Annotated in this window: 198 protein-coding genes, 14 tRNA genes, 3 rRNA genes, 5 pseudogenes, 1 riboswitch and 1 other annotated feature (2 of these 222 only partly in view); of the genes and pseudogenes, 120 read left to right on the forward strand and 100 right to left on the reverse strand. The window is 56.6% G+C overall.

Features of this window, described 5'->3' with window-relative positions; genetic code table 11:
• Together thiC and MTP37_RS02670 are read left to right on the forward strand one after the other, a co-directional pair.
• A protein-coding gene (thiC, locus tag MTP37_RS02665; RefSeq protein WP_044953845.1) for a phosphomethylpyrimidine synthase ThiC crosses the window boundary here: on the forward strand, positions 1-514 show its final stretch. It extends 797 nt beyond the left edge of the window; the window shows 514 of its 1311 coding nt (coding positions 798-1311); its start codon lies beyond the left edge, outside the window; the stop codon is at positions 512-514.
• A gap of 445 nt (positions 515-959) precedes the next feature.
• Positions 960-2345, forward strand: a complete 1386-nt coding sequence (locus MTP37_RS02670; protein ID WP_249238089.1) for an alanine/glycine:cation symporter family protein — start codon at positions 960-962, stop codon at positions 2343-2345.
• Between the two features lie 75 nt (positions 2346-2420).
• Here the strand turns inward: MTP37_RS02670 and brnQ are convergent, their stop codons facing one another.
• Complete coding sequence (brnQ, locus tag MTP37_RS02675) at positions 2421-3698, reverse strand: branched-chain amino acid transport system II carrier protein (RefSeq protein ID WP_249238090.1); 1278 nt, start codon at positions 3696-3698, stop codon at positions 2421-2423.
• A gap of 239 nt (positions 3699-3937) precedes the next feature.
• Here brnQ and MTP37_RS02680 point away from each other — a divergent pair, with 239 nt between their 5' ends.
• Positions 3938-4705: an ABC transporter permease gene (locus MTP37_RS02680; RefSeq protein ID WP_249238091.1), complete on the forward strand. Its 768-nt coding sequence runs from the start codon at positions 3938-3940 to the stop codon at positions 4703-4705.
• The gene (locus MTP37_RS02685; protein WP_249238092.1) at positions 4699-5274 is read left to right on the forward strand and encodes an ATP-binding cassette domain-containing protein; all 576 of its coding nucleotides are present in this window, start codon (positions 4699-4701) and stop codon (positions 5272-5274) included. The genes MTP37_RS02680 and MTP37_RS02685 overlap by 7 nt, the downstream gene beginning before the upstream one ends.
• Positions 5275-5375: 101 nt before the next feature.
• Here the strand turns inward: MTP37_RS02685 and MTP37_RS02690 are convergent, their stop codons facing one another.
• Both MTP37_RS02690 and MTP37_RS02695 read right to left on the reverse strand, forming a co-directional pair.
• A complete protein-coding gene (locus MTP37_RS02690; protein ID WP_249238093.1) occupies positions 5376-6143 on the reverse strand; it encodes a M23 family metallopeptidase in 768 nt (255 codons plus the stop codon).
• A gap of 329 nt (positions 6144-6472) precedes the next feature.
• Positions 6473-7183 carry a Bax inhibitor-1/YccA family protein gene (locus MTP37_RS02695; RefSeq protein ID WP_249238094.1) on the reverse strand — a complete coding sequence of 237 codons (711 nt, stop codon included), beginning with the start codon at positions 7181-7183 and terminating at the stop codon, positions 6473-6475.
• A gap of 110 nt (positions 7184-7293) precedes the next feature.
• Between MTP37_RS02695 and hemW the strand changes: the two genes are divergently transcribed.
• The 12 genes from hemW (at position 7294) to MTP37_RS02750 (ending at position 18710) form a co-directional block, all read left to right on the forward strand.
• Positions 7294-8376: a radical SAM family heme chaperone HemW gene (hemW, locus tag MTP37_RS02700; protein ID WP_249238095.1), complete on the forward strand. Its 1083-nt coding sequence runs from the start codon at positions 7294-7296 to the stop codon at positions 8374-8376.
• Between the two features lie 64 nt (positions 8377-8440).
• Positions 8441-9757, forward strand: a complete 1317-nt coding sequence (locus MTP37_RS02705) for a BaiN/RdsA family NAD(P)/FAD-dependent oxidoreductase (protein WP_256469130.1) — start codon at positions 8441-8443, stop codon at positions 9755-9757.
• A gap of 299 nt (positions 9758-10056) precedes the next feature.
• Entirely contained in the window at positions 10057-10722 is a 666-nt protein-coding gene (cmk, locus tag MTP37_RS02710; RefSeq protein ID WP_249238097.1) for a (d)CMP kinase, read from the forward strand.
• 210 nt (positions 10723-10932) lie between these two features.
• Positions 10933-11544 (forward strand): lysophospholipid acyltransferase family protein, encoded by a 612-nt coding sequence (locus tag MTP37_RS02715; protein WP_249238098.1) that lies wholly within the window; start codon positions 10933-10935, stop codon positions 11542-11544.
• A 3-nt stretch (positions 11545-11547) separates the two neighbouring features.
• On the forward strand, positions 11548-13455 hold the full coding sequence (locus MTP37_RS02720) for a bifunctional 4-hydroxy-3-methylbut-2-enyl diphosphate reductase/30S ribosomal protein S1 (RefSeq protein WP_249238099.1): 1908 nt from the start codon (positions 11548-11550) through the stop codon (positions 13453-13455).
• 143 nt (positions 13456-13598) lie between these two features.
• Positions 13599-14216 (forward strand): GtrA family protein, encoded by a 618-nt coding sequence (locus tag MTP37_RS02725; protein ID WP_249238100.1) that lies wholly within the window; start codon positions 13599-13601, stop codon positions 14214-14216.
• A gap of 91 nt (positions 14217-14307) precedes the next feature.
• The gene (locus tag MTP37_RS02730; protein WP_249238101.1) at positions 14308-14664 is read left to right on the forward strand and encodes an endonuclease domain-containing protein; all 357 of its coding nucleotides are present in this window, start codon (positions 14308-14310) and stop codon (positions 14662-14664) included.
• 86 nt (positions 14665-14750) lie between these two features.
• Positions 14751-14885 carry a hypothetical protein gene (locus tag MTP37_RS13105; protein ID WP_005944717.1) on the forward strand — a complete coding sequence of 45 codons (135 nt, stop codon included), beginning with the start codon at positions 14751-14753 and terminating at the stop codon, positions 14883-14885.
• 15 nt (positions 14886-14900) lie between these two features.
• Positions 14901-15566, forward strand: a complete 666-nt coding sequence (gene deoC / locus MTP37_RS02735) for a deoxyribose-phosphate aldolase (protein ID WP_249238102.1) — start codon at positions 14901-14903, stop codon at positions 15564-15566.
• Between the two features lie 166 nt (positions 15567-15732).
• A riboswitch (SAM riboswitch) is annotated at positions 15733-15831 on the forward strand.
• 118 nt (positions 15832-15949) lie between these two features.
• On the forward strand, positions 15950-17104 hold the full coding sequence (gene metK, locus MTP37_RS02740; RefSeq protein ID WP_249238103.1) for a methionine adenosyltransferase: 1155 nt from the start codon (positions 15950-15952) through the stop codon (positions 17102-17104).
• 208 nt (positions 17105-17312) lie between these two features.
• Positions 17313-17555: a hypothetical protein gene (locus MTP37_RS02745; RefSeq protein WP_249238104.1), complete on the forward strand. Its 243-nt coding sequence runs from the start codon at positions 17313-17315 to the stop codon at positions 17553-17555.
• A 12-nt stretch (positions 17556-17567) separates the two neighbouring features.
• Positions 17568-18710 (forward strand): ribose-phosphate pyrophosphokinase, encoded by a 1143-nt coding sequence (locus tag MTP37_RS02750; protein ID WP_118529014.1) that lies wholly within the window; start codon positions 17568-17570, stop codon positions 18708-18710.
• Positions 18711-18914: 204 nt separating this feature from the next.
• Here the strand turns inward: MTP37_RS02750 and MTP37_RS02755 are convergent, their stop codons facing one another.
• Entirely contained in the window at positions 18915-20249 is a 1335-nt protein-coding gene (locus tag MTP37_RS02755; protein WP_249238105.1) for an MATE family efflux transporter, read from the reverse strand.
• Positions 20250-20328: 79 nt separating this feature from the next.
• Entirely contained in the window at positions 20329-21243 is a 915-nt protein-coding gene (locus MTP37_RS02760) for a pyridoxal-phosphate dependent enzyme (RefSeq protein WP_249238106.1), read from the reverse strand.
• 309 nt (positions 21244-21552) lie between these two features.
• On the opposite strand from MTP37_RS02760, the gene MTP37_RS02765 reads away from it, so the two are divergent.
• The 8 genes from MTP37_RS02765 to uvrC all read left to right on the forward strand — a co-directional run bounded on the left by MTP37_RS02765 (position 21553) and on the right by uvrC (position 28411).
• Positions 21553-21933, forward strand: a complete 381-nt coding sequence (locus MTP37_RS02765) for a sigma factor-like helix-turn-helix DNA-binding protein (protein ID WP_249238107.1) — start codon at positions 21553-21555, stop codon at positions 21931-21933.
• Between the two features lie 24 nt (positions 21934-21957).
• Positions 21958-23313 (forward strand): signal recognition particle protein, encoded by a 1356-nt coding sequence (gene ffh / locus MTP37_RS02770; protein WP_249238108.1) that lies wholly within the window; start codon positions 21958-21960, stop codon positions 23311-23313.
• Positions 23314-23404: 91 nt separating this feature from the next.
• Positions 23405-23647 (forward strand): 30S ribosomal protein S16, encoded by a 243-nt coding sequence (gene rpsP, locus MTP37_RS02775; protein WP_249238109.1) that lies wholly within the window; start codon positions 23405-23407, stop codon positions 23645-23647.
• Between the two features lie 17 nt (positions 23648-23664).
• On the forward strand, positions 23665-23898 hold the full coding sequence (locus tag MTP37_RS02780) for a KH domain-containing protein (protein WP_005920371.1): 234 nt from the start codon (positions 23665-23667) through the stop codon (positions 23896-23898).
• 216 nt (positions 23899-24114) lie between these two features.
• Positions 24115-24651: a ribosome maturation factor RimM gene (gene rimM, locus MTP37_RS02785; protein WP_249238110.1), complete on the forward strand. Its 537-nt coding sequence runs from the start codon at positions 24115-24117 to the stop codon at positions 24649-24651.
• Positions 24652-24654: 3 nt separating this feature from the next.
• Positions 24655-25902: a tRNA (guanosine(37)-N1)-methyltransferase TrmD gene (gene trmD / locus MTP37_RS02790; protein WP_249238111.1), complete on the forward strand. Its 1248-nt coding sequence runs from the start codon at positions 24655-24657 to the stop codon at positions 25900-25902.
• A 330-nt stretch (positions 25903-26232) separates the two neighbouring features.
• Positions 26233-26496: an HPr family phosphocarrier protein gene (locus tag MTP37_RS02795; protein ID WP_005920365.1), complete on the forward strand. Its 264-nt coding sequence runs from the start codon at positions 26233-26235 to the stop codon at positions 26494-26496.
• A 67-nt stretch (positions 26497-26563) separates the two neighbouring features.
• Positions 26564-28411: an excinuclease ABC subunit UvrC gene (gene uvrC / locus MTP37_RS02800; protein ID WP_249238112.1), complete on the forward strand. Its 1848-nt coding sequence runs from the start codon at positions 26564-26566 to the stop codon at positions 28409-28411.
• Between the two features lie 232 nt (positions 28412-28643).
• Here the strand turns inward: uvrC and MTP37_RS02805 are convergent, their stop codons facing one another.
• From MTP37_RS02805 to MTP37_RS02815, 3 genes are all read right to left on the reverse strand, one after another.
• On the reverse strand, positions 28644-29492 hold the full coding sequence (locus MTP37_RS02805; RefSeq protein WP_249238113.1) for a transporter substrate-binding domain-containing protein: 849 nt from the start codon (positions 29490-29492) through the stop codon (positions 28644-28646).
• Between the two features lie 163 nt (positions 29493-29655).
• On the reverse strand, positions 29656-30468 hold the full coding sequence (locus MTP37_RS02810) for an amino acid ABC transporter ATP-binding protein (protein WP_249238114.1): 813 nt from the start codon (positions 30466-30468) through the stop codon (positions 29656-29658).
• 18 nt (positions 30469-30486) lie between these two features.
• Positions 30487-31170 (reverse strand): amino acid ABC transporter permease, encoded by a 684-nt coding sequence (locus MTP37_RS02815; protein WP_005944676.1) that lies wholly within the window; start codon positions 31168-31170, stop codon positions 30487-30489.
• Positions 31171-31526: 356 nt separating this feature from the next.
• On the opposite strand from MTP37_RS02815, the gene MTP37_RS02820 reads away from it, so the two are divergent.
• The 13 genes from MTP37_RS02820 (at position 31527) to MTP37_RS02880 (ending at position 47251) form a co-directional block, all read left to right on the forward strand.
• Positions 31527-32564 (forward strand): NAD(P)H-dependent glycerol-3-phosphate dehydrogenase, encoded by a 1038-nt coding sequence (locus MTP37_RS02820; RefSeq protein WP_396344644.1) that lies wholly within the window; start codon positions 31527-31529, stop codon positions 32562-32564.
• Between the two features lie 224 nt (positions 32565-32788).
• Positions 32789-33586 carry a zinc dependent phospholipase C family protein gene (locus MTP37_RS02825; protein WP_249238115.1) on the forward strand — a complete coding sequence of 266 codons (798 nt, stop codon included), beginning with the start codon at positions 32789-32791 and terminating at the stop codon, positions 33584-33586.
• 209 nt (positions 33587-33795) lie between these two features.
• Positions 33796-35052 (forward strand): MFS transporter, encoded by a 1257-nt coding sequence (locus MTP37_RS02830; RefSeq protein ID WP_249238116.1) that lies wholly within the window; start codon positions 33796-33798, stop codon positions 35050-35052.
• A 232-nt stretch (positions 35053-35284) separates the two neighbouring features.
• Entirely contained in the window at positions 35285-38038 is a 2754-nt protein-coding gene (locus tag MTP37_RS02835) for an insulinase family protein (protein ID WP_249238117.1), read from the forward strand.
• A 619-nt stretch (positions 38039-38657) separates the two neighbouring features.
• Positions 38658-40019, forward strand: a complete 1362-nt coding sequence (mgtE, locus tag MTP37_RS02840) for a magnesium transporter (protein WP_249238118.1) — start codon at positions 38658-38660, stop codon at positions 40017-40019.
• Positions 40020-40079: 60 nt separating this feature from the next.
• Complete coding sequence (locus MTP37_RS02845; protein WP_249238119.1) at positions 40080-40277, forward strand: hypothetical protein; 198 nt, start codon at positions 40080-40082, stop codon at positions 40275-40277.
• A 237-nt stretch (positions 40278-40514) separates the two neighbouring features.
• On the forward strand, positions 40515-41567 hold the full coding sequence (locus tag MTP37_RS02850) for a substrate-binding domain-containing protein (protein WP_249238120.1): 1053 nt from the start codon (positions 40515-40517) through the stop codon (positions 41565-41567).
• A gap of 163 nt (positions 41568-41730) precedes the next feature.
• Positions 41731-43269 (forward strand): sugar ABC transporter ATP-binding protein, encoded by a 1539-nt coding sequence (locus MTP37_RS02855; protein ID WP_249238121.1) that lies wholly within the window; start codon positions 41731-41733, stop codon positions 43267-43269.
• 18 nt (positions 43270-43287) lie between these two features.
• The gene (locus tag MTP37_RS02860) at positions 43288-44286 is read left to right on the forward strand and encodes an ABC transporter permease subunit (protein ID WP_249238122.1); all 999 of its coding nucleotides are present in this window, start codon (positions 43288-43290) and stop codon (positions 44284-44286) included.
• 99 nt (positions 44287-44385) lie between these two features.
• Complete coding sequence (locus tag MTP37_RS02865) at positions 44386-44706, forward strand: hypothetical protein (RefSeq protein WP_097775076.1); 321 nt, start codon at positions 44386-44388, stop codon at positions 44704-44706.
• A gap of 100 nt (positions 44707-44806) precedes the next feature.
• Entirely contained in the window at positions 44807-45793 is a 987-nt protein-coding gene (locus MTP37_RS02870; protein ID WP_249238123.1) for a TAXI family TRAP transporter solute-binding subunit, read from the forward strand.
• 14 nt (positions 45794-45807) lie between these two features.
• Complete coding sequence (gene gltS, locus MTP37_RS02875; protein ID WP_249238124.1) at positions 45808-46995, forward strand: sodium/glutamate symporter; 1188 nt, start codon at positions 45808-45810, stop codon at positions 46993-46995.
• A gap of 52 nt (positions 46996-47047) precedes the next feature.
• A complete protein-coding gene (locus tag MTP37_RS02880) occupies positions 47048-47251 on the forward strand; it encodes a hypothetical protein (RefSeq protein ID WP_249238125.1) in 204 nt (67 codons plus the stop codon).
• Positions 47252-47432: 181 nt separating this feature from the next.
• Here the strand turns inward: MTP37_RS02880 and MTP37_RS02885 are convergent, their stop codons facing one another.
• On the reverse strand, positions 47433-48803 hold the full coding sequence (locus tag MTP37_RS02885; RefSeq protein ID WP_249238126.1) for an NCS2 family permease: 1371 nt from the start codon (positions 48801-48803) through the stop codon (positions 47433-47435).
• 468 nt (positions 48804-49271) lie between these two features.
• On the opposite strand from MTP37_RS02885, the gene MTP37_RS02890 reads away from it, so the two are divergent.
• The 10 genes from MTP37_RS02890 to MTP37_RS02935 all read left to right on the forward strand — a co-directional run bounded on the left by MTP37_RS02890 (position 49272) and on the right by MTP37_RS02935 (position 58963).
• Positions 49272-49553 (forward strand): chemotaxis protein, encoded by a 282-nt coding sequence (locus MTP37_RS02890; protein WP_249238127.1) that lies wholly within the window; start codon positions 49272-49274, stop codon positions 49551-49553.
• Positions 49550-50998, forward strand: a complete 1449-nt coding sequence (locus tag MTP37_RS02895; protein WP_249238128.1) for a phage terminase large subunit — start codon at positions 49550-49552, stop codon at positions 50996-50998. Before MTP37_RS02890 ends, MTP37_RS02895 begins: the two co-directional genes overlap by 4 nt.
• A 12-nt stretch (positions 50999-51010) precedes the next feature.
• Positions 51011-52840: a portal protein gene (locus MTP37_RS02900; RefSeq protein ID WP_249238129.1), complete on the forward strand. Its 1830-nt coding sequence runs from the start codon at positions 51011-51013 to the stop codon at positions 52838-52840.
• Between the two features lie 17 nt (positions 52841-52857).
• Positions 52858-53790 carry a ribosomal-processing cysteine protease Prp gene (locus MTP37_RS02905; protein WP_249238130.1) on the forward strand — a complete coding sequence of 311 codons (933 nt, stop codon included), beginning with the start codon at positions 52858-52860 and terminating at the stop codon, positions 53788-53790.
• A 28-nt stretch (positions 53791-53818) separates the two neighbouring features.
• Positions 53819-54817, forward strand: a complete 999-nt coding sequence (locus tag MTP37_RS02910) for a N4-gp56 family major capsid protein (RefSeq protein ID WP_249238131.1) — start codon at positions 53819-53821, stop codon at positions 54815-54817.
• Positions 54818-54830: 13 nt separating this feature from the next.
• Entirely contained in the window at positions 54831-55046 is a 216-nt protein-coding gene (locus tag MTP37_RS02915; RefSeq protein WP_097775085.1) for a hypothetical protein, read from the forward strand.
• A 68-nt stretch (positions 55047-55114) separates the two neighbouring features.
• Positions 55115-55498 (forward strand): hypothetical protein, encoded by a 384-nt coding sequence (locus MTP37_RS02920; RefSeq protein WP_249238132.1) that lies wholly within the window; start codon positions 55115-55117, stop codon positions 55496-55498.
• Between the two features lie 13 nt (positions 55499-55511).
• On the forward strand, positions 55512-57395 hold the full coding sequence (locus tag MTP37_RS02925) for a hypothetical protein (RefSeq protein WP_249238133.1): 1884 nt from the start codon (positions 55512-55514) through the stop codon (positions 57393-57395).
• A gap of 3 nt (positions 57396-57398) precedes the next feature.
• Positions 57399-57584, forward strand: coding sequence for a hypothetical protein (locus MTP37_RS02930; RefSeq protein WP_249238134.1), 186 nt, complete (start codon positions 57399-57401; stop codon positions 57582-57584).
• Positions 57585-57598: 14 nt separating this feature from the next.
• The gene (locus tag MTP37_RS02935; protein WP_249238135.1) at positions 57599-58963 is read left to right on the forward strand and encodes a cell envelope biogenesis protein TolA; all 1365 of its coding nucleotides are present in this window, start codon (positions 57599-57601) and stop codon (positions 58961-58963) included.
• 463 nt (positions 58964-59426) lie between these two features.
• Here the strand turns inward: MTP37_RS02935 and MTP37_RS02940 are convergent.
• From MTP37_RS02940 to MTP37_RS02955, 4 genes are all read right to left on the reverse strand, one after another.
• Positions 59427-59503 (reverse strand) — tRNA-His (locus MTP37_RS02940).
• 8 nt (positions 59504-59511) lie between these two features.
• Positions 59512-59585 (reverse strand) — tRNA-Arg (locus MTP37_RS02945).
• Positions 59586-59731: 146 nt separating this feature from the next.
• The gene (locus MTP37_RS02950; protein WP_249238136.1) at positions 59732-60262 is read right to left on the reverse strand and encodes a phosphatase PAP2 family protein; all 531 of its coding nucleotides are present in this window, start codon (positions 60260-60262) and stop codon (positions 59732-59734) included.
• A gap of 47 nt (positions 60263-60309) precedes the next feature.
• Positions 60310-60873: a DUF1643 domain-containing protein gene (locus tag MTP37_RS02955; RefSeq protein ID WP_249238137.1), complete on the reverse strand. Its 564-nt coding sequence runs from the start codon at positions 60871-60873 to the stop codon at positions 60310-60312.
• 172 nt (positions 60874-61045) lie between these two features.
• Between MTP37_RS02955 and MTP37_RS02960 the strand changes: the two genes are divergently transcribed.
• Positions 61046-62971, forward strand: coding sequence for a BMP family ABC transporter substrate-binding protein (locus MTP37_RS02960; RefSeq protein WP_249238138.1), 1926 nt, complete (start codon positions 61046-61048; stop codon positions 62969-62971).
• Between the two features lie 37 nt (positions 62972-63008).
• Complete coding sequence (locus tag MTP37_RS02965) at positions 63009-63662, forward strand: metallophosphoesterase family protein (RefSeq protein WP_249238139.1); 654 nt, start codon at positions 63009-63011, stop codon at positions 63660-63662.
• A gap of 139 nt (positions 63663-63801) precedes the next feature.
• On the opposite strand, the gene MTP37_RS02970 is transcribed toward MTP37_RS02965, so the two are convergent.
• From MTP37_RS02970 to MTP37_RS03015, 10 genes are all read right to left on the reverse strand, one after another.
• Positions 63802-64119: a DUF6465 family protein gene (locus MTP37_RS02970; protein ID WP_249238140.1), complete on the reverse strand. Its 318-nt coding sequence runs from the start codon at positions 64117-64119 to the stop codon at positions 63802-63804.
• Between the two features lie 298 nt (positions 64120-64417).
• On the reverse strand, positions 64418-64897 hold the full coding sequence (locus tag MTP37_RS02975; RefSeq protein WP_249238141.1) for a hypothetical protein: 480 nt from the start codon (positions 64895-64897) through the stop codon (positions 64418-64420).
• Positions 64898-65101: 204 nt separating this feature from the next.
• A complete protein-coding gene (locus MTP37_RS02980) occupies positions 65102-65740 on the reverse strand; it encodes a GDSL-type esterase/lipase family protein (protein ID WP_249238142.1) in 639 nt (212 codons plus the stop codon).
• 6 nt (positions 65741-65746) lie between these two features.
• On the reverse strand, positions 65747-66676 hold the full coding sequence (locus tag MTP37_RS02985) for an ROK family protein (RefSeq protein WP_249238143.1): 930 nt from the start codon (positions 66674-66676) through the stop codon (positions 65747-65749).
• A 15-nt stretch (positions 66677-66691) separates the two neighbouring features.
• Positions 66692-67396, reverse strand: a complete 705-nt coding sequence (locus MTP37_RS02990; protein ID WP_097776405.1) for an N-acetylmannosamine-6-phosphate 2-epimerase — start codon at positions 67394-67396, stop codon at positions 66692-66694.
• Positions 67397-67399: 3 nt separating this feature from the next.
• Positions 67400-67849, reverse strand: a complete 450-nt coding sequence (locus tag MTP37_RS02995) for a NanQ anomerase/TabA/YiaL family protein (RefSeq protein ID WP_249238144.1) — start codon at positions 67847-67849, stop codon at positions 67400-67402.
• A 71-nt stretch (positions 67850-67920) separates the two neighbouring features.
• Complete coding sequence (locus MTP37_RS03000; protein WP_249238145.1) at positions 67921-68850, reverse strand: dihydrodipicolinate synthase family protein; 930 nt, start codon at positions 68848-68850, stop codon at positions 67921-67923.
• 17 nt (positions 68851-68867) lie between these two features.
• A complete protein-coding gene (locus MTP37_RS03005) occupies positions 68868-69842 on the reverse strand; it encodes a carbohydrate ABC transporter permease (RefSeq protein WP_249238146.1) in 975 nt (324 codons plus the stop codon).
• Between the two features lie 15 nt (positions 69843-69857).
• A complete protein-coding gene (locus MTP37_RS03010; RefSeq protein ID WP_005944588.1) occupies positions 69858-70781 on the reverse strand; it encodes a carbohydrate ABC transporter permease in 924 nt (307 codons plus the stop codon).
• 121 nt (positions 70782-70902) lie between these two features.
• Positions 70903-72252 (reverse strand): ABC transporter substrate-binding protein, encoded by a 1350-nt coding sequence (locus tag MTP37_RS03015; protein WP_249238147.1) that lies wholly within the window; start codon positions 72250-72252, stop codon positions 70903-70905.
• 474 nt (positions 72253-72726) lie between these two features.
• On the opposite strand from MTP37_RS03015, the gene MTP37_RS03020 reads away from it, so the two are divergent.
• The 5 genes and pseudogenes from MTP37_RS03020 to MTP37_RS03035 all read left to right on the forward strand — a co-directional run.
• Positions 72727-73572 carry a MurR/RpiR family transcriptional regulator gene (locus MTP37_RS03020; protein WP_249238148.1) on the forward strand — a complete coding sequence of 282 codons (846 nt, stop codon included), beginning with the start codon at positions 72727-72729 and terminating at the stop codon, positions 73570-73572.
• A gap of 187 nt (positions 73573-73759) precedes the next feature.
• Positions 73760-74188, forward strand: coding sequence for a helix-turn-helix domain-containing protein (locus tag MTP37_RS03025; protein WP_249238149.1), 429 nt, complete (start codon positions 73760-73762; stop codon positions 74186-74188).
• Between the two features lie 127 nt (positions 74189-74315).
• Positions 74316-74807: pseudogene (locus tag MTP37_RS03030) on the forward strand (replication initiator protein A); the annotation flags it as partial.
• 461 nt (positions 74808-75268) lie between these two features.
• The gene (locus MTP37_RS13190; RefSeq protein ID WP_413784542.1) at positions 75269-75466 is read left to right on the forward strand and encodes a transposase; all 198 of its coding nucleotides are present in this window, start codon (positions 75269-75271) and stop codon (positions 75464-75466) included.
• A gap of 65 nt (positions 75467-75531) precedes the next feature.
• Positions 75532-75660, forward strand: a pseudogene (locus MTP37_RS03035) (winged helix-turn-helix transcriptional regulator); the annotation flags it as partial.
• 370 nt (positions 75661-76030) lie between these two features.
• Here MTP37_RS03035 and MTP37_RS03040 read toward each other — a convergent pair.
• The 6 genes from MTP37_RS03040 to MTP37_RS03065 are packed head-to-tail and all read right to left on the reverse strand — an operon-like array spanning position 76031 to position 82456.
• The gene (locus MTP37_RS03040) at positions 76031-77305 is read right to left on the reverse strand and encodes a GntP family permease (protein ID WP_249238151.1); all 1275 of its coding nucleotides are present in this window, start codon (positions 77303-77305) and stop codon (positions 76031-76033) included.
• A 6-nt stretch (positions 77306-77311) separates the two neighbouring features.
• Complete coding sequence (locus MTP37_RS03045) at positions 77312-78139, reverse strand: hypothetical protein (protein ID WP_249238152.1); 828 nt, start codon at positions 78137-78139, stop codon at positions 77312-77314.
• Entirely contained in the window at positions 78123-79520 is a 1398-nt protein-coding gene (locus tag MTP37_RS03050) for a radical SAM protein (RefSeq protein ID WP_249238153.1), read from the reverse strand. The genes MTP37_RS03045 and MTP37_RS03050 overlap by 17 nt, the downstream gene beginning before the upstream one ends.
• Positions 79517-80695, reverse strand: coding sequence for an aminotransferase class I/II-fold pyridoxal phosphate-dependent enzyme (locus MTP37_RS03055; RefSeq protein ID WP_249238154.1), 1179 nt, complete (start codon positions 80693-80695; stop codon positions 79517-79519). Before MTP37_RS03055 ends, MTP37_RS03050 begins: the two co-directional genes overlap by 4 nt.
• A 13-nt stretch (positions 80696-80708) precedes the next feature.
• Positions 80709-81620 carry an SDR family oxidoreductase gene (locus tag MTP37_RS03060; RefSeq protein ID WP_249238155.1) on the reverse strand — a complete coding sequence of 304 codons (912 nt, stop codon included), beginning with the start codon at positions 81618-81620 and terminating at the stop codon, positions 80709-80711.
• Between the two features lie 5 nt (positions 81621-81625).
• Positions 81626-82456 carry a hypothetical protein gene (locus MTP37_RS03065; RefSeq protein ID WP_249238156.1) on the reverse strand — a complete coding sequence of 277 codons (831 nt, stop codon included), beginning with the start codon at positions 82454-82456 and terminating at the stop codon, positions 81626-81628.
• Between the two features lie 205 nt (positions 82457-82661).
• Here MTP37_RS03065 and MTP37_RS03070 point away from each other — a divergent pair, with 205 nt between their 5' ends.
• The 5 genes from MTP37_RS03070 (at position 82662) to MTP37_RS03090 (ending at position 93191) form a co-directional block, all read left to right on the forward strand.
• Positions 82662-87152 (forward strand): DEAD/DEAH box helicase, encoded by a 4491-nt coding sequence (locus MTP37_RS03070; RefSeq protein ID WP_249238157.1) that lies wholly within the window; start codon positions 82662-82664, stop codon positions 87150-87152.
• Complete coding sequence (locus tag MTP37_RS03075) at positions 87149-89623, forward strand: PIN domain-containing protein (protein WP_249238158.1); 2475 nt, start codon at positions 87149-87151, stop codon at positions 89621-89623. The genes MTP37_RS03070 and MTP37_RS03075 overlap by 4 nt, the downstream gene beginning before the upstream one ends.
• 70 nt (positions 89624-89693) lie before the next feature.
• Entirely contained in the window at positions 89694-90773 is a 1080-nt protein-coding gene (locus MTP37_RS03080; RefSeq protein ID WP_249238159.1) for a hypothetical protein, read from the forward strand.
• The gene (locus MTP37_RS03085) at positions 90773-92614 is read left to right on the forward strand and encodes an AAA family ATPase (RefSeq protein WP_249238160.1); all 1842 of its coding nucleotides are present in this window, start codon (positions 90773-90775) and stop codon (positions 92612-92614) included. The genes MTP37_RS03080 and MTP37_RS03085 overlap by 1 nt, the downstream gene beginning before the upstream one ends.
• Positions 92615-92624: 10 nt before the next feature.
• Positions 92625-93191: a 4Fe-4S single cluster domain-containing protein gene (locus MTP37_RS03090; RefSeq protein WP_249238161.1), complete on the forward strand. Its 567-nt coding sequence runs from the start codon at positions 92625-92627 to the stop codon at positions 93189-93191.
• Positions 93192-93356: 165 nt separating this feature from the next.
• On the opposite strand, the pseudogene MTP37_RS03095 reads toward MTP37_RS03090, so the two are convergent.
• Together MTP37_RS03095 and MTP37_RS03100 are read right to left on the reverse strand one after the other, a co-directional pair.
• Positions 93357-93581, reverse strand: a pseudogene (locus tag MTP37_RS03095) (ATP-binding cassette domain-containing protein); the annotation flags it as partial.
• Positions 93536-94021, reverse strand: a complete 486-nt coding sequence (locus MTP37_RS03100) for a poly(ethylene terephthalate) hydrolase family protein (RefSeq protein ID WP_256469119.1) — start codon at positions 94019-94021, stop codon at positions 93536-93538. The pseudogene MTP37_RS03095 and the gene MTP37_RS03100, both read right to left, overlap by 46 nt.
• A 409-nt stretch (positions 94022-94430) precedes the next feature.
• Between MTP37_RS03100 and MTP37_RS03105 the strand changes: the two are divergent.
• Positions 94431-94712, forward strand: a pseudogene (locus MTP37_RS03105) (tyrosine-type recombinase/integrase); the annotation flags it as partial.
• A gap of 64 nt (positions 94713-94776) precedes the next feature.
• Here the strand turns inward: MTP37_RS03105 and MTP37_RS03110 are convergent.
• Positions 94777-94855, reverse strand: a tRNA-Leu gene (locus MTP37_RS03110).
• 459 nt (positions 94856-95314) lie between these two features.
• On the opposite strand from MTP37_RS03110, the gene MTP37_RS03115 reads away from it, so the two are divergent.
• From MTP37_RS03115 to MTP37_RS03160, 10 genes are all read left to right on the forward strand, one after another.
• Entirely contained in the window at positions 95315-96364 is a 1050-nt protein-coding gene (locus MTP37_RS03115; protein WP_249238162.1) for a SpoIID/LytB domain-containing protein, read from the forward strand.
• Between the two features lie 130 nt (positions 96365-96494).
• Positions 96495-98918, forward strand: coding sequence for a glycosyltransferase family 2 protein (locus MTP37_RS03120; protein WP_249238163.1), 2424 nt, complete (start codon positions 96495-96497; stop codon positions 98916-98918).
• A gap of 5 nt (positions 98919-98923) precedes the next feature.
• Positions 98924-99715, forward strand: coding sequence for a glycosyltransferase (locus MTP37_RS03125; RefSeq protein WP_249238164.1), 792 nt, complete (start codon positions 98924-98926; stop codon positions 99713-99715).
• Between the two features lie 770 nt (positions 99716-100485).
• On the forward strand, positions 100486-101373 hold the full coding sequence (gene rfbA / locus MTP37_RS03130) for a glucose-1-phosphate thymidylyltransferase RfbA (protein ID WP_249238165.1): 888 nt from the start codon (positions 100486-100488) through the stop codon (positions 101371-101373).
• Positions 101374-101394: 21 nt separating this feature from the next.
• Complete coding sequence (gene rfbD / locus MTP37_RS03135) at positions 101395-102312, forward strand: dTDP-4-dehydrorhamnose reductase (protein ID WP_249238166.1); 918 nt, start codon at positions 101395-101397, stop codon at positions 102310-102312.
• A gap of 9 nt (positions 102313-102321) precedes the next feature.
• Positions 102322-102756: a hypothetical protein gene (locus MTP37_RS03140; protein ID WP_249238167.1), complete on the forward strand. Its 435-nt coding sequence runs from the start codon at positions 102322-102324 to the stop codon at positions 102754-102756.
• A 3-nt stretch (positions 102757-102759) separates the two neighbouring features.
• Complete coding sequence (gene rfbB, locus MTP37_RS03145; protein WP_097776439.1) at positions 102760-103824, forward strand: dTDP-glucose 4,6-dehydratase; 1065 nt, start codon at positions 102760-102762, stop codon at positions 103822-103824.
• Between the two features lie 213 nt (positions 103825-104037).
• Positions 104038-104877 (forward strand): CPBP family intramembrane glutamic endopeptidase, encoded by an 840-nt coding sequence (locus MTP37_RS03150; protein ID WP_249238168.1) that lies wholly within the window; start codon positions 104038-104040, stop codon positions 104875-104877.
• Between the two features lie 157 nt (positions 104878-105034).
• Positions 105035-105289 carry a 30S ribosomal protein S15 gene (gene rpsO, locus MTP37_RS03155; RefSeq protein ID WP_005933138.1) on the forward strand — a complete coding sequence of 85 codons (255 nt, stop codon included), beginning with the start codon at positions 105035-105037 and terminating at the stop codon, positions 105287-105289.
• Between the two features lie 197 nt (positions 105290-105486).
• Entirely contained in the window at positions 105487-107634 is a 2148-nt protein-coding gene (locus MTP37_RS03160; RefSeq protein WP_249238169.1) for a polyribonucleotide nucleotidyltransferase, read from the forward strand.
• Positions 107635-107761: 127 nt separating this feature from the next.
• Here the strand turns inward: MTP37_RS03160 and MTP37_RS03165 are convergent, their stop codons facing one another.
• From MTP37_RS03165 to MTP37_RS03190, 6 genes are all read right to left on the reverse strand, one after another.
• The gene (locus tag MTP37_RS03165) at positions 107762-108616 is read right to left on the reverse strand and encodes a class C sortase (protein WP_249238170.1); all 855 of its coding nucleotides are present in this window, start codon (positions 108614-108616) and stop codon (positions 107762-107764) included.
• A 96-nt stretch (positions 108617-108712) separates the two neighbouring features.
• Positions 108713-110146, reverse strand: coding sequence for a SpaH/EbpB family LPXTG-anchored major pilin (locus MTP37_RS03170; RefSeq protein ID WP_249238171.1), 1434 nt, complete (start codon positions 110144-110146; stop codon positions 108713-108715).
• A gap of 201 nt (positions 110147-110347) precedes the next feature.
• On the reverse strand, positions 110348-110938 hold the full coding sequence (gene lepB, locus MTP37_RS03175) for a signal peptidase I (protein WP_249238172.1): 591 nt from the start codon (positions 110936-110938) through the stop codon (positions 110348-110350).
• Positions 110935-111480: a hypothetical protein gene (locus MTP37_RS03180; protein ID WP_249238173.1), complete on the reverse strand. Its 546-nt coding sequence runs from the start codon at positions 111478-111480 to the stop codon at positions 110935-110937. The genes lepB and MTP37_RS03180 overlap by 4 nt, the downstream gene beginning before the upstream one ends.
• Before the next feature lie 357 nt (positions 111481-111837).
• Entirely contained in the window at positions 111838-112059 is a 222-nt protein-coding gene (locus MTP37_RS03185; RefSeq protein ID WP_249238174.1) for a hypothetical protein, read from the reverse strand.
• A 54-nt stretch (positions 112060-112113) separates the two neighbouring features.
• Positions 112114-112572: an InlB B-repeat-containing protein gene (locus MTP37_RS03190; RefSeq protein WP_249238175.1), complete on the reverse strand. Its 459-nt coding sequence runs from the start codon at positions 112570-112572 to the stop codon at positions 112114-112116.
• Between the two features lie 314 nt (positions 112573-112886).
• Between MTP37_RS03190 and MTP37_RS03195 the strand changes: the two genes are divergently transcribed.
• Positions 112887-112960: transfer RNA gene (locus MTP37_RS03195), tRNA-Gln, on the forward strand.
• Positions 112961-113039: 79 nt separating this feature from the next.
• Here the strand turns inward: MTP37_RS03195 and MTP37_RS03200 are convergent.
• Positions 113040-114380 carry a D-alanyl-D-alanine carboxypeptidase family protein gene (locus MTP37_RS03200; RefSeq protein ID WP_249238176.1) on the reverse strand — a complete coding sequence of 447 codons (1341 nt, stop codon included), beginning with the start codon at positions 114378-114380 and terminating at the stop codon, positions 113040-113042.
• Between the two features lie 175 nt (positions 114381-114555).
• On the opposite strand from MTP37_RS03200, the gene MTP37_RS03205 reads away from it, so the two are divergent.
• Positions 114556-115248 (forward strand): metallophosphoesterase, encoded by a 693-nt coding sequence (locus tag MTP37_RS03205; RefSeq protein WP_249238177.1) that lies wholly within the window; start codon positions 114556-114558, stop codon positions 115246-115248.
• 69 nt (positions 115249-115317) lie between these two features.
• Here the strand turns inward: MTP37_RS03205 and recG are convergent, their stop codons facing one another.
• The 6 genes from recG to MTP37_RS03235 form a co-directional block, all read right to left on the reverse strand.
• On the reverse strand, positions 115318-117378 hold the full coding sequence (gene recG, locus MTP37_RS03210; protein ID WP_249238178.1) for an ATP-dependent DNA helicase RecG: 2061 nt from the start codon (positions 117376-117378) through the stop codon (positions 115318-115320).
• 136 nt (positions 117379-117514) lie between these two features.
• A tRNA-Cys gene (locus tag MTP37_RS03215) sits at positions 117515-117589 on the reverse strand.
• 28 nt (positions 117590-117617) lie between these two features.
• Positions 117618-117693 (reverse strand) — tRNA-Gly (locus MTP37_RS03220).
• Between the two features lie 86 nt (positions 117694-117779).
• A tRNA-Asp gene (locus tag MTP37_RS03225) sits at positions 117780-117856 on the reverse strand.
• A gap of 29 nt (positions 117857-117885) precedes the next feature.
• A tRNA-Gly gene (locus MTP37_RS03230) sits at positions 117886-117961 on the reverse strand.
• 31 nt (positions 117962-117992) lie between these two features.
• Positions 117993-118068 (reverse strand) — tRNA-Phe (locus MTP37_RS03235).
• A 328-nt stretch (positions 118069-118396) separates the two neighbouring features.
• Here MTP37_RS03235 and MTP37_RS03240 point away from each other — a divergent pair.
• The 14 genes from MTP37_RS03240 to ribF all read left to right on the forward strand — a co-directional run bounded on the left by MTP37_RS03240 (position 118397) and on the right by ribF (position 135572).
• Positions 118397-120388 (forward strand): DNA gyrase/topoisomerase IV subunit B, encoded by a 1992-nt coding sequence (locus tag MTP37_RS03240; RefSeq protein WP_249238179.1) that lies wholly within the window; start codon positions 118397-118399, stop codon positions 120386-120388.
• Between the two features lie 292 nt (positions 120389-120680).
• Positions 120681-122930, forward strand: a complete 2250-nt coding sequence (locus tag MTP37_RS03245; protein ID WP_249238180.1) for a DNA gyrase subunit A — start codon at positions 120681-120683, stop codon at positions 122928-122930.
• Between the two features lie 449 nt (positions 122931-123379).
• Positions 123380-123865 (forward strand): 23S rRNA (pseudouridine(1915)-N(3))-methyltransferase RlmH, encoded by a 486-nt coding sequence (gene rlmH, locus MTP37_RS03250; protein ID WP_044954166.1) that lies wholly within the window; start codon positions 123380-123382, stop codon positions 123863-123865.
• A 182-nt stretch (positions 123866-124047) separates the two neighbouring features.
• A complete protein-coding gene (locus MTP37_RS03255; protein ID WP_097773884.1) occupies positions 124048-125469 on the forward strand; it encodes a glycine--tRNA ligase in 1422 nt (473 codons plus the stop codon).
• 506 nt (positions 125470-125975) lie between these two features.
• Positions 125976-127217: an aminopeptidase gene (locus MTP37_RS03260; protein ID WP_249238181.1), complete on the forward strand. Its 1242-nt coding sequence runs from the start codon at positions 125976-125978 to the stop codon at positions 127215-127217.
• A gap of 137 nt (positions 127218-127354) precedes the next feature.
• Complete coding sequence (locus MTP37_RS03265) at positions 127355-127840, forward strand: ribosome maturation factor RimP (protein ID WP_249238182.1); 486 nt, start codon at positions 127355-127357, stop codon at positions 127838-127840.
• Positions 127841-127878: 38 nt separating this feature from the next.
• Positions 127879-128985 (forward strand): transcription termination factor NusA, encoded by a 1107-nt coding sequence (gene nusA, locus MTP37_RS03270; protein WP_249238183.1) that lies wholly within the window; start codon positions 127879-127881, stop codon positions 128983-128985.
• A 33-nt stretch (positions 128986-129018) separates the two neighbouring features.
• The gene (rnpM, locus tag MTP37_RS03275; RefSeq protein ID WP_249238184.1) at positions 129019-129318 is read left to right on the forward strand and encodes an RNase P modulator RnpM; all 300 of its coding nucleotides are present in this window, start codon (positions 129019-129021) and stop codon (positions 129316-129318) included.
• Positions 129302-129679 carry a L7Ae/L30e/S12e/Gadd45 family ribosomal protein gene (locus tag MTP37_RS03280; RefSeq protein ID WP_249238185.1) on the forward strand — a complete coding sequence of 126 codons (378 nt, stop codon included), beginning with the start codon at positions 129302-129304 and terminating at the stop codon, positions 129677-129679. Before rnpM ends, MTP37_RS03280 begins: the two co-directional genes overlap by 17 nt.
• Positions 129676-132132: a translation initiation factor IF-2 gene (gene infB / locus MTP37_RS03285; protein ID WP_249238186.1), complete on the forward strand. Its 2457-nt coding sequence runs from the start codon at positions 129676-129678 to the stop codon at positions 132130-132132. The genes MTP37_RS03280 and infB overlap by 4 nt, the downstream gene beginning before the upstream one ends.
• Positions 132133-132300: 168 nt before the next feature.
• Positions 132301-132693, forward strand: a complete 393-nt coding sequence (rbfA, locus tag MTP37_RS03290; protein ID WP_249238187.1) for a 30S ribosome-binding factor RbfA — start codon at positions 132301-132303, stop codon at positions 132691-132693.
• Positions 132694-132712: 19 nt separating this feature from the next.
• Positions 132713-133702, forward strand: a complete 990-nt coding sequence (locus tag MTP37_RS03295; protein ID WP_249238188.1) for a DHH family phosphoesterase — start codon at positions 132713-132715, stop codon at positions 133700-133702.
• Positions 133703-134587, forward strand: coding sequence for a tRNA pseudouridine(55) synthase TruB (gene truB / locus MTP37_RS03300; protein WP_249238189.1), 885 nt, complete (start codon positions 133703-133705; stop codon positions 134585-134587).
• Between the two features lie 67 nt (positions 134588-134654).
• Positions 134655-135572: a bifunctional riboflavin kinase/FMN adenylyltransferase gene (gene ribF / locus MTP37_RS03305; RefSeq protein ID WP_249238190.1), complete on the forward strand. Its 918-nt coding sequence runs from the start codon at positions 134655-134657 to the stop codon at positions 135570-135572.
• Positions 135573-135635: 63 nt separating this feature from the next.
• Here the strand turns inward: ribF and tsaD are convergent, their stop codons facing one another.
• The 3 genes from tsaD to MTP37_RS03320 form a co-directional block, all read right to left on the reverse strand.
• Positions 135636-136643 (reverse strand): tRNA (adenosine(37)-N6)-threonylcarbamoyltransferase complex transferase subunit TsaD, encoded by a 1008-nt coding sequence (gene tsaD, locus MTP37_RS03310; RefSeq protein WP_249238191.1) that lies wholly within the window; start codon positions 136641-136643, stop codon positions 135636-135638.
• Between the two features lie 3 nt (positions 136644-136646).
• Positions 136647-139220 (reverse strand): DNA polymerase I, encoded by a 2574-nt coding sequence (polA, locus tag MTP37_RS03315; RefSeq protein WP_249238192.1) that lies wholly within the window; start codon positions 139218-139220, stop codon positions 136647-136649.
• Positions 139221-139467: 247 nt separating this feature from the next.
• Positions 139468-139656 (reverse strand): ferredoxin, encoded by a 189-nt coding sequence (locus tag MTP37_RS03320; RefSeq protein WP_097801364.1) that lies wholly within the window; start codon positions 139654-139656, stop codon positions 139468-139470.
• 115 nt (positions 139657-139771) lie between these two features.
• Here MTP37_RS03320 and MTP37_RS03325 point away from each other — a divergent pair, with 115 nt between their 5' ends.
• Together MTP37_RS03325 and MTP37_RS03330 are read left to right on the forward strand one after the other, a co-directional pair.
• Positions 139772-140113 carry an arsenate reductase family protein gene (locus tag MTP37_RS03325; RefSeq protein WP_249238193.1) on the forward strand — a complete coding sequence of 114 codons (342 nt, stop codon included), beginning with the start codon at positions 139772-139774 and terminating at the stop codon, positions 140111-140113.
• A gap of 131 nt (positions 140114-140244) precedes the next feature.
• On the forward strand, positions 140245-141150 hold the full coding sequence (locus MTP37_RS03330; protein WP_249238194.1) for an Ice-structuring protein: 906 nt from the start codon (positions 140245-140247) through the stop codon (positions 141148-141150).
• 175 nt (positions 141151-141325) lie between these two features.
• Here MTP37_RS03330 and MTP37_RS03335 read toward each other — a convergent pair whose 3' ends face one another.
• The 5 genes from MTP37_RS03335 to MTP37_RS03355 form a co-directional block, all read right to left on the reverse strand.
• Positions 141326-142327, reverse strand: coding sequence for a glycosyltransferase family 2 protein (locus MTP37_RS03335; RefSeq protein ID WP_249238195.1), 1002 nt, complete (start codon positions 142325-142327; stop codon positions 141326-141328).
• A 103-nt stretch (positions 142328-142430) separates the two neighbouring features.
• Positions 142431-142988, reverse strand: coding sequence for a DUF4358 domain-containing protein (locus tag MTP37_RS03340; protein WP_249238196.1), 558 nt, complete (start codon positions 142986-142988; stop codon positions 142431-142433).
• A 147-nt stretch (positions 142989-143135) separates the two neighbouring features.
• Entirely contained in the window at positions 143136-143576 is a 441-nt protein-coding gene (locus tag MTP37_RS03345) for an Lrp/AsnC family transcriptional regulator (protein ID WP_249238197.1), read from the reverse strand.
• Positions 143577-144105: 529 nt separating this feature from the next.
• Positions 144106-145371: a GTPase HflX gene (gene hflX, locus MTP37_RS03350; protein WP_249238198.1), complete on the reverse strand. Its 1266-nt coding sequence runs from the start codon at positions 145369-145371 to the stop codon at positions 144106-144108.
• Positions 145368-145976 (reverse strand): GNAT family N-acetyltransferase, encoded by a 609-nt coding sequence (locus MTP37_RS03355; protein ID WP_249238199.1) that lies wholly within the window; start codon positions 145974-145976, stop codon positions 145368-145370. Before MTP37_RS03355 ends, hflX begins: the two co-directional genes overlap by 4 nt.
• 149 nt (positions 145977-146125) lie before the next feature.
• Between MTP37_RS03355 and MTP37_RS03360 the strand changes: the two genes are divergently transcribed.
• The 14 genes from MTP37_RS03360 to MTP37_RS03425 all read left to right on the forward strand — a co-directional run bounded on the left by MTP37_RS03360 (position 146126) and on the right by MTP37_RS03425 (position 160212).
• Positions 146126-147913: a bifunctional homocysteine S-methyltransferase/methylenetetrahydrofolate reductase gene (locus tag MTP37_RS03360; protein ID WP_249238200.1), complete on the forward strand. Its 1788-nt coding sequence runs from the start codon at positions 146126-146128 to the stop codon at positions 147911-147913.
• Positions 147914-148216: 303 nt separating this feature from the next.
• Positions 148217-148438 (forward strand) — a binding site (T-box leader).
• A 60-nt stretch (positions 148439-148498) separates the two neighbouring features.
• Positions 148499-151204, forward strand: a complete 2706-nt coding sequence (locus tag MTP37_RS03365) for a valine--tRNA ligase (RefSeq protein WP_249238201.1) — start codon at positions 148499-148501, stop codon at positions 151202-151204.
• A gap of 1 nt (position 151205) precedes the next feature.
• Positions 151206-151718: a VanZ family protein gene (locus MTP37_RS03370; protein ID WP_249238202.1), complete on the forward strand. Its 513-nt coding sequence runs from the start codon at positions 151206-151208 to the stop codon at positions 151716-151718.
• Between the two features lie 3 nt (positions 151719-151721).
• On the forward strand, positions 151722-152987 hold the full coding sequence (locus tag MTP37_RS03375) for a folylpolyglutamate synthase/dihydrofolate synthase family protein (RefSeq protein WP_249238203.1): 1266 nt from the start codon (positions 151722-151724) through the stop codon (positions 152985-152987).
• Positions 152988-153080: 93 nt separating this feature from the next.
• Positions 153081-153398: an STAS domain-containing protein gene (locus tag MTP37_RS03380; RefSeq protein WP_249238204.1), complete on the forward strand. Its 318-nt coding sequence runs from the start codon at positions 153081-153083 to the stop codon at positions 153396-153398.
• A 4-nt stretch (positions 153399-153402) separates the two neighbouring features.
• Positions 153403-153837 (forward strand): anti-sigma F factor, encoded by a 435-nt coding sequence (spoIIAB, locus tag MTP37_RS03385; RefSeq protein WP_249238205.1) that lies wholly within the window; start codon positions 153403-153405, stop codon positions 153835-153837.
• 28 nt (positions 153838-153865) lie between these two features.
• Positions 153866-154540 (forward strand): sigma-70 family RNA polymerase sigma factor, encoded by a 675-nt coding sequence (locus MTP37_RS03390; protein ID WP_249238206.1) that lies wholly within the window; start codon positions 153866-153868, stop codon positions 154538-154540.
• A gap of 438 nt (positions 154541-154978) precedes the next feature.
• Positions 154979-156489: ribosomal RNA gene (locus tag MTP37_RS03395) — 16S ribosomal RNA — on the forward strand.
• 119 nt (positions 156490-156608) lie between these two features.
• Positions 156609-156684 (forward strand) — tRNA-Ala (locus tag MTP37_RS03400).
• 3 nt (positions 156685-156687) lie between these two features.
• Positions 156688-156764: transfer RNA gene (locus MTP37_RS03405), tRNA-Ile, on the forward strand.
• A 207-nt stretch (positions 156765-156971) separates the two neighbouring features.
• A 23S ribosomal RNA gene (locus MTP37_RS03410) occupies positions 156972-159806 on the forward strand.
• A 128-nt stretch (positions 159807-159934) separates the two neighbouring features.
• A 5S ribosomal RNA gene (gene rrf / locus MTP37_RS03415) occupies positions 159935-160051 on the forward strand.
• Together the 16S, 23S and 5S rRNA genes with 4 tRNA genes alongside form the textbook arrangement of a ribosomal RNA operon.
• Positions 160052-160058: 7 nt before the next feature.
• Positions 160059-160133, forward strand: a tRNA-Glu gene (locus MTP37_RS03420).
• A 3-nt stretch (positions 160134-160136) separates the two neighbouring features.
• Positions 160137-160212: transfer RNA gene (locus MTP37_RS03425), tRNA-Lys, on the forward strand.
• 162 nt (positions 160213-160374) lie between these two features.
• Here the strand turns inward: MTP37_RS03425 and MTP37_RS03430 are convergent.
• From MTP37_RS03430 to MTP37_RS03450, 5 genes are all read right to left on the reverse strand, one after another.
• The gene (locus MTP37_RS03430) at positions 160375-161763 is read right to left on the reverse strand and encodes a site-specific integrase (protein WP_249238207.1); all 1389 of its coding nucleotides are present in this window, start codon (positions 161761-161763) and stop codon (positions 160375-160377) included.
• Positions 161764-161778: 15 nt separating this feature from the next.
• Positions 161779-162093, reverse strand: coding sequence for a helix-turn-helix domain-containing protein (locus tag MTP37_RS03435; RefSeq protein ID WP_249238208.1), 315 nt, complete (start codon positions 162091-162093; stop codon positions 161779-161781).
• A 42-nt stretch (positions 162094-162135) separates the two neighbouring features.
• A complete protein-coding gene (locus MTP37_RS03440; RefSeq protein ID WP_249238209.1) occupies positions 162136-163401 on the reverse strand; it encodes a plasmid recombination protein in 1266 nt (421 codons plus the stop codon).
• A gap of 467 nt (positions 163402-163868) precedes the next feature.
• On the reverse strand, positions 163869-165185 hold the full coding sequence (locus tag MTP37_RS03445) for a DNA primase family protein (RefSeq protein WP_249238210.1): 1317 nt from the start codon (positions 165183-165185) through the stop codon (positions 163869-163871).
• 73 nt (positions 165186-165258) lie between these two features.
• Positions 165259-165867, reverse strand: coding sequence for a CHC2 zinc finger domain-containing protein (locus tag MTP37_RS03450; protein WP_249238211.1), 609 nt, complete (start codon positions 165865-165867; stop codon positions 165259-165261).
• A gap of 248 nt (positions 165868-166115) precedes the next feature.
• Between MTP37_RS03450 and MTP37_RS03455 the strand changes: the two genes are divergently transcribed.
• From MTP37_RS03455 to MTP37_RS03465, 3 genes and pseudogenes are all read left to right on the forward strand, one after another.
• The gene (locus MTP37_RS03455) at positions 166116-166946 is read left to right on the forward strand and encodes a helix-turn-helix domain-containing protein (RefSeq protein WP_249238212.1); all 831 of its coding nucleotides are present in this window, start codon (positions 166116-166118) and stop codon (positions 166944-166946) included.
• The gene (locus tag MTP37_RS03460; RefSeq protein WP_249238213.1) at positions 166930-167334 is read left to right on the forward strand and encodes a sigma-70 family RNA polymerase sigma factor; all 405 of its coding nucleotides are present in this window, start codon (positions 166930-166932) and stop codon (positions 167332-167334) included. Before MTP37_RS03455 ends, MTP37_RS03460 begins: the two co-directional genes overlap by 17 nt.
• Positions 167335-167374: 40 nt before the next feature.
• Positions 167375-167614: pseudogene (locus MTP37_RS03465) on the forward strand (RNA polymerase sigma factor); the annotation flags it as partial.
• A 51-nt stretch (positions 167615-167665) separates the two neighbouring features.
• Here the strand turns inward: MTP37_RS03465 and MTP37_RS03470 are convergent.
• The 8 genes from MTP37_RS03470 to MTP37_RS03505 all read right to left on the reverse strand — a co-directional run bounded on the left by MTP37_RS03470 (position 167666) and on the right by MTP37_RS03505 (position 175674).
• Complete coding sequence (locus MTP37_RS03470; protein ID WP_249238214.1) at positions 167666-168775, reverse strand: recombinase family protein; 1110 nt, start codon at positions 168773-168775, stop codon at positions 167666-167668.
• Entirely contained in the window at positions 168732-169559 is an 828-nt protein-coding gene (locus MTP37_RS03475; protein WP_256469131.1) for a ParA family protein, read from the reverse strand. The genes MTP37_RS03470 and MTP37_RS03475 overlap by 44 nt, the downstream gene beginning before the upstream one ends.
• Before the next feature lie 4 nt (positions 169560-169563).
• A complete protein-coding gene (locus MTP37_RS03480) occupies positions 169564-170430 on the reverse strand; it encodes a DUF6017 domain-containing protein (RefSeq protein ID WP_249238216.1) in 867 nt (288 codons plus the stop codon).
• Positions 170431-170434: 4 nt separating this feature from the next.
• Positions 170435-170689, reverse strand: a complete 255-nt coding sequence (locus tag MTP37_RS03485; RefSeq protein WP_249238217.1) for an SPFH domain-containing protein — start codon at positions 170687-170689, stop codon at positions 170435-170437.
• 75 nt (positions 170690-170764) lie between these two features.
• Positions 170765-173824 carry a DEAD/DEAH box helicase gene (locus MTP37_RS03490; protein WP_249238218.1) on the reverse strand — a complete coding sequence of 1020 codons (3060 nt, stop codon included), beginning with the start codon at positions 173822-173824 and terminating at the stop codon, positions 170765-170767.
• Positions 173821-174585, reverse strand: a complete 765-nt coding sequence (locus MTP37_RS03495; protein WP_249238219.1) for a Hachiman antiphage defense system protein HamA — start codon at positions 174583-174585, stop codon at positions 173821-173823. Before MTP37_RS03495 ends, MTP37_RS03490 begins: the two co-directional genes overlap by 4 nt.
• Before the next feature lie 292 nt (positions 174586-174877).
• Positions 174878-175483 carry a Fic/DOC family protein gene (locus MTP37_RS03500; RefSeq protein ID WP_249238220.1) on the reverse strand — a complete coding sequence of 202 codons (606 nt, stop codon included), beginning with the start codon at positions 175481-175483 and terminating at the stop codon, positions 174878-174880.
• A 2-nt stretch (positions 175484-175485) separates the two neighbouring features.
• Positions 175486-175674: an antitoxin VbhA family protein gene (locus MTP37_RS03505; RefSeq protein ID WP_249238221.1), complete on the reverse strand. Its 189-nt coding sequence runs from the start codon at positions 175672-175674 to the stop codon at positions 175486-175488.
• 383 nt (positions 175675-176057) lie between these two features.
• On the opposite strand from MTP37_RS03505, the gene MTP37_RS03510 reads away from it, so the two are divergent.
• Positions 176058-176119, forward strand: a tRNA-Ala gene (locus MTP37_RS03510).
• A gap of 20 nt (positions 176120-176139) precedes the next feature.
• Here MTP37_RS03510 and MTP37_RS03515 read toward each other — a convergent pair.
• Positions 176140-176580 carry a hypothetical protein gene (locus tag MTP37_RS03515; protein ID WP_249238222.1) on the reverse strand — a complete coding sequence of 147 codons (441 nt, stop codon included), beginning with the start codon at positions 176578-176580 and terminating at the stop codon, positions 176140-176142.
• A gap of 49 nt (positions 176581-176629) precedes the next feature.
• Between MTP37_RS03515 and MTP37_RS03520 the strand changes: the two genes are divergently transcribed.
• Positions 176630-176758, forward strand: coding sequence for an oxaloacetate decarboxylase (locus MTP37_RS03520; protein WP_249238223.1), 129 nt, complete (start codon positions 176630-176632; stop codon positions 176756-176758).
• 96 nt (positions 176759-176854) lie between these two features.
• Here MTP37_RS03520 and MTP37_RS03525 read toward each other — a convergent pair whose 3' ends face one another.
• Positions 176855-177685 (reverse strand): helix-turn-helix domain-containing protein, encoded by an 831-nt coding sequence (locus MTP37_RS03525; RefSeq protein ID WP_249238695.1) that lies wholly within the window; start codon positions 177683-177685, stop codon positions 176855-176857.
• Between the two features lie 214 nt (positions 177686-177899).
• On the opposite strand from MTP37_RS03525, the gene MTP37_RS03530 reads away from it, so the two are divergent.
• The 3 genes from MTP37_RS03530 to bilR are packed head-to-tail and all read left to right on the forward strand — an operon-like array spanning position 177900 to position 182003.
• Entirely contained in the window at positions 177900-179288 is a 1389-nt protein-coding gene (locus MTP37_RS03530) for an MFS transporter (protein ID WP_249238224.1), read from the forward strand.
• 3 nt (positions 179289-179291) lie between these two features.
• Positions 179292-180047, forward strand: a complete 756-nt coding sequence (locus tag MTP37_RS03535; protein WP_097800211.1) for an alpha/beta hydrolase family protein — start codon at positions 179292-179294, stop codon at positions 180045-180047.
• Positions 180048-180077: 30 nt separating this feature from the next.
• Positions 180078-182003, forward strand: a complete 1926-nt coding sequence (gene bilR, locus MTP37_RS03540) for a bilirubin reductase, long form (RefSeq protein ID WP_112147771.1) — start codon at positions 180078-180080, stop codon at positions 182001-182003.
• Positions 182004-182469: 466 nt separating this feature from the next.
• On the opposite strand, the gene MTP37_RS03545 is transcribed toward bilR, so the two are convergent.
• Both MTP37_RS03545 and MTP37_RS03550 read right to left on the reverse strand, forming a co-directional pair.
• Positions 182470-183429 carry a calcium/sodium antiporter gene (locus MTP37_RS03545; RefSeq protein WP_112147770.1) on the reverse strand — a complete coding sequence of 320 codons (960 nt, stop codon included), beginning with the start codon at positions 183427-183429 and terminating at the stop codon, positions 182470-182472.
• Positions 183430-183714: 285 nt separating this feature from the next.
• A complete protein-coding gene (locus MTP37_RS03550) occupies positions 183715-183903 on the reverse strand; it encodes an antitoxin VbhA family protein (protein ID WP_249238225.1) in 189 nt (62 codons plus the stop codon).
• A gap of 300 nt (positions 183904-184203) precedes the next feature.
• Between MTP37_RS03550 and MTP37_RS03555 the strand changes: the two genes are divergently transcribed.
• Positions 184204-184656 (forward strand): succinylglutamate desuccinylase/aspartoacylase family protein, encoded by a 453-nt coding sequence (locus MTP37_RS03555; protein WP_249238226.1) that lies wholly within the window; start codon positions 184204-184206, stop codon positions 184654-184656.
• Between the two features lie 423 nt (positions 184657-185079).
• Here MTP37_RS03555 and MTP37_RS03560 read toward each other — a convergent pair whose 3' ends face one another.
• The 3 genes from MTP37_RS03560 to MTP37_RS03570 form a co-directional block, all read right to left on the reverse strand.
• The gene (locus MTP37_RS03560) at positions 185080-185403 is read right to left on the reverse strand and encodes a helix-turn-helix domain-containing protein (protein ID WP_249238227.1); all 324 of its coding nucleotides are present in this window, start codon (positions 185401-185403) and stop codon (positions 185080-185082) included.
• A 27-nt stretch (positions 185404-185430) separates the two neighbouring features.
• The gene (gene lacZ / locus MTP37_RS03565; RefSeq protein WP_249238228.1) at positions 185431-188514 is read right to left on the reverse strand and encodes a beta-galactosidase, LacZ type; all 3084 of its coding nucleotides are present in this window, start codon (positions 188512-188514) and stop codon (positions 185431-185433) included.
• Between the two features lie 114 nt (positions 188515-188628).
• The gene (locus MTP37_RS03570) at positions 188629-189999 is read right to left on the reverse strand and encodes an MFS transporter (protein WP_249238229.1); all 1371 of its coding nucleotides are present in this window, start codon (positions 189997-189999) and stop codon (positions 188629-188631) included.
• Positions 190000-190248: 249 nt separating this feature from the next.
• Here MTP37_RS03570 and MTP37_RS03575 point away from each other — a divergent pair, with 249 nt between their 5' ends.
• Both MTP37_RS03575 and MTP37_RS03580 read left to right on the forward strand, forming a co-directional pair.
• Positions 190249-191112: a helix-turn-helix domain-containing protein gene (locus MTP37_RS03575; RefSeq protein ID WP_005941554.1), complete on the forward strand. Its 864-nt coding sequence runs from the start codon at positions 190249-190251 to the stop codon at positions 191110-191112.
• Positions 191113-191974: 862 nt separating this feature from the next.
• Positions 191975-192727 (forward strand): DUF4866 domain-containing protein, encoded by a 753-nt coding sequence (locus tag MTP37_RS03580; RefSeq protein ID WP_249238230.1) that lies wholly within the window; start codon positions 191975-191977, stop codon positions 192725-192727.
• A gap of 113 nt (positions 192728-192840) precedes the next feature.
• Here the strand turns inward: MTP37_RS03580 and MTP37_RS03585 are convergent, their stop codons facing one another.
• A complete protein-coding gene (locus tag MTP37_RS03585) occupies positions 192841-194175 on the reverse strand; it encodes a threonine/serine exporter family protein (protein ID WP_097793325.1) in 1335 nt (444 codons plus the stop codon).
• A gap of 161 nt (positions 194176-194336) precedes the next feature.
• Here MTP37_RS03585 and MTP37_RS03590 point away from each other — a divergent pair, with 161 nt between their 5' ends.
• Entirely contained in the window at positions 194337-194597 is a 261-nt protein-coding gene (locus MTP37_RS03590) for a type II toxin-antitoxin system PemK/MazF family toxin (RefSeq protein ID WP_437443601.1), read from the forward strand.
• A 558-nt stretch (positions 194598-195155) separates the two neighbouring features.
• Here the strand turns inward: MTP37_RS03590 and MTP37_RS03595 are convergent.
• Genes MTP37_RS03595 through MTP37_RS03615 form a run of 5 tightly spaced genes read right to left on the reverse strand, consistent with a single transcriptional unit; the run spans position 195156 to position 200292 of the window.
• On the reverse strand, positions 195156-196985 hold the full coding sequence (locus MTP37_RS03595) for an amylosucrase (RefSeq protein WP_249238231.1): 1830 nt from the start codon (positions 196983-196985) through the stop codon (positions 195156-195158).
• Positions 196986-196988: 3 nt separating this feature from the next.
• Complete coding sequence (locus MTP37_RS03600; RefSeq protein ID WP_249238232.1) at positions 196989-197921, reverse strand: carbohydrate kinase family protein; 933 nt, start codon at positions 197919-197921, stop codon at positions 196989-196991.
• 43 nt (positions 197922-197964) lie between these two features.
• Positions 197965-198582, reverse strand: a complete 618-nt coding sequence (locus MTP37_RS03605) for a hypothetical protein (RefSeq protein WP_249238233.1) — start codon at positions 198580-198582, stop codon at positions 197965-197967.
• The gene (locus tag MTP37_RS03610) at positions 198569-199219 is read right to left on the reverse strand and encodes a YesL family protein (RefSeq protein WP_249238234.1); all 651 of its coding nucleotides are present in this window, start codon (positions 199217-199219) and stop codon (positions 198569-198571) included. The genes MTP37_RS03605 and MTP37_RS03610 overlap by 14 nt, the downstream gene beginning before the upstream one ends.
• 17 nt (positions 199220-199236) lie before the next feature.
• Positions 199237-200292 (reverse strand): LacI family DNA-binding transcriptional regulator, encoded by a 1056-nt coding sequence (locus tag MTP37_RS03615; protein WP_249238235.1) that lies wholly within the window; start codon positions 200290-200292, stop codon positions 199237-199239.
• 343 nt (positions 200293-200635) lie between these two features.
• Here MTP37_RS03615 and MTP37_RS03620 point away from each other — a divergent pair, with 343 nt between their 5' ends.
• From MTP37_RS03620 to MTP37_RS03635, 4 genes are all read left to right on the forward strand, one after another.
• Positions 200636-201583 (forward strand): ABC transporter permease, encoded by a 948-nt coding sequence (locus MTP37_RS03620; protein WP_005945026.1) that lies wholly within the window; start codon positions 200636-200638, stop codon positions 201581-201583.
• Complete coding sequence (locus MTP37_RS03625; protein ID WP_396344057.1) at positions 201567-202502, forward strand: carbohydrate ABC transporter permease; 936 nt, start codon at positions 201567-201569, stop codon at positions 202500-202502. The genes MTP37_RS03620 and MTP37_RS03625 overlap by 17 nt, the downstream gene beginning before the upstream one ends.
• 76 nt (positions 202503-202578) lie before the next feature.
• On the forward strand, positions 202579-204252 hold the full coding sequence (locus MTP37_RS03630; protein ID WP_249238236.1) for an extracellular solute-binding protein: 1674 nt from the start codon (positions 202579-202581) through the stop codon (positions 204250-204252).
• A 24-nt stretch (positions 204253-204276) separates the two neighbouring features.
• A complete protein-coding gene (locus MTP37_RS03635) occupies positions 204277-205752 on the forward strand; it encodes a glycoside hydrolase family 32 protein (protein ID WP_249238237.1) in 1476 nt (491 codons plus the stop codon).
• Between the two features lie 84 nt (positions 205753-205836).
• Here MTP37_RS03635 and MTP37_RS03640 read toward each other — a convergent pair whose 3' ends face one another.
• From MTP37_RS03640 to MTP37_RS03740, 21 genes are all read right to left on the reverse strand, one after another.
• Positions 205837-206088, reverse strand: a complete 252-nt coding sequence (locus tag MTP37_RS03640) for a DUF6061 family protein (protein ID WP_249238238.1) — start codon at positions 206086-206088, stop codon at positions 205837-205839.
• A gap of 228 nt (positions 206089-206316) precedes the next feature.
• On the reverse strand, positions 206317-207930 hold the full coding sequence (locus tag MTP37_RS03645) for a leucine-rich repeat domain-containing protein (RefSeq protein ID WP_249238239.1): 1614 nt from the start codon (positions 207928-207930) through the stop codon (positions 206317-206319).
• A gap of 135 nt (positions 207931-208065) precedes the next feature.
• Positions 208066-209559, reverse strand: a complete 1494-nt coding sequence (locus MTP37_RS03650; RefSeq protein ID WP_249238240.1) for a bifunctional metallophosphatase/5'-nucleotidase — start codon at positions 209557-209559, stop codon at positions 208066-208068.
• On the reverse strand, positions 209556-210518 hold the full coding sequence (locus tag MTP37_RS03655; protein WP_098924449.1) for a nucleoside hydrolase: 963 nt from the start codon (positions 210516-210518) through the stop codon (positions 209556-209558). The genes MTP37_RS03650 and MTP37_RS03655 overlap by 4 nt, the downstream gene beginning before the upstream one ends.
• A 577-nt stretch (positions 210519-211095) precedes the next feature.
• Positions 211096-211383 (reverse strand): hypothetical protein, encoded by a 288-nt coding sequence (locus MTP37_RS03660; RefSeq protein ID WP_249238241.1) that lies wholly within the window; start codon positions 211381-211383, stop codon positions 211096-211098.
• A gap of 32 nt (positions 211384-211415) precedes the next feature.
• On the reverse strand, positions 211416-212489 hold the full coding sequence (locus tag MTP37_RS03665) for a hypothetical protein (protein ID WP_249238242.1): 1074 nt from the start codon (positions 212487-212489) through the stop codon (positions 211416-211418).
• Positions 212490-212524: 35 nt separating this feature from the next.
• Positions 212525-213145, reverse strand: a complete 621-nt coding sequence (locus MTP37_RS03670) for a gamma-glutamyltranspeptidase (protein WP_249238243.1) — start codon at positions 213143-213145, stop codon at positions 212525-212527.
• Between the two features lies 1 nt (position 213146).
• Positions 213147-213692 (reverse strand): DUF6935 domain-containing protein, encoded by a 546-nt coding sequence (locus MTP37_RS03675; RefSeq protein WP_249238244.1) that lies wholly within the window; start codon positions 213690-213692, stop codon positions 213147-213149.
• A 22-nt stretch (positions 213693-213714) separates the two neighbouring features.
• Positions 213715-214146 (reverse strand): hypothetical protein, encoded by a 432-nt coding sequence (locus tag MTP37_RS03680; protein ID WP_249238245.1) that lies wholly within the window; start codon positions 214144-214146, stop codon positions 213715-213717.
• Positions 214147-214159: 13 nt separating this feature from the next.
• Complete coding sequence (locus tag MTP37_RS03685) at positions 214160-215008, reverse strand: TPM domain-containing protein (protein WP_249238246.1); 849 nt, start codon at positions 215006-215008, stop codon at positions 214160-214162.
• Between the two features lie 14 nt (positions 215009-215022).
• On the reverse strand, positions 215023-216114 hold the full coding sequence (locus MTP37_RS03690) for a TFIIB-type zinc ribbon-containing protein (protein WP_249238247.1): 1092 nt from the start codon (positions 216112-216114) through the stop codon (positions 215023-215025).
• An 89-nt stretch (positions 216115-216203) separates the two neighbouring features.
• Positions 216204-217295, reverse strand: coding sequence for a twin-arginine translocation signal domain-containing protein (locus MTP37_RS03695; RefSeq protein ID WP_249238248.1), 1092 nt, complete (start codon positions 217293-217295; stop codon positions 216204-216206).
• Positions 217296-217315: 20 nt separating this feature from the next.
• Positions 217316-218182, reverse strand: coding sequence for a DUF4428 domain-containing protein (locus MTP37_RS03700; protein WP_249238249.1), 867 nt, complete (start codon positions 218180-218182; stop codon positions 217316-217318).
• Between the two features lie 29 nt (positions 218183-218211).
• On the reverse strand, positions 218212-219648 hold the full coding sequence (locus MTP37_RS03705; protein ID WP_249238250.1) for an SPFH domain-containing protein: 1437 nt from the start codon (positions 219646-219648) through the stop codon (positions 218212-218214).
• A 70-nt stretch (positions 219649-219718) separates the two neighbouring features.
• Positions 219719-221275 (reverse strand): hypothetical protein, encoded by a 1557-nt coding sequence (locus MTP37_RS03710; protein ID WP_249238251.1) that lies wholly within the window; start codon positions 221273-221275, stop codon positions 219719-219721.
• A 23-nt stretch (positions 221276-221298) separates the two neighbouring features.
• A complete protein-coding gene (locus tag MTP37_RS03715; RefSeq protein ID WP_249238252.1) occupies positions 221299-222537 on the reverse strand; it encodes a hypothetical protein in 1239 nt (412 codons plus the stop codon).
• Between the two features lie 36 nt (positions 222538-222573).
• A complete protein-coding gene (locus MTP37_RS03720; RefSeq protein WP_249238253.1) occupies positions 222574-224127 on the reverse strand; it encodes an acid-shock protein in 1554 nt (517 codons plus the stop codon).
• An 18-nt stretch (positions 224128-224145) separates the two neighbouring features.
• Entirely contained in the window at positions 224146-225705 is a 1560-nt protein-coding gene (locus tag MTP37_RS03725; RefSeq protein WP_249238254.1) for an acid-shock protein, read from the reverse strand.
• Positions 225706-225721: 16 nt separating this feature from the next.
• Positions 225722-226486 (reverse strand): twin-arginine translocation signal domain-containing protein, encoded by a 765-nt coding sequence (locus MTP37_RS03730; protein ID WP_249238255.1) that lies wholly within the window; start codon positions 226484-226486, stop codon positions 225722-225724.
• 87 nt (positions 226487-226573) lie between these two features.
• Positions 226574-227095 (reverse strand): twin-arginine translocation signal domain-containing protein, encoded by a 522-nt coding sequence (locus MTP37_RS03735; RefSeq protein ID WP_249238256.1) that lies wholly within the window; start codon positions 227093-227095, stop codon positions 226574-226576.
• A 79-nt stretch (positions 227096-227174) separates the two neighbouring features.
• On the reverse strand, positions 227175-227741 hold the full coding sequence (locus tag MTP37_RS03740) for a twin-arginine translocation signal domain-containing protein (protein WP_249238257.1): 567 nt from the start codon (positions 227739-227741) through the stop codon (positions 227175-227177).
• 405 nt (positions 227742-228146) lie between these two features.
• On the opposite strand from MTP37_RS03740, the gene MTP37_RS03745 reads away from it, so the two are divergent.
• Both MTP37_RS03745 and MTP37_RS03750 read left to right on the forward strand, forming a co-directional pair.
• Positions 228147-229478: an ABC transporter substrate-binding protein gene (locus MTP37_RS03745; RefSeq protein ID WP_249238258.1), complete on the forward strand. Its 1332-nt coding sequence runs from the start codon at positions 228147-228149 to the stop codon at positions 229476-229478.
• 32 nt (positions 229479-229510) lie between these two features.
• Positions 229511-230686, forward strand: partial view of a helix-turn-helix transcriptional regulator gene (locus tag MTP37_RS03750; RefSeq protein ID WP_249238259.1) — the 5' portion only. Its footprint extends 375 nt past the window's final position; only the first 1176 of its 1551 coding nucleotides appear in the window; the start codon lies at positions 229511-229513; its stop codon lies beyond the right edge, outside the window.

Below are 230686 nucleotides of genomic sequence, written 5' to 3' on the forward strand. Positions count from 1 at the left end.
AGGCCCCGGCCATGTGCCCCTGAATCAGGTGGCTGCCAACATGGAGGTGCAGAAGAGCATCTGCATGGGCGCACCCTTCTATGTGCTGGGACCCCTGGTCACCGATATCGCCCCCGGCTACGACCACATCACCGCTGCCATCGGCGGCGCCGTGGCAGCCGCCAGCGGTGCAGCCTTCCTGTGCTATGTGACCCCCGCCGAGCATCTGGCTCTGCCCAACGTGGACGATGTGAAGCAGGGCATCGTGGCCTCCAAGATCGCTGCCCACGCCGCCGATATCGCCAAGGGCATCCCCCACGCCCGGGACATCGACGACAAGATGGGCGATGCCCGCCGCGTGCTGGACTGGGATGCACAGTTCGCCTGCGCACTGGACCCGGAGACCGCCAAGGCCATCCGCGACGCCCGCCTGCCCGAGGACGACCACAGCGACACCTGCAGCATGTGCGGCAAGTTCTGCGCTGTGCGCAGCATGAACAAGGCGCTGGCCGGTGAGTACATCGACATTCTGTAAGCGTTTCCCCGCGCTGAAAGGCGCTTCTTCCTCCGGGACTGTTGCACAAGCCGTGCGGCAGTCCCTTTTTTGTGGGACGATTTAAAATGCCCTCCGCTATCGGGTTGCGGCACCCAGCATCCGCATCGTGCCTTGGGCGGCACTTGTGTCTTGCTGGCCGCTGCCCAACAACTTCTCCCTGTTTCCGCCACTGGTGGCGGTCGTCGTTGTTGCACTCTGGGCATATTCAGCGGAAAATTTATTTTAATTTCGTGGTTCAGGAAAGTCTGCGGACTTTCCTGAACCACATTTTCACGGGAAGGGTCGTGAAGGAAAACTACATTTGCAACAAAGCGTTCGGTTTGGTCAATCCATGCTATCAATATTTTAGATTTTACAATTCTTCTGTACTGTACTATAATGAAGTCATCGTCTTCATTCCATTGATCTACAGGAGGAATCTGCCTTGCTGGTAAATCTTATCGAATCCGTCTATCGCCTTTTGTGGGGCGATCTGTTCATCCTTCCGCTGGGCGGCGGCATCGGAATTTCGTTCATGGTGGTGCTGCTGCTTGCGGCGGGCATCTGGTTCACCAGCCGCACCCGTCTTCTGCCGGTGCGGCTGTTCCGGGATATGATCGCTGCCGTGTGTGAAAAAAAGCAGGGCAGGGACGGCCTTTCCTCCTTCCAGACCCTGATCATTTCCACCGCTACCCGCGTGGGCATGGGCAATCTGGTGGGCGTGGTGGCCGCTGTTTCCGCAGGCGGTGCGGGCGCTGTGTTCTGGATGTGGGTCACGGCCCTGCTGGGCGCATCCACCTCCTTTATCGAGTCCACCCTTGCCCAGAAGTACCGCCAGCCCGATCCGCTGTATGGCGGCTGGCGCGGCGGCCCTGCCTATTACCTGCATGTGCTGGCTGAGCGCAAGCGCGGCAAAAAGCTCAAGCGCTCTGTGACTGCGGCCCTGTTCGCGGCGTCCGGCCTCATCTGCTGGTGCGGCATCAGTCAGGTCATCTCCAACTCGGTGAGCTCTGCCTTTGAAAATGCCTTCCACATCCCGCCGCTGGCCACAACGCTGGTGCTCACGGCTATTGCAGCGGTCATCGTGCTGCGCCGGAACGCCACCGTGAAAAGTCTGGACGTGATGGTGCCCATCATGGCGGTGTGCTATTTTGTCATCACCGTGGGCATCGTGCTGTTCAACCTGCCCAAGCTCCCGGCGGTGCTCGGACGCATCTTTACCGAGGCCTTTGGCCTGCAGCAGGCCGTGGCGGGCGGCTTTGGTGCCGTGCTGATGAACGGCGTCAAGCGCGGCCTGTTCTCCAACGAGGCGGGCAGCGGCTCGGCCCCCTGTGCAGCTGCCGCCGCAGAGTGCGACGACCCGGTCAAGATGGGCTTTGTGCAGGCACTGGGCGTACTGATCGATACTGTGGTGATCTGCAGCTGCACGGCGTTCCTGATGCTGCTGGTACCGCAGGAGCTTACCACCGGGCTGGCGGGCATGGACCTTCTGCAGAAGGCGATGCAGTACCATCTGGGCAGCTTTGGCATCGTGTTCATTGCGGTTACGCTGGCGCTGTTCAGCTTTTCCACCTTTCTGGGCGTTCTGTACTACGCCCGGGGCAATGTGGCCTACCTGTGCGGCGACAACTGGTGGAGCCAGACCGCATATAAGCTGATCGCGCTGGTCATGCTGGTGATCGGCGGAATGCAGGCCTACACGGTGGTATGGGATCTGGGCGACGTGGGCATCGGCCTGATGACCATTTTCAATATGTTGGCGCTGGTGCCCATGGCGCATGAGGCACTGGACGCCCTGAACGACTACGAAAAACGCAAAAAGCTGCAGTAACGGCAAAGGGGCTGGTGCACCGGATGATGTGCACCAGCCCCTTTTGGTCTGTATTCAGGATGTAGATGGCAGAGCTCAGTGGGAAAAACGACTGAGGAGCAGCCCGCCTGCAAGCCCGGCCAGCGCAGGCAGCACCCAGCCAAAGCCAATGCTGCCCAGCGGCAGAGCATTGGCGGCGGCAGACAGGACTCCCAGCGGCAGGGCAGCCGCGATGCTCTGCAGGGCGGTCAGGCCCACGCACAGCGGGTACACGGCCCGGCGCTGCTCAAGGCCCGGCAGGAAGGAGAGCAGGATCAGCACGATGGCGGCGGGATAGATGGCGTTGAGCACCGGGATAGACAGCCGGATGATGGCGGCAAGGCCAAGGTTGGACACCAGCATACTGGCCGCAGCAAAAAAGGCGGCAAGGGCAGGGTAGGGGATGCGGGGCAGCAGCTGGTGGAAATACTGTCCCACGCAGGCGATAAGGCCTACACAGGTGTTGAAGCAGGCAATGACAAAGATGGCCGCAATGAGCACAAGGCCTGCCCGTCCGAACAGCTGCTGTGCCAGAGCGGTGAGCACCTCGGCACCGGTGGCAAGGCCCGGGTATACCGCCCCGGTCTGGGCACCGGCATGGCTCAGCATGGCATAAACGGCCAGCAGCAGCCCGCCCGCCAGAAGTCCGGCCCGGATGGTGCCGCTCTCCACGGCGCGGCTCTCTGTGACGCCCCGGGCCCGGATGTTCAGCGCGATGACCGCGCCAAAGTTCAGCCCGGCCAGAGTGTCCATGGTCTGGTAGCCGTGCAGGATGCCCTGCACGGTGGGCAGCGCGGCGTATTCTGCACTGGGTGCGCCGTAATACGCGGCCAGCGGGTGGGCCAGACACCCGGCAAACAGCACCACGATGAGCAAAATCAGGCTGGGGCAGAGGATGCGGCCCAGCCAGTTGGTGAGCTTTTCCGGCCGCAGTGCCACCAGAAAGGCCGCTGCAAAAAACAGCACCGAGTAGGCCAGCTGCAGCCCGGAACCGCCGCCTATCAGCGGCACCAGCATCTGGAAGGAGGTGCTGGCGGTGCGGGGGATGGCAAGGCAGGGCCCGATGGAAAGATACACCAGAATGGTGAACACCGTGGCGAACACCGGATGGACGCGGCCGGCAAGCCTGTCCAGACCGCCCGCCCGGGCCACCGCCGTGACTCCTGCGATGGGCAGGCCGACGGCGCTGACGGCAAGGCCCGCAAAGGCAGGCCAGAGGCTGGTACCGGCCTGCGCGCCCAGATGCGGCGGGAAAATCAGGTTCCCGGCTCCGAAAAACATGGAAAATAGCGTAAAACTGACCAAAAGCAGGCTTTTGCCGGAGAGCTTCTGCATAGGACAGACACCTCATTTCTTTCCTGCATCAAGGATGACAGAGATTCATACAATTCAGTTTATCGTTTTATACATTTCATGTCAAGAACTAAAAACGTGAAGAAATGTAATGTTTGGCATGACGATGTTGGATGCATTGCGGTGCACCGGTCATTGGCGTTTGGAAAAAGATGTGGTATGATACTTATACGATCCGCAGAGCGGAAGCCATTTCAGACTGTCAGGAGCAGGAAAGAACCATGAACCAACACAAACAACTTTTTGAGCGGCTGGCTGCTGCAGCCTTCTGGCTGGCGGTGTGGCAGTGCGCTGCCATGGCCGTGGGACAGGAGGTGTTTCTGGTCTCGCCGGTGCAGGCGCTGCGCACCCTTTTGCAGCTTCTGCCGCAGGCAGAGTTCTGGCAGCGGGTGGGCTTCAGCTCCGGACGCATCCTGCTGGGCTTCGGGCTGGGCGTGGTAGTCAGCGTGTTTCTGGCTGCGGCGGCGCAGGCGTGGCACGCGGCAGAGGTGCTGCTGGCACCGGTGCTGCAGCTGGTCAAGGCCACGCCGGTGGCAAGCTTCATCATTCTGGCGCTGGTGTGGGTGCGGGGAGCATCGCTTTCGGTGCTCATCAGCTTTCTGATGGTGCTGCCGGTGCTGTACGGCGCGGTGCGCACCGGCATCCGGAGCGCAGATCCACAGCTGCTGGAAATGGCAAAAGTGTTCCGCCTGCCATTTGCCCGCCGTCTGCGGGCTGTGTGGCTGCCTGCGGTGCTGCCGGCTTTCCGGCAGGGGTGCAGCGTGGCCCTTGGCATCTGCTGGAAGAGCGGCGTAGCCGCTGAAGTGATCGGCCTGCCCAATGGCAGCATCGGCGATGCACTCTACCGGGCCAAGATCACCCTTTCCACCGGGGAGCTGTTCGCATGGACGTTTGTGATCATCCTGCTCAGCGCTGGGTTTGAAAAGCTGTTCCTGCTGCTTCTGGACCGCGTGACCTGCGCTGTGACCGGGGAGGTGCCGCAATGCTGACCATCGAGCATCTGACAAAACAGTTCGGGGAGAAAACGCTCTTCCGGGACCTCTGCCTCACGGTGGACGGCCCGGCGGTGCTGTGGGCCCCCAGCGGCTGGGGCAAGACCACCCTGCTGCGCATCCTCATGGGGCTGGACACGCCCACTGCAGGCCGGGTGCGGGGCGTGGGCCGGGCCGCGGCAGTGTTTCAGGAGGACAGGCTCTGTCCGCAGCTGACGGCGCTCCAGAACGTGACGCTGGTGCTGCCCGGCAGTGAAAAACAATACAAAGAGCAAATCGAAGCGGATTTTCAACAGCTTGGCATGGATGCTGCGGCGCTGGCCCTGCCTGCAGCTCGGCTTTCCGGCGGGCAGAAGCGGCGCACCGCCCTGCTGCGGGCCCTGTGGGCACCCAGCGACACCCTGCTATTGGACGAACCCTTCACCGGCATGGACCCGGACACCCTTGCCGCCGCTGCGGCGCTGCTGCGCACCCGCTGCGGGACGGAGCCGGTGCTGCTTGCCACCCACGACCGGGAGGCCATCCGGCTGCTGGGCTGGCCGGTGATCGGGTTGGAAGCGCTGTAAAAGGCTTTAAATAAAAAGGGCTGCTGCACCGGATGATGTGTAGCGGCCCTTTACTATTTGAGAATGTTTTACAGAAAAATACGCAGAGGATGCAAAAAAGGTCAGCCCAGCAGCTTTGCCGGGTCGAGGTAGGTGTCGCCCTGCATCACTTCCAGATGGATGTGCGTCTCCTCGGCGCATTCGTTGGGAATGCTGCCTGCGCGGCCCAGAGCCTGCCCCACGCTCACTTCGTCGCCGGTGTGCACGGCAGGGTCGGTGGTGCCGCACACCCGCCAGACGCGCCCGGCACTGTCCTCGATGCACACCACACTGCCCCAGCGGCCATCGGTGTCCACGGCAGTCACTTTGCCGGCGGCAGGGGCGCACACCTGTGCGTCCTGTGCGCAGGCGTAGTCCACGCCGTTGTGGGTGCGCCAGTCGCCAAGGGTGCTGCTGTACACCAGCTCATCGCCGCTGTAGGCGTTCAAGACTCTGCCCGAGACGGGCTGCGTGGAGGCAGGCGCAGCTGAACTGCTGGCAGGCGAGGATGCGCCCTGCAGTGCGGAGGGTTCGTGCACCGAACCAGAGCCAGACCGCGCCCCAGAAGAGGACGCAGAGGGTGCGGGCGGTTCGGGCTTGGGTACGTTTGCCGCAGATTCTGCGGCGTCGGTCACGGGCTGCTGCCATACATCGTCCTCCTGTGGGTCAAGGGTGAGCTGCGGCTCCGGGGCAGGTTCTTCCTGCGGGGTCGTCAGGTCGTCGTAGCTCTTTTTCAGTTCATCCCGCACGGTGCGCACTGCCCACACTCCCGCCGCTGCGGCTGCGACGAGACAGGCCAGCAGTGCCAGTGCAAAGCCCCTGCTGCGCAAAAACTTTTTGATCTGCTCCATTGTCGTTACTCCCATCTGCTGCATTGTGTACGCATTGCTTCTGGGCTTAGTGTGGGACAGCAGGGCAGGTTTTATGCATTCTTTTATTTAAATACCCTCCGCGTTGCTCTGGGCATATTTAGAGGAAATAATATTTTGTAATATAGCAGCCCAGCCAGATCTGCGGGTCTGACTGGGCTGCACTTTCACGGGAAGGGCAGCAGCCGGAAAATGCATCTTCCCTCTGTGGCCTTCTGTGTTGATACCCAGAGCGAAGCGGAGGGTATTTTAAATGATATTACCAAACAAAAAGGCCCTCCCTTTTCGGGAGAGCCCTTGCAGATCAAAAATCAGTTGCGGCGGCGGCTGTTCATGCCCAGCAGACGCACAACATACAGGAAGATGTTGATGAAGTCCAGATACAGGGTCAGTGCGCCGTAGATGGAAGCCTTCTCGGCCAGCTCGCCGTCATAGGCGTAGTAGGAGAACATCTGGCTCAGCTTCTGGGTGTCGTAGGCGGTCAGCAGCATGAACACTACCAGACCGACAGCGCTGTACAGCACCGTGGTAAGGAAGCTCATGCCGAACAGCATGCCCACAAAGCCGGTGATGATGAGCGCGAACAGGCACATCATCAGCTTGGGGCCCCAGCCGGACAGATCCCGGTGGGTGGTGGTGCCGTAGACGGCCATCAGGCCAAAGTACAGCGAGGTGGCAAGGAAGGCCAGCACCAAAGTGCCCAGATCGAACACCAGGAAATAATAGCTCAGCACCATGCCGTTGAGCAGTGCATAGGCAAAGAAGGTGGCTCTTGCGCCGCCCACCGACATGCTCTGCACCCGGGAGCTCAGCACGTATACCAGAACCAGCTCGGCGATGGTGAACACCAGATACAGCGAATTGACCACGTACAGCAGCGGGGTGGCAGCTGTGACAAAGGCGGCTGCAAAGGTGATCAGCAGGCCCACCGCCATCCAGCGGTAGGTGCGGTTCATATAGTCAGCCGAGGTCATAGCAGGCTCTGTATAGCCCCGATCGTAACCATTGTAATTGTAATCCATAGGGACTCCTCCAGTCTCTTTCTGCCGGAATACTTTTTTCTTGCTCCGGTCTACGGAATATAGTATACTGCATAGAAATGAACGTTTCATGAAAAAGGCTGTGATATTGTATGTCCCTTGGACTTTATTTACACATACCCTACTGTTTTTCCAAATGCAGGTACTGTGATTTTTATTCCCACCCCGGTGAGCGCGGTGTGCCGGATGCCTATGTGGAGGCTCTTGTGCGGGAGCTTGACCGCTTTGCACCGGAGAGGCCCCTGCAGCCGGACACCCTTTATTTTGGCGGCGGCACCCCCAGTCTGCTGCGCCCGGAGCAGGCAAAGCGGCTCATCGATGCGGCCCGGCCCCTGCCCGGGGCAGAGATCACGCTGGAAGCAAACCCGGAGACGGTGACCGAACAGAGCCTTGCGGGCTTCCGGGAGGCGGGAGTGAACCGCATCTCCTTCGGGGTGCAGTCTGCCCGGGACACCCAGCTGCGCACACTGGGCAGGCCCCACACGGCAAAGCAGGCGAGGGCTGCCTTTGCCGCCGCCCGGCGGGCAGGCTTTGCGAACATCAGCGGCGACATCATGCTGGCACTGCCCCACTACACCGAAGCTGAGTTTGACGAAACGCTGGAACTGATCGAGGACGGCGGAGCCACCCACATTTCCGCGTATCTGCTGAAGATCGAGCCGGATTCGGCCTTTGGAAAGCACCCGCCCGAGGGTCTGCCCACCGGCGACGAGGCGGCTGATTTTTACCTCTACGCGGTGGAGCAGCTGGAACATCACGGCTACCGGCAGTACGAGATCTCCAACTTTGCAAAGCCCGGCTATGAGGGACGGCACAACCTCATCTACTGGGACTGCGGCGACTATCTGGGCCTTGGCCCGGCAGCGCACTCCTGCATGGGCGGCAGGCGGTTCTATTATCCGCCGGATACCGCTGCGTTCCTGAACGATGCCGCCGCCCCGGTGATGGACGGCAGCTGCGGCGCAGAGGATTACCTTATTTTACAGCTGCGCCTGCGCAAGGGACTTTCGCTGGACACCTATAAGCGGCTCTACGGCAAAGAATTTTCCACCGCACAACTGGCCTTTGTGCAAAACTGCGTCCGGGCGGGCTATGCAAGCTTTGACGGCCACACCCTTGCCCTGACCCCGGCGGGCCTCATCGTGCAGAACAGCATCCTTGCCCAGCTCTTGTAAATTGGCAGAAATACGGCAGAACATTGCTTTTGCGTGCCGGTTCTGGTATGATATACTTGATACAATAGGGGAATTTGGAGGAAAACAGATGGCGAAGGTGTTGATCGTAGGTGCAGGCGCGGCGGGCCTGATGGCGGCGGGTGCCGCTGTACGTCAGGGGCATCAGGTGACGGTGCTGGAACACATGGACAAGCCCGGCCAGAAGATCCTTGTCACCGGCAAGGGCCGCTGCAATGTGACCAACGACTGCCCGGCAGAGGAGTTTCTGCGCCATGTGCGCACCAACCCGCGCTTTTTGTATTCGTCGCTGGGGGCTTTCCCGCCCGCAAAGACCATGGAACTGTTCGAGGGTCTGGGTGTGGAGCTGAAAGTGGAGCGCGGACGCCGGGTGTTCCCGGTATCCGACAAGGCAGAGGAGATCCGGCAGGCCCTTCTGCGCTACGCGCAGGACGCCGACATCGTCCATGACGGCGCAAAAAAGCTGCTGCTGGAAGAGGTGGTGCCGGAGCCGGAAGAAGCTCCCGCTGCACCGGAAAACCCGCGCCACCCCAAAAAGAAAAAGGCAGGCCCGGCCCTGCGGTGCATCGGCGTGCGGGGCACCTCTGGCAGGGAGTACCGGGCAGACGCGGTGCTGGTGGCCACCGGCGGCGTGAGCTACCCCACCACCGGCTCCACCGGCGATGGCTACAGGCTGGCACAGCAGGCCGGGCACACCCTTGTGGAGCCGGTGCCCAGTCTGGTCAGCCTTGTGAGCCATGACGCCGACTGCAAAAAAATGATGGGTCTGGCCCTGAAAAACGTCACCCTGACCCTGTTCGAGGACGACAAGGCCATCTTTGACGAGCAGGGCGAGATGCTGTTCACCCACTTTGGCATCAGCGGCCCGCTGACCTTGAGCGCATCCAGCCATCTGGGGGACATGAAAAAGCATCGGTATCATGCGGAGATCGACCTCAAGCCGGCCCTCAGCGAGGAGCAGCTGTACGACCGCATCACCCGGGACTTTGCCCTGCTGGCAAACCACGCGGCGCAGGGCGCACTGGTCAAGCTTTTGCCCTCCAGCATGCAGCCGGTGATGGTGGCACGCTGGGGCATCGACCCGGCCACAAGGGCCAACCAGATCACCCGGGAACAGAAGCGGGAGTTGGTGCAGCTGATGAAGCACTGGCGGGTGTCCATCGACGCCCGGGGCGACCTTGCCCACGCCGTGATCACCAGCGGCGGCGTGTCGGTGCGGGAGGTGGACCCCAAAACCATGCAGAGCAAAAAGGCGCTGGGCCTGTATTTTGCGGGCGAGGTGCTGGACGTGGATGCCTATACCGGCGGCTACAATTTGCAGATCGCCTTCTGCACCGCACAGAGCTTTGCAAATAATCTGTAATTACAGATAGAACAATTTTAAATGCCCTCCGCGCTGCTCTGGGCATATTTATAGGAATAGATTTTTTGATTTGTATTTTGAAAACGACTGCGGTCGTTTTCAAAATACGTTTTCACAAAAAGGGTTGTTGCCGGGATGGTCTCACAGACCACTGCGCAACTGTTCCTGAAGGGAACGAGCAGCAATGCAGTTGGCCGCTGCGGCCCCGCTTGTGAAAAATCAAATCTGGAAAATCCGCAGATTTTCCAGATTTGTAAATATTTAAAATATTTTTCCGCTTAAAAAGGAGAAGATATAAAATGGTATCTGTTGCAATCGACGGGCCTGCAGGTGCAGGCAAATCTACGCTGGCACGCCGTCTGGCGGCTGAAATGGGCTATATTTATGTGGACACCGGTGCCATGTACCGCGCCATCGGCCTGTATGCCCTGCGTGCGGGCAAGGACCCCAAGGACAACGCAGCGGTCAACGCACTGCTGCCCCAGATCGAGCTGCGGCTGGCCTCCATTGAGGGGGAGCAGCACGTTTATTTAAAGGAAGAGGACGTCAGCACCGCCATCCGCACCGAGGCCGCAGGCATGGCTGCTTCTGCCGTGGGCGCAAACCCGGCTGTGCGCGCCTTTCTGCTGGAACTGCAGCGGGATATGGCCAAAAAGCAGGATGTGCTGATGGACGGCCGCGACATCGGCACGGTGGTGCTGCCGGACGCTACGGTGAAGATCTTCCTCACCGCCACGCCGGAAGCCCGCGCCACCCGGCGCTGGAAGGAGTATCAGGCCAAGGGCATCGATACTCCCTATGAAGAGGTGTTGGCCGATGTGAAGCAGCGGGACTATCAGGACACCCACCGTGCCGCTGCACCCCTGAAGCAGGCGGAGGATGCCGTGCTGCTGGATACCTCGGAGCTGGACTTCGAGCAGAGCCTTGCTGCCATGAAGAAGATCATTGCGGAGAAGGCCGGCTGAACGATCTAAAACGCCCTCCGCTTCGCGCTGGGCATATTTATTGGAAGCTTATTTCTTGTGCTTTGGAAATGACTGCGGTCATTTCCAGAACACGCTTTCACCAGAAAAGTCGTATCGAAAAAACGACATTTTCAAAAACTGCTGCATTGTCCGGTTTCGGCCTGCTTGCGAAATCGAGAATCGTATAAATTTAAGGAATAAAACGACACTATGATATTATATTACATCTTAGTACCCTTTGCATGGATCCTGTGGCACATCGGTTTCCGTATCCGCGTAGAGGGCCGCGAGAACCTGAAAAAGGTGCAGACCAAAGGCTGCATCCTTGCGCCGACCCATGTCTCCGCCATCGACCCGGTGTTTATCGTGGTCACCCGGTGGAGCAGGCGGATGGTCGTATTTGCCAAGAAGGAGCTGTTCGAGATCAACGGCTTCCTGACATGGTTCTTCCGGTGCTGCGGCGCGGTGTGCGTGCGCGGCACAAAGGATGAGATGGCTGCCATCGAGCAGACCGTTGAGGTCTGCAAAAACGGCAAGACCCTGCTCATTTTCCCGGAGGGCACCCGCGAAAAGGACGGAAAGCTTCTGCCGCCCAAGAGCGGCCTGTTCGTCATTGCGGCGGGAGCCGGGGTGGATGTGGTGCCCTGCCGCATCCTGTACGATACGCCGGACGGAAAAATGCATCTGTTCTGCAGAGTGCGGGTGATCTACGGCGAGCCCATGCCTGCCGCCCAGTTTGCCATGGAAGGCCGGCGGGATACCAAAAAGCTGCGTGCCAACAAACAGGCTTTGCTGGATGCGTGGGAAAAGATGGGAGCGTAAAAGATGGAGATCCGAGTTGCCAAAACGGCGGGGTTCTGCTTTGGCGTCAACCGTGCCGTGGAGCTGACCTATGGACTTCTGGCAGAAGGACACAGGGTCGCTACGCTGGGCCCGCTGATCCACAACCCGCAGGCGGTGGAGGATATGCAGCGCAAGGGCGCACAGGTGGTGGATACCGTGCAGGATGTGCCTGCCGGATACGAGGTAGTCATCCGCAGCCACGGCGTGCCCCGCAGCGTTTATGACGAGCTGACAGTGCGCGGCATCCGCTACCATGACGCCACCTGCCCCTTTGTGCAGAAGATCCAGCGCATTGCCGCCGAGGCCGAAAAAGCCGGGGCAGTGCTGCTGGTGGCGGGCGATAAGACCCACCCGGAGGTGCAGGGGATCGTGGGACACACCCGCGGAGAGGTGTTCGTTTTTGCCGATCTGGCCGAATTGAAGGCGTGGAAAGGCCCCTCTGACCCGCAAAAACCCCTGTTTGCAGTTGCACAGACCACATTTCAGGTTACAAAATGGCAAGAAAGTTCGGAGTTTCTCAAAAAAGCCTATACAAACGCCCGGATTTTTGATACAATATGTAATGCGACGTGGGCGAGGCAACAGGAAGCGGAAGACCTCAGCCAAAAATGCGATATCATTGTTGTCATTGGCGGTCATCATTCTTCCAATACCCAAAAGCTGGTACAGGTCGCCGCAAAACACACGCGTGCCGTAACGGTCGAGACAGCGAGCGAACTTCGGCCGGAATGGTTTGCAGATGTTAAAGTGGCGGGCGTGACAGCCGGGGCTTCAACGCCATCGTCTATTATTGAGGAGGTACTTAACAGTATGAGCGCAGAAATCAATGACAGCATGAGCTTTGAGGAGATGCTGAATGCATCCGAGGAAAAGCGTGTTCATGCAGGCAGTATTGTGAAAGGAATCGTGACCAGCATCTCTGCCAACGAGATCCAGGTGGATATCGGAGCGAAGCAGACCGGCTTTGTCAAGCTGAGCGAGCTGACCGATGATTCCTCCGCCAAGGTCGAAGACCTGGTGAAGGTTGGCGATGAGCTGGACCTCATCGTCGAGAAGGTTATGGATCAGGATGGCGTCATCCAGCTCTCCCGCAAGAAGCTCGCATCTCGCAAGGGCATGGAAGAGATCGCTAAGGCCGCTGAGTCCGGCGAGGTCGTCGAGGGCGACGTCACCGAGTTCAACAAGGGCGGCGTTGTGGTCAACGTCAAGGGCGTCAAGGTGTTCGTTCCCCGTTCTCAGGCTACTATGCGCCGTGATGAGGACTACACCGCTCTGGTTGGCCAGCACGTTCAGCTGGTTGTCACCGAGTGCTCCGGCCGCAAGATCGTCGGCAGCATCAACAAGGTGACCGCTGAGCAGAACAAGGCAAAGCGTGAAGAGTTCTGGGCAAACGTTGAGGTGGGCAAGACCTACACCGGCGTTGTCAAGAGCCTGACTTCTTACGGTGCATTCGTCGATATCGGCGGTGTGGACGGCCTGTGCCACATCAGCGAGCTGAGCTGGAACCGCATCAAGCATCCCTCTGAGGTCGTCTCCGTTGGCGACACCATCGAGGTGTATGTGAAGGACATCGACACCGAGAACCACAAGGTCTCTCTGGGCTACAAGAAGGCTGAGGACAACCCCTGGGAGCAGCTGAAGAACAACTACCCCATCGGCAGCACCTTCCATGCTCCGGTCGTGTCCCTGACCAAGTTCGGTGCATTCGTCCGTATCCTGCCGGGTATCGACGGTCTGGTCCACATCAGCGAGATCAGCAATGACCGCGTTGAGAAGGTCTCCGACGCACTGAAGGTCGGCGATATGGTCGATGTGAAGCTGCTGGATGTTGACTTCGACAAGAAGCGCATCAGCCTGTCCATGAAGGCTCTGCTGAACGACGCTGAGTAATCAGCCCCTCGTTCGGAAGAAAAGCTTCTGACACAATGCGATCAACAGCCCCGTTGCCGGGAAAACGGCGGCGGGGCTGTTTTTATAACAAAAAATGATTTTCCTTCCCAAATGGCGGAAAAATACAATAAAGACATAATTTTATGGTAAAATGGATCAAGAAGCACTGGGAAGTGCTGAGCTATCTGGTTTTCGGCGTGCTGTGCACCCTGCTGAACATTGTGCTGTATGCGCTGTTCAATAAGCTGTTCGGCTACACTGCCGCCAACAGCTGGGGCAATGTGCTGGATAACATCCTGTGCATCCTGTTCGCCTACGCAACCAACCGCGCCTTTGTGTTCCGCAGCAAGACTACCGGAAAGGCCATGGCAAAAGAGTTTGGCACCTTTGTCACCTGCCGTCTGGGTACGATGCTGCTGGACACGGCAATCATGCTGGTGCTGGGCAATCTGCTGGCTGCGCAGGGTGCAGCGCTGATGGACAACTTAATGCAGGGGGCACTGAGCGTGGTGTCCCACTGGTTTGGCCCGGATACGGCCATCCAGATGGCAGCATCCTATGTGGGCACACCGGCGGGGGTCACGGATGGCTCTGCCGCCATTGCCGTTATCGGCGGTGCAGACGGCCCCACGGCGATCTTCGTTACCAGCCGCTACAATGCGCAGGCACTGTGGGGCCTTGCCGTGAAGGTGTTTTCCAATGTACTGGTGATCGTGCTGAACTATGTGTTCAGCAAGCTGATCATTTTTAAGAAAAAGTAATGGACAGATTACCCCTCATCCGTCACCTGCGGTGACACCTTCCCCCCAAGGGGTGAAGGCTTAAAAAGAGCAGGCTTCGCCTGAATTTGAAATGAAGAACGTTAAAAACGGAAAGCTGACAGCCCTCTCTCAAACACTGCGCCGGAATATGACGCATGAAGAGAGGCATCTTTGGTATGATTTTTTGAAAAGTCAGCCGGTCACGTTCAAACGGCAGAAGGTCATCGGGAATTATATCGTTGATTTTTTCTGTGCAGAAGCAAGGCTTGTAATAGAACTGGATGGTTCACAGCATTATAATGATGCAGGAAAGGCTGCAGATATGGTACGGGATCAATACCTGAAGGACAATGGCCTTACGGTTTTGCGCTACTCCAATCTGGAAATAGCGGAAAATTTTGCAGGGGTTTGTACAGAGATCCGGAACCATATTGGCAGATGTACCTGAAGCCTTCCCCCGGTCGGGGGAAGGTGGCACGAAGTGCCGGATGAGGGCGCATTACAACAAACGATTATTTTAGGAGGTACGGTTTTATGAAGCGTGGTCTGAAAGGTTTTGCATTTCTGGTCTCCGGTCTGGTACTGGGCATCATTGGTGCAACGGTCTCTGCAACTGCAATTGCCCTGAGTGCTGTCGGCATGGCAAAGGTGCGCCGTGCCAGCAAGTAAAACGGAGGAAACAAGATGAATCGTGAAGAAATTCTCTCCCATGTCGATCATACTCTGCTGAAGCCGGAGGCTACCTGGCCCCAGATCCAGACCCTGTGCGACGAGGCCATTGCAAACCACACCGCATCCGTCTGCATCAACACCTGCTATGTGAAGCAGGCGGTGGAGTATATGGCGGGCCGTATCCCGGTGTGCTGCGTGGTGGGCTTCCCTCTGGGTGCCATGGATACTGCCAGCAAGGCCTTTGAGGCAAAGACTGCCATCGAGAACGGCGCCGCCGAGGTGGATATGGTCATTAACATCGGCCGCCTGAAGAACAAGGAGTACGATGCCGTGCGCGAGGATATCCGCGCCGTGAAGCAGACGGTGGGCGATAAGATCCTGAAGGTCATCATCGAGACCTGCCTGCTGACCGATGAAGAAAAGGAAAAGATGTGCGATATCGTCTGCGAGGCAGGCGCTGACTACATCAAGACCAGCACCGGCTTCTCCACTGCCGGTGCCAACTTCCACGATGTGGAGCTGATGGTCAAGGGCGTGCATGGCCGCTGCAAGGTCAAGGCTGCCGGCGGCATCTCCACTGTGGAGGATATGGAGACCTTCCTTGCGCTGGGTGCCGACCGTCTGGGCACCTCCCGTGCCGTCAAGATCCTGAACGGCGAACAGGCAAAGGGCTACTAAGTAAACTTTATGGAAAAGGCACGGCTGAGGCTGTGCTTTTTCTTTTTGGGGACCCCAAAAGCCGCAAAAGCTTCATCAAAATTGGAAGAATGTATAAAAAGAGTGATACTCTTCTTGACAATCTGACGAAGCAATGATAGAATATTCAACGTACCAACTGAATACCGACTTATCAAGAGCGGCTGAGGGGACAGGCCCTGTGAAGCCCGACAACCTGCGCGTGAGCGTAAGGTGCCAAATCCTGCGGGAAACCGAGAGATAAGAGTGCAACGCTCAGAGCTTTCGGGCTCTGGGCGCTTTTATTTTTCGCGCAAAAAAGCTTGAACGGAATGTTGGAGCAAGAAATACACACCCTGCTGTAAAAAAATTAGGAGGCAAAACAAATGGCAAGACACCTGTTTACTTCTGAGTCCGTCACCGAAGGACATCCCGACAAGATCTGCGACCAGATCTCGGATGCCATTCTGGACGAGATCCTGACCCACGACCCCAATGCCCGCGTGGCCTGCGAGACCTGCGCATCCACCGGCCTTGTCCACATCATGGGCGAGATCACCACCAACTGCTATGTCGATTTCCAGAAGATCGTCCGCGAGGTGGTGGCAGATATCGGCTACACCCGTGCAAAGTTCGGCTTTGACGCCGACACCTGCGCCGTCATCTCCAACATCGACGGCCAGAGCCCCGACATCGCACTGGGCACCAACGATCAGGTGGGCGGTGCAGGCGATCAGGGCATGATGTTCGGCTATGCCTGCGATGAGACCCCGGAGCTGATGCCCATGCCTATCAGTCTGGCTCACAAGCTGGCAAAGCGCCTGACCGAGGTGCGCAAGAACGGCGAGATGGACTATCTGCGTCCGGACGGCAAGAGTCAGGTCACTGTGGAGTACGATGAGAACAACAAGCCCGTGCGTGTGGATGCTGTGGTCATCTCCAGCCAGCACAGCGAGAGCGTCAGCATGGAACAGCTGCGCGCCGATGTGATGGAAAAGGTCATCAAGGCCACCATCCCCGCCGAGCTGCTGGACGAGAACACCAAGTACTATATCAACCCCACCGGCCGCTTCGTCGTGGGCGGCCCGCAGGGTGATACCGGCCTGACCGGCCGCAAGATCATCGTGGACACCTACGGCGGCTATGCCCGTCACGGCGGCGGTGCCTTCTCCGGCAAGGACCCCAGCAAGGTGGACCGCAGCGCTGCCTATGCGACCCGCTGGGTGGCAAAGAACATCGTGGCTGCAGGTCTTGCCAAGCAGTGCGAAGTGCAGGTGGCGTATGCCATCGGTGTGGCAAAGCCCGTGTCCATCATGGTGGATACCTTCGGCACCGGCACTGTTGCCGATGAAACGATCGAGAAGGCTGTGGAGAAGGTGTTTGACCTGACCCCCGCCGCCATCATCCGCGAACTCGACCTGCGCAAGCCCATCTACCGCAAGCTGGCTGCGTACGGCCACATGGGCCGCGAGGATCTGGGCGTGAAGTGGGAGAACACCGACCGTGTGGATGCCCTGAAGGCTGCGGTCGCTGCCCTGTAAGCGGAACACAAAATACCTATAGCTGTTATGTAAAATAAGAAGGCATCTGCAACGATCGCTTCTGAGCTTCAGAAGATCAGCGAATTTGTTGCAGATGCCTTTGTTTTTGCGGCTCTGCCGGGGAGGGTGAACGAGTGAAAACAGAAGCATCTCTGCTGCCCGACACACGACATTTTCATCTCCGGGAAGGGCTCTCCCGGGAGGTGATTTGGACAAAGAAAAAGTCCTACTTTTCCGTGAAAATCAGCCGAAATTTGCGAAATGGCAGGGAATTGACTGTCTTTTTGTCGAAAACACACAGTCTCTGTTTGAAAAAGGTAAAACAGATGTGCAAGGCGCAGAAAATCGTCAGCTGAAACAAATTGATATGGCACAAATGTCAAATTGTGATAAAATAAAGATAGATATGCACTTTCGTGTGACGATCATTCGGATTGTACAGCAGCAATAAGGAGTTGTGATTATGTCCATTGAAATTTCCCCGAAGTCGTTCTTTGAGCAGCCCAGCGTGGCCGATATGCGTCTCATCGCCTGCCCCGGTGCGGAGGAGCTTACCGGCCTGATCGACAAGCACCTGACCCGCTGGGCCAGAGAAGCCGGCATCGATAAGGAGACCTTTATCATCCCCTGCGACTGCCCCCGCTTCCAGAGCGGCGACGCCAAGGGTCTGGTGAAGGAGTCGGTGCGCGGCGACGATATCTTCATCGTGGTCGATCCCGGCAACTACAGTGTGACCTACAAGCTGTTCAACTACGAGAACCACATGTCTCCGGACGATCACTTCGCCAACCTGAAGCGCCTGATCCAGGCAGTGGCCGGCAAGGCACACCGTGTGTCGGTCATTATGCCCAGCCTGTACGGCGGTCGTCAGCACCGCCGCGTGGTGCGCGAGAGTCTGGACTGCGCTGTGGCCCTGCAGGAGCTGCAGACCATGGGTGTGCGCAACATCATCACCTTTGATGCTCATGACCCCCGCGTGCAGAACGCTGTGCCGCTGATGAGCTTTGATAACGCAATGCCCACCTATCAGGTGCTGAAGAGCCTGCTGAAGAAGGACCCGGACATCTCCTTTGATAAGAGCAAGTTCACCGTGGTCAGCCCGGACGAGGGTGCTATGAACCGCAACATGTACTTCTCCAGCGTGCTGGGCTGCAATCTGGGCATGTTCTACAAGCGCCGCGATTACACCCGCGTGGTGAATGGCCGCAACCCCATCGTTGCCCACGAGTATCTGGGCGAGAGCGTGGAGGGCAAGACTGTCTTCATCGCTGACGATATCATCGCATCCGGCGAGAGCATGCTGGAGGTTGCCGGCAACCTGAAGGAGCGTGGTGCAGGCCGCATCATCGCCAACGCGACCTTCCCCCTGTTCACCAGCGGTCTGGAGAAGTTCGACAAGGCTGTGGCTGAGGGCAAGCTGACCTACGTTGTGGGCACCAACCTGACCTACCGTATGCCTGAGCTGCTCACCCGCGACTGGTATGTGGATGTGGACGTTTCCAAGTACGCCGCCTACTTTGTGGTGGCACTGAACCACGATATGTCTGTTTCCAGCATCATCGACCCGCTGAAGAAGATCGAGAACCTGCTGGCAAGCCGTAAATAATCCATCGCATAACAAAAGCCGCCGTATCAAACGATACGGCGGCTTTTTTGCGCGCATTCTGAAAAAATGACGATGCCGTTTGTCTGAACGATCCCTCCCGTGAAAATGCAATTCCCGGCAGACCGCAGTCTGCCGGGAATTGCTCTATCTATAAAAATAAAATTTCTGCTAAATATGCTCAGAGCGGAGAGCGTGAAAATGATTTTACAGCTCGTCCTCATGGCTGCGCAGATACCGCACCAGCAGGGGCAGCTCGTAGGCCAGCATGACGACCCAGCCGACGACATAACTGTAGGGCAGCGCTTCGATCTCCAGCTTCCACATCAGTACGAACACGGCAGCTGCAGCTGCACGGAACAGCATGTTGATGGTGCTGGACACCAGCGTGACCTTCAGGTCGCCGACGCCGCGGAAGAAGCCCTGAATGCCGTTGGTGAAAGCGGGCATCAGATAGAACAGGGACACGGTGCGCAGGAAGCGCACGCCCAGATGGATGACCTCCGGGTCGGTGACGAACAGCTTCATGATGAAGGGCGCACCGCCGAAGCACACCACGGCGATCAGCACACCGTAAACACCTTCGATGCGCATGCCGCAGAGGAAGCCCTGCTTCACGCGGTCATGCTTGCCGGCGCCCCGGTTCTGGGCCATCAGGGTGGTCATGGCGTGGCCGATGTTCTGCTGCGGGGTGTAGGCAAAGTCGTCGATGCGGGAAGCTGCGGTAAATGCGGCCATGGTGCTCACGCCCATGGTGTTCACGATGGCCTGCACCGCGATCTTGCCCAGCTGCACGGTGGCCTGCTGCATGGCGCTGGCCCAGCCATAACTGACTGTTTTGCGCAGCAGACTGCCGTCAAATACCAGCCAGCGCCTGCCCAACTGCAGGATGGGCACCTTCCAGCGGATGTACAGCACGCACAGCACGCAGCACAGTGCCTCGCTGATCACGGTGGAAAGGGCGCAGCCGTTGCTGCCCCAGTTCAGAACCTCCACAAAGAACAGGTCGCCGCCGATGTTCAGCACCGAGCTGATCATCAGAAAGTACAGCGCGCTTTTGCTGTCGCCCAGCGCACGCATGGTGGCGGCAAGGAAGTTATAGAAAAAGGTGAAGATCAGGCCCGCAAACACGATGCGCAGGTAGTTCACCGCAATGGGCAGAATATCGGCGGGCACCTGCATCAGCTGCAGCAGGGGCGTGGCCAGAATGACGCACAGCGCCGAGAATGCCAGCGAGAACACGGTGCCCGCAATGGCGGTGGTGGACACCTGACGTTCCACCAGCCGGGTGTCGCCTGCACCAAAGGCAGTGCTGACCAGAATGCCGGCGCCCAGACACATGCCGTTGATGAACAGGATGGCCAGAGTCATGAGCGGGTTGGAGGTGCCCACAGCTGCAAGGGCTTCCTCGCCCACGAACTTGCCCACGATGATGCTGTCGGCGGCGTTGTAGGTGAGCTGGAACAGATTGCCCAGCACCAACGGGATCGTAAAGCGGACCAGGAGCGGAGTAATGGCTCCCTTTGTCATATCGTTCGTCATTGGAATTTGGAAAGGTCCTTTCTTATAAGATGGGAAAGATACAGCAGGACGGAGCGGATGCGACCGGCCTGCTGTAATATTATAATGTGTTGATCAGCTGCCGCCCGGGCAGGATGGCAAGGGCAGAGCGGCTGGCCCCCACATGGATGAGCTGTGCGGCCGCCTGCAGAACAGCACCGGACGCCACCGAAGCCGGGATAGCATCGGTGTGCAGCACCTTTTGTGCGGCCCGCTGCGCGTCGGTGGTGTTCACCGCTACCACGTTGTCCACCACATAGGCGTTGAAGTTTTCCGGCACAAAGCCATAGCCCAGATCGCTGATGCCGTGGGGGCCGGTGAGACCGCCGCCCAGCGCCTGCGATTCATAGGGCTCCACGGCGGCGATGCGCACATCGTTGGTCCAGGCCTTGATGGTCTCACCCACGCCCGTTACAGTGCCGCCGCTACCCACGCCGATCACGATGGCATCCACGACGCTCCTGCCCTCACGGGCGATGTTCTGCACGATGGCCGGGCCGGTGACGCGGCGGTGGTATTCGGGGTTGTCATCGTTGGCAAGCCAGTCCATGTAGTACCAGCCGTTGGCGGCGGCGGTCTGTGCCGCCAGACGGCGGGCACCGTTCACACCGCTGCGGGCCGGGCTGTGGCGGATCTGGGCACCCAGCCGCAGCAGGGTCTCCTGCCGCAGGGCGGGGGCGTCCTCCGGCATCACCAGCACCACCGGATGCCCGGCAGTAAGGCCCGCCAGCGTCAGCGCGGCGGCAAAGGGGCCGGAGGCAGCTTCGATGATGGGCTGGCCGGTGCTCAGCTTCTTTTTCTCGATGGCGAGGGCGAGCATCCCCTCGGCAAGGCCGTCCCGGGCGGTGCCGGTGGGGCCTGCAAAGTCCAGATAGGCATACAAACGCCCTTTCAGCCCACAGGCAGCGGCGTAGCCCCGCAGCTCCACGATGGGGCAGGCGCTGAGCGTCTGGTAAAAATTGGGGTAGATCGGCACGGGAAAACTCCTTTCAAGAGGATGCATCCTGCTCAGACGGCGTTTGGCAGCGGCCAGCCCTTCGGGAGAGCTGCCGAACGCAGGGAGGCTGAGAAGGTTTGTTTGGATACAACAATCTTATCCTAACGCAAAAGACCCCGGTGCGTCAAGCGGTATTTTGGCAAAAACAGCGAATTTTTGCCGGATTTTCTGGAAAAAATCCCGGAATGCCCTTGACAGCAGACAGGGCATCTGCTATAATTCATCCGTAAAGCAGATGAACTTTACATCACTTCTCGAAAGCACAGGCACAAAACCGGGGGTCAGAGGATGGCAAAAGATCTGGAAATGGGCTATCTGCTGGACTTTTACGGCGAGGTGCTCACCGAAAAGCAGCGCGAGATGCTGCGCCAGTATTACAACGACGACCTTTCGCTGAGCGAGATCGGCGAAAACTTCGGCATCACCCGTCAGGGTGCGCGGGACGCCATCAAGCATGGCGAGAATGCGCTGAAGGAGCTGGAGGAAAAGGTCGGGTTTGCGGCTCGCTACCGCCGGGTGCAGCAGAAGCTGGAGGAACTGGAGCAGATGGTCATTGATGCACGGTTCGAGTGCACCGGCCCAAATGGCCTGACCACCACCGAGTACGAACACCAGCTGACCGGGATGCTGAAGCTGATTCGTTCCATCGACGAAGCGAACGAGAGCTGAAACTTGTGAAAGGAGCACCGCACAATGGCATTTGAATCCCTTACCGACCGCCTTGCCGGTGTGTTCAAAAAGCTGCGCGGTCACGGCAAGCTGACCGAGGCAGATATCAAGGCCGCCATGCGCGAGGTGCGCATGGCACTGCTGGAAGCGGATGTCAACTACAAGGTCGCCAAGGACTTCTGCGCGAAGGTGTCCGAGCGCGCCATGGGTCAGGAGGTCATGGAGAGCCTGACCCCGGCTCAGCAGGTGGTCAAGATCGTCAACGAAGAGCTGGTTGCCCTGATGGGCGGCAGCGAGGCGGCCCGCCTGAACATCAAGAACAAGGGCCAGACCGTCATCATGCTCTGCGGCCTGCAGGGCAATGGTAAGACCACCCATGCCGCAAAGCTGGCAAAATACTTTATCAAACAGGGCCGCCGCCCCATGCTGGTGGCCTGCGATATTTACCGCCCTGCGGCCATCGATCAGCTGCAGGTGGTGGGCAAACAGGCGGGCGCACCGGTGTTCACGCTGCCGGGCGCAAAGCCGCCGGAAATTGCAAAAAAGGCGCTGGCGCACGCTAAGGATTACGGCAATGACATCGTGATCCTGGATACCGCCGGCCGTCTGCAGATCGACGATGTGCTCATGCAGGAGCTGGTGGATATCAAGGAAGCCGTTCCTGTGGACGAGACCCTGCTGGTGGTGGACGCCATGGCCGGTCAGGACGCCGTGAACGTTGCCAAGACCTTCAACGAGAAGGTGAGCATCGACGGCATCATCCTCACCAAGACCGACGGCGATACCCGCGGCGGTGCGGCACTTTCGGTGCTGGCCGTCACCGGGAAGCCCATCAAGTTCCAGGGCACCGGCGAAAAGCTGGACGATCTGGATGTGTTCCATCCTGATCGCATGGCAAGCCGCATTCTGGGCATGGGCGATGTGCTGAGCCTGATTGAGCGCGCACAGGAGACGGCAGACGAAAAGGCTGCCGAAGAGACCGCCCGGCGGATGATGGAGAACAAGTTCGACATGAACGACATGCTGGACCAGTTCGCACAGATCCGCAAGATGGGCGGTGCAGGCGCGATGCTGAGCATGCTGCCCGGCGGCAGCGGCATCGATCCCAGTCAGGTCGATGAAAAGGCGTTCGACCGCATTGAGGCCATGATCTATTCCATGACCAAGGAAGAGCGCGAGAAGCCCTCCATCATCAACCCCAAGCGCAAGCGCCGCATCGCGGCCGGCAGCGGTACCACCGTGGCCGACGTGAACAAGCTGCTCAAGCAGTTTGAGATGATGCAGAAGATGATGAAGCAGTTCAAAAAGAGCCCCAAGGGCTTTGCCCGCCGCTTGGGCGGCATGATGGGAAATCCCGGTGCCTTCCGCGGGCTGAAATGATCTTTTGTGATACAACCCCCTTGCGGGTTTGTACAATATAAACAACGCGCCCGCAAGGGCCGCACAAAACAATTTTTGGAGGATATTTACCATGGCAGTTAAGATTCGTCTGCGCCGCGTCGGCGCCAAGAAGGCTCCCTTCTATCGTGTTGTTGTTGCTGACAGCCGCTTCCCCCGCGACGGCCGTTTCATCGAGGAGATCGGCACCTACGATCCCAACCAGGAGCCCTCTGTGATCAAGATCGACGCTGAGAAGGCAAAGCAGTGGATCGCCAACGGCGCACAGCCCACTGATACCGTTCGCGTCCTGCTGAAGAAGTCCAACGTTCTGTAAGTAGGGAGGGCTGACTCATGCAGGAGCTGTTGCTGGCAGTTGCCCGCGGTCTCGTGGAGGACAAAGACGCCGTCAAAGTCACGGTGGACGAGCCCCGCGAGGACGGCACCATCGTCTACCACCTGAGCGTGGCAGAGGGAGATATGGGCCGTGTCATCGGCAAGCAGGGCCGGATCGCAAAAGCCATTCGTGTGGTGATGCGCGCGGCTGCTGTGCGGGTCGATGAAAAGGTCCTTGTTGAGATCGACTGAGCACCCTACAGGCCCTTTGCCCTTGCGGCAAGGGGCCTTTTTGTTTCAGTGGAAGCACCCTCATCCGGCGCTGGCGCGCCACCTTCCCCCGACTGGGGGAAGGCTTTCCCGGCCGATGCACTTTCATAAGGCTTCCCCCGGCCGGGGGAAGCTGTCGAACGCAGTGAGACTGATGAGGGCGTATTGGCGCAAGTTTGATAACACAGGAGCAAAAATATGCAGCAATATCTGGAAGCGGGCAAGGTCGTGACCACCCACGGCGTGCGCGGCGAAATGAAGCTGGAGCTTTGGTGCGACGGCGTCAACTTTCTGAAAAAGGTGGGCAGACTGTATGCATCGGCCCAGGGCGGCAGGGCATGGAAGATCGTCTCCATCCGTGCGCAGGGCCAGATGGCGCTGCTGCAGCTGGAGGGCGTCAACGACATGGACGCCGCCCGTGCGCTGCGCGGGCAGGTGTTTTACTTTGACCGCAACGACGCCACCCTGCCCGCAGGCCGCTGGTATGTGGCCGACCTCATCGGGTGTGAAGTGCGGGATGCCGACACCGGCAGGGTGTACGGCGTTGTGACCAGCGTGGACCATCCCGGTGCACAGGATATCTACACCGTCAAAGCCCCCAGCGGCAAGGAATATATGTTCCCGGGCGTGGACGCCTTTTTGAAAGAGCGCAACCCGCCGGAGGGCTATCTCCTTGTCACCCCCATCCCGGGCCTGCTGGATGACGACTTTGACAGCGAACGGGAGGAAGAGTGAGCTATGGGGATGCGCGTGGACATCGTGACCCTGTTCCCGGAAATGTGCCAGCAGGTGCTGGATGCCAGCATCATCGGGCGCGCGGCAAAGAAGGGCTTTATTGAGACCCACTGCCACCAGATCCGGGACTACACCCTGAACAAACAGAAGCAGACCGACGATTACCCCTACGGCGGCGGCTGCGGCATGGTGCTGTATGCCCAGCCCATCGCAGACTGCCTGCGTGCCGTGCAGCAGGAAGTGGCTGCACAGGGCCGTCCGGCCCCGCATATCGTGTTCCTGACGGCAGGCGGCCAGCGCTATACCGAGGAGCACGCAAAGCGGCTGGCCCAGTACGATAACCTGACACTGGTATGCGGCCACTATGAGGGCATCGACGAGCGCGTGATCGAGGCGTTTGCAGATGAAGAAATCTCCATCGGTGACTACATCCTCACCGGCGGCGAGCTGGCCAGCCTTGTGGTGGCAGACAGTGTGCTGCGCCTGAAGCCCGGCGTGCTGGCAGAGCAGAAGGGCTATGAGGAAGAAAGCTACTGGGACGGCCTGCTGGAGTATCCCCAGTACACCCGCCCCGAGGTGTGGGAGGGCCGCGCGGTGCCGCAGGTGCTGCTGGGCGGCGACCACCAGAAGATCGATGCATGGCGCAGTGAGCAGAGCCGGGAGCGCACCCGCCTGCGCCGCCCGGAGCTGTATGAGCAGTGGTGCAGGAGCCACCCTGTGGAGGAACTGCCCAAGTGGAAGCGCGGCGAGAACATGCGCCTTGTCAAGACCGATGAGCAGTTTGCCGCCGCCGCCCACATCTTTGTGGAGGGACGGCGTGCGACCTGTGCCGAGAACTGGACCCCGGAATACTGTGCCTGCCTCAACGAGGAAGAGTACCTGCTGCAGCTGCGGCAGGAAAAGGCCGCCGGCTGGGTATGTTATCTGCATACCACCAAGGAGGTGCCGGACGGCATCGTGAGCATCAACCACAAGGTGGGGCACATTGAACATCTGTTCGTAACCGAAGAGGCGCGCGGCAGGGGCATCGGCATGAAGATGCTGGACTTTGCCCGCAAAAAGCTCAGCGAGCACGAGCACCCGGTGCTGAGCGTGCTGAACACCAACACCCGGGCCATTGCGCTTTACACCCGCATGGGCTGGAAAATGACCAGCGGCACCGAGCTGGAATTCACGCCGGAGCAGTATCCGGCTGTGGTGAAAAAGTGCGCGCTGGTCTGGATGCGGTACGAGGGCGGTGCACAGAAGTGATCCCCGGCTCCGGCCAGGGGCGCACAAAAGCGGGAAAACGGGTGCGCAAAGCATGGCAGCAGGTGCCGAAAACGTACAAAAATGACAGAGTTATGGGCCGACGGTCGAAAAAATGTTGAAAACTTTTGTATCTACCCTCTAACCTTCGGGGAATAATTTTATTATCTTTGTACAAATAATGAAAAATGGGCCCCTTTTCATTGGAGAAACCGCCAAAAATACGCCGGAGGGCTGTACAACCGTTTCGACTTGCGCTAAAATAATCGTAACGCAACAGGCACAGGATACAGATTCTATACCCAAAACGATATTAGATAGGAGCGCTTTACTATGTACGTGAAAGAAGTTACCGTTGAAAATCAGGTTGGTCTGCACGCTCGTCCGGCTACCTTCTTCATCCAGAAGGCTAACGAGTTCAAGTCTTCCATCTGGGTCGAGAAGGAAGAACGCCGCGTGAACGCAAAGAGCCTGCTGGGCGTTCTGTCTCTGGGCATCGTGGGCGGCACCACCATCCGCATCATCGCTGACGGCGCTGATGAGCAGGCTGCAGTGGACGGCCTGATCAAGCTGGTGGAGTCCGGCTTTGCGGAGTAATCTGTACCAATAAAATGGAGCGGCGGGGGAACCTGCCGCTTTTTTGTTTTTTGCTTAAGGAGATGCCATGACCAAAGCGGAACTCTACCAGAAGGCCTGTATGCTGCCGCTGCTGCCCGGGGTGTATATCATCCGGGATAAAAGCGACACCATCATTTATATCGGCAAGGCAAAGCGGCTGCGCATCCGGGTGAGCCAGTATTTCCGCGAGGGCGTGCCCCACGACAACAAGGTCAGCCAGATGATCGCCCACGCCTATGCGTTTGATGTCATCGTCTGCCAGAGCGAGTTCGAGGCACTGGTGCTGGAAGCAAGCCAGATCAAGGCCCACACTCCCAAGTACAACATCCTGCTGAAGGACGACAAGGGCTACAGCTATATCAAGGTGACAAAGGAGCCATGGCCCCGGCTCTCCTTCGTGCTGCAAAAGGAGGAGGACGATGCCGAGTATATCGGCCCCTATACCTCCAGTTTTGCGGCCCGGCAGATGGCGGAAACGGCCATGGATGCCTTTCTGCTGCCGCGCTGCAATAAGCGTTTCCCGCAGGAGATCGGCAGGGGACGCCCCTGCCTGAATGCGCACATCGGCAAATGCATGGCAGTGTGCAGCGGAAAGATCTGCTGCGAGACCTACAACGAGGCGGTCAAGAATGCTGTGCACCTGATCCGCTACGGCAAAAAGGACATCCTGAAGATCCTCAACGAGCGGATGCAGGAGGCCTCGGACCGGCTGGAATTTGAGACGGCGGCCCTGCTGCGGGACCAGATCGCAGCCATCACCAAGGTGAGCGCCGGGCAGAAGGTCATTGTGGACCCGGATGTGGAGATGGATGTGGTGGCGCTGGCAGGCACGCCGGACAGCGTGTGTGCGGCGGTGCTGCGCTTCCGGGACGGACGGCTGACCGACAAGCGGGAGTTTTTGTTCCACGATACCTCGGATATCGCCGCCGTGCGGGAGGAATTTCTGCCCCGGTATTATCTGGATGACGAGCAGATCCCCAAGATCATTGCGGTGGACGAGCTGCCGCCGGACAGCGATGCCTTGCAGCAGGCGCTGAACGAAAAGCGCGGCAGCGAGGTGCAGCTGTATGTGCCCCAGCGGGGCGATAAGGCCCATCTGGTGGAGATGGCCCACACCAACGCGGTGGAGCGTCTTGCCCGGGAGAGCGGCCGTTACGCCCGGGAGGAAAAACTGCTGGACGAGCTGGCGCAGGTGCTGGGCCTTGCAAAGCCGCCCCGGGCTATTGAGAGCTACGATATCTCCAACTGGGGCGATGGCTCCAGCGTCTGCGGCATGGTCACCTTCAGGGATGGCAAGCCCTATAAGGCGGGCTACCGCAGATTCAAAATGAAGACGGTGGCGGGCACTGACGACTATGCATCGCTGGCAGAGACCGTCTCCCGACGGGCGGCAGAGTATGAAAAGTACGCAGAGCTTGCAAAAAAGGGAGAACCCTGCAGCAACTGGTTCGGGCAGAAGCCGGATCTGCTTTTGATGGACGGCGGCAGGGGGCAGGTGAGCGCGGCAAAAGAAGCACTGGCCGGGACTGCCCTTGCGGATGTGCCGCTCTACGGCATGGTGAAGGACGACCACCACCGTACCCGTGCCATCGTGGACAGCGAGGGGCGGGAAATTGCCATCAACATGAACCGGGGCACCTTTACTTTTATCACGGCCATTCAGGACGAGACCCATCGCTTTGCCAATGCCTACCGCAAGCAGCAGATGAAGCAGAAGAGTTATTCCTCCACCCTGACCGAGATCCCCGGCATCGGCCCCAAGACAGCCAAGGCGCTGATGGCCCAGTTCAAAAGCGTAGGCGCGGTGAAGGAAGCCACGCCTGACCAGCTGGAAAACACCCCCGGCGTGGGGAAACAGACGGCACAGACCATCTACGAGTATTTTCACGCATAAAACCCTCTCAGTCATCGCTGCGCGATACCAGCTCTCCCGAAAGGGAGAGCTTTTTGCATTCAGATGCAATGAATGTGCAGAGCTGAAAAAAACGCGATTGATACATTTACCGGTTACGGCCCTTTCCGTGAAAAGACAAAACCCGGCAGACCGCAGTCTGCCGGGTTTTGCAATATTAAAATGAATTTTCCGCTGAAAATGCCCAGAGCAAAGCGGAGGGCATTCAAATGATTCAGTTCTCCGCAGAAATATCCTGACCGAAATACTTCTCGCTCAGCTCTTTCAGGGTGCCATCGGCACGCAGCTCCTCAATGGCGGTGTTGATGGCTTCCAGCAGGGTGGCGCTGGCATCACCCTTGCGCAGGGGGATGGCAACGTGAGAAGCGTCCTCGGTCTGGGCCACCAGCTTGAAATCTGCGTCCGGGTGGACGTTCAGGTAATCGTAGAAGGAAACATCGGCGTTCAGAGTGGCGTCGATGCGGCCAGCGGTGAGTAGCTGGATGGTCTCTTCCAGTGTGTCGATGCCCTGCACGGTGGCGCCATAGCTTTCGGCCAGCTCCATGTAGGTGGAAGCCAGACTGTTGGCGGTGGTCTTGCCCTTCAGGTCTTCAAAGCTGGTGATGTCCTCGTTGTCCTTGCGGACGGCAAGGGCGGTGTGGATGTAGCCGTAGGGCACAGTGAAATCATAGGTCTTGGCGCGCTCGTCGGTCACTTCCACGCCGTTGCACACGATGTCGTAGCGGCCTGCGTCCAGACCGGCAAACAGGCTGTCCCAGTCGCTTTCCACGTACTCCGGCTCCACACCCAGCTTTTCGGCAATGGCGCGGGACACCTCCACGTCGTAGCCCACAAGGGTGTCGCTCTCATCATGGAAGCTCCAGGGCTGCCATGCGCCTTCCAGGGCAACGATCAGTTTGCCGCTGGACTGGATGCTGGACAGCTGGTCGCTGGCAGCAGGAGCCACAGAGGCGGCCGTGCCGGAAGCAGCGGTGGAGCTGGAAGAATTGGAGCAGCCAGCCAGAGTCAGCACACCGGCAGCGGCCATGACGCTCATAAGAGAAATAAAGGTTCTGCGTTTCATAGTTGGATTCCCTTTCCTCTATAAAAATATTTGTGAAATAAACTCCTTCAGGCACAGCTGACGCTGCGCCAGCTCCCTCAAAGAGGGAGACTTTCTGGTTTTGCCAAAGGCCCCATCCCAGAGGGGGCTGTCTGCGAAGCAGACTGGGGGAGTTGGTTAAACCTCACTCGGTGTGAGCAATCTTGCGCAAAAATTCGCGGGTACGCTCCTCTTTCGGGTCTGCAAAGAACTGGCGGGAGGGAGCCTGCTCCACCACTACGCCGTTCTCCATGAAAACGGTCTTGGAGGAAACATTGCGGGCAAAGCCCATCTCGTGGGTGACCACCAGCATGGTCATGCCCTCTTCGGCCAGCTGCCGCATGACCGAGAGCACCTCACCGGTCAATTCCGGGTCCAGCGCGCTGGTGGGCTCGTCAAAATAGATGATCTCCGGGTCAGACGCCAGTGCCCGGGCAATGGCCACGCGCTGCTGCTGGCCGCCGGAAAGCTGACGAGGGTAGGAGTCTGCCCGGTCGGCAAGGCCCACTTTTGCCAGCATTTTCATACCCACGGCGTCCGCCTGCTCTCTGGGCATCCTGCGGGCCACGATCAGCCCCTCGGTCACGTTCTGCAGAGCGGTCTTGTTCCGGAAGAGGTTGTAGTTCTGGAACACAAAGGCCGTCTTTTTGCGCAGGCGGGCGATGTCGGCCCGGTTTGCATGGGCCAGATCAAAGCTCTCGCCGTCAAGGATCAGCTGGCCAGCGTCGGCAGTCTCAAGAAAGTTCAGACACCGCAGCAGGGTGGTCTTGCCGGAGCCGGAGGGGCCGAGAATGGCCACCACATCGCCCTTTTCAACGGTCAGGTCCACCCCGCGCAGCACCTGCAGCTCTTGGGCAGCCTTTCGCGCACCGGGACGGTGGAAGATGCCCGCATGCAGGCCGGGCTTTGCATCAGTGCGGAATGTTTTCTGCACATTGCGGATCTCTAACATTGCCATAAAACCCACACTCCTTTCTCACTGGAAGCCGTGGGCATTCAGCCGACGCTCCAGCAAAGCCTGCAGCTTGGTGATGACTGTACAGAACAGCAGGTACACCACAGCCACCTCGCAGTAGATGGGCAGGAAGATGTAGGTGCGGGCGGCTACCCGCTGTCCCGCCATGAACAGCTCGGCCACCGTGATATTGGACGCCAGCGAGGTGTCTTTGATCATGCCGATGAGCGAGTTGGAGAGGGCGGGCACTGCCGTGCGCAGGGCCTGCGGCAGCACGATGCGGCGCATGATCTGCCACCAGCTCATGCCCACGCAGTAACCGGCTTCCAGCTGGCCCTGTGGCACGCTTTCCAGCGCACCGCGCATGGTCTCGGCGCAGTAGGCACCCTCGTTGAAGGCAAAGGCGATGACCGCAGCCGGGAAAGCGTCCAGCATGATGCCCACGCTGGGCAGACCATAAAAGATGATGAATAGCTGCACCAGCAGCGGCGTGCCGCGGATGACCCAGATGTAGAACCGTGCGATCTGCCGCAGCACCGGCACATTGGCGTACTGCACCAGCGCGACGGCCACGGCAATAATCATGGCAAAAAAGAAGGAGACAAGGGTCAGCGGGATGGTCATGGTCAGGCCGGCTGTCAGGATACGCGGCAGGGCCTCCGCCAGCACGCTGACCGTGCGGTTGGAAAAAAATGCTTCAAACATGAAAAATGTTCCCTCAGAACGGTGTTCAGATACTCTCTGTGTTGTCCGGAATAAAGGTATTATAAACCTTGAAGTGCACTTGAAGTCAAGGCTTTTTGCCAAATTCCTACAAAACCTACCAGAATACTATAGCATGAATCCGGATGGAGTGCAAACGGTTTGTGCAAAACGCGTGATGTGTACAAAAACGGACGACCCATCTGGAAAACTTTGTGCAATGCGGCAAGCGGTTGACGGCGCACCTGCTTTCGTGTACAATGGACGTGACAACGCGCACCGGGCAGAGCACCGGCATGGGCGCAAATTTACCGCCGGGCACAGCTGCCCTGTGCGGTGCAGACACGGAGGACACGAACGTGACAAAGAAAAAAATCGGCGTTTTGGGCGCAGGCACCTGGGGTATGGCGCTGGCACGGATGCTGTGCGTCAGCGGCAATGAGGTGCAGGTGTGGTCGGCACTGCCGGCCGAGGTGGACAGCCTTTCTGCTGCCCGGGTGCACCCCAACCTGCCGGGCATGAAGATCCCGGCAGAGCTGCAGTTCACCAAGAGCATCGAGGAGGTGTGCACCGGCAAGGATGTGCTGCTGTTTGCAGTGCCGTCGGTGTTTGTGCGCTCCACCACCGCCAAGGCCCGGCCCTATATCCCGGACGGACAGATCCTTGTGGACGTTGCCAAGGGCATGGAGCCGGATACCTTATATACCATGACCGAGGTCATCGCCGACGAGCTGAACCGTGAGGGCGGCCCCAAAGGGGTAAAGCTGGTAGCGCTCTCCGGCCCCACCCACGCCGAAGAGGTGGCGCTGGACATGCCCACCACCATCGTTTCGGCCTGCCCGGATGAACGGGCTGCAGAATTTGTGCAGGACGTGTTCAGCAACACCTGTATGCGGGTGTACACCAACCCCGACATCAAAGGCGTGGAGCTGAGCGGCGCGCTGAAGAACGTGATCGCGCTGGGCGTGGGCATCTCTACCGGCCTTGGCTATGGTGACAACGCCCGCGCGGCCCTCATCACCCGCGGCATTGCCGAGATCGCCCGGCTGGGTGTGGCCATGGGCTGCAACATCCACACCTTTGCGGGTCTGGCCGGCATCGGCGACCTGATCGTGACGGCCACCAGTATGCACAGCCGCAACAACCGCGCCGGCATCCTGATCGGCAAGGGCGAAAGCCCGGAGCAGGCCGTCAAGGAAGTCGGCATGGTGGTGGAGGGCATCAATGCACTGCCTGCCGCTATGGAGCTGGCTGCAAAGTACAATGTGGAAATGCCCATTGTGCAGACGGTGAACGCCATCGTGAAGGAGGGCATGAGCGCCAGCGACGCTTTGCGCACCCTGATGGATCGTAACCGCAAGAACGAAATGCCGCAGGGATACGAAAATAACGGGTAAAAACCAGTGAAAAGGCAGCTGACCGCAGGGTCGGCTGCCTTTTGTCCTTTTACGGGCAGTCCGGCTGCCCCGCAGACACCGAAAACACAAAATAATTCAAATTTTTTACCAAAATCAGACGAAAAAGGGTGGAAGGTCGGGAAACTTTCTGCTATACTGAAACAGAACGCAAAAACCGGGGGACGTTTTGTGCACCCTGCCGGAGAGAAAGAGAGGAATCTGCCATGCCGTCAACCTATGCGCACCGCCGCTTTGGCGCCAATGTGCTGGAACATCTGCCGGATGAACTGCGTGCTCAGCTGGAACAGAACCGTGAGCTTTACGATATCGGCCTGCACGGGCCGGACCTGCTGTTTTATTATCATGCTGCCAAGTCCAACCCGGTGGGTGCACTGGGCAACGCCATGCACGAGGAGCCGGGGCGGGTCTTTTTTGACCGGGCGCGCAGGGTGGTGCACTGCGCGGCGGACCGGGATGCTGCGCTGGCCTATGCGCTGGGCTTTGTCTGCCACTTTGCGCTGGACAGCACCTGCCATCCCTATGTGGAGCAGTTCACCCGGGAAAGCGGTGTGACCCACTGCGAGATCGAGACCGAGTTCGACAACATGCTGCTGCGCCGGGACGGATACGACCCGCTGAAGTTTTTCACGGCCAGCCATATCCACCCGTCGGAGAAGAACGCGGGGATCATTGCGCCGTTCTACGAGGGCATCTCGGAGCAGACCGCGCTGGAAGCACTCAAGGGAATGATCTCGGTGCACAGACTCCTGCAGGCGTCCAACCCGGTCAAGCGCTGGGTGGTGCTGACCGGCATGAAGGTGGTGGGCAAATATGATATGCTGCACGGCCTTGTGGCAAATCCGCAGCCGAACCCGAAGTGCGTGAAAAGCGGCAAGCAGCTGGAAGCGCTGTACGCCAAGGCTCTGCCGCTGGCAGAAACGCTGATCCTGGAGTTTATGGCAAAGCTGGATACTGAGGAACCGCTGGATAAGGCCTACGACCATACCTTTGGGGAGTTCTGAGTAAGTCGATGCAGGCCAGCAGGGAAAGACGCTGTTTCCTGCTACGACCCTTTTGGTGAAAATGTGTTTGGAGCGCTCCGCAGAGCGCGACAAACACGAAAATAAAAATAAAATTTCCGCTGAATAGGGCCAGAGCGTGCGCAGCGGCCATTTTAAATGATGAAATCTAAAAAGAGGGGGCACCGCCCGGCGGTGCGAGAGGAAACAAGATGAAACATGAAAAATTCAAGGTGACACCGCTGGAACGCGCGTGGATCCTGTACGATGTGGGCAACTCGGCCTTTGTGCTGATGATCGCAACGCTGGTGCCCATCTTCTTCAACGCGCTGGCTGAGGCCGGCGGGCTGAGCTCGGTGAACTATCTGGCCTACTGGGGCTACGCAAGCTCGGTGGTCACGGTGATCACCGCCGTGCTGGGGCCCATTCTGGGCACGCTGGCCGACACCAGAGGCTTCAAGAAGCCCATCTTCATGCTCTGCCTGTTCGTGGGCGTGGCAGGCTGCTGTGCCATGGGCCTTGCCACGACATGGCTGCCGTTCCTGCTCATCTTCATCCTTGCAAAGATCGGCTTTTCGGGCAGTCTGGTGTTCTACGATTCCATGCTGGGCGATGTGACCACCCCGGAACGCATGGATGTTGTGTCCTCGCAGGGCTATGCATGGGGCTACATTGGCAGCTGCTTGCCCTTTGTGGTGTGCTTGGCGCTGGTGCTGGGCAGCGGAGCCATCGGCCTGAGCCAGATGACTGCCCTTTCCGTGGCACTGCTCATCACCGCCGTGTGGTGGCTGGGCACCACCTTGCCGTTGCTGCGGAAGTATAAGCAAATCAACTATGTGGAGGTGAAGCAGCACGCCATCCAGCAGAGCTTTGTGCGCATCGGCCACACCCTCAAGCACCTGCACGAGGATAAGCAGGTGTTCTGGTTCCTGCTGGCTTTCTTCTGCTACATCGACGGCGTGTATACCATCATCGATATGGCCACTGCCTACGGCACGGCACTGGGGCTGGAGACCACCGGCCTTTTGCTGGCCCTGCTGGTGACGCAGATCGTGGCCTTCCCGTCGGCGCTGATCTTTGGACGTCTGAGCGCAAAATATCCGTCCAGCCAGCTTATCCCGGTCTGCATCGCAGCCTACACCGGCATTGCGGTGTTCGCCTTCTTCCTGACCAGCCAGTGGCAGTTCTGGGTGCTGGCTGTGCTGGTGGGCATGTTCCAGGGCGGTGTGCAGGCGCTCAGCCGCAGCCACTTTGCCAAGATCATCCCGGTGGAGAAATCCGGCGAATACTTCGGCCTGTTCGATATCTGCGGCAAGGGCGCATCCTTCCTTGGCACCATGATCGTGAGCGTGGGCAGCCAGCTGACCGGCAGCGCCAATGTGGGCATCGGAATGCTGGCGGTGCTGTTTGCGGTGGGCTTTGTGCTGTTCCGGGTCTCCTGCGGGACCGAGGACGCAAAACAGGTGTAATAACACGATTTAAAATAGCCGACGCGGTCGCTTTGGCAATATCAGAGGAAAGATTGTTTTATAATTTTGCAAACAAGCCAGTCCTGCGGGGCTGGCTTATTTGCTTTTTCACGGGAAGCAAATCATCAAAAACCGTTCTGCTGGTTATAATTAACAAACCTGTAATTGTGTTTTTCGCCCTCGAATGATACAATAGAGGCAATGACTTCAAAACCGCAAAGGAGAAAACGAAATGGAACGATTTCCCGGTTATACCACCCTGCGCACCGAGCCTTGCCCGGAACAGCACGGGACCCTGACCGTGCTCACCCATGATGTGAGCGGTGCCACCGTGCTGCTGGTGGAAAATGAAGATATCAATAAGGCATTCGGCATCGGCTTCGGTACCTTCCCGTCCGATGATACCGGTGTGTTCCACATTCTGGAACACTCGGTGCTGGCGGGCAGCGAGAAGTACCCGGTCACTTCGCCGTTTCTGCAGCTGCTCAAAAGCAGCATGGCGTCCTTCCTCAATGCCATGACCTTCCCGGACAAGACCGTGTACCCTTTTGCTACCCCCAACGAGACCGACTTCAAGAACCTGATGGATGTCTACCTGAATGCGGTGTTCTGCCCGCTGGCTATGGTGGACAAGGCGGTGTTCGAGCAGGAGGGCTGGCACCGCAGTGCCGACGGTACCGTGAGCGGAGTGGTGTACAACGAGATGCAGGGTGCACTGGCCGCACCGGATGCACAGCTGGAAAATGCACTGGAACGGGCCATGTTCCCGGATACAGCCTACGGCTTTGTTTCCGGCGGTGACCCGGCCAGCATCCCGGCACTGACCTACGAAAAATATAAGCGGGTGTACCGCCGCCATTACAGTGCAGACAATTGCTGCATCACCCTTTACGGCAGGATGGATATGGCTGAAAAGCTGGAACTGCTGGACAGAGATTATCTCTCTAAAATGCCCAATGGCACCAGCCGTCCGCGGCTGACCGTGCAGGACGAGCAGGCCGGAGCCTGCGTGGAGCTGCCCTACTACACGGAAAACCCGGAGCCGGACGAGGTGCAGTGTGCACTGGCATGGTACACCGGTGCCTTTGCGGACCGGGAGCGTCAGCTGGGCGTGGAGGTTCTGCTGGACGCCTTGCTTGGCACCAACAACTCACCGCTGAAAGCCGCGCTGCTGGCCGAAAAGCTGGGTGCGGATATCGACATCGGCTTTGATGACAGCACCCTGCAGCCGGTGCTGGAGCTGGTGCTGCGCGGTGCTACCAAAGAGACTGCAGGCCGGTTTTCTGCCGCTGTGCGCAAGGCCGTGGACGGCATCCTGACCGAGGGCATCCCGCAGGAGCTGCTGCTGGCCTCGCTGAACGCGGCAGAGTTCGCGTCCCTTGAGCGCCCGGGCAGCCTGCCGGACGGCGTGCTGGATGCCATCAACGCTTCCACCGGCTGGCTGCACACCGGCGACCCGGCCCTGCTGCTGCACACGGACAGGCTGTTTGCTTCCCTGCGGGAAAAGATGGCCGACGGCTGGTTCGATGAGCTGCTGCGTGAGCTGTTTGCACCGGCCCCGGTGCAGGTGGTGCAGGTGCCCACCCTGCCCGGAAAGGACGAGGAGAACGCGCCTGTCCGCACCGACGGCAAGCTGGTGCTGGAACACCCGCTGACCGCCGCCGACCTTGGCGACGGCGCAAAGACTGCACCCGGAACGCGGGAACTGATGGCCGGGGCACAGCTGCTGCATCACCCCTCGGCGGGCAGCCTGTATCTGAATTTCTACTATGACCTTGGCAATGTGAAGCCCGAGGACATGCAGTATCTTGACCTGCTGACCGATGTGCTGGACGAACTGGACAGCAGCAAGCATACCGCCCGGCAGCTGAACACCCTGCGCAGCACATGGCTGGGCGACAGCCGCGTGCAGCTGGACATCTGGACCGGCCGTCAGGAGGGCGCACCCTGCCACGCAAAGCTGAGCCTGTGCCTGAGCCTTCTGGAACGCAGTCTGGATAAGGCAGTGGAGCTGGGCGGCGAGTGGCTGTATGACACCATCCTCACCGGTCCGGTGGCAGAAGCAGCCTTTGCCCGGGTGCTGAGCCAGCAGAAGCTGAACATGGAACAGCAGTTCATCCAGCAGGGCAACGTATACGCAGCCACCCGCGCCGGTGCCCACTACACGGTGGACGGTGCGGTGAGCGAACGCTGCAGCGGCGTGAGCTACTATAAGTTCCTGTGCGGCGTGCAGGAGCGGGGCAACTGGGCCGCTTTGGGCGAAAAGCTGGATGCTCTGCGCACCGAGGTGCTGCAGCACGCGCAGCTCACCGTCAGCCTGCACGGCAGCGAGGATGCCCTTGCCAGACTGCGCACCCTGCTGCCGGAAAGCCGCTTTGCCGCCGAGGGCCGTGCTGCGGCAAGACCCTACACCGAGCCGCTGACCCCGCCGGTGAATGAAGCCTTCGTGATCGATGGCGGCGTGAACTACGATGTGCTGGTGTGGCCCATGGAGCGCCGCAGCGACCGCAAGGTGCTGGCCCGCGTGATGAGCTACGAATACCTGTGGCACAGCATCCGCGAGGTGGGCGGCGCTTACGGCACCGGAATGCTCTCCTCGGACGGCGTGGAGTACCTGTACACCTACCGCGACCCCCATGTAAAGGAAAGCTACGACACCTTTGCAAAAGGCCCGGAAGAACTGGCAGCCCGGGAGTACACCGAAAAAGATCTGAACGATTTTATCGTGGGTGCCGCAGCCAAGCTGGACACTCCCCGCAAGCCCCGCGCCGAGGCCCGGGAGATCGACCGCCGGTATTTCTGCGGCATCACGGACGAGATGGTGTCGGCCGACCGCAGAGCCCTGTGCGCTGTGGATGCTGCCCTGCTGAAGGAGCAGGCCGCAGAGCTGGGTGCCGCCATGGCAAACGGTGTGCGGGTGGTGTTTGGCAGCAAGGATGCTGTGGAAGCCGCAAAAGACCTGTTTGATACGGTGGAAACGCTGTAAGGGATGAAGGGCCAGTGTGCCGGTAGCTTTCTCCTCGGACACGAGTACGGGTTGCGGCACCCAGCGGATGCTTCGTGCTTTGAGCAGCACTCGCATCCTGCTGGCCGCTGTCCCAACAGCAACTTCCTGTTTCCGCCACTGGCGGCGGTCGTTGCTGTTGCAGGCCATTCCATCGCCCGCCCTATTGCCTTCGGCAATAGGGTCCCACCCCAGCGGACGGTCCTCGGAGAAACTCCCGGCCCGCTGACCGGACGCATCTGCTGAACTGCCTACTGCAAAAGTATAAAAAGTGCCTGATGATACGAAAAATGTCATCGGGCACTTTTACTTTTTGTAAAGAAACGGAAAAATTTTAAAAGCAGGGTTGACGCGGCAAAAAAGCAGTGGTAAAGTAATGGGCGGAAAAGGCAAAAAGTGTCTTTTTACAACAGGAAAACGAGGTGGTTGTCATGGAACCTGCTGGCAGTAGCAGCAGTCTTTCTCCCCGATTACTTTATATGATGGCAGCCGCCGTTTCTGCTTTGCGCAGACCCTGCTGTGTGTGAATGCACACGGTGCGTGTTTGTGTTCCCTGAAAAGAAGAAACGAGAGCTGCCACTGAAAAGGAGGCAGCTTTTTTATGTCTGAAATTTCGATCGATACCCTCAAGACCATGCTGGCCAATCTGGACGATGCCAAAAAGTACCAGAGCCTGCGGGACGTGATGGAGACCCTGCCTGCACCCGATCTGGCTGCAGTGTTCGAGGATCTGCCTGCGGAAAAGCTCCCGGTGCTGTTCCGCCTGTGCCCCAAAGACCTTGCGGCAGATGTGTTCGCCGAGCTGACGCCCGCGACCCAGCAGCAGCTCATCGACGGCCTGACTGATACCGAGCTGAAGGCGGTGGTGGATGAACTGTTCATGGACGATGCCACCGACCTTGTGGAGGAGATGCCTGCGAATGTGGTCAAGCGCATTCTGGCTCAGGCAGATCCCGCTACCCGCCGCATGATCAACGAGCTGCTCAAGTATCCGGAGGACTCGGCCGGCGGCGTGATGACCACCGAGCTGATGGCGCTGCGGCCGGATATGACCGTGGCACAGGCCATGGACACGATCCGGGAAAATGGCTTTGATAAGGAGACCATCAACAACTGCTATGTGACCGACAGCAGCCGCAGACTGGTGGGTGTGGTCTCCCTGCGGGCGCTGGTGCTGGCAAAGAACACGGAGGAGCCTATCAAGGACCTGATGGATTCCAAGGTAGTCAGCGTGAGCACCACTACGGATCAGGAGGACGTCTCCAAGCTGTTCGAGAAATACGGCTTTCTGGCCATCCCGGTGGTGGACGCCGAGAACCGGCTGGTGGGCATCGTGACCATTGACGATGCCATCAGCATCCTGCAGGATGAGGCCAGCGAGGATATCGCAAAAATGAACGCCATCGGCCCCTCCGACAAGCCCTACTTCAAGCAGAGCATGTGGGACCTGTACAAGAGCCGTGCGCCGTGGCTGCTGTTCCTGATGATCAGCGCCACCTTCTCCAGTCTGGTCATTCGCGGCTACGAGGACGCACTGGCCGCTGTGACCGTGCTGACCGCATATATCCCCATGCTGACCGATGCGGGCGGCAACGCGGGCAGCCAGAGCACCTCCACCATCATCCGCGGCATGGCGGTGGGCGATATCCAGCCCCACGATCTGCCCCGCATCCTGTGGCGCGAGAGCCGCGTGGCCCTGCTGTGCGGCGGCACGCTGGCGGTGTGCAACTTTGCAAAGATGCTGCTGTTCGACCGCATTGCGGCTCCGGTGGCACTGGTGGTGTGTCTGACCCTGATCTGCACCATCCTGCTCTCGCAGATCATCGGCGGCATTCTGCCCGTGGCAGCAGAAAAGCTGCACGTAGACCCCGCTGTGATGGCTTCGCCCCTGATCACCACCATCGTGGATACCACCACGCTGCTGGTATACTTCAACATTGCAAAGGCACTGCTGCACCTGTAAGACCCAAAGAACCGCTGTCTGAGCTCCCGGAAAAGGCCGTATGACCTTCCGGGAGCTTTTTTGAGCCAAAATACGATGCGCGGCATTGCCGGGAACGGCAGACATTTGCAGAAATTTGCGGGAAAAATGATCAAAACCGCAAAAAATGACGGCAGAACTGTCCCTGAAAATATTTTTCAAGATATACAAGAAATACACGGCGTCCCCAAAAGAGGCCATGCAACATTTTGTAATCTTTTTGAGAGAAAAATGACATAATTTTTTTGCTTTTGTAGGAAGGTTGCAAATGTATGAAAAATTGTGATGTTTCGAGAAAAGAAATTGGCGAGCCCAAAAAGCATTTGTTGAAATGGCACAAAAGAACTCCTTCAATCTTGTGAACTTGTTCTCTTGCACAGGGGGCTCTGCAAGGGTATAATACGAACAGGAATTACAGGAACGTGCAAGAATGCTCCTGTGAAAATGCTGAGATACGAATTGAAGGAGAACACTATTATGAAAATGATTTCGCGTCGTGACTTCCTGAAGGCATCTGCTGTTGTTGGTGCAACTGCTGCTATGACCGCTTGCGGCGGCTCTTCCAGCACCTCTACTGCTGCATCTTCTGTTGCTGCATCTTCCGCTGCGGCTTCCAGCGCTGCTGCAACCAACGGTTCCGCAAACATCGGCGTGTGCATCTATCAGTTTGCTGATAACTTCATGACCCTGTACCGCTCCGATCTGGAAGAGTACCTGAAGGACATGGGCTACTCCGTCACCATCATGGACGGCAAGAACGACCAGAACACCCAGACCGAGCAGATCAACACCTTCCTGCAGCAGGGCGTGGACGTGCTGGTCATCAACCCCGTGCAGACCACTTCCGCACAGACCATCGTTGATACCGTCAAGCCCTCTGAGACTCCTATCGTCTTCATCAACCGTGAGCCCGACAAGAGCGTTCTGGACTCCTACGCAGACAAGTGCTGCTACGTTGGTGCTGACGCACGTCAGTCCGGTACTTATCAGGGCGAGCTGATCCTGGAGACCGAGACTCAGGGCGATATCAACGGCGACGGCAAGATCACCTACATTATGTGCAAGGGCGACCCCGAGAACATCGATGCTCAGTACCGCACCGAGTACTCCATCAAGGCCCTGACCGATGCAGGCAAGGAAGTTGAGTGCCTGTACGAGTACCTGGACAACTGGGATCAGACCACCGCTCAGCAGGACGTTGCAAACGCTCTGTCTCAGTACGGCGACAAGATCGAAGTTGTCTTCTGCAACAACGACGCAATGGCACTGGGCGCTCTGCAGTCCATCCAGCAGGCTAAACGCACCGTCGGCAAGGACATCTATCTGGTTGGTGTCGATGCACTGGCTGAGGCTGTTCAGGACGTTCTGGATGGCAACATGACCGGTACCGTGCTGAACGACGACGTGGGTCAGGCTACTGCAGCTGCTGAGGCTACCAAGCTGTACGTTGAAGGCTCCAAGGTCGAGCAGTACTACTGGGTCGACTATGTGAAGGTGACCAAGGACAACGCTTCCGAGTACGTGAAGTAAGACCAAAGTTTTCCTGAAACAATGCAAGGTGCGCAGTGGACCTTGACGGCTTGAACAAAGCTATAAAGCGCGTGCGTGCGAGAAATATTCTCCGCGCACGCGCCTTGTTTTGAAGAAAGGTTTTTCTGCGGCCTGATAATAAACGACAAGGAGGCTCTGCGGAATGTCAGAATACCGTCTGGTAATGAAAGGCGTGGTCAAGACCTTCCCCGGCGTCAAAGCGCTGGATCACGCCCAGTTGGAGCTTCGCCCCGGTAAGGTCATGGCGCTGATGGGTGAAAACGGCGCCGGTAAGTCCACACTGATGAAATGCATGTTTGGCATTTACAAGATGGACGAGGGCGAAATTGAATACGAGGGCGAAAAAGTTACCATCACCACCCCTCTGGATGCACTGAACCGCGGCATTGCCATGGTGCATCAGGAACTGCAGCCGATTCCGGCACGTACTGTGGCCGAGAACATCTGGCTGGGCCGCTACCCCACCAAAAAGTACGGTCCTGTTACGGTGGTGGATCACGCCAAAATGTACAAGGATACGGAGGAGCTGCTGAAAAAGCTGAAGCTGGAGATCAATCCCCATGCAAAGCTTGGCTCTCTGAGCATCGCACAGATGCAGATGGTGGAAATTGCAAAGGCTGTTTCCGCAAACTGCAAGGTGCTGATCCTGGACGAGCCCACTTCCTCGCTGACCGCAAACGAAGTTGAGTCGCTGTTCCGCATCATGCGCGAGCTGAAGGCTCTGGGCGTGGCACTGGTCTATATCAGCCACAAGATGGACGAGATCAAGGTCATTGCGGACGAAGTCACCATCATGCGCGATGGCCAGTACATCGGTAAGTGGGACGTTGCCAACATGACCAAGGAAGAGATCATTGCAAAGATGGTCGGCCGTGAGCTGTCGAACCTGTATCCCCCGCTGGAGAACCATCCCTCGGACGAGGTCATGATGAAGGTGGAGGACTTTACCTCCATCCATCCCCGCTCCTTCCGCCATTGCAGCTTTGAGCTGAAAAAGGGCGAAATTCTGGGCGTGGCTGGTCTGGTGGGCGCACAGCGCACCGAGCTGATGGAAGGCATCTTCGGCCTGCGTGCCCATACCTCTGGTAAGGTGTGGATCAAGGGCGAAGAGGTCAACATCAAGCAGCCCCGCGATGCCATCCAGAAGAGCGTTGCTCTGCTGACCGAGGACCGCCGTGCTACCGGCATTCTGGGCGTGCTGAGCGTTGCCGATAACATCTCCATCGCTTCTCTGGACGCCCTGCGCAAGGGTCCCATCATGCTGGACAACAAAAAGATCCTGGATCTGGTGGCTACCAACAAGGAAAAGATGGCCATCAAGGTACCCAGCCCCAAGACCCAGATCAAGAGCCTTTCTGGCGGCAACCAGCAGAAGGTGCTGATCGCCCGGTGGCTGGCCAACAACCCCGATGTGCTCATTCTGGACGAGCCTACCCGCGGCATCGACGTCGGTGCAAAGTATGAAATTTACTGCATCATCGCCGATCTGGCCAAGCAGGGCAAGAGCATTATCATGATCTCCTCCGAAATGAGCGAGATCATCGGTATGTCCAACCGTGTTATGGTCATGTGCGATGGCCGCATCACCGGCTTTATCGACGGCAAGGACGCTACGCAGGAAAACATCATGGCACTGGCTACCCAGTTCGAGACCGCACCCACCGCTGCGGCAAATCAGTAAATAAGGAGGCTGTCTATCGTGGAAGCTACCAAAAAATTGAATGGCAAGGCTGTGGGCAAGTGGCTCAGCAACAACGCCATTATTATGATGATGCTGGCCATCACTCTGATCGTTGGCATCATGCACCCCAACTTCTTCTCCGGCACCAACATGATCAACCTGTTCAAGAACGTGTCCATCCGCTACATCATCGCGCTGGGCATTTCCGGCTGCCTGATCACCACCGGTAACGACCTGTCCGCTGGCCGTCTGGCTGGTTTTGCCGCCTGCCTTGCCTGCATTTTTGCGCAGACCGAAGGCGCTTCCGGCAAGTTCTACCCCAATATGCCCACCCTGTCCACCCCCGTGGTGTTCATTCTGGTTATTGCCATCTGCGCCATCGTGGGTCTGTGCAACGGTCTGGTGGTCAGCTACCTGAAGGTGCAGCCCTTCATTGCTACCTTGGGTATGCAGCAGGTGGTCTACGGTATCTGCCTGGTGTACACCGGCGGTACCCCCATCGGCTCTTTGAACAAAAACTTCACCTCTCTGGCCTCCAACACCATCATCGGTGTGCCTGTGCTGATCTGGATCGCTCTGATCGTGGCCGGGTGCTTCTGGTTCCTGTACAACAAGACCCGTCACGGCAAGTACATGTACGCCATCGGCGGCAACGAAGCTGCTGCTGAGGTGGCCGGTGTCAACGTGCACGCTACCAAGATCCGCATCTACATTCTGGCCTCCTGCATGTTCGGTCTGGCAGGCTGCCTGCTGGCTGCAAAGTCCGGCGGCGCATCCGTCAACACCGCACAGGGCTATGAGCTGGACGCCATCGCAGCCTGCACCATCGGCGGTGTTTCCACCACCGGCGGCGTTGGTACTGTTCCCGGCGTTCTGGTCGGCGTTCTGGTTTTTGAGCTGATGAAGGTGGCTCTGCAGTTCATGAATGTCAACTCTTCTTACACCTACATCGTTCAGGGTCTTGTCATTATCGTGGCTGTGGCCATCGATATCCGCAAGTATCTGGCAAAGAAGTAAGAGCTTTTTCTGTGGGTCGTCTGCTTTTGGGCAGGCGGCCCGCTTTTTTTATCTGCATTTGTGTGGTATTATAATAAAAACACCATCAGGAGGTACGTTATGGCACAGGAAAAACAGACACCCGAAGAGCGCGAGGCTGAACTTGCCCGCCGGGAAGCTGCCCTTGCGGCCCGGGAAGCACAGCTGGCGCAGGAACAGGCGGAGCTGGCAGGCCGGAAGGCGGATTTTGAGGAGGGCAAAAAGAGCCTGCTCAACAACGGTGACAAGAATTTTGTGAATGCGAAAGAAAAAATGTACGACCATTTTCCGCTGACCGTGCACCAGATGGATATTATCATCGGGGTACTGTTTGCACTGATCGCACTGTTCCTTGTGCTGGGCGTGACCCATACCAGCTTCTTCGGGCTGTTCGGAGGGTAAGTGCATTCCTTTTCTGCAGCAGGTGATTGCATTTCATCCGCAATATGCGTATAATTTAGGATAAAAGCTCTGCCGCACTGCGGCGGCAGGAAGAGGAGTGGTGATCTTGAAAAAGAAATGGCTCGCGACGGCACTGGCAGGCATTCTGCTGGCAGCTGCGGTTCTGAGCGGATGTGCATCGACAGAAAAGGCCAAACGGCTGCGCTTCGGTGTGGCTGGCGAGGGCGGCATCTACCGGGAGTTTGGTGAGCGGTTCGCAGCATTGGAAAACGAGACGGACAACGGGCAGGTGGAGCTGAAGGCTACCGCCGGTTCCGCAGCGAACCTGCGCCTGCTGACCGGCGAATACCTGCAGCTGGCCATTGCACAGGCAGACCTTGTGCAGGATGCCTATGACCAGACCGGCATCTTTGCCGACGAGGAGGAGGACCGCGGCTTTGGTGCCGTGGCGGCGCTGTACACCGAGACCTGTCAGGTGGTGGTGCGGGCGGATTCCGACATCCGGTCCATTGAGGACCTGCACGGCAGGACGGTGAGCATCGGCGCGGAGGAATCCGGCTCGGAGCAGAACGCGCTGCAGATCTTATCTGCCTATGGTCTGAACGACAAGATGGTGAGCATGGTGAACCTGAACTATGAGGATGCCGCTGCCCAGCTGAAGGCGGGCAGGGTGGATGCCATCTTTATGACGGTGGGCGCGCCCAGCCCGGTGCTGACCGCTCTGGCAGGCGAGTGCGGCATCCGGCTGCTGAAGGTGGACGGTGCGGCGGCACAGCGCCTGATGAGCGCTTACAGCGCCTACAACACGGTCACGCTGCCGGCAGGCACCTATCCCGGCCAGACGGAGGAGGTGCAGACGGTGGGCGTGAAAGCCGTTCTGCTGGCCAGCAACGCGCTGCCTGCAAAGCAGGTGCAGCAGCTGACACAGCTTCTGTTCTCCAGCCGGGAAGGGCTGGAAGAGCAGCTGGGTATCCCGCTGGATCCGGAGGAAAACGCAGTAGAGGGCGTTGGCATCCCGTTCCATGCGGGCGCGGCCGCATACTATAAGGCGGCAGGAATTACGGTCGATCAAACGGCTGGGAACTGAGGGAAAGTAGAGCAATGAAGATCGAATTGGATATGTATCAGACACTGGCCGTTGCCGTGCTGGTGCTGATGCTGGGCAAGTTTTTGCGGGCAAGGGTGCAGGTGCTGGAACGCTTCTGCATTCCGGCCCCGGTCATTGGCGGTGTGCTGTTCGCCATTTTTACCTGCGTGTGCTATGTGACCGGCATTGCCGAGTTTGCATTTGATGATATTCTAAAGGAAGTCTGCATGGTGATGTTCTTCACCTCAGTGGGCTTTCAGGCGAACCTCAAGGTGCTGAAAAGCGGCGGAAGAGCGATGATCGTGTTTCTGGGCGTGGTCATCGTGCTGATCGTCAGCCAGAACTTTGTGGCCGTGGGGCTGGCAAAGCTGCTGGGCGTGGATGCGCTGGTGGGCCTTTGCACCGGCTCCATCCCCATGGTGGGCGGCCACGGCACCGCCGGTGCTTTTGGCCCGGTGCTGGAGGACTTTGGCATTCAGGGGGCCACCACCCTGTGTACGGCAGCGGCCACCTATGGCCTGATCGCAGGCAGCATGATGGGCGGCCCCATCGGCAAGATGCTCATTGAGCGGCACAACCTGCTGGCCACGGTAGTGCCGGAGGATGACAGCCTGCTGGTGGAAGAAGAAATGAAGCACGAGCGCCACACCACCATGTACCCGGCGGCAAGCTTTCAGCTGATCGTCGCCATGGGCATCGGCACGGTGCTGTCCAGACTTCTGAGCCTGACGGGCATGACCTTCCCCATCTATATCGGTGCCATGATCGCGGCGGCGATCATCCGCAATGTGGGCGAATACAGCGGCCAGTACACCGTGTATATGGGCGAGATCAACGATATTGGCGGCATCTGCCTTTCGCTGTTCCTGGGCATGGCGATGATCACCCTGAAGTTGTGGCAGCTGGCAGAGCTGGCCCTGCCGCTGATCGTGCTGCTGGCCGGGCAGACCCTGTTCATGATCCTGTATGTGGTGCTGGTGGTGTTCAACATCATGGGCCGCGACTACGATGCGGCGGTCATCGTGTCCGGCACCTGTGGCTTTGGCATGGGTGCAACGCCCAACGCCATGGCAAACATGCAGGCCATCTGCGATAAATATTCGCCCTCGGTCAAGGCGTATCTGCTGATACCGCTGGTGGGCAGTCTGTTTGCGGACTTTCTGAACAGTCTGGTCATTACGGTGTTCATCAATTTTATCTGAAGCTGACATTTACAGTTCGGGCGGGCTTCCGCACCGGGAAAGGAGACGTGCAATGTCGCTTTATCACCATCTGAAAACGTGGCTCGGAAAAAAGCAGGAGCATCCCCATGAGGAAGAAACCGTGGCCTTGCCGGAGATCCATACCGGCAAGGTGGCACATCATACGGATGCGGACGGCACTCCGGCGGCAGATAAGCCGATCCACTATGATAACGTAGCTATCCCGGAAGTGCATATCCACCCGAGACGCAAATAACTCCTAGCGTGAAAAGGCGTTTGTCGCGGCCCGCAGGCCGCGACAAACACAAATAAAAAAGAATAGTTCCACGCCGGACAGCCCGGAGCGAATGCGCAGGCTGTTCCGGATCACAGGAAGCAGAAAAGCTCCCGTCCATCATCAGGACGGGAGCTTTTTTGCTTGCGGTAAGATCAGCGGCTTAGAGGAACACGTACTTGAGGATGAACAGTACGGTCAGCACGTACATCAGCGGGCTGATCTTCTTTTCCTTGGCCTTGCCGGTGGCGACATTGATGATGGTCCAGGAGATGACGCCGATGGCGATGCCCTCAGAGATGCTGTAGGCAGTGGGCATGGCCAGAATGGTGAGGAAAGCGGGGATGCCCTCGCTGGGGTCGTTGAAGTCGATCTTGACGGCAGAGCCCATCATGTAGAAGCCCACGATGATCAGGGCAGGAGCCGTTGCAAAGGACGGGATGGTGAGGAACAGCGGGCTGAAGATGGTGGCCAGCAGGAACAGGATGCCGGTGGTCATAGCGGTCAGACCGGTGCGGCCGCCTTCGGTGACGCCGGAAGCGCTCTCCACGAAGGTGGTGGTGGTGGAAGTGCCCAGCACAGCGCCTGCGCAGGTGGCGATGGAGTCGGCCATCAGTGCGCCCTTGATGTGGGGCAGCTTGCCGTCCTCGTCCAGCATGTCGGCCTTGGAGGCAACACCGATCAGGGTGCCCAGCGTATCGAACAGGTCAACGAACAGGAAGGAGAACATGACGGCAAAGAAGTTCAGGATGCCAACGCCGGAGAAATCGGTCTTGAACACCTGACCAAAGGTCTTGCCCAGCGCGGAGAAGTCGAAGCTGACGAAGGCGGTGGGAATGACGGAGTACATGCCTGCGTCGGGGTTGGGAACATAGATGCCGGCGATCTCGCAGAGGATGCCCAGCACCCATGTGATAAGGATGCCGTACAGGATGCCGCCCTTGACCTTCTTTACCAGCAGGATGGCGGTGATCACAATACCCAACAGGGCAAGGATCGCGCCCATGCCCACGCTGGAGAAGGTCTCGCCCTTGAAGTGCTGGTAGGTGACGAGGGTAGAATCGCTATTGACGATCAGCTTTGCGTTCTGCAGACCGACAAAAGCAACGAACAGGCCGATGCCCACGCTGACGGCACTCTTCAGGGTCATGGGAATGGCGTTGAAGATGCCCTCACGGACATTGGTGAGGGACAGCACGATGAAGATGATGCCCTCCACAAAGACGGCCATCAGGGCCAGCTGCCAGCTGTAACCCATGGTGAGAACGACCGTGTAGGAGAAGTAGGCGTTCAGGCCCATGCCGGGAGCCAGTGCAAACGGATAGTTGGCAAGCAGAGCCATAAGCGCAGTTCCAACAAAGGATGCCAGCGCGGTGGCGATCAGAACAGCCTCGGAATCCATGCCCGAGGCGGACAGGATATTGGGGTTGACCGCAAGGATGTAGGCCATGGTCATGAAGGTGGTGATACCAGCCATGATCTCGGTCTTGGCATCGGTGTGGTTTTCTTTCAGATGAAAGATGTTTTCTAACATGAAGAACCTCCTGATTTTAAATAAGAAGCCGTTTTTATAAACACAGCACACCGCCTGAAGGGGGGTGCCCGCATCCGTTCGGCGCACCCTGCTTATAAACACAGCTCCCAAAACATCCCGCCGGTGCGTGCGGCGGGAAAGAACAAAAGCTATTGTAGCATGTTCCGCTTGTGTTTGTCCACAAAATAAACACACTTTTTTCATTTTTTGTCCAAAAATCGCAAATGAGTATGACTTTAAACGTTTCCGGGAGATTTGCCACAGGTTTCGCGTGGAAAAATACACTGCTTTCAAAAAATGACAGGATAACGTTGTTTAAAATACAACTTTGTTATACTGCAAGGACTTTTGCGAATTAAATATACCGTTCGGCCCTGAAAAAGTACACCCTGTCGGAATGCGGCAGACGGTGGTATCCTTTTGCCATAGCCCAGCACATCGGGGCAGAAAGGAGCTGATACCCACACCATGGGGCAGATAAAACAGGCCAAAGGGCTGGAAAGCCTGAGCCGGGCCACCGACACCCTGAGCACCCTGCTGGCGCAGGAGGTCCGGGAGCTGAATGCCCGCCAAAAGGCAGCAAAGAAAACGGGCGCGGCAGACGGCAGCACCATCAAGGGCCTCAAGGAGGCCACGGCGGTGCTCAAGGATCTGGCCGCTGTGGCCAAGACCCTGAACGATCAGGGCACGCAGACAGAGGGCACAGGATGCGGCGTGGTGATCCTGCCGCCCGTGGAGGAAGAAACATGAGCACACAGGAAGCAAGAGCGCCGGTGGTCTGGCGGCCACAACCCAGACAGGCCGAGTTCATGCGCCGCCCGGAGCCGGAAGCGCTGTACGGCGGTGCGGCAGGCGGCGGAAAAAGCGATGCGCTCATCATTGAAGCGCTGCGGCAGGTGCATATCCCACACTACCGGGCGCTGATCCTGCGCAAGACCTACCCGCAGCTTTCCGATCTGGTGGACAAAAGCCAGATGTACTACCGCAGGGCTTTTCCGCAGGCGCAGTACAACGCCACCACCCATGTGTGGAACTTCCCCAGCGGGGCAAAAATCTATTTTGGCTCCATGCAGTACACCAAGGACCGCACCAACTATCAGGGCAAGGCCTTCGATTTTATCGGCTTTGACGAGCTGACCCACTTTGAATGGGAAGAGTACAGCTACATGATGAGCCGCAACCGTCCCACCGGCCCGGGCACCCGGGTGTACATGCGGGCCACCACCAATCCCGGCGGCATCGGCCACGGGTGGGTGAAGGCAAGGTTCATCACGCCGGCACCACCCGGTACGCCCATTGTGGAGGAATACACAGTCAGGCTGCCGGACGGCACCGAGCAGAAACTGCAGCGCTCGCGGGTGTTCATCCCGTCCAGCATCTTTGATAACCCCGCCCTGCTGGCCAACGATCCCGGCTACCTTGCAAGCCTTGCCAGTATGCCGGAGGCGGAAAAGCAGGCCCTGCTCTATGGCAGCTGGGACAGCTTCAGTGGTCAGGTGTTTACCGAGTGGCGCAACGACCCGGCCCATTATCAGGATCAGCGCTGGACGCATGTCATCGCACCCTTCACCATCCCGAAGCACTGGACCATCTACCGGGGGTTCGATTTTGGCTTCTCGAAGCCCTTCTCGGTGGGGTGGTACGCTGCGGATGAGGACGGGCGGCTCTACCGTATCCGGGAGCTGTACGGCTGCACGGGCCGCCCCAACGAGGGCCTGCGTATCGACCCGGTGGAACAGGCCCGGCGCATCCGGGAGGCAGAGCAGAACGACCCTCTGCTGCGGGGCAGGGTGATCCACGGCATTGCTGACCCGGCCATCTTTGATGAGAGCCGCGGCGAGAGCATTGCTGCCATGATGGAGCGGGCACCCGGCTTTTTGCACTGGGCCCCCGGCGACCACACCCGTCTGGCCGGAAAGATGCAGTTCCACTACCGGCTGAACTTTGACACGGACGGCAGGCCGATGCTGCAGGTCTTCAACACCTGCAAACACTTCATCCGCACCATCCCGAACCTTGTGTACGATGAGAGCAATGTGGAGGACATCGACACCCGGCAGGAGGATCACATCTATGACGAGTGCCGCTATGTGCTGATGGAAAATCCCATCAGTCCACCCTGCCGCTGCGCTGCGCCGCCCCTGCAGGACGACCCGCTGGAGCTGCACAAACAGGCAAGATTTTACAGAATTTAAAGGAGAAACGCGATGGACGATTATGAGAACGAGAGCCTGCCGGTGGGCGAAGCACAGGTGGCCGAGGCCATGCAGACGCTGCAGCGCTACAAGGCGGGCAAGGCCGCGCTGGACAAGCGCATTGTGGACAACGAGCTGTGGTTCCGCATGGGCCACTGGAAGAATTACCAGAACCCCATGATGCCCGGCAAGGCCCAGCCCTCCAGCGGATGGCTGTTCAACAGCATTGCCAACAAGCATGCGGACGCCATGGACAACTACCCGGAGCCCAACGTGCTGCCCCGGTCGGCAGATGACGAGGACACCGCACGGGCACTTTCCAGCGTATTGCCGGTGGTGCTGGAACAGGCCGACTACGAGCAGGTGTACAGCGACTGCTGGTGGCGCAAGCTCAAGACAGGCACCGGCGTGACCGGCATCTTCTGGGACCCGGCAATGCGCGGCGGCATCGGCGACATTGCGGTGCGCAGCGTGAACCTGCTGATGCTCTACTGGGAGCCGGGCGCAGCAGATATTCAGGCGTCGCCGGACTTTTTCAGTCTGAGCCTTGAGGATACGGCCCAGCTGAGCGCCCGGTATCCGCAGCTGCGGGGCCGCACCGCCAGTGTGCTGGATGTGCCCCGGTACATCCACGATGAAGGGCAGGACACCAGCACCAAGAGCGTGGTGGTGGACTGGTACTATAAGCGGCCGGATGCCAGTGGACGCATGGTGCTGCACTACTGCAAGTTCTGCAACGGCGTGGTGCTGTACGCCAGCCAGAACGACCCGGCGCTGGCAGAAAGCGGCCTGTACGACCACGGACAGTACCCCTTTGTATTTGACCCGCTGTTCGTGGAGGAGGACAGCCCGGCGGGCTTTGGCTACATCGATGTGATGAAGGACTGCCAGACGGCCATTGACAAGATGAACCATGCCATGGACGAGAACGTGCTGCTGAGTGCAAAGCAGCGGTATGTGCTCAGCGACACGGCAGGGGTCAACGAGGAAGAGCTGGCCGATTTCAGCCGGGACATCGTGCATGTGGTGGGCCGTCTGAACGACGACAGCTTCCGTCCCCTGCAGACGGCCGGCCTGCAGGGCAACAGCCTGAGCTACCGCCAGAGCCGCATTGAGGAGCTGAAGGAGATCAGCGGCAACCGGGATATGACGCAGGGTGGAACTGCCGGCGGTGTGACCGCAGCCAGCGCCATTGCGGCCTTGCAGGAGGCAGGCTCAAAGCTTTCCCGCGATATGCTCAAGAGCGCCTACCGCGCCTTTGCCAAGCAGTGCTACCTGATCATCGAGCTGATGCGCCAGTTCTACGACGAACAGCGGGTGTTCCGCATCGTGGGCGAGAGCGGCGAGAACCGGTTCGTGCCCTTCTCGGCGCAGGCGCTGCGGGCTGTGCCCGGCGGCAGCGTGGGCGGCGTGGAGCTGGGCAGCCGGGAACCGGTCTTTGACATCGTAGTCAGTGCCGCCAAGAAGAGCACCTTCAGCCGCCTTTCCCAGAACGAGACCGCAAAAGAATGCTATCAGCTGGGCTTTTTCAAGCCGGAGAATTCCGATGCCGCCCTTGCGGCACTGGACATGATGGATTTTGAAGGCATCGAGAAAGTGCGCCAGCGGGTGCGGCAGAACGGCACCCTTGCCCAGCAGCTGGCACAGCTGCAGGACCAGATGGTGCGGATGGCGGCGGTGATCGAGATGCAGGGCAGCGGCCAGAGCGATGCCGATGGCCTGACCCGCAGCGTGAGCAGCGCGTTCACGCAGAAAAACGGGCAGGCTGCAGCCACAAAGCTGGCGGGCCTTGGCAGCGCACTGCCGGTGGCCGCTGCCGCAAGAGCCATGGATCTACATTGAAAAGGAGGTGAATTTTTATGATGAAGGTTGTTTACAGCGAAATGGATACCCCGGCCGGGATCAGTTGCCGGTTGGAAGCTGCCGGTCACGCAGGCTATGCGCCTGCCGGGCAGGACATCGTATGCGCCGGTGCCAGCACCGTGATGCAGGGGCTTGTGTGCCTGCTGGCAGGCGAAGAGAGTGCCCGCAGCGATGCCTTTGACGAGCCGGACGGCCCGCGTCTGGCGGTGCAGGCAGACGCGCCCTGCGCAGAATGGGTGCAGGGTGCCTTTGAACTGGCCAAGGCCTGCTTTGCACTGCTGGCTGAGCGCTACCCGGAGAATGTCCGCTTTGCGGATGTGAGCCGCCGGGGCGAGAAGAGCATGATGGACCTGCAGCTCTTTGCAGAAGGAGATGCCGCTCCTGCGCCCCCGGCCCTGAGCGAAGCACAGACCCGGCAGGCAGTCGCTTCCGGCACCATGAAGCCCGGTGAAGCCGCACCTGCCGTGCCCGCTGCGCCCCAGCCGGAACCGGAAGCCCGGCCTGAGCCGCCCGTTCAGCGCCCGGAGCTGCCACCGCTGTCCGGCCTTGCCTGCAGCACCCGGACGGCAGTGCAGGGCCTGCACGCCCGCTGGGCGGCAGAAGAAGCGGCCATGCGCCGCAGCCAGCCGGACTTCAATTTGCAGAAGGAACTGCGCAGCCCGGAAATGCGCCGTCTGATGCAGCTGCCCGGGATGCGGGTGCAGGACGCCTACCGCCTGACCCATTACGATGAAAACCTGCGCACCGCTGCACAGGCGGTGGAACAGGGGGTGGTGGAGCGGATCCAGCAGCGCGCCGCACGGCCCACCGAAAACGGCATCCGTCCCGGCGGTGCGGCCACCGTCCGCCCGGACGTTGCCAGCATGACCCGCGCCCAGCGCGAAGCACTGGAACGCCGTGTGCTCCACGGAGCACAGATCGAACTGTAACGTTTTGACAAGAGAAAGGAACCAGACTATGAACCACACTTTCAACATCCAGCTGTTTGCCGAGAACCTGAACACCACCGCGACCATGTCGCAGGAAATGAAGACCTTCTACGAGAAGCGTCTCATCGATCAGGCTGAGCCGCGTCTGGTGCACGACCAGTTTGCGGACTACTACCCGGTGCCCCAGAACGGCGGCAAGACCATCGAGTTCCGCAAGTATGACAGCCTGCCCAAGGCGTCCACTCCGCTGACCGAGGGCGTGACCCCCAATGGCCAGACCCTGAACGTGACCACCATTACCAGCGACCTGCACCAGTACGGCGGCTGGACCCCGCTGACCGATGTACTGCAGATGACTGCCATCGACAACAATGTGGTGCAGGCCACCCGTGTGCTGGCAAGTCAGGCGGGCCGCACCATGGACAGCATCACCCGCGATGTGCTGGCAGGCGGCACCAACGTCATCTATGCGCCCAAGCTGGCGGCAGATGGTGCCGAGACTGCTGTGACCAGCCGCAAGGCGCTGGACAAGACCTGCACCCTGACCCCGAAGCTGTTCTTCCAGGCGGCGGCACAGCTGGGTGCCATGAATGCGGACCCCATCGGCGACAGCTACATCGCCATCATCCACCCCTATGCCGCCTACGACCTCAAAACCAGCAAGGAGTTCATTGAGGTGCACAAGTACGCCGACCCGGACACCATGTTCCGCGGCGAGATCGGCAAGCTGGGCAATATCCGCTTTATCGAGACCAGCGAGGCCAAGATCTGGAAGGACGACACCTGCCCCACCGGTCTGGCTGTGTTCGGTACGCTGGTGCTGGGTGCCCATGCCTACGGTGTCACCGAGCTGGAGGGCGGCGGTCTGGAGCACATCGTCAAGCAGCTGGGCTACGGCGACGACCCGCTGAACCAGCGTGCTTCCGTGGGCTGGAAGGGCATGCGTGCGGCAGAGCGTCTGGTGGAGCAGTACATGGTGCGCATCGAGAGCGCATCCAGCTATTCCGCTTCGGCTGCTGCCAACTGAGGAGGTGTGAACCATGGCTGAAAAGAAAAATGTGCGTATCCGGCTGTTCAAGGACAACAGCCGCTACAAGGGCGACCTGTTCGTCAGCGTCAACGGCGTGAACTATAAGATCCGCCGGGGCGTGGAGGTGGAAGTGCCGCCCGAGGTGGCTGAGGTGCTGGAGCACAGCCAGATGCAGGACGAGCTGACCGCCGCCCGCATCGCGGCAGCGGAAAACGCCGCACAGTAATCTGAAGAAAGGAAGCCCGGCTGGGAGCAGCTGCCCGGCCGGGCTTTTTCAGAAAAGGAGTGAGATCTATGACTGTAGGACAGGCGCTGGAGCGCGCCGAAGAGCTGCGCCCGGGCAGCCGCATTGCACTGTCTACCCGGCAGGCGTGGCTGCGGGAGGCAGATGCCATGCTGCGGGAACGCTTTTTCAAACACAGCATCACGGATGCCTACAACGATGTAGGCGCAGACCTTGCATGGGATGACAGCCTGCAGGATGAAGATGTCCTGCTGGCTCCGGCACCCTTTGACGCAATGTATCCCCACTATCTGTGTGCCATGACCGATGCGGCCCTTGGGGAGACCGACCGCTATGCCGGGGAACAGGCGCAGTACAACAGTATTCTGGCCGACCTTGCGGCGTGGCTGCGGCGCACCTATCCGCCGCTGACCGCCGTTCAGTGGCGCTGGTAAGGAGGTGGTGGATATGGTCCTTGCAAACCGGACAAAGCTTGCAAACAGCCGCAGCCTTGTGCGGGTGTTCGGCGGGCTGAACGAGACCTACGCCTGCTCGGAAGCAGAGTACAGCGCGGGTGTGAATTTTTCGGCAAGGGATTTTCCCGCCCTGAGCACCCGCAAGCCCCGCCGGAAGCTGCACGCACTGACCGGCCTGAACGGCATGTACCACCTGAACGGTCTGCTGACCATCTGCGGGAAGGATATCATTTATACCCCGGACGATGCCGGGGCCGACACGGTGAGCTGCACGAATGCGGTATCCGACAGCCGCAAGGCGTTGGTAGGCATCGGCACAAAGATCCTGATCTTTCCGGACAAGCTGGCCTTTGATACGGCAGACGGCAGCGTTTCTGCGCTGGGCGCAGTATGGAAGGCAGAGGGTCAGAGCGTGCAGTTTACGCCCTGTGATGCTGCGGGCAAGACCTATCAGCCAGACAGCTATGGCAAGGAGGAACCGGAAAAGCCTGCAGACGGGCAGCTGTTTTTAAAGGTGGAGGATGAGGAACACCCGTGGAGCAGCACCGGCACGCTGGAGGTGTACAGCACATCCTCCGGCAACTGGACGGCAGTGCCGCTGGACTATTGCCGCATCACGGCAGCAGGTGCACAGAAGCTGTTTGCCCAGTGGGACACTGTGACGGTGTCGGGCACGGCGGCGCAGCAGGCCGGGATGTGGGAAGAACTGAACGGCGATCTGGTGGTGTATGATCTGCTGGAAAACGGCCTGCGGGTGAAGGTGACACCGAAGGGTGAATGCTTTTACGGCACACTGGTGCAGGGCGCGGACAGTGCCCGGTGGACCAGTCTGGACGGCAAAGAGACCCGCAGCTTTGCGGTGAGCACGCCGGTGCGGATAGAACGCCGCGTGCCGGATCTGGACTACATCACCGAGTGTGACAACCGGGTGTGGGGCTGCAGCAGCAAGGAAAACGTGATCTATGCCTGTAAACTGGGCGACCCCACCAACTGGTTCTCCTACCGGGGCATCGCAGCGGACAGCTATGCCGTCACGGTGGGCAGCGATGGGGCGTTTACCGGAGCGGCCACCTGCATGGGTTATGCGCTGTTTTTTAAGGAGAACACCCTGCACAAGCTCTACGGCTCCAAGCCCTCGGACTTTCAGCTCACATCCCTGCGCTGCAGGGGCGTGGCTAAAAACGCGGCCCGCAGCCTGTGTGTGCTGAATGAGACGCTGTATTATCTTTCGCCGGACGGCGTGATGGCATGGGACGGCAGCATCCCCACCAAGGTGTCCGGTGTGCTGGATTCGGGACGCCTTTCTAATGTACAGAGCGCAGTGGGCGGCGCGCTGGATGGCCGGTATTACCTGCACATTGCCCGCGCGGCAGCGGGGGAAGGTGTGGCAAGGCTGCTGGTCTATGATACCGAACGTGCGCTCTGGAGCGAGGAGGATGTCTGCTCCTACGAAATGACCAGCACCGGCGGACAGCTTTACCTGTGGGACGGTCAGGCCCTGTGGGCCGCAGACCCCAGCCGCGAGACCGACTGGCAGAGTACGGACGGCGTGGAGGAAAAGCTGAACTTTGAACTGGTCACGGGAGACATTGGTCTGGACGGTGCAGAGGACCGGTATCTTTCCCGGCTGACGCTGCGGCTGGATGCCGAATGCGGCAGCACGGTGACGGTGGCGGCAAGCTATGACGGAGGCCCCTGGGAAACGGTGGCAGAGCTGGCTGCGCAGAATGTGCGCCGGAGCTACGATATGCCGTTCGTTCCCCGGCGGCACGGTACGTTGCGGCTGCGCCTGAAGGGCAGGGGACAGATCACCCTGCGCAGCATTGCAAAAACAGTGGCCGCTGCCAAAGGCGGCATTACAGGCGGGGAGGTGTGAAAAATGGCAAGCGTAATGGGCATCAATAAGATCGGTCTGCCCAAGCTCAGTGAGAACATGGACCCGGAGGACGCCCGCGCACTGCGCAGCTATCTGTACCAGCTGCAGGAACAGCTGCAATATGTGCTGAGCAATCTGGATACCGAAAACATGTCAGAGGAACTGCGTACCAGACTGCAGGATCTGTAAGAAAAGGAGTTTTTATGGCAAACAAAAAGAAACAGGACGAAGCGCTTGCTGCGGTGCAGGCACAGACGGAGGAAAATGGTCTGTCGGCGGCGCAAAGCGGTTATTCGGCTGCGGGACTGGGCAGCCGCTCGGAGGTGGAAAATGCACTGGCAAATGCCAGCTATAAGCCCAGTCAGACGGTGACGAGTGCAGAGAATGCCCTGAAGGAATGGCAGACGAACCGCCCCGACGACTACGAGAGCCGCTATCAGGACAAGATCGACCAGCTTCTGGGCCAGTTGCTGCAGCGTGGGAGCTTCCAGTACAGCTACACCAAAGACCCGCTCTACCGTCAGTACGAGCAGAACTATCTGCAGAACGCCCACAACGCCAGTGCGGATGCTGCGGCACAGGCGGCAGCACTGACCGGAGGCTACGGCTCCAGCTATGCCGCAAGTGTGGCGCAGCAGGCATACCAGCAGCAGATCGGCGCGCTGAGCAGTGCCATCCCTACGCTGTACAGTCTGGCGCTGGACACCTATACCAGCGGCGGCAACGAGCTGGTGAGCCAGCTGGACCAGCTGAACAGCAGTGAGCAGGATGCACAGCAGCTGTACAACGACCGGCTGTCGGATTACTACACCCAGCTGCAGCAGAAGGGCGAAGCCTACAACAATGCATATGCGCAGGACTACGGACAGTATCAGGACTACCTGAACCAGCTGGGCACGCTGCACGACTACTACAGCGCACAGGAGCAGCAGCAGGCAGCACGGCGCCAGCAGACGTTCAACAATGTGGTGACTGCACTGGGTGTACTGGGCGATGTGGTGCAGATCGCCCTCAGCGGCACCACGGGTCTGGGTTCCATGGTCAGTGGACTGCTGAACACCGGCTACAACATCTATTCCGGCAACCGCCAGTACGAGGCAGACCGTGCCGACACCCAGTGGAACCAGCAGCTGCAGGAGCGGCAGTATCAGGACAGCCTGAGGCAGCAGCTCTATGAAAATGAGGCCAGCGAGCGGGAATATCAGGACAAGCTCAATCAGCAGAAGTTCAACAACGATGTCACCAGCCAGAAGCTGAACATTGCAATGGGCGAGTGGAATCTGAAAAAGAACAATGCGGCCCAGAAGGCCAGCCGGGCGGGCAGTGCGGCATCCGGCACGGTGGCTTCCGGCAGCGCGGGCAGCGGCAGCTCTTCCGGTACGGCCAACCGCAGCACAAGCAGCGCCACCCGTCTGAGCAGCGACACCTCTCGGAACGTGACGGTGCCCTACATGGCGATGCTGATGCGCAGTCAGGGCAAAAATGATACCAGCATCAGCAGTGCGCTGCGCAGGGATGGCTATTCCAGTGCAGAGATCGCGCAGATCCTGCAGCAGATGAAGCGCTGACTGCAATAAAGAAAAAGCGCTGAACAAAAAAGCATGTGCAGACCCCGGGAAACCACAGTTTTCCAAAGGGCCTGCACATGCTTTTTTAGCAGAAAATATTGGCGCGGGGCAGAGTTCCACTGGGCACCCCGCCGGAGAGAGTTCTCCCACGGTAGACATTCCTACTGATTGGGACCCGCAGGCTAACCAACAGCCCACTGGGCTGTTGGTTGCTCTGCCGCTGACGCGTCAGAGCCGCCTTGTTCTCGTCCCACTGGGCACCCCGCCAAATAAAAAATCCGCCGATGCAAAGCATCAGCATGGCGTCTCCCTTGGTAGACATTCCTACTAATTGGGACCCGCGGGCTAGTCAAAGCCATACTATGGCTTTGACTGCGTCGCTGCGCGCCGCCGCCCTGTTCGAGTCCCACTGGGTACCCCACCAACAAAAAAAGTCCGCTGTGTTAAACAGCGGACTTTTTGGTGGGGTGCCCAGTGGGACTCGAACCCACGGTCTCCAGATCCACAATCTGGCGCGTTAACCGACTACGCTATGGGCACCACATAGATGCGCCCGAAGGGACTCGAACCCCCGGCCCACTGCTTAGAAGGCAGTTGCTCTATCCACCTGAGCTACGGGCGCACGTTGTTATCCCATTGGGTTCCTTTATGGCGGCAGCTGTGTGTCGGCACACGCTGCGAGAAGTATAATACCATATGGTCCCCATTCTGTCAAGCATAAAATGCAAAATTCTTTTCTCTTTTTTCAAAACCTGCCAGACCCGGCCTTTACAGCAGCCACATGCCCGCATAGCCCAACGCAAAACCCAGCACGGCTCCGCCGACGACATCCCGGATGTGATGCACGCCGGTCAGCACCCGGCCGATGCAGATGAGCACGGTGATGCCCACCATCGCCCAGCCGGCTTTCGGGTAGAAGTACATCCACACCATGGCCAGCACGGCGGCGCTCAGCGCATGACGAGAGGGAAAGGAGTGTCCCTTTGTTTCCTTGCGGCGCAAGGGCTCAAAGCCGGGCTGCTCATAGGGGCGGGGCAGATTGAGCTTATCGCGCAGGATGGTGCCGCCCCAGAAGGTGAACCCCGGTACGAACACCGCACGCGCAATGGTCACCATAAAGTCCAGCGCAGCCTGACTGCCCAGCAGATGGAACAGCCGGACATTCAGCAGGCAAAGCAGCACGGGGTAGCATACAAAGGGGATGAGCGGCAGCCAGCGGTCCAGCGCCACCACACAGCGGCTGACAGCGGGATGGGCATCCATCCAGCTGTGCAGGGCGTGATAATGTTCTGCAGTCAAAACAGATCCCTCCGCATCAGGTCGGAATTTTTACAACAGGCAACAGGTCAAAAGCAGGTATCCAGATAGTTTTCCACATCAAAGGGTTCCGGGGTGGAATCCTTGCGCAGATACAGCGGATGATGGGGATGTCCCTTTTTGCTGCGCCGGCCAAAGGTGACCCATGGGATCTCCCTTTCCCGGGTCAGGGCGACCATTTCCCGCATCAGGCCGGGCAGGTAGTCCCGCTTTTCGATCAGGGTGCCCCATGCCGCCCACATGGTGGGTTCGGTCTGGGCCAGAACTGCCCGGAGCCAGCGCAGATTTTCGTCGCACAGGGCACGGTCCGGCACGCGGTCCATATCGTTTGGGTCGGTGGCGCGCTGGGGATATACATTGAACATGATCCAGCTGTCAAAGCCGTTGGCGGCGGCAAGACGCTCCACACTTTTCAGGGTAGGGTCCAGTGCGCCGGGCTGTGCGGTGCTGGGGTTGATGCCGATGCACACCAGCGGGTGCCGGCCCACACGGCCTAGCACATAGCGGTAGGGCTGGTATGTATGGGGCTCGTAATACCAGATGCCGCCGGGGTATTCGTCGGCCTTGAGAACGGGGATCTGTTCGGTCTGCATGGGTGAGCTGCTCCTATCATCAATTACTTTCTATTATCGTACCTGAAAGTGCAGGATAAATCAACTCTTTTGTGCGGAAAATCCTCCCATAAAATCAAATTTCATGGTATACTGAAGCAGGACGCTGCGGCAGCTGGCTGCAGCGCATTGCAGCTGAAAAAAAGGAGCAACTATGCTGGAAGATTACAAGAACGCACTGAAGAGCGGCCAGCGTGCTTACCGCGCCTGCGTGGCGCGCGGCCAGTCGCCGTATCTGGCGGTGTTGGACGATATTCTGGTCAATGTGAACATTGTGGCGCAGGAGCCGCTGGGCCTTGTGGAGATCCCGGCGGAAAGCATCGTCGGCACAAAGACCAGCGGCCGTCACACCGCCTTTGCACCGAACTTTATGCCCCTGCTGGAGCCGGACACCGAGTTTGCAGGCAAGTGGTCGAACCTCTGCGATGCGCATTTGGACGAGGGCATCCACACTCCCATCATCGCCTACGAGTTCCTGAACAAATTCTATGTCCAGGAAGGCAACAAGCGGGTATCGGTGCTCAAGTATTTTGATGCGGTCAGGATCGCGGGCACGGTCACGCGGCTCGTCCCGGAACGGAACGACAGTCTGGAAAACCGTATCTACTACGAATTTCTGGATTTTTACAAGCTCTCCAAGGTTAACGATGTGCATTTCTCCCGTCTGGGGGGTTACGCAAAACTGCAGACGCTGGTGTGCAAGGCCAGCGGAGAAAGCTGGACGGATGATGACCGGCTGAGCTTTTCCTCCTTCTATACCATGTTCCGCCAGCAGTTTCTGGCTCTGGGCGGCGGCGGATTGAATCTGACTGCCGGCGATGCCATGCTGGTGTATCTGTCGGTCTACCGTTACGCGGACGCCTGCGAGAGCACGCCCAGCCAGATGAAGCAGAATCTGGAAAAGCTGTGGGATGAAGTGAAGGTGCTCACCGAGCCGCAGGCCGTGGCCCTTTCGCTGGAGCCGAAGCAGGGCCCCGGCGAACCGCTGCTGGCAAAGCTGAACATCTTTACAAAGCCCAGCGAGCTGAAGGTGGTGTTTCTGCACGAGCACAACGCCGAAAACAGCGCATGGGTACGCGCCCACGACAAGGGCATCGAAGCGCTGCAGCAGGCGTTCCCGGACCGGGTATTCATCACCCGCAAAGAGAACATCGAGCCCGAGGTGGATGCGGAGCAGGTGCTGGAGGATGTGGCCCACGACAATGCCGACGTGGTGTTCACCTCAAGTGCCCGGATGCATACCGCCTGCCTGAAGGTGGCGGCCCAGCACCCCAAGACCCGCATCCTGAACTGCTCGCTCAACGCGCCGCATCCGCTGGTGCGCACCTACTATCCCCGCATGTATGAAGTGACCTATCTGCTGGGAATGCTGGCCGGCGTGATGGCAAAGACCGACCGCGTGGGCTATGTGGCGGCAAACCCGGTGTATGGCATCCCAGCGGCGGTAAATGCCTTTGCGCAGGGCCTGAAGACCGTGCGGCCGGAGGCAAAAGTGGTGCTGCGCTGGGCCTGCCTGCAGGACCCGGCGCATCCGCTGGATTTCTCCGACCGGCAGGATGTGGAGATCTTCTATGCCCGCGATAACCGCGAGCCGGAAGGCACCCATCGGGATTACGGCCTTGTGCGCCGCATGCCGGACGGCAGCTTGCAGCCGCTGGGCCTGCCCGTGTGGCGGTGGGATACGTTTTATATCGAGATCGTGCGTTCCATTTTTGACGGTGCATGGGACAGCGATGCTGCCGGTGCCCGGGCGGTGAATTACTGGTGGGGCATGCGCAGCGGTGCAGAGGAGATCGATTACAACAAAGACCTGCCCGCAGGCACCCTGCAGCTGCTGGATCTGATGGAAAAGATGCTGCACGAGGATGATCTGCGCATCTTCCCGGAAGATCTGTTCGCGCAGGGGCATGTGCTGCACTCGCCGGAAGCCACCCTCTACAGCCCCAAGGAGCTGATGGAGATGGACTGGCTGGACGAATGCGTGGAAGGCGGATTGCCCCACTACGATGAGCTGGATGTCAAAACCCATACGCTGATGTCCATTAACGGCCTCAACACCCTGAAAGGATTTGTAAAATAAGCGGCCCGCGGCCGAGAGAGAATGGAGCAAACCTGAAGTGAAAATTCTTGCAATTTCGGATGTGCCCTCTAAAGCGCTGTGGGATTACGGTACCCGGGAACATCTGGAGGGGATCGACCTGATCCTTTCCTGCGGAGACCTGCCGCAGAAGTATCTGGAATACCTTACAAACTTTACAGCAGCCCCTATTTTGTATGTCCACGGCAACCACGACGGCAGCTACCGCGAAAATGAGCCCGGCGGCTGCATCTGTGTGGACGACAGCGTTTATGTGTGGAAGGGCCTGCGCATCATGGGGCTGGGCGGCAGCATCCGCTACAACAACCGGGAGGACAGCTTTCAGTATACGGAACGGGAAATGCGCCGCCGTGCGCACAAGCTCTCGCGCAGGGCTCATCAGGTGGGCGGCATCGATCTGCTGCTGACCCATTCGCCGGCAGCGGGTCTGAATGATAGTACAGACCGCGCCCACAAGGGGTTTGAATGCTTCAACGATCTGATGGACGAATACGAGCCGCAGTGGTTCGTACACGGGCATGTGCACCTGAACTATGATGCCAAGCTGCCGCGCGTGTGCGCCCGCGGCGGGACGACGGTCATCAATGCCACGGAGCGCTATGTGTTTGAGATCCCGGACCCGGACCCTGAGATCCAGAACCACCCGTTCTGGAAAAAGTGGTTTGGGGTATAATACATCAAAAAAGCAGCCCTGCATCGTGATGGTGCAGGGCTGCTTTTGCAATTGAAATGGAGCCATTTGTGGGAACGGAAGGCCCGCAGCGGAACAGGTGCGGAGTGCATCGCCGCAGGCCGGAAAAGCAAGGTGAAAATTACAGCTCCAGCTTGCCGGAAACTTTATTGATGACGTAGTAGGCGGCACCTTCCTCAGGCTTGATATAGACCTTGCAGGACTGCACGCCCACCTTGTGGGTGGCACGGTAATCGGCCTTGGCGCGGTCGATGATATCGGTCACGTTGTACTGCTTGCCGCTGAACTCCACGTACAGCTCCGGTGCAAGCGGGGGACGGCCGCGGCGTGCAGAGGCCTTGGCGGATTTGCGGGTCTTGGTCTCCTTCGTCTCCTTGGCCTCAGCGGCAGGAGCTTCCACAGCAGGAGCAGCCGCTGCGGTCTTTTTCTTTTCGGGCATAGATGAACCCCTCCTTGATCGTATTTGGATGCTGCACAATGGGCTGCGCAGCATTGGCTCCATGAAATATATTACTTATATAATATGTTTTTGGAAATGGTTTGTAAAGTCTTTTTTGCAAAAAACTTTCGGAAAAAGGCAGGAAATCGGGAAACAAACTGTCCGGAATGCTTTTTGCGGACGCAGTGCCGTGCAAATGCCGCCAAAGCACAGAAAAAGGCAGACTTTTCACAGCACTTCCGAGGAAGCCGAAAAGTACAAACCTTTCGAGTTAAAAACGCGGTTTCCGGGTGCCGACTTACTCCCGGCAAAGCTTTTGCGCATGCTGCACTACGGGAAGAAGAAGCTCCGCATCCCAGTCCTCTGCAAGGGTGAACAGCAGCTGATAAACGGCGGTCTGCGCCTGCCCCTGCGGGCGCTTCTGGGCCAGTGCGAATGCGGTGGAAAGCATTTGCAGTTTGAGGGTGCGGATCGTTTCCGGTGCGGCCCACAGGCGGGCAAGGTCGTAATCGTTCGTGTTGCCGCAGGGCATGGCGCAGGAGGCACAGCCCGGGGCAACGCGGTGCTTTTCGGTGCGTACGGTCTCCAGCATCCGGTGCAGCTTTTCCTCCGGGGCATCCGGCTGTGCGGCAAGACGGAGACCGGCGTTCAGCACCTCGTCGGTGTCGTCCGTTTTGGGCTCGCTGGTGGTGGCCCGGGCAAGCCCCACGAGGGCACCGAGAAGGGCATCTCTTGCCTGCTGGGCAGGGGTGACAGGCGCTTTTAAAAGTTCAGGCATGGCACAGTTCCTTTCAATGGATCTTTCTGCGGAAAGTATAGCCGATTTTAACGGTATTTACAAGATGAATTGAGCCGATGCTGTTTGCGGTCGCGATCCCTTCCGTGAAAAATGCAATACCGGACAGACCGCAGTCTGTCCGGTATTGCTCTAATAATTTCCGCTAAAGATGCTCAGAGCGGAGCTTTTAAAATCGTGCTCTGCTCAGATCAGGCCCGGCACTTCTTTTGCCAGCAGCTCCGCCAGCTGTGCGTGGCCCTTGCGGGTCAGGTGCATGAAGTCCACCTGATTGAACTCGCAGTCCTTTGCGTCCAGGAAGTGCACGCCCTGCCGCTCGCAGATGATGCGGAGCTGCCCGGCCACACCGGCGGATTTTTCCACACAGCCATCACCCATCACGGCGTCGTGGAAGCCTGCGCCGATGGGAGGAGGTGCCACCACCAGAATGTTGGGCTGCTTGGTGCCCCAGCAGTCCACGCTCTTGGCTTTGAGGATCAGCCGCTCCATGCCCGCAGCGATGCAGGCGGCGTTGGCACCAAAGCGCTCTTTGACGTCATTCGTGCCCAGCATGATGATAAGCAGGTCGATGACCTCATGGCTCTTGAGCAGGGCATAGATGACGCTGAGGGCATCCATGGATTCGTGGATGGGGTCCACGAACACGGTGGTGCGGCCGGAAAGGCCCTCTTCCGTCACAAGATATTCCTCGCCCAGCGCTTTCTGCAGGCGGCAGGTCCAGCGCTCCTCTTCATTGAAGCGGATACCGTGGTCGGCGCAGTCGTTGGGGTCGGCACAGTAGCCGTGGGTGTTGGAATCACCCAGACAGAGGATATGTGTTTTCATATACAATTACTCCTTTTCCATGGTCTGTCGGAAGTAGTACACTGCGCCCACCATACCGGCGTCGTTGTGCAGCTGAGCGGCACGCACTTCCAGCCCCTCTGCAAAGGCGGGCATGACCGATGCTTTCACCTTTGCGGCAATGGGTTCGATCAGCAGTTTCTGCTGCGCGCTCACGCCGCCGCCGATCAGAATGAGCTGTGGGTTGAAGATATGCACCATGCCGGCAAGGCCCTGTGCAATCTCGTCCGTCCATGCATCCAGCAGGGCAAGAACTGTTTCGTCGCCTACTTCTGCGGCAGCAAAGATGGCGCGGCCATCCTTCCAATCGGGGTTCTTTTCCTGTGCGGCACGCACCAGCGCGGTGGTAGCGGCGTAGCGTTCCCAGCAACCCTTTGCGCCGCAGGTGCAATCCACACCGTCCAGCGCGTGGGTGCGGTAGTGGCCCAGCTCGCCGCCAAGGCCCCGCGCGCCCTCCAGCAGACGGCCTCCGGTCAGGATGCCGCCGCCCACGCCGGTGCCCAGTGTCACGCCGATGACATCCGTACAGCCCTGTGCGGCACCGACCCACACTTCACCCAGCGTCATGCAGTTGGCGTCGTTGGCCACTGTGACGGGCAGGCCGAAGTCCTCTTCCAGCGCAGCTTTGATAGGACTGCCGATGTAGTTGGGAAAGTTGCCGCAGGTACCGGCCACGATGCCCTTGCGGCTGTCGATCTGACCTGTGGCCGAAACGCCGATGCCCGCAAGACTTTCCACCGGGATGGAATTTGCGGTCAAAAACTCCTTTGCGGCCTTGCGCACGGTGGTGAGAACAGGCGTCTGGTAGCCGTCAAAGCTGACGCTCTCTTCGCCCTTGAGCAGCACCCTGCCGGTTTCGTCCACGATGCCCAGCTTGACGGCAGTGCCGCCGATATCAATGCCAAAATACTGTTTCATCCGGCACACTCCATTTTACTTTTTTGCAGCGTTGATGGCACCGGTAAAGCGGGCAGTGATCTCTGCCGGGCGGGTGATGGCACCGCCCACCACCAGTGCGAATGCACCGGCTTCCAGCGCCTTGACCGCCTGCTCCGGGTAGTGGATGTGGCCCTCGGCAATGACCTTTGCCGGGCACTCTGCGGCCAGCTTATGGACAAAATCAAAGTCGATATCGTCAATGCCCTTGGTCTCCGGGGTGTAGCCGCGCATGGTGGTGCCCACAAAGTCGGCACCGGCTTCGGCGCAGGCCATGGCGTTCTCAAAGTTGTCGCAGTCGGCCATCACCAGCTGGTCGGGGTACTTTGCCTTGATGGCGCGGATGAACTGGGCGGAGGTGGAGCCGTCCGGGCGCAGGGCACCGGTGCCCTGCACGGCAAGAATATCCACCCCGCAGGCCACCAGCTCGTCCACTTCCTTCATGGTGACGGTGATGTACATGGGCGTGCCGGGGTAATCCTTTTTGATGATGCCGATGACCGGCAGGTCCACCACCTGCTTGATCTGGGTGATGTCCCGCACGGTGTTGGCGCGGATGCCCACAGCGCCGCTCATGGCGGCGGCTTTTGCCATCAGCGGCATCACGCCGCCCTCTTTCGTGTACAGGGGCTCGGTCTCCAGTGCCTGACAGGAGACGATCAGACCGCCCTTGATCTGAGCAAACAGCTTTTCCTTATCCATCGTTCAATCCTCCATCCGAATCTTTACAACAGCCTTGCGCACGCCCACACAGCCGTGCTGTACAAGGCCGGGTTTGTGCAGCTCTGTGGGGAAGAACAGCACAAAGCGTCCCTCACCCAGTGCACCGGTCACGACACTGGCGCTGTCCTGAAAACCGCAGTCGCCGGTAAAATCGCCGATCTCCCTGCCGGGGTTCGTGGTAAAGCCCCAGCCCTCGCTGCCGGTGATGTCGAGCTGCAGGTCAGCATACTTTTTGTGATATTCCGGGTGGTAGCCATCGTCCGAATGGAGCGTGGCATCCATCGTGTTGATAAAAACTTCTTCGCCATCCACCTCGGTGCGGCCCAGCGGCAGGCTGGCAGGATCGTGGGTCAGCAGGTAATCAATGGCCGTGTCGAGATTTTTGCAAAGGCCCTTGTAGCGTGTCAGGTGCTGCAGGGTATCACAGATCATAAAACGTCCCTCCAAAAACAAGCGCCCGCTCTCCCCTCTGAAAAGAGACGGAGAGGGGCGCTGCTTCAATTTTACAGTTTTGCGATGGCAGCTTCGATCATGGCCTGTGCTTCGGCCACGATGGCTTCATCTTCCGGGATCAGGCCGGGCATCGGCTCACGCACGCCGCCCAGCTCCAGACCGTACATCCGGCGCAGGATCTCCTTCTGCACGGCGTACAGGTTGCCGTGGGCTTCGCACATCTTGTAGATGATGCGGTCGGCCTCGTACTGGATCTCCTGAGCCTGCTTGATCTCGCCCTTGTTGATGTGATCGTTCATGGCCAGATACAGCTCGGGCATGACGGCGTAGGTGCCGCCGATGCCGCCGTCTGCGCCGATGACGCGGCCGGAAACAAACTGCTCATCGGGGCCATTGAACACCACAAAATTCCCCTCGCCGCGGGCGGCGATACCGGCATCCTTGAACATCTGGATGTCCTGGGTGGGCATGGAGCTGTTCTTCACTGCGATCACGTTGGGGTTCTTCAGCATTTCCTTCAGCAGGCTCATGGTCAGGCCGGTGCCTGCCAGCTGCGGGATGTTGTAGATGACGAACTCGGTGTTGGGAGCAGCAGCGGACATATCGTTCCAGTACTTTGCAATGGCGTACTCCGGCAGGTGGAAGTAGATGGGGGGAATGGATGCAATGGCGTCCACACCCACGCTCTCGGCATGGCGGGCCAGCTCTACGCTGTCGGCGGTGTTATTGCAGCCGACATGGGCGATGACGGTCAGCTTGCCCTTGGCTTCGCTCATCACGGCTTCCAGAACGGCCTTGCGCTCATCCACATGCTGGTAGATGCACTCGCCGGAGGAGCCGCCCACATACACGCCCTTGACGCCCTTGGCGATCAGATGGCGGGTGAGGGCCTTGACGCCCTCGGTAGAAATATTGCCCTCTGCGTCGTAGCAGGCGTAAAAGGCGGGGATGACACCCTGATACTTTGTAATGTCTTTCATGGTTACATAATCCTTTCTTAGCCCTTAACAGCACCCATTGCGATGCCTTTGGTAAAGTACTTCTGGAAAATGAGGAAGATGATGATGATAGGCACAGCAGCCAGTGCGGCACCTGCCATGATCAGGCCAAAGTCGGTGCTGTTCTCAGCCTGCAGCTTTGCAATGCCCAGAGAAATGGTCAGGTTGCTGGTGCTGGACAGCATGATCAACTGCATGAAGTAGTCGTTCCAGCTGTTGATGAAGGTGAAGATGGCCAGTGCACCGATGCCCGGCTTGACCATGGGCAGCACGATGTCGATAAAGGTCTTGGCCTCGCTTGCGCCGTCGATGCGGGCCGCTTCCAGCATCTCAGTGGGGATGCCCTCACTGAACTGCTTCATCAGGAACACGCCAAAGGGCCAGCCCACGATGGGGAAGATGACGGCCCAAATGGTGTTGTACAGATTCAAAGAGCTCATTTCGCGCAGCAGGGGGATCAGGATGACCTGCTTGGGCAGAGCCATTGCACACACGATAAGGGTGAACAGCAGCTTGCGGCCTACAAAGCGCTTTTTTGCCAGTGCATAGCCGGCCATGGCGGCGGTGATGCAGGTGAGGATCATGGACATGACGGCCATGAACACGGTGTTGATCATCCAGCGGATGGCAGCGGGAGCGGTGGGGCCTACCGAGAAGTAGATGGGCTCGCCGTTAGCGCTGAACTTGGAGCCAAAGGGCACAGCCAGCTGCCACAGCGGGGCGCTCTTGCCGGAGAACAGCTTCTGATAGTTGGTCAGCACCCACTGGCTGGGCCACCATTCGGGGGTGGTGGCGTTGATGGCGGCACCGGTCTTGAAGGAACCGGTGATGATCCAGTACAGCGGGAAGGCGAACAGCACCGCAACGATGCTGATGAGGATCAGCGTCAGGATCATGTAGGCGCTCATCTTCTTGAGCTTACTGGGGTGACGCTTCAACGGTTTTTGCTTTTTTGCAGTGGCATTTGCACTCATTGTCCGGCACCTCCTTTAATTATCCTGGTTGCCCAGCTTGAACTGAACAGCCGACAGAATGGCGATGATGACTGCCAGCACCACACCCATTGCGTTGCCGTAGCCGTAGCGGTACAGCTTGAAGGCGGTGTAGTAGATGTAGTACATGATGGTATCGGTGCTGTGGTTGGGGCCGCCGGAAGTCAGCAGCTGGATCAGCGCAAAGCACTGGAAGGAGTTGATGGTGGTAATGACCAGAATGTACAGGGTGGTGGGCATGATGGCGGGCCACTTGATCTTCCAGAAGCACTGGAAATCGGTGGCACCATCCACTTCTGCGGCTTCCACGATGGACTGGTCCACATTGCCCAGAGCGGAAACGTACAGCACGATGGGCTGGCCCACAGAGGTGGTGAGCAGGATCAGGATGATGCAGCCCAGAGCAAAGCGCTCATCGCCCAGCCAGTTGATGTTCTTGTCAATGAGACCCAGAGTCTTGCCCAGATAGTTGAAGATGCCGTAGTAGTTGTTGTACATCCACTTCCACACCACGGTAACGGCCACGGAGCCGGTGACGACGGGCAGGTAGAACACGCAGCGGAAGAGGCTGGTGGCCCACTCGGGCAGGTCTACGATGGCAGAGGAGACCCACAGCGAGAAGGCGCAGGTGACGGGCACCGACACCACCACGATGATGAAGGTGTTCTTTAAGGCACCCAGAAAGATGGGGTCTGTGAACAGTTCCTTATAGTTTGCAAGCCCCACAAAGATGTCGGCACGGTTCATGGTGGAATCGAAGAAGCTGGTCACCACGCACAGCACCATGGGATAGATGACGAAGCCCAGGAAGAAGATCAGGCTGGGCAGCAGGAAACAGTAGGAGGCAAAGGTCTCGCGCCGTACCAGCGCACTGCTGCGCTTGGGCTCTTTGATCGCCGTTTTTGCAGCCAAAAGAATCACCGTTCCTTTCCGGTCGAGATGTTATTTTGCATTTTTTACAAATAAAGCCCCTCCCTCGTCGGGATCTTCGAGGAAGGGGCGAAGAATCAGTAATTATCTGCCCCCGGCAGAGTGGATGGGCTTATGCCTGAGCAGCTGCGTTTGCGTTATCAACAAAGGTCTTGACGGCAGATTCAACGTCCTCACCGGAACCGACGCGCTGCAGCATGTTCCACCACTCGGTACGAGCAGTTGCCCAGCCCGGAGTGATCTGGTAGTAGTCGCCCAGATAAGCCATGAACTTGCTGTACTCGCTCATGATCTCGTTGTCGGCGTAGATATCGCCCACGCTGGTACGAACCGGGAAGTAGGTGGAAGCCAGCACGCTGTCCTTGACCTGATCGGGGTCGGCCGCGATGAAATCGATGAAGGTCTTGGCTGCTTCGATCTTGGTCTCGTCACCGTTATCAAAGATGCCGAAGCCCCAGATGCCGCCGCACAGCTTCGGGTCGCCGCTTTCGGTGGGGAAGGCCATGGGGAAGATCTCGTCGCCATCGTTGGTCAGACCGGCGTCGTTGTTGTCGCTGTTGGCCTGCTGTGCAATGTTCCAGCAGAAAGCCATCTGCAGGGTGCCGTTGCGGAACAGGGTGATCTCGTCGCCGCCTGCGATGGAAGCGTCAAAGTTGATGCCCTTGGTGTCGTGCAGGGTCTGGATAGCCTTGATATTCTCGGCGGAGTCGGCAGTGTACTTGGTGTGGGCTGCATCGGTAAAGGTGCCGCCGTACATGTTATTGATGATGGCGCGGGTGCCCTGGTCGCCGCCCTGACCTGCGCAGTAGATGGCTGCAACGTTCTCGTAACCGCCGTTGTACAGGGCATCAACGGTCTTCAGGAAGCCGTCGGTGCTCCAGGTGTGCTTGTCGGTATCGATGTACTGGTCAGCGCCCACTTCCTTGACCTTGGTCATGTTCACGGCCATGCAGTGTGCGGTCATGCACAGGGGGTACTCGTAGTAGTTGCCGGCGGTATCCTTGCAGGCAGACTCAACGGACTCATAGATGTCCTTCTTGGCATCGTCGGTCCACAGGTCGTTCAGCGGAGCCATGACGCCCTTTGCGCCCCAGTTTGCAACCAGACGCTCGGGACCTTCCATGATCAGGTCGGGTGCGCTGCCGCCCTCGATGGCGGTGTTCACCTGATCGTCGCCGTTGGTGTAGTCCAGATACTCCACAGTGACCTTGATGTCAGGATACTTGGCGTTGAAGCTGGAAACGAGGTTCTGAACGGTCTCGTCATTGCCCCAGCCGCCGATGGGGTATGTCCACAGCTTGATACTGGTGGAGGAAGCGGCTGCGCCTGCAGCGGAGCTTGCGGGTGCAGAAGAAGCAGTGGTGGTAGAGCTGGAAGAACCGCCGCAGGCGGCCAGAGCGCCGGCTGCTCCCAGAATGCCAGCGGCCTTCAGGAACGAACGGCGGGAAATGCAGTTTTTCATAGTAGTTTCTCCTTCGCATTCAAGATGCTTCACGTTGATGGCGGCCTGCCGTGCCAGCGGCCGCTCTTGATGGCTCCATTATAGAAAAATATTTTCATTTTGTCCATTCACGGGTTTCATAAATTTTCAGAACAGCAATATGCATGATGCACAAAAATGTGGGATATATGATAAAATGCAAAGAAAACTCCCTTTACTCTCCTAAATTTATTACAAAATGGTACAAACCCATCACTTCTGTGGTGAAAAAGAATTTCTGAACAAAAATGTAAAATTGAAAAGGTTTTTCACAAAATGGCCTGTTTTTCCATCAAAACTGTGTGCTCTGCACAGAACTGCGGGCCAAAATGTGGGCAATGCGTCTCTTGCGAAGCGGGGGCGATTCTTTTATACTTTTTATAGAAGGTGAATGAAACGGTCGGCAGCGGTTCCGGGTCTGTGGACTGCTGCTCCGGAAAAGAGGAAAAAGAAAAAATGGCAACGAATTTTTGGGAGCTGCTGCAGCAGCATCAAGGCGACCTGACAAAATCGGGCCGCACCGTGGCAGAGTACCTCCTGCAGCATGCGGGGGAAGCGCAGTACCTGTCCATTTCCTCACTGGCAAAGGAATGCTGCGTGGCAGAGGCCACCGTGTTCCGCTTCTGCCGGGCGCTGGGGTTTGAGGGCTACCACGAAATGCGCATTGCGCTGGCACAGGCCAATGCCACCGGTGCGCTGGTCAACCAGCGTGTGCCGGAACCGGACGCCGACACGGCCACCCTGTGTGAGCACGCCAGTGCCCTGCTGATGACCACCATCAACGGCACGCAGAATGCGCTCTCGCCGGAAGCGGTGGACAAAGCCTCGGAGCTGCTGCGCAAGGCGCGGCAGGTGTACTGTCTGGGTCAGGGCGGCAGCATGCTGATCGCCAACGATATCTGCGCACGATTCGCCTGCATTTCCACCAAGTTCCGCACGGCGGGCGACAGCCATCTGCAGTTGGTCACGGCCAGCCTGATGACGCCGGAGGATGTGGTGCTGTTCGTCTCCTATTCCGGTGCTACCCGGGATATGCTGGAGACCCTGCGCACAGCCAGGGCGGCAGGCGCAAAGATCATCCTGCTGACCCATTACGAGGACTCGCCCGGCGCAAAGCTGGCAGATGTCGTGCTGCTGTGCGGTGCACAGGAAAGCCCGCTGGACTCCGGCAACATCCCCATCAAGGTGGCACTGCTGTACGTGGCAGAGGTGCTTGTGCTGCGCTACACCATGGATGACCCCCAGAACGTCATGGATGCACAGGACCGCACCAGCGAAGCGCTGGCGGTGAAGATGCTGTAAGAGAAGGGCCGGCCGATCCGCGGCTCTCCCGGAAAAAACAAATGATCCGAACCGGTCACTCCATAAAGGGAGATCTGGTTCGGATCATTCTGGTTTATCGAGTGCCGATGGTGGGGGTCGAACCCACACGGTATTGCTACCAATAGATTTTGAGTTTTTATCCTCATCTTCCATCTGGTGTCATCCAGTGATATCTAGTGATATCTGGTTTCCACTGTGCAAAGGCAAAATTCACGCCTCAACGAACAATAATTTGAAATATCCACGATTTTTCGATGCGTTTTCCCTCGACTCTGTTTTTTCGGTTTGGACCGCCCAAATGGAAATTGGAGGGATGCTCAGGAGGGATGCAGGGCAAAATGCTCCTCTGCTTAGGCACAAAACGAAAGGAAAGTCAAGGATAATGAATCAAAATCAAGCAAAAGAGTATTATGAAAAATTATTTGTGAACTATCCTGATGTGCTGTCTGTCGAAGAAGCAACAACTTTACTCGGTTTCAAAAGCCAGACTGCCATCATCAGAAGAATCCATCAACATAGAATTCGCTGCCTGAAAGTCGGACGATCTTTTATGATTCCGAAAGAATATCTCATAGATTATCTTTTAAGCGATTGATTCCATACCGACTATATATTACATAGCGCACTGCTTTTTTCAATGTCAAGAAGCTGTGCGCTTTTATTTTTTCAGATGGGAGGTCAAGTTTTGCACAGCAATAAGAACAGAAAGTTGAAAAAACAGCATGATCCTTGATTATTTCTATGGGCAGTCCGGAGAACTGTTTTCGTTCTACCGCATTCCCAAGGCTCTGTTTCAGGAGCCACGGTTCCAGAGCCTGTCAACCGATGCCAAAACGCTGTACGGCGTCCTGCTGGACCGCATGAGCCTGTCCGTGAAAAACGGCTGGCTGGACAAGCAGGACCGGGTGTTCATCCTCTTCACGATAGAGGATGTCAAGAGGGCATTGTGTTGCGCAGACAACAAAGCGACCAAGCTGCTCCGGGAACTCGAAAAGTTTGGTCTGATTGAACGAAAACGCAGAGGTCTGGGAAAGCCAAGTTTGGTGTATGTGAAGAACTTTTCAGCAGAATCGTCAAAATCAATATTCCAGAATCGTGATTTTCACGATTCTGGAGGCTTCAAAAACGCAAGTCAAGACCCTTCAAAATCACGATGTAATAGGACTAAAGAGAATGATACTGAAATGAGTGAGACTGATCCTTTCTATACCCAGACTACCGGAAGGCACGAGATGAGATGCAGGAGTTGATGAAAGCTCAGAAAAATGTAGAGATGTTTTTTGCAGAGGAAAAAACACAGCCGAAAAAGAGCCAACACGATAAACGAAATCCGCCGAGGATTCTTCCCGTTTTTTTCGGGAGGATTCCTCGGCGGATTTTTGCTTTGAGTAGCTTGAGCGAGCGACAACCACCAGCTCCGCTGGTGGAGTAGAAAATGCTTTAGCTATAAGATTCGAGCAAAGCGAGATGACAAAGAAATTGTCATCTTAGAAGATGCACTTTGCAACATAGCTCGTTAGAGCGGTAGGGCAGGTAATGCAGATGAAAGACGCTTGCTCGAGGCCCCTTGAGGGGCTTTGCCAGTAGGATGCCCTTCTAGGGCTTACTCAAGCCACCGGCTTAGCCGGTGGTTTTGACTTGAAAACTGATTTCTAAGAATGTGAATGCAAAGGCAGTGAGAAATCTGCTGGACAGCTCCGGTGTTCGATGCATTTATCTTCCACCATATAGTCCTGATTTGAATCCTATTGAAAAGCTCTGGTCGAAGGTGAAGTCTTTCCTTCGTAAATTCAAGGCACGGACCCTGGATGCTCTTCCGAACGCGATACAATGTGCTTTTCAGACAGTTTCGCCTTCTGAATGCTCAGGCTGATTCCATTCCTGCGGCTATTCGCCTTATTTTTGAAAATTGCTATAAGAGTCAAGAGAGGGAATACCATGTATCAGAAAAAACTGGAAAAAGACATCCGCTGTCCTTTGGAATACGGTTTGAGCGTATTCGGCGGCAAGTGGAAATCCCGCATCATCTGTGTGCTGGCCGCCAAAGAAACGCTGCGATACAGCGCATGGAACATGGTGCGGCCATCCAGATCTGCAACTATTCCGATAAACGATAAGTGCCGCACTCCAATTTTGATTTCGGAATGCGGCATTGACATCCGGCTTAACTCGCCTCTTATAGAATTTACCTTTTTAATCTTCTAGCCCATGGTTCCCAGCTACGTTCTTCAAATGTTCCTCCGGGGCACCGTTTAAAATCAATTCTGCACAGCCCCGTTGGTCCCTCACCGGCTTGACGGCATTGGTTCGAGTGTCCGCACTTCAATGCTTTCATTTTCAACGCCTATGCAGTTAGCGCGAGTACCTTTTGGACGGCTAATCTCAACAATTATAAGTCACAACTAAATGTCCAGTTTCTGCTTTACAGGCTCCGTATTCAGACCCATACATTCAACAGAAGCAGCAGGACTCCAAGCACTGCGAGCGGAATCATTGCACATGTAATAAAAACATACCGATATGTATCCCTCAAGCTGGTTTTCGCCAACTCGTTCGCAATGGCAACGCCAGTCGCATAGGGCATGGAATCTAATCCGCCGGATGCAATCGCAGTAATCCGATGTATCAGTTCTTTGGAAAACGTAATCTGCGCGATCTGCCCCGAAAACAGCTTATAATAGAGCTGCAAGCTGGCCGTGGAAGAACCTGTCACTGCCGCGATCACATTAATGGCAAGAATACTTGTCAGCACCGGCGATGTGGATATACGGAGCAGTTGTTGCAGACAAAGCCGAAAACCATCGGTAGACTGCACAAGTGCTCCATAACCCATGATGCAAGATGTTGCAGCCAGTGTCTTTAACCCCTGCATCGAGCCTTCGTTGATGCTTTTCTGAACAGAAACACCGGGGCGCTTCAGCACGATGCAAACGCCGATTGCTGCCGCCATAGCAGCGGCCACTGCGGCCCGGCTTTCGATCCCGACCCGATTCAAAAAAAATGCAACGCCCCACAGACAGATACATGGCAAGAAGGAAAGATAATCTGCCGGGGCGCTTTTCATCTTGCCAGCAACTGACGGTCCTGTGCCGACTGGCTGTTTTGCTGCGGTGGTATACCAAAAGTACAAATACCCTATGACACCAGTCAGCGCCGCTGCTACCGTGCCAAACAACGGCGCTGCATAGATGCTGGTGCCCAGAAAGCTGGTGGGGATCATATTCTGAATCGAAGGTGTGCCGGGCAACATCGTCATACACATCGTGGTTGGACAGAACAGCATTACAGCCGGCAGCAGATTTCTTGAAATATTCGCTTCTTGAAACAGTCTGGAAGCAATCGGATACACGGTAAATGCGATCACAAAGGTACCGATTCCCCCGTAGGAAAGTACAAAAGAGACTGCCAGAACCGCCAAAATCACCCGGCCCCGGAATCGGGCGTAGATCACACGAGCCATTGCATCCGACAGCCCCATGTCCTGCATATACCTGCCAAAGGTTGTTCCCAGAAGAAACAAAAGCCACCAGCTGCCAGCAAACTCTGAAAATCCCAGCGTATAGCTTTCCGCAAAGCCTTTGAACAGATCCATCCGGTTAAACAGCAGAATCAGCACACTGGAAAGCACACTAGCTACCGCCATGTTCCATCCGCGGAAGGTCAGCAAAATAAAAAGGACTACCGAAACGATCAGTCCCACAAATCCCAGCATATCAAATCATCTTCTTTCTGGATCAATGATCTCTTTCAGATACCATCCAATTTCTTCAAACGAACCGGATACGCTGAAAAAGGAATCAAATCCCGCCGCAAAGTCAAGCAGCTTTATCTGATACTGTTCTTTTTTGGCACAACCGAATATCTCATCGATCTGATATCGTTTTCCCTGAAACATCGGATCTTGCAAAAGATACTTTCCGCCGGACGCACGGCAGATAAGTTCCCGCCGCCGCTGTACCGACGATACAGGCGCACACCGCGCACCTGTACAGCCAAGCACAATACCGATTTTTTTAGCGGGTATCTGCTGCATCACACTCCCCTCATTGCGGGCATAACCCAGCATCTCCCGTTTTGCTCCGCGCAGGCGGCGTACCCGGTTGCCGGTGATGCAACCGCCTACCACAACATGATCATCTCCGATCAGAACGGCTCCTTGGAAAATTTTACAGAGCATATCTGCAAAATAAGATTTCCCGCCGCCAGGTTCGGCAAACAGAAATACCTGTTGTCCCGCAGCAATTACTGCAGCGCAGTGCAGCGGTATACTGCCCCTGTCCAGTAAAATGCCATCCGATGCTACCCGCAACACATAGCAAAAAGCCTCGGGTCCAAGGTCTGCCGGGAGTACGATTTCCCGGCTATCCGGCCGGACAGAAAATGTTTCTTTCCCGCTACAAAGCTGCCAGCAGTTCCAGTCAGGCAGCGCCGGCAGGAGCCAAAAATTCAGCTTTGTATTGACCGCATCAGAAGCAAGCAGTTCTGTTTCCTGCAGCGTTTCTGACAAGAGCTGCACCGGGCCGTCCCTCTCAACCAGAAGTTTCATCCCCGTTCCCCCAGTACAGCTGCTTTACACTGTAATTTTCCGGCTGATGCCGCACATATGTTTCACACCGCGCAATCATTTCGTCCAGTGAATCCAGCGCAGACCCGCAGCTCACCTCGGAATCAATGTAGCAGGGATGCCCTTTTCCGTCAGCACCAATGGTAATATCATTTTCCTGCAGGCAGTTTTCGCAGCCAGCCCGGCATGAAAGGCGGTAGACTGCGGCCCGGATCACGCCATGTTCACCTGTCACTTCGTATATCGTCTTTTTCCGGGTCTGCTCTGCCAGCCTGCACTGGTACGTTCCATCGGTTCCTGTCAGCAGATTCTGAACGATCTCGTTCTGTGGACAGTAATACGCAAAAAGTTCCGTCTGTTTTCGGGTCAGAAGCAACTCCATAAGGTTAACTGCCGTGATCCCGTTTTCATCCGCGTAGCAAAGCAACTCACGCATTGCCTGCGGTGAACTGTTGATCCCGCGCAACACAGTAACATTGAGACGGCATTCTATCCCCTGCGCACGGAGGTTCCGAAACAGCAGATCATAGGTCTCCCGCGGAATGCTGTATCCGTAGATCTGCCCGAACTGCGCTTCTCTGACGCTATGAAACGAAATATTCAGTTTTATCTTTCCCGGATAGTGCTTCAGTACCTTAATGCGTTCTTCTGACCACAGCACGCCATTCGTCGCAATTTTGATCCTGGGCGGATGATCCCAGCTACCGCAATACCGCAGAATGTACTCAACCGCCGGGAAGTACACGGCAGGTTCTCCACCCGTGATGGTAAGTTCTTCTAGGCAGGATTTTTTTGCCTGTATGAGGATACGCTCCAACTGCGGGAGCGTCAGGCTTACAGTCTGTGGGATGACAACTCCGTCATGATGGCAGAAGAAGCAGTTGAAATTGCAGGCATTCGTGATACTCAAGCGTAGCCGGATTGGTTTGTGCACTGTGTAACGGAGCAGTACTTTTATGCCGTCTCCGTGCCGTGTCTTGTCCGCGCCAATGATATCAAACCCTTTCCGAATCATGAGCCGCAGCATATTGGGTTTGTAGTTATCCGTGTTGCCTGTTACGAACTGGTATCCCCTCCCGGCTGCCTGCTGGATCAGCCAATCGTAGAATTGTGAAAAAACACCCTTGGCCTGATATTCCGGCAGTGTCCCGCCTACCCAAGCATGATAGCGTTTTTCCTCTGGAAGATCAATGACAACACAGTATCCCAAAATTGTTTTTCCCTGAAAGAAACCAATGTTTGCCAAACGCTTGCCGTTCTCCCTTTTGCGCTGATAGCTTTCCAGCGGAAACGGTTCATCATAGATCAGCGGGTGCAGCTTCACCAGCTTTTCTACGGAAACATCTTCTCGAAACTCAATCACAGAAACAGCCTCTCATATTCATGAATCCTTTCGATGTATCGATCGATCTGGTCATATTCTTCAAATGTAAAGGTTGGGATATTGACGATCTGCGCATAGTACGACTGCGCATTCAGATATGTTCCGACCGGATGCTTGGTAAAGTGCCCAATGGGGAACCGATCCGGCGCAAACAGTGCATAATCCGGGATTGGACGAGATTTCGGGATACTTATCTGCAACTGCTGGTCATTCATCCAGCGGATAAAATGTTCCCGATCAACTTTATATGCAGGGTCCAACCGTGGCATAAAGCCATACCACGCGCCCATTGACGTAACATAGTCGCGGCGGGCCATGGGCCGCAGAAAGGTACCCTGCAGCTGAGACTGAAAATATTCCAGTGTTCTGGCACGGGATTCAATCCAAGAAAAGCAATAGTTTTTCAGTTCGTGGTCGATCATCAGTGCAGCCAGCGGATGCATTCGGAGTTTCAGGCCATAGCCCGTCCGGTCAAGCGGCCGATAGATCTCATTTTTGACGCTCTGGGCAGGGCGCTTCAGATTATGCCCCAGAAGAACCGCCCGCTCGTAAAGATCCTGATCGTCTGTTAAAAGGATACCGCCCTCGCCGCCGGAAAGAAGCTTCCGCCCCTGCAGGCTCCAGCAGGCAACGTCTCCAAAAGTGCCGACATACCGACCCCCGTACTGCGCGAAATGAGCATGAGAACAATCTTCCACATAACGCAGGCCGTGTCGTCGGCACAATTCCAGCACCCGTTCCTTATCACAAGGGTGTCCCCACTGGTCGTTCGTCACAATGGCCCGGGTCTTTGGCGTGATCAGCTGTTCGATCTGTGCAGTATCAATGTTGCCCGTATCCGGTTCCACATCACAAAACACGATCTTTACGCCAAAATGCAGCAGTGGTGCAGCTGTTGCATGATAGCTGAATGCCGTGCAGATAACTTCGTCCTCTTCTGAAAGTCCAAGGGCAAAATAGGCCGAATACAGCGCCATCGTACCGGAAGATACGGCTAACGCATATTTCCGGTGGTGCAGTTTCGCAAAGTCGCACTCCAACTCGTGGATGATCCCGCTTTCGTCCGGGATCGAAAGCGGCTTTCCCTGATCGATATAATCCTTTACGAGATCGCCCATTTCCGGGATATAAGGCGGCCATCTGTATTTTTCCATAGATTTCTCCTTGTCAGTACGCCCTCAGACTCTCCTCAAAAGTCGGAAAGTCAAAGCCAAGTAGCCGCTCGGTCCGCGTGCAGTTCAGCGAAACATCCTTGGGACGGAGTTTATTTTCCGGGCCTTCTGGGCAGATGGTACCGGGATCAAGCCCATAATGCTGTGCAATAAGCTGACCCATCTCATACCGGCTGATACGGCCCTTGCCGCAGCAGTGCAGGATGCCGCAGGCCTGCTTTTCCAATACCGCATCCAGCTGACGGGCCAGAAGTTCCACATCTGTCGGGCTGACAAATTCATCTCGGGGCAGAACGATTTCCTTTCTATGTGCAAGACAGTAGCGAGTCTGCTGGATGATATAGCCCTGTACCGCCAGTTCCCGCTGCGCTTTGATTGAATCAAAATAAGCAAGCTGTTCTTCAGGGATCCGGCCAAATACCAGAGCTGTGCGGCAGATTGCCGCATTAGGATTCGCCCGCAGCAGCTTCTCTGCTTTTATTTTAAGTTCCCCGTAGTAGTTGATTGCCTGCACCGGCGCATCCTCTGCAGAATTGGCCGTTGTGCCGGGAAACACCTGATCACTAGACAAAAAGACCATTTGGGCCCCGGCCCGCCGGGCCAGTGCATAAAGGTATTCTGTTGCCAGATAGTTGGTACGGTACGCTCTTTCTGGGTCGTTTTGACACTGGAGCAGTGATTTTTCTGCCGCAGTATGAAGAACTGCATCGATTGTGTGCTCTGCAAAAACACGCTGCAGCAATTCTGTATCGCAGATATCCCCCTGATAAAAAAGCCCATTTCCTGTTTTCGGGAAAGCACCCGGTGTCTTATCAATACCGATGATATGATACTTTTCTTTTACAAATCTGACAAACGCGCTGCCGATAAAGCCATTGCACCCTGTCACCAGAACCGTCTTTTTCACTTTTCTCACCTGCTTAAAAATTGCTGCGTCTCTGCGGAGAAATCTTCTTTCCGGTAAGCGGTATTCATCACAGAACCCGGCACTCCAGTGTGGGCACTTTGCCGTCTGCAGAAGTCTGCAACCGCACTCTGCAGCATCTGCACAAGTTCCCTGTCTTCCGGTTGCATTCTTATTTCTGCCGGATTATACAGGAACTTGTTCAACAGCACTCCGGGGTAAAAGCTGCCTTCCCGGTAAAGCTGCGTCGGCAGGGTATAAAGCCGGATGTTTTCCGGCAGTTCCCTGCACGGCTTTTGGTAAACGAGTTGTTTTGCATCAAAGCTGCAGTAAGTGTTTGTGCTGTTTTCTACCGCGTCTGTCACTTTGATCCGGAAGCGGTCTTCTCCGGTAAAAGGCTCCTTTGCCAGCGCCCACAGATACTCCCGCGAAACAAAATCTGCCGAGATGTGAATGCTGTGTGCCACCAGCTTGGTCGAGACCATATCCGCAGTTCCGTTCTCAATCAGCTGCCGCGCAGCATTCCAATAACCGGGTCTCATGTACGGACACCGGTTCAGAGCCTGTGGGTCATCATAGATAAAGATGCAGTCCAGATCATCGCAGTCCGACAGAAACTCCGGATGCAAAAGTGCACTTTTATATCCCACCGAACCAACCGCCAGAAGCGAAACACCAGCTTGTTCTGCGTAGCAGCGCATTTCTCGGATCAGCGTCTGTGCATTTTCAATCTCCATTCTGTTCTCCATTTCCCACACGGATGTGCAGCTGATGCTTTTTTTGATAACAAGTATAGCATAATTTTCCGGTAAAGGAACAAAACGTTCAAAAACCGTCATTCTGTCTGTGTATTCAAAAATTCTTCATGCAATTTGCCAAAGCCTTCTGCAAAGCCGACCATTTCCATATCAACTGTGCAGATTTTTATTCATTCTACACAAAATTGCAGATTTGCATTGACACACTTTGAAGAAATCGCTACACTAGCCATAAGATTATAAGGTACTCTGTATAATAACACATTCCAGAAAAAGGAGCAAGCTTATGGCAGGACCTGGTTCGATAAAATTGATTATTGGGTTAGCGGGTGCTATCGTCACTGCCACCACAGGTGGTGTTCTACTTTCGGCTGTTGCAAATAAAAAGGAGGCATCGCCTTCTGATTCATCCGAAAACAATTGCGGCGATGCTCCCCGCAGTGACCCGCCTGAAGCAGCTGCACAGAATATCTCTCCGACTCCCGCTGCAAAGAGTCAGTCTCAATATGATGCTCCCATAGCATCGGCTTTGCACCCCGACAAAGTTACGGAGCCGGTAAAAGAAGAACTCGTTGCTCCTCCACCTGCCCCTTTGCAGGACACTTCCCCCCAAACAGCCGCTGTACCGAGTGCAGCTTCCTCTGAAACAAGTTCCTCGGACGCTGTCGCAGCCACCGTTAAATACAGTGTTCCGGCAGATATCCCCCCTGAATATACCGCAGACAGAAGTGAAGGTGGCAATATGGCCTATAACGAATCCATCGAGTTTGAAGTGTCCAATGGCGAAAATCCTGACGATGAAGCGTACGAATACAACGACGATGAAGCATTCGATGAAGAGGACGAATATGAGGATGATGAGCCGGAGATCGATAACCGCTATTTGTCCTATCAGCGGCGGCCGATCTGTATCCGGCTGAACATTAGTCCTCACAGCCGTCTGTCCCTCAGCGAAAGGCACCTGTGCCAACGGTTCCCAAATTTTAAGAAATTACAATATGAGAACCTGCTGCAGCGGGTCGTAGACGAAGTATTCCCGGACGGACTACAAAAACAAGTCTACATCACCAATCTTTCTTTTGAGTCTGACAAAGGTAACTTTCTGGGAATCCGCCCGGAGATCATAGATGGCGATTTTCTCAGCCGTCTTCTGCCGCCGGGTTATTCTCTACAGTTCCGGGGATACCCCAGCGGAAAAATGTTTGTTGTCGATGCTGTCTACGATGTTGCAGACCAGGGACTTCTGTGCTATGAGATTCCAGCAACCGTTATCCCTTACTCTGACCAGGGCCGTGTAAATGATAACTTCCTGTATCACATTGTAGCAGACACTGATTCGCTTGTGAAATATACACAGGAAAACCTTACCGACTGGAATAACTATCTTGACTGGAAAGAACAGCTTGCCAGCGTACAGGTTAAAGGATGTAAATATTACAAGCTGACCTATGACGCTGAAAAGAACCGTCTGGTGTTCTGGCTGGCATGTCCGAGTCAGGAATATTTCCAGAAATTCAAAAAGTATCTGCACCGTGATATACAGGCTTTCAAAAACAATTACTCTTCCGACCCGTGGAAATTCCAGTTTGCAGATGATGCAGGCGCCGATAAGAATAAGAAAAAATGGGTTGACCGGGGCATAGAACTTGGCCGGTACCGAGGCATCGTAAAAGAATATGCTCTTGCACCGGCATCAGACGCAGAATTTTCGGACGATTCTGAACTGGAAGAAAGCGATTTCAATGATCCCACCCTCGCCGAAGCCGCCTTGCGCCATGCACTGAAAACCCCTTATATCGTTCAGGTGGCCTTTGAGTTGAACCGTGCCGATCAGGAGACGATCAACGAACTCAACCTACAGGGCAGCGAAATTGCCGATTATGTCCGAGATAATGTCATTGGAAATTATGAGTCCAACGGCTTCCTTGCGCTTTCGGCAATTGGCGACCTTGTGCTGATCAAACGTTTCCGGATGGCCATCCACCGCCTTGAAAACTATGAATGCACGGCTCCTACTCTGGCAGTCTGGCTGTTTAATGTCTCGCAGGCGCGTCTGCCCACGGAGAAAGAGTTCAAAGATCTGCAGATCCAACACTGGCTGAACCCGGCGATTGCAGCGAACGAGAATCAGCAGGAGGCCGTGCGCAAAATGCTGGCCGCACCGGACCTCTGCCTGATTCAGGGGCCTCCGGGCACCGGCAAAACCACGGTGATTGCAGAAGCTATCTACCAGTTTGCTCTCCGGGGCAACCGCATTCTGGTAGCTTCCCAATCCAATGACGCCGTGGATAACGCGCTGGATCGTCTGGCCAATACGCCTGTGATCCGTGCTGTCCGCCTTGGCCAGAAGGGTCATCGTAAACGCAGAACAGACAAAGGTGTGGTGCAAAAATTTTCCGAAGACGCCGCGCTGGGCAATTATTATCAGGCACTTTCCCAGCAGATCTCGACAAACTGGCTGAACCCCTGGCAGGAACTGGACACAAACGCCAATGAGTACCAGAAAGCCATCCGTGATGCAGAATATTTCAATCAGGACATTGATGAATTCAATCAGGAACTTGCCCTCTGCACAGAAAAGATCATTGCAGAAAAAAAGAACTATTCTGACCAGAATGAAGCGCTGAAAAATGCTAATGAGGCAAATCAAATTCTTCAGGTAGAGCGCTTACAGCTGCAGCAACTAATCGATGTGATTCGGCAGGATGGCAAGGATACCATTCCGTTCTCCTTGACCGATGCTCAGCTGCAAATACTTCAGCCCATACTGGCCCCCGTTCTCTGTGCAGCCAAAGCACAAGGAATTTTCCTGATTCCTGCCGAGCAGACACTGGATACTGGAAATGCACAAGTCCAAAACGAGCTTCTCTCAACAGCGATCCGGCGTGGTTCCGCTCTTCCGCAGTTACTGGAAAAGGCCGAAGCCGCATCTGCTCATGGTTCGACAGCCAGTTCTGATTCTCAGGCGCTGCTCTTGCAGAAAGAATCCATTCAGGAGAAGATGGTTGCCCTTCTCAGCAGCGATGAAGATTTTGATCAACTTGCACGCCTGCGCAGTGAATTTCAGCGTATCCAGAAGATGCTCCAGGAGCAACATGGCGGCTCCGTCATCGTGCTGCAAGGTGAGCAATGCTGGCTTTCGAAAGATTTGCAGGACGCTCTCAACAACGATCACCGCGACGAAGCGATTCGTGCCCTGCGCAGCGTAGACACCGACTGGAAAGCCGCACTTGAGCACAGCGTTGCGCAGCTGTCAGAGTGGTGTTCGGCACAGACTGCGCAGGATACTGCACCTATCCGGGAAGCCCTGCGCATTTCTGAGGGACGGCTGAAAACGCTGCAGAACAGTTTGAATGAACTAAATGATAAGATCCAGCGCAAGAAGAATACTCTTGCAGAACTTTCTGCGCGTTACGGCCTGACCGGAGCAGATATCGACTCTGTTCTCTCCGGGCTGCGCGCATTGCAGAAGAAGAACCTTGACCAGAAAGGACAAGTCTCTGATTTCCGCACCGACTGGGAAAGCACTTTGCTGAAATTCCGGCAGAAACTGGATGATCCTGATACAGCCGTCTACGACCAGAAATATTACCAGAGCGACTACCTGCAGTCCTGCAACGTAGTGGGTATTTCCTGCACTGACGATATGCGCAATCTTTCCAGCATTAGCAGCAATTTTGACGCCTTTGATGTTGTGATCATTGACGAGGTAAGCAAGGCAACACCGCCGGAACTTCTCATCCCGCTGATGAGAGCCCGTAAGGCCATTCTAGTCGGCGACCACCGCCAACTGCCTCCCATGTTCAACGAGCACGAAAAGACCTATACCGAACTGCTTGACGATCCGGAAAACAGTCAGGAAGAACTGCGTTCCCTGCTGACGAAAGAGAACTTTGACCGCTTCAAGAAGATGGTCACCGCCTCCCTGTTCAAAGAGTATTTTGAAAAGGCCGATGACCGGATCAAACATTCTCTTTTGACCCAGTACCGGATGCATTCTGACATTATGCAGATCATCAACCGGTTCTACGACAATCGCCTGCAAAACGGGCTTTCCCCGGCAGAAGAAGCTGTGCAGCGCAGCCATGGCCTCACCATCCCGGGTGTGGATGGCAGCGCATTCATCCGCCCCGATAGCCATGCCTACTGGATTGATTCTTCCCACCTGCCTAACGGTAAAAATGTATATGAGACCTATCTGCGCGGCAGCAGTTCTGCCTGCAACCTGCTGGAAGTCGCCCTGATCATTGAACTGCTGAAAAAGCTTGCCGATGCCTGCCGGGCCGATTTTGCCGCTTCGGGCGTACCCCGCAGCGTAGGTGTGATCAGTTTTTACCAAATGCAGATCTCGGAACTGTGGCGCGCACTGCGAGACGAGCGGAAGCAGGGCTTTGACTTCAGTCCGCTTCAAATCGATATGAACACGGTAGACCGTTTTCAGGGCAAAGAAAAGAGCATCATTATCACAAGTCTGGTCCGCAACAACTCCAAGGCACGGGCCGGCGAGCATGTTATTTCGTTTGAGCGCATCAATGTAGCCTTTTCCCGTGCGCAGAACCTGCTGATCATCGTCGGTGCCAAGCACTTATACGAACGGCTGCAGGTCAAGCTGCCCAATATGGACTCGCCTGGTTCCCATACTGTCCGGATCTATCAAAACATTATGGACGATTTGAATCGGAAGGCCAGCCTGGCAGGCAGCGAAAAACTCATTACTCCGGAGTTGGAACAGCGCATCCTTGCGTGCATTCAAGAAAGCGGTGAAGCAGCAAAATGAAAATCGATGATGTAAGCCTTTCCTATCCCTTTATCCAGTACAGCGTAAGTGTTACGCACTTTACCGAACGGAAGCCAACGGCCATGGAATGGCTGATCTTGGAAGTGATCAAAACGGCCTCCGATAAACCCAAAATGTATGCCGATGTTCCTTTCGCTACGCTTCTGGAAGGTATTTTCAACATCACGGACGCCAATCTCCTGATCCTGCCCCGCCTGCTCTCCCTGCAGGATATGCAGGTGATCGAAGCCGATGGCTTGAGCGATGATACAGATCTCAGCCAGGTTTCCATGCGCACCCTACGTCTGACGCGCATCGGTGCCGAGATGCAGCGGACCGGTCAGTTGCCCACTAGACCCGGCAACGATGTTTTCTCTATCTTTTACGACCCCGTAAAGCACCAGCTGCTTGAGAGAGCTGACCGTACGGCTTACCGGGATAATTTTTCCGGCATCCCGGTCATCGCAGAAGATGCTGTGTTGGAAACTGACTTTCCGCAAGGGACAATCATTCACTTTTTGCAGCAGAAACAGCAGGAAGCGGCCCGCGCTTCCCGGTTATCGTGGCTGATGCCCAACACCAGCATCAAACATATCGAGCAGGCCGCCGCTGCGCTGCGCTGGAAAACAGCGGTCAAAGCATTCCACATGGCTCCCGGGTTTGCCTGCTCTGCCGAAGGTATAGACGACCCGGAACTGAATGCTCGTATTCTGGACAGCCTTGCCTTAGAAGCCCCCTCTCCTGCACAGCCGCTTCCCCGTGCCAATTTCGAGGACCCGGATGCTGACATTCAGGAGATCGTGCCCTCGGACGAACAAAGTGCAAAGATTCGCGAGTTTTTGCGCAGTGCTGATTTCTGCATCGTCGCTCAGGATATTTATTCCGATTCAGCCTTCTGCCAGACGCACAAAAAGCGCCATCTCCGAATCGCTTTTCTATCGGGCGCGTCCGAGTTTCATCTGGAACTGCGTACAGACACCCTTGTGGTTTCTCTTCCGGAGCAGCTTCTGGCACCCGGCACGCTTTTCTGCAGTCCCTCGCAAACACTTTGTCAGGCAGTTTTCCCGCTGCACGTACAGGAGCATTCCCGGGAGGCAGTGTTTACTTATGTACCGGCGGCACAGCCTCCCCTCAATGTGGCTGAAACCTGTGCAGCCTGCACTGATCGATACAGCCGCCAGGACCCACGCATCCTTCTGGTCCTGTACGAACTCGGCCTGAAAGATCTGTTTACCGAAAAAGTAAAGGCTCTGGCTTCACAGCAGCCATCTTTGGCCGCTCGGGCCAAATTGATTGAAACGCTCAATCAGTCAAGCAAGGCCGTCTATTGCCAGAACTGCCTGACACCGGAACTGCTGGAAAGCCTTCTGTTGGATCCTGCAGCAATCCGTTCTGCGTGCACGAGCGTGGATGCGGCCATTGCTTTTCTGACCGAGTGCGAAGGCATCCGCGATTTCAAACTCTCGGATGCCTTATATCGAAATCTTCTGGAGCAGGTTTTAACCACACTGCCTGCTCCAGAAACTTCAGAAGAACTCTATCGGCTTTGGGCACATATTCGTGCTTTCAAGGGTGCCCATCTGATCTGGGTGGGTCAGTCTGGCCGCTACCGCCCGCTGTACCGTGAAACCGTGATCCAAAAGCTGCTGCTATCCTTTGATTCGGACACCTTTGGTGAAGAGTACACCCCGGTCGAGCAGGTCATCGGCCAGCTGCGGCGGGCATATCTCCGCTGTCAGGAGTTGCTGCCGGAATTAAACTTCAGCGCACCTCTCAGTGAAGAAAGCATCCGTGAAGCAGTACTGAACGACCACAGGGAGGAACTTCCGGCGCTGCGGGAAGAGCTCCGGCTCTGGAACGAGAATCTGGAACGATTCGCTACCCGGGTCGGTCCGGTGGATCACTTTACCGCAAATGCCCCGGCCTTTGCCTATGCCATTACTGTAATGCAGCATTTAGCGGAAAGCATCAGCATCTTCTTTGATGATGCCGCCTTGAAATACAGCCGGGTCTGCATTGTTGACACCTGTGCTTTGATGAATGATCCGGAACTGCCGGCTCTGTTTTCTGACGGTATGTCCATGCTGATCGTCCCTCAGGTCGTGCTGCGGGAACTGGACGGGCTCAAACAGTCCGCAGACGAGGAAAAAGCTCTGGCCGCCCGGCGTGCCATTCGCAGCATCGAAAGCTATTCCCGTGCCGACTGGTTCAATCTGTCTGAAGAAGGACATCCGGAACTGCTCAGTCCCGATTTGGGCGACCCGCAGAGTTCAGACAATCTGATTCTCTCGGTCGCGTGCCGCTATATTGCCAAACGGCCGGTACTGCTGACGGATGACACAAATCTTCGGAACAAAGCCGCATCTATGCACATTGATGCAATAGGCGGGCGAAGCTTCCGGTTGTCCAAAGAGCACGAGATGTCCGCGCAGCCGGATTGCCGCACCGAAAAAAAGAAGAAAAAACGCTAATGGAGGTGTATATGTCATGAGCCGATCCTATGAATATTCCTATGAACTGCAGCGTGCCGCAAGGCAGGCAGTGTTCAACGCCCGTGTCCGTGAGACTACAGAGCGGTTCTATCAGCGTTATCTGGAGCAGTTTCAGCAGATGCAACAGCAGGGGTACGAGGCCTATATTCCGGATGAGATGCAGCGCCTGCAGAACGATCTTTCCCTGATCCGCCATCTTCTTGTGACAGACCCTGCAGAGGCTCGGGAAATCAGCTTCACCGTCGGCAGCTATATCCGCTCGCTGTGGCCGCTGGGGCGGAGTGCAGCCGCTGAGTTTGCATTTGCAGAGCGCCAGCGCACCGAGGCCCGCCGTTTGGAAAAGCAGCAGACGCAAAACGCTTTGATGAATGAATATTACCGCTACATCGGCGCGATTCCGCCTGCTGTTGTTCACTTTGCGCAGAACGATCTGCTTGCTCTGCGGCAGAAACTTGAAAGCGGAGCAGGCGGTTCCGTGTCGGAACTTCAGCATCAGATCAGCGAGATTACACAGCAGGCAGAGCAGAAAGCCGCCGACTGGAAAAGACAAAAGATCCAGTCACACAAAAAGGCAGATCTTGCTTCCCGGCTGGAAGAAGTACAAGCATCCGTCCAACAGGAAAAAATTGAAGATCAGCAGGCAGCAAAGGAGTTTCTTGCCCGTTTGGAAAGCCTGCAGAACGATCTGGCCGGCGGCACCTGCTCTGTCGAAGCAGCCGAGCAGGAGATCTCACAGATCGAAACACAAGTAGATGATGTTCTGATTACCGAAGAAGTTCGGCGTCAAACCGTCCGTTCCATCGTAAAGCAGCTCCGCAGTCAGGATTTCATGGTCAGTGCGCCTACGGTCATAAAAAACGACAGCGGCAGTTTTGTGTGTATCACTGCAAAAAAGCCTTCCGGAAAGCGTGCAGAATGTCAAATCGACCTGAAGGGTAAGATTCGCTACAAATTTGATAAGTATGAAGGTATGACCTGCCTGAAGGATATTGAACGCTTCAATGTCGATCTGGATAAGATTTATTCTGTCAAACTCTCAGACGAGCGCGTTTTGTGGAGTAACCCTGATCGTCTCAGCAAAGATGCTGATCAGATGCCCACGGGCAGCACAGAAAGGAGGCACCTGTAATGGCTCAAGAATCATGTGATCTCTGGCTGGAGCGTTTCAAGCGGGAAGCCGGCATCAAATCGGCTGTGATTCTCTCCGGCAATACATCTGATATCATGCGGAACCCTCAAAATAACGGTGTTTATCAGCCCGTCCTGCAGGTAGTGATCGACACCCTGCGAAGCTGTAAGTATACGTCTATCATAAAATGGGATCGTGTGGATGGTGTCGATCCCAGCCTTTCCGATCCGGTCATTCTCCTCAATACGCCGCCAGCCGCCAGCTCTGATACTTATGATTTGGGAGACGACCTTTCGGATACTTCCGGCAGCAGTACTCCTGCCTACCGGGATCCGGACGAGTTTTTTCCATATCTGCTTGATCTGATCCGGCATGGCACCGGAAAAACCGCCTTTATTCTGGATTATTCGGACTATCTTTTCGGAAACGCCAATTCTCTCTCGGAAAAAGAACGGAACTATCTAGCTACTTTGGGCAAGGCTCTGCAGCTGGGACGTTCTTATGATATGCTCTCCACAGCAGAGGAAGCAGGAAACATTGTAGTGTTGGTCACAAAGAACAGTGCATCCATCCCGCCGTCTTTCTATCTGAACAATCCCCTCGTCAGCACGATCAATATTCCGCTGCCCGGACATACGGAACGAGAAATGTTTACTAAGACTAACCTTTCTCTCCTGCGGATCGATCAGGATCTTACTCATGACATCACGCTGATGGCAGATTTCATTGATGCTTTGGACGGCTTTACGTTGTGCGAGACCGCACAGCTTTTCCGTCTCTCCCGGCTGCTTGCCTCAAACTCCGACAGCCGCATGACTTTTGAAAAGCTTATCAACCTGTATAAATATGGTGAGAAAACCAGCCCATGGGAGGAACTTTCCAAGGAGAAGCTGACGCAACTCGAGGAACGGCTGGGGCAGCGGGTAAAAGGGCAGAATGAAGCGATTCGCAAAGTCAAAGATGTAATCATCCGTGCATACACAGGTTTTTCAGGCCTACAGCACTCAACAAAACAGCGCAAGCCCAAAGGCACGCTGTTCTTTGTTGGTCCCACCGGTGTGGGCAAAACAGAACTGGCTAAATCGCTTGCAGAATTTGTCTTTGGCGATGAGACTGCCTGCATCCGCTTTGATATGTCGGAGTATAACCATGACCATAGCGACCAGCGATTGGTTGGTGCCCCTCCGGGCTATGTCGGCTACGAAGCTGGCGGCCAGCTGACCAATGCCGTCAAAGAGCGGCCATTCTGCGTACTCCTCTTTGACGAGATTGAAAAGGCCGATGGCAAAATTCTGGACAAATTTCTGCAGATTCTGGAGGACGGGCGTCTCACTGATGGTAAAGGAGAAACGGTTTCCTTCTCGGAATCCATCATCATCTTCACCTCAAATATCGGCGCAGCACATGTCAGTGCCGATTTGACTCCTTCTGCGGCTCGGAGTTATTTTATCCAAGAAGTACGGCAGCATTTTATTGAAAACCTGCATCGTCCGGAACTGCTCAACCGTATTGGCGATAATATTGTTGCATTCAATTTCATTGAAGATCCGGCAGTATTTGCCCAAATTGCAAAGAGCAAGTTCAAGGGTATTGAAAACTTTATCCGCGAACGATACAAGGCTGAACTGGTATTTCGTGACGAAACTACGGCTTTTCAGGCAATCGCTGGTAAGGCGGGAAAAGAAAATGGTGGACGCGGCCTGCTGAACGTAATGGAAAGCAGCATCATCAATCCCCTATCGGAATTCGTTTTCGAAAATTCCGAATCCTTAGCCGGACGTCAGATTGTGATCTGCCAGTTCGACCCTGCAAAAGCCTTTTTTACTTTTGAGTTGGAATGAGGTTCCTAATATGGGATTTTTGAACCTTGCCTCAGTGCGCCCGTGCACAGAAGCCGAGGGCCCCGGAAAACGGTTTGCTATCTGGGTCCAAGGCTGCCGCCGCAAATGCCCCGGCTGCTGCAACCCCGAGATGCAGGAACTCCGCCGAAACACTATTGTAGACACGGCAGATCTTATCCGCTTGATTCAGACTGCCCGCGAAAATCATGAGATCGAGGGTGTTTCCCTGATCGGTGGAGAACCGCTCCTGCAGGCCGAAGGCCTTTCTGAAATCGCTGTCTGGTGCCAATCTGAGGGTCTGTCGGTACTCGTTTTTACAGGCTATACCTATCAGACGCTTCAAACATCCGAGGACAAATCCGTTCAGCTTCTTCTAAAGCATACCGACATTCTCGTAGATGGTCCTTTTTTACAGGAACTTTACGACGAAAAACGAACCTGGGTCGGTTCTCAAAATCAGCACGTGATCTTTCTGACAGATCGGTACACGCCGGGAGTCGAATATGAGTACTCTGATCGTACCATGGAACTACTTATTTCCGACAAAGATATCCTGATCAACGGCTGGCCGTTCTGACAATAGAAAACGATTCATCAAATTTCATCAAATTAAAGCATTGATATCATCACATAGCCTGTATCTCACGGATGCAGTTCAAGAGTTTGAGCGTTCCCGACAAGTATTTTTGCCTTATGATAGGCAGGGGCCTTTTTATTTTTCGCCAGCTTTTCCTACACCTTCTCAGATTGTCCGGTTCTGGCTTGTCGACTGCAGATTCACCATGTGGGCGTACAGCTCTGCCGGGCTGCCCTGCTCGGCCACGGTGCGGATCAGCCGGGAGAGCGCGGTCTGAATGAGGGTCTCATTTTCCACGTCCAGACTGGCGGTGGCCTCATCCAGCAGGATGATGGGCGCATCTTTCAGGAAGGCGCGGGCAATGGAAATGCGCTGACGCTCGCCGCCAGAAGGAATACCGGAATATTCGTTTTGTCCGGTTCGTAGTGCATATTCAGTGCTTCTGCCAGATCCAGTTGTGTGGGAGAAAGGCTGACCGCACAAGTGTACAAACTACCGTGCGGCTGTTCGTTGATAGCGTTGAACACGCCCACGCCGCCCTGTGAGTGACCGGAAAATCCGATGTGTTCCTCATCGAATTTCTGATAGAAGCGGCTGTCAGGATTCTCATTTTCATTCAGAAGCCATGCCAACGTCGTATCTGCCGAACTGCCAGAGCAAGTGCTTGGGTCTTCATTGCCAATGACGATGAATCCCCACGAAGCCAGATGCTTGAAGAGTGCTGGATATTTGGAGCTATACACACCCGTGCCATTCACCATCACCACAACAGGATAGCTTTTGGCGCTCTCTGTCAACTCCTTGGGGTAATAGACATTGATATTCCCCATTCTTCTTCGGTGGACACTTCCATATGTTCCACCTGCGAGGCACCCATCGCCAGATATTTTGCTTCCAGTTTGCCGTCTGTTTTAACAATCTGCGTGTATAGCAATTTTCAATAATACAGCACAATACTTTAACTTTTGAGCAAAAAGAGGTATAACAGAGGCAAAGAAGATGAGAACTATGCTGCACAATGAAGCTCGAAAATTGATTCTGGAAGCATATGACAAAGGCGTTAGCGTAAAAGAACTGACAAAGTGCTTTTCTGTAAACAACTGTTCGATATATCGTTTGCTGAAGCGTCGGAACGAAACAGGCAGCTACGAAACTCAAACGAATCTCCGTGGAAAGAAGCCCAAATTGTCAGATGTAGATCATCAGCACATCCTTTCGCTTCTGGAAAAACAGCCGGATGTAGACCCGATGGGGAAGCGGATTCGGCCCGACTTTCTGAGTCAGCATTTCCCGGATTTTCTGGTAGCACACCAGATGAAGCGTATCCGCTTTCACGATCTGTGCCATAGTTGTGCCGGTCTGCTCTATGCCAATGGCGTGAGCCTGAAGGAAATCCAAGAGTGGATCGGTCACAGTGACATCAGCACAACAAGCAACATTTATACACATCTGGATTTCTCCAGTAAGGTGTCCTCGGCGAATGCAATCGTCAGTATCTTCCCAGAAAACACCAAAGTATAAGAAACTGAGCAGAAAAAGAAAAACAGCCAAAAATCTTTCGATTCTAAGCTGTTTTATGATGGAGTGCCGATGGTGGGACTCGAACCCACATGGTTTCCCGAACGATTTTGAGTCGTTTGCGTCTGCCATTCCGCCACATCGGCTTATATTCAATTTTGGGACATTAGTACCGGTTTCTGAAGATTGGAGGGATGTTCAGGAGGGATGTAAGAAATTCTGCTTCGACAAACTTTCAAAATTCAACGCACAATCGTGAATTTCTTGCACAGACAAGAAAAATCACGAAGCGGATTTTGAGTCTACATCGTCTGCCATTCCGACACATCGGCTGATATCATGATTCTGAAAGAACATTGCTATTATAGCGGATTTTCGGAACAAAATCAAGACTGAGTTTCCTGCAGCTGCAAAAATCGAACGTCTGCCGAGAACGGCGGCACCCTGCGCCGTCAGCCGGAAACACTGCCGGAGAGCCGCCCTGCACAGGGAGCAGCTCTCCGGTTTCTTTGTGTCCGGGAGAAAAAACGAAAGCCCAGTCCTTGCCCGCGGGCGCAGGCTGTGTTACACTGTAAAAAACATGGGATACTAGGAGGAGATCACTTTTGAAACATCTGCATCGGTTTGTGCGCCGCGCGGCGGCGTTTGTGCTGGCGGCTGTACTGTGCGTTTGCGTACTGGCCCCGGCGGCTTCGGCAGCGGTCACCATTGGCGGGGCGGATACCACCCTGATCCCTGCCGAGGAGGAAAACTGCCTTGCGTGGCTGTTCGGCTCTTCGGATACGATTACCATGCCCTACCTGAACATCAAGGGGCAGGGCCTGCGGCGCAACGTCACGCTGGATCTGGTGGACTGTCTGGTGGGCATCACCTACACCGAGCTGGGGTCCATTGGCAGCTATGTCAGTGCCAGCGCCGCCCAGCAGGCGTGGAAGGCACAGGCGGTGGCCATCCATTCCTATCTGGAATACCACAAGCAGTACGGCTCCTCGTCCAATGCCCTCATCTACACCCCGGTGGATCAGATCCCGTCCTCGGCACGGGAGGCAATCCGCAGGGCGGTGGAGCCGGTGAAGAACGAGGTGCTCACCTATAACGGCAGCGTCTGCGACGCCGTGTGGTCGGCCAGTGCGGGCTACAACACCCAGACCGGCGTGTACGGCACCTGTTCCAGCCGGGACGCATGGGGCACCGATGTGCCGTATCTGCAGAGCGTGGAGAGCCCCTACGAGGAGCAGTACCACAACAAGCTGCGCCGGGTCATCGGAAAAGACTATACCTATAAAGAGTACAACGACAGCCGTACCGGTGAGCCCTACGTCAGCGCCGACACCACCCACAAGGATCTGGGCGGCTTTGTGCAGTACAACACCTTTGTGTCCAATGGCCGCAGTTACCGCTATATCGGCCAGTTCGTTTCCTCCCGTTACTGCTTCGACTTTGGCGCGGACGAAAGCGGCACGCCCTGCATGACCTACTACGGCTTCGGCCATGGCGTGGGCATGAGCCAGTGCGGTGCTGTGGGCTACGCACAGGAGCAGGGCATGGGCTACCGGGAGATCCTGCGCCACTACTACACCGGTGCAGGTATTTCCGCTTCCGGCAGCTCCGGTGATGGGTTCTTTGGCTGGCTGCACAGACTGTTCCACTGGTAAACAGCGGAAACCGGCAAAGAAATCCGGCAAAAACCTTCTCAAATCGTGCCGGATTTGGTATACTATAAATTGTGTGATTTTTTGAGAGATCATTTTAAGATAAAAAAGTTCCATAGGAGCGGAGATCGGAATGGATCAGGAAAAAGAAACCAAACGACAGGCCGAGCGCTGCCGTGCACTGGCGCAGCGCATCGTGCGGGAGCTGACCCCCGCCAGCATTCAGGTGCTGGGCGGCAGCGGCGCACTGGCCGAAGCACTGGAAAAGACCGGCGCACAGCTGCTGCCGGAAAACGCAGAACTGGGCACCGCTGCCCTGCTGGTGGTGGAGGACCCGGAATGGGTGGATCTGCCCGCACTGCAGTGTGCACAGGTGCTGCTGGTATGCACCGATGCATCGGCCATGGCTGACTGTGCAAAGCAGCTGGCCGCACAGGGCCTTTACCGGGATTTTGAGTGGAAGAACCGCGGCAAAGCCCAGCAGACCGCGCTGTTCTGCCGCAGCGCCGCTGTGCAGGATGCACAGCAGCTGCTGGCAGGCTACGAGATGACGCTGGACGATCTGCGAGAGCGGATGCAGCAGGCCGAGCGCACTGGCGAAGAGCAGACCGCCCAGCTGGAACGCCTGCGCAGCGATCTTTCGCTGAGCCGCAGCCACGAGAAGGATCTGGAAAAGACGTTGAACAATGTGACCAGCTCTACTTTCTGGAAGATGAGCTGGCCGCTGCGCTACTTTGTCAGCAAGGGCCGTCAGCTGGCACACACCTTCCCGCCGTTCGTCTTTCTGGGCCAGCTGCGCCGGGTGGGCATTTCCGGCGTGCGTGCGCAGGCAAAGGCCAAAAAGGAATATGCGAAGCTGTTCCCGGGCAGGACCATGCGCGCCGACCGCTTTGCCAGCGCAGAGCTGCTGGTAAGGCAGGCGGCCGACCAGCCCGCCGCGCCGCGCATCAGCATCGTGGTGCCGCTGTACAATACGCCGCAGCAGTTTCTGGTGGAGCTGCTGGACTCGGTGCAGAACCAGACCTATCAGAACTGGGAGCTGTGCCTTGTGGATGCCGGGCAGGACGAGACGGTGGGCCAGACCGTAGCAGCCCGTGCTGCGGAAGACCCCCGCATCCGTTACCGGAAGCTGGAAAAGAACGAGGGCATTGCGGGCAACACCAATCAGGGCTTTGCGCTGGCAACGGGTGAGTTTATCGCCCTGCTGGACCATGACGACATCCTGCACCCGTGTGCTCTGTGGTACGTGGCACAGGCCATTGCCGAACAGGGTGCAGACTTTGTGTACACCGATGAAGTGACCTTTGAGGGCGACATCGACCACCTGACGGTCTACCACTTCAAGCCGGATTATATGCTGGACAATCTGCGCTCCAACAACTATATCTGCCATCTGAGCGTGTTCAGCGCAAAGCTGCTGGCCGCTGTGGGCGGCGATGAGCGCGCGGCGTTCAACGGCAGTCAGGACTACGACCTCTATCTGCGTCTGACCGAAAAGGCGCACAAGATCGTGCATATCCCGCACCTGCTGTACTACTGGCGCTCCAGCCCCACCAGCGTGGCAAGCAACATTTCGGCCAAGACCTACTGTCTGGAAGCTGCGGTCAAGGCCCTGTATGCCCACTACGAGCGTATGGGCATCCCGGTGGACGAGGTGTCCATGATCCCGGGCACGCCGGGCTTTTACAAGACGGACTACACCATCACAAAGCCGGGCCGGGTCAGCATCCTGATCCCCAGCTGCGACCATTCCTCCGACCTGCGCACCTGCGTGGAGTCCATCTGCCGCAAGAGCACCTATGATGACTTCGAGATCATCGTCATTGAGAACAACAGCAGGGAGCCTGCCACCTTCCGCTGCTATGAAAGGCTGCAGAAGGAACACCGGAACCTGCGGGTGATCACATGGCAGGGCACCGGCTTCAACTACAGCGCCCTGAACAACTTTGGCGCAAGGGAGGCCACCGGCGAATACCTGCTGCTGCTCAACAACGATACGGAGGTCATTTCTCCGCGCTGGATCGAAGAAATGCTCATGTACGCCCAGCAGGACCGTGTGGGCTGCGTGGGCGCAAAGCTGCTCTACCCGGACAACACCATCCAGCATGCGGGCATCGGTTTCGGCTTTTTGACCCTTGCGGCCCACATGCACAAGAACTTCCCGGTGGGCCACCCCGGCTATATGGGCCGTCTGGTCTATGCACAGGATGTGTATGCAGTCACTGCCGCCTGCCTGATGGTGCGCAAGAGCGTCTACGAGCAGGTGAACGGTCTGGACGAGAGCTTTGCCGTGGCCTTCAACGATGTGGACTTCTGCGTGCGCGTGCGCGAGGCGGGCTATACCAACGTGTTCACCCCCTTTGCCCAGCTGTACCACTATGAGAGCAAGAGCCGTGGTCTGGACGAGAACCCGGTCAAGCGCAAGCGCTTTATCTCGGAGGTGGAGCGCTTCCAGAAGCGGTGGGCAAAGCAGCTGGCCGCAGGTGACCCCTGCATGAACCCGAACTTTGACCTGATGAAAGAGGACTTCAGCTTTGACATCAAACCGCTGGAGTGAACGACATGGAACTTTCTGCTTGTATCGTAGTTTATAACGGCGCGGATGAAGCGCTCAGGGCGGCACAGACCGTGCTGGACTGCACCCGCCGCCACCCGCTGATACTGTATCTGGTGGACAACGCCAGCCCGGACGGCAGCGGCCAGCGCCTTGCCAAGGCTGCGAAGGACGGCACCCTGCACATCCGCGAGGACCAGAAGGTGGAGGTGCTCTGCCGCACAGAGAACGGCGGCTTCGGCACCGGACACAACACGGTGCTCAGCCTGCTGCACAGCCGGGTGCACTTCATCCTGAACCCGGACATCCAGCTGACGGAGGACACCCTCAGTGACCTTGCGGACTGGATGACGGCGCACCCCGGTGTAGTGATGGCGCGGCCCGCACTTACCTTCCCGGACGGGCGGCCCCAGCGTCTGCCGCTGCGCCGGTGCAGCGTGCGGGCCATGGTATACCGCCAGCTGCCCTGCCTGAAATTCTGGGCCAGGTATAACGAGCGCTATCTGATGGCAGACAGGGACCTGACCAGCCCCACCGAGATCGAGTTCTGCACCGGCAGCTTCTCGGCGGTGGATACTGTAGCCTTCAAGGCCGTGGGCGGCTTTGATGAGGACTACTTCATGTATGTGGAGGACGCTGACCTGACCCAGAAGATGCGCACCCGGGGCAAGGCGTATCTGGTGCCCCAGTACACCGCCATCCATGCATGGCACCGCGCCGCGCACCGCAGCCTGAAGCCTTTTCTGTGGCAGCTGCACAGCCTGCTGCGCTATTTTTCCAAGTGGGGCTTTGCGTGGTAAGCCGCAGTGCCTGCGGCAATGGCGGGACGGACGATTTAAAATGCGCTCCGCGTTCGCTTTGCGCATAAATAGCGGAAAAATTATTTTTGTTTTCGGGATAGCGGAACGCCTGCGGGCGTTCCGCTATCCCATTTTCACGGGAGGGAATGTAACGGTAAGCGGCAGCTGTCGCGCTGGTTTCTTGCGGAAACATCCGCGCGGCGGGGTACCCTCTCCGTCATCGCTACGCGATGCCACCTCCCCCGAAAGGGGGAGGTTTCACTCTACTTACCGGCAGATGGCGAAAAGCTCCTCCTTCGGGGGAGCTGGCTGCGAATGCAGTGAGCAGGCTGAGAGGGTTCGTTTCCAGCTCAACTGCAAAGTGTGCGGTTTCGCCAGAGGCTCTCCCTTTGGGAGAGCTGGCATCGAGCAGCGCGAGATGACTGAGAGGGCGAGGACGCTTGCAGTTTTGCAAAAAGCTCTCCCTGAGATGATTCGTCCTCCATTGCCGCGCAGCGGCACATCATTTTGCGCATAGCGCAAACATCATTGTGCCAGCACCGCATTTCTGCGCAGCAAAACATCATTCCTCCTTGCATTTTATGTGAATTGATAGTAAAATAAAGTGAACTGCCATCCCATTTTGCCGTTCCGGGCAGGGGAGAGCAGCCCCAAAATCGTTTACAGCGGACGCAGCTCCGCTTTGAATCCATACGTCATCCGGGCGGCCTTCCGTCTGGGCGGCGTACAGCTGCACAACTTTTCAATCTATTTTAAAGGAGTGCACAAATATGAAAGGCATTATTCTCGCCGGCGGTGCCGGCACACGGCTTTATCCGCTGACCATGGTCACCAGCAAACAGCTGCTGCCGGTCTACGACAAGCCGATGATCTATTATCCTCTGTCCACGCTGATGCTGGCAGGCATTCAGGATATCCTGATCATCTCCACCCCGACCGATACGCCTCGCTTTGAGGCGCTGCTGGGTGATGGCAGCCAGTACGGCATCCATCTGCAGTATAAAGTTCAGCCCTCCCCGGACGGTCTGGCACAGGCCTTTATTCTGGGCGAAGAGTTCATTGGCGACGACTGCTGCGCCATGATCCTGGGCGATAACATCTTCTACGGCAACGGCTTCTCCAAGATCCTCAAGACCGCCGCCGCCAATGCGGAAAACAAAGGCCGCTGCACCGTGTTCGGCTATTATGTGCAGGACCCGGAGCGCTTTGGCATCGTGGAGTTCGACAAGGACGGCAAGGTGCTCAGCGTGGAGGAAAAGCCTCAGCATCCCAAGTCCAACTACGCCATCACCGGCCTGTACTTCTACAACAAGGAGGTCGTCCGGATGGCAAAGCAGGTCAAGCCCTCTGCCCGCGGAGAGCTGGAGATCACCACCCTGAACGACATGTACCTGAAGAAGGACGAGCTGGATGTTCAGCTGCTGGGCCGCGGCTTTGCATGGCTGGACACCGGCACCATGGACAGTCTGGTGGAAGCAGCCGACTTTGTGCGCATGATCGAGAAGCGTCAGGGCATCAAGATCAGTGCGCCGGAAGAGATCGCATTCAAGTACGGCTGGATCGACCGCGATACCCTGATGGCAAGTGCTGAGCGCTATGGCAAGAGCCCCTATGGCCAGCACCTGAAGAATGTTGCAGACGGCAAGCTGCGCTACTAAGCAAAAGAGAGGCGTACCCATATGAAAATCATTGTTACCGGCTGCAATGGCCAGCTGGGCACCGAGATCATTAAGCAGCTGCACGAAGGTCGCAGCGAGATCGGCCCCATCCCGGATAAACTGCTCAACGCTACGGTGATCGCCGTGGACCTGCCGGATCTGGATATCTCCAACTATAAGATGGTGGACGAGTTCATCCGCCGCAACCGCCCGGACGTCATCATCAACTGCGCCGCCTACACCAATGTGGATGGCTGCGAGGTGAACCATGACGCCGCCTTCAAGGCAAATGCTCTGGGCCCCCGCAATCTGGCACAGGCAGCCGAAAAGACCGGTGCCCGTCTGGTGCACGTCTCCACCGACTATGTGTTCTCCGGCTGTGAGAACGGCGGCGTTGCACAGGACGAGGCCACCATTCCCGGCCCCATCAGCGCCTACGGCTCCACCAAGCTCATGGGTGAAAAGTACGTGGAACAGTTCTGCCACCGCCACTTCATCGTGCGCACCGCATGGCTCTACAGCTACTACGGCAAGAACTTCGTCAAGACCATCGTGAACGCGGGCAAAAAGTTCGGCAAGCTGGAAGTGGTCAACGACCAGTGCGGCAACCCCACCAATGCGGTGGATCTGGCCCACGAGATCCTGCAGCTGTGCGTCACCCACGAGTACGGCCTGTACCACTGCACCGGCGAGGGCATCTGCTCGTGGTATGATTTCGCTTCCGAGATCATCCGCCTGTCCGGCGTGGATGCTACTGTGGCTCCCTGCACCAGCGAGGAATACAAGGCAAAGCACCCGGAAAGCGCCGACCGCCCCAAGTGGAGCGCACTGGACAACCGGATGCTGCGCTGCACCGTGGGCAACGACGTGCGCGACTGGAAGGATGCTCTGGCCTGCTTCTTCACCCACTGGGACGGCGACAACGGCATGAAGGACTGATGATGTATCATGTTGGATGCGATTTTTAGCAGACCTGTTAAGGCTCTGAAGCTCCTTGCAAAGGTGCAGTGTGTGCTGGCGTTTGTGCTTTCGGTCATGCTGTACGGCTATGTTTATGAGGGGCTGAAATACTTCAGTTTCTTTGCAGCCATTGTGCTGGGGTTGGTAGCTGCTGTGGTGCTCTGGATGTTGCAGATGTTCCTTGCATGGGCGATGTACGCTTTTGCAGAGCTGGTGGAGTATACCAGAGCCACCCACGAAGAACTGAGCAACATGAGCAGCGGTCTGGCAGAATATACCAAAGCAATGAGCAGGACGATCAATACCATGAACCGAGAGTTATGCGTGATTGCAAAGCACTATCATGCAGAGGAAGAAGCCAGAGACAACAACACCGCCAGTGCGCAAGCTGCGGCGGATACAAACGATATAGAGGAAATTTGATTTATGAAAACCTATCTGATCACCGGCTGCGCCGGTTTTATTGGTTCCAACTTTGTGCATTATATGCTCAAAAAGTACCCGGAGATCCTGCTGGTCAATCTGGATAAGCTGACCTACGCCGGCAATCTGGAAAACCTGAAGGACGTGGAGGGCGACCCCCGCCATGTGTTTGTGCAGGGCGATATCTGCGACAAGGAGCTGGTGGAAGGCCTGTTCCAGAAGTATGATTTCGATTACGTCATCAACTTTGCCGCCGAGAGCCATGTGGATCGCTCCATCAAGAACCCCGAGATCTTTGTGCAGAGCAACGTGATGGGCACCGTCAACCTGCTGCAGCGCGCCAAGGAGGCATGGTACGACGCCGACGCCAAGACCTGGAAAGAGGGCAAGAAGTACCTGCAGGTGTCCACCGATGAGGTGTACGGCGCTCTGGGTGCGGACGGCTTCTTTATGGAGACCACTCCGCTGTGCCCCCACAGCCCCTATTCTTCTTCCAAGGCTAGCGCCGATATGTTCGTTATGGCGTTCCACGATACCTACGGTATGCCGGTGAACATCACCCGCTGCTCCAACAACTACGGCCCCTACCAGTTCCCGGAGAAGCTGATCCCCCTGATGATCAACAACGTCAAGCACCACAAGCAGCTGCCCGTCTACGGCGACGGTATGCAGATCCGCGACTGGCTGTATGTGGAGGATCACTGCAAGGCCATCGACATGGTGGCCAACGGCGGCAAGATCGGTGAGGTGTACAACGTTGGCGGCCACAATGAGCGCCCCAACATCTTCATCGTCAAGACCATCATCAACCAGCTGCACGACCGTCTGCAGGACGAGGGCATCAGCGAAGACCTCATCAAGCATGTGGCCGACCGTCTGGGCCACGACCGCCGCTACGGCATCGACCCCACCAAGATCAAGAACGATCTGGGCTGGTACCCCGAGACCCCCTTCGAGAAGGGCATCGTACTCACCATCGACTGGTACCTGAACCATCAGGAGTGGATGGACCACGTCACCAGCGGCGATTACCAGAACTACTATCAGGATATGTATAAGAATAAGTAACAGCCTGTAGAGAAAAGCCCCTCTCATATGGGGCTGCCGCAAAATGCGGCGTTCTGAAACTGCTGTTCTGACATCAAAGCAAGCGCAGCGCTTTTCATCAAAGACCGGAAATTTTTGATGGAGATGCGGGGCACTTGCTTTTTTGTGTTGGCTATATCGTTTTGCGGCAAAGTGTGTTAGAATAGAGCTATCAACATTTCAGGAGGGTACCTCATGCTCAAACGACTGCGCACTGCGCACCCGATCGTATTCTGTGTTCTGGCCGAAGTGGTCTTTCTGGCAAGCCTGTTTGTCACCGACCTGATCTTTACCATTGTGCTGGTGCTGCTCCGGGCAGATTTTTCTGCACTGGATACATACCTCTACAGCACCCTGCAGGAACTGGTGGGCGCATTGATAGCGGTGCTGTTTCTGGTGCGGACAGACCGTGCCGGGCTGCTGCGCCGCCGCGGCAGCGGCTTTTTCAACGGCCTGCTGGTGGGCATGTACCCGCTGGTGTTCATCGGCTACAACACCTTTGGCTCGCTGCTGCTGGGCCGGCCGGAGAATGGCACGCTGCAGCCCGCTGTGCGCATCTGCACCTTTCTGGCCAACATGGCCATGGTGGGCGTGGCGGAAGAGTTCATCTTCCGGGGCGTCATCGCCCAGACCCTGCTGGAACACTTCGGCACCAGCCGCGCCGGTGTGTGGAAGGCCTGCCTGCTGTCCGGCGTGCTGTTTGGTGCGGCGCACCTGACCAATATTCTGGGCTCGGCACCTTTCGGCGTGCTGATGCAGTGCGTGTTTGCGGCTTCGCTGGGCACGCTGTTTGCCGCAGTCTACTTCCGCACCGGCAACCTCTGGGTGACGGTGTTCCTGCACGGCGCAATGGACATCTCCTCCATGCTCATCGGCGGGCTGTACGGCACCACCACGGTGGCCGAAGCCGTGAGCGGCTACGATGCCTCCATGCTTCTGTCGGTGCTGCTGTACCTGATCCCCACCGCATTTCTGCTGCGCAGGAAAAAGCTGCCGGAGGTGCAGCTGTATTGGCACCAGTACGTAAAAAAATAAAGGCAGGATGCAAAAAATATCCTTGCATTTTGCACAGGGTTCTGGTATACTGTATCTGTTACCGTGGTACGGGGCTGGGAGTATGCCCGCTTTTGGGAATGCCGTTTCCCGCCGCTGTTCCATTGGCACATAAAATTTTATAAAGAGGTATGTTACTATGAACAAGCAGGAAGTTATGGCCAAAGTCGCTCTGACCGAGAAGGACACTGGCTCTCCCGAAGTCCAGGTCGCTCTGCTGACCGCTCACATCAACGAGCTGAACGAGCACCTGAAGAAGAACCCGAACGATCACCACAGCCGCCGCGGCCTGATGAAGATGGTTGGCCGCCGCCGCAATCTGCTGGCTTATCTCCAGAAGAAGGACATCGAGCGTTACCGTGCTCTGATCGCAACTCTGGGTCTGCGTAAGTAATTTAAACAGAGGGCAGGTACCGCAAAGGTGCCTGCCTTTTGCTTTTTATATTTTCTGTACAAATGGCGGCGGCAGCGTGTTGCAGCAGTAAATCGAGCGCCTGTGCCTGCAGGCAGGGACGCTGGATTTATTGCTATGATGCGCGTGCCGCAGCCTTTGGAGAATAAAAGATCCGCAAAAACAAGGAGGCAAAAACAATGGCAATTGAATTTGGTTCCCGCAAAGAGACCTTTGAAAACTTCAAGGTCTACGAGACCATGCTGGCCGGCCGCCCGTTCAAGGTAGAAATGGGCAAGATGTGCGGCCTGTCCAACGCCAGTGCACTGATCCGCTACGGCGAGACCTGCGTCATGTGCAACGTGGTCATGAGCCCCAAGCCCCGCGAGGGCGTGGATTTCTTCCCCCTGAACGTGGAGTATGAGGAAAAGCTCTACGCCGCAGGCCGCATCCCCGGCAGCTTTATGCGCCGCGAGGGCCGCCCCGGCGAGCGCGCCATCCTGACCAGCCGCGTGGTGGACCGCCCCATGCGCCCGCTGTTCCCCAAGGAAATGCGCAACGACGTGTGCATCACCATGACCGTGATGAGCCTTGACCCGGACTGCAGCCCCGAGATCGCCGGTATGATCGGTGCCTCTCTGGTCACTGCTGTGTCCGACATCCCGTGGAACGGCCCCATCGGCGGCGTGCAGGTGGGTCTGGTGGACGGCGAGATCGTGCTGAACCCCACGCAGGAACAGCGCAAGGTGAGCGATCTGGCCCTGACTGTTGCCGCCACCATGGACAAGATCGTGATGATCGAAGCCGGCGCCAACGAGGTGGACGAGGACACCATGCTGAACGCCATCAAGGCCGCTCACGTGGAGATCAAAAAGATCATCGAGTTCATCAACAAGATCGTGGCCGAGCGCGGCAAGCCGAAGATCGATTTTCAGGTGGTGGGTCTGGATATGGACGTGTTCCACGCCATCCAGAACAAGTATCTGGACGACTTCAAGGCCGCCATGGACACCGACGACAAGAACGTGCGTGACGCCGCCCTGCTGCCCATCATGGACCGCATCGCCGAGGAGTACCCCGACCTGACCGCTGCTGACCTCGACCTCGTGAGCTACAAGATGCAGAAGTTCGTGGTGCGCCGCTGGCTGCTGGATGAGGGCAAGCGTGTGGACGGCCGCGGCATCAACGAGATCCGCCCGCTGGCTGCTGAGGTGGGCATCCTGCCCCGCGTGCACGGCTCCGGCATGTTCACCCGCGGCCAGACCCAGGTGCTGACCACCTGCACCCTGGGCGGCACCAAGGACAACCAGCTGATGGACGATCTGACCGACGAGCAGACCAAGCGCTATATCCATCACTATAACTTCCCGCCGTACTCTGTGGGCGAGGCCCGCGCACCGCGCAGCCCCGGCCGCCGCGAGATCGGCCACGGCGCACTGGCAGAGCGTGCTCTGGTGCCGGTGCTGCCCTCTCTGGAAGAGTTCCCCTACACCATCCGCTGCGTGTCTGAGGTGCTCTCTTCCAACGGCTCCACCTCTCAGGCATCCATCTGCGGCTCTACGCTGGCACTGATGGACGCAGGCGTGCCCATCAAGGCACCCGTTGCCGGCATTTCCTGCGGCCTGATCACCGAGGGCGACCGCTGGATGACCATGCTGGACATTCAGGGCGTGGAGGACTTCCACGGCGATATGGACTTCAAGGTGGGCGGCACCCGCAAGGGCATCACCGCCATCCAGATGGACATTAAGATCGACGGCCTGACCTACGACATCATTGCCGAGGCCTTTGAGAAGTGCCGCAAGGGCCGCCTGTATATTCTGGACGAGATCATCAAACCGGTGATCGCAGAGCCCCGCCACGAACTGAGCCGCTACGCACCCAAGATGTTCAGCATGATGATCCCCACCGATAAGATCAAGGACGTCATCGGCAAGGGCGGCAAGGTCATTCAGGACATCTGCGCTACCTGCAACTGCAAGATCGATGTGCAGGAGGACGGCCATGTGTTCGTCTCTGCCGTGAATCAGGAGGACGCAAAGCGCGCCATCTTTACCATCAAGACCATTGTGGAGGACCCCGAGATCGGTGCCATCTACAAGGGCAAGGTGACCCGCCTGATGAACTTTGGTGCTTTCGTGGAGATCGCACCGGGCAAGGAAGGTCTGGTGCACATCTCCAAGCTGGACACCAAGCGTGTGGAGCGCGTGGAGGATGTTGTGGCCGTGGGTGATGCCATCGTGGTCAAGGTGACCGACATCGACCAGCAGGGCCGCATCAACCTGAGCCGCCGCGACGCCATTCTGGCTCTGGAAGCCAAGCGCGCCGAGCAGCAGGCACAGCAGTAAATAAAACCGGCTCTCCCTCTGGGAGGACCGCTGAACAGGCAAAAAAAGCATCTGCAGTCATTACGGCTGCAGATGCTTTTTTGTTGAAAAACTTATTCCGTGCAAAGCCGCGGATAAAAGCGGCTCCTCAGTGCGTTTCGTGGGTTTTGTGCGTTTTGCCCTTTGCGGAGCTGCGTTTGCTGGGAGCGAACAGCAGCCAGAACAGCAGCACCAGAAGCAGGGGCAGTGCCATGATGGGCGCGGTGAGGATGGGCTCGATCTTGATGGCGTCGGAGGTCACACGGATGTGCTTGAGCTTGTCCGGCGTGGTGATGCGGCGTCCCCGCACCAGCAGCCGGTGGGTGTTGATGCCGTAGGGCGTGCAGGTCATCAGAGTGACGTAGTCCTTGCCCTCCGACACCTTCAGGCTGTCGGTCTCGGTGGGCAGGACGATGGAAATGTTGTCCACCTCGTAGGTGAGAGTCCGGTCCAGCACCGTGATGGTGAAGGTGTCGCCCACTTCCAGCTGATCCAGATTGGTGAACAGCTTGGCGCTGGGCAGGCCCCGGTGGGCCGAAATGACCGCGTGGGTGCTGGCACCGCCCACCGGCAGGCTGGTGCCCTCCAGATGACCGGCGGCCACCTGCAGCACGGCATCGCTGGTGCCGTGGTAGATGGGCAGCTCCACGCCGATCTTTTCAATGGTGATATAGCCCATGATGCCGGTTCCGGTCACGTCCAGCGTGCTCTCGTAGGACGGGAACCGGTCCGGAAAATACAGGGCATCCGGGTCTGCGGCGATCTGCGCATTGAAGGCATCGGCCGCTTCAAAATAGGCGGTGTAATCCGCATCCGACAGCTTATCCACATCGGCGGCGTAGTTGGCCACAGCACGGGTCTGGTGCAGCTGGTTGACATAGTCGCTGATGGTGGGGTATAACATCACGGATAGACCCACGAAAAAGACGAGGATCAGGATGATGGTGCTTTTGTTCTTTTTCATGGGCTGCTCCCTAATGTTATAAGATTAAGGAAAGGATGCGGAGGCCGCAAGACCTCCGCATCTCCTGTTGCTATAGGACTTTTCCGGGGAGAAGAATTACTTGTTCTCCATGCGTTTTTTGGTGACCAGCAGGACCACTGCTGCCACCATCAGGCCGCCGCCGATAACGTAGAACAGGGTGGTGCCCATGCCGCCGGTGGAGGGCAGGGTAGCACCGGTGTTGTTGGAAACGTATACGGTGCCGTTTTCAGCAGGGGAGACAACGCCTTCCTTGCTGATGGTAACGGTAACAGGGGCGGTCAGTTTGTTGTAGCCATCGGGAGCCTTAGTTTCTTCCAAGTAGTAGGTGCCAGCATCCAGACCGTTCAGAACCAGTTCGGCTTTATCGTTGGAGGTCATCGTAACACCAGCAGCGGCAGCGTCGGTGGTCCAGCTGGTCAGCAGGCCGTTGGCATCGAACTGAGCATAGTAGTTTTTCCCGTTGACAGTCTTGTAGAGACGGAACTCTGCGCCGGGCAGCAGGTTCTCCTTATCAGTGCCAGCGTGCTTAAAGACCTTAAAGCCAAAGACTTTGGTCGTGGTCTTCTCCCAAGTGCTGTAACCGTTTGTGCCGTAAGTCAGTTTGGCCTCATTGGTGTTGTCACCGTTGATCACAGCCGAGGAAGTGATCTGACCGTAGTAAGTAACAGTGACCACATCGTTGGACTTCAGAATGCCATCGTTGATCTTCAGTTCAAAAGCACAGCCATCAATGATGGGATCAATAAAGCCGTACTCTGTGGTGTTCAGAGTACGAGAGCCAACCTTGACCACAACAGGATGCTCAGTGTTGTTGACAAAAGTCAGGCCAGCGCTCATCTTATCGTGAATCACGTAGTTGCTGGGCTGACCATCAATAACGTTAACGGTGATCTGGAACTGAACGTAATCGCCAATACCGGCAGTGTTGTTTTCAACAGTGTTGCTGTTTTCAACGATCTTCTTATCGATGGTAGGCTTACCATTCTTTTCGTTGATTTCAACATCAGGCTTGGTAGTGTCCAGAGAACAGACAACTTCTACAGCTTCATCCCAGCCGGAAGAAACGACCAGATAGTAGCCCAGTTCCAAGTTGGTGAAATTCACCGTGCTGGAAGTGGCCGTGATGGCGGTGGCATCTGCTGTGATGTCAGTGTGAGCGCCCAACCATGCTTTTGCAGAAACAGCCAGCGCCTTGGCATCATCAGCGTTCAGACCATCCTTAACAGTAATGACACCATCATTGCCGACGGCAGTAAAGTATTTGGATTTGACGTCGGCGCTATTGATAAAGTTAGACCACTTATCATTCGTCTTATAAACAATGCCGGTGTATCCGTCATTGTGAGTAGCGATGTCCAGAATGCGGTAAACATTGTAAGTTTTACCGGAAACGGCATTGTTGATTGTGATGCTGCCCGGGGCATCCGCCGCAAACGCAGGCACCGCCATGGCGCACAGCAGGGCAACAGCCAGCAGAGCCGCCATGAGTTTTTTGAACGTCTTCTTCATCGTTTGTAAAAACTCCTCTCAATTTTTGCTTTTGATTCCTATATCGGGTCCACATACAGCGCAGGAATGATCTTGCCGCTGCGTAAGAAGGGTGCAGCCCTGCCCTCCACATCCGCACACTCTGCAGACCCAGCACACCAGAGCGGTAAGCGTTATAGCTGTGCCGTCTGCTGTTACAAAGTAATACCGGCCCCGCCGGGACTAGGACATCAGCGAAAAACCGGACAAGGGCCAGACCCTCAGAAAGACCTTGCCCACGATCTGGCTTTTTTCCACCGAGCCGATCACACTGCTGCGGCTGTCGATGGAGGTGGCCCGATGGTCACCCAGCACAAAATAGCGGTTTTCCGGCACCTGATAGGGGAACTTGATGTCGCATTCCCCCAAGGCCAGCTCGTCCACGTATGGCTCGTCCAGCGTCTGACCGTTCACGGTGACAACGCCGTCCTCATCCAGCGTGATCACGTCGCCCGGCAGGCCGATGACACGCTTGAGCAGAAGCTTGTTCTGCCAGTAAAAACCGCACAGGTCGCCGGTTTTCATGTCGCCGGTCTTGACCAGCAGGATGATGTCCTTATCCTGCAGGGTGGGATTCATGCTGTCGCCGGAGACCTGAAGCACCGGCAAAAACAGGGTGGCCAACAGCACCGCAACGGCTGCAACCACCAGCAGGGCATACACCGTGCTGCGCAGCACGCGGAGGTAGCGGCGGCGGTAAGCCAGTCGGTCACGCTCTGCCTTCACCTCGGCGGTGGAGGGGATAGGCGTGAACCTGATCTTTTGTTCTTTCATTTGTCGGCACGCTCCTCCGGCAGGAACTCCGTGCTGTGGTAGCCGTCCAGCAGCTCGCTGGCGCGGCGGTCAAAAGCGGCCCAGCGCTGCCGAATCTCCTGCTGGGTCCGCGCAAGCATGACCTTGCAGTCGGCCTCGGTCTGGGCACGGCTGCGCGCCGCAGCCTCTGCCTGCTCGTCACACTCTTTCCGGGTGCGAGCCTTCAGGTTCGCGGCTTCGGTCTGGGCCTGCGCAAGGATCTGCTCCGCCTCGGCCTCAGCCTGTGCCCGCAGGGCATTGGCAGCGGCATCAGTGTTTTTGTTTGCGGCGCGCACCGATGCAACATACTCGTCCGCAGCGGCCTGTGCGGCTTCAAACACCTTGTTCAGCTCCAGCGCGGCCTGCGCAATGGAACCGGCGTTTTCAATATGGATCTGACGCTCCTGCAGCTGGGCAGACAGGGCAGCGTTCTCTGCCCGGAGCCTGTCCTCGGTCTGCTTGAGGGCCAGAATGATCTCAACTAATTCGGCGCGGCGCATCCGCCGCAGTTCACGGTCTGGCATAATGGTCTGTTTCTCCGCAAAAGATGGTCTGAGCGACCGGAAAAAGCTGTCAAACACAAATTTTCCGTTGTGAAAATGACGGCTTTGAGATACCGTCATTCCACCGGACTGCGTATATTTAAAAGTCAAACGCACAATCTATAGGATAGCATACGATGTGTAACAATACTAACACACAAAGTGCAACAGAAGCGCAACAAAAAAGGGCTGATTTATGCGTCTTTCTGCAAAAATCATAAAAAATATTTTCCAATAAATGGAGTGCTGCTGCGAAAGATTGAAAGAATGGATGAAAACAAAAAGAACTGTCCCCTAAACGAGAACAGTTCTTGAAAATTACAGAAAACGCGGAGATGCTCAGAAGCCCTTCAGCAGGTCGCTCAGGGTCAGGAAGGACTGATAGATCACGTTGACGTTGTTGATGATGGAGCTTGCACCCGAGAAGATGCGGGCGATGGCGTTGAACACCTTGCCCACATTCAGGAAGTTGTTGTACAGGTCGCTGGCACCGCCGTCCAGATAGACCATTTCCTCTTCGTTGATGACGGCGTAATTAGCAGGCAGTTTCATAACAGACATGGGGATCTTCCTTTCGATTGATGGTTTGATGAAGTGTAAGGCGAAAACAGGTTGTTACATAAAGGCAGCCACGGCCAGCGTGGTGAGCAGGGCACCGGCAACGGTAAGGATGCTCAGGGTCATGCCGTCATCCTGTTCCGTCTGCTCGGGCTGAGCGGGCTTGGAGGTGCTGGTGCTGCTGGAAGCGGCGGTGCTCTTGACGGTCCAGTGGGCATACACGGTGGTATCCCCTGTGAACACCGTTGAAGTGGTGACCTTTGTGCCGCCCACCGTCTCGGTGTACCAGCCATCAAAGGTGTAGCCGTCCAGCGTGGGCTGGGCGGGCAGAGCGCTGAGCTTGCCGTTCAGGTTGGTGGTAACGGCTACAACAGAGCTGGTGCCGCCCATGGCATCCAGACCAATGGTGTAGATCTGTGCGTCCTTTTGCTCTGCGGCAAAGGCAGAGGGCAGTGCACAACACAGCAGCGCCGCACTGAGCAGGCCGAGAACCAGCATTTTCAGGATCTTTTTCATAGGACTCCTCACTTTCCTGACGAGTTGGGGGATGGTGCAGCCGACTGCGGAAACACCAGAACAGACCTCGTGTCTCCCCGCCACAGGGCAGCAGACGAAAAAGTCGGGATGAGGAGGTTTATTCAAATTTATTTTTACCACACAGAGCGCAACAAAAGTGCAACAAATCGGGCGGATTTTGCTGCAGGAATGAAAAAAACCGCTTTTTTACAAATCGTGCAGCACAAAAGGCTGCGGAGGATGGCCGCAAAAGCGGAAAAGTGGAGCCTTCCTCTTGTGGAAAAACAAAGAATATGGTATAATATCTTGCACGATGCGCCATCGCCAAGCGGTAAGGCAGGGGACTTTGACTCCCCCATCGTAGGTTCGACTCCTGCTGGCGCAACCAAAAGCCCCGTCATCCTGAAAAGGCTGGCGGGGCTTTTTGCATCACTTTTTCCACAAAGTGCGGCTGAACGGTGCAAAACTCAGCGACGGTGGATCTTTCTGGTGGGCTTGCGGCGGTTCCAGCCGTTCAGGAACGTCCACAAAAAGTAAATTGCGGCAGAGATAATACTTAGCGTTATCACAACTTTGAGGTACAGACTGCCCAGAAACTCCCGGAACCGGGCCACCGTGAACAGCAGCGGGTTCAGGCTGACATCCTGCCCGGCGATCAGGTCCACCACGCCGATGGTCTCACCGGCCAGCTTCAGTTCCACGGTGCCCACCACATCGCCCTGCTGGATGGGCGCACTGACCGCATCCGGCAGATGAAAATATTTCTGGGTCACGCTGCCGTCACCGGTGGAGGGCAGCAGGGTCATCATGCTGTCGGCGGGGTACAGCTGCAGGGAGCTGGTGTCGGAGGAATACTTCACCGGGATCTCGGCCAGCGTAAGGTCGGTATCCAGCGCGGCCTGAATGGAAAAGCTGTCGAACACCCAGTCCATCAGCTTCACGGTCTCGTACAGGGCGGGGCGGCGGTTGGCGTAGCCGAAATCGTCGCAGGTGTCGGGGCTCTGCATCACGCAGAAAATATAGGTTGCACCGTCCTTGTTGGCCCATGAAACATAGCTCTGGCGGCCGCTGTCGTTTTTAAAGGCGGTCACATCGCACATGCCGCCCTGCATGGCGCTGCGGTAGTATTTGCCGCCGCTGGATTTGCTCAGCGCGGCGTTCTGGCTGACCAGAATGGAGGAGGACCGGTGCTTTTCCTTGGCGGGCATCGTAAAGGTGGGAGCACCGGAGATCTCGGCAAAGGCATCGAAGCTCATCAGATAGCGCAGGATCAGGTACATATCCACGGCGCAGGTCACATTGCCGCTGTCGATGCCGCAGGCGTCGGTCCATGTGCTGCCGGTGGTGCCGATGCGCTGGGACAGGGTGTTCATCTGGCTCACCCAACCGGCCAGATCGCCGCCGGAAAGGGTGTAGGCCAGACCCATGGCGGCTTCGTTGGCGTTGCGGGTCAGCATGGCGTAGACGGCTTCCCGGTAGGTGAAGGTCTCGTTGGAACGCATGTCGGCGTTGTTGGTGTTGTATACATAATCCGAAATGGCGAACGGCATCTGGAAGGTGTCGTCCAGATGGTCGGCGTAGTTGGTCAGCAGCAGGGCGACGGTCATATACTTGGTCAGGCCGCCGGCCGGTACCTGCTTTGCGCTGTCCTTATCGTAGACGATGATGTTGGTGTCAGTGTTGACGATGTAGGCGCTCTGCGCCTGCACCTGATAGACCGGGGTGGGGTCGAACATGGCGCCGGCAGGCAGAAGCAGGCAGCTGAACAGGACAGCGAACGACAAAACCAGTGCAAAAATACGTTTCATGTGGACAATTCCTTTAAAAAGCGATAATATAAAACAACAGGCAGCACGGCACAAGCGCCGTGCGCCGGGTAAGAACGAGATCACAGCGGAAGGCTGTATTCTTTATAATAACAGGTTTGGCGGGGTGTGACAAGGCTTATTGTGCCGATTTCACATCCGGTCAGGGAGGACAGGAATGGTATATCTGACAGGGGACACCCACGGCGATATCGACCGCTTCAAACATGGCAAGCTGCGCTGGCTGGGCAAACGGGACACCGTGGTGGTGCTGGGCGATTTTGGTTTTGTGTGGGACGGCAGCAGGGAGGAACAGAAAAAGCTGGATTGGCTGCGCAAGCGCCCGTATACCCTGCTGTTTCTGGACGGCAGCCACGAAAACTATGATCTTTTGAAGCAGTATCCCACCGAGGAACGCTTTGGCGGCAAGGTGCAGGCACTGGGCGGCAATGTGTACCATGTGTGCCGCGGCAGCGTGCTGGAACTGGAAGGAAAAAAGTATCTGTGCTTTGGCGGTGCGGAAAGTCAGGACCGGGAGGACCGGGAACCCGGCGTGAACTGGTGGAAGGAAGAAATGCCCTCGGATGAGGAATACGTCTTCTGTGAGGAGAACCTTGCAGCCTGCGATTACAAAGTGGATTATGTGCTGACCCACGATGCGCCAAGCAGATTTTTGGATTTTACCGCCCTTGCCAGCGGCGAGAACAACCAGCTGCACAGTTTTCTGGATAAAATTTTGTTGAAGCTGACCTACGACAAGTGGTTTTTTGGCTGCTATCATAAGGATACCCAGCTTTCCACCAAAAGCCGCTGCGTGTTCTGCGATGTGATAAGCATGGGCGAACGGCACGCAAAGCGTTCCGTTCGATAACAGGGGCCGCTGCACCAGCCGTGCAGCGGCTTTTGCATTTGATGCTGTTTGTACGCAAAAAACTCCGGATCAGTTCATGGCTCCGGCTTTCTCGAACATCTGCTGCACCTGCTGTTCCAGCAGCGCGTGCTCCGGCGCTTCCAGCAGAGGGTCTTCTGCCAGCATGGCGGCGGCCTCGCTCTGGGCGGCGTGAAGGGTGCGGGTGTCGTTCATCAGGTCGGCGATCTGCAGGGTGGGCAGGCCGTGCTGGCGGCTGCCGAAAAAGTCGCCGGGGCCGCGGGTCTCCAGATCGTACTGCGCCACCGCAAAGCCGTCCGTGGTGCTGCACAAAAATTTCAGCCGTTTTTGTACGTTTTCGCTTTGGTTGTCGCTGACAAGGAAACACCAGCTTTCCGCAGCGCCGCGTCCCACGCGGCCGCGCAGCTGGTGCAGAGCGCTCAGGCCGTAGCGCTCTGCGTTTTCGATCACCATTACGCTGGCATTGGGCACATCCACGCCCACCTCAATGACGGTGGTGGACACCAGTGCGTCCAGACGTCCGGCCTTGAAGTCCTCCATGACGGCGGCCTTCTCCTTGGGCTTCAGCTTGCCGTGCATCAGGCCTACCCGGCGGTCCGGCAGCAGGGCCTTGGCAATGTCCTCGTAGTAGCTCTTGACGGCGTTCAGTCCGCCATCCGGCACATCCTCAATGGCCGGGCACACCAGATACACCTGCCGCCCTCTGCCGATCTCCTGATCGAGAAAATGATAGAGGTCACGCCGCTTTTTTCCGGTGATGCATCGGGTCTTGACCGGTGTGCGGCCCGGCGGCAGCTCGTCCAGGATGGAGATGTCCAGGTCGCCGTAGATGAGCAGGCCCAGCGTGCGGGGGATGGGAGTGGCGCTCATCACCAGCAGATGCGGGTTCGCGGCTTTTTCGGCCAGCATCCCGCGCTGCCGCACCCCAAAGCGGTGCTGCTCGTCGATCACGGCAAGACCCAGCCGGGCAAATTCTACGCCCTCGCTGAGGATGGCGTGGGTGCCCACCACAAGGTCGGCTTCGTCGTTCCGGATGGCGGCAAGCGTGGTGCGTCGTGCAGCGGCCTTCATGCCGCCGGTCAGCAGGGCTACCCGCATCCCGAAGGGGGCAAGCATCCGGTTCAGGCCCTCGGCGTGCTGGGCGGCTAAAATTTCGGTGGGGGCCAGCAGCGCGGCCTGATACCCCGCCCGGATGCACGCCCAGATGGCGGCAGCCGCCACCAGCGTTTTGCCGCTGCCCACATCGCCCTGCAAAAGGCGGTTCATGGAGGTCTGACCCGCCATGTCGGCCAGAATCTCGCTCACGGCCCGGCGCTGGGCACCGGTGGGGGAGAAGGGCAGACTGGCCCAGAACGGGGACGGGTCGGCAAGCTGCATGGGGGCACCGGTGGCAGCGGCACCCCGGTTTTTCATCCGGCCAATGCCCAGCTGCAGCACCAGCAGCTCTTCGTAAATGAGCCGCCGCCGGGCGGCATAGGCCTGCTCTTCCGTGGCAGGGCAGTGGATGGCCCGCACGGCATCTGCCTTGGAGAGCAGACGGTATTTTGCCAGCATTTCCGGCGGCAGCGGGTCGGGCAGCAGCTCTGCGTGGGGCAGAAGCTGACGCACACATTTGGCAATGGCATTGCTGGTCAGGCCCTCAGTCTGGGGGTAGACGGCTTCAAAGGGAGAAGCCTTGATCTGCTCGGCTGTGCGCACCTGCGGGTTGACCATCTGGCGGCGCAGCATCCCGCCGGTAACGATGCCCTGAAAATAGTATTCCTGCCCCAGCTGCAGCTTTTGGGCGGCATAGGGATTATTGAACCATGTGATCTCCAGACTGGACACATCGTCCCCGGCAGTGATGCGCTCCATCCGCCGCCCGCCCGGCAGGATGCGCCCGCCGGGCTTTGCGAATACCTCGGCCTTTACCACGCATTCCACATCGGCGGGGGCCTCTGCGATGGAGTAGGGCTTCGTGAAGTCGATATATCTGCGGGGGTAGTGGCACAGCAGGTCGGCCAGCGTCACGATGCCCAGCTTCTCGAACCGCTCGGCGGTCTTGGGGCCGACGCCCTTCAGGTAGCGCACCGGCGTATCCGGGGTGAGGGTGGTATGGTTTTCGGTGGGCATGGCGTCAGCTCCTTTCTATAGCAGTATAGCCATTGTAGCACCTTCCCGTTTGCAAATCCAGCTAAACCGGCGATAATCATTCCGGGAACAACGCAAAACAAAAAAATCCCGGAAGCCGAAGCTTCCGGGAATCTTTTGGAGGTGACGACCAGATTTGAACTGGTGGATGAGGGTTTTGCAGACCCTTGCCTTACCACTTGGCCACGTCACCATATAGGGAGTGATGAATACCACTCCATTGGAGCGGCCGACGAGGCTCGAACTCGCTACCTCCACCTTGGCAAGGTGGCGCTCTACCAGATGAGCTACGGCCGCATATTCGGTGCATTTTACCTTGCACCCATCATTTCTGATGCCCTGAAAACAAGTTTCAAAGTAGGTGAAAGCTCGCGCTTTCTTGGTGGCGACCCGGATCGGGCTCGAACCGACGACCCCCAGCGTGACAGGCTGGTGCTCTAACCAACTGAGCTACCGGGCCATATTGGAGCAACTTTTGCTGCTCCGTTATGGAGCGGCCGACGAGGCTCGAACTCGCTACCTCCACCTTGGCAAGGTGGCGCTCTACCAGATGAGCTACGGCCGCATATTCGGAAACCCTGCTGGGTTTCCTTGACTGGTGCCTCCGATCGGAATCGAACCAATGACACGGGGATTTTCAGTCCCCTGCTCTACCGACTGAGCTACAGAGGCGCACCGGACGATGATTATTATACCTGAAATTTCGATTTTGTAAAGGGGTAAATTCAAATTTTTTCAAGAAAATTAAAACTTTCTTGATTTTGGTCGCTTTATCGCACAAAATAAGAACGACTTTTTTGAACAGAAAGGTGATCAAAAGGATGCGCAAAGAACATTTGACAAGATTAACAACCTATGGTTTAATAATAGAAAAAGAACACAGGCGCTTTTGCTCTTTACTCTTGCGTATACTTATATATAAGCAAAAAGAGCAAAGGCGTTTTGATTTGAAGCAAGACGGCTCCGTTTTTTAAAAGAGAGCGGGGCCGGGAGGAGCAGCATGGCAAAAAAACAGGAATATGGCAACGAGAGCATCACTTCTCTGAAAGGTGCCGACCGTGTGCGCAAGCGCCCGGCCGTCATCTTTGGTTCGGACGGCGTGGAGGGCTGTGCCCACTCCATCTTTGAGATCGTCTCCAACTCCATCGATGAAGCCCGCGACGGCCACGGCGACACCATCAACGTCACCCGCTGCAAGGACGGTAGCGTCATCGTGGAGGACTTTGGCCGCGGCATGCCTGTGGACTGGAACAACGGCGAGGGCCGCTACAACTGGGAGCTGCTGTTCTGTGAGATGTATGCAGGCGGCAAGTACGGCGAAGGCGAGGATAACTATGAGTTCAGCCTTGGCCTGAACGGTCTGGGCCTGTGTGCTACCCAGTATGCTTCTGCGTGGATGACGGCGGATATCTACCGTGACGGCTGCCACTATCACCTTGATTTTAAAAAGGGCGAGAACGTGGGCGGCCTGCACAAAGAGGAATACAAGGGCCGCCGCACCGGCAGCATCATCCACTGGAAGCCGGACGATGAGGTGTTCACCGACATCGATGTGCCCGGCAGCTACTATAAGGATGTGCTGCGCCGTCAGGCCGTGGTCAATGCAGGGCTTACCCTCAACTTTACCGATGAAAAGGAAAAAGACCCTGCCACCGGCAAGCCCTGGAAGGAGAGCTGGTGCTACCAGAACGGCATTGCGGACTATGTGGCCGAAACCGCCGGGGAGGATACCCTGACCCCGGTGTTCAGCTGCGAGAGCGAGGCTGTGGGCCGGGACCGCGAGGACCAGCCGGACTACAAGGTGCGCATGAGCGCAGCCTTCTGCTTTTCCAATAAGGTGCAGCTGCTGGAATATTACCACAACTCCTCCTGGCTGGAACACGGCGGAAGCCCGGAGCATGCGGTGCGCACCGCCTTTGTCTACCAGATCAACAAGTACCTGAAGGAAAAGAATCTGTACAAAAAGGGCGAGAGCGCCATCAGCTTTCAGGACGTGCAGGATTGTCTGGTGTATGTGTCCTCCAGCTTTTCCACCCGCACCAGCTACGAGAACCAGACCAAAAAGGCCATCACCAACAAATTCGTCTCGCAGGCCATGACCGACTTCCTCAAGCATTATCTGGAAGTGTATTTTCTGGAAAAACCGGAGGAGGCCCAGAAGATCTGCCAGCAGGTGCTGGTGAACAAACAAAGCCGCGAACATGCTGAAAAAACGCGCCAGAGCATCAAAAAAACACTGTCCACCCAGATCGACCTTGCCAACCGGGTGCAGAAGTTCGTGGACTGCCGCACCAAGGACGCCTCCCGCCGGGAGCTGTACATCGTGGAGGGCGATTCCGCTATGGGTGCGGTCAAATCCAGCCGGGACAGCGAGTATCAGGCCATCATGCCCATCCGCGGCAAGATCCTGAACTGCCTGAAGGCGGACTATGCCCGCATCTTCAAGTCGGACGTTATCGTGGATCTCATCAAGGTGATGGGCTGCGGCGTGGAGCTGGGCGGCAAGCACAACAAGGAGCTGGCGACCTTTAACCTCGACAACCTGCGGTTCAATAAGATCGTCATTTGTACCGATGCCGACGTGGACGGCTACCAGATCCGCACGCTGGTGCTCACCATGCTCTACCGCTTGACGCCGACCCTGATCGAGAAGGGCTATGTGTATATCGCCGAGTCGCCTTTGTACGAGATCACCACGAAGGAACGCACCTATTTTGCCTATACCGAACCGGAAAAGGCCGCTTTTCTGGAAGAGATCGGAGAGAAAAAATATACCATCCAGCGCTCCAAAGGTCTGGGCGAGAACGACCCCGAGATGATGTGGCTGACCACCATGAACCCGGAAAGCCGCCGCCTTATTAAAGTGATGCCCACCGATGTGGTGCAGACCGCGCAGGTGTTCGACATCCTGCTGGGTGATAACCTTGCAGGCCGCAAGGAACACATTGCGCAGCACGGCGCAGAGTATCTGGACGATCTGGATGTGAGCTGATGATTTTAAATTGCCTCCGCTTGCGCTCTGGCAATGACAGAGGTAACGTTATTTTAATTTGGTGATTTGTCGCAGCCTGCGGGCTGCTCCAAATCACGTTTTCACGAAGAAGGCCCCAACGGGTCACGGCATTTTAAGGGAAAAATGCAGAAAACCGGAACGGCTCCATCGGTGAAAGAGTAGCTCAGGATGGCCCGCAGGCCATCCTGAGCTGCAAAAATAAAAAATATTTTCCGCTGAATATGGGCAGAGCGAGAGCGGCGCCCATTTAAAATCGTCAAGAGGTTAGAAGATGCCTAGAAAATCGACCAAGAAAAGTTTAAAGCCGGTGCGCCCGCAGCTGGGCGACGGCGTTGAAATTCTGAACGCAGGCAGCGTGCTGGAGGACCCCATCACCCGCACGCTGGAAACCAACTATATGCCCTACGCCATGAGCGTCATCGTCAGCCGCGCACTGCCAGAAATCGACGGCTTCAAACCGGCGCACCGCAAGCTGCTGTACACCATGTACGAGATGGGCCTGCTCAAGGGCGCACGCACCAAGTCTGCCAACATCGTGGGCAGCACCATGCACCTGAACCCCCACGGCGATGCCGCCATCTACGACACCATGGTGCGCATGGGCCGCGGCAACGAGAGCCTGCTGGTGCCCTTTGTGGACAGCAAGGGCAACTTCGGCAAGGCCTACAGCCGGGATATGTCCTGCGCTGCTGCCCGTTACACCGAGGCAAAGCTCGAGGGTGTGTGCGAGGAGCTGTTCCGGGATATCGACAAGGAGACCGTGGACTTTGTGCCCAATTACGACAGCACCACCACCGAGCCTACCCTGCTGCCGGTCACATTCCCCACCATTCTGGCCAACAACACGCTGGGCATCGCGGTGGGCATGGCCTGCAACATCTGCTCCTTCAATCTGGCAGAGCTGTGCGCCACCACCGTGGCTTTGATGAAGGATGAAAAGCACGACATCTCCACCACCATGCCCGCCCCGGACTTTGTGGGCGGCGGTCAGATCTTGTACGATGAAGCGCAGATGCGTGAAATTTACGAGAACGGCCGCGGCAGCGTGAAGGTACGCGCCCGCTACAACGTGGTGCCCGGCGAAAACATGATCGAGGTCACCCAGATCCCGCCCACCACCACGGTGGAGGCCATTATGGACAAGATCGCAGAGCTGGTCAAGACCGGCAAGGTCAAGGAGATCAGCGACATGCGCGATGAGACCGACCTGAACGGCCTGAAGCTGACGCTGGACCTCAAGCGCGGCGTGGATGCCGACAAGCTGATGGCGAAGCTGTTCAAGGCCACCCCGCTGGAGGACAGCTTCAGCGCAAACTTCAACATTCTGGTGTCCGGTCAGCCCCGGGTCATGGGTGTGCGGGAAATTTTGAAGGAGTGGACGGCCTTCCGCGTGGAGTGCGTGCGCCGCCGCACCTATTATGACCTGCACGGCAAGGAAAAGCGCCTGCACCTGCTGCAGGGTCTTGCCGCCATCCTGCTGGATATCGACAAGGCAATCAAAATTATCCGTACCACCGAGGAAGAGACCGAGGTGGTGCCCAACCTGATGATCGGCTTTGGCATCGACGAGGTGCAGGCGGACTATGTGGCGGAGATCAAGCTGCGCCATCTGAACCGGGAATACATCCTCAAGCGCACCGGCGAGATCGAACAGCTGGAAAAGGACATCGCCGACCTGAACGATGTGCTGGCAAAGCCCGCCCGCATCCGCCGCATCATCATCAATGAACTGAACGATGTAGCGAAAAAATACGGCCAGCCCCGCCGCAGCGAGATTTTGTACGACCTGCCGGAGGAGGACGGCTCTGCCGAGGAGGAGGCTGTGCCGGATTATCCCGTAACCGTGTTCTTTACCCGGGAGGGCTACTTTAAAAAGATCCCGCCCCAGAGCCTGCGCACCGCCGGTGCCCACAAGCTGAAAGAGGGAGACGAGATCATCCAGCAGGTAGAGACCCGCAACAATGTGGAGGCGCTGTTCTTTACCGACAAGCAGCAGGTGTACAAGGTGCGTCTGGCTGAGCTGGAGGACGGCAAGGTGGCCCAGATGGGCATTTTCATCCCGGGCCGTCTGGGCATGGACGAGGGCGAAAATGTGCTGTGCATGGTCATCACCGGCGATTACAGCGGCTTTATGCTGTTCTTCTTTGCCAGCGGCAAGTGCGCGAAAATTCCCCTCAGCTCCTACGCCACCAAGCAGAACCGCCGCAAGCTGCTGAAGGCCTACTGCGACAAGGAGCCGCTGGCAACACTGCTGTTCCTGCCGGAGGAAACCGAGCTTGCCATCCGCACCAGTGCCAGCCGGATGCTGCTGGTGGGCACGGCGCAGATCGCCGCAAAGACCACCCGCGACAGTCAGGGCGTGGCGGTGGTCACTCTGAAAAAGAACCAGACCATCGCTTCGGTGGTGCCGGCGGACACGCTGGAGCTGGCGAACCCCCACCGCTACCGGGTGCGCAGCCTGCCCGCCACCGGTGCGCTGCTCCGCGCGGAGGACGAGGGCGAGCAGATGAGCCTGCTGTAAAACGTTTTTATTGCGAAATGGCTCCGCTTCGCTCTGCCATTCTCAGCGGAAGTTGATTTTAAGGATTGCAAATTGGAAAAATCTGCGGATTTTTCCAATTTGCCTTTTCACAAGAAAGGCCGCAACGGCAAACGGCATCTTGCTGCTGTTGGCTTGCAGCCGTTGTGCAGCGGAAAAATGCATTTTCCGGCAGCGACCCCTCCCGTGAAAAAGCAGCTCCGAAACGACCGCAGTCGTTTCGGAGCTGCAAATTATAAAAATAATTTTTCCGCTGATATTGCAACGGCGACGACTGCGGCCTGCGGCCGAAGCAGGGAGGAGCTGTTGGGGCCGTGGCCAGCAGGATGCAAGGCCCGCTCAAGGGCCGTAGCAGACGCTGGGTGCCACAACTCGTCCAGAGCGAAGCGGAGACAATTTTAAATCGTTTCGATATAAAAGAGGAAACTGCAATGCAAAACATCGACCTGATCTGTGTGGGCAAGCTGAATGCCAAATATTTCGCCGAGGGCGTAGCCGAGTACCAGAAGCGCCTTGCCGCCTTTGCATCCTTCCGCATCATCGAACTGCCGGAAGAGAAGATCGAAGAGAAAAACGCTTCCGATGCCGTGGTAAAAAAGGCACTGGACAAGGAGGGCAAGGCCATCCTGTCCAACGTGCGCAAGGGTGCTGCCATCGTGGCCATGTGCATCGAGGGCAGGCAGATCTCCTCCGACGAGCTGGCGCAGTTCCTTGCGGACCGCGCGAACAGCGGGGCAGGGGATGTGGCCTTTGTGATCGGCTCGTCCCACGGCCTGTCCGATGAGGTGAAAAAGGCGGCGGCCCTCAAATTCAGCATGGGCCGCATTACCATGCCCCACCAGCTGGCCCGCCTTGTGCTGACGGAACAGATCTACCGTGCCTGCACCATCAATGCAGGAATGAAATACCATAAATAAGAGCAAAAACCGGTCTGTTCCCCCAAGCAGGCCGGTTTTCGGCTTTACAAGCGGCGCAAAACATGGTACAGTAAAGATACTGTGCTTTCCCTTTGAAAAGCACGCCCGGCAGTGGGGAAAGCTGCCGGAACGATACAACAACGACACGGCAAACCAGCCGCGGACGGAAAGGATGTACTACAATGGAACAGAGCGAAAAGACCCTTGATATGATCGTCAATCTCTGCAAGAACCGTGGTTATGTGTTCCCCGGTTCCGAGATCTACGGCGGTCTGGCCAACAGCTGGGACTACGGCCCGCTGGGTGTCGAATTCAAGAACAATGTCAAAAAGGCATGGCTGAAGAAATTCGTGCAGGAGAGCCCCTATAATGTGGGTCTGGATGCGGCCATCATCATGAACCCCCAGACCTGGGTGACCACCGGCCATGTGTCCAGCTTCTCGGACCCCCTGCTGGACTGCCGCGCCTGCAAGGCACGCCACCGCGCCGACAAGCTGATCGGTGAAGAGCACCCCGAGGTGAATGTGGATGCCATGAGCTTTGACGAGATGGATGCCTTCATCGCAGAGCATGAGGACATCGTCTGCCCCGTCTGCGGCAAGCATGACTTCACCCCCATCCGCAAGTTCAACCTGATGTTCAAGACTGCCATCGGTGTTACCGAGGACAGCTCTTCCACCTGCTATCTGCGTCCCGAGACCGCACAGGGCATCTTTGTCAACTTTGCCAACATCCAGCGCACCACCCGCCGCAAGCTGCCCTTCGGCGTGTGTCAGGTGGGTAAGGCCTTCCGCAATGAGATCACCCCGGGCAACTTCACCTTCCGCACCCGCGAGTTCGAGCAGATGGAGTGCGAGTTCTTCTGCAAGCCCGGCACCGATCTGGAATGGTTCGCTTACTGGAAGGACTACTGCGAGAACTGGCTGCTGAGCCTTGGCATCAAGAAGGAGCATCTGCGCCTGCGTGACCACGAGCCTGCAGAGCTGGCTTTCTACAGCCGCGCTACCACCGATATCGAGTACGCCTTCCCGTTCACCGACTGGGGTGAGCTGTGGGGCATTGCAGACCGTACCAACTACGACCTGACCCGCCATCAGGAGGCTTCCGGCAAGAGTCTGGAGTACTTCGACAGCGAGACCAACGAGCACTACATCCCCTACGTCATCGAGCCCTCTCTGGGCTGCGACCGTGTGGCGCTGGCCTTCCTGTGCGAGGCCTACGACGAGGAGCACCTGACCGACAGCAAGGGCAAGGAGGATATCCGCACCGTGCTGCATCTGCATCCGGCTCTGGCTCCCTACAAGTGCGCCGTGCTGCCCCTGAGCAAGAAGCTGGGCGAGAAGGCCATGGAAATCCGCAACGAGCTGAGCAAGTACTTCATGGTGGATTACGACGATACCGGTTCCATCGGCAAGCGTTACCGTCGCGAGGACGAGATCGGCACCCCGTACTGCATCACCGTGGACTTTGATACCGTGGGCGACGAGGCCAAGGGCATTGCTGCCGACAACTGCGTCACCGTCCGTGACCGCGACACCATGGAGCAGGTGCGTATGCCCATCTCTGAGCTGAAAGCTTATATCGAGAGCAAGATCGAGTTCTGAGAAAAATTCGCTTTCAGGCGATAAAAAACAGCCCCGCCGTTGCAATTTCGGCGGGGCTGTGCTATAATACAAATAAAGAAAGTGCTGTCTGGCAAACGGTCAGTACCTTTCCGGCGCGATAATCAAAAGATGACCGCTCAGGTTTGGACGCTGAGGGCGGTCATTTTTTGTTATTGAAGATCTTCCACGCGATATCGAAAATGCCAAAGCTCACGGTTGCAAGCAATGTGAGCAGAGCTAGAGTTTCTAAAAGCGTCATGAAGCATCACCCCCTTCGCTGCAAAGCGTCGGGGTACGACAAAAATGTTCGCCTTCCCGACGCAGGGCCGAAAAGGCATAGACCGCCTGCCGTATGTAGACAGCACTCTCAAAAGACAGTATAACAGACGTTTCCTGCTTTTTCAACAGTAGGAGGTGTCTGTTTTCTTTTTACTGGACAGAACGGCTTGTACCGGGTATACTGAAAAACAGAAAAACATGATTTCTACACCGCAGGAGGTTCTACCGTGGAAAACTTTGACGAACTGCTGAAAAAATATGCCGATTTCATCGTCCGGGTGGGGGTGAACCCGCAGCCCGGGCAGACCCTCATCATCAACTGCCCGCTGGAGGGCGCGCCGCTGGCGCGGCTGTGCGTGCGCAGCGCCTACGAAGCCGGTGCCCGGGATGTGCAGGTGAACTGGAGCGATGACGCTGTGGCCCGCGCCCGCATGGAGCTGGGCAGCGAGGAAGCGCTGACTGACCACAAGCCATGGCAGCTGCGCCGTTATCTCGACTATGCCGAAAGCGAGGGCGGCGTGTGTGTGCTGCACCTCATTGCGGATGACCCGGAGCTGTATGCCGGATTGGATGGCAACAAGATCAGCCGGGTAAATGCCGCCCGCCGCGCCTTTATGGAAGAGTGGCAGGAATACACCATGAACGACCGGGTGCAGTGGTCCATTGCGGCTCTGCCCAGCGTGCCGTGGGCAAAGAAGATCTTCCCGGAGCTGGACGCAGACGCCGCCATGGAGGCTTTGTGGAAGCTGATCTTTGACGTCTGCCGGGTCACCGGCGGCGACCCGGTGGGCGAGTGGCAGGCCCATATGGAACGGCTCTCTGCCCTGCGCGACAAAATGAATGCGCTGGATCTGGAAAGCGTGCATTTTGAAAGCAGCAACGGCACCGACCTGACCGTGGGTCTTGCGGATCAGGCTGTGTGGGAAAGCGCCGCCAGCAAAAGCGAAAAGGGTGTGGTGTTCCTGCCCAACATCCCGACGGAAGAGGTGTTCACTGCGCCCCATAAAGATAAGGTGGAGGGTGTCGTCTATGGCACCAAGCCCTATGTGTTCAACGGCCAGCTCATCAAGAACTTCCGCGTCACCTTTGAGAAGGGCCGGGTGGTGGACTACCACGCCGAGCAGGGACAGCTGCTGCTGGGCCGTCTGCTGGACGGGGATGAGGGCTCCCGCAGCATCGGCGAGGTGGCACTGGTGCCTGCAAGCAGCCCCATCAACCGCAGCGGAAAGCTGTTCTACAGTACGCTGTTTGACGAGAACGCTGCCTGTCATATCGCCTTTGGCGCCAGCTATCCCGGCACCACGAAGGGCGGCACGGCGCTTTCCAAAGAGGAGCTGTTGGCCCGCGGCATGAACCAGTCGCATCTGCATGAGGATGTGATGATCGGTGCCGAGGACAGCCATATCACCGGCAAATGCCGCGATGGCCGCACCGTGGAGCTGTTCCGGGACGGCGTCTGGGTGCTGTAAAAGACTCTGCGGCGAAAAAAATCTGCGAAAATGCTTGCATAATCGCGGGATGTATGGTATATTCTAGTAGTACGATATAGTTTAACCTGAAACGTGGGCCGCAAGGTCCGCGTTTCTTGTTTGTATGGAGGTTTTTTATGGCGAAGCAGTCTGGCGGCAACACCGCCCAGAGAGTCGAAGCGCTTGTCCGCCCCACCGTGGAGGGCATGGGCCTGCGCCTGTGGGATGTGGTTTTTGAAAAGGAAGGTCCGGACTGGTATCTCCGCGTGCTCATCGACAAGGACGGCACCATGGATACGGACACCTGCGCGGATGTCTCCCATGCGTTGGACCCCATCCTTGACGAGGCAGACCCCATCGACCAGAGCTATTATCTGGAGGTTGGCAGCCCCGGCCTTGGCCGTAAGCTCACCCGCCCGGAGCACTACGAGGCCCTCAAGGGCCAGAAAGTCCGGGTAAAGCTCATTCGCCCGAACGCCGACGGCGTGCGCGAGTTTGCCGGTATCCTGACAGGCCGCGAGGGCAGCACCGTCACGGTGGACACCAATGCAGGCGCTGTCACCTTTGAGGTGAACGCCGCAGCCAGCGTGAACCTGTGCGACGACGAAGACCTGTTTGATTAACATAGATAAGAGAGTAAATTACAGGAGGAACCCGAAAAATGGCAGCAGCGAACAATGAATTTTTTGAAGCTCTCTCCATGCTGGAGCATGAGCGCGGCATCACCGCAGAGTACCTGATCGAGAAGATCAAGGCGGCGATCATCATTGCCGTCAAGAAGAACTATGAGGTGGAGGAAGACCATGTGAAGGTGGACATCGACCCCGCCGCAGGCCGCTTTGATGTGGCCCTGATCCAGGACGTTGTGGCTGATGAGGACTGGTACGACGAGCATTCTGAGATCGGCATCACCGAGGCACAGAAGATCCGCAAGACCTACGAGGTGGGCGACCGCATCATCACCCCGCTCAAGACCAAGGACTTTGGCCGCATTGCTGCACAGACTGCAAAGCATGTCATCCGTCAGGGCATCCGCGAGGCCGAGCGCAGCCAGCAGCTCAGCGAGATCCAGTCCCGTGCACACGACATCGTGCAGGCCACCGTCACCCGCGTTGACCCCGAGAAGGGCATCGTTGCTCTGGATCTGGGCAAGGGCGGCGAGGCTGTCCTGCCCCGCAACGAGCAGGTGCCCGGCGAGGTCTATACCGAGGGCGAGACCCTGCAGGTCTACGTTGTGGACGTGGTCAGCACCGAGCGCGGCCCCCGCGTCATGATCAGCCGCACCCACCCCGGCCTTGTCAAGCGCCTGTTCGAGCTGGAAGTGCCCGAGATCTTTGACGGCACTGTGGAGGTCAAGGCCATCAGCCGCGAGGCCGGTGCCCGCACCAAGATGGCTGTGTGGAGCAAGGACCCCAATGTCAACCCTGTTTCTGCCTGCATCGGTGAGCACGGCGCCCGCGTGGCTGCCGTGGTCGAGAAGCTGGGCGGCGAGAAGATCGATATCGTGAAGTGGAGCGAGGATATCTCCGAGTTCATCTCCGCAGCCCTGAGCCCTGCCAAGGTGGTCAAGGTGGAGCTGCTGCCCGGCGAGACCCGTTCCTGCCGCGTCACCGTGCCCGACCAGCAGTTGAGCCTTGCCATCGGCAACAAGGGCCAGAACGCCCGCCTGTGCGCACGTCTGACCGGCTACAACATCGATATTCGCCCTGAGAGCGGCTACTACGGTGAGGAAGAGCCCAAGAAGGAAGCCGAGACCGACGCCGAGTAATTCCGGCGCAGATGGCCAAAGGAGGGAAACCGGATGGCACAGAAAAAGATCCCTTCCCGCCAGTGCATCGGCTGCATGACCAGCCGCCCCAAAAAGGGGCTGGTGCGTGTGGTGCGTGCACCCAGCGGAGAGATCAGCATTGATCTGGTCGGCAAAAAGCCGGGCCGCGGAGCCTATCTCTGCCCGAACCCCGACTGCCTGACCAAGGCAAAAAAGAAAAAGGCGCTGGAGCGCTGCTTTGAGCAGCCGGTTCCCGCCGAAGTATACGAGGCATTGGCCGCACAGCTGGCCGAAGCCGCAAAGGAGGCAGCAGACAATGGCAAAGAAGAATAACACCCCCGCAAAACCCAAGCTGCCCCCGGAGGAAGCGCTGTTTCAGGCACTGAGCCTGTGCCGCAAGGCAGGCGCACTGACCATGGGCTTTGACGCCGTGGAAGATGCCTGCGTCAAGAGCAAGGCATGGCTGGTGATGGTGGCATCCGATGCCAGCGCCAAGACCGTGCAGCGCCTCAACTATTCTGTGGGCGATCTGGTGGATGTGATCACCATGCCGCTTACACAGGATAAGCTGGCCGATATCAGCCGCAAGCCTGTGGCTGTTTATGCGGTGACCGACCGCAACCTCGCAAAGCTCTGCTTTGACCGCCTGTCGGACTGCGGAGCAATCAAAAATGAGGAGGATATGAGCGAATGATCGTAAAATATAAAGTGAGTGACTTTGCAAAGGACCTGAACGTTTCTGCCAAGAAGGTCCTGGATGAGCTGAACGCCATGGGCAGCACCGGCAAGAAGAACAGCTCCAATCTGGAAGAGAACGAGCTGAACTACCTGCTGGAGAAGTTCAGCAAGGCCGGCAGCGTGAAGGATCTGAACGAGTTCCTGAACAGCGCCAAGGCCCCCAAGGAAGAGCCCAAGGCTGCCGAGAAGAAGGCAGACAAGAAGCCCGAGGCCCCCAAGGCCGAAAAGAAGCCGGAGCAGCCCGCTGCCAAGAAGGCTGAGCCTGCCCAGCAGAACAAAAACAACAATAAGCACAACGATAAAAAGCCCGAGCAGCACAAGAAACGCGAGGAGAAGACCGTTTCCCTGAGCGAGCTGGCCCGCGAGACCGGTGCCAAGGCTGCAAATGCTCCGGCACAGGCTGTTTCTGTGCGCCGTGAGGACAATCAGGTGACCGTGGATACCCGTACCGTGGACATGAACGTGGATCGCTTCGATGCCCGCTACGATGATCTGGCTTCCACCAAGAACACCGAGAACCGCCGCAAGCCCACGCCGCAGGGCAACAAGCAGAAGTTCACCCAGCGTGGCCAGCGCCAGCGCCAGCAGTTCCAGAAGGGCAAGCGCGAGACCGAGTTCGAGCGTCTGCAGCGCATCCAGCTGGAAAAGGCCCGCAGCGCACAGCTGAAGGTGATGATCCCCGACGAGATCACCGTGGGCGAGCTGGCTGCCCGCCTGAAGCAGCAGGCCGGCAAGGTCATTGCCAAGTTCATGCAGATGGGCGAGATGCACGCCATCAACGACGTGATCGATTTCGATACCGCTTCTCTGCTGGCAGAGGAGTTCCACGCAAAGGTCGAGCACGAGGTGCATGTGACCATCGAAGAGCGCCTGTTCACGCAGGAAGAGGATTCGCAGGAGGATCTGGTGGAGCGTCCCCCGGTGGTCTGCGTCATGGGCCACGTTGACCACGGCAAGACCAGTATTCTGGACGCCATCCGCAAGACCAACGTCACCGCAGGCGAGGCCGGCGGCATCACGCAGGCCATTGGTGCATATCAGGTCAAGGTCAACGACAGCCTCATCACCTTCCTGGATACCCCGGGCCACGAGGCGTTCACCTCCATGCGTGCTCGCGGTGCCAACATGACCGATATTGCCGTTCTGGTGGTTGCTGCCGACGACGGCATCATGCCCCAGACCATCGAGTCCATCAACCATGCCAAGGCTGCAAATGTCAAGATTATCGTGGCAATGAACAAGATGGATAAGCCCACCGCAAACCCCGAGCGCGTGATGGAAGGCCTGACCAAGTACGGCATCATCACCGAGGACTGGGGCGGCGATGTGGCCTGCATCCCGGTGTCTGCCCTGACCGGCATGGGCATCAACGACCTGCTGGAGCGTATCGCTCTGGAAGCTGAGGTCATGGAGCTGAAGGCAAACCCCAACCGCCGCGCCAAGGGTGCGGTCGTCGAGGCCCGTCTGGACAAGGGCCAGGGCCCCATTGCCACCATTCTGGTGCAGAACGGCACCCTGCACTCCGGCGACGTCATCATTGCCGGTACCGCTGTGGGCCGTGTGCGCACCATGCGCAGCGACAAGGGCCAGCTGCTGAGCGATGCCGGCCCCTCTACCCCTGTGGAGATCACCGGCCTGACCGCAGTGCCGGAAGCAGGCGACCTGTTCGAGGCTGTTGAGGACGAGCGTCTGGCCCGTGAGCTGGCCGAACAGCGCGTTGCTGCCGCCAAGGAGAAGCAGTTCTCCTCCTTCCAGAAGGTCACGCTGGATAACCTGTTCAGCCAGATGGCTCAGAACGACATGAAGGAACTGGCCATCGTGGTCAAGGCCGATGTGCAGGGCTCTGCCGAGGCTGTGAAGCAGAGTCTGGAGAAGATCTCCAACGAAGAGGTGCGCGTGCGTGTCATCCATGCCGGTGTCGGTGCCATCAGCAAGTCCGATGTGGATCTGGCCGATGCCTCCAACGCCATCATCATCGGCTTCAACGTCCGCCCCGACAACGTGGCCAAGGAAGAAGCCGCTGCCACCAAGGTGGAAATGCGTATGTACCGCGTCATTTATGATGCCATCAACGATGTCACCGACGCTATGAAGGGCATGCTGGCTCCCAAGTTCCGCGAGGTGTCTCTGGGCGAGCTGCAGGTGCGTCAGGTGTACAAGATCTCCAATGTGGGCACCGTTGCAGGCTACCGTGTGACCAGCGGCAAGATCACCCGCGACAGCAAGGTGCGCGTGGTGCGTGACGGCATCGTGGTCACCGAGGACGAGATCGCATCCCTGAAGCGCTTCAAGGACGACGTCAAGGAAGTGGCCGAGGGCTACGAGTGCGGCGTTACACTGGCAAAGTTTGCCGACGTCAAGGAAGGCGACGTGTACGAGGCCTTCAAGATGGAAGAGTACCGCGACTAAGATCTGAAATAACCCTCTCCGTCATTGCTGGCGCAATGCCACCTCCCCCGAGGTGGGAGGTTTGCTGAGAAACGGAACGTTTGCCGTATCCACGCAAAAAGCTCGCCCCTCGGGAGAGCTGCCGAGCGAAGCGAGGCTGAGAGGGTTTTCTTTTGTAAGGAGAATACTATGTCTCAGAAAAATATGGGCCGCCTTGCGCAGGATATGAAGCGCGAGGTCATTGCCATCATCGGCCGACTGAAAGACCCCCGGCTGGAGGGCGGTCTTTTGACCGTCACCCGTCTGGATGTGACCCCCGACTTGGATGTGGCCAAGGTATACGTGAGCGTCATGGGCCGTGAGGACGGCCCTAAGCCCGCCATCGAGGCACTGAACCGCGCAGCCGGTCATGTGCGCACCGAGGTGAGCAAAAAAATGCACATCCGCAAGGCTCCCCGGTTTATCTTTGTAGAGGATGACGGCGCAGCCTACGCAGCCCACATCAACGAGCTGCTCCGCACGCTGAACGTGAACGGCGACGCTGATACGGAAGCCGATGCACCGGAGGAGACCGAGGAATAATTCAGTCGGTGCGGAAAGGATGGATCATGGAATGACAGAGCAGTTGAATGTGCAGCAGATGGCCCAGCGCCTGATGACTGCGGACAACATTTTGATTCTGTGTCACAAAAACCCGGACGGCGATACCATTGGCTGCGGCAGTGCCCTGTACTGTGCCCTGAAAATGCTGGATAAGGAGGCAGCGGTGCTCTGCTCCGATGTCATTCCCACCCGGTATGCGTTCACCAATGCGCACATGTTCAAAGGAGAGTTTGAGCCCAAAACGGTGGTGGCTGTGGATGTTGCCAGCGTACAGCTGTTTGGCGAAAACAACGGCGTGCCCCAGTATTCACGTCATGTGGACCTGTGTATCGATCATCATTCGGGCAACAGCGGCTATGCCGACTTCACCTTGCTGGATGGCAGCGCCGCAGCGGCGGCAGAGCTGCTGTACGAGGTCATCTGCGCCATGGGCGTGGCCATCACCCCACACATTGCGGACTGCCTGTACACCGGCCTTGCCACCGACACGGGATGCTTCCGCTTTTCCTCCACCACGGCCAACACCCACCTTGTGGCGGCAAAGCTCATTGAGGCGGGCTGCCATGTGGAGGAGCTGAACACCCTGCTGTTCGATACCAAGCCCCGTGAGCGCATGGAAGCGGAGCGCATCGCACGCAACCATCTGGAGTACTATCTGGACGGCCGGTGCGCGCTCATTTACCTCACCCGGGACGAGATCGAGCAGAGCGGGGTGGACCCGGCCGATCTGGAAGAGCTGACCAGCCTGCCCGTGAGCATCGAAGGGGTCAAGGTGGGCCTGACCCTGCGGCAGCAGCCCGGCGGCAGCTACCGTATCAGCGTGCGCACCGCAAAGGGTGTGGATGCCTGCGCCATCGCCCGGCGTCTGGGCGGCGGCGGTCACAGCCGCGCTGCAGGCTGTGAGCTGCTGGGCAATCTGGAAAACGCAAAAAATGCAATTCTGGCAGAGGTGGAAGCCGAGCTGGACGCACCGCAGGAGGAAGCATAAATGCAGGGCATCCTGATCGTTGACAAGCCCATGGACTGGACCAGCTTCGATGTAGTGGCAAAGCTGCGCGGCGTGCTGGGCACCCGCAAGCTGGGCCACAGCGGCACGCTGGACCCCATGGCCACCGGTGTTCTGCCGGTGTTCTGCGGCGGGGCCAGCAAGGCGGTGGATTTGCAGCTGAACCACGATAAGAGCTACCGCGCGGTGCTCCGGCTGGGCGCACGCACGGATACCGGCGATGTGACCGGCACCGTGCTGGAGACCGCACCCGTCACCGCCGGGGAGCAGGAATTGCTGGCGGTGCTGCCGCAGTTCATCGGCCCGCAGATGCAGGTGCCGCCCATGTATTCGGCCATCAAGCTGAACGGCCAGCCGCTGTATAAGCTGGCCCGTGAGGGCGTGACCGTGGAACGCAGGGCTCGGCCCATTGAGATCTACCGCATCACCTACGGCGGCAGCCCGGCGGAGAATGAATATGTGCTGGATGTGCAGTGCTCCAAAGGCACCTATATCCGCACGCTGCTGGAGGATATCGCTGCCGCCATGGGCCAGAAGGGCACCATGAGCGCGCTGCGCCGCACCTCGGCCGGGGTGTACACCGAAGCCGACGCCCACACGCTGGAAGAGATCCTTGCCGCCAAAGAGCAGGGGCTTCCCGCACTGGAAGCACTGATGCTGCCGGTGGAGAGCGTGTTCGAGAGCCTGCCGCTGCTGGTGGTGGAGCCATGGGTGGAGCAGCATTTGTACAACGGCTGTCCCACCAGCCGCTACCCGGCGGCAGATGGCCGTTACCGGGTGCGCAATGCGGCAGGACAGTTTTTGGGCCTTGCCAACATCGTGCAGGGCGTGCTCCGGGTAGAAAAGCTGTTCGTAGAACGAAATTGACACCCTCATCGGTCAGCTTCGCAAGGGCGGGTGAGGGCGTATCCCGAAAGAAAAGGAAACAAGACCCATGCAGATCATTTCACAGTTTGCGCCGCTGCCGCTGGCGCAGCCGGAAAAAGGCACCGCAGTGGCAATGGGCTTTTTTGACGGTATTCACATCGGCCACCGGGCAGTGATCAACGAGGCGGTGCAGTGGGCCGGAGCCAACGATGCAGCGCCGGCACTGTTCACCTTCAGGCTGCCGGTGGTGAACAAGATGAAGGGCAAACGGCTGCTGTCCACAGCAGATAAACACGCACTGGTGGCAAGTCTTGGCGTGGAGTATTACCTCACGCCGGACTTTGAGGAGATCAAGGGCCTGACGCCGGAGCAGTTCGTGCTGGGCATCGTGCGGGACTGCCGCGCCCGGGCACTGGTCTGCGGCGAAAACTTCACCTTTGGGGCCAAAGCTGCCGGAAACCCGGAGCTGCTGCGCACCCTGTGCGAGCCGCTGGGCGTAAAGGTGATCGTGGTACCCATGGCGCAGTTTGAGGAAAAGCCGGTGTCCTCCACCCGCATCCGCACCGCGCTGGAAGGCGGCGACATCCCGGCAGCAAACGCCATGCTGGGGATGCCCTACGCCATCCGGTTCGAAGTGCAGCACGGTGCAGGTCTGGGCCACACGCTGGGGGTGCCCACCATCAACCAGCTGTACCCTGAGGGCTTCCAGCTGCCCCGCAGCGGCATCTATATCACCCGCACCTTCATCGGCGGCAAATGGTATCCTTCGGCCACCGGCCTTGGCAGCCGCCCCACCGTCAACGACGACGCCACCAAGGTGACCTGTGAGACCTTTATCCCGGGCTTTTCCGGCGACCTCTACGGCACCGACCCGGTGGTGGAGTTCCACGCCTACCTCAGCCCCAGCAAAAAGTTTGATACGCTGGACGAGCTGCGGGCCTGCATCAACAACGCTGCAAAGCGTGCGCAGGAATATTTTGCATAAGCGTGCATAAGAAAAAGACCTGTCCCTCCGGAGAACCCGGAAAGGCAGGTCTTTTTTTGCTGCTTATTCGTAGTCGATGGGTAAAGTGGGCAGGCCGTTCAGCTCCAGCCCGGCAGTGTGCCCGGCAATGTACTGGTAATACCCCTGCGCCGCGATCATAGCGCCGTTGTCACCGCAGAATTTCAGCTCCGGCAGGTAGACCTTGGCGCCCAGCTTCTGGGCACCATCGTTCACCAGCTGGCGCAGCCGTCCGTTGGCGGCAACGCCGCCTGCCAGACACACCTGCTTTGCACCGGTATCTGCAGCAGCCAGCAGCAGCTTTTCGGCCAGAATGCCCGCAATGCGCTCCTGAAAGCTGGCGGCAAGGTCGGGTACGTTCACTTCTTCGCCCTTCATCTGGGCCTTGTTCACCTCGTTCAGCACGGCGGTTTTCAGGCCGGAAAAGCTCACGTTGTATTTGCCCTCCACATGGGGCACCGGCAGGCGGTAAGCCTTGGGGTCGCCGGTCTTGGCGGCATTGGCCACGCTGGGGCCGCCGGGGTAGGGCAGACCCAGCGTGCGGGCTACTTTGTCAAAGGCTTCACCGGCGGCATCGTCCACCGTGTGGCCGAGGATGTGGTAGTGGGTGTAGTCCTGCACCTCCACAATGTGGCTGTGGCCGCCGGAGGCCACCAGACAGAGGAAGGGTGGCTTCAGCTCCGGGTGGGTGAGGTACAGTGCGGCAATGTGTCCGCGCAGGTGGTGCACCGGCACCAAAGGCTTATTGGCCGAGTAGGCCAGACCCTTGGCAAAATTCACGCCCACCAGCACTGCACCGATCAGGCCCGGCGCAAAGGTGACGGCCACGGCATCCACATCGTCGATGGTCCTGCCTGCGTCCAGCAGGGCTTTTTTGACCGTGGCGCTGATAAATTCGCAGTGGCGGCGGCTAGCGATCTCCGGCACAACGCCGCCGTAAAGAGCCTGTTCTTTTACGCTGGTGGAGATGACGTTGCTCAGCAGGTGCCGGCCATCCTCCACCAGAGCTGCGGCGGTCTCGTCGCAGGTGGATTCAATTCCCAAAATAATCATGTTTTAGTGGGCCTCCAGCCAGTTTTTGCCTGCGTGCACATCGGTGCTCAGGGGCACGGCATACTGCACGCAGCCTTCCATTTCCTCCCGCAGGATCTGCGCAGCCTTTTCGGCTTCGGCCTGCGGGGCCTCTACGATCAGTTCATCGTGGACGGTCAGGATCAGGCGGCTTTCCATCTTTTCGTCCCGCAGCCGCTTCCACACCCGCACCATGGCCAGCTTGATGACGTCTGCCGCAGTGCCCTGAATGGGGGTGTTGCGGGCCATCCGCTCGCCGCTGGAGCGGACATTGAAGTTGGAGCTGGAAAGCTCCGGCAAGGCGCGGCGGCGGCCGAACAGGGTGGATACATAGCCCACGGCCTTGGCGTCCGCGATGGTCTTGTCCATGTAGCCGCTCACCTTGGGGAAGGCGGCCAGATAGTTCTTGAGGAAGGCGTCTGCTTCCTTCACGGTCACGCCGATGTCCTTGGCCAGACTGTAGGCACCCTTGCCGTACATGATGCCAAAGTTGATGGCCTTGGCAGAAGAGCGCAGACGGGAGGTGACCTCTTCCTGCGGGATACCGTAAATTTTTGCGGCGGTGCTGCGGTGGATGTCCTCACCGTTCAAAAATGCCTGCTGCATGTGCTCATCACCGGTAATGTGGGCCAGAATGCGTAGCTCGATCTGGCTGTAGTCGGCATCCACCAGCACACAGCCCGGCTTTGCCACAAAGTAGGCGCGCAGCTGGCTGCCCAGCTCGGTGCGGATGGGGATGTTCTGCAGGTTGGGGTTGTCGGAGGAGAGCCGTCCGGTGCGGGCCTCGGTCTGGTTGAAGGTGGAGTGGATACGGCCGTCCTCGCCGATCACCTTGAGCAGGCCCTCCACGTAGGTGGAGTTCAGCTTCTGGTAGGCACGGTACTGAAGAATGTCCTCCACCAGCGGGTAATCCCGCAGGCTTTCCAGCGTTTCGGCATCGGTGGACCAGCCGCGCTGGGTCTTTTTGCCGTGGGGCAGGCCCATGGTATCAAACAGCATCTCGCCCAATTGCTTCGGGCTGTTGGGGTTGAAGCTGGCGCTGCCGGTCTCCATGTGGATGCGGGTGAGCACCTGCTCCAGCTCGGTGCGCAGTTTCACGCCGAACTGCTCGATGCCGTCTTTGTCCACCAGCACGCCGGTGCGGGTCATATCGGCCAGCACCTGTGCCAGCGGGAACTCGATCTCGTTGTAAAGGGCGTCCTCTCCGCAGGCGGTGATCTCGGCCTTCATCTTGCTGAACAGATCGGCAAGGCGGCCTGCGTCCGGGTAATCGGTGCAGGTAAAGGCGGCCGAGGCGCGGTAGCTGGACACCAGTTCACCGATCTGATATTTGGAGGCAGAAGCGTCCAGCAGGTAGGCGGCAAGCTTGCCGTCCCACACGATGCTGCTGCCCCAGCCGCCTGCGGCCATGGCTTTGGCGTACAGCGGCGCGGAGTTGAACACCTCCAGCGTTACGTCTGCGTTGTCCAGCAGGCGCACAAGGTCGGCGTCCTCCAGCGGGTAAACGGTGCAGTCCTGCACGGCGTACCAGCTTTCCGGCTGCAACACCACGTTGCGGGTGCCCTGCTTGCCCATGACGGCGGGGCGGGAGGCAACCAGATAGGTGCCGGAAGGAGCCAGCGGCAGGGCTTCCAGCTCTGCCTGTGCAAGCTCGATGCCGTCCTCGCCTTCCGGTGCAGCAGGGACAACGCCGGCCAGCCCAAAGCGGGGAATGAGGGAGTGGATCTCCAGCTCCTGCAAAAGGCGCACAGCCTCAGCCTTGCGGCCTTCGCCCACCTTGTAAGAGCCCTCGGCGGTGTCAATGGGCGCATCGGTGCGGATGGTGCCCAGCGTGTGGCTCAGCTCGGCCATTTCGCGGCATTCAAGAAGGTGCTCCCGCTGTTTGGGCTTGATGCGCTTGTCGTCGATGTGCTCGTACACACCCTCCAGCGAACCGAAGTTCTGCACCAGAGACAGAGCGGTCTTTTCGCCGATGCCCCGCACGCCCGGGATATTATCGGAGGCATCGCCCATCAGGCTCTTCACCTCAATGAGCTGTCTGGGCTGGATGCCGTATTTTTCCTGAATGGCGTCCACATCCATCGTCACCGTTTTGCTGCGTCCCATGACAGTGGCGGCAAGCAGCACAGTGGTGGTGTCACTGACCAGCTGCAGGCTGTCCCGGTCTCCCGTAGCAAGAAAGCAGTCGTCCTTCCGGGCGGCACAGGCAGTGGCCAGTGTGCCAAGGATGTCGTCCGCCTCCCAGCCCTCGGCAGTGACGGTGCGGTAGCCAAGGTCTGCCAGCAGCTCCTTGAGCACCGGCATCTGCTGTGCCAGCTCTTCAGGCATGCCGTGACGGGTGGCTTTGTAGCCATCATACATTTTGTGGCGGAAGGTGGGGGCCTTCAGGTCAAAGGCCACGGCCACCTCGTCGGGTTCACACTCCTTGAGCAGGGAGAGCAGGATATTCAGAAAGCCATAGATGGCGTTGGTGTATCGTCCGTCCTTGGTGGTCAGCAGCTTGATGCCGAAAAAGGCGCGGTTGGCAATGCTGTTGCCGTCAATGACCAGTAAACGCATAGTCGTGTTCCTCCGTTGCATTATTACTCATTTTATAGTATAACACAAAACCGCACCCAGCGGGGGATTTTTGCGTAAAAAACTGCAACAGGAGCACGAGCGTTTTTGCCTGTAATTTGCAAAAAGAATGTCAAACGAAAACTGCCGTCTCGAAAGGCGGCAGTTGAGGTGCTGTCTGCAGGTGGTCGTGCTTCCCTCCGGCAAGCACCGGGAGAGCGTAAAAACGTATTGCCGGATCGTCGAGCGTTTATTCCTCGATCCGGATAGCGCTCACCGGGCAGGCATTGGCGGCATCCACGGCCTGCGGCACCTCCTCCGGCGGGATCGGCCCGGGCTCGGCCACTGCCAGAACGCCCTCCATGTGGAACACGGCGGGGCATAGCCCGGCACACTGGGTGCAGCCGATGCAAAGGTCGGGGTCAACGTATGCGTTCATAGAAAAAACCTCCTTGTGATCTTGCCTTGCAGGCAGTATGGCCCGTCTGGCTGCGAATTATGCCTATGCAACGGCCCGCAGCTGTGGTAAAATAGACTTTCAGGAGGGAAGTACCATGAACATTCAGATCTTCGGCACCAGCAAGTGCTTTGATACCAAAAAGGCCCAGCGCTATTTCAAGGAGCGGGGGGTCAAATTCCAGATGATCGACCTGAAGGAAAAAGAAATGAGCCGCGGCGAGTTCGACAACGTGGCCCGGGCGCTGGGCGGCTGGGAAAAGCTGGTGAACCCCAAGGCCAAGGATAAGCAGACCCTTGCACTTCTGGATGCACTGGTGGACTGGCAGAAAGAGGACAAGCTGTTTGAAAACCAGCAGCTGTTTTTAACGCCCATCGTGCGCAATGGACGTCAGGCGACCGTGGGCTATCAGCCCGATGTCTGGAAAAGCTGGGAATGATGCAAGCCGCATCCATTCGGTGCACTCCGCGTACTTTCACAAAAAAACCACGGGCATGGTTTTGCACAATGGGCCGGTATGTGGTATACTGAATACTGTACCATTTGACAACCCTGGGAGATACAACAAACATGAAACATTCTATTACCCCTGAAGAACATGCACGCGTGCAGCGCCGCCGCGGGCGTCAGGCACTGGGCCTTCTGGTCGCCATTCTGGTGGTCGTGGGTTTTGTTACCGTGCTGCGGGCCGGTGTGGGCGCTGTGGCCAACCTGTTCGACGATACGGCACAGAAGCAGGAATATGAGGATAAGCTGGAAGGGCTGGTGCTGTTCGACCCCATGCCCTTTGACGGCATTGAGAACATCGACGACCTGACCCTGCGCGAGGCAGCGGTGTGGGGCTGCATCTACAGCATTCAGGAAACGCAGGGCGGCTTTGACAACTACAATACCGACCCCGACACCGAACAGCTGCTGCTGCCCTCACTGGATGTGGACGCTTACCTTGCAAAGCTGCTGGGCCCGGGCTTCAAGCTGACCCACCGCAGCTTTGAGATGGAGGATATGACCATCGAATTCGACGATGCCACCCAGTGCTACAAGATCCCCGTCACCGGCACCGTGGGCTATTACCGTGCAGTGGTGACCAAGCTGTTCAAGCGCAGCGGCAAGTTGCACGTTACGGTGGGCTATATCCCCACTGCAAGCAACGACGACAGCATCATCAATGTGTCCTCGGATACGCCCACCAAGTACATGGACTATCTGTTCGAGCGTCAGAGCGGCAGCTGGTATCTCACCGGCCTGACCGAGAGCGAGACCAAGGCCGAGAGCACCGACAGCACATCTGCCGCAAGCCTGCCGGAGCCCATGGCAGAAAGCGATGTGCAGGATGCCATCCTTGCCACAGCCGGTTCGGATGCAGCAGATTCGGCGGCTTCTGCCGTTGAGCCGGAGGCACAGGCTGAAAACAGCGCAGACAGCGCCGTGGCCGAAGCCCCTGCTGCGGACGATGCCGCCAGCACCGCAGCGTAAAAACACAAATACAAAAGGGACCGCTGCATAGTTTTGGTGCAGCGGTCCCTTTTGCGTTTTGACCATATTCAGCGGAAATAGTATTTATAATTTGCACCCCGGGAAAATCTGCGGATTTTCCCGGGGTGCTTCTTTACGGCAGGGGTGCAGCGGAAAATGGCTTCCTGCCTGTGTGTTATTTCAGATCGAACCGTACCACCACCAGCCGATACCACAGATACGGCACCATGTTCCAGATCATCCACAGCTCCATCAGAATGTAGTTGGGCAGGTCTCTCAGGCGGAAGGGCCGCTTGCCCAGCTTGCCGGCTTTCAGCAGGGCAAAGGCCTCGTGCATCCCCTTGTCCCAGCTTTCCCCAAAGCCCTGCTTGTGGAACTTGTAGCACTTGAGCAGGTAGCCTGCAGCCAGAGGGATAAAGTTGAGCACCAGCATCAGCAGCGGCTCATTCTTGAGGGGCAGAAGGATGCTGTTGCGGCCGCTCTGCTGGCTTTTGAAAGCGTTGTACCGCACCGCACCGGTGCTGGCACCGCAGATGTGGTAGCATCTGGCAGTAGGGCAGAGCAGATTTTTATAGCCTGCATTGTTGGCACGCCAGCTCAGATCCACATCCTCAAAATAGGCAAAGAAGTTCTCGTCAAAATTGCCGATCTCGTCCAGAATGCTCTTGCGGTAGAGCGCCGCACCGCCGCAGGCTGAGAAGATGCGCCTGCACTTTGTGTAGCGGCTGGCGCGGCGGCCATCACCGGTCTTGCAGGCAAAGCCCATCCATGTGACATAATCGCCCGCGTCGTCGGCCAGCTCCCGGTCAAAGTGACGGATCATCAGGCTCTGCACTGCAAAAATTTTCGGGTCGGTCTCGGCGGTGCGGATGAGCTCGGCCAGCCACTGGGGTTCGGCAAAGGCGTCGTTGTTGAACAGCACCACATACTCGCTGTCGGCCAGAGCAATGCCCTGATTCACCGCGTGGGAAAAGCCGGTGTTGGTGCCGTTTTCAATGAGGGTGAAATTTTCGCGGCTGCAATAGCTGCGGGCCTGCTCCAGACTTTCGTCGGTGGAGCCGTTGTCCACCACGATAAGCCGGAAGCTCTGCTCAGTCTGGGCGTAGACCGACTCGATGGAATCCTTGAGCCAGCCCTTGCCGTTGATGTTCGGGATCACGATGGTCGCTTTATACATAAAGACACTCCTAAGTCTGTGCACAATTACAATGCCAGTATAGCATATCCCGGCGCAAAAAGAAACCGCATCCCAGTAGGATGCGGCGTTTGCAGGGCAGAAATTATGCGGCAAGGGCTTTTTCGATGTTGGAAAGAATGGTGTCGTGATCCTCAGCACACACCAGGATCACCTCGCCGGTGGGGGCTACGGTGACGGTGGCTGCCTTGGCGACCTGATACTGGTCCTCAAGGTAGTGCTCCATGGACTGCTGTTCGCTCTGAACATAGGCTTCCAGTGCGGCCTTTACAGCGTCGGTCTTGCCCTCGGCGGGCTTCACGATGGCTATAGCGTAGCTGCGCACCATCATGGAGGAAACCGAGGCGGCAAAGCTCTCGTAGCTGCCGTCCTCAAGGCCCAGCAGGGGGAACACGATGTCTTTCAGCTCGTCGTTCAGCTGGTCGGCCTCGTACTCGGCGCTGTAGCCGTCGATGGCGGTGAATTTGCCGTCTTCCCCCTTGGTAAAGATCATATCGTACTCGTTGTCCTCGTCGGTGCGGGCGTCGTGGATGATCTGGGAGTAGTTTTTGGGGGCGGCAGAGTCGGCCTTGCTGCCGGCAGAGCAGCCCACAAGGGCAAACAGGCACAGACCGGCAAGCAGTGCGGCGATGATACGTTTCATAAATGCATTCCTTTCCTGTGTAAAAACAGCTTCTGAAAACAGGTGCGGCGGCTTGGCATTAGTGTGTGCCGTTTTGCGCCTGCTATCCGTAATACGAACCACATCCCGGCAGGATTGCACTGCAAACGTAACCTTTTTATGAACGGCTCACAGCATCAGGGCGTCCAGCTCGCCATGGTTCACGGGCGTGGAGAGAATGATCTGGGTGCTGGTGGTGCCCAGCTTCTGGAACTGCAGGATCAGATGCTCCAGCTGGGGCATGCTTCCGCAGCTCACCTTGACAAGAAAGGTGTAGGCACCGGTGACGTGGTAGCACTGCAGTACCTCCTTGCTGTTCTGCAGCAGCTCCAGAAAGGCGTCCTGCTTGGACGGTGCCACCGAAAGGCTGATGAGGGCGTCCACGTACACGCGGTCGGCGGGGCGGTTCAGTGTGACGGTGTAGCCGCTGATGATGCCGTCCGTCTCCAGCTTGTGGATGCGGCTGGACACCGCAGGGCTGGTCAGCGATATCTGCTCGGCGATCTCCTTGACCGGCATACGGGCATTCTTGGCAAGCAGGGAGAGAATCTTGCGATCCAGATCATCCATGGGAATACTCCTTTTTGAAAATATGTTGGATTGTATAAAATTTTTTGAAAGTAAAGTTTTATTGTTGGTGCAAACATACAAATGCTGAAAAGGTTTGCTTTTGCTTGGGTTTGTGTTAATTATATAAAGTTTTGATGGAAAAGTAAAGACTTAATTTAAAGCAAAACCGGAAAAATCTGTTTGACAAGAAAACAAAAAGGGGTATAATACATCATGCAAGGCAGCGCGATGCACAATGTGCCTGCCGATTGGATTTGAGATTCACTACTTTATATACTTTCCCACCCCTCTATACACAAAAACCCGCTGCCAGGCGGGTTTTTGTGTTTACTGGGGATTTTTCTTTTTGAAAAAAGCAGTGGCAGACAATGTACTCGACCCATAGAGCAGCTGCTTTCGGCTGCGACCCCATCCGTGAAAATGCAAGCCCGGAAAGTCCGCAGACTTTCCGGGCTTGCTCTATCTCAAAATATTATTTCGCTGATGATAGCCGGAGCACAGCGGAGGCGATTTAAATCGTGTACGCCGATCAGACCAGATACCCTTCAAAGCAGTGCAGGTCCTCGGTCTTGACGATGCCCTCCAGATACAGCCCGTCCTCCCGGTATTCTTCCACCTGCACGCTGCCCCGCTCCCGCATGGGGGCGGCAAGGCCCAGCTTATCGTAGGGCAGCAGCACCCGCAGGGTGTGCACCCGGTCGCTGAGCACCTCGTCCAGCTTTGCCAGCAGGGTGTCCAGACCATAGCCGGTCTTGGCGCTGGTGAGCAGGATGTCCGGGTCAAAGCTCATGGCACCCGGCTTGTCGCATTTGTTGTAGACGGTCAGGCGGGGGATGTCCGCGCAGTCCAGCCCGTCCAGAACCTCGTCGGTGACGGCCAGCTGCTCTTCCCGCTGCTCATCGCCTGCGTCTGCCACCCGGATGATGACGTCCGACCATGCGGCTTCTTCCAGCGTGGACTTGAAGGCCTCCACCAGATTGTGGGGCAGGCGGGACACAAAGCCCACCGTATCCACCAGCAGCACGGCCATGCCGCTGGGCAGCACCAGCTTGCGGCTGGTGGGGTCCAGTGTGGCGAACAGCATGTCCGCTTCGGCTACGCTGGGGCCGCACAGAGCGTTCATCAGGCTGGATTTGCCCACGTTGGTATAGCCTACAAGGCTGACTACCGGCATACCGGTCTTGGCACGGGCCTTGCGGCTCTCGCCCCGGCGCTTTTCCATTTCGGCCAGCTTTTCAGCCAGCGTATCGATGCGGGCGTGCACATGGCGGCGGTCCAGTTCCAGCTTGGTCTCACCGGCACCACGGCGGGCACCGCCGCCGCCGCCACCGCCGCCGCCCTGACGGCTCAGCGCCTCGCCCATGCCCTGCAGACGGGGCAGACGGTAGCGCAGAAGGGCCAGCTCGGTCTGCAGCTTGCCCTCGTTGGTGACGGCGCGGCTACGGAAAATTTCCAGAATGAGCATGGTGCGGTCGATCACTTCCAGCCCGCCCAGCGCATTGGAGATGTTGCGGATCTGGCTGCCGGTCAGTTCGCCGTCAAATACGGCGCATTCCGCACCCAGACTTTCGGCGGCAAGGCTGGCTTCCTCCAGTTTGCCGCTGCCCAGCACGATGCCGGTCTCCGGGGTCTGGCGCTTCTGGGTCACCTGCGCCACGGCCTCCATGTGGTTAGCCTCACACAGGGCAGAAAGCTCTGCCAGACTGCGCTCACAGTCCCACAGGCCCTGATCCAGCGCCAGCAGAATGACCTTCGTCGGGGGTGTTTCCACTAAGATATCGTAAAGTTCGCTCACGGTAAGTCCTTTCTATGTTCGTAACGCTCCCGCGTCAATAAATAGCTTTTGCATTCCACCGGTGTGCCGTCAAATTTGTGATCAACGGTGTCGTGGTGGTACACAAAACCGGCTTTTTCCATCACCCGGCCGCTGGCGGGGTTTGCCTTGGCATGGCAGCAGGTCAGCCAGTCCCCGTCAGTATGGCTGAACCAGTACGCGGTCACAGCCTTCAGCGCTTCGGTGGCAAGACCTCTGTTCCACCAGTTCCGTCCGATGCAGTAGCCTGCTTCCCAGATGCCGTCTGTGCAGTCCTGTTGCGGCCAGAGCGCTTTCTGTGCCGGGTCACCGAGCAGAGCATTGAAGATGCTGATGCTGCCAAACACCTGCCCGGAAGCCTTTTCCACAATGGCCCACTGGTAGTAGTCCGGGTTCGGGTAGAGTGTGGCCCATGCCGCCAGCAGGCCCAGCGTTTCCAGAGCGTTTTTGTGGGGCTCCCACCGCAGAAAACGGGTCACCTGCGGGTCGGACGCCCAGTTTGCGTACATCATGTCGGCATCCTCCGGCAGCAGGCGGCGCAGAAAAAGCCGGTCAGTCTCAAGCTCCTGCGTTCCGGCGTGGCGCATGGCACACACCTCCCTATTTTATAAAGTATGCATAGGATAGCACAAATTTGGCGTTCCTGCAAGCGCCGCCGCGAAAAAACGCTTGACCAGACTGCTTTTGTGCATTAAACTAAAAGCCAAGTGTTTTTGTGGGAAAAGGAGAACTCTCCATGAGTGATGTGCGTGAGATCTTGAAAAAGCGCCCGCTGCTGTTCGATGGCGGCATGGGCACCTATTATAAAGCAAAGCCCGGGCAGGAGTGTGAGCAGGCAAATCTGCTGGACCCGGAAGGAGTTCTGGCCGTGCATGGTGCGTATCTGGAAGCAGGTGCCGATGCCATCAAGACCAACACCTTTGGCCTGCCGCGGATGGCGGCGGCGGGAAATCCGCTGTGGGAGGCCCTGACAGACGAGGGATGGAGGCTGGCCGCACAGGCCGCTGCAAAGACCGGCGCTGCCGTGTTTGCCGATCTTGGCCCGGCCCCGGATACGGAATCGCTCCCGGCGGCACAGATCTATACGGCCCTTGCCGAGCGGTTTGCCGCATTGGGTGCAAAGAACTTTTTGTTTGAGACGCTGAGCAGCGACGCCGGTGTGGCCGAAGCCGCGAAGCAGATCAAAGAAGCAGTGCCGGACGCCTTTGTGCTGGTGTCCTTTGCGGTGCTGCCGGACGGTTACACCCGTGAGGGACGGCACTGCACCCAGCTGGTGCGCAGCATGACCGCCTGCGGTGCAGTGGATGCCGTGGGCCTGAACTGCGTTTCTGCTCCCGGTGCCATGCGCACACTGGTGCAGCAGCTGGGCAGAACAGAGCTGCCCCTGTCTGTTATGCCCAATGCGGGCTACCCGGTGGTCACCCGCACCCGGGTACAGTATCAGGGCAGGCCGGAATATTTTGCCCGGGAGCTGGTCGGCCTTGCCGCCGAGGGTGTGCGCATTCTGGGCGGCTGCTGCGGCACTACGCCCGCCCACATTGCGGCCCTGCGCACGGCGCTGGATGCGCTGCCGGAGCAGCTGCCGGTGGCAGCGGCAGCGCCGGTACCCACCGCCGCAAAGCCGGAGGTGGAAACGGACGATGCCTTTCTGCGCAAGCTGAACGCGGGCCAAAAGGTGATCGCCATTGAGCTGGACTCCCCCAAGGACGCCGACCTGACGGGCTATCTGGAGGGGGCCCGCCGCCTGCAGGCTGCCGGGGCTGATCTTTTGACCATTGCGGACTGCCCCATTGCCCGGGCACGGATGGATTCCTCGCTGGTGGCCTGCCGGGTGCACCGGGAGCTGGGGCTGAACGTGCTGCCCCACATGACCTGCCGCGACCGCAACCTGAACGCCACCAAGGCCCTGCTGCTGGGCCTGTATGCCGAGGGCGTGCGGGAGGTGCTGGCCATCACCGGCGACCCCATCCCCACTGCAGAGCGGGACGAGGTGAAGAACGTGTACCAGTTCAACTCCCGCAAGCTGGCGCAGTACATCGTCTCGCTGGCAGGCGAGGGTCGGGAAATGCCCTCGCCCCTCACCGTGTTCGGTGCGCTGAACCTGAACGCCCGCAACTTTGATGTGGAGCTGCGCCGTGCACAGGAAAAGCTGGAGAATGGCATGAGCGGCTTCCTCACCCAGCCGGTGCTCTCGGCACAGGCGGTGGAAAACCTGAAAAAGACCCGGGAAGCGCTGGGCAGCAGGGCAAAGATTTTAGCGGGCATCATGCCGGTGGTGAGCCAGCGCAACGCCATCTTCATGGAGAACGAGGTCAACGGCATCCATGTGGACGCTGAGATCATCGAGCGCTTTGCCGGGCTGGACCGTGTGCAGGGCGAAGAGCTGGGACTGGAAGTCTCGGTGAAGGCTGCACAGGCCGCAGCGCCCTATGCAGATGGCTTCTACCTGATGACCCCCTTCAACCGCATCGCCCTGATGGAACGGCTCATTGCCCGGCTGAAAGAGGAAGGAGTTGCAGATTAAAATGGCCGACGCGTTCGCTCTGGGACGGGTTGTGGCTCCCAGCGTATGCTACGGCCCTTGAGCGGGCCTTGCATTCTGCTGGCCACGGCCCCAACAACTCCTCTCTGTTTCTGCCACAGGCAGCGGTCGTCGTCGTTGCATCTTCAGCGGAAAAATATTTTTTATATTTGCGTTTGTCGTGGCCTGCGGGCCACTCCAAACGCGTTTTCACGAATAAGGCCCAAACCGCAAGATGCAGCAGGACAAATTCTTGTAAAGAAAAAAGTAATTGACAAATCGCACAAAAAACGCTATATTCTTTTTATAAATGCGTTGAAGAAGAGTGTGCACTGCATTTGCCGTTCAGAGAGCCGGAAAATGCTGCGAATCCGGTACGGTCGGGCGGTGTGCTGTCACTTTGGAGCAGGAGCGGTGAGCTAAAGAGCAAGCCGCTCTCGGAGCTGTCCCACGTTACCGGGGCATCAAGGGGCGCAGGATGCTCTGCGCAATTTGGGTGGTACCGCGGTTATTACAGCCGTCCCATGGAACGTTCCGTGGGACGGCTTTTTTTCGTCCCACTTCATCATTTTTTACTGGGAGGACCCTATGAAAGAACTTGCAAAACAGTACGATCCCAGCCAGGTGGAAGACCGCATCTACCAGTTCTGGCTGGACGGCGGCTACTTCCACACGAAGGCAGACCCCGACAAGAAACCCTACACCATCGTCATGCCGCCCCCGAACGTCACCGGCCAGCTGCACATGGGCCATGCGGTGGATAACACCATGCAGGATATCCTCATCCGCACCAAGCGGATGCAGGGCTATGCCGCCCTGTGGGTGCCTGGCACCGACCACGCCTCCATTGCCACCGAGGCCAAGGTGGTGGAGGCCATGCGCGCCGAGGGCCTGACCAAGGAGATGGTGGGCCGCGATGGTTTTCTGGACCGTGCATGGGCATGGAAGACCAAGTTCGGCAACCGCATCGTCAGCCAGCTGAAAAAGCTGGGCAGCAGCTGCGACTGGGAGCGCGAGCGCTTTACCATGGACGAGGGCTGCTCTGAGGCCGTCAAGGAAGTGTTCGTGCGCCTGTACGACAAGGGCCTGATCTACCGCGGCAACCGCATGGTCAACTGGTGCCCCCACTGCAACACCTCCATTTCTGACGCCGAGGTGGAGTACGAGGAAAAGGACGGCAGCTTCTGGCACCTGCTGTACCCGGTCAAGGAGACCGGCGAGATGCTGGAGCTGGCTACCACCCGTCCCGAGACCATGCTGGGCGATACCGCTGTTGCCATCAACGGTGACGACCCCCGCTATGCCCATCTGCACGGCTGCCATGTGGTGCTGCCTCTGCTGAACAAGGAAATCCCCATCGTCTGCGATGAGCACGCCGACATGACCAAGGGCACCGGTGTGGTCAAGATCACCCCCGCCCACGACCCCAACGACTTTGAGGTGGGCCTGCGCCACAACCTGCCCATCGTGCGTGTGTTCACCTACGACGGTCACATGACCGGCGCTGCCGACAAGGCTGCTGCCGATGCGCTGTTCGCCGCCGGCAAGAACACCATCAATGAGCCTGAGGTGCTGGACTGCGGCAAGTACGCCGGCATGACCACCCTCGAGGCCCGCAAGGCCATTCTGGCCGATCTGGAAGCAGGCGGCTTCCTGAAGGAGATCGAGCCCCTCAAGCACGAGGTGGGCACCTGCTACCGCTGCCACTCCACCATCGAGCCCATGGTGTCCAAGCAGTGGTTCGTCAAGATGGAGCCGCTGGCAAAGCCCGCCATCGAGAGCGTGGAGAAGGGCGAGATCAAGTTTGTGCCCGAGCGCTTCACCAAGAATTATATGAACTGGATGAAGAACACCCGCGACTGGTGCATCAGCCGTCAGCTGTGGTGGGGTCATCAGATCCCGGCATGGTACTGCGACGACTGCGGCGAGACCGTGGTGGCAAAGTCTGCTCCCTGTGCCTGCCCCAAGTGCGGCAGCGCAAAGCTGACCCAGGACCCCGATACGCTGGATACCTGGTTCTCCTCCGCTCTGTGGCCCTTCAGCACGCTGGGCTGGCCCAATGAGGAGAGCGAAGACCTCAAGTATTTCTACCCCACCAACACCCTCGTCACCGGCTACGACATCATCGGCTTCTGGGTCAGCCGCATGATCTTCTCGGGTCTGGCCTACACCGGCAAGGCACCCTTCAGCACTGTCTGCATCCACGGCATCGTGCGCGACAGTCAGGGCCGCAAGATGTCCAAGAGCCTTGGCAACGGCATCGACCCGCTGGAGGTCATTGCCCAGTACGGCGCAGACGCCCTGCGCTTTATGCTGGTGGACGGCTCCACCCCGGGCAACGACATGCGCTATATCGAAAAGAAGGTGGAGGCTGCCCGCAACTTTGCCAATAAGCTGTGGAACGCTACCCGCTTTGTGCTGATGAACCTGCCCGAGGACTTTGAGCCGGGCCTGCCCAGCGAGGAGATGCTGGACATGAGCGACAAGTGGGTGCTCACCAAGCTGAATCAGGTGGCCGGTGCCATGACCGACAACCTTGATCACTACGAGATGGGTCTGGCCGCTGCCAAGATCAACAGCTTCATCTGGGACGTCTACTGCGACTGGTTCATCGAGATCGCAAAGCCCCGCCTGAATTCCGGCGACGCACAGCAGGCCGACACTGCCCGCCGCGTGCTGGTGTATGTGCTGGATAAGGCCCTCAAGCTGCTGCATCCCTTCATGCCCTTCATCACCGAGGAGCTGTATCAGGCTCTGCCCGGCTCTGCCGAGACCATCATGACCCAGAGCTGGCCCACCTTCGATGAAGCTCACAACTGGGCCGACGAAGAGGAAGCCTTTGAAAAGGTCATGGACTACATCAAGGCCGTGCGTACCATGCGCACCGAGATGAATGTCCACCCCGCCAAAAAGACCAGCATGATCATCGAGACTGCCGATGCAGCACCCTTCCAGAAGGCACAGGTCTATCTGGCAAAGTTCGCCTTTGCCACCGATGTGACCTTTACCGAGAAGTATGAGGGCAGCACCGACGGCATGGTGCAGGTGTCCACCCACGCTGCACGCGGCTTCATCCCCATGATGGAGCTCATCGACCGCGACAAGGAGCTGGCACGTCTGAACAAGGAAAAGGCCAAGGCCGAAAAGGAAATGGCCATGTTCGCAAATCAGCTGGACAACCCCAAGTTTGTGGAGCGCGCTCCGGCGGCCCTGGTGGAGGATATCCGCAATAAATACGCCAAGAGTCAGGACAAGCTCGCCAACATTGAACAGAGCATCAAGGCTCTGGGCTGATTTGAGCGGGGGTCGTCATAGCAGCGCACAGCGCGCTTTTCCGTGGGTCGCTGCAGGGCGGGTACTCTTTACTCTTGCCCTCCTTGGCTGCATCGTGTTCATCTTTTCCAATTCCATGAAGATCGGCGAGGTCTCTCAGGGCTCCAGCGGCCGGGTGCTTGCCCTGCTGCAGGGAGTGCTGCGCCGTCTGGGCCATCCGGCCCTTGCCCAGCGCCTGACGGATCACATCGTGCGCAAGCTGGCGCATTTCTGCGAGTATACGCTGGAAGGCTTTCTGCTCATGCTGTGCATGCGGGTGTACACCCGGAACTACATCTGGCACATCAGCGTGCCGCTGCTGGGCGGCGTGCTCACCGCACTGGTCGATGAGACCATCCAGATCTACTCACCGGGCCGCAGCAGTCAGGTCACGGATGTGTGGCTGGACTCTGCCGGTGTGCTGGCAGGCATCCTTGCAGCGCTGGTGCTCATGGCGTTGTGCGGGCTGCTGTTTCATCATTGTAATAAGGAGTAACCAATGACCATCGAACAGGCAAATCAGTATTTTGCCGCCCTGCCGGACGGCTTTGCCTCCACCGAACAGCTGCGCGCCGCGTTCACCGCACCGGTGCAGAAGGTGCAGTTTGTGGGTGTGGCGGGCACGGCGGGCAAGACTGTGGTGGCCCGCCTGCTGGCGGCCATCCTGCACGCACAGGGCATCCATGCGGGTCTGTATCATGCGGGTTCCCGCCCGCTGTCGGAGCGCATCTGCATCGATGACGCTCCGGTGGACGAGGGCCTGCTGGCCTTGACGGCAGAAGCCCTTTCCACCGCCGAGGCTCTGCCCCGGGACGCAGCGGAGCTGGCAGCAGCGGCCAACTGCTTTGGCGCAGCGGGCTGTACGCTGGCCGTGGTGGAGCTGCCGGATGCGGGCCTTGCCGAAGCGCTGCCCGGTATGCCGGTGTGCGCCGTCACCTCGGTCGGCCCGGACGGCGTGAGCCGCTCGGTGGAGCGCCTTGCCGCACTGGCGGCAGGCGTCATGCGCAAGGGCAGCATCTGCGTCACCGCGCCGGAGCAGCCTAAAGCAGTGCTGAGCGAGCTCATTGTAGCCGCAGGAAAGTGCGGCTGTGAGCTGGTGGTGCCGGACCCGGAGGATATCACCTTTCTGGAAGCGGAAAAGTTTGCCAGCAAGGTGGACTACGGCGGGTACACTGTGCCGCTGGCCTTTCTGGGCCGTCACGCAGCAGGCAACGCCGCTGTGGCTGTGGAGCTTTCGCTGGCGCTCTGCCGCAAGGACTTCGACATTACAGATGAAGCCATTCTGGAGGGTCTGGCGGCGGTGGAAAACCGCAGCAGCATCCGGGTGGTCTCGCAGCGCCCGCTGGTCATTTTGGACGCCTGCCGCACCCCGCAGCAGGCGGCAGCTCTGCTGCGGGTGCTCAACATGGCCAAGGTGCGCCATATGAGTGCCATCATCGGCCTGACCGAAGAGGAAGGCGCCGAAGCATTCTTCTCCGCGCTGGAGACCGGCCTGACCCCGGAGGAACAGAAGAAGGATAAGTCCACCATGCCCGGCATGAGCGAGAATCCCTTTGATAAGGTGTATCTCGTCACGCCGCAGGGCACGGATACTGCTCTTACCGAGCGTCTGACCGAGAAGGCAAAGTATCACTTTGATGCGGAGTTGTGTGCCACTCTGGCCGAAGCGGTCAGACTGGCGCATGCCAACACCCGCCGCGGTCTGCTGGTCTGCGGCAGTGAGGCTGCCGCACTGGAAGCTGCCGAACTGCTGGCAAACAGCTGAGCCGACACGCTTCCCTAAAAAATAAACGAAGGATCCCGTACACTGGAACTATGTGTACGGGATCTTTTATTTTGCAAAGGAGATGGACAAACCATGGCAACGGTAAGCTTCAGCCCGGCGGGCGAAGTGCTTTACGCCTATCTTGCAGGCGAGATCGACCACGACGCAGCGCAGAGCCTGCGCATCCAGCTGGATGATGCACTGGTCAGCCGCACCCCGCAGACCATGATCCTGGACTTTGGCGGGGTGGGATTTATGGATTCATCCGGCGTGGGGCTGATTCTGGGCCGTCAGCGCATTGCCCGCACGCTGGGCACGGCCCTGCGGGTGCAGCACACGCCGTCCCAGATGGCAAAGGTGCTGCAACTGGCCCGCATTCCCTGTACGGACACAGAACAGAAGGAGGAATGACTCTATGAAAGCGGAAAATATGACAAAGCTCCAGTTCGACTCCCTCAGCGTGAACGAAAGCTACGCCCGGGGCGCTGCGGCAGCCTTTCTTGCCCGGTACGACCCCACCGTGCCGCAGCTGGCCGACATCAAAACGGCAGTGTCCGAAGCGGTGACCAACTGCATCGTCCATGCCTACCCGGATCACATCGGGCCGGTGGTCATGAGCATTGCGGTCTATCCCGGCCGGGAGGTGCATATCACGGTGTCGGACAAGGGAGTGGGCATCCCGGATATCCCGCAGGCCATGGAACCGCTGTTCACCACCGGCAACCCGGAGGAACGCTCCGGGCTGGGCTTTGCGGTGATGCAGAGCTTTATGGATAAGGTCAAGGTGACATCCAGACCCGGCAAAGGAACAAAGGTGCTGCTCATCAAGCGTCTGGCCCAGCGGGAATGATACATAAACAGGAAAGGCGGGCAGAAGCATGGTATCCGATAAGACCCGGAGGGACGCATTCATTGAACAGAACCTTGGACTGGTACACGCCTGCGCGGGGCGCTTCCGTGGGCGTGGCATGGAATACGATGATCTGTACAGTGCCGGATGCATGGGTCTTGTCAAAGCCTGCGATCACTTCGACGAAAACCGCGGCGTCTGCTTTTCCACCTATGCGGTGCCGGTGATCCTGGGCGAGATCAAAAAGCTGTTTCGGGACGGCGGCACCGTCAAGGTGAGCCGGTCTCTCAAGGAGCTTGGCATGCGGGTGCAGGCAGCACGGGAACATCATATGAAGCTCTGCGGCACAGAACCTACTCTTTCGCAGCTGGCAGAAGAACTGGATGAACCGGTGGAGAACATCACCCTTGCCATTCAGGCGGCACAGCCTGCCATGAGCCTGACCCCGGAAAATACAGAGGATGGAGACCGACAGCTGGATATCCCGGTGGATTCTCCGGAAGAAGCACTGGCCGAGCGCATCAGTCTGGAAGAGGTACTCAGGGCTCTGCCGGAACAGGACCAGCAGCTGATCCGGCTGCGCTTTTATGGGAACAAGACCCAGAGCGAGACCGCGAAGGTGCTGCATACCACGCAGGTGCAGATCTCCCGGCGGGAACGCAGGATATTATCCCTGCTCCGGCGCCGTCTTTTGGAAGATTAGGTGTCATAATTTCCAGATTGAAAGGAAAAAACTGGGCAAAATGTAAAAAGCCGGATTTTTCAAAAAAATATGAAGAAAAAGCTTGCTTTTTGTAAAGGGCTGTGCTAAAATACATTACTGTCAGGCGGACGTCCGACAGAATGAAGCAGTTCAGAACAGACGTCCTAACGTGAAGAATCGATGAGCTTCGACAAGAAACTCAAAAATAATTCAAAAAAGTGCTTGACAACTTGTCACGAAAGTGATAAAATAAATAAGCTATCAGCCGCAAGGCTGAGGCGCACAGGACCTTGAAAATTGAACAATATCGAAAAACTTGTAAGGAACCTTTATGTGTTTGGAAAAACACTTAAAACAATTCCAAAAGTAATTCACACAGGACGCAAGCGATTGCGTGCTGAGCGAACAAGATTTAACACTTTTAAGTGATAAATATCATTTATAAAGAGTTTGATCCTGGCTCAGGACGAACGCTGGCGGCGCGCCTAACACATGCAAGTCGAACGAGCGAGAGAGAGCTTGCTTTCTCGAGCGAGTGGCGAACGGGTGAGTAACGCGTGAGGAACCTGCCTCAAAGAGGGGGACAACAGTTGGAAACGACTGCTAATACCGCATAAGCCCACGGCTCGGCATCGAGCAGAGGGAAAAGGAGTAATCCGCTTTGAGATGGCCTCGCGTCCGATTAGCTAGTTGGTGAGGTAACGGCCCACCAAGGCGACGATCGGTAGCCGGACTGAGAGGTTGAACGGCCACATTGGGACTGAGACACGGCCCAGACTCCTACGGGAGGCAGCAGTGGGGAATATTGCACAATGGGGGAAACCCTGATGCAGCGACGCCGCGTGGAGGAAGAAGGTCTTCGGATTGTAAACTCCTGTTGTTGGGGAAGATAATGACGGTACCCAACAAGGAAGTGACGGCTAACTACGTGCCAGCAGCCGCGGTAAAACGTAGGTCACAAGCGTTGTCCGGAATTACTGGGTGTAAAGGGAGCGCAGGCGGGAAGACAAGTTGGAAGTGAAATCTATGGGCTCAACCCATAAACTGCTTTCAAAACTGTTTTTCTTGAGTAGTGCAGAGGTAGGCGGAATTCCCGGTGTAGCGGTGGAATGCGTAGATATCGGGAGGAACACCAGTGGCGAAGGCGGCCTACTGGGCACCAACTGACGCTGAGGCTCGAAAGTGTGGGTAGCAAACAGGATTAGATACCCTGGTAGTCCACACCGTAAACGATGATTACTAGGTGTTGGAGGATTGACCCCTTCAGTGCCGCAGTTAACACAATAAGTAATCCACCTGGGGAGTACGACCGCAAGGTTGAAACTCAAAGGAATTGACGGGGGCCCGCACAAGCAGTGGAGTATGTGGTTTAATTCGACGCAACGCGAAGAACCTTACCAAGTCTTGACATCCCTTGACGATGCTGGAAACAGTATTTCTCTTCGGAGCAAGGAGACAGGTGGTGCATGGTTGTCGTCAGCTCGTGTCGTGAGATGTTGGGTTAAGTCCCGCAACGAGCGCAACCCTTATGGTCAGTTACTACGCAAGAGGACTCTGGCCAGACTGCCGTTGACAAAACGGAGGAAGGTGGGGATGACGTCAAATCATCATGCCCTTTATGACTTGGGCTACACACGTACTACAATGGCGTTAAACAAAGAGAAGCAAGACCGCGAGGTGGAGCAAAACTCAGAAACAACGTCCCAGTTCGGACTGCAGGCTGCAACTCGCCTGCACGAAGTCGGAATTGCTAGTAATCGTGGATCAGCATGCCACGGTGAATACGTTCCCGGGCCTTGTACACACCGCCCGTCACACCATGAGAGCCGGGGGGACCCGAAGTCGGTAGTCTAACCGCAAGGAGGACGCCGCCGAAGGTAAAACTGGTGATTGGGGTGAAGTCGTAACAAGGTAGCCGTAGGAGAACCTGCGGCTGGATCACCTCCTTTCTAAGGAGTCAGGCGAAAGAGCGACATCAAAGATGACGATCTTTCGGACAGGTTTGAACGAGTAGAGTAGATATTGTTCGATTTTGAGGGCCCTGAAAAGGGAACTCAATTCCTAATGTGGGGGTTTAGCTCAGCTGGGAGAGCACCTGCTTTGCAAGCAGGGGGTCAAGGGTTCGATTCCCTTAATCTCCACCACATGGGCCAATAGCTCAGCTGGCTAGAGCACACGACTGATAATCGTGAGGTCGATGGTTCGAGTCCATTTTGGCCCACCATGTGATGGAAATCAAAGTACCGGGAGACCGGGCTTTGAGCAACATCACCAAGACGTACCTTGAAAACTGAATAATAACTGCGAAACAAAGATTATAGTAAGTTCTTTTTTAAGAAATATTACAATTTCAAAAGGAAGGGTAACAATAATCTTCGTTGGCAAGAGAGAATCAAGAGGATACCAAATGTTCTTGAAAGAACGTTTGAAAGGTCAAGCGAACAAGGGCGCAGGGCGAATGCCTTGGCACTGGGAGCCGATGAAAGACGTGATAAGCTGCGATAAGCTTCGGGGAGCTGCAAATAAGCATTGATCCGGAGATTTCTGAATGAGGAAACTCACCTGGGTTCATACTCAGGTACGTTATACTGAACTTCAAAATAGGTATATCGAGGGAACCGCCTGAACTGAAACATCTAAGTAGGGCGAGGAAGAGACATCAAACGAGATTCCGTAAGTAGTGGCGAGCGAACGCGGAAGAGGGCAAACCGAGAGTAGAAATACTTTCGGGGTACGGAGCGCATTTAGGACTTAAGTTGTTAACCGAACGGCATGGGAAGGCCGGTCAGAGAGTGTGAAAACCACGTAGGTGAAAACGACAAGAGCCGAGCGAATTCCAGAGTACGGCCAGACACGTGAAACCTGGTCGGAATACGGGGGGACCACCCTCCAACCCTAAATACTACCCAGTGACCGATAGCGTATAGTACTGTGAAGGAAAGGTGAAAAGCACCCCGGGAGGGGAGTGAAAAAGAACCTGAAACCCTGTGCCTACAAGCACCTAGAGCGCGTCAAAGCGTGATAGGGTACTTTTTGTAGAACGGTCCGGCGAGCGATTGTATGCAGCAAGGTTAAGGACTTAAGGTCTGGAGCCGAAGCGAAAGCGAGTTTGAAAAGGGCGTTAAGTTGCATATAATGGGCCCGAAACCGGGTGACCTACCCATGGTCAGGTTGAAGTGGAAGTAAAATTCCATGGAGGACCGAACCGACCTCCGTTGAAAAGGCGGCGGATGAACTGTGGGTAGCGGAGAAATTCCAATCGAACCCGGAGATAGCTGGTTCTCCCCGAAATAGTTTTAGGACTAGCCTCAAGTTAGATACCTGGAGGTAAAGCACTGAATAGCCTAGCGGCCGAGAGGTTAGCGAAGCTTATCAAACTCAGAATGCCAGAGTATTGATGCTTGGGAGTCAGACAGTGTCAGATAAATGTCATTGTCAAAAGGGAAACAGCCCAGATCTACAGCTAAGGTCCCAAAGTCAGGTTAAGTGGAAAACGATGTGAAGATACGCAGACAACCAGGATGTTGGCTCAGAAGCAGCCACTCATTCAAAGAGTGCGTAATAGCTCACTGGTCGAGCGTCTTTGCGCGGAGAATTTAACGGGGCTAAACCTGACACCGAAGCTTAGGCAATACAGCAATGTATTGGGTAGGGGAGCGTTGTATACGCGGTGAAACAGTAGCGTAAGCGGCTGTGGAGTGTATAGAAGTGAGAATGCCGGAATGAGTAGCGCGAATGCAGTGAGAATCTGCATGGCCGAAAGCCTCAGGTTTCTGGAGGAAGGTTCGTCCGCTCCAGGTTAGTCGGGAGCTAAGGTGAGGCCTAACGGCGTAGCCGATGCACAGACGGTAGAGATTCCGTCACCACCAAAAGAGTTAAGCACAGGGACACATATGAAGTCTCGGAGCCGGGTGTTGGTTCCGGTAGCGATCGAGGGAAGTTAGTACCGAAGTCCGGGATGGAAGATGGCGAGAAAAGCTGTGTGTATTTCTGCGGTGCCCGTACCGCAAACCGACACAGGTAGGTAGGAAGAAGATTCTAAGGCCAACGGGAGAAGGGTTGTTAAGGAACTCGGCAAATTGACCCCGTAACTTCGGGAGAAGGGGTGCTGCAGCAATGCAGCCGCAGAGAATCGGCCCAAGCAACTGTTTACCAAAAACACAGGTTTGTGCTAAATCGAAAGATGACGTATACGAGCTGACGCCTGCCCGGTGCTGGAAGGTTAAGAGGAGATGTGCAAGCATTGAATCGAAGCCCCAGTGAACGGCGGCCGTAACTATAACGGTCCTAAGGTAGCGAAATTCCTTGTCAGGTAAGTTCTGACCCGCATGAAAGGCGTAATGATTTGGGCACTGTCTCAACAGCCCGCCCGGCGAAATTGTAGTACCGGTGAAGATGCCGGTTACCCGCGACAAGACGGAAAGACCCCATGGAGCTTTACTGTAGCCTAATATTGGGTTTCGATGTTGCATGCACAGGATAGATGGGACACTGGGAAGCAGGTGCTTTGGCGCTTGTGGAGTGGCCGTTGGGATACCATCCTTGCGATATTGGAATTCTAACCTGCGCCTTTGAATCAAGGCGGGGGACATTGTTAGGTGGGCAGTTTGACTGGGGCGGTCGCCTCCTAAAGAGTAACGGAGGCGTTCAAAGGTTCGCTCAGCTTGAACGGAAATCAAGCAAAAGAGTGCAAACGCAGAAGCGAGCCTAACTGCGAGACTGACGGGTCGAGCAGTAACGAAAGTTGGAGTTAGTGATCCGGTGGTATGTGAGTGGAAATGCCATCGCTCAACGGATAAAAGTTACCCTGGGGATAACAGGCTGATCTCCCCCAAGAGTCCACATCGACGGGGAGGTTTGGCACCTCGATGTCGGCTCATCGCATCCTGGGGCTGTATTCGGTCCCAAGGGTTTGGCTGTTCGCCAATTAAAGCGGTACGCGAGCTGGGTTCAGAACGTCGTGAGACAGTTCGGTCCCTATCTGTCGTGGGCGCAGGATATTTGATGGGAGCTGTTCCTAGTACGAGAGGACCGGAGCGGACGTACCTCTGGCGCACCAGTTGTTCTGCCAAGAGCATAGCTGGGCAACTATGTACGGATCGGATAAACGCTGAAAGCATCTAAGCGTGAAGCCGACCCAAAGATAAGATATCCCATTGTTTCAAACAAGTAAGACCCCTTGAAGACTACAAGGTTGATAGGCACGATGTGTAAGTGGAGCGATCCATTCAGCAAGCGTGTACTAATAGGTCGAGGGCTTGACCACAATTCGCTTGAGACTCTCAAGAGTCAACGAAAAAATGTCAGCAGTGATTATTCAGTTTTGAAGGCACGTCCTTCTAAGAAACACTGGACAAAGTACGACATATATGTTATACTGGGCCAGTCAGATCGGTCGGTGTCAATGACGGTGAGGTTCCACCTGTTCCCATTCCGAACACAGAAGTTAAGCTCACTTGTGCCGAAGATAGTTCGCTGGAAACGGCGCGTGAAAATAGGTAGTCGCCGACTTTTATATGGCCCGTTGGTCAAGCGGTTAAGACAGAGGCCTCTCACGCCTTTAACATCGGTTCGATTCCGGTACGGGTCACCATATGCACCTCTAGCTCAGTTGGTAGAGCAACTGACTCTTAATCAGTGGGCCCAGGGTTCGAGTCCCTGGAGGTGCACCAAATTTTGAACGTCAAATCGTAAGATTTGACGTTCTTTTTTGTTATGTAACCCCGAAAAATCGGGGCCTGCACGGTCAATGCACGGTTTTTGCACGGTTGGCTTTTTCATAGGAATCCTCTGCATAGGCTGGAATTGCTTTGAAATGCGTGGTAAATTTTGCATCAAGTCAACAGAGCCAGACGGAGCTGAGCCTTTACTTCGGGGTCTGCATTCTTCAGCAGTTCCAGCAGAGCAGTCATAGAGATGGTCGGTTCGCCTGCGGCGGGTACAGCCTGCGGGCTGGGGCTTTCCTGTTTAGCATAGAACCCTTCCTCGAACTTCCTGCCCAGTTCTACACGAGAGGACTGCTGGATATGGGCGTAGGTGTTCACCAGCATATCTGCCGTAGCGTGTCCTGTGGTGCCTTGAACGGCCTTCACATCGCCGCCGGAGATCATCAGCTGATAAGTCGCACTGGAATGCCGCAGACCGTGGAACACAATACGAGGGAACTCCGGGTGTGCATCCTGCCATTTGAGGAACTTCTTGCGAATCAACACAGGCTCTACCGCCAGACCGTTGGGCAAACGGAACAGCATTCCACTGTCATGGTAACGTGTTGGGTCTTTCCTCTCGTCTGCCGCCAGCTGCTTCAGCCACTTCTTCAATTCCTCTTTCAGAGCAGAGGTCATGAAGATGGTGCGGCAGGAAGACGCCGTTTTGGTACTCTTCAAAATGAGGGAAGTAGTGCTGCGTTCCAGCTTGTCCGGGAATACCTTGATGATGCAGCCATCGTCCACTTGGTTCAGGGCTTCTTTCCGCACCCGCTGCATGGACTTGTTGATACGGAAGGTTCCGATGCCATCTGCTGCGTCAAAATCAAGATCTTCCGGGGTCAGACCTACGATCTCGCCCTCTCGCAGCGCGCCCACCAGCGTCAGGTGGACTGCCAGATGCAGGATAGGGTCCTCCATGCTGTCCAGAGCCGCCCGCATTTCCTTTACCGTCCAGATGGTACGCTCCTGCGTGGACTTCTTGGGGCTGTCCACAGGAACAGGACTTTTGACAAGAATGCCCCATTCCACGGCATACTGGAAGGCAGTGCCCAGCAGCCGATGCACCTCATGGATTGTCGTGCCGGAAAGGAATCGCAGCTTCTGCTTTTCGGTCAATTCCTGCTTCTTTCCCTCGATATACGAACCGCAGGGCGTTTTGCTCAGGGTCGTGTAGAGGTTCTCCATGTGGTAGGGCTTGAGCTTCTGCATCTCCATGCTGCCGATATAGGGGACGATCAGGTTCTGGATGGTGGATAGATTGGATTCGTAGGTCTTGGGTGCCCACTTGTGCTTGCTGCACTGCTTGGGCAGCCAATCCATCAGGAACTCTGCCACCGTCACCGAGGACGGAATCAGAAAAGTGCCAACCGCCAGTTCATGCTCGATCTGCTTCTTTCGGTTCGTTGCCTCCACCTTGGTGGGAAAACTTTCCCATTTGTCACAGTTCTTGCCGTGTTCATCTTCGTAGGTGTAGCGGACGCTGTAAGAGTTGCCGCGCTTCGTAATATATGCCATACTGTTGCCTCCTTATCAAGCTGCCCGGTAGAGCCACGCATCGAAACTGTCTTTCGGGACACGGATGCTTCCGCCTACCCGTAGAACACGGAATTCGGTGGTGCTGTTGCACAGGTTGTAAGCAGAGCGCAGGCTGATGGCCAGCATTCGTGCGATCTTTTCCACCGTATACACCAGCTTCGTGGTTTTCGGGCTGTCAGTCGGAGACTTGACGGCATTGGTTTGAGTGACCACCTCCATTGTAGTGGGATTCGAGTCCTTTTGCAAGAACTTATTCGTATAATCGGAAGATTGCACAGGGACGGTCATAGAATTACGGTCAAAATCCATAAGCATTTCTCCTTATATTGTCATATCATCTAAAAATTCAGCTTAAAGTTCTACATCCTGCCCGCGCTTGCGGTTTTTCTGCGGCACATTCATGGTGCGCTCCTGCTTGGGAGCAAGAATCTTTTCGAGAAAGCCGCGCACCAGTTCAGGCGCACGGTGTAGCGCATCCAGATAGGGCTTCACTTCGTACCACAGGTCGTGGTACTTGTTGCTCCAACGAACGGCCTCCTTCTTGGCGGTGGAAAGTTCTTCTTTCAGGCGGCGGTTCTCCACGTCCATCATATAGCCATGGTCGGCTTGCTTTTTCAGCTTGGAAAATTCTTCTTCGGTCAGCGAGTAGTTACCGAGAAAGGTGCGCTTGCCAATATAATCCAGATCGTGCGCATGAATGAGGGCTTCTTTCGTGAGCGTGGTCTTTTTCTGAATGGAGGCAAGTTCTTTCTCCTTTTGGGAGAGAGCGGTGCTGGTTCGGGCAAGCGACTGTTCTTTCTGGTCGATTTGAGAAGTCAGGCTGTCCAGACGCTCCTGCTCCCGCTGGACTTTGAATTGGGTGACGGTCAGGTGTTCTTCAGTGCTGCCACGCTCACCGCGCTCTACATCCGTGTACCCGGCATTGCGCATATAGTTGAAGAAATCGTCTTGCAGGACACTGTACGACTTCTTCAGGACTGGCTTGCCGTTCTTTTGCAGGACAGGCTTTCCGGCATCGTCCAGCAGGGGCTTGGAAGCCCACTTCTTGCTCCGGCTGACCTGCATGACGGTCTCCTTGACTGTGCCCACCAGTGCCTTGTCCTTGCAGCGTTTCGACCACAGGATTTGCTTTTCCACGACAGGTACATAGACCACATGGAGATGGTAGTTGTAGACCTCCCGGCCTAGTGCTTCGGTCATGGCGCGGTTGATCTCGTCGGCGTGCATGACTGCCGAGAGGATATACTGCTCACCACCCACGATTTGCACAGCAGCTTTGTAGGCATCCGCATAGAATTGCTTGGCGAACTCGTAGCCACCGTGGTTGTCAAAGTAGGCTGAATTGACATCAAAGACAAGTTCGCAGTAGTGGGTAGCATCCGGCTTCAAGCCGCGCGTGGAGATGGTTTCGGCGGCTTCCAGTTGGGCGAATAGGTCGGTGTAGCTGGCGGCAGGCTTCTTGAAATGGACGTTCCATGCAGCGCGCTGGGGGATAATATCGGGGTTCCGATAGCTGTCCTTTTCACGCTCATTGTGCTGCTGGGTGTTGCCAACAGCCTTGTCCGAAACGGCAAGGTTTCGGACACTGGTGCGGTCAACGCCATCGTTTCTTGCCAAAGGGCATCCCTCCTTTCGGGGTTCAGAGGAAGGTGACGGGGACGGAGATGCACTTCCCCGGAAGTGTAATAACCTACTATGACACTTTCATCCCTATGGGCTGCAAAGTGTAGTGGGCTCTTCGAGGACTCTCCGAGGGGGAACGTCTCCTGCGGAAGAGTTAATCGAGTTCACGTTTGCGAAGCAATGAAAGCCCCAGTGGGGCTTTTAAGTGACCGAACGGTCTTGCGCCAGCAAGATGGAGGGGCCTCGCCCCGACAAGTTCGCACAATGCGAACTTGATTGCTCCGTACGCATCTGAAAAAATTGCGTACGGACTTCAAATAACCTGTACGGTCTGTACGGCGCACAGAAATCCAAAATACAAACGATAACACGTTTAAATTCTATTCAATTCGCCGTACGGATGCGTACAAGTACAGACCGTACAGGTTGTACGAACTTCTTCCGTGAAAAAAATGCACTTTTTACGGGCAGGGGTGGACAAGCGGCTCGATGCCTACAAAACCCCGCACCCTGCGGCCACCGGGCAGGTAGATGTTGTTGGTGGCTTCAAGGTTATAGCGGCGGTCATTCTGGCGCAGTTCGGCGCTGAAACGGATCGCCGATACGCTGTGGCAGGCGTTGTCCTCGCACCACTGCTTGTAAATGTCGTAGAACTCCTTGGAGCTGATGGAGTAGTCCGCCTTGAAGCGGAAGTAGCCTTCGGACTCCATAAAGTCGATGACATTGTTGCTGCTGCGCTTGATGGTGTCCACGTTGGCGGCGGCTCGTTCGCTGACCGTGAAGCGGAAATCGTTCTGCACCAGCCGGTGCAGCCCTTCCAGACACCAGAGCAGGATGCCTTCCAACTCGGCGCACATCTTCTCCACAAGGAAGGGGTCATCCGTGCGGTCGGCAGGCTTGTCCTTAGTGGTCAGGATAAGCTGGCGGCGAAAGAAACCGTCCGAATGGTCATACAGCGAGGTCAACGCACCGTTGCCGAAGCAGAGGAACCGGGCGTAAATGTCCCGCTGGTAGCTCTGGACACCCTTGCGCTCCAAGTCCAGCTTGGCTTCGGCGGTGACGATGGTCTTGATATAGTTGGTCTTGGGCAGGGCGTTCATATCCATATCATCGTCGATCATCAGCAGGCGGCGTTCCAGATCGGCACGGGCAAAGCGGTTGTTTTCCACTTTCTGGACGCTGCCGTTGCTGGCGGCATCTCCCATGAGTCGCTTGAGCACCAGCCCGATGCGGGACTTGCCCTCGCCGCCCTTGCCGACAATGAGCATCATCTTCTGCCCTTTGGTGCTGGGGATCAGGCAGTAGCCCAGATACTCCTGCAAGGTGGGAATGTCAGCATCGTCCAGCAGCTCGTGCAGGAAAGTTAGCCAGCGGTCAGGGCTGGCGGCTTTGGGGTCATACCTCACAGGTAGGCGGTTCTGGCAGAACAGGCGGCTCTCCTGAAAAGAGCCGTCCGGCAGATGGTACACGCCGTTCTGGAGGTGGATGCAGTCCTGCTCGATGGGGAACGGGTCGGAAAAGGCCAGCAGCTTGATGGTCTCCAGAATGTTGGTGACCTTTTTGGACAGGCCGGAGGTGACATATTCCTCGATGTTCTCCAAGATGCGCTGCTTGATCTCGCTTTCGTCCTCTACCGGGCCGTCCAGCGTGTACAGCGTACCGTTGACGCATTTCAGCGGCCACTGTTCCAGAAAGGCACGGCCAAACTGGACTTCATCGATCTTCTTACCGTTGTGCCAGTCCGGCCATAAAGGGTTGCGGGAAATGTTCTTCTTCATGTGGTGGTTCTCCTTTAAAAAAGTAAAGTGGTGATTATCATAATGATAAGCACCACTTTAGGTGAATGAATCGTCAGGCGCACTTTGCCAGAGCAAGGCGGTCGGTGCGCTCCTCCAGCATCAGCAGGTACGACCCGGACAGCAGCTGTGCAGCGGCAGCGGCCTTCTGCTGGGGCGTCCCAAATGCAACGCAGTCCGTCAGGTGCTCGATGGTCTCGGTCGTGTGGAGGGCTTCCACGAACCGCTCGTCCAGCGGTTCTTCCGGGCTGGCGGACTTGTAATGCTCTCGCCAGTCGTGCAGCAGGTCAAGATAATCGGTCAGCACCCGCAGGCAGTAGGCGATGTCTGCCCACTGCTCGTCCGTCAGGCCACGCTTGGGCGGCGGCAGGGCGATGGCATTGGCGGGCGGCTTATCCGGGTCAAGCCCGAAGTCACTTACAAGCTTCTCGGCGGCTTGCCGGGGGGTCAGGTCGAACAGTTTGGCGGTGAGGTCAATGGCATCTCCGTTGGCTCCGCAGCCAAAGCAATAATAATAGGTGTCGTTCAGCTTCATACTGGGGTGGTTGTCGGAGTGGAACGGACAGCACACCATGCCATGGCGGTCTAGCTTCATACCATACATTTCTCCCACCTGCCGAACGGTGATGGCGGACTTGACAGTTTGATACAGGCTCAAGGGCATTCCTCCTTTGTTTCGTGCGTTGCACCAGAGTCCCTAGCGTGGGAACTCTGGTGTTTTTTGCTTCCTGCCTGAATATACGGAAAATTTTGCAGGAAAGGCGAAAAAGCGGCAGAACTGCAACGGAAAAAGAAAAAAGCCCTTACTGGTTGCAGGGTTGCAACAGCAAGGGTGGAGAGGTGACCGTATATTGAACAAAACGGCAGAGCGTATTATAATGAGGAAAAAGATCAAAAAGGAGGGCCGACCACATGGCACAGGAATATCTGCCCGCACCGTCCAACGTCCGTCTTGCGGACTTGATGAAAGAGCACAATATCAGCCAACCGGAGCTTGCCAAGGAAATCGGCTGCTCCAAAAGCACCATCAGCCGCTTCATCAGCGGCGCAAAAGGGACGCTGACCCATGAGCAGGTGCTGAAAATCGCAAGGCTGTTTAATGTGTCCACGGATTTCCTGCTGGGAGAAACCAACATCCCCGACCGCAAAAATTACGACATTGCCGAACTGGGCTTGTCCGTAGAAGCTGCAAAGAACCTCTACACAGGGCGTGTCAATACAGAGGTGGTCAACCTGCTGTTGGAAAACGCCCGCTTTGCAGAGCTTACTTACCGCATAGCGCAGTATTTTGATGATACCTTTGCATCCGGTATCGCGGCACAGAACGCCATGCTCACGACATTGAGCACCCTGCTGCGCACAAAGGTCAAGACCCCGGAAGCAGCCAAAGCCGCAAAGGACATCAGCCTTCGGAGAAAGCCGGTGTACCAAGGCGACCTTGATGATATTGAAATGTACTTCATGGCGGCAATCAAGGAAATCAAAAAGGGTATCGGGAGCCATTACGCCGAGCAGGAAGCCATGAGCAAGAAAGCGGCAGAGAAAATGTTCACCGAATTGACCAAAGGGCAGGATGTGCAGCACCCAACGATTACGGCAGAGCAGTTGACAGATGCAATGTTGGACAGCGTTTCGGGTATGGAAGGAGCCACGCCGGAAGCACTGGAACAGCTGCGAAGCGGTCTGTTGGAAATCTTGCGGTCTGCCGCAGAGCAGGAAAACGCCCATGAAGCAGACGAATGAACGGCTTTGTGCGCTGGCGCAGAAAGGCGATGCTGCCGCGCTGGACAGCCTGATCGACAACAACAAGTCCTTTATTGGCAAGGTGGCAAATGACCTTTTCCGCAGCATGAATCTGGCACAATCCGGCCTGAACCTTGACACGGACGATTTGAAACAGGCAGGGAATATGGGCTTGTGGAAGGCCGTGCCAAAGTTCGATGCAGCGCGCGGCATGAAGTTCTTGACCTACGCAGCTCCGGCCATCCGCAACGCCATGATGGACATGGTGCGGGATGCCTTTGCCGCTTTTGAGCAGCGGATGGTGACGGAGGACAAGGACGGTATCTGCTACCAGCGCGTTTCGCTGGACGATGTTCTGCCGGGAGAGGAACAACTGCGGCGCATATAATACCTACAAGCGGCTGGTCTACCATACCGCTTACAAAATTATGGGCGATTCATATCTGGCAGAAGATGTGCTGCAAGAGGTTTTTTTGTACGTTGCCAAAAATTTTTCTAAAATTCATCGAGAAAACTGTCACGAACTCGCCGCTTATCTCGTTAGTTGTAGTAGAAGCCGTGCATACGATATGCTTCGCAAGCAGCGAGAAGAACCATTAGAAGAAATCCCAGACGTGCCAGATGATGCCCCGGTGCCGGATGATGCAGTAGTCAGCACCGATAACATCCAACACCTGACAGAACTGATCGGACAGATGAAACCAATGTATCGTGCCCCACTACGTCTTTTGGCAATGCCCATCGGCGTAGGTGTGTGTCCGTCCGCTGCTGGTCAGGCTCAAGCGGTTGCCGCAGTGACCGCAGTAAACCAGCCCGGTCAACAGGGCTTTGGAGCTGGTGCCCAGTGAAGTGCCGCCACGCTCACAGGTGCGTGCCTGCCGCAGTTCCTGTGCCTGCTCGAACAGTTCTGGTTCGATAATGCGGAGCTGCGGACACTCCGTCTCCACCGCACCGTTGATGAGGTACCCCGTGTATCCTTTATTCTTGATCATCCGAACGATGCTGGTGTTGGGGATATTTTTGTTGTTCCGTCCTACGACTCCCTGTTCATAAAGATAGTGGCTCAACTTCTGTGCGCCGTAGCCCTCGTAAACGTACTTGTGGAAAATCAGCCGGACGATCTCAGCTTCTGCTTCGTCAACCACAAGGTCGCAGACTTCCTGATTCTTCTTGTTCACCCGACCAAGGCGGACACGCTTGTAGCCGTAAGGCACGGTGCCGCCCGTGTAGTGGCCTTCCCCGGTGAGCTGTTCCAGCCTTGTCCGGGTACGGACGGAGGTTTTCAGGCTCTCGCCGGATGCCTGCCAGTAGCGGATGTAGTTCATCAGCTTGTCCACATGGGTGTCAAACCGCTGCTGTCCCTCGTTCACGCTCCAGACCTCGATGCCCTGCTTGGTGAACCACTCCACAATAAAGGGCGTTTCATCATCACGGCGACCGAGACGGTCAAACATGAACACCAGCAGAATGTCAAACTTGCCCTCCATCGCGGCCTGTTGAATTTTCTGGAGTTCGTCACGCTCTTTGGCAGATTTTTTGAAGCCGGAAACGCCTTTTTCGGAAAATTCCTTGACGATCTCCCAGCCCTGACTTTCTGCAAAGTTGCGGCAGGCTTCTTTCTGCATGGGGATGTCGTCTTTCTCGACCTGTCCCTTTGTCGAAACACGGTATAAGGTATCCAGAACCTTGAAAGGGTGGTTGGTGAAGGGGTGCAGCTCGTCAATGGGAATTTGCTGTACCTGCTCCCGCTGTTCCTCCTGTCGGTTTTCCTCGGTGGAAAACAGGTCATCTAGCCCTTTCAGAGCTAAGTTTTCGCTGTCGATCGGCATCCGCCTGCACCTCCCTTGCAAGAGATTTGTAGGCTTCTGCCACCTTACCCTTGGGGTCATAGGCAAAGATGCTTTTGCCTGCCGCACTGGTTTCTGCCGCACGGACAGACCGTGGGATGGTCTGCTCAAACACCTTCAGGTGCTTTCCGTATATCTGCCGGATCAGATTGCTGATCTGCTTTCCGTAGTTGGTGCGGCTGTCGGTCATGGTCAGCAGGATGCCTTCGATTTTCAGTTTGGGGTTGATTTGCCGACGAACCTTTTGGACGGTCTGCAAAAGCTGTTCCAGACCTTTTGCGGACAGGTATTGCGCCTGTACCGGAATCAAGGCAGCGTCTGCCGCCGCCAGTGCGTTGATGGTGAGCATCCCCAGCGAGGGCATACAGTCCAGCAGAATAAAATCGTACTCCCGTTTGGCACTGTCCAGCACCTGCTTGAGTATCTTTTCCCGGTTCATGCTGTTTACCAGCGCCACTTCCAGCCCTGCCAGTTCGATGTTGGCAGGGATAAGGTCAACACCCTCTGTGTGGTGCAGAATGCCCTCGCCGGGCTGGATGGGCTGGTCGTTCATGGCTTTTGCCATCAGGGTGGAGAGGGTGGTAGGCAGTTCATCGGGCTGCTGCCAGCCCATGCTAATGGTCAATGACCCCTGTGGGTCGGTGTCCACCAACAGGACTTTCTTGCCCTCCATTGCCAGCCCAATGCCCAGATTCTCACAGGTGGTGCTTTTCCCCACACCGCCTTTTTGATTGGTGACTGCGATAATCGTAGCTTTCTTTGCGATAACATCACCCCGCTTTCGGTGAACCACGCGCAAAGTCGTGGTTCGTCTTGTTCTGATAGTAGAGGTTCATGGTGGTGGGCGCGTTGTAGAGCATCGCCAGCAGATACTGCTTCATGTTCCGCACCGGGGCGGTGTTTTCTGCCAGAGAATCTAGCACGAAACGGATGTGGTCAGCATTCAGCTTTTTCAGCCGACTGCGTACCACCTCGGCAGGTTTGTCATCTCCGGCAATCCGCAATATCTTGCGCTTGGTAGAGCAGGTATCCACAAACAAGTCCACGATCTGATAGATGGTGTCCTCATCATCCGGGCAGAGTCGGAGCAGAAGTTCTACCTCCAATGCCTGATAAAAATAATCCTCAAGCTGCTCCCGGATGCCCTCGGAGTAGATAGGGTCAGGATCGTTCCACTCTGTCTTATTCTTATCAGTCTTATTTGCTTGCGGTTTTGGCTGCTCCAGAATTGCGCTTTCGGCAGCACCAGAATTGCTGGTTGGGCAATTCTGTACTTGCGCTTTTGGCAGTCCAGACGAAAAGTCCTTGACGTAGACGAGGCTGGGTCTGCCCAGACCACGGCGTTTGCGCTCAATGAGGTCGATGTCCTCCAGTTCTCGGAACAGCTTGACCGCCTTGTGCTCGGCGCAGCAGAGGGATTCCTGCACTTCCCGGACGGTGTAGATGATATACACGCGCCCCTGCTCGTCCAGCCAGCCGTTCTTTGCAGACAGGCTCATACGGTCCAGCAGGATGCCGTACAGTGTCCGGGCATCGGTGGAAAGCTGCCGGAAGCGGTGGTCTTGGAACAGTGCTTTCGGGATGCGGAAGTAGGAGAACAATTCGCCCGACTGACCGTAGAAGTAGTCGTAATTCATGGTATTAACGAATCATCAGCTCACGGTCTGCGGCACCTTTCATATACATGGCTTCCGCGATGTCATCCATCACCCGGAACAGTGCATCATCCAGTTCAAGATACTTCCGCCCCAGCTTTTCATCCAGCAGCCTCCGGAACTCACGTTCAATTTTGTCACGCTCGCAGGCAACTCGCTGATAGCGAGATGTCTTCATTAGCTCCGTCCATATTGGACGTACCATTTTGTCGTAGTAGTTCAGCATAAAGTCTTTATCCATTGGCATCCTCCTTTTGATTTTACATATAAAAATTGCGGACAGCCATTTTTATGGATGCCCGCAATAATAATTTTATTATTTACAAATCCAGTTGATTCTCACTGAGAAATATGTTGGATACACAGATAGAAATCCTAATATTTTTTCTTTGCACATTTTTAAAGCATCGATGATATGATTAGTGTCAATCGACTCCGCTCCAATTTGTTCTGCAATAGAATTAGCCAAAAGACGATCATTAAATACTTTTTCACAGATTGAGATGGCCGTCTCTGAACATACTCCATATTTTAATTTCCTTTGTAAAAGAAGTAACTTTGATACAAGAAGTGCTCTGTTTTCATCATCGCCATCATCAATCACATCAATGATATTTCCTATAAAAAAGCTGAATTCATAGGAAATGAGCTTGCTGCACAGGCTCTCAATATCCGATATCAAAAGTCCAGTCGCTTTTTTCATTGCTATAAAGGAGTATCCATCAAGCCACATTCGACAAATATCTGGAAAATATTCTTCTGTTTTACCAATTTTATGAGTATCGATAAAAAAGGATAACAACATTTCAAAAATTTCTGAATCTGAAAGTTGCTGCTCCATGAATTGAGTTTCTGCTAGCCATGCTTCAATTATTAAAGCATCATCTATTCCAAGCATACTTTTGGAGTATCGTTTGATCTTCACACGATCAACTGTCTTTGCCTTTTGTGCAATGACATCAAATATTTTTTCCAACAACGTTTTTTCTGCATCGTTGGCCATAAAATAAGCAAGAGTCTCTTTACAAAGTTCCAATGCCACAACCTGCGCATCGGAACCTTCATCATTAGAAAGGACAAAGCATAGATGATTTTCGATTGTCTCTATGACATGCTGCCGAACCGTTAGAGCAGTCTTAAGTACAGCAACACTTTTTTGGTTCATCGGCGTCTGTTTTTTCCGTTCATATGCTTGCAGAATTTTTTCGTAGCACGATTCAAAGCAATCCCAATGGCTATAATTGTTGATAATATAGTTAGCAATATATACGCCTTTTACATGGTCATCATGATTGATTTCAATATCTTGGACAAGCCATAAAATAGAGCTTTCGCATGGTTCTGCTGCGTGACTGTCAAACATTTTGACGCAGTTTTCCCATTTGTAAAATCCTCCGTTTCTTCGATTGTTCTTGTTGTCAAATAGCTTTGAATCTGTAACAATAACACTTCCTTCCGTGTACATTCCCGAACGTGCTGTCCTTCCCATTAAATTTTGAAAATTTCGAATTTTCATACTATTTTGATCAAGCATGAAACTAGTCATAAAAAGGTACTTTATGGGAATGTTCACTCCTTGAGCAAGTGTAGATGTACATATCACAAGGTGCAGGTCTTTCTTACGAAATGCGTATTCAATAGCAAGGCGCAAACCATTCGGAAGATTTGAATAGTGTGGTGCAACACCCAAATTGCAAGCTTTTGTATATGGATGATCACAACCGTAATAATCGGCCATTAACTTGGCAATACGACTCATTTCCAATGTGTTGCTATACTTCTGAATTCCAGAAAGATCATATTCTCGACTATCAAGGTCAATAATTTGCTGAATTATGGTTTGTACACTTCGAGTTCGATTGGCAAAAATTGCAGCACCACCATTTTTGCAAAGTTTATTTGCATAATATATTGCAATATCCTTGGGATCTGTCAACTTCGGAAAATAACGCTTTTTTCTTTCTTTTCCAAGTTTTTTTAGCAAATTGACTTCTATGCTGCGTGGAACATAGAAATCTTCACGTTCAGGATCTTCTGAGTAGTAATGAATATCTCGTGTTTGTGAAGAAAATCCGATGCTTTTAGGTGTTGTTTTAATTGCCGGATCAGAAGCCAAGGTTCCATTTTCATTAAAAAGCCATTGCTTAATTTGCTCGGCGTTTGAAAGCACCGCAGAAAGAAGCACAATTTGTTTTTCTGTATTTATGTGTTTTCGAATTTCAGAAATCAACAGCTCATAAGCTGTTCCACGTCTTCCATCATCGAACATATGACTCTCATCAAATATATACAAACCGATTTCATCTAAAAACTCAACTTGATGATGGATAATATAGCTGAGCTTTTCTGGCGTACAAATTAGTATTGTCGCTTTCAAAGTAAAATCCACGAAAAAATCATTTTCCAGAATATCTGAAAATTGGTTTATTAAAACACTCTCTCCAAAAGCTGAAGTCATATCGCTTGCAATCTCGTTACATAAAGCACGAAGTGGTGCAACAATAATAGCAGTAGCCGTTCGGTTCGAGAGAAAGGATGACCGAATGATTAGTTCTATACTTTTGGTTTTCCCAACGCCTGTTGGAAGCTGAACGATTGCATTTTCTCCGCTTAACACATTTTTCTTTCCTATAAGCTGCTGTGCAGGCCACAACATTTTAGGAGATTTTGAGCTTTTTAAATACTCTTCCCATTGTCCGGGTTCCAATTTTGAATATTGAGGAATCAGTTTCCATGCGGCTTTTGATAACGCTATCGTAATTACTGCAAGGAGTATATCGACATAGTATATCTCCATAGGATCATTGTTTTTATAAATTGCAGTTCGATATTTCCGAATCGCCTGTTCTATGTTAGGCAAGCCTTCTCCATTGGTGTAGTAGAATAGTAATGCCCGGCAGAGTTCTTCACCGCCAAAGGTATCAGAACTTATAGGGAAAACCTTATCCAAGAGGAGATACCCTAATAGATTTCTAAGTATTATTTGAGATGTACCCATAGTGGGCGTATCTTTTATTTTTTCGAAAAGGGCCGCACATAATACTTTGGAACTACCAAAATCATTGGATAAGAAATAGGCTGCTGCACCGGACAATAAAAAGTCCGTATCGTATGCTGTTCTATCATTAGCTCCAACGGAGGCATCAAAGTATTGAGAAGCCTTCACCATATAGGGTGCGAATTCTGCCTTCCCAGTTTCATCATTTTCTATAATGCTCTCTGCATATCGAGAAAGGATATATATGACAGGATAGGAAAGTTCATTTGAGTTTAGCGGAAATTTGGGATAGTCTTTTTGTGAAATATCATATTCTACCAGCTTCGCTTTTGCCTTTTGATATTTAAGCATATAGTTGGAATTCGTTCCAAAAATCATTTTGTACACCTCTCAAAGATTTGGTGGGCCAAATTCATCAAATCGGCGCCATGTACATAAAAAATGGACTGATTAACTTTTAATTGCAAATCATTTCCCTTAATCCCAGCTATTACTTTATTTTCAATCTCTGGCTGACTTGAGATGGCAGCTCCAACATAAGAGATTTTATAGGGCGATTCCGTCTTTTTTTGAAAACGTTCAACGCAGTTTGATTCATCGAATTTTCCCATATTACGGAGCTTTTTTCTATAGTAATTTAATGTATGAGCAACTCGGTGTTCATCTTTTTTAGAATCAGTAGCAGCCTCTTGAATAGTTTTACATATTTCTTTTGACGACAGGCGTGCTTTTACCTCTATTGCAATCAGCTCATCTTCTTTGGCAGGAGTTTTTTCTTTACTATGGAATTTATACGCGATTATATCGGTTCCGTGCTCAGACTCGTTTTTTCCTGACCGGTTATATTGTTTGCATCGAGGTACTTCATAATTTAGAACAAACTCAAATAAATCTGCAAATAAAATTTCGCTAATATCATTTGAACGTGCAGTTGGACCAAATGTTTCTTGCCTTTGCGGAATAATATATTCGCGTAGATAATCTTCTATAGATAATCCTGTTGCAACACTGTCATCTGTCAGTTCATCGTCTTCAACATAATGTTTTCTAATATGAAGTGCCCAGTCGTCAAAGACCGCTTCATCGGTTTCATAGGAAAGTTTATAGCACTTTAAAGCAACACCATCTTCAAAGGTCACTCCTTCCTCGTTGACAAGCCAATTTATATACAGAGGCCGCTCCATCCTACAACATCCTCTCACTAAAAATTTCGTACCAATTGAAAATCAACTGTAGTCCTAGCCTTTTGAGCAAACGACTGATAGCAGGGTATATCTTGAATCAAGTATACCATTTCCAATAAAAAAGTACATCTGAAATTTTGAATGTTCCATGTAGGATGGTCGATTTTCTTGGACAAATAACAGTTGTATAAAAAAAGCGCAGCTCCTATTCTGATGAATAGAAGTTGCGCTTCGCGGTTATTGTATGCTAATTCGGCGATTCAATGCACTGCTTTAGAACATCGCAGAACGCCATATCATCGTCTACGGCAGCAATTGCAGCGTTGATCAAAGTCTCTCGGTCAGTGTTGCCCCAGTTGATGTGCAGACCATATTCTAGTGCCATGCAGCGAATCAATTCACGAGTGCTGCGGCCATTTCCCTCGCGGAAGGGATGGATGATGTTCAGCTCTGCCATCGTCTGCGACAGATTTTGAATCTGCTTTTCTTCATCTTGTTCGGCAAGCAGCTTCTTGGAGTGAATGTTTTTGAACACCCGCTCCAATTCTCGGTCGATCAGGTCTGGCGGGTAGAACATCGTGTCGCCCTTGCTGATTTGTTCCTTGCGGATGTGCCCTGCAAACGGGTACACATCTTCAAAAAGGAAGCGGTGAATCCGAAACAGGTGAGTTTTGGTAAAACGTCCCTTGATTGGCTCCTGTAACAGAGCCATCTGCTTTATAGCCGTAAATTCTTCTTCGGCCTGTTTGAGTTCGGCTTTATCATGAATGTTCAACTTGTTGATCAGAACATCCGTATCCGGGTAGCAGTACATGGACTGCACTGTGGTGTAGACATCATACTTTGAGAACATAATCAGCCCTTCTTCGCGTACTTTGCGCGCAGTTCATTCACGACCTGCTGATAGCTGGCTTGACCGTTGCCAATGCGGTCAAGGTTGCTGCGCGTGTCCTTGCTGATGGTCATTCCCTCAATGGCAAAGGTGCCGTACACATTGCGGAGATTGCTCTTGTGCTGGGCAGGGGTAGTGTACTTGACGCTCATGGTTTGGCCTCCTTCTGATCTACATAATACTATATAAAGTTTATCGTGTATGAGTCCTATTGTCAATCTATAACTTGTTGTCAAATGTAAAAAACGCATCTTCCATTCATCAAGAATGGAAGATGCGCTTTTACGTTATATCGTATTTTATTTTGAATCGGGATGCGATACATCTGAACCCCATGCGAGTACTATCTCAAGGGCCTGCAGCTCACTTGTCCGCCAACCATATTACGCCCCAAACTGCATCATCTTGAAAATCAGCGGCTTGGAGACCATACTTGCAACCGAGAAAGGTCGTTGGGATGGCGAAACATTTTATATGGACGAATATACGTTGATTTTTCTCTTCTCGCAGTGCATAAGGTGTGCACAAAAGCGATATTGCTGGGAGAGCGTTCGGTTCGCATCCGAGAGGTCAAGGGTTCGAATCCCTCTAGGTCCACTTTTAGCAGCAGCGTAATTTTAACGCTGCTGCTTTTCTTTTGCATGTGCATAGGTCACACGCTGGCTTTGGGACCTAGAGGGATTCGAACAGCGCGGCCCTGCCGCAGGCAGGGCAAGCAACCAGCCCAGTGCAACGGCGACGACCGCAGCCAGTGGCTGAAACAGGGAGGAGCTGTTGGGGCCGCGTTCTGATTTTTCAAAGCCCCGCCAGGGGGCTGCGGAAAAATCAGCTAACGCAACTCGTCGCTGTTGCTTAGTGCGCGGGTCCCAACCAGTAGGAATATCTACCGAGGAGACTTTCGTTTTTGCCGCATCGTTTTGTACGATGCGGCGTTTTTTATGCCTAAAAAACTTTGGCAGACCATGTCGGGCTCCGAACCCTGAAGTCGGATGCGAACCGGGTGGGGTCATCCATGTACTTTTTGAAAATCCATCGGTTTCACGCTTCTTTCTTTGCATTTTGCAGAGTTCTGCGGGCAAGTGCATCGCTTTTAACGGAGGTGCCTTTATGCTTCATCTTTCTTCCTGGATGACCACACTGCCCATGATGCTCATCGGCATGACCGGTATCCTGCTGGTCATCGGCTTTCTCGTGCTGGTTGTGATGGTGCTGAACTGCCTCACCCACCGCAAGTAAAAGAAAAAAATAGGATAAGCAAGCCGCCCGGGAGGATCTGCGGATCTTCCCGGGCGGCTTTTTTCACAGGCGCAGACGGCGCTGCTTTTGCCGGATTCATCCCCGGGCGTCCTGCCGGGTGGTGTGGAAGTACTCCTTGGGGGTCATGCCGTACTCCTTTTTAAAGGCGCGGAAAAAGTGGTTGTAACCGCCAAAGCCGCTGGTCTTGTACACCTCGGTGATGGGCAGCCCCTGCTCGATGAGGGTGCAGCAGCGGTCTAACCGCGCCTTTACGATATAGCGGTGCACCGTCTGCCCGGTCTGGCGTTTGAATTCCCGGGCAATATGTTCCCGGGAGACGAAAAACTCCTTTTCCAGCCGCTCCAGCGTCAGTTCCTCGGTAAGGTGCGCCTGAATAAACAAAAACACCTCGTCCAGCATCAGGTGGTGGCGGCTGACCAATGCGGTGTGGAACTCCACATGGATGCAGGCACGCAGCGCCAGCACCACAAACATTTGCAAAATACCGTGCTCGAACACCGCTGCACCGAACTGGGTGCGCTCCTGCGGGAGCATCAGCAGCTTCCGGGCAAGGTTTTTCAGCAGCATATAGATCTGGCTGTCCGGGCGCACAGCCACCTGCCGGAAGGGCACCACGTTGAAGCTTTTTTCAAGGTCGGTATCTGCGTCCGAAAGCTGCGCCAGCGTCTGGGGGGACAGCTGCACCCGAATAAGTTCCAGCGGGCCGTAAGCACCGGCGTATTCCAGTCTGCCGCCCTGACCGGGCTTGAAGATGATGAGATTCTGCTGCTGTGCGGGCAGCACCACCTCGCTGCACCGGAACACACCGCTGCCCCGCATGACTAGAAACAAATCATAATACGCGCCGGAATAAAATTCCCGGACGGCGCTCTGCTCAAAAAGATAACGCTTGGCTGTATGATTCACCAAAAAGTCCTCCATGAAACTGTCATATGTAACAGATTGTTGTACACAACAGAAAAGTACAACTATTATAATTGCATAATACATCAATTTGCGATAGTTTTCAATCATTTTTTGGATATGTATTGATGAAAAATTAACGTATAATGCAAACGTAGAAAAGAGACTTGTGCGAAAAGTCTCGTGGTTTCACTGTTTTTAAGGAGGATAAAACACAATGGACCAGAAAAAGACCATCCGACCCTTCTCCATGAAGGACAAGATCGGTTATACGCTGGGCGATCTGGGCTGCTGTTTCACCGAGCAGTACCGTGCCATGTATCTGTCGATCTTCTACACCCTGATCCTGCAGGTCAACCCCTTCCACGTGGGTATCCTGCTGCTGATCACCAAGATCTGGGACGCCGTGAATGACCCCATCATCGGTGCCATGGTGGACTCCCGCAAGGCCACCAAGGGCGGCAAGTTCATCCCGTGGATCCGCGCCTTCTCCTTCCCCATGGCAGTGCTGTGCATACTTGGCTTTGTCAATGTAGGCAATATCAACTACGGCCTGCGTCTGGCCTACATGTTCGTCACCTACGTTCTGTACGAGGCGCTGTACACCTGCGTCAACGTGCCCTTCGGTACTCTGTCCAGCGTGATGACCGATGATGTCAGCCAGCGCACCGCACTGTCCCGCTACCGCAGCCTTGGCGGCACCATCTTCATGACCGTCATGGTCATGATCGGTCCCCTGTTCCTGTATGTGGACAACAAGCCCGTGGCTGGCCGCTTCCTGATGCTGGCCTGCATCTGCGCTATGCTGGGCCTGCTGTGCCTGCAGATCACCTGCGTGTGGTGCAAGGAGCGCGTGGAAGTGCCTGAGCGTCCGCAGGGCGAAAAGCTGAACTACCTGCACGTGCTCAAGGAGATCTCTCACAATAAGGCTCTGCTGGGCGTTATGTTCTTCAGCCTGACCGGCATGATCGGTGCTTCCGTGGTCAACGGTCTGAACACCTACCTGTATAAGGACTTCTTCGGCAACGTTAAAATTCAGGCTGTCTCCGGCATGCTGAGCGTGCTGTACGCGGTGCTGTCCTTTGCCATCACCCAGCCTCTTGCCAACAAGTTCGGCAAGAAGGAGTGGTGCTGCATGGGCGCCGGCTTTGCCGCCATCGTGTTCGGCATCCTGTTCTTCTTCCCCGTCCACAACCCCGTGGCCTTCATCGTCATCAACGGTATCTGCTATCTGGGCGCTTCCGGTATGCAGGTGCTGATCTGGGCCATGGTCAACGACGCCATCGACTACCATGAGCTGCAGACCGGCGAGCGCAACGAGGGCATCGTCTACTCCACCTACTCCTTCTTCCGCAAGCTTGCAAGCGCCATTTCCGGCAGCCTGTCCAGCTTTGTGCTGGGTGCCATCGGCTACAACGTTACCGCTGGCGCTGTGCAGACCGCAGGCGTTGTAAACGCCATCTGGAAGAGCTACACCGGCGTCTACTTTCTGGGCTACGGCATTGCAGTTGCCATCCTGTTCTTCGTCTACCCCCTGACCAAGCAGAAGACTGCTGAGATGCTGACCGAGCTGAAGGCTCGCCGCGCCGCAAAGGAGAGCAAGTAAACCATGAAGATCTTACAGGTTCAGTTTAAAAACCGCAATGGCCACACCCTGCGCGGCATCGTGACCCTGCCCGACACCGAGGGCAAGGTACCCTTTGTGGTGCATCTGCACGGCTTTGCCGGCAGCTGCAGCGGCTACAAGTCCATGTACACCCACCTGTCTCGCGCTCTGGCAGCGCAGGGCATCGGCAGCGCCCGGTTCGATTTCTACGGCAACGGCGAGAGCGACGGCGAGTTCGAGGATATGAGCTTCGACGGCCTGCACACCGATGCACAGGATATCTTTGCATGGGCCGCTGAGCAGCCCTATGTGGACAGCGAAAAGCTGTTCCTCTCCGGCCAGAGCATGGGCGGCTACATTGCCGCCTCCTGCGCACCGGTCATCCAGCCCCACGGCCTGATTTTGCTGTGCCCGGGCGCCGGGATGTGGTTTGGCTGCGCACAGCGCGCCGACGGCGTTGTGCAGACCGGCAAGGACTACACCGACATGGAGGGTCTGTGCTACAAGATGGCCTTTAACTACGAGATGGCCAAGCACCCCGACCCCTTTACCGAGGCCAAGGGCTACAACGGCCCGGTGCTGCTGCTGCGCGCCGATGATGACCGTCTGGTGGACGAGGGCACCTGCAGCCGTTACGCACAGGTGTACACCGCACCCGAGGTGGACACCATTGCAGGCGGCGGCCACAACTTTGCCACGCTGGCAGCCCGTGCCGCCGTGGAGGAAAAGACCGCAGCATTCATCAAAGCAAATCTGTAAAGCAAAGCATATCTGCAAGGAGGCTTTTATATGCAAAACGTAATTCTGCAGCCCATTGAGGTGGGCGGACAGACCTTTAAAAACCGCATCATGTTCCCCCCGCTGACCACCGGCTACGAGAAAAACGGCATGATCAGTGAGCAGGACATGGGCTTCTACACCCGTCTGGCAAAGGGCGGCGTGGGCTACATCGTTATGGGCGATGTGGCACCCATCAACAGCTTTTCTCCCACCCCCAAGCTGTTTGACGACAGCCAGATCCCTGCCTTCAAGGCACTGGCCGACAGCGTACACGCCTACGGCACCAAGCTGGGCGTCCAGCTCTTCCACCCGGAGTACGATGTGGACGCCATCAACAGCCTGTTCATGCAGAAGAAGTTTGACGAAATGCGTCAGCGCCTGCATCACGACATGATGTTCTTCACCGATGAGGTCAGCGAGGAGATGCTCATGGCCATCATCGATAAGATGTGCGCCTGCGCAGTGCGTGCCCAGAAGGCCGGTGTGGACGTGATCCAGATCCACGGCGACCGCCTGAACGGTTGCCTGTGCTCCACCCGCATGAACCACCGCACCGATAAGTTCGGCGGCAGTCTGGAGAACCGCGTCCGTTTTGCCCGTATGCTGACCCGCGCCATCCGCAAGGCTGTGCCGGATATGGTCATCGACTACAAGCTGTCCATCGTCACCCCGCAGCGCGGCAAGGGCGGCATTGACGAAGCCGACGCCGTGCAGTTTGCCCAGTGGCTGGTAGAGGACGGCGTGGATATGCTCCACGTTGCGCAGGCCAACCACACCGGCAACATGGCCGACACCATTCCTCCCATGGGCGTACAGCCCTACGGCTTCTTCGTCAAGATTGCCGGGGACATCAAAAAGGCCGTCAATGTGCCGGTCAGCGCCGTGGGTCGTATCGTGGATGCCGAAATGGCTGCGCGTGTCATCGAGAGCGGCATGGCCGACATGGTTGCCATGGGTCGCCCGCTGCTGGCAGACCCCGACTGGGGCACCAAGATCGCTGCCGGGAAGGCCTGCGATATCCGCCGCTGCATCAGCTGCAACAAGGGCTGCACCGATGCCATCCAGAACCGTCAGTTCCTCTCCTGCGTGCTGAACGCGGAGAACGGCTACGAGAACACCCGCAGCATCCAGCCCGCAGCGCAGAAAAAGAAGATCGCCGTCCTCGGCGGCGGCCCTGCCGGTCTGGAAGCCGCCCGTGTGGCAGCGCTGCGCGGCCATGACGTGACCCTGTTTGAAAAGACCACCACTCTGGGCGGCCAGCTGAACATTGCCTGCGTACCTCCCCGCAAGGAGGAGATGCGCCGTGCCGCACAGGACCTGATCCACGCGGTCTGCAACGCCGGTGTGCACCTGTGCATGGGTCAGACCCGCACCGCAGAGCAGCTGAAGGATGCCGGTTTCGAGGCCGTCATCAACGCTGTGGGCGCACACAGCGCTGCACCCCGCATCCCCGGCATCGACAGCGTGAACGTTGCCGACGCTTGGAGGGTGCTGGCCGGTGAGCAGCAGGTGTACGGCACGGTTGCCGTCATCGGCGGCGGCATGGTGGGCTGCGAGACCGCAGAGTATCTGGCTGCCCGCGGCTGCAAGGTGTCCGTTATCGAGATGATGGACAAGATCGCCGCAGGCGAGAGCACCACCATTCTGCCCACCCTGCTGGAAAACTATAAGACCTACGGCGTGGAGCAGTACCCCAGCCACAAGGTCAAGGAGTTCCGCATGGACGCCGTCGTCTGCGAGAACAAGGACGGCGCAGAGGTGACCATCCCCTGCGATTACATCGTGCTGGCTATGGGCGCACGCTCCAACGAATTTGACGCTGCTGCGCTGGAAGCTGCCGGCATCCCGGTGTATTCCATTGGCGATGCCGCCGGCAAGGCTGCGGATATCTCCAACGCCATCCGCACCGGCTACGATACCGCCTGCCAGCTGTAAAATAAAAATATCGTTCTATTTGTGGGTCAGAAACGCCTGTGGGCGCTTCTGACCCACTTTTTTTGCCCTCTCAGGCAAAGCCGTCAGGGTTTTGCCTCGCCCTCTCAGGCGCTCCCGCGCCAGCTCTCCCAAGGGGAGAGCGGACACGCCCGGAAACTTTACGGGTCAGCCGGGAACTGTACCGCCACCGCTTAAGCCTTCACCCACCGGGGGAAGGTGGCGCGTAGCGCCGGATGAGGGGCAGCACCAGCTCCCCCGAAGGGGTAGCCAAGGTTTAAAGCCCATTGCTAAAGTATTAGGCATCATGAGGAGACTTTCGGCAGTGCTCTTGGCTCTCCCTTTGAGGAAAGACTTCCACCCGCTCCGGGGGAAGATGTCGCGGAGCGCATTCAAAATCATCCCACATAAAAAGGCTGCTGCACAAAACCCTGTGCAGCAGCCTTAAATATTTTACGTTTACAACAGATCAGATGCTGAACTGCACGGCGCAGAAGGCGGCATAGATGCACAGCAGTGCAATGCCCTGCGGGCGGCTCAGCTTGCCCTTAATCAGAGCGGGCAGGGTGAGCAGCAGCATCACGGCAAACATGACCGGGATATCCATCACCAGCGAGGCGTTCATGCCTGCGATGGTGGAGTTCTGCGGGATGCTGAAGGGTGCCAGCGTGACAGACACGCCGCTGACCAGCACTAGATTGAACACGTTTGCACCGATGACGTTGCCCAGCGACAGCGCGCCGTGACCCTTGGCCAGCGAGGTGATGGCGGTGACCAGCTCCGGCAGCGAGGTACCCAGTGCCACAAAGGTTAGCGCAATGACCGACTCCGGCACGCCCAGCGCCTGTGCGATGAGGGTGCCGTTGTCCACCAGCAGGTCAGCGCCCACAGCAATGAGCACTGCGCCGATGGCCAGCAGCCCCAACTCCTTGGCAAAGGAGCCTTCCTCAGCCTGCTCTTCCTCTTCCGGGGCGGGGGCATTTTTCATAGCCAGCACGTTGCACACGATGTAAGCCACGAACATGGCCAGCAGGATCAGGCCCACCGGGCGGGTGAAGGAGCCGGTGGTGTAGGCCACACCGGCATAGAAAGCGGCAGCCACAAAGAAGAAGGCCACCGGGGTGCGTAGGCTCTTGGGGTCAACCTTGCCCGGGCGCACCGCAATGGTGATGGCGGCGATCAGTGCAGCGTTGCAGATGACCGAGCCGATGGCGTTGCCGTAGGCGATCTCGCCGTGACCGGTGAGGGCAGAGGTGGTGGACACCATGACCTCCGGCAGGGTGGTACCGATGGACACCACCGTGGCACCGATGAGCAGCTCCGGCACATGGAAGCGGCGGGCGATGCCGGTGGCACCGTCCACAAACCAGTCGCCGCCCTTGATCAGGCACAGCAGACCCACGATAAATAACAGAACAGGGATCAGCATAATATCTCTCCTTTTTAATAATAGCGGCAGAGGCACAAAAAAAGACCTTTATCACATCCAGCCCAAAACGGGAAAATGTGATAAAAGTCTCAAGCATCCGGCACTGCATCGGGCATTTCTGCCGGGGGTGTCGCTGCAGCACAGCGCACCCGTTTTTTAACTAAAGTACGCCCCTTACTCCCTTTTATCCAAAGAATATTATACCTGTTTTCCAGCAAAAGCGCAAGGGGAAATAGCAGTACATGGACTGCACTGTGGTGTAGACATCATACTTCGAGAACATAATCAGCCCTTCTTCGCATACTTTGCACGCAGTACGTTCACGACCTGTTGATAGCTGGCTTGACCGTTGCCAATGCGATCAAGGTTGCTGCGTGTATCTTTGCTGATGCTCATTCCCTCAATGGCAAAGGTGCCATACACATTGCGGAGGTTGCTCTTGTGCTGGGCAGGGGTAGTGTACTTGACGCTCATGGTTGAGGCTCCTTTTAATCCACATGATACTATATAAAGTTTATCGTGTATGCGTCCTCTTGTCAATCTATAACTTGATGCCAAATGTAAAAAGCGCATCTTCCATTCGTCAAGAGTAGAAGTTGCGCTTTTACGTTACATCGTATTTTATTGTAAATTGAGATGCGATACATCTGAACCCCATGTGAGTTGCATCTCAAGGGCCTGTAGCTCACTTGTCCGCCAACCATATTACGCCCCAAACTGCATCATCTTGAAAATCAGCGGCTTGGAAAGCATACTTGCGAGAGAGAAAGGTCGTTGGGATGGCAGAATATTTTATATAGACGAATGCGGGTCTGTTCAACAGCCCGAAATGGATCGTACAGCTGGGCAGCACAAAAAGGAATCCCTGCTTTGCTGTTGGAGCGAGGCGGAAATGGCCGCTGGACTCCCGAAGAGGTGGAAGCAGATTGCGAGGATGTACTCCGTCTGATGAACCATCTTGGAATCATAAAAGAAGATTTCAATGTGATCCGTCAGACAGAAATCTCAAAAGCCGTCTACGAAGAAGCACCGGCAGATGGATACTGGTTTCCGGAAGTCTGTGCGGGGCAGGAAGTATTAAAGGATGCACTGCTGGGCAGGTGGAAAAGCTCCGATGGAACGCAGAACTACGAGGTCCGTGCAAGATTTGCGGGGCGGATTTTGTATGAGACCACTGCACTGGGAGTCCGTAGAAATGACCCGCTCGTTGCATATGGAACAGCATGAGTTTCCATAAAAACAAAAACAGGGTGCGCCCCTGAATAGGACGCACCCTGCCATCGCAATTCACAATTTGATTTGTTGGCAACAACCGTGAATTGCATATCGCAAACACGTTGTTGAGAATTGCACTGCTTGAAAAACTTGCGATTAAATTCAAGAATGTAGCTGACTTCGATGACGACGATTCGCCAGAAGCGCCTACAGATAGTATGAGAAAGTAAAAGCGACGTCAGTGTGCGGTTGACGTCGCTCATTGTGCGCCTTTAGGCGCGGCTGGTATTATGGCCCCTATGGGGCCGTTCTGCAAACCCCGCGTTTTCACGCGGGGTTATGATTTGTAGGCTGGCCTCATTTGGTTTTGACCACAATTTTGACCACAATGCCAAAGATTTTATCTGGTCTAATTAGTGCCGTTCTGTCTAACTTTTAGGCCGAAAAAGCCTCATCAAAAAGCTGAATCGCGTTCTGCCGAATGGATTCCTGAACATGGAGATCAACCGTTGCGCTTTTATCTATGAAAAGGTCTTCTACGCTGATGTCCAGACCCTTGCAAATACGTTCCAGCGTGTTCAAGGTTGGATTTTGAACGCCGCGCTCAATATGCCCAACGTATGCGGCATTCATGTCACAACGTAAAGCAAAAAGCTCTAGGATTAACCCCTCTTCTTTGCGGATCTTTCTGATCCGTTCTCCAACAAGGGATGCTAGTTCGGCTGGTTCAGATTCAGGCTGATCTTTCGCTTTTTTCACAGAGAACGCCTCATTTGCGGGCAATCATCAGATGCCACGGAACGTAAAGGTGAACTCCACAGGCTTGGTTACATCAGGAATATACTCCGGGTGGACATTGGCACCCCAGCTGTCATCACCGCCGACGCCCATCTGCTCGCCCATGGCACGGATGACCGTGTAATGGACCGGGGGCAGCTCGTAGGGATGCTTGGCACTCTCCATTTCATGGGGAGTGTAGGGCAGCGCAGAGAAGAACATGGGCTTTGCGGCATCTGCGGTAAACAGCAGCCCGCGACCCTTGCGGTCCACTACCTTTGCCCAGCGCACAGCGGTCTTTGCACCGCACTCCTGCGGCACAAGGTACTGTGCCATGTTGTCTGCGACCTTGTTCTGGTAAATGCCCAGCTTTGCACCATGCTGGCGATCCCAGTAGGTCTCCGCAGGGCCGTTTCCGTACCACTCCACCGTGTCGTAGTCAGCGTCGATCTTGAACAGTACGCCGAATTCCGGCATTGCTGCAAGTCCTTCCACCGGGTCATAGTGCAGGGTGGTCTGGATGCGGCCATCACCGAACACACGGTACTGCAGGCTGCACTCTGCTGCGGGGCTGGTCTGGAGGTTATAAAGATAGGTCACGACCACGCTGTCGGCTTCCACCTCGCAGGTGGGGTTCTGGAGGATGGTGCCGCCGTGAACAGACGGGATCTCCTTGCCGATGCCCTTGGCGGTAGCGTACAGGCTTGCCAGCTTCCACTGACCGCGAACGCCGCCCATGTTGTTGCCGCAGTCGTTGTCGGTGGGAGCGCGCCAGAAGTTGGGACGGGGAATCTCCTGAATCATCTCCTTGCCGGCATAGCGGTAGGAAGTCAGACCGCCGTTCAGATCGGAGAACAAAACATCGAAATTCTCACCCCGGACACCGATGTTGTGTGTACCGTGCGTAACGGTAAACGGCGTGACCTTCTTGCTGGGAATGGAACGAACCACAGCGATCACACCCTGTCCAAAGGCGACTTCATGACCTTTCTTTGCCCAGCTGGTGTCCTCCTTCAAACGGAAGCTGATGGTCACTGCATATTCACCGGGGAGCGCAGGGACCATAAACGGCAGCGGGAAGCTGGAACGCTCTTCGGGAGCAACATCAATATTGGTCAGTTCCTGCTGCTGATACAGCTTTCCATCACGGTGCAGCAGAGCAACGCAGTCGAAAGCATCCGTAGAGGTGAACAGGTTCTTATTCCAGACTTCAAAGCCAGAGTTGTCGATGGAAACGGCGATGTTCTGATAGCAGAACTTGACCTCCTGCATCTTGGGAGAAGGAGCACGGTCACCACCGTAAGCAATGCCGTTTCCGCTGAAATTATAGTCGGTAGGACGCTCACCGAAGTCGCCGCCGTAGGCTTGGAACCACTTGCCGTAGCGGTCTTTTTTCCAGATGGACTGGTCGATGTAATCCCAGATAAAGCCGCCCTGATAGCCGCAGTCCTTCTGGTCGGCAAGTTCCGTGTACTTGTGCAAAGCACCGTTGGAGTTGCCCATAGCATGAGAGTATTCGCACTCGATATAAGGCCGCTTATCGCCCTGTGCCAGATACTCTTTAATGTCCTTCACAGTGCTGTACATATGGCTCTCAATATCGGTGGTTTCGAGGAAGCGGGAATCATTGACCACACCTTCGTAATGCACCAGACGGGTGTCATCAAAGCGGCGGACCATCTCGGCCATCTGGAGCAGGGTCTCACCACCAAACGATTCGTTGCCCAGAGACCAGATCAGAACAGCAGGGTGGTTTTTGTCACGCTGGCAAGTGGAATTCATGCGGTCAAACAAGACAGCTTTCCACTCCGGCTTATCATTGGGCAAAACGCCCTCGATGCCGCGAATGCCCGCCTGATGGATATCCCATGTGCCATGGGATTCCAGATTGTTCTCTGCGATCAGATACAGACCATACTCGTCGCACAGGTCGTACAGTGCATCCTGATTCTGGTAATGGCTGGTGCGGATGGCATTGATGTTGTTCTGCTTCATGGTGATGATATCCCGAAGCAGTTCCTCATGGGTGTGTACGCCCACAGCACGACCCGTAATGGAGCTGAACTCATGACGGTTGGCACCCTTGAACACGATGCGCTTGCCGTTGAGCAGCATCCGATTGTTCTTCAACTCGAACTTGCGGAAACCGACTTTCTGCCCAGTCACCTCTACCAGATGGCCTGCATCGTCCAGCAGCTCGATTTCCAGTTCATACAGAGCCGGGTCCTCTGCACTCCACAGGTGGGGGTTCTCCACCGCATGGCTGAACAGAGCAGAGCCGCCGTTCAGTGCGATTTTTTCGGAGAACACTTCCAGCTCACTGCGGCGCAGGGTCAGACGGGCTGCGCCCTTACCCTCCACCTGCAGTGCAACTTCCAGCGTGGAATGAGCGAAATCATCCCCGGCAAACAGCGTTTTGACGGATATATCTTCCAGATGCACGGTGGGGATAGCGTACAGCCACACGCTGCGGAAGATGCCGGAGAAGCGGAAGAAGTCCTGATCTTCGCACCAGCTGGAGGAAGTCCACTTGAACACCTGCACAGCAAGTTTGTTCACGCCCGGCTGGAGATAGGGAGTCAGATCGAATGCGTGTGCGGAGAAGCTGTCCTCGGTGTAACCCACATAAGACCCGTTCAGCCAAAGAGCCATGCCGCTTTCCACACCCTCGAACTCGATGTGGACGGGCTTGCCCTGCATGGATTCCGGCAGCTCGAAGTATTTTACATAGCTTGCCACCGGATTGAACCACTGCGGAATTTCACCCGGCTGTACTTCTTCACGGCCATCCCACGGATACTGAATATTCGCGTACTGGGGAATGTCGTAGCCCTCCATCTGGATGTGTGCCGGAACATGAATGTCATCCCAGCCGCTGCAATCGTAATCTGTCTTTTCAAAGCCGGGGATGGCACTGGTGTAGTTCTTTGCGTAGGCGAATTTCCAGATACCGTCCAGCTTCAGCGCCAAAGAAGAGGAGCCTGTCCGATATTCTTCGCGGGAAGCGTAAGTACGGAAACTTGCATGAGCATTCAGCACGTTTTCCTTGAAAAAGGTGGGGTCTTTTACTTTTGCAAAATCAAATGCAGCCATAGTATTTCCTCATTTACCTTTTATAATTTTATAATATTTCTCCAGCCTCCCCGGAGGAATCGCTGGATTCCTCCGGGGAACAGCAGATGAAGGAGAAATGATAATGGCTTGTTATCAGACTGCTTCACGCAGTTTTTCATTTGCTTCTTCGACCTTCATACGAGTGAGAATGAAGGTGATGATGGCATCCAGAGCAAACGGAATCACCAGATACATGATCTTCAGCATATTGATGCAGGAATCCGGCTGAACGGTCAGAGCGCTGTCAAAATGGCTTGCTGCCAGCAGCCAGCCGGTGATGGCAGTACCCAGACCGCCGCCCAGCTTCACACCGAGAGAAGTGCAGGAGTACATCGTGCCATCCACGCGCTTATGCTTCGTCAGCCAAGTATATTCAGAGCAAGCAGCAATCACAGCGTTCATATCGCCCTGCCAAGGACCCTGACCAAGAGCTGCGATTGCAGTAAAGAGCAGCATCAAGGTCACATTGCCGCTGCCCATGTAACCAGCTACAGCAACCAGTGCACGAGAAATCGTTGCCAGAGTATAGCTCATTACATTCAGCTTATACATTCCATTCCACTTTGCAACCAAGGTCGGGGTGAACACCAGTGCGATGATCAGAGGAATGTTGATTGCCCAAGAGAATACACCGAACAGATTCTGGTTGCCAAGGATGTAGGTTGCATAGTAGGTGCCCATGCTGATCATGGCACCGTAGATCTGCTGCAAAATGTAGGTGACGCAAATCATCATATAATATTTGTTACCAGCAAGCAGCTTTGCAGCCTGAACCAGATTGTACTTTTCGTCCTGCTCGATTTCCTTTTTGTCGGTGGTATCCTCCAATTCGCCTTCCGGCAGTTCCTTCACGGAGAAAACGGAGAGGGTGTTGACAAGCAGACCGATGATGGCGTAGATGATTGCAACAGTGCGCCAACCGGCAGCACCACCGCCCAATGCCGTAACAGCACCCAGCGTGATGGACTGGATGAGCAGGCTGGTGGCAAAGGCGAACATGAAACGCCAAGAACCCATCTCGACCTGTTCGGCACTGTTCTTCGTGACGAGAGCAGTCAGTGCAGAGTAAGCAATGTTGTTGGCAGTGTAGAATACAGCGTTCAGCAGAGTATATGCGATCAGGAACCATGCGTACTGTGCAAACTGTCCCAGATTGGTCGGGATGGCGAAAATTGCCACCAGCGTAATGGCACAGCCAATGTAGCCGTACAGCATCCAAGGACGGGCTTTGCCCATCTTAGAATGCGTTTTGTCAATCAAAGAACCAAAGAAAATGTCCGTCACACCGTCCAGCAGTTTGGAAACTGCAATCAGAGTGCCGACAATACCGGGGTTCAGGCCAACGGTGTTGGTCAGATAGATCATGACGAAGGAGGACAGGAATGCATACACCACGTTGCCTGCAATATCGCCTGAACCATAGCCGACTTTATTATACCACTTTAGATAACGTTTCTCAGTCATTGTGCTTTCTCCCATCTTGCTTGTTTTGTGTAGGCGCGACCAATCTGCTGCGCACTTCAGACTGGAATTCTCATTACGCAAGTTGCCCAAATCTCTTGCGTTTCGTCTGAAAATATTATAGAATCTAATGAGACGAAAAGATATAGACAAGATGGAACAAAATATGCACAAAATCAAAGAGTTTGTAATTTTTTGATAGAACATTTCTCAAATCACTGTAAAATCTCTGAAGATGAGGAGGACGCAGGGATGTATTTCAACTCAGGATATTTGAACAACTCCCGTTTGGATTTCAAAGACTACTCAAAGCCGCTGGTCGTAGGCAGTTGTGGCACTTATCGCTTGAAAAAACGCCCTAAGCTACCTACTTTTTGGGCAAAGGGTCGCAGAGACTATCAAATCCTCTATGTGGCATCTGGTAAAGCACACTTCTGGTTCGATGGTGTTGAGGAAGTGGTGACTTCTGGACACATGGTGCTTTATCAGCCGAAAGAAATCCAGAAGTATGTCTACTATGTAGAAGATCATCCAGAGGTGTTCTGGATTCACTTTACAGGATATGATGTCAAAAACATCCTGAACTATCACGGAATACCCTTGGACAAGCACGTTTTTTACAGCGGCACACTGCCGGATTACAAAATGCTGTTCCGAAAGATCATCCGGGAACTGCAACAATGTGAATATGGCTATGAAGACTATATTGCTTCTCTCTTCAACATCATTCTGCTTTTAGTAAGCAGGCAACAGCAGGAAAGCGAGAAAACAACTACAAGCATCCCCGAAGAAATCGAAGCCGCCGTTGCCTACTTTAACGAGAATTATAATACAAAGGTCAGTGTGGACGATTACGCAGAATCGCTGCATATCAGTACGAACTGGTTTATCCGTAATTTTAAGCTGTACATGAAAATAAGCCCTGCACAATACATCTTGTCCCTTCGGATGGTAAATGCACAAAGCTTATTGGAGAACACCGAATACAATATTGGAGAAATTGCAGAGATCGTAGGGTATGATAACCCACTCTATTTTAGCCGGGTATTCAAGAAAGAGTATGGTGTCAGTCCGGCACAGTACCGAAAGAATCTGGAAGAATCTACTGAAAAATAAGAAAGATTCCTTATAAATAAGGAGAGTAGAACCATGCCGATAAAAAATGCGATCCACAGCCAACAAGTCTACGACCCAACGGATGAATCCATCATGGCAGAGCAGGAACTTTGCATGGAGCGGCTGTAATCGTGATGTGCGTGATGCTTTCCTCTGTATAAGATTTGTAGAGCCAGGAAGATCCATATGGCATCTTTTCCAGACCGATTTCACAGAGATAATGCTGCTCTTCTGAGATGTGTTTCTTTTTTTTCATACATTCTTTCGCTTGTATAATGCCGGGTAGATGTTCTTCGACGGGGCTTCTTCTAAGAAAAATCACTCGTGAAGATTGAAACGGGAGTTTTACGGTACGCAGTGCCTGCAAACCTGCTAACGAGTGTCAATAGCCTGAACAAAAAATTATCAAAAATTTATTGCCGGGTGCAGTTAAGCATCCGGCAACTTTAATAAGCCGACAGCACAGCTTGTCAGCTGAAAATCATCGTAATGGTTCATCAGAAATCATCAACAGGCATCAGAAGATGGCTGGGACCGTAGAAATTCAGTAACACGAGCGTAATAGACTCGCAGGAACTTCGCACTTCCTGCGACGGTATACTCCCCATTCTAAAGCCCACAACTCTGTGGGGCACAAAAGCGATACGCTTGCACTCGCAAACGGCATTCAGGCTTTTTACAAGCCTGCGTGATCAGCATTTCCCTCGTGCAATTTCATGATTGCAGCGTCCATCGTACGGGCACTTGGAAAATGTGTAAAAAGTGTTCTGCATATAGCAGCAATATGAAAGCAGTATTTCACAGCGGGGCATTATGAATCTATAATAGGTAGTTGGAAATAAACAGAAAGAGGGTCTTTTTGATGGCAACGATATTTCCAAGAGAAGAAAAGGCAGAGGCACTGTTCGGGGAGATCCTGAAAAATCCAGAAGCCTGCCACCGCCTGATGGATACCTTCAACGACTCGCTGGACATGGCAGACGTACTGGATGCGCCGGCCGTGAGTGCACAGCAGTTTGCCGCAGCGCTGTTCAACGCCTACGAGAACAAGGATCTGTCTGCCTTTCTGATGGCGATCTGCCAGCACAGTATGTTTGACCTGCTACGGAACGCTGCCCTGATCCCGTTCAAATTCAACGCGGATGGTCAGCCGAACCCGGTGATCCTGACGGATGATGCCGGCGTTCTTTTGCCGAACAACAAATTTGACGTGAGCAGCAAAGTATACGACCGGTTCATCCGGGTGTTCCAGAAGCAGGAAAAGGTAAAAATGTACCTTGCCAGCGGCTACTGCAAGTATCACGGCTACGACGAAGGCTCGATGGATGTGGTGGAGTACCACTACAACCAGCATTTGGGGCTGCTGCTGATCTACGAACTGCCGGACACCGTGAAGCAGAAGGTAACGGAAGCGGAGGCCTACTCCACCGTCTGGGATATCCAGATGAAGCTGCAGCACGCACTGCCCCGTTCCGTGGTCTACTATGGACAGGATACGCTCAAGGACGGCGGAACCCGCTACGATGAACTTGGCGTTTTTCTGCCGCTGGAACACTTTGCCGACCGGCTGGAACGCCATGTGGAAACTGCTACCAAGATCGTTTACGGCGAGTAAACGCCCTGTAAACGAACTCCCTTTATAAGCGCATCACAGCAAAACAAAACGCAGCGAACCGTTAAAAGATTCGCTGCGTTTTGCCTTATATGGGAGAATGGAAATGCTGCACATCAGGTGCAATAACGGAAAGTCTTGTCAGTGACAATACGGGCGAAGATCAGCCCTAACGGCAGTGCCACGATGATGAGAATGGCATCTGCAAACCATGTGGCGGAGTCCATCAGAGACAGGATGCCCAGATTATAGATGGCACGGTAGAAATACAGTCCCGGTACCATGATAACGATGGACGGCACGGTGACGGAGATGCGGGGATAACCGACGGCGCTCTTCAGGCAGGAGGCCAGCAATCCGGACAGCAGTGCGCCCAGAAACGCTGCAATAGCGGGCGGAAAGCCCGCAAGGCTCACCAGCTCCAGCCGGAACGTGTTCGTTACCGCACCGATAAGGGCGGCGCAGACTGCCAGGTTCCGGGGACTGTTGAACATGAGCGAAAAGCCGAACACACCGCCAAAACTTGCCAGCAGCCGGAACACGATCTCTTCCGGGAGTGTCAGGCTCAGGGCAGGGAACTGCACCGGCTGCAAATGCAGCAGCAGTGCCATGATCCAAGCCGTCATGGTTGCCACCAGAATGATGAGGACGGCGTAGGCCAGACGTTCCAGCCCGGAGCGCATATCCAGCTTGGCAAGGTCGATGCCGCTGGTAATGAACGGAAAGCCCGGAATGATGAAGAGCATGGAGCAGATATACCCCGCCTCGTGCTGCGCCGATACGGCAAACAGCACCTCTGCCAGCTTCAGCAGGATGGCATACACGAGGCTTGCTGAACAGACCGACGCCGTAATGCCCAGAAACAGGGTGAAATGGTGCTTTGTCAGCTTGCACCGTACAAAGTTGCCGATGCCTGCACCGCAGAAGGCACACAGCATTTCCACAATGCCGCCGCCAAGCAGAAAGGTGAAGCAGCCACAGGCCAGTGCAGCTGCAAAGCCCAGTGCGATGGGCGAATACAAGCCGTGGATGCGCTCGATCTCATCGAGGTGGCTGTGCAGTTCTTCGCCGGTCATAAATTTCCCTTCCCGGTCGAAGTCGTTGACGAAATGCTCCAGCCGGTTCAGCCGGGAGGTATTCACGCCCGTGTTTGTCAGACAGAGTGACTGGGTATAACACTGGTCACCGTCAAAGCAGGTGAACTCAATGGACAACAGGCCGATGTCCGCTGTTGTTGTGACTCCCAGCTCCCGCGAAAGGGTGTTCATGGAGCTTCGGACACGCCATGCGCCGGTGCCGCATTCCAGCAGCATCAGCCCGGTGCGTCCAATGACGGAGGCTTTTTCCACAAGCCCCGCCTCGGTAATGGGGACGCCCTTGCTGGCCGACGCATAGTCGTGCCAGTAGACTTCCATGTGATTTTTGATGATCTCACTTTGCCGTTGTCCCATATCGGAACGCCTCCTTTGTGATATGGGAATATTGCAGCCGTTTCAAGACTGCGGTGCTATTATAAGGGAAATTGCAGGGCGGGTAAAACGTATCTTGGATATGCCGGCAATGTTCGTTTGGTATTTCAAAGAAGAAAATACGTTGCATTTTTGGCGGCTCTGTGGCACGGTTGAAGGTATCGGTGGACAGCCGGTATGCAGACATGGAGCCGCATATCGGCTCGGAACAGGGCGGAAAACGTCCTGTGGTGGTTCTGCAGAACAACATTGGAAACCGTTATTCGCCTACATTGATCGTAGCAACCGTTACAACCCGGACGGAAAAGAAGAAAAACCAGCCCACCCATGTGCTGGTGGATTCCAACCCGGCTTTTGAAGAACCGTCCATGATTCTTCTTGGAACAGATTTTTACGATCGATAAATCCCGCATTCACCACATCAACTGGCCATTTTGACCAGTTGATATTGGGTGTGCCGTTCTCCCCACATGGTTTTCCTGCCCCCCCTAGGCGGCGTTTTCCGGCTCTCCCACTTGGGGGTCATCGCCGTGTATCCCATGCAGACGGTCATGCGGTTTTCAAGGTTCAACGGGCAAAAACGGCAACAAAAAAGCCGTCACAAAACAGACCAGCCCTGCCTTCACTTTTTCTGGAAGGTCATGCTAGTCGGTTATGTAACGGCTGAAAGCCAAGATGTTCAGCCCCGCAGGGTCTGAACGAATATGTAAAAATATGTTATATTCAATTGTTGGGATAGATTACCACAAAAGTCGAGCCGTGTCAACGTGAACTTGTTGGGGCAAGGCCCCTCCATCTTGCTGCGCAAGACCGTTCTGTCGCTTAAAAGCCCCACTGGGGCTTTCATTGCTGCGCTACGCTTCGCAAACGCGAACTTTTGAGAATACGTCACTTTCGGCAGAGTGCAAGAAAACGCAATGAAAGCTTTGGCAAAAAGAGAGAACCAGGTGGGATCGTTTTGCTTATTTGTTTTTTACCAGCAGTGCCTGATACGGCTCCAATTCCACATCCGCCAACCAGACCGGCTTGCCATCGGCGGTCTTATACTTGCCGCCCAGAGCGTCCAGACTGGCCCCTGCCGGGTACTCGGTAAAGTTGAACAGTCCCACCAGCGTTTCCTCGCCGCGCTTGCGTACCAGCGCCAGCACACCGGGGTTGTGGCTGTCCCATGTGGTCACCCATGCATCCGGGGCAAAGCAGGGGTCTGCACGCATTTGGCGCAGCTGCTCCATGCCCTGCCACAACTTGTTTTGCAGCGTGCCCTTCCGGGTGCGCTGCTTTGCGTCCTCCCAGTTGAATTTGCTGCGGTGCAGATTGCGGCTGTCCTCCACACGGTCAGGGTCGTTTTTGTAATCCCAGCCGTTGAGTTGTGCGATCTCATCGCCGCAGTTCAGCATGGGGAAACCCTGCAAAAACGCCATAGCAGTGTGCAGCAGCAGGTCACGCTTTACGGCGTAGTCCAGTGCGGTTTTATCGTCCTTTTCCAGTGCCTGCTCGATACCGCACAGGCTGGCGGTGGTACCGCAGCTGCGGGCATCGCCGGTGGCGGGGTCGTAGTTGTACAGTTCGCCTTTTGCCCAGCTGCCGGGGAAATTGCCCTCATAGAAATGGTACAGATATTCTTTATGTTTCTGCGGGTCAATGCCGAGTCGCTTCTCCACGGCTTCATCCAGACCCCAGCCGATGTCATCGTGGCAGCGCAGATAGTTCACGAACCAGCAGTTGTCCGGCAGGGCGTGCAGGGCATCCAGCTGCGCCTTCAGCAGCCGGGTGTCCCGGCTGGCAAGGGCACCCCACAGGTTGACCATGGTGGACACGTTGTAGAGCATGTGGCATTCCGGCTTTTCCGGGGTACCGAAGTACGCCGCCAGCTCCTTGGGAGCCATGACCACCTCGCCCTTGAGGATGACCGCCGGGCAGACGCATTCCAGCACCATGCGGAGCATCCGCACGATGGTGTGTACCTGCGGCAGGTTGCGGCAGGTGGTGCCCAGCTGCTTCCAGATGTAGGGCACGGCATCAATGCGGAACACTTCCACACCGAGATTTGCCAGATGCAGAATGCTCTTGGTCATGTCCACGAACACTGCCGGGTTGGCATAGTTCAGGTCCCACTGGTAGTCGTGGAAGGTGGTCAGCACCCACTTGTGCATCTCCTCGCACCATGTAAAGTTGCCGGGTGCGGTGTTGGGGAACACCTGCGGCACGGTCTGCTCGTACTGGTCGGGGATGGTGCGGTCCTCGTAGAGGTGGTAATAGGCCTGAAACCACGGGTCGCCTGCCTTTGCCGCCATCGCCCAGCGGTGGGTGCTGGCGGTGTGGTTCATGACAAAATCCAGACACAGGCTGATGCCGGCTTTCCGCAGCTCCCGGGTCAGGTTTTCCAGATCCTTGTTGGTGCCGAGTGCCGGGTCTACGGTATCGAAATCCTCCACCGCATAGCCGCCATCGTTGTGAGGGTGAGGCATCTGCAGCAGGGGCATCAGGTGCAGATAGGTCAGCTTCTGCTCCTTGAGGTAGGGCAGTTTCTTTGCCAGTTCTTTCAGATTTCCGGCAAAGAGGTCGGTGTACATGGTCATGCCGAACATATTGCCACGCTTGTACCACTCCGGGTCGGCAGTGCGTGCCTTGTCCAGTGCTTTCAGCTCAGCACTGCGGGCGTTGTAGGCTTCTGCCATCTCCCGCTCCAGAACCTCCAGCCCTTCCCGGTTGTGGTACAGTTCCATGAACAGCCATTCCAGTTCGTCCTTGTGCTTGGCGAATCGGGACTCAAATTCCTGTTTTGCTGCCATGATTCAGCCCTCCACTTCTGCAAGGGTGGGCATGGCAGGGATGGCACCATGCCGGCTGGTGGTGATGCTTGCTGCCTTGTTGGCAAAAGCCAGAATGCTTTCCAGCTTGTCCACCGTCAGGGTGTCCAGCTCCTCCTTGCAGAGCTTGGACAGGGCAGCCCCAAAGAAGGTATCGCCTGCGCCGTTGGTGTCGCCCACCTTGCAGGGAACGCCCGCCACATGGCCGGTCTTGTCCCCAAAGCGGTAGAATACGCCGTTTGCACCCAAGGTGACGAAGATCAGCCGGATGCCGTTCTGGGCAAGCTGTGCTGTGCCGCTTTCGCAGTCGGTGGTACCGGTGAGCAGAGGCAGTTCTTCATCGGACACTTTCAGAATATCCACCAGCGGCAGAGGAGCTTTCATCTGAGCAATAGCGTCCTCTTTGTTCTTCCAGAGGTTTGCACGGTAATTGGGGTCGTAGGTGATGGTAGCACCCAGCTTTTTGGCACGGGCAGCAGCGTCCAGCGTGGCAGTGCGGGAGGGGTCAGCGGTCAGGCTGACAGAGCCGAAGTGCACGATTTTGGCAGCCTTCAGAGCCTCGTCCGAAATGTCCTCTTTGCTCAGCATCACATCGGCGTTAGCGCTGCGGTAGAAGCTGAAATCCCGCTCACCGGTGGCATCCACCGAGACCACCGCCATGGTGGTGGGGTGGTCTGCATCCACCGCCATGCCGGAAACATCCACCTTGTTTTCTGCCAGAACCTCTTTCAGGTAGCGGCCAAAAGCATCTGCACCCACCTTGCCGATAAAGGCAGTCTGTGCGCCCAGCCGGGCGGCTGCCACCGCCAGATTGGCCGGAGCACCGCCGGGATTTGCGGCAAACTGAGGAATGCCGCGCTCATCCTTGCCGGTCTGAGTCAGGTCGATCAAAACTTCACCAATCGTTAAAATGTCCATGGTTGCTCTCCTTATTTTTATCCTATAAGTTAAAACCCAACGGTCACCGCTGGAACAGATAATGAATGTAAGCGGCTGCACGCTCCGGGTGCGGTGCATTCTGCACCACCCCAAGATAGACCTTGCCAGAAAAACCTGCCTGCCTGACAAACGGCGTGTCCGAAATATCCAGCACGGTCCCACCGGCGTTCAAACCCGACAATTCATGGAAAGACGCATCCAGTGTCCGCAGATCGAGAAAATAATCATCTGCCAACAGTCGATCCCGTGCATATTCGTCCATCAGAACAACATCTAACCGCTGGGCACTGACTGCACCCAGCAGCTTCATCTCCGAAGCATATACATACTGCTCCTCTGCGCTTTCGCTTTCGCTGAGCAGCAAGCCGGACAGCAGATCGACCTGTTGCTTTTTGGTCAGACCCTGCGCCTCGGCAAAGCCGGTGGTAAGCTGTTCCGTCAGATCAGACCCGGCAGTGATATTTACCAGACCAAGGTAAAGCACATCCTCTTTTTTCGTCACATGACGGTAGGCTGCATACCCGAGGATATAGACGATGATGAGCACGATCGCAATGGGCAGCTTGTAATATGCCCAGATGTGCTCCCACTTTTTGCGCCCATGGAGGGAGCGGAGCGTATCCCGGTCAGTTTTTGTCATGGTCGGATTCCTCGTGTACTGCATCAGGGTCTCCACCGATCACATAGAGGATCCGAAGCATCAGAAAGGAGCAGAGCATAGCGCAGAAGCCCATGCCCAGCAGGAATGCAGGCGTGAACACAAACACTATGACGTACCCCATGATACCATAGATCGCCGCCATCAGCAGGGTGCAAAACAGATACCGGACACCCACGAGAAACGCTGTTTTCAGGATGCCGAAAGTGGTGTTTTCAAACCGTGCCAGCAGAGGAAAGGCATACAGCAGAACGATGCCGTACAGAATTGCCGCACCAATAAGCACTGCAGTGAGCAGCGTCCAGAAAATGTTTTCGCTCCACATTCGGCGCAGCACAAAGCCATCCGCAGCCAGAAAACTGCCGACTGCCAGCAGGATCAGCCAGAGTTTTGTGGCGGGCTTAAAATTTTCCCGGAACGCCTTAAAAAACATCCGGGTCAGACCATCGTCCCGATCTTCCGCCATTTTGAGCGTGACGTAGAACAATGCGGTCGTAGAAGCCCCTATGGTAACGATGGGCAGGCTGCACACGAGCCATAAGATGTTCAGGTAAGCACTGTAAGTCAATTTCGTCAGTACAGCAAACAGCGGCTTGTCCGTGTTGCACAGGTCACGCATGGGGGTTCTCCTTTCGCTCAATCTCCTGTGGATTCGCGCAGGATCAGGTTGGTTTCCGTATAGACGGTGCGATAGTTCAGCGATGGCTCTTCGATGCGGGTCATAAGCAGATTGGCAGCGGTGTAGCCCATGATCTGTCCATGGATATGGATCGAAGTCAGATGGGGGGCAAAGTAGGAAGCCTCCTGACTGTCATCGAAGCCGCAGACCCAGATATCATCGGGAACCGAATACCCCAGCTCATTCAATGCCTTGACCAGATCCATGGCAACAAAGTCATTGGCGCAGACAAAGGCATCCGGCATCGTTTTGAACCGACGTATGGTTTCGTACAGGGATACCGGATAGTTCTGCTGTCCAGATGGCATCGCACAGGTGCTCAGGCCTTCTGTCAGACCAAAGTACTCCACTGCATCCTTATAAGCCATATAACGCTCAAAGAAGGACTGACAGTGGTTTTTATCCCCCGCAAAGCTGATGCGTTTTTTGCCGTGCTGGACCATGTGGGTCACTGCATTCTGGATCTCAATGCGGTTTTCCATATAAAGGCGGTCGGCTTTAAGGGGAGGACGCATATCCATCACAGGGGTGTCTACAAACAGCAGCGGAACATCCAGATCGCACAGCATCTGTGCGTAGTCATAGTCGAATACTTCAATGCAGATGATGCCGGCTGTGCACTGGATGTTGAGAGAAGATGGAAGTTTTTTCTCTTTCAGCTCTATGGGAGAAATGCGATGAATGGTCATGCCGCTGTGCAGATGGTCGATTTCCGACTGGAAACGATCCAGCATCATGGAGGAAAAGTGAGAGCTGTTCAGAAACCGGGTCGTCAGCATGGCGATCTCCCGTTTGTCACTTGGCAGAATGGAAAGCTTTGCTGTTTTTGCAGCGTCTTCCTGAAACAGCGGCAGATAGGCAAACTGCTTATAGCCCATTTCGGCGGCTTTGCGCAGGATCTTCTCCCGTGTGGCATCTGCCAGCACACCGGTGTTGTTGATGGCCTTTGAAACTGTGTTGCGGGAAAGCTGCAGTTCGTTTGCAATATCCTGAATGGTGACTTTGGTTGCCATAAGTCATCCTCTTTCTTTATAATATAGGAGCGGATGCTTTTTCTTTTATAGATAAAGTCTGGTGACGGATCTTATTCTTTGCGACTCCAGTATAGTGCAAATGCACAAATTAGTCAAATGCAAAAATGCAAATCATCATTTTGCATATTTGCGCACTTTTGAATTTGTGCATCTGTACAAATCCACAATAATTTTTGATGTATACCATGAATTATCGTTGACATTCGCTTTCTTGAGTGGTATAAATGAATTACAGAAGTTTACATTTGCACAATAGAAGCGAGAAAATGTAAAATTCAAAGGTGCAAATGTAAAACACAAATCAAAAGGAGGAGAATGATTCATGAAAGCAAAGACGGCCTCGCCGGAAACGGCTGTGCTGACAGCAGAACGCAAGCTGCACAACACATGGGTCTACATCAAACGGCATTGGCAGCTTTACCTGTTGTTCCTGCTGCCTGCCGTGGCGCTGACGCTGGTGTTCAAGTACGCTCCTATGGGCGGTGTGCTGATCGCGTTCCAGAAGTACAATCCCTTCAAGGGCATCTGGGGCAGCGAGTGGGTAGGCTTCAAAAACTTTACCCGCTTCATGTCCTCGCCGGACTTCCAGCGTTATCTGATCAACACCCTGAAGCTGAGCGTCTACGGTCTGCTGTGGGGCTTCCCGATCCCCATCCTGCTGGCATTCCTGCTCAACCGTATCGAGAGCAAGAAGATCAAGCAGAAGGTGCAGCTGGTGCTGTATATGCCCAACTTCATCTCGGTCATCGTGCTGTGCGGTATCGTCCGAGTGCTGCTGAGTGTCACCGGTCCGGTGAACGGCCTGCTTCACACCAGCATCAACTTCATGACGCTGCCGGAAGCATTCCGCCCCATCTACATTATCAGCGGCATCTGGCAGGGTGCCGGCTGGGCATCCATCATGTACACCGCATCCCTTTCTAACGCCAGCAAAGATCTGAAGGAAGCTGCGATGATCGACGGCGCAAACCTGATCCAGCAGATCATGACGGTGGAGTGGCCCGCCATTAAGGATATGGTCGTTATTCAGTTCATCCTGCAGGCAGGCAACATCATGAGCATCGGTTTTGAAAAAGCCTATGCCCTGCAAACTGACCTGAACCTGAACACTGCCGAGATCATTGCAACGTACGTTTATAAAAAGGGCCTGTTGGACGGCGATTACAGCTTTTCCACGGCAGTCGGTCTGTTCAACACCGTTGTCAACGTCATCCTGCTGATCGCAGTGAACAAGATCGTTGCCAAAATGAACGATGGCAAGGGCTTGTAAGGAGGGGTTTACCATGGCAAAACAGAAAAAATCAAAAATGGCCCTCTACACCAGACAAGATAAGATCATCCTGTACTGCGGCTACGCACTTCTGGGCTTGTTCCTGCTGGCGATCATCGTTCCGATGATCTACATCGTCATCGCGTCCTTTATGGACCCGGTCACGCTGCAAAACAAGGGCATCTCCTTTGATTTCAGCAAGTGGAGTCTGGATGCTTACCAGCGTGTCGTTTCGGACAAGCAGATCTGGGTCGGCTTCAGGAACGCAGTGCTTTACTCGATCATCTTCACCATCATCTCGGTAGCTGTGACGATGCTTGCCGCTTATCCCATGTCGCTGCCGGACTTCAAAGGCAAAGGGATCTTCAACACCTTGTTTGTGATCACGATGTTTTTCAGCGGCGGTCTGATCCCCACCTACCTGCTCATCAACAATCTGGGTCTGCTGGATTCCATGTGGGCGGTCATTCTGCCGGGAGCATTCAGCGTGTGGAACATGATCATTGCCCGTACCTATTATCAAGGCGTCCCGCGTGAGCTGCGCGAAGCTGCGGATGTGGATGGAGCCAGCGAGATGCTTTACTTCTTCAAGATCCTGCTGCCCGTCTGTATGCCAGTGGTGGCAGTTCTGGCCCTGTGGCAGTTCGTGGCCATGTGGAACAGCTACTTTGACGCCATGATCTACCTGAACAGCGCATCGAAGCAGCCGCTGCAGCTGGTGCTGCGTTCCATCCTGATCCAGAGCCAGCCGGAATCCGGCATGATCGCAGATATCCAGAGCACTGCCGAACGTGCCAAGATGGCAGAGCTGCTCAAATATGCAACCATTATTATTTCCAGTCTGCCGCTGCTGGTGATGTATCCCTTCTTCCAGAAGTACTTTGATGCCGGCATCATGGCTGGTTCCATTAAGGGCTGAGGATATTCCAGAATTTTATAAGCAGGTACGCTCATCTGTTACACGAAAAAAGAAACACGAAAAAGGAGAAAATACCATGAAAAAGCTGATCTCTCGCCGCAACTTCCTCAAGGTCTGCGCTCTGGCGGGCTCTGCCGCTGCTCTGTCTGCCTGTGGCGGTGGCAAATCCACCGGCAGCGGTGATTCTGCTGCCGCAGATGTGGACGTGACCGGTGCCGTTACATTTCCGCTGTCCGAAAAGGTCACCTTTACCGGTATGACCAGTTTCCCTGTGGGCAGCGAACCCGAGCCGAACAACCGCACCATCTTCAAGCGTCTGGAAGAGCAGACCAATGTGCACATCGACTGGACCGCCATCCAGTCCGACCAGTGGAGCGATAAGATCACCCTGAATATGTCCAACCCCAACACCCTGACGGATTTTGTCTTTACTGCTGATTTTACCGACAGCAATCTGCTGCGCTACGCAGATCAGGGTGTCATCCTCAATCTGGAAGACTACATTGACAACAATATGCCTTATCTCCAGAAGGTCTTTGAGCAGTACCCGGAGTACCGCACCATGTGCACCGACAGCGATGGCCACATCTGGGCACTGCCCTGGATCGAGCAGCTCGGCTCAGAAAAGACCGCCATCCAGACCATTGGCAACATGAGCTTCATCAATACCAAGTGGCTGAACTTCCTCGGTCTGTCGATGCCCACCACGGTGGACGAGTTTGAGCAGGTGCTGATTGCATTCCGTGATAACGCCGCTTCTATCAAGGCAGAGTATGGCATTGACGGCGACATCATCCCCATGTCCTGCATCGTCAACAACGGCGATCAGGACCCCAGCATCCTCATCAATGGCTTTGGCGAAGGCTACGGCGATGCAGACAAAGACCGCCATATTGCCGTTACCAACGACCGGAAAGTCATCTGTGCCGCCACCCAGCAGGGCTACCGTGATGGTCTGGACTGGCTGCACAAGCTGTATGCCGAGAAGCTCATCGACCCGGAGTGCTTCACGCAGGAGTGGTCCACCTATGTTTCCAAGGGCAAGGCTGGCCGCTATGGTGTCTGCTTCAGCTGGGATGTTGCCAACATTGACAACCTGACCGACTGGGAGCCGCTGCCTGCCCTGACCGCCGATACCCGCAATATCACTCCGCAGAACGGCTCTTTCACCAGCGGCTTTGCCCGCGGCAGATGCGTTGTCACCGCAAAGGCGGATAACCCTGCACTGGTTTGCGCATGGCTGGATCAGATGTACGCACCCCTCCAGTCTCCGCAGAACAACTGGGGTACTTACGGCGATGCGGAAGGCTTTAACATCTTTGAACTGTCCACCAACGATAAGGGCGAGCCCATGCTGAAGCACGCTCCTCTGGGCGATGCTTCTCCCGTGGAAGTCCGTGAAGCGCAGTGTGTCAGTGGACCTCTGGCGGTTCTGGATGATTACTATGGTGTATACGTTACCTGCCCGGACGATGCACAGTACCGTCTGGACTGGATCAAGGAGATCTACACCCCGGATATGAACAACGATTATGTCTATCCCAATGTCTTTATGAGCAGCGAGGACACCGAGCAGGTCTCTAACCTGCAGGCAGATCTGCAGACCTACATGAATACGCAGAAGGCCAACTGGATCATGAACGGCACGAAGGATGCAGAGTGGAACGAATATCTGAGCAAGCTGGAAGACTACGGCCTGTCCGACTATCTGGGCATTATGCAGAAATATCTGGATGCTTACTACGCATAAGAATTCTTTCCTTTGGAGGATTCCATGAACGATTTGACTTTACAAAAAGCCCGTGCCTATGAGGCCGAGCACGGCGCAGCGATCTCCCCGGAGGAACGCCCTGCTTACCACATGACTCCTTATGTGGGCTGGCTGAACGATCCCAACGGTTTCTCTTATTATAAAGGGAAGTATCACCAGTTCTATCAGTATAACCCCTACGATGTGCGGTGGGCGCCCATGCACTGGGGTCACGCGGTCAGCACCGACCTGCTGCACTGGGAGTATCTGCCCTGTGCACTGGCCCCGGATTCCCCGGTGGACAACGGCCCCGGCTGCTTCTCCGGTTCTGCCACCGAGATGGACGATGGCAAACAGCTGCTGATGTACACCAGCGTGATTGCAGAAAAGCAGCCCAATGGGGAGATGCGGGATATCCAGACCCAGAGCATTGCCATCGGTGACGGACTGAACTACGAAAAGCCTGCCTGCAACCCGGTGCTGACCCAGAAAGACCTGCCGGAAGGCTTCAGCAAGTTCGACTTCCGGGACCCCAAGATCTGGCGTGAGGCCGACGGCACCTACTCCGCCGTCACCGTCTGCCTGGCCGAGGACGGCAGCGGCGCAGCAGCACTGTTCCAGAGCAAGGACGGCTTCGACTGGCACTTTGTCACGGTGCTGGAACGCTGCAACAATCAGTACGGCAAAATGTGGGAGTGCCCGGACTTCTTTCCGCTGGACGGCAAGCAGATCTTGATGCTCGGCCCCATGGAGATGCTGCCCAAGGGCGAGTTCCACAACGGTCACAACGTGATTGCCTTCATCGGCAGTTACGACCAAGCCACCCACACCTTCACCAAGGAAAATGTGCAGCTGATGGATGGCGGCATCGACTTCTACGCCACCCAGACCACCCTTGCCCCGGATGGCCGCCGGCTCATGACCGCATGGCTGCAGACCTGGTCGGACACCGAGGATAAGCCCAAGGGCTGCAAGTGGTTCGGGCAGACCATCTGCCCCCGCGAGCTGCACATCAAGGACGGGCGCATTCTTCAGGCCCCGGTGCGGGAGCTGGATGCCGTCCACGGCAAGCGCACTTTCTACGAAAATGTGACGGTGCAAGGCGAAACTTCTCTGGAAGGCATCAAGGGCCGTGTGGCCGACCTGACCGTCACGGTACAGCCCGGCGAATACCGCTCCTTTACCCTGAAGCTGGCCGCCGATGCAGACCATCACACCAGCCTGACCTACGATCCCTACACTTCCGAGCTGACGCTGGATCGCAGCTATGCCGGTTCCCGTGCCGACATTGTACACCGCCGCAGCTGCAAGGTACGCAGCCAGAACGGTGCGCTCAAGCTCCGCATCCTGCTGGACAAAAACAGCGTGGAGGTCTTTGTCAACGACGGTGAGCAGACCATGACCGCATGGATCTACACCCCCCAGTCTGCCGATGGCATCACCTTTGCTGCCGATGGCAAAGCAACTGTTACGGTGGAACAGTTTGAACTGAATCTGTAACCTGATATTCCCTTCATTTCTCCTTCATTGAATACAGCCCCGCTTTGGCTTCTCCTTCGCCAAAGCGGGGCTGTGTTTGTTATGTCATTGATCTTCCAGCCTGCCGTGGTCGCAGCCAAGGGAGAGATAGTGCTCGATCTCCCCACCCAGCACAAGCTGGGCATACTCTAAAGGCTTATTGTACAGCAGCCAGTCCAGTTCTGCCCGCTGTGTCGGGGTGTTGCCGTACTCGTCCTCCACAGCGATGCAGTCAATGGAAAGGGGAGTACCACCCTCGAACCGGGCTTCCACCCGGTTGGTGTCCATGTTGTAGCGGCAGGAAAGCGGTTTGTTCATAAGGAAACCTCTTTCTATATTCTCTTGTGCAATTTCAGTGGAATGATAAAAACGTTCTGCCCAGCCTGCGTCAGGGGGCCGGTTCGCAGAGGAACTGCAGCCGGCAAAAAAGCATCCGCAGCGGCACTGCCGGGCTGTCTTGGCCCATGTGCAGAGCGCTGCGGATGCTTTTTTATGACGTTTGTACCCTCACCGGCAGACGGCGGGCTGCCGTGTGCCGGGGCAGGCTTACTGACCGGTCAGCTGCCGGTAGGCATTCAGGATCCGATACGCCGGAACGGTGCCGTCCGGGCCAAAGCGTCCGTTGAGACGGCGCTTCATCAGGCCCTGCTCCACGCACCACTGGGCTGCCTTTGCGGTATCCGGGTCCGCCACGTCTGCAAAGGCCGGGGCCTCGGCAGGCTCGGGACGGCCTGCGGTATCCCACAGCAGCAGCGCGGTCTTGGCGCGGTTCTCCGGCAGGGAGACGTCCGGGGGCAGCAGAGCCCGCAGTTTCTGGGCGGCAACGTGGTTATACACGCCGTAGCCCACAAGGCCCGCCACCGCTGCGCCGCCAATAGCCAGCACCGCGATGCCTGCTCCGCCGTCACTGCCGCCGCTGACGCCCGTGGAGCCGCCGCCGGAGGGAGGCGTTACCGGGGGAACTGTGCCGCCGCCAGTAGAACCACCACCTGTGGAGCCGCCGCCGGGGATGCCGCCCGTACCAGTCACATCCAGCGCGAAGACTGAGGTCACATTGTCACTACAGCGGTAACTATAGGTTACTTTGTTAACACCTTCATTCACCGTCAGAATGTTGCCATTTACGATGCCACCGTTCAAAGTGATGACCTTGCTCACGTCAAACGCACCACCAGAGAGGGTGCTCAGGTTAAAAGTACGTTCAGGGGTCAGGGTAACGGTGTAAGTGTTATAGTTCGTCCACGCGTCAGTATTCCATGAGCCGAGCTTCGTATTCTGTTCCAGATTCAAACTGGTGAGTTGGTTATGTGCATAACGCAGTTCTTCCAGTAGAGGGCTGCCACTGACATCCAATGTCGTCAGCTTGTTTTCGGAACATCTCAGCCGTTCTAGTCCTTCCAGATTGCTCAGGCTCAGTTGAGGCAGCTGATTGTGCTCACAGTTCAGTTCTTTCAACAGCCTGTTCTCGCCAATGATCAACGATTCCAGCTTATTATTGCCGCAGCTTAATTTTTCCAGCTTTTTTTTGTGAGCTACATCTACGTCCAATTTCGTCAGCTGATTTCCAGTGCAAGTAAGCTCTCGAAGATTTTCGCTATTTTTGACATTCAGCTCGTCCAGATTATTGTTGGAGCAGTACAAACATTCCAGGTTCTGATGCGACACATCCAACTTCTCCAATTTGTTGTCAGAGCAATCCAAAATAGTGATCTTGGGGTTCTTACTCAAGTCAAGTTTGGTCAGCTCGTTGTTTTTACAGTACAATATTTCCAGTTTTGTATTCTGACTTAGATCCAATTGGGGGATATGTCTGTTTTCGCACTTCAATTCACGCAGCTCAGGGAAATGTTCGATGCCTTTCAGGTTGAGAACTTTCAAAGAGCTGACATCTATTCTTGTGACCTGCGTCCGCTCTGCCAGACTGAGCACTCCATTTCCATCCGTGTTTATTTTTTTATGAGTTCCCGTGTCCTTATCATAATACGTTGCAGTTTTGAGGTACTCTCGGAAATCTTCATCCGGGAAGTTGGTTTCATCGATTGCTATATCATCATCCCCCGTTGTCTCCGCAAAGGCACTGAAGGGCAGGAAGGTGAACACCATGGCCAGCGTCAAAAGGGCGCTGACAAGGCGCGTTCGTTTTGAGAATTGTTGTTTCATGGGGTGCTCCTTTCTGTTGTAAAAATATTTTTTTCAGGGCCCCATTCGGGAGAAGCGTCAGCTTCTGCCGAAAAAAAGGGTACCCTTTTCGTGCTATTTTCTTTTTGGGAAAAAGCGTTTTGCCCGGCGGGGCGTTCAGCCTGCCGGAGCGGCCGGGGGCAGGATGGTCATTCTGCCGTCCACGGCGGCATCCAGCATCTCGTGCTCCCGGAAGTATTCCATCAGGATATCCTGACAGGAGGTTGCAACGCTGCGGGGCTTCTGGAGCTTGCAGATGGTATCGTAGGAGATGTTGAAAAAGCTCTCGATGTTTTTGAAGTGGTAGTTCTGCAGCCCCACGGTGAACAGGGCATCGTCGCCGATCTCCTTGCCCACCTCCTTGCCGCAGTAGGTAAAGTAATCAAAGTCGCCTTTGGCGCGGTCGTAGCGCAGCCGCAGGGTGGAGGGCAGCTGGTAGAACTCGGTGTGCCCGGCGTAGGCTTCCTCCCGCAGCATGTAGCGCAGCATCTGCCGCAGCTGCTGTCCGGTCACCTTGAACATATACACCCCGTCGTCGTAGGGGAAGCCCTCGATGAGGTCGCCGTAGGTGACGATGGGACCAAGCTTCTCGGCCCGGATGCTGCCGGAGCCGATGAGCATGATATCGATGCCAAGGCTGCGGGTGAAGATGTCCGCAAACAGGTTGCCCAGCTCGGTCTCCCGGGTGCGCTCCGGGTGGGTCAGCTCCCGGCGGAAGCGCCCTACGATGTGGCTGTACTTTTCGTCCACCTGACTGGTGAAGCGGTGCAGCACCTGCTCCATGGCGGGGTTGCGGGGGCAGGTGTCGGCGCAGATGGGCACCGTGTGCCATGTGTAGGAATCGATGCAGTTGTTGTCGGTGTCCACGATGATGTCAAAGCGCCCGATCTGGTCGGTGCCGGTGCCCGCCTGCGCAATGACCACGCCGTTTTCCTCCACGGCATGTTCCAGATAGGTGTGGCTGTGGCCGCCGATGATCAGATCCACCCCCCACGCCGGGTCCAGCTGACGGGCCAGATGGCGGTCCTCCTCAAAGCCGATGTGGGTCAGCAGCACGGTAAAGTCGATGTCGATGCTGTTGTGGGCGTTGCAGATCTTGCCCACCTCGGCAGCGGCAGCAGCGGTGTCCACAAAGGACCCCACCAGCGACTCGGACTTGGTCTGGTTGATGACGTCCTGGGTGATGATGCCGATGAAGAGGATGTTCATCCCGTCCACCCGCAGGATCTTGTAGGGGGTGAACAGCCGTGTGGGGGTGTTCTTGATGTAGAGGTTTGCGTTGATGATGGGAAAGCGTGCGCATTTTTCGATGAACAGCAGATGCGCGATGCCGTAGTCCACCTCGTGGTTGCCGATGGTGACGATGTCCGGGGCAAGGGCGTTCATGATCTCAATGGTGGAAAGGCCCTTGTACTCCGAATCGATGACCGAGCCGCGGAACATGTCGCCCGCAATGGCGTAGATGGTGTTGGGCTCCTCTGCCCTCACCTTTTCGATGTAGCCGGACAGCATGGAGACGCCGCCCACCAGATTTTCGTCCACCTGCTCTGCCAGAAAGTCTCCGTGCAGATCATTGGAGTGGAGGATGGTGATCTTTTTGGTGTGTTTCATGCTTCTTTTCCCCCTTCCTCCATCAGCAGATCCATAAATCGCTCGGTGAACAGCTTTTCATCTACTTTTTTAATGACCTGTGCATTAAACCGACTGATCTCCGGCATCGCCTCATAGGTACGGCCTTTCTGGTAAAAGATCACCTGGCCATAGGCATGCCCCGGCTCGGTACAGCAATGACAGTGGCATGCCACCTTATCCTGAACAAATTCCGGCCATACTGCAGCTGCCATGGCAATGGCATCGGGAAGATCCACCATATGTACCCCTCTGGTATCCAGATTGAACTGCAAAAGCTTGGAAGTGGCCTGCTCCAAAAACTGTGCCGGTTTGGATCCATGGGCCAGATAGGACAGCTCATAGCGATCCAGACCGATATTGCCGGCACAGAGATCAAATCCGGCAATCGTCACCGGAATTTCCAGATCCAGCATCAGAGCATAGGCTTCTGCATCAATAAATACATTAAATTCTGAAACCGGTGTTGCATTTCCAAATCCAAAGCCCGGTGTTCCCATGGACCAGATGTGTTTCACCTTAGACATGATCTCACGATCGGTTAGAATCGCCAGTGCAATATTCGTGGCAGGTCCCAGCACAACCAGCTCCACCTCATTCGGGTAGCGTTCCACCTGCTCCAGAATAAATTCCACCGCACGTTTCTCTTCGGGTGAGCGTTTGGGATGGATGATATCACAGTCACCCATGCCATCTTTTCCATGGACACTGATCGTTTCGTGTCGTTCGCGGAACAGTGGACGCTTCGCTCCCAGATAAACCGGTGCATCACTTCCACATACCTCGAGGGTCATCAGTGCATTGTCCGTTGCCTGCTTAAGCCCTACGTTTCCAGCCACAATCGTCACACCCAGAAGATCTATCTCCTCACTCAAAGCAGCGATCATAAGCGCCGCAGCATCATCAGAAGCCGTATCCGTATCGACAATAAACCTTCTCATTGTTTTCTCCTTTCGATATTTGTCCCAAATTCTCTGTGTTACGTAACCAACCAGTTTCTATCACTCCACCAGTGTAATCTCTGACAGCAGCAGGCTGCCGATTCAGATGAGAGTGTGGAGTGGCAGCTGTGTGTGACGGAAACAGAAGGAGACGAGTTACAGATTACTTATACAGAGGATGAACTTCTGTCTGCTCCCGGGGTTCATGAATATGTGGCAGATGAATCTGAATTTCGGGTGGCTGCGGCTGTTTTTCGGATACCGGGATGACAGATGTCAACGTGCTTGCTATTTCGTTGGAAGAATTTACAGATGCAGGCGAAGTGCTGTTCCGGGCAGAGAATGTCTATCATTTGGATAAGCTGGGACCCGGAGAACCGCTTATCATCTGGCTTACCGTGGAAGGAACGATTCCAGGGTGGGGAGTTTCCTGTGTGGATACAGCAGGAAATAAGAAGGTTTATTCCATCAATCTAAGCGGCATGGATGGCAATAACGGAAGTCAGACGTTCTATTTCTGCTTCGGAAACGATCCTCGCTCCCAGCTTCACCAGCTGCTCGATCAGCGCTTCCTCCGCTACCCGGATTCCTGCATCCTCACTCCAGTCCTGAACGGCAATTTTACTTTCCCATCCGCTGCGTATTCCAAAACGAGAAGATCCGATTTCTGCAGTTCCTCGTAATCGACTTCCAGCTCCGTATTGTCCCGGCTCAGATCAGAAGCAATATTTTCAGCAAACTCCCCATAGCATTCCTGCTGTTTATATACCTCGGAAATGAATCCATTTTCATCCACCTGCTCTGCCAGAAAGTCTCCGTGCAGATCATTGGAGTGGAGGATGGTGATCTTTTTGGTGTGTTTCATGGTTCATTCCTCCCGGTGTGGGTCGGCGGCGGTCAGCCCATGGCCTCCTGCCGCGCAAAGTAGACAGTACTGACAAGGCTCATGTAGCTCTCTTCGTTGTCCAGATAGAACTTCAGGGCAAGGGTGTCCTCGTCCTCCAGCGTGACAGCGTAGCGGGAGCCGTCCTCCCCGATAAAGGTAGCGTACCACTCCTGATTGGTCTGGAAGGGCACCTCCGGGGTGCCCTCCTGATAGAACAGGTCGGCTTCCTCCACGTTCAGTTCCGGGTAGGGGGTGATGTAGCTGGCGGTAAAGGGCAGCTGGTCGCCCTCGGTCTCGCCGTCTGTGGGCAGGAAACACATCCGGTCAGCGTCTGCCGGGTCGGTCTCAGAATAGCCCTCGTCAGTGTCGCGGGCGATCTCCAGCCAGTTGCCTTCCAGCGACCACGGACTGGTGATGGTTTCCCAGTCGTCCCCCTCCGGGTAGATGGTAAAGTCGCACACGCCCTCGGCTTCCACCACATGGCCGTTCTCGCCGGAAAGGAAGGGGCTGAATACCAGCTCTTCGCCGGTGCTGGGGTACAGCTCCACCTCGGTGTTGGGGGCGATATCGCTGATGTTGCACAGCAGCAGGATGGGCTGGCCGTCCTCACTGTAATAAAGCTGTTTGCCGCGCTGGAGCGGGTTTTCGGCATCGTCTGTCAGGCTCGTCTCGTAGACGAACAGGGTGGCATCCGGGTCCTGCGGGAAGATGCAATACAAATCGCACCCGCCGTCCGGTGCCACGACCCAGTGATCCTCCGGGATGTCGTAGACGAAGCCCCACAGCTCCCGCAGGTCGGTCTGGCTGTCCAGCACCTTCTGCACATCGGTGGTGATCTCGTAGGAGCCGCCCAGATAGAGCACGCAGGCGCGGTATTCGTCCTCCCCGGCCAGCAGGCGCATGTAGGTCACGTCCTCCGGCTCGGTGTACTCCTGTTTGGCGGAGGGCGATGCGATCATGTTGTCTCCGTCCAGCATTTTTTCGGGCTTGGAACTGGACGCGCTGCTGCCTTTGGACGACCCGCCGCAGCCTGCAAGGCCGATGGTCAGCGCCAGCAGGGCTGCCAGAAGTTTCAGGTTTTTCATAAGTTCTCCTTTCTCATGCCCTGCCGGGGCGCACCTCAGGAGGCAGCGCCGGGCGTTGGGTGTTGGGAAAAATCGTCTATGCCCTCCACCGGCTCCGGGCTGCCGGTCCCGGCAGAAAGCCGGGGCGACCAGTCCAGCGCGCGGCCGGTGGTGCAGTAGACCACCGCCGTGGTGTCGGGGGTGTCCGGGGTGCCGTTGCACAGCAGCAGAATGGGCTGGCCATCCTGCTTGCAATAAAGCTCCCGGCCTGTCTGGTGCGGGTACTGGGGGTCCTGCTTTTCGTAGACAAAAAGCGTATCCTGCCTGCGCACAGCAAAGATGCAGTACAGCTCCCGCCCGCCGCCCGGCGCTGCGACCCGGTGGTCTGCCGGGATGTCCGCAACAAACTGCCACGGCTGTTCCTGCAGGCTGTCCAGCGCAGCGTCCACATCGGCGGTGCGCTCCGGGACGCTGCCCAGATAGAGCACTGCGGCAAGGCTGCCGTTCTGTTCGGCCTGCTGCCGCAGCTGCGCCACGGTCACAGCGTCCGGCCGGGGAGCGCTGTCCGAAGCTGCCGCGCCGGAGCGGACGGGGTCGCCGTCCACCGGCCCGCAGCCCGCAAGGCTCAGGGTCAGCGCCAGCAGGGCGGCAAACAGCTTCATGGTCAGGCCATTCATCTTACGCCCACGGGTCGGCAGACGTGGGGACGCGGATGCCGGTCAGCAGGTACTGCTCCCACAGAAACCACTGTCCGTTGCCCTTGCGGCGCAGCTTGATGGGGCGGGGATCATCGGCACCGCCGCAGGGGATGAACAGCTTGCAATAGTCTTCCTCCACGTTAGAGGTGTGGTTGCTGCCCACCAGCAGGGTGAAGGGCTGGCGGGGGGTATAGCCGTTTTCCGGCGATGCACCCACAAAGTAGGAGAAGGGGATGTAGCTTTTGCCGTCCCGGAAGCGGTCGTTTAAAAAGGAGATATCCTGCCCGTTCAGCGGACGGGGGCCGCGCAGCCAGTTGAGCATCTCCTTTCCGATGTTCTTGTCGGCACCGTAGGCGCACAGCGCACAGACGGTGAGGGCCGCAGTCTTGAAGGGGGTGTCAAGGCTTGCTTCCGGCAGCGCCTGCATCTGGGCAAGGCTTTCCGGCAGTTCCTGAAAGGTAAAGGTGACGGTCTGGTTTCCACCGGCGGCGGAAGCGGCCTGCTTCATCTTATCAAAAAGTCCCATGAAAATACTCCTTTCTGTTTCCTCAGCCCCGTTTCAGCTCGCTGCGGGGCATCATCCGCTTGCGGATCATCTTTTTGTTCAGATCCAGCGTGAGGTTTGCAAAATAGCCGTTTTCAAAATACCATGCAATGTCCTTTGCGTCCATACCAACGCTGTTGTACAGCCACCGCAAAGGCACTTCCGGCCCGGAGTAGTTCTCCAACCGCCGGGCAATGGTCCTTGCATGGTAGCGGCGGGCTTCCCCGCGGGCAAACAGCACGAGGGGCACAGCACCCACCACGATCCAGAACACATAGCCTCCGATGTGGGAATAGTCCTTATCCTGCAAACTCAGGCACAGGGTATACAGCCCGCCAAAAGAGCAGAACACGCAGAAGGCAAGCCCTGCATTCCGCAGCCATTTGAGGACACGGGGGATCTCGCCGCGGGCTTTTTCCGAAAGATAAGGGTTCATAAATATGCTCCTTTCAGAACGAACCGCCTCCGCCGCCGTGGGTCGTGCCGCTGGAGGAGGTGTGGGTGGAGCTGCCGCCGGAGCTGTCGGAGTCCTTTGCCTCCACATGCTCGGTGCGGTTCACGTCCCGGTACAGGAACAGCTCCCGGCTGTTGGTCAGGTTCATGCTGCCCTCCCGCACATAGCTGGCGGCATTCTCCTGGAACGCCACGCTGCGCAGCTGGCTTTTCATCACGCCAACGACGACCCATGCCAGCACAAGGCCGATGCCCAGCGCAAGGAACAGGTACATGAGAGACAGCGGCTCCCGGGGCAGGTTATTCACGTCATAGGGGTGGCCCGCCCGGGCAGCGTCAATGTAGGTATCCGACCACTGGACAAAGGTGCGGAATGTACCGGCGTAATCTCCATCGGCCATGAAGGGGGTCATCTGCTGGCCAAGGTACTGGATGCCGGCATCCGTAAAGGCGGTGATGCCGTAACCGCAGGTGGAGATGTGCCACTTGCGGTCGCCTACGCTCACCAGCAGCAGCACACCGTCCATATCGGAGCCATAGCCGAACTGGCAGTAATCATAGAGATCATCAGCATAGGCCTCCATGCTGTCGTAGTCCACGCTTTCCAGCGACTCGATGGTGGCAATGACCACATCAAAGCTCTGGCGGACGCTCAGCTCTTCCAGTGCGTCCTCCAGCTCGTTATCCTCGTCCTCGGTCAGGACCTCTGCGCTGTCGTTCATGCGGTAGTACAGGTCGGCAAAGCCGCCCTCCACCGCAAAAGCCGGAACAGCCAGCGCCACCGCAAGAACCAGTGCTGCCAGCGCCGCAAAGAGGGAGTGCAGTCGGTTGGAAGTCTTTTTCATCGTTCGTCCCTCCTTTACAGGATCCGTGCCAGCCACAGCAGCCACATCACGCCGTAGGATGCGGCGGAAAGGGCAGCCGTAAGGCCCAGCATCCACTTGCGGGCAGCGCCCTTGTCCACGGGCAGGTCACCCACGAATTTGCCGCTCTGGCCGTTCATGGCAAACAGATAGTTTTCGCCCCGCCAGCTGGTGCTCAGCAGCCAGACCGGGAACAGCGCGTACTTTGCCTTGCCGCCGTGCAGCTGGATGCTGCTGTTTTCCACCTTGACCGAATCGTAGCCGGTAACGGTCTGCTGGAACGTCTCCTCGGTGGAGCGGCGGATGCGCTTGTTGGCCCGCTCGATGCTGTCCTCGGCGTTCACATCGTATTTGTCTGCCACATAGCCGGCCAGATAGGCGGTCTGGAAGGGGATGGCGTCCTGCATGGCGAAGGGCTCGATGGACTCCATCAGGTCGTCCTCGATCTTGGACGAGCCGTCCACCGGCACTGCGTCAAAGCCCAGGGTGCCGTCTCGCCGGACGGAGTAGTAGTTGGTCTCGGTATAGTCGTATTTGCTGTCCGACCAGCAGCGGGTCCGGGTGGCGGTGAACCGCAGCTGAGCGTCGGCATCGCTGTCGAAGAGCCAGAAGGGCACATACACGCCCTTGATCTCGTCGATGTGGTTTTGGCTGCGGAACACCCGGGGCAGCAGGGTCTTGCCCTTGAGATGTTCCTGCAGCTTTTCCTTGGCTGCCTTTTTGTCCAGCTTGAAGGGGATGATGAGGTCGGGCCGCAGCGTCCCGGCAAACTGTCCGGTGAGGACGATGGGGTTGCCGCAGAAGGGGCAGGCGGACGCCGCCATGGTGTCATCGCCCACGATCTCGCCGCCGCAGCTCTTGCAGCTGTAAGTATGCAGACCGGCGGTCTCGCCTTCTGCCCAGCTGCCGCCGGGGGTCGCCCACTCCATTTCGCTGGGCTTTTCGTCCTTCAGTTCCTCATCGTAGCCCTTGAGGGTATCCACGTCGAACTCAGTGTCGCAGTAGGGGCATTTCATTTTCTGGGTGGCGCTGTCAAACTGGATGGCGCCATCGCAGCAGGGGCACTTGTATTCCAGCATTCCTGCCATAGCGTTTCCTCCTGTTGTTCCAAAGGGGGCCGGGGGCTCTTCCCCGGCCCAGCTGTTTTTGTGTTGGTCTTCCCGCCGAAGCGGTCGGCTCAGAAATCCGTAGTGATGCGGAACACCACCGGTTCGTCCGGCTCGGTGGCTTTGCCGTGGTGGCCCACTGCCAGGAAAGCGTTTTCCTCCAGCGGCAGGAAAACATCAAAGATGCAGAAGTCGCCGCACAGCTGGCACAGGGTCTCGCGCTCGCCCACGGGAAAGGACTTTTCCAAAAAAGTGCCGTCCGGCGCGTACAGCTCCCACATATAGCCCGTGTCCAGCAGATAGCCGTTGGGGCGCTTCATCATCACGGCGTTAAAGCTGCCCACCGGCTGCGAGCTGCGGGCCAGCTCATTGCCGTCCAGATCAAAGGCAGCAAAGTAATCATCGCCGTTGGATTCCAGCTCGCCCACCGTCAGCAGCTCGTCCCCGCTGAGGTTCAGGGAGGACATGCTGTAGAAGGGGCCGATCTCGTTATCACCCTCCAGCGTCAGCTCGGTGTACTCGCCGTCCTGCACCAGCACCGGCGCGGAGTTGGTCCGGTAGAGCACGGTCAGATCCCGGTCCTTGGAGGAATAGCAGCGGCCCCAGTAGTCCAGTGCGTCGCCGGGCTCCTCCGGGTCGCTGCTGTTCAGATCGTAGCAGTAGACATCAAAGGTTTCCAGGACATACAGGATGCCATTGCGGTCGATGCTGAGGGCGTCGCTGCCGTCAATGTTGTACTCTTCCACCGGGGTCAGCCGGTCGTCCTTGATGGCATACTCGAAGATCTTGGCAGACTGCTCTTCATTGTCCTCGTTGTAGAAGCTGAAGAAGTAATTGCCCCGGTAGCTGTCCGCTTTGATCAAATGATAGGCACCGCATACCTCGCGGCGGACGTCAAAGGGAATGTACTGTGCCTTGAAGGTGTAGTCGCCGATGGTCAGTTCCCCGGTCTGGAACTGGGTCACAGGGGGCCCTGCAGGGGCGGCTTTGGTCTCTGCTGATTCCGGCTGTGCCGAAGCGGACGGGGCACTGCTGCTGGAAGCCGGTGCGCTGGAAACGCTGGATGCGCTGGCAGCACCGGAGCCGCCGCAGGCGGTCAGCCCGAGGGCGGCGGTGGTAAGGCCCATGGCCTTGAGGAAATCTCTGCGCTGGATCTTTCTCATATCCGTTCCTCCTTTTGGGGTCACTGCACCTTTGCAAAAGCTTCGTCAGCACGGCGGCTGTACAATGCCATGCCGCCGGTCTGGGCGTCGTTTGCCAGATTGATGTTCTCCACAAAGCGGGCCTTTTCCTGCTCAGAGAGCTGCCCGCCCTTCATGGCGGCGGATGCCACGGCACCCATGGCACTGATCATGCCCACCTGGCCCTTCAGCTCCCGCTCTTCTGCCTTGGACATCCGGCGGCCAAACATGCTGGTCTCATTATCGTGGACTCCGAAGATGTGATCCAGATGCTGCCGTGCGATGTGGGCATAGCCGATCTCCCGCCGGTCCCGCTTGCTGAAGCAGATGACCAGCTCCTGCTTGATGTAGGGGTGGGGATGCATGCCCCGCTGGGTCTGGGCCTCGGTGATGCTGCGGGGCTGCACCAGCTTCAGCTTCAGGCCGCCGCCGTTGAGGGTGGGTTCCTGGCCCGGCTCCTTGGCGGGGGTCTCGTCCAGATATTCCTCATAGCTGGCGATCTGGTCGTAGCGGATCAGCTCCGGCATCTTGCCCCGTCCGCCGGTGCGGTCGTCGATGTACAGCATGCCCAGCTCATCGCAGAACACCAGCCCCATTTGCGATGGAGTGGAGGGGTATTCGTTGACCCGGAACTCGGTCTTGTTGAACACCTCGTCGAACACCCGCTTCATCTGGGCCATATACTCCATGTGCTCCTTGGCCTCGTCCAGCGTCAGCTCGCTGAGCCGGATATACTTGGAGCACTTGTTGCCGCAGTCATCGCAGAGGAACTGTCCGTCCCGCAGCTTGGAGCGGTGCATGGTGCCGCACTCCTTACCGCAGACGGCACAGTTCTGTTTTGCGAACAGGTTGGAAAAGAATCCCATCATGGTATGCTCCTTTCATTGCTCTGTATTTGTCAGGTCAGGTCGCTGTCGTCAAAGGGGTCGCCGCACTCCGGGCAGAACTTGGGCGGGTGGGCGGGGTCTTCCGGCTCCCAGCCGCACTTGTCGCACTTATACTTGGGCGTACCGGCGGGCTTGGGTTTACCGCACTCGGAGCAGAAGCGGCCCTTGTTCACCGCGCCGCAGCTGCAAGTCCAGCCTTCTGCTGCCGCCGGGCGGGGCTTGCCGCACTCCGGGCAGAACTTGCCGGTGACGGTGGCACCGCAGCTGCAGGTCCAGCTGTCCGCAGCGGGCTTCGGCTCCGGCTTTTTGCTGCCGCATTCCGGGCAGAATTTTCCGGTAACGGTGGCGCCGCAGCTGCACTTCCAGCTGTCCGCCGGGGCGGGTGCGGGACGGCTGACCTGCTGGGGCGCGTCCACGCTGTCCGGACGGGCCTGCTGGCCCATGGCGAACAGGTTCTGGGCGCTCATGCCGCCCATGCCGCCTGCACCGGCTGCCATGCCCATGCCCATAAAGCCGGTCATGGCACCGGCGGTGTTGCCGGCGGCGGTCTTCATGGCGTCGATCTGACCGCCCACCAGACGGGCGGCAGCGGTGGTGGGATCGGTGGTCATGGCGTTCTCTTCCCACTCGGTGATCTTCTTCTGCTGCTCCTCCGGGATGGACAGGGAGTTGATGTTGAAGGAGAACACTTCAATGCCGCGCTTTTTGCGCCAGACATTGGACAGCTGCTCGTTGAGCGCCTCGGAGATCTCCAGCGTGTGGGCGGGGATCTCGTAATACTGCACCTTGTTTGCCGAAAGGGTGGCAAGGGCAGGCTGCAGGGCGTTCATCAGTTCGCTCTTCAGCCGGGGTGCGATCTCGGATGCGTCATACTGGGTAGAGACATTGCTGCACACGTTGGTGTAGAACAGCAGCGGGTCGCAGATGCGGCAGGTGAAGCTGCCGTTGCACCGCAGGTTCACCGAGAGCTTGTAGCCCCGCTCCTCGCTGACCACCACCCGGAAGGGGATGGGGGTGGCAGTGCCGTACAGGATCTCGCCCAGCTCCTTGGTGTTGATGTAGTACACCCGCTGGTCCTTGCCGGTGTCGCCGCCGTAGGTAAAGCGCTTGGCTACGGTCTGGAAGGTAGCTGCCAGACTGTCGCCGAAGTTGCCGGTGAACACGCTGGGCTCGGTGGATGCGTCAAAGGTGAACTCGCCCGGTTCGGCGCACACCTCCACCACGCGGCCCTGCTCCACGATGAGCATACACTGTCCGTCTGCCACGGCGATGCCGCTGCCGTTGGTGATGATGTTGTCCTCGCCGTTGTTGGAGCTGCGGCGGGAGGTGCGCTTCTGGCCCTTGACCATCAGCACATCCTTGTCCAGAGAATCGCAGTAGAAAAATTCCTTCCACTGGTCTGCAAGGGTTCCGCCCAGTGCGCCCATACCTGCTTTGATAAGACCCATAGTAATTTCCTCCTGTTATTTGTTTGTTGTAAGCGACAACGCTTTGTCATCGCATTGCGTTCGGTTTCGGTCACGGTACAAGGGTTAGATCCGGGGAGTCGTTTTTCCAGTAAGCGGGACGCGTGTCCCGGTCAAACAGTACTTCTCCGGCGCGGTATTTCAGGCTGCAGCCGCTGGGACTGCCGTCATCGTTCAGCAAAATGGCCCAGAACTCGCAGGGTCTGCCGTTCTGGTCGGTCAGTTTAAAATACAGCTCGGTGCCGTCCTCGGTGCGGCCCTGTGTTCCCTCGGCGGTGCCGGTCAGAATGCCGCTCCACCCGTCCCATTCCACGCTCATGCAGCAGCTGCCGTCCGGCAGGAAGGTCATCCAGCGGATGCCCTTTGCGGCCTCGTCTCCGGCGCGGTAAGTGCCCCACAGCCTGCGGGGGATGGCGGAGAAACCGATATCGTCCCACGCGCTGGTGCGCCGAAAAACGTACCAGACCTCACTGCCCTTTTTGGGGCCGGTGGACTGCATCCGCAGTGAGCCGTCCTCCATCATGGAGATGGTCCAGCTGCTTCTGCCGTCCTCGCTGAGGCAAGTCAGGTTCCAGCCCTGACTTTTTTCCCCGTCCCAGCCGGTCACAGCGCCGGCATTCAGCTCTCCGGTGCGGGTCTCGGCAGCGGACTGGATCTGCGGGCTGCCGTATGTTTCCCGGATGAAGGAGACGGTCACCGTGCCGGTGATCTCGGCCTTTTCCAGCCGTAGGGTATAGCTTTCGTTGCGGTCGGCGGGGGCATAGCTGCCCTCCTGCGTCACCGCCGTGACTGCCATCCACTCGGTTAGCACCTGCTGCTCCCAGTTTTCCGGCAGCGGCTGCGCGTCCAGCGGGATGACCGGGACATCGTTCACATACTCTCCCCCGGACGCGCTGAACCGGCCGACCACAAAGGAAACGTTCCCCGCTTCGTCAAACGAAAACGGCAATTCATCCAGCGTGGCCCACCATGCAGTGTTGCCCTCTTTCAGGCTGCCGGGGGGCAGCAGCCCCCGCTCACAGGCGGCCTGCCGGTCCAGCTCATCCCGGCGCTTCACGTCACGGTACAGCGCTTCTTCCAGCGCGGCGGGGTCTGCCCCCATGCGCTGCAGCAGCTGGGTGGCGGTGAGCTGGTTGCCGCTTTCAAAATCGAAGCACCAGCCGTTGTGGAAGGGTGCATCCGTACCGCCGTAGCAGCTGCTGACCACAAGGCTGACGCAGTCGCCGTACCAGCTGGCGTTCCAGTTCATCTCAATGCAGATGTCCCACACGTCCGGATCGGCTGCCTCCGGGCAGTCCGCATAATCCTGCACATCGTATTCGTAGTACCGGGCGATCTCGGCGTTGATGCGGGCGGCGTCGGCGCTGTCGCTTTCCAGCCGGGGCAGATGGATGTTCAGCCGAACCTTGCTGCCGTTCTCTGCCTGCACCACCTTTTCAAGGGTGTACTGCTCGGTGATCGCCGCGGTGGCGTGCATGGAATCCGGCGGGGTCGATTTCAGCTCCCGGCTGTCAGCCGGGCGGGCAGAGGCTGCGGCCCTTGCTCCGCAGCCCGCCAGCAGCGCCGCCAGCAAAACTGCCAGCGCGCCGCAGAGAGCGATGTGTTTCATCTTGCACCTCCTTGTCTGCGGACTCAGCTGCGCTGCAGGTCCATCCAGCTGATGTAGCTGTACTCGGCGTTGCCGCCCATGTCTGCCATGGTCATGGTGCCGTCCTCCCGCAGTGCGATGGCCCACTCGTAGTTTTTGTCATCCGCGCGCTGGCAGCGGATCTGCCAGCATTCGCCCTCAAAGGCAAATTCTATTTTGCCCCGTGTGGGCACGCCGGTGCGGGTCTCGGTGGTGGTATCGCCGTATTTTGAGATGCGGGTCAGGGTGGCACGGACGGTGTCCGGGCTGTCGCCCGGTTCCAGCTTCAAGGTGTAGCTTTCCCCTTCCTCTGCAGGGTTGCACACATCGCCATCCACCTCCGTGCGGAAGACCACCCACTCGCCCAAAACGCGCTGCTGCCAGTTTTCCGGCACCGAGTCATCGTACAGGGGGATGGTCAACTCGTAGCTCACATACTTCTGCTCCCCGGCGTTGTAGATCTCCGCACCGAGGGAAACGTTCCTTTCGTCCTCGTCTCCCCAGATGGACAAAGGCAGCTGGTCCAGCGAACTCCACCATTTCCGGTCAAAGCTTTCCTTGGCAGGGCAGGCACCGGTATCGGCATTCTGCCAGCACTCCTCAAAGATCTCATCCGCCTGACGAGCGATCCGCTGCTCTATATCGGCGGGGTCCAGCCCCATCCGCTCCAGCATCTGGGTGGTGGTAAGCTCCTTGCCGCTGGCAAAGTCGAAGCAGAATCCCTGCCCTTTCTGGCTGCTGTCGGCGCTGAAATAGACATTCATCACCAGACTCAGACAGTCGCCGTACCAGTACTGGTAGTAGCCGACGCTGCGTACCTCATCCCAGGGGGTGCCGTTTTCCAACGCCGGATACTCCAGACAGGGCTTGCAGGGTTCCACATAGCACTGCGCCAGCCGGGCGTTGATGCGGGCGGCGTCGGCGCTGGCACTGTTGATCCGGGGCACCTCCATGTTGAGGCACAAGACCTTGCCTGCCGGGTCCTGCAGATTTTTATTGATCTCCCACTGGTTGGTGACCCGCTGGTCCAGCGGGGGAAGCTCCTGCGGAGTTTCGGTGCCGTTCTCCGGCTCCGGGGCGGTGTCAGCCTCCGGGGTGGAGACCGGCAGAGCACTTTCGGTTTTGACAGGCGGACCTGCGATGCTGCCTTCTTCCCGGGTCATCTGGGAAGATGCTGCCCCGCAGCCCGCCAGCAGCGCTGCCAGCAAAACTGCCAGCAGCGAAGAAACTGCTTTGTGTTTCATGGTGGTTCTCCTGTGTTTTCAGCGGCTGCGCCGGGGTCAGGGATCCGGGCAGCGGATCAGCTGCAGCTGGGTCTTTCCCTCGGCAAAGGGGTTCTCCCCGTCGATCATGGTAAGGTTCAGGGTCTCGTTGTACAGGTCGTACTTCACCGCCGCCACAAAGGTGATGCCCGGCATCCCGTCCTCCGTCTCGCTGGTAGAGACGCCCAGTACCATGCCCTCCGGCACCACGCCCAGATAGTCGGCGTAGCCCTGATAGAAAACGTTGTTGTCCTGCACGCCCATCTGGACGAGGCCATTGCTTTCCACGTCCATCCAGTTAAACCGGTCGTCCGCCATCTCGTTGAAGGCACCGACGGCCTCCGAGGGAATCTCCTGCCCGTTCCACTCTTCCGTCAGGGGAGCAAGTTCCAGCACAGAGCCATCCTCCTGATGCAGAATTACCTCTTTGCCGCTGCGTTCCAGCGCCACGCCGTTGTTTGCAATATAGATGGGGTCCTGACAGACCAGAACATTTCCGGACATAAGGCAGCGCAGCACATCCACATACTCCACCACGCCGTCCTTGGTCAGCAGATAGACCACCGGGTGGAAGGATGCGCCGATTTCTCCGATGCACACATCCACATATTCATTGTAGATGCCAAGGATGGGGAAAGTGCGGTCCTGTTCCAGCCGGATGCCGTAATCCGCGTCCCATGCGGCGGTCTCCGGCGTGCGGCACAGGGTGATGGTGCCCTGCGTTCCTTCCAGCTGCACCGAAGCGCTGCCGTAGGTATCGGTCAGCACCGTCTGCGGCTGCGGGTCAGCAGCCTGCAGCGGGATCTCCACATCCAGCTGCCGCCAGCCCCACCCGGCGGTGGAGCTGCACCCGCCCCGGAGCACCAGCCGGTTTTGTTCCGGCAGCAGCAGGCACAGGTCCTCCAGCTGGTTGTTTTCCAGCGTGTTCATCCGCATGCTTGCCAGATTGCCGCCGCTGAGCAGACCCTCGTAGTAGCCGCCCTGCGCCATGTGCCGGTCAAAGGTCTGCATGGCCCCGCGCAGCATCTGCTGCTGCACGGCGTCCGGGTCCAGCCCCATGCGCTGCAGCATTTCCGTCACGGAGACCTGCTTTTCGGTGGCAAAATCGAAGCACCAGCCCCGGGAATACCCCGGGTCGGAGCCGCCGTCGTAGCGGAACATCACAAGGCTTACGCAGTCCCCGTACCAGTAGGCGTCCCAATTGATATAAGTATCCGGGTTCCCCTCGTCCTGCTGGGGCTCGATCTCCGGGCTGTCCTCGTACTCTCGGAATTCTGCCGCATACATGGCGGCAAGCTCATAGTTGATATAAGCGGCGTCCGGGCTGTAGCACACAAGCTGCGGCACATGGATGTTCAGCCTATAGGTGATGTCGTACTCGTTCCGGATGGTCTTTTCCAGCGTGAACTGCTCGGTAATGCGGTCTTTTTGTGCTGTCTGCACCGCCGTGTCTGCGGCGCTTTGGGAAGCTGCGCCGGAGCTTGCGGGGGCAGCGGGAGCCGCCGCACCGCCGCAGCCGGTCAGCCAGAGAGCCGCCGCCAGCACCGCAGCGGCAAGGCGTTTGTGTTTCATAGTCGTTCTCCTGTGTTCTCAGCCGTAGCTGCGGGTCATCTGCAGCTGGGTCTCGCCCTCGGCAAAGGGGTTTTGCCCGGCGATCATGGTCATGGTCAGGTTCTCGTAGTACAGGTCCAGCTTGAACGCCGCCACAAACTCGATGGACGACTGCCCGGCTTCGGTCTCGTCGGCATAGATGCCCAGCACCACGCCCTCGGGCACCACGCCCAGATACGCGGCGTCGCCCTGATAGATGCGGCTGTTGTCCTGCACGCCCAGCTGAACGATGCTGTCACTGCCAAGGTCCATCCAGTTCCAGCCGTTTTCGCCGGTATAGTTGTAGGAGCCGGTGACGGAATAGGGAATCTCCTGCGCGCTCCACTCTGCCGACAGGGGAGCCAGCTCCAGCACAGAGCCGTCCTTCCGGTGCAGATTCACCTCGCTGCCGCAGAGTTCCAGCGCAGTGCCGTTGTTGGCAAAGTAGATGGGGTCCTGGCAGATCATGGCCGTGGCATCCCCGAACAGCAGGCAGCGCAGCACGTCCACATACTCCACCACGCCGTCCTTGGTCAGCAGATAGACCACCGGGCGGAAGAAGCCGTCATCCTGATCCCCGATGCACACGTCCACATATTCATTGTAAGCGCCAAGGATGGGATAGGTGCGCGTCTGTTCCACCCGGATGCCAATGTCTTCCCACTGATTGATCCTTGGCGCGGGGCTCAGGGTGATGGTGGCCTGTGTTCCCTTCAGCTGCACCTGCACACCGTCGTAGGTGTCGGTCAGCACCGGGGTATCGGCGGGGGCGGCGGGGGTCAGCGGGATCTCCACATCCAGCTGCTGCCAGCCCCAGTCGGTCTCGGAGCAGTACCTGCCCCGGAGCACCAGCCGGTCCTGTTCCGGCAAAAGCAGACACAGGTTTTCCAGTTCATTGTATTCCAGCGTGCGCATCCGCATTTCCGACAGGTTCCCGCCGCTGCGCAGGCCCTCGTAATACGCGCCCTGCGCCATCTCCCGGTCAAAGGTCTGCATGGCCTGCCGCTGCACCTGCGTCTGCACCTCGTCCGGGTCCAGACCCATGTGCTGCAGCATCTCGGCTGTGGTGAGCCGCTTGCCGGTGGCAAAATCGAAGCACCACCCGCTGTAATACCACGGGGCGTCGTCGTAATCGCGGCGGCGTATCACCAGACTGACGCAGTCGCCGTACCAGTAGGCGTCCCAGTTGATGCTCTCGGTCGGTGGGCTCTCTTCGCCCTGCGGCACCTCAGCGTCCGGGTAGCTTTCATAATCCTTGTATTCCGCCACATACATAGCGGCAAGTTCTTCGTTGAGAGCGGCGGCGTCCGGGCTGTCGCACACAAGCTGCGGCACATGGATGCTCAGCTTCATCACGCCGATCATCTCGCCCCGCACCGTCTTTTCAAGGCTCCACTGGTCGGTGATGCGCTCCTTTTGCGCCGTCTGCACCGCTGCGGCTGCGGCGCTTTGGGAAGCTGCGCCGGAGCCTGCGGGGGCCGCGGGGGCAGCTGCGCCGCCGCAGCCGGTCAGCAGCAGCGCCGCAGCCAGAACCACAGCAGCAAAACATTTGTGTTTCATGGCTGTCTCCTTTTCGTCATTCATCGTCGTCGGGGTTCTCTGGTGTACGCATGATATAGGCCGCCCAGTAGGTCTTGCCCTGAACATCCGCCACAGTGATGCCGATGTCGTACTTCCTCACTTCCGGAGAGTCCAGCATATTGGGGTCCGGGGCATAATTGAATTTTCCTTCCAGCTCATCCATCAGGGCCTTGAACTGGGCCTGATTGGCCGGGTAGGGCCGGTCCAGATAGTAGCGTTTCTCTTTGTAATCGTCCAACTGGATGCCATAGCAGTAGTGGTGGATGCCCCGGATAAAGGCGGTGGAGCCGCGGCCCCATTCATAGCCGCCCTCATCAAAGCCAGCCCACATTCCATCCACATAATCGCCGTTCATCCGGGCTTCCAGACCCTCCTTCGCGGAGAAGGAGGGGGTGTCGTAGTCCACAAACATCTGCATCTCGGACTGAATGGAGTGTTCCAGACCTGCATTGTACTGCATTTTGAAGTACTGCACCTTCCGCCGGGTCAGCTCGGCGTTGATGATCTCAAAGATCTTTCTGCCGTCCCGGATCACCGGAATCGGGGGCGAATCGGGAGCCTCCGGAAGCGGAGGGCCAAGGGTGGTGATCTCCTCACTGTGAAAGGGGTCGTAGGTAGAGGGGTCGACGGAGCTGCCGGAGTCCGGGACGTCCGGGGCACCGGAGCCGCCGAAGCACTTGTCCTCACAGCCTGCCAGCGCCAGCATCACCGCCGATGCGCCGGAGAGCTTGAGGAACGTCCGTCGGTCATATCGTTTCATGGGGGTGCTCCTTTCTATAAAGCCCCGGGCACGCTGTGAGGCTTCCGTGCCCGGGGCAAACAGGGGGTTAAATGGGAATTGTTGTGGTTAAGGGGTTACTTTTTTGCCTTCGGCTGCGACTGCGTACCAGTAGAGATTTCCACCCAAATAGGTAAACACCTTGATGCCAACAAGCGTGAGTTCCGCCGAACCAATGCTCGTTATTTGATTCGGAGTATAAGTCTGCAGTGCATTTTTCATATTAGCGACATCATCGTCATAAGGCAGCATGTAAACTGGGGCTGGGCGCGTTAATTTCACATACTGACCGCCGTGGTCACTGTCCAACCTAATAACCGTCTCATACAACGTTGGCTCATCAATAACTCCCACGGCAAAATCAGCATACTTTTCGGCAGCAACGTTCAGTATGCTATCCAGCTTGAGATCACCCCATCCCTTATCTCTACGGAAAAGGTTGATGGCTTCCAGCACTTTGGCTTCCTTGCCGGTGGGTGTTGCGGGAGGTGCGGGAGGTGCGTAGGGCCCGTCGTCGCAGCCTGCCAGCGAGAGTGCCACAACGGCTGCGCCGGTGAGGGTGAGGAATTCGCGTCGGTTCATCTCTTTCATGGGGGTGCTCCTTTCTTCTTATAAAGCCCCCGGACACAGGGGGAGTGTGCCCGGGGCAAAAGGGGGAAGTCTGATTATCTTATGCCTTGTTGTACAGGAATATAGCAGCGGTCATGTAGGTCACATTCTTAACCACCGGGAAATAAATGCTGATGAACTCTGCATTGGAGCTATTAGAATTGCTGTTCAGCAGGTCCTCTACAAAAGCCTGAACGACAGTATCCTCGCAAGAATACTTATACTTCAGAGCCACCATACCATCGGTATCCTCGTCGCAGACCATACCTGCGAAACTGTTATCGCCATACTTTTTCATTTTATCCCTAAACTTAAGCCTTTCATCCGAAAGTATATCATCGTCACTCTTTACCCACTTATGCGGTGTCTCGTTGGCCTCTTCAAAAACACGTCCGTAGCCCCTTACGATGCCCACCGCATCCTGATTGAGAATCAGCTGCTTATTGACAACCGCCCCTGCATCGTACTTTTCCTTCCAGACCTTGTTGATGGCTGCCAGCAGATCGGCTTCTTTGGGCGTAGTGGGTGCGGGAGGCGCGGAGGGCCCGCCGCTGCAGCCTGCCAGCGAGAGTGCCACAACGGCTGCGCCGGTAAGGGTGAGGAATTCGCGTCTGTTCAGTTCTTTCATGGGGTGCTCCTTTCTGTTTGTCCCCCCTGCTTTTTAGGGGGCTCTGGTTTGGGTATTCTCTGCACTTGCAGTCCGCTCCATCTTATGCTATTCTTATGAATAGAATCCGCAGTTGCCTGTTGACACGTTTTGTGCACAGCGACAGGCTTTCTGCACCGGCGCAGGACTTTTTCTGGTTGTACTGTACCATACCCGGGAAAAAATTGCCCCCTCAGAAAAGCCGTTTTTGGGGGGCAATTCCAAAAAAATTTTTGGGGTTTTGGTGCTTCCCCCTCAAAAAATCCCCCCAAAAAGCCCAAAATTGGGGGGATTTTGGGGCAGTTCCCCCCAAAAAACAGGCAGCTGCAGCCCTGCCTGTGCCGGTTTTCCCCCTCTGGCTGCAATTGCGGAAAGGAGTCATGAAAAATGGAACGAAGGACATTTTTAAAGATTGCGGCGCTCGTCCCCGGTCTGGCTCTTGCGGGCTGCGGCGGCAGCAAGACCCTGCTTTCTCCCAAGGACCCCACCATGCTCAGCATCTGGCATGTGTACGGCGAACAGGCCGACTCGCCCATGAACCGCCTGCTGACCGAGTTCAACGACACGGTGGGCAGGGAGAAGGGCATCCTGCTCAACGTGACCAACATGACCAACAGCGCCGCCATCGGCGGCCAGCTGCAGGATGCCAAGGCCGGCAAGCCCGGCGCGCTGGATCTGCCGGACCTGTTCTCGGCCCACCCCGCGGACGCCAGCGCTCTGGGCATTGAGAACCTTGTGGACTGGAACGACTGGTTCACCGCCGAGGACATGGCGGCCTATGTGCCCGGCTTTGTGCAGGACGGCATCATTGACGGGAAGCAGGTGGTGTTCCCGGTGTCCAAATCCACCCAGCTCATCTTTTTGAACGGCTCCCAGTACGCCCGGTTTGCGGCGGACACCGGGGCGCAGCTTTCCACCCTTGCCACATGGGACGGCTTTTTTGAAATGGCGGGTGCCTACCGGCAGTGGTCGCAGGGCAAGCCCTTCTGCGCGCTGGACTACCCCCTGCGTCTGGTGGAGCTGAACGCGCTGGAGCAGGGCAGCGGCGAGCTGTACAAGGGCAGCTGGTACGATCTGACCAACGAGACCTTCCGCGCTTCGTGGATGGAGTTTGCCCGGGCGCTGGTGCAGGGCGATATTCTGATCTCGGACCTGTACTCCAACACGCAGGTGATGACCGGCGAGACGCTGGCGGGCCTTGGCAGCTCTGCGGCCATCCTTTATTACAATGATTTCGTCACCTACCCGGACAACACCACCGAGCCCACCGACCTGCTGCTGGCTCCTTTGCCTCACGCCGCAGGCACCGCCACGCCCCTGATGCCGCAGGCCGGTGTGGGCCTGTGCGCCTTCAAGACCACCGACCAGAAGGCCGAAGCCGCCGCGGTGTTCCTGCGCTGGCTCACCGAACAGCAGCGCAATCTGGAATTTGCCGCCGATACCGGCTACATGCCGGTGTCCAGCGCCGCCTTTGACGCCATTGCGGACTATCCCTTTGAGCAGCAGAGCTATCAGCGGCTGTACGACGTCTACAACGAAATGCGCATCCAGAACACCCCCCTGTCCGAACCGGGCATCGTGGGGTACCACGCCAAGGCCAAAACCTTGTACGACAGCCTGCGCCAGCGCCAGAAGGACTATCCCCAGCGCCTTGCGGACGGCGAAACGCTGGAAGCCCTTACCGAAGAGACATGGCAGCTGCTGTGTGACAATGCCTGAGCCTGCCGCTCAGCCGGAAAGGAGGGACTTTGATGCACTTTGTTGACCGGCACCGTGAAAAGATCCGCCAAAGCCCCATGAGCAGCCGGCTGCTGTGGGCCTGCCTGCTGCTGGTGGTGCTGCTGGTGTTGACCTTTGGTGCGGCGCTGTTCCTGTTTGCCAGCCTGCACAACACCAAAAAGGACATCAGCCGCAGTCTGCAGATCCAGTTTTCGGTGTTTCAGAATGATATGGAGCGCTATTTTGAACAGCTGGCGGTCATGGGCGTGAACCTGTCCGAGGACATGAGCGCAGAGGTGGACAAGGAGCTTGCCCTGCGGCAGATGTCCTTTGCCCAGCTGAACGACTCCCCCGAGGTGCTGAACGCGCTGGAGGAGGAAATGATCGAGCCGCTGTGCCGCCGTCTGCGCCAGACCGGCTGTTCCGGCGCCTTTGTGCTGCTGGATGCCACCGTCAACACCCGCATGGAGGGAGCAGAGCATTCCCGCGCCGGGCTGTATGTGCAGAAAAGCGGTGCCGACACCCCCACCGTGCCCCTGCTGCTGTACCGGGGCAGTGCACAGGTGGGCAAGGCCCACAGCGTGATGCCCCACCGCAAGTGGCGCATGGAGTTCCAGACCGACCAGTTCCCGGACTACGACCGCTGGATGACCCCCGGCAGCGCCCCGCTGTACCAGTCCTATACGCTGACCGAGCGGTTCGAGCTGCCCGGCACCTCGGAGGAGGTGCAGCTGTTTTTGCTGCCCCTGCGGGGGCGGGACGGCACGATGTACGGGCTGTGCGGCTTTGAAATCAGCGAGAGCTACTTCAAGCAGAACTTTGCCCAGCCCACCGGCTTTGACCGGCTGAGCTGCCTGCTTGCCCCGGCGGGGGACGGCCTTGCCGCCGATGCCGCCCTCAGCAGCGGCACCACCGGCGGCTACTACCATGCCCCCCGGGACACGCTGATGCTGCGCAGCATGGGCGGCGGGCTGACCCAGTTGACCGGCCCCGACAACGCCTATGCGGGCATCTCCCAGCTGTGCCGCCTGAGCGAGAGCCAGTCCTACCGGCTGGCGGTGTGCATCCCCATGGCAGACTACCGGAGACTGGTCTTTTCCGGCAATCTGCAGATGCTGCTCATCGGCCTGTTCATCGCCTTTTTCGTGGTGTTCTGCTGCATGAACTTCCACCGGCGCATCCTCTCGCCTGCGTTCCGGCAGTTCGAG

Origin of the sequence: Faecalibacterium sp. HTF-F (genome assembly GCF_023347535.1) — a bacterium.
Taxonomy (GTDB): Bacteria; Bacillota; Clostridia; order Oscillospirales; family Ruminococcaceae; genus Faecalibacterium; species Faecalibacterium wellingii.

Coding starts and splice junctions, on each gene's coding strand:
- MTP37_RS03190 (WP_249238175.1), bottom strand. CDS start 112,572: ATGAAAAAGATCCTGAAAATGCTGGTTCTCGGCCTGCTCAGTGCGGCG.
- MTP37_RS03550 (WP_249238225.1), bottom strand. CDS start 183,903: ATGAGCGTCAAGTACACTACCCCTGCCCAGCACAAGAGCAACCTCCGC.
- MTP37_RS03505 (WP_249238221.1), bottom strand. CDS start 175,674: ATGAGCGTCAAGTACACTACCCCTGCCCAGCACAAGAGCAATCTCCGC.
- MTP37_RS03280 (WP_249238185.1), top strand. CDS start 129,302: ATGGCAAAGAAGAATAACACCCCCGCAAAACCCAAGCTGCCCCCGGAG.
- MTP37_RS03520 (WP_249238223.1), top strand. CDS start 176,630: ATGCTTCATCTTTCTTCCTGGATGACCACACTGCCCATGATGCTCATC.
- MTP37_RS02680 (WP_249238091.1), top strand. CDS start 3,938: ATGAACCAACACAAACAACTTTTTGAGCGGCTGGCTGCTGCAGCCTTC.
- MTP37_RS02750 (WP_118529014.1), top strand. CDS start 17,568: ATGTCCATTGAAATTTCCCCGAAGTCGTTCTTTGAGCAGCCCAGCGTG.
- MTP37_RS03670 (WP_249238243.1), bottom strand. CDS start 213,145: ATGAATGGCCTGACCATGAAGCTGTTTGCCGCCCTGCTGGCGCTGACC.
- MTP37_RS03685 (WP_249238246.1), bottom strand. CDS start 215,008: ATGAAAAAGACTTCCAACCGACTGCACTCCCTCTTTGCGGCGCTGGCA.
- MTP37_RS03240 (WP_249238179.1), top strand. CDS start 118,397: ATGGCAAAAAAACAGGAATATGGCAACGAGAGCATCACTTCTCTGAAA.
- rpsO (WP_005933138.1), top strand. CDS start 105,035: ATGAACAAGCAGGAAGTTATGGCCAAAGTCGCTCTGACCGAGAAGGAC.
- MTP37_RS03340 (WP_249238196.1), bottom strand. CDS start 142,988: ATGAAACGTATCATCGCCGCACTGCTTGCCGGTCTGTGCCTGTTTGCC.
- MTP37_RS02685 (WP_249238092.1), top strand. CDS start 4,699: ATGCTGACCATCGAGCATCTGACAAAACAGTTCGGGGAGAAAACGCTC.
- rfbD (WP_249238166.1), top strand. CDS start 101,395: ATGAAAATCATTGTTACCGGCTGCAATGGCCAGCTGGGCACCGAGATC.
- gltS (WP_249238124.1), top strand. CDS start 45,808: ATGAAGATCGAATTGGATATGTATCAGACACTGGCCGTTGCCGTGCTG.
- MTP37_RS03640 (WP_249238238.1), bottom strand. CDS start 206,088: ATGAACAAACCGCTTTCCTGCCGCTACAACATGGACACCAACCGGGTG.
- MTP37_RS03120 (WP_249238163.1), top strand. CDS start 96,495: ATGGATCAGGAAAAAGAAACCAAACGACAGGCCGAGCGCTGCCGTGCA.
- MTP37_RS03480 (WP_249238216.1), bottom strand. CDS start 170,430: ATGAATTACGACTACTTCTACGGTCAGTCGGGCGAATTGTTCTCCTAC.
- MTP37_RS03610 (WP_249238234.1), bottom strand. CDS start 199,219: ATGCGTGACCTGTGCAACACGGACAAGCCGCTGTTTGCTGTACTGACG.
- MTP37_RS03585 (WP_097793325.1), bottom strand. CDS start 194,175: ATGGGACAACGGCAAAGTGAGATCATCAAAAATCACATGGAAGTCTAC.
- MTP37_RS03695 (WP_249238248.1), bottom strand. CDS start 217,295: ATGAGAAAGATCCAGCGCAGAGATTTCCTCAAGGCCATGGGCCTTACC.
- MTP37_RS03390 (WP_249238206.1), top strand. CDS start 153,866: ATGGTATCCGATAAGACCCGGAGGGACGCATTCATTGAACAGAACCTT.
- deoC (WP_249238102.1), top strand. CDS start 14,901: ATGAATCGTGAAGAAATTCTCTCCCATGTCGATCATACTCTGCTGAAG.
- MTP37_RS03620 (WP_005945026.1), top strand. CDS start 200,636: ATGAAAGCAAAGACGGCCTCGCCGGAAACGGCTGTGCTGACAGCAGAA.
- MTP37_RS02915 (WP_097775085.1), top strand. CDS start 54,831: ATGGCTGAAAAGAAAAATGTGCGTATCCGGCTGTTCAAGGACAACAGC.
- rfbB (WP_097776439.1), top strand. CDS start 102,760: ATGAAAACCTATCTGATCACCGGCTGCGCCGGTTTTATTGGTTCCAAC.
- MTP37_RS03085 (WP_249238160.1), top strand. CDS start 90,773: ATGGCTCAAGAATCATGTGATCTCTGGCTGGAGCGTTTCAAGCGGGAA.
- MTP37_RS03530 (WP_249238224.1), top strand. CDS start 177,900: ATGGACCAGAAAAAGACCATCCGACCCTTCTCCATGAAGGACAAGATC.
- lepB (WP_249238172.1), bottom strand. CDS start 110,938: ATGAAAGAACAAAAGATCAGGTTCACGCCTATCCCCTCCACCGCCGAG.
- infB (WP_249238186.1), top strand. CDS start 129,676: ATGATCGTAAAATATAAAGTGAGTGACTTTGCAAAGGACCTGAACGTT.
- trmD (WP_249238111.1), top strand. CDS start 24,655: ATGGGGATGCGCGTGGACATCGTGACCCTGTTCCCGGAAATGTGCCAG.
- MTP37_RS03580 (WP_249238230.1), top strand. CDS start 191,975: ATGGCAACGATATTTCCAAGAGAAGAAAAGGCAGAGGCACTGTTCGGG.
- MTP37_RS03700 (WP_249238249.1), bottom strand. CDS start 218,182: ATGATGGGATTCTTTTCCAACCTGTTCGCAAAACAGAACTGTGCCGTC.
- MTP37_RS03170 (WP_249238171.1), bottom strand. CDS start 110,146: ATGAAGAAGACGTTCAAAAAACTCATGGCGGCTCTGCTGGCTGTTGCC.
- MTP37_RS03570 (WP_249238229.1), bottom strand. CDS start 189,999: ATGACTGAGAAACGTTATCTAAAGTGGTATAATAAAGTCGGCTATGGT.
- MTP37_RS03125 (WP_249238164.1), top strand. CDS start 98,924: ATGGAACTTTCTGCTTGTATCGTAGTTTATAACGGCGCGGATGAAGCG.
- MTP37_RS02885 (WP_249238126.1), bottom strand. CDS start 48,803: ATGTTAGAAAACATCTTTCATCTGAAAGAAAACCACACCGATGCCAAG.
- MTP37_RS03205 (WP_249238177.1), top strand. CDS start 114,556: ATGGTATATCTGACAGGGGACACCCACGGCGATATCGACCGCTTCAAA.
- MTP37_RS03725 (WP_249238254.1), bottom strand. CDS start 225,705: ATGAAACACAAATGTTTTGCTGCTGTGGTTCTGGCTGCGGCGCTGCTG.
- MTP37_RS02810 (WP_249238114.1), bottom strand. CDS start 30,468: ATGGCAATGTTAGAGATCCGCAATGTGCAGAAAACATTCCGCACTGAT.
- MTP37_RS03380 (WP_249238204.1), top strand. CDS start 153,081: ATGGCAACGGTAAGCTTCAGCCCGGCGGGCGAAGTGCTTTACGCCTAT.
- MTP37_RS03100 (WP_256469119.1), bottom strand. CDS start 94,021: ATGGGGAATATCAATGTCTATTACCCCAAGGAGTTGACAGAGAGCGCC.
- lacZ (WP_249238228.1), bottom strand. CDS start 188,514: ATGGCTGCATTTGATTTTGCAAAAGTAAAAGACCCCACCTTTTTCAAG.
- truB (WP_249238189.1), top strand. CDS start 133,703: ATGCAGGGCATCCTGATCGTTGACAAGCCCATGGACTGGACCAGCTTC.
- MTP37_RS03140 (WP_249238167.1), top strand. CDS start 102,322: ATGTTGGATGCGATTTTTAGCAGACCTGTTAAGGCTCTGAAGCTCCTT.
- MTP37_RS02720 (WP_249238099.1), top strand. CDS start 11,548: ATGGAGATCCGAGTTGCCAAAACGGCGGGGTTCTGCTTTGGCGTCAAC.
- MTP37_RS03575 (WP_005941554.1), top strand. CDS start 190,249: ATGTATTTCAACTCAGGATATTTGAACAACTCCCGTTTGGATTTCAAA.
- MTP37_RS03730 (WP_249238255.1), bottom strand. CDS start 226,486: ATGAAACGATATGACCGACGGACGTTCCTCAAGCTCTCCGGCGCATCG.
- MTP37_RS03330 (WP_249238194.1), top strand. CDS start 140,245: ATGAAACATTCTATTACCCCTGAAGAACATGCACGCGTGCAGCGCCGC.
- rpsP (WP_249238109.1), top strand. CDS start 23,405: ATGGCAGTTAAGATTCGTCTGCGCCGCGTCGGCGCCAAGAAGGCTCCC.
- MTP37_RS02970 (WP_249238140.1), bottom strand. CDS start 64,119: ATGCCCGAAAAGAAAAAGACCGCAGCGGCTGCTCCTGCTGTGGAAGCT.
- ffh (WP_249238108.1), top strand. CDS start 21,958: ATGGCATTTGAATCCCTTACCGACCGCCTTGCCGGTGTGTTCAAAAAG.
- MTP37_RS03000 (WP_249238145.1), bottom strand. CDS start 68,850: ATGAAAGACATTACAAAGTATCAGGGTGTCATCCCCGCCTTTTACGCC.
- MTP37_RS03735 (WP_249238256.1), bottom strand. CDS start 227,095: ATGAAAGAGATGAACCGACGCGAATTCCTCACCCTCACCGGCGCAGCC.
- cmk (WP_249238097.1), top strand. CDS start 10,057: ATGGTATCTGTTGCAATCGACGGGCCTGCAGGTGCAGGCAAATCTACG.
- MTP37_RS03740 (WP_249238257.1), bottom strand. CDS start 227,741: ATGAAAGAACTGAACAGACGCGAATTCCTCACCCTTACCGGCGCAGCC.
- MTP37_RS02905 (WP_249238130.1), top strand. CDS start 52,858: ATGATGAAGGTTGTTTACAGCGAAATGGATACCCCGGCCGGGATCAGT.
- MTP37_RS03365 (WP_249238201.1), top strand. CDS start 148,499: ATGAAAGAACTTGCAAAACAGTACGATCCCAGCCAGGTGGAAGACCGC.
- hemW (WP_249238095.1), top strand. CDS start 7,294: ATGTCCCTTGGACTTTATTTACACATACCCTACTGTTTTTCCAAATGC.
- MTP37_RS03055 (WP_249238154.1), bottom strand. CDS start 80,695: ATGGAAAAATACAGATGGCCGCCTTATATCCCGGAAATGGGCGATCTC.
- MTP37_RS03200 (WP_249238176.1), bottom strand. CDS start 114,380: ATGAAACGTATTTTTGCACTGGTTTTGTCGTTCGCTGTCCTGTTCAGC.
- MTP37_RS03690 (WP_249238247.1), bottom strand. CDS start 216,114: ATGGCAGGAATGCTGGAATACAAGTGCCCCTGCTGCGATGGCGCCATC.
- rbfA (WP_249238187.1), top strand. CDS start 132,301: ATGTCTCAGAAAAATATGGGCCGCCTTGCGCAGGATATGAAGCGCGAG.
- MTP37_RS02910 (WP_249238131.1), top strand. CDS start 53,819: ATGAACCACACTTTCAACATCCAGCTGTTTGCCGAGAACCTGAACACC.
- MTP37_RS03430 (WP_249238207.1), bottom strand. CDS start 161,763: ATGGCATATATTACGAAGCGCGGCAACTCTTACAGCGTCCGCTACACC.
- bilR (WP_112147771.1), top strand. CDS start 180,078: ATGCAAAACGTAATTCTGCAGCCCATTGAGGTGGGCGGACAGACCTTT.
- MTP37_RS03515 (WP_249238222.1), bottom strand. CDS start 176,580: ATGCAAAGAAAGAAGCGTGAAACCGATGGATTTTCAAAAAGTACATGG.
- MTP37_RS03070 (WP_249238157.1), top strand. CDS start 82,662: ATGGCAGGACCTGGTTCGATAAAATTGATTATTGGGTTAGCGGGTGCT.
- MTP37_RS03320 (WP_097801364.1), bottom strand. CDS start 139,656: ATGAACGCATACGTTGACCCCGACCTTTGCATCGGCTGCACCCAGTGT.
- MTP37_RS02960 (WP_249238138.1), top strand. CDS start 61,046: ATGCTGGAAGATTACAAGAACGCACTGAAGAGCGGCCAGCGTGCTTAC.
- uvrC (WP_249238112.1), top strand. CDS start 26,564: ATGACCAAAGCGGAACTCTACCAGAAGGCCTGTATGCTGCCGCTGCTG.
- tsaD (WP_249238191.1), bottom strand. CDS start 136,643: ATGATTATTTTGGGAATTGAATCCACCTGCGACGAGACCGCCGCAGCT.
- MTP37_RS03325 (WP_249238193.1), top strand. CDS start 139,772: ATGAACATTCAGATCTTCGGCACCAGCAAGTGCTTTGATACCAAAAAG.
- mgtE (WP_249238118.1), top strand. CDS start 38,658: ATGTCTGAAATTTCGATCGATACCCTCAAGACCATGCTGGCCAATCTG.
- MTP37_RS02930 (WP_249238134.1), top strand. CDS start 57,399: ATGGCAAGCGTAATGGGCATCAATAAGATCGGTCTGCCCAAGCTCAGT.
- MTP37_RS03180 (WP_249238173.1), bottom strand. CDS start 111,480: ATGCCAGACCGTGAACTGCGGCGGATGCGCCGCGCCGAATTAGTTGAG.
- rfbA (WP_249238165.1), top strand. CDS start 100,486: ATGAAAGGCATTATTCTCGCCGGCGGTGCCGGCACACGGCTTTATCCG.
- MTP37_RS02890 (WP_249238127.1), top strand. CDS start 49,272: ATGGGGCAGATAAAACAGGCCAAAGGGCTGGAAAGCCTGAGCCGGGCC.
- MTP37_RS02690 (WP_249238093.1), bottom strand. CDS start 6,143: ATGGAGCAGATCAAAAAGTTTTTGCGCAGCAGGGGCTTTGCACTGGCA.
- MTP37_RS03615 (WP_249238235.1), bottom strand. CDS start 200,292: ATGGCAACCAAAGTCACCATTCAGGATATTGCAAACGAACTGCAGCTT.
- MTP37_RS03660 (WP_249238241.1), bottom strand. CDS start 211,383: ATGAAACACACCAAAAAGATCACCATCCTCCACTCCAATGATCTGCAC.
- MTP37_RS03625 (WP_396344057.1), top strand. CDS start 201,567: ATGGCAAGGGCTTGTAAGGAGGGGTTTACCATGGCAAAACAGAAAAAA.
- MTP37_RS03165 (WP_249238170.1), bottom strand. CDS start 108,616: ATGAAAAAGAACAAAAGCACCATCATCCTGATCCTCGTCTTTTTCGTG.
- MTP37_RS02880 (WP_249238125.1), top strand. CDS start 47,048: ATGTCGCTTTATCACCATCTGAAAACGTGGCTCGGAAAAAAGCAGGAG.
- MTP37_RS03675 (WP_249238244.1), bottom strand. CDS start 213,692: ATGGGACTTTTTGATAAGATGAAGCAGGCCGCTTCCGCCGCCGGTGGA.
- MTP37_RS03460 (WP_249238213.1), top strand. CDS start 166,930: ATGAAGCAGACGAATGAACGGCTTTGTGCGCTGGCGCAGAAAGGCGAT.
- MTP37_RS02995 (WP_249238144.1), bottom strand. CDS start 67,849: ATGATCTGTGATACCCTGCAGCACCTGACACGCTACAAGGGCCTTTGC.
- MTP37_RS03150 (WP_249238168.1), top strand. CDS start 104,038: ATGCTCAAACGACTGCGCACTGCGCACCCGATCGTATTCTGTGTTCTG.
- MTP37_RS03020 (WP_249238148.1), top strand. CDS start 72,727: ATGGCAACGAATTTTTGGGAGCTGCTGCAGCAGCATCAAGGCGACCTG.
- MTP37_RS02805 (WP_249238113.1), bottom strand. CDS start 29,492: ATGAAACGCAGAACCTTTATTTCTCTTATGAGCGTCATGGCCGCTGCC.
- MTP37_RS03490 (WP_249238218.1), bottom strand. CDS start 173,824: ATGATTTTTGGAACGAATTCCAACTATATGCTTAAATATCAAAAGGCA.
- spoIIAB (WP_249238205.1), top strand. CDS start 153,403: ATGAAAGCGGAAAATATGACAAAGCTCCAGTTCGACTCCCTCAGCGTG.
- rnpM (WP_249238184.1), top strand. CDS start 129,019: ATGGCACAGAAAAAGATCCCTTCCCGCCAGTGCATCGGCTGCATGACC.
- MTP37_RS02835 (WP_249238117.1), top strand. CDS start 35,285: ATGGAACGATTTCCCGGTTATACCACCCTGCGCACCGAGCCTTGCCCG.
- MTP37_RS03295 (WP_249238188.1), top strand. CDS start 132,713: ATGGATCATGGAATGACAGAGCAGTTGAATGTGCAGCAGATGGCCCAG.
- MTP37_RS03600 (WP_249238232.1), bottom strand. CDS start 197,921: ATGGACATTTTAACGATTGGTGAAGTTTTGATCGACCTGACTCAGACC.
- MTP37_RS03335 (WP_249238195.1), bottom strand. CDS start 142,327: ATGTATAAAGCGACCATCGTGATCCCGAACATCAACGGCAAGGGCTGG.
- rimM (WP_249238110.1), top strand. CDS start 24,115: ATGCAGCAATATCTGGAAGCGGGCAAGGTCGTGACCACCCACGGCGTG.
- MTP37_RS03005 (WP_249238146.1), bottom strand. CDS start 69,842: ATGAGTGCAAATGCCACTGCAAAAAAGCAAAAACCGTTGAAGCGTCAC.
- MTP37_RS03680 (WP_249238245.1), bottom strand. CDS start 214,146: ATGAACCCTTATCTTTCGGAAAAAGCCCGCGGCGAGATCCCCCGTGTC.
- MTP37_RS02990 (WP_097776405.1), bottom strand. CDS start 67,396: ATGGATAAGGAAAAGCTGTTTGCTCAGATCAAGGGCGGTCTGATCGTC.
- MTP37_RS02695 (WP_249238094.1), bottom strand. CDS start 7,183: ATGGATTACAATTACAATGGTTACGATCGGGGCTATACAGAGCCTGCT.
- MTP37_RS03045 (WP_249238152.1), bottom strand. CDS start 78,139: ATGAAACTTCTGGTTGAGAGGGACGGCCCGGTGCAGCTCTTGTCAGAA.
- MTP37_RS02850 (WP_249238120.1), top strand. CDS start 40,515: ATGAAAATGATTTCGCGTCGTGACTTCCTGAAGGCATCTGCTGTTGTT.
- MTP37_RS03485 (WP_249238217.1), bottom strand. CDS start 170,689: ATGGATAAAGACTTTATGCTGAACTACTACGACAAAATGGTACGTCCA.
- MTP37_RS03665 (WP_249238242.1), bottom strand. CDS start 212,489: ATGAAAAACCTGAAACTTCTGGCAGCCCTGCTGGCGCTGACCATCGGC.
- MTP37_RS03655 (WP_098924449.1), bottom strand. CDS start 210,518: ATGAGAAGGTTTATTGTCGATACGGATACGGCTTCTGATGATGCTGCG.
- MTP37_RS02825 (WP_249238115.1), top strand. CDS start 32,789: ATGCCGTCAACCTATGCGCACCGCCGCTTTGGCGCCAATGTGCTGGAA.
- MTP37_RS03745 (WP_249238258.1), top strand. CDS start 228,147: ATGGAACGAAGGACATTTTTAAAGATTGCGGCGCTCGTCCCCGGTCTG.
- MTP37_RS02780 (WP_005920371.1), top strand. CDS start 23,665: ATGCAGGAGCTGTTGCTGGCAGTTGCCCGCGGTCTCGTGGAGGACAAA.
- MTP37_RS03015 (WP_249238147.1), bottom strand. CDS start 72,252: ATGAAAAACTGCATTTCCCGCCGTTCGTTCCTGAAGGCCGCTGGCATT.
- MTP37_RS03715 (WP_249238252.1), bottom strand. CDS start 222,537: ATGAAACACAAAGCAGTTTCTTCGCTGCTGGCAGTTTTGCTGGCAGCG.
- ribF (WP_249238190.1), top strand. CDS start 134,655: ATGCAGATCATTTCACAGTTTGCGCCGCTGCCGCTGGCGCAGCCGGAA.
- MTP37_RS02985 (WP_249238143.1), bottom strand. CDS start 66,676: ATGAAACAGTATTTTGGCATTGATATCGGCGGCACTGCCGTCAAGCTG.
- MTP37_RS03650 (WP_249238240.1), bottom strand. CDS start 209,559: ATGAAACACACCAAAAAGATCACCATCCTCCACTCCAATGATCTGCAC.
- MTP37_RS02900 (WP_249238129.1), top strand. CDS start 51,011: ATGGACGATTATGAGAACGAGAGCCTGCCGGTGGGCGAAGCACAGGTG.
- polA (WP_249238192.1), bottom strand. CDS start 139,220: ATGCGTTTACTGGTCATTGACGGCAACAGCATTGCCAACCGCGCCTTT.
- MTP37_RS03455 (WP_249238212.1), top strand. CDS start 166,116: ATGGCACAGGAATATCTGCCCGCACCGTCCAACGTCCGTCTTGCGGAC.
- MTP37_RS02980 (WP_249238142.1), bottom strand. CDS start 65,740: ATGAAAACACATATCCTCTGTCTGGGTGATTCCAACACCCACGGCTAC.
- MTP37_RS02920 (WP_249238132.1), top strand. CDS start 55,115: ATGACTGTAGGACAGGCGCTGGAGCGCGCCGAAGAGCTGCGCCCGGGC.
- metK (WP_249238103.1), top strand. CDS start 15,950: ATGGCAAGACACCTGTTTACTTCTGAGTCCGTCACCGAAGGACATCCC.
- MTP37_RS03635 (WP_249238237.1), top strand. CDS start 204,277: ATGAACGATTTGACTTTACAAAAAGCCCGTGCCTATGAGGCCGAGCAC.
- MTP37_RS03605 (WP_249238233.1), bottom strand. CDS start 198,582: ATGACAAAAACTGACCGGGATACGCTCCGCTCCCTCCATGGGCGCAAA.
- MTP37_RS03075 (WP_249238158.1), top strand. CDS start 87,149: ATGAAAATCGATGATGTAAGCCTTTCCTATCCCTTTATCCAGTACAGC.
- MTP37_RS03065 (WP_249238156.1), bottom strand. CDS start 82,456: ATGACGGTTTTTGAACGTTTTGTTCCTTTACCGGAAAATTATGCTATA.
- MTP37_RS02935 (WP_249238135.1), top strand. CDS start 57,599: ATGGCAAACAAAAAGAAACAGGACGAAGCGCTTGCTGCGGTGCAGGCA.
- MTP37_RS03470 (WP_249238214.1), bottom strand. CDS start 168,775: ATGCCGATCGACAGCGAAAACTTAGCTCTGAAAGGGCTAGATGACCTG.
- rlmH (WP_044954166.1), top strand. CDS start 123,380: ATGCAAAACATCGACCTGATCTGTGTGGGCAAGCTGAATGCCAAATAT.
- MTP37_RS03535 (WP_097800211.1), top strand. CDS start 179,292: ATGAAGATCTTACAGGTTCAGTTTAAAAACCGCAATGGCCACACCCTG.
- recG (WP_249238178.1), bottom strand. CDS start 117,378: ATGCCCACCGAAAACCATACCACCCTCACCCCGGATACGCCGGTGCGC.
- brnQ (WP_249238090.1), bottom strand. CDS start 3,698: ATGCAGAAGCTCTCCGGCAAAAGCCTGCTTTTGGTCAGTTTTACGCTA.
- MTP37_RS03450 (WP_249238211.1), bottom strand. CDS start 165,867: ATGCCCTTGAGCCTGTATCAAACTGTCAAGTCCGCCATCACCGTTCGG.
- nusA (WP_249238183.1), top strand. CDS start 127,879: ATGGCAGCAGCGAACAATGAATTTTTTGAAGCTCTCTCCATGCTGGAG.
- MTP37_RS03185 (WP_249238174.1), bottom strand. CDS start 112,059: ATGTCTGTTATGAAACTGCCTGCTAATTACGCCGTCATCAACGAAGAG.
- MTP37_RS02895 (WP_249238128.1), top strand. CDS start 49,550: ATGAGCACACAGGAAGCAAGAGCGCCGGTGGTCTGGCGGCCACAACCC.
- MTP37_RS03595 (WP_249238231.1), bottom strand. CDS start 196,985: ATGGCAGCAAAACAGGAATTTGAGTCCCGATTCGCCAAGCACAAGGAC.
- MTP37_RS03375 (WP_249238203.1), top strand. CDS start 151,722: ATGACCATCGAACAGGCAAATCAGTATTTTGCCGCCCTGCCGGACGGC.
- MTP37_RS03630 (WP_249238236.1), top strand. CDS start 202,579: ATGAAAAAGCTGATCTCTCGCCGCAACTTCCTCAAGGTCTGCGCTCTG.
- MTP37_RS03445 (WP_249238210.1), bottom strand. CDS start 165,185: ATGAAGAAGAACATTTCCCGCAACCCTTTATGGCCGGACTGGCACAAC.
- MTP37_RS03160 (WP_249238169.1), top strand. CDS start 105,487: ATGGCAATTGAATTTGGTTCCCGCAAAGAGACCTTTGAAAACTTCAAG.
- MTP37_RS02865 (WP_097775076.1), top strand. CDS start 44,386: ATGGCACAGGAAAAACAGACACCCGAAGAGCGCGAGGCTGAACTTGCC.
- MTP37_RS03355 (WP_249238199.1), bottom strand. CDS start 145,976: ATGCGCCACGCCGGAACGCAGGAGCTTGAGACTGACCGGCTTTTTCTG.
- MTP37_RS13105 (WP_005944717.1), top strand. CDS start 14,751: ATGAAGCGTGGTCTGAAAGGTTTTGCATTTCTGGTCTCCGGTCTGGTA.
- MTP37_RS02795 (WP_005920365.1), top strand. CDS start 26,233: ATGTACGTGAAAGAAGTTACCGTTGAAAATCAGGTTGGTCTGCACGCT.
- MTP37_RS03255 (WP_097773884.1), top strand. CDS start 124,048: ATGGAACAGAGCGAAAAGACCCTTGATATGATCGTCAATCTCTGCAAG.
- MTP37_RS03705 (WP_249238250.1), bottom strand. CDS start 219,648: ATGGGTCTTATCAAAGCAGGTATGGGCGCACTGGGCGGAACCCTTGCA.
- MTP37_RS03360 (WP_249238200.1), top strand. CDS start 146,126: ATGAGTGATGTGCGTGAGATCTTGAAAAAGCGCCCGCTGCTGTTCGAT.
- MTP37_RS03545 (WP_112147770.1), bottom strand. CDS start 183,429: ATGCTGATCCCTGTTCTGTTATTTATCGTGGGTCTGCTGTGCCTGATC.
- MTP37_RS02765 (WP_249238107.1), top strand. CDS start 21,553: ATGGCAAAAGATCTGGAAATGGGCTATCTGCTGGACTTTTACGGCGAG.
- MTP37_RS03265 (WP_249238182.1), top strand. CDS start 127,355: ATGGCGAAGCAGTCTGGCGGCAACACCGCCCAGAGAGTCGAAGCGCTT.
- MTP37_RS02715 (WP_249238098.1), top strand. CDS start 10,933: ATGATATTATATTACATCTTAGTACCCTTTGCATGGATCCTGTGGCAC.
- MTP37_RS03040 (WP_249238151.1), bottom strand. CDS start 77,305: ATGCTGGGATTTGTGGGACTGATCGTTTCGGTAGTCCTTTTTATTTTG.
- MTP37_RS03720 (WP_249238253.1), bottom strand. CDS start 224,127: ATGAAACACAAACGCCTTGCCGCTGCGGTGCTGGCGGCGGCTCTCTGG.
- MTP37_RS02955 (WP_249238137.1), bottom strand. CDS start 60,873: ATGCAGACCGAACAGATCCCCGTTCTCAAGGCCGACGAATACCCCGGC.
- MTP37_RS03245 (WP_249238180.1), top strand. CDS start 120,681: ATGCCTAGAAAATCGACCAAGAAAAGTTTAAAGCCGGTGCGCCCGCAG.
- MTP37_RS03345 (WP_249238197.1), bottom strand. CDS start 143,576: ATGGATGATCTGGATCGCAAGATTCTCTCCCTGCTTGCCAAGAATGCC.
- MTP37_RS02725 (WP_249238100.1), top strand. CDS start 13,599: ATGGTAAAATGGATCAAGAAGCACTGGGAAGTGCTGAGCTATCTGGTT.
- MTP37_RS02755 (WP_249238105.1), bottom strand. CDS start 20,249: ATGACGAACGATATGACAAAGGGAGCCATTACTCCGCTCCTGGTCCGC.
- MTP37_RS02855 (WP_249238121.1), top strand. CDS start 41,731: ATGTCAGAATACCGTCTGGTAATGAAAGGCGTGGTCAAGACCTTCCCC.
- MTP37_RS02815 (WP_005944676.1), bottom strand. CDS start 31,170: ATGTTTGAAGCATTTTTTTCCAACCGCACGGTCAGCGTGCTGGCGGAG.
- MTP37_RS02975 (WP_249238141.1), bottom strand. CDS start 64,897: ATGCCTGAACTTTTAAAAGCGCCTGTCACCCCTGCCCAGCAGGCAAGA.
- MTP37_RS02830 (WP_249238116.1), top strand. CDS start 33,796: ATGAAACATGAAAAATTCAAGGTGACACCGCTGGAACGCGCGTGGATC.
- MTP37_RS03645 (WP_249238239.1), bottom strand. CDS start 207,930: ATGAAACAACAATTCTCAAAACGAACGCGCCTTGTCAGCGCCCTTTTG.
- MTP37_RS02925 (WP_249238133.1), top strand. CDS start 55,512: ATGGTCCTTGCAAACCGGACAAAGCTTGCAAACAGCCGCAGCCTTGTG.
- MTP37_RS03090 (WP_249238161.1), top strand. CDS start 92,625: ATGGGATTTTTGAACCTTGCCTCAGTGCGCCCGTGCACAGAAGCCGAG.
- MTP37_RS03500 (WP_249238220.1), bottom strand. CDS start 175,483: ATGTTCTCAAAGTATGATGTCTACACCACAGTGCAGTCCATGTACTGC.
- MTP37_RS03710 (WP_249238251.1), bottom strand. CDS start 221,275: ATGAAACACATCGCTCTCTGCGGCGCGCTGGCAGTTTTGCTGGCGGCG.
- MTP37_RS02730 (WP_249238101.1), top strand. CDS start 14,308: ATGAAGAACGTTAAAAACGGAAAGCTGACAGCCCTCTCTCAAACACTG.
- MTP37_RS03435 (WP_249238208.1), bottom strand. CDS start 162,093: ATGGATTTTGACCGTAATTCTATGACCGTCCCTGTGCAATCTTCCGAT.